Origin of the sequence: Streptomyces sp. CA-243310 (genome assembly GCF_050936775.1) — a bacterium.
GTDB lineage: Bacteria > Actinomycetota > Actinomycetes > Streptomycetales > Streptomycetaceae > Streptomyces.
The window spans coordinates 2670223-2897915 of sequence record NZ_JBNJMF010000002.1 but is presented as its reverse complement, the minus strand read 5'-3'; the positions used below and the strand labels follow the sequence as shown (position 1 = coordinate 2897915).

The window sequence follows — 227693 nt, the reverse complement described above, 5'->3', positions numbered from 1 at the left end:
GAGATGTTGGGTTAAGTCCCGCAACGAGCGCAACCCTTGTCCTGTGTTGCCAGCATGCCCTTCGGGGTGATGGGGACTCACAGGAGACCGCCGGGGTCAACTCGGAGGAAGGTGGGGACGACGTCAAGTCATCATGCCCCTTATGTCTTGGGCTGCACACGTGCTACAATGGCCGGTACAATGAGCTGCGATACCGTGAGGTGGAGCGAATCTCAAAAAGCCGGTCTCAGTTCGGATTGGGGTCTGCAACTCGACCCCATGAAGTCGGAGTTGCTAGTAATCGCAGATCAGCATTGCTGCGGTGAATACGTTCCCGGGCCTTGTACACACCGCCCGTCACGTCACGAAAGTCGGTAACACCCGAAGCCGGTGGCCCAACCCGTAAGGGAGGGAGCTGTCGAAGGTGGGACTGGCGATTGGGACGAAGTCGTAACAAGGTAGCCGTACCGGAAGGTGCGGCTGGATCACCTCCTTTCTAAGGAGCACAGTACCGATTGCAGACAAATGTTCTGCACGGTCAGCTCATGGGTGGAACGTTGATTATTTGGCACGGTCTTCCAGATGGATCACGAGTACTGCTTCGGCGTGGAAAGTGACTCACTGACGGAGGGTCGTGCCTGGCACGTTGTTGGGTATCTGAGGGTACGGCCGTAAGGTTGTATCTTCGCGATGCCGGCCCCAGTGAACTCGCCAGCTTGTCTGGTGGGGTGATGGGTGACTGGTCGTTGCTTGAGAACTACACAGTGGACGCGAGCATCTGTGGCCAAGTTTTTAAGGGCACACGGTGGATGCCTTGGCACCAGGAACCGATGAAGGACGTGAGAGGCCGCGATAGGCCCCGGGGAGCTGCCAACTGAGCTTTGATCCGGGGGTGTCCGAATGGGGAAACCCGGCAGTCGTCATGGGCTGTCACCCACTGCTGAACACATAGGCAGTGTGGAGGGAACGAGGGGAAGTGAAACATCTCAGTACCCTCAGGAAGAGAAAACAACCGTGATTCCGGGAGTAGTGGCGAGCGAAACCGGATGAGGCCAAACCGTATGCGTGTGATACCCGGCAGGGGTTGCGCATGCGGGGTTGTGGGAATTCTTTTGATCGGTCTGCCGGCCGGTCGGCGAGTCAGAAACCGTTGATGTAGTCGAAGGACATGCGAAAGGTCCGGCGTAGAGGGTAAGACCCCCGTAGACGAAACATCAGCGGCTTGCTTAAGAATCTCCCAAGTAGCACGGGGCCCGAGAAATCCCGTGTGAATCTGGCGGGACCACCCGCTAAGCCTAAATATTCCCTGGTGACCGATAGCGGATAGTACCGTGAGGGAATGGTGAAAAGTACCGCGGGAGCGGAGTGAAATAGTACCTGAAACCGTGTGCCTACAAGCCGTGGGAGCGTCGCTGTATGTGCTTGCACATACAGTCGTGACTGCGTGCCTTTTGAAGAATGAGCCTGCGAGTTAGCGGTGTGTAGCGAGGTTAACCCGTGTGGGGAAGCCGTAGCGAAAGCGAGTCCGAATAGGGCGATTGAGTTGCACGCTCTAGACCCGAAGCGGAGTGATCTAGCCATGGGCAGGTTGAAGCGGAGGTAAGACTTCGTGGAGGACCGAACCCACCAGGGTTGAAAACCTGGGGGATGACCTGTGGTTAGGGGTGAAAGGCCAATCAAACTCCGTGATAGCTGGTTCTCCCCGAAATGCATTTAGGTGCAGCGTCGTGTGTTTCTTGCCGGAGGTAGAGCACTGGATAGGCGATGGGCCCTACCGGGTTACTGACCTTAGCCAAACTCCGAATGCCGGTAAGTGAGAGCACGGCAGTGAGACTGTGGGGGATAAGCTCCATGGTCGAGAGGGAAACAGCCCAGAGCATCGACTAAGGCCCCCAAGCGTACGCTAAGTGGGAAAGGATGTGGAGTCGCAGAGACAACCAGGAGGTTGGCTTAGAAGCAGCCACCCTTGAAAGAGTGCGTAATAGCTCACTGGTCAAGTGATTCCGCGCCGACAATGTAGCGGGGCTCAAGCGTACCGCCGAAGTCGTGTCATTTCAGCAATAGGGCCAACGCCCGCTGGGATGGGTAGGGGAGCGTCGTGTGCCGGGTGAAGCAGCAGCGGAAGCTAGTTGTGGACGGTTCACGAGTGAGAATGCAGGCATGAGTAGCGATACACACGTGAGAAACGTGTGCGCCGATTGACTAAGGGTTCCTGGGTCAAGCTGATCTGCCCAGGGTAAGTCGGGACCTAAGGCGAGGCCGACAGGCGTAGTCGATGGACAACCGGTTGATATTCCGGTACCCGCTTTGAAACGCCCAATATCGAATCCTCTAATGCTAAGGCCGTGAAGCCGTTCCGGACCCTTCGGGGAAAGGAAAGTGGTGGAGCCGCCGATCCAAGGTGGTAGTAGGTAAGCGATGGGGTGACGCAGGAAGGTAGTCCAACCCGGGCGGTGGTAGTCCCGGGGTAAGGGTGTAGGCCGAGGGGTAGGCAAATCCGTCCCTCATTAAGGCTGAGACCTGATGCCGAGCCGATTGTGGTGAAGTGGATGATCCTATGCTGTCGAGAAAAGCCTCTAGCGAGTTTCATGGCGGCCCGTACCCTAAACCGACTCAGGTGGTCAGGTAGAGAATACCGAGGCGTTCGGGTGAACTATGGTTAAGGAACTCGGCAAAATGCCCCCGTAACTTCGGGAGAAGGGGGGCCATCACTGGTGATCGGATTTACTCCGTGAGCTGGGGGTGGCCGCAGAGACCAGCGAGAAGCGACTGTTTACTAAAAACACAGGTCCGTGCGAAGCCGTAAGGCGATGTATACGGACTGACGCCTGCCCGGTGCTGGAACGTTAAGGGGACCGGTTAGTGCGCTTTCGGGCGTGCGAAGCTGAGAACTTAAGCGCCAGTAAACGGCGGTGGTAACTATAACCATCCTAAGGTAGCGAAATTCCTTGTCGGGTAAGTTCCGACCTGCACGAATGGCGTAACGACTTCTCGACTGTCTCAACCATAGGCCCGGTGAAATTGCACTACGAGTAAAGATGCTCGTTTCGCGCAGCAGGACGGAAAGACCCCGGGACCTTTACTATAGTTTGATATTGGTGTTCGGTTCGGCTTGTGTAGGATAGGTGGGAGACTTTGAAGCAGCCACGCCAGTGGTTGTGGAGTCGCCGTTGAAATACCACTCTGGTCGTGCTGGATGTCTAACCTCGGTCCGTGATCCGGATCAGGGACAGTGTCTGATGGGTAGTTTAACTGGGGCGGTTGCCTCCCAAAGAGTAACGGAGGCGCCCAAAGGTTCCCTCAGCCTGGTTGGCAATCAGGTGTTGAGTGTAAGTGCACAAGGGAGCTTGACTGTGAGACCGACGGGTCGAGCAGGGACGAAAGTCGGGACTAGTGATCCGGCGGTGGCTTGTGGAAGCGCCGTCGCTCAACGGATAAAAGGTACCCCGGGGATAACAGGCTGATCTTCCCCAAGAGTCCATATCGACGGGATGGTTTGGCACCTCGATGTCGGCTCGTCGCATCCTGGGGCTGGAGTCGGTCCCAAGGGTTGGGCTGTTCGCCCATTAAAGCGGTACGCGAGCTGGGTTTAGAACGTCGTGAGACAGTTCGGTCCCTATCCGCTGTGCGCGTAGGAATATTGAGAAGGGCTGTCCCTAGTACGAGAGGACCGGGACGGACGAACCTCTGGTGTGCCAGTTGTCCTGCCAAGGGCATGGCTGGTTGGCTACGTTCGGGAGGGATAACCGCTGAAAGCATCTAAGCGGGAAGCCTGCTTCGAGATGAGTATTCCCACCTCCTTGAGAGGGTAAGGCTCCCAGTAGACGACTGGGTTGATAGGCCAGATGTGGAAGCCCGGTAACGGGTGGAGCTGACTGGTACTAATAGGCCGAGGGCTTGTCCTCAGTTGCTCGCGTCCACTGTGTTAGTTCTGAAGTAACGAACTGTGTTCATATCCGGTTGGTTAACTTCATAGTGTTTCGGTGGTCATAGCGTTAGGGAAACGCCCGGTTTACATTCCGAACCCGGAAGCTAAGCCTTTCAGCGCCGATGGTACTGCAGGGGGGACCCTGTGGGAGAGTAGGACGCCGCCGAACAATCATTGTGGGAAAGCCCCGCACCCTTCAGGGTGCGGGGCTTTTCTGCGTTCCGGACCCATTACGGTTCAGGGCATCCCGCGGAGACGGACCGTCAGGTCCGCGAACGCGGAACGGATCGCGTCGGGATTCTCGATCCACGGGAAGTGGCCGGCGCCCTCGATGACGCGGTGATGGGTCTCCGGGCCGTTGAAAGCCGGCTCTTCCCGCCACAGGTGCTGGTCGACGACGCGGTCCTCCGCGCCGCTCACGATCAGCGTCGGAAGGCCGCGGGGTGCCCAGCGAGCCTCGTACGCGTCGTCGAAATGCTGGTCGGCCCAGGCCGTCGCCGCGTGGTTGTACGGGAGACCGGCCAGCAGGGAGCGGCCCTCCGCGAGGGAATCCGGCGTGAAGTTCCACGGGGCGGCGGCCAAGGTCAGGGCCCGCAGTGACGCGTCCGTGGGATGACGGGCGTGCGCGGTCGCCGCGGCGGCGGCTTCGGGGCACGGGTGAGTGTCCGCGTACGCGGCGAAGGAGTCGCGCCATCCGGCGTGCGGTGCGCTGTCGACGAGGGCCAGGCCGGCCAGGTGCGGAGCGAGTGCCGGTACGGACAGCAGGAACATGCCGCCGGTGGAATGGCCGACCACGACCACGTCGGAGAGGGCCTCCGCCGCCTCGACGAGAACATCCGGCCAGCGCGCGTACGGATCGCGGGGGACGGCCGGCAGGCCCCGGTTGGATCCGTCACCGGGCAGATCGAGTAGCCAGGCCGTTCCCGGGACCTCGGCCGCGCGCACCAGACCGAGCAGGGACTCGGACCCCAGGCCGGGCCCGCCGGGAACGAACAGCCAGTTCCACCGGCCGGGCCGATGCGAGGCCCGGCGCAGCCTGACACCCGACGGGGTCCACCACTGCGTCGATCGTTGCATCATGCAGCCCACCGTAGGGGCTACAGACGACCGGCGGCCTTGAGGGCGAGATAGGCGTCGGCGAGGGCCGGCGCCAGGTGGTCCGGGGCGGCGTCGACGACGTGGACCCCGTGGCGGGTCAACTGGTCCGCCGTGCGCTCGCGTTGAGAGCGGGTCTGGGTGCCGGCAGCGGCCTCGTACACGGCGTCGATACTGCCGCGGGCCGTGGACATCTCCGCCACCCGGGGATCGGCGACCGAGGCCAGGATGACGGTGTGGCGCTGGGTCAGCTGCGACAGCAGGGGGAGGAGACCCTCCTCGATCGGGGCTGCGTCCAGCGTGGTCAGCAGGACCACCAGGGAACGGCGCGGGGCGCTGCGCAGGACCGTGGACACCAGGGAACGCGCATCGGTCTCGACCAGCTCCGCCTCCAGGGTCGCCATGGCGTTGACGAAGGCGGGCAGGGTGTCGGCGGCCGAGCGGCCCTGGACCTGGGCGCGCGGCCGGCGGTCGTGGGCCAGCAGGTCCACACGGTCGCCGGCCCGGACGGCCAGGGCCGTCAGGAGGAGCGCCGCGTCCAACGCCGAGTCCAGGCGGGGGGCGTCGCCGACGCGGCCCGCCGCCGTGCGGCCGGTGTCCACGCAGATCAGGATGTGCCGGTCGCGCTCGGGGCGCCACGTACGGACGGCGACCTTGTTCTGGCGGGCCGTGGCCCGCCAGTCGATGCTGCGGGTGTCGTCGCCCGGGACGTAGTCGCGGAGGCTGTCGAACTCGGTGCCCTCGCCGCGCGTGAGGACGCTGGTACGGCCGTCCAGTTCGCGCAGGCGGGCCAGCCGGGACGGGAGGTGCTTGCGGCTGGCGAACGGGGGCAGGACCCGGACCGTCCACGGGACGGTGTGGGTGCCCTGGCGGGCCAGGAGACCCAGGGGACCGTACGAACGGATGGTGACGCGGTCGGCCCGGCGGTCGCCGCGGCGGGTGGGGAACAGGCGGGTGGTCAGCCGACGCCGCTCACCCGCGGGGATCGACACGGTGTGGCGGGACGCGGCGCCCTCCGTGCCCGGGCGCCAACTGCTCGGGGGCCAGGCGTCGCGGACCCGGGCGCGGAGCCTTCGGGTGCCCGGGTTGGTGACGGTGAGGTGGACGTCGGCATGTTCGCCGAGGCGGACCGAGGTGTCGCCGGAGCGGGCCAGGCCGAGGGTGCGGACGGGTACCGCGAGGGCGTAGTCGACCGCGCAGGCCAGGGCCAGGGGGCCGTTGACCGCCAGCATCCCCGTCCAACCCGGTTCGAGGAGGCCGACGGGGATGCTGCCGAGTGCCGCGAGCAGGGCGGCGCGTCCGGTGAGGGCCATCAGCGCGGGACGGGGACGTGGGACAGGATCGCGGTGATGACGGCGTCGGCCGTGACGCCTTCCATCTCGGCCTCCGGGCGCAGTTGGACGCGGTGGCGGAGCGTGGGCAGGGCGAGGGCCTTCACGTCGTCGGGCGTCACGTAGTCACGGCCCACCAGCCAGGCCCAGGCGCGGGCCGTCGCCAGCAGGGCGGTCGCGCCGCGCGGGGAGACACCGAGGGTCAGCGACGGCGATTCGCGGGTGGCACGGCAGATGTCGACGACGTACGCGGCGATCTCCGGGGAGACGGTGGTCGTCTCGACGGCCTTGCGGGCGGTTTCGAGTTCTGCGGGGCCGGCGACGGCGCGCAGGCCGGCGGCGTGCAGGTCGCGCGGGTCGAAGCCGGCGGCGTGCCGGGTCAGGACGCCGATCTCGTCCTCGCGGGAGGGCAGCGGGACGGTCAACTTGAGGAGGAACCGGTCCAGTTGCGCTTCCGGAAGGGGGTACGTGCCCTCGTACTCGACCGGGTTCATCGTCGCGGCGACGAGGAACGGCTCGGGCAGCTTGCGGGGCACGCCGTCGACGGTGACCTGACGTTCCTCCATCGCCTCGAGGAGGGACGACTGGGTCTTCGGGGGTGTGCGGTTGATCTCGTCGGCGAGGAGGAGGTTCGTGAAGACCGGGCCGTTCTGGAACGAGAACTCGGCGGTGCGGGCGTCGTAGACCAGCGAGCCCGTGACGTCACTGGGCATCAGGTCAGGGGTGAACTGGACGCGCTTGGTGTCGAGTTCGAGGGACGCGGCGAGGGCGCGGACCAGGAGGGTCTTCGCGACGCCGGGCACGCCTTCGAGGAGGACGTGACCCCGGCACAGGAGCGCGACGACGAGACCGGTGACGGCGGAGTCCTGGCCGACCACGGCCTTTCCGATCTCGGTGCGGAGCGCTTCCAGTGAGGAACGGGCGCTGTCCGTGGTGGCCGTCATGAGGAGCGGACCTCTCTTTCGAGGGCGTCGAGGTGGTCGGCGAGCGCGACGAGTGCCGCGTCGTCGGCGGGTGTGGTGCCGAAGAGAAGGGTGGTGAGGTCGTGGGCGCCGTCCGCGGAGAGGCGGGCGGACACGGCCGGGACCAGGGCGGCGGGTTCGTGGGCCTGGACGGTCGGTACGCCGACCAGCGCGGCGAGACGTTCGCGGGAGGCGGTGCGCAGCACGGTGGCGGCGCGGTCGCGGGCTCCCGACAGGCGGTAGAGGCGGGCGCGGCCCTCGGTGGCCTCGGAGGCGCGGACGGCGACGGGCAGCTTCTCGGTGACGAGGGGGCCGAGTCGGCGGGCGCGCCAGAGGGCGGCGAGCACGGCGGCCACGAAGAGTTGGAGCAGGGCCCAGCCCCAGCCGGCCGGGATGAGGTCGAAGAGGGACTTCTCCTCGGCGGGGTGCTCGGCGGCGCCGCTCTGGTCGGCGAGGCCGGGCAGGTACCAGACGAGTTCCGTTCGGGAGCCGAGGAGTTGCAGGGCCAGGGAGGCGTTGCCCTGCCGGGCGAGTTCCTGGTTGAGCAGGATCGACTCGGAGCCGAGGAGGACGGTGTCGCCTCCCCTGGTGGTGGCGGGGAGGACGAGGAGGGTGGGGTGGCCGTCGCTGGGGTAACAGGCGACGGCCCCCGGGAGGTCGGTGGTGTAGCGGAGGCTGTCGCCGGTGGCGGCGCGGCCCGCCGACACGGCGGCCGGCAGGGAACAACCGGGGTCGAGGTTCTCCTCGCCGGCGTACGAGGCGGTGCGTACTCCGGGGGCCAGGTCGGCGAGGCTGCGGTCGCCGGCGCCGAGCAGGACCGTGCGGCCTCCGGAGAGGTCCATGGCGGAACGCAGGCTGCCGCGCGGGGTGTCGCCGAGCACGTCCGGGTCGGTGACCAGGAGGGTGGTGTCGGGGCCGGCCGCGGCGGCGGCCTCGGCGACGGTGGTCACGACGCGGGTGGTGACGCCGCGTTGCCTGAGGAGTTCGGCGACGGCGCGGCTGCCGTACGGGTCGGCCGAGCGGGGGTCGAGGTAGCCGTGGCGTTCCTCGGACTGGAGGGCGGCCAGGGTGACGGCGCCGACGAGCAGGAGACCGATGGCGATCAGGAAGCCGCGGGCGCGTACCCACCACAGGGCGCCGCCGGTGGCCGCGCCGCCCGACGGGGTGCGGGGGGCGTCGGTGGCGGGGTCGCCGGTCGGGTGCGGGGCGGTGGTGCCGGTCATGCCGTGGGTCCCGTCAGGAGCGGCTTGGCGCGTTCCAGGGTGAGGTCGAGGGTGCGCAGGCGGTCGTAGACGTCGGGATCGCCGGTGCGCCCGCCGTAGGTGACGTCGTCGAAGGCGCGGGCCGCCGCGCGGAGGTCGTCGCCGTGTCCGGGCAGGGAGACGGCGGCCTCGGTGGCCGCCTCGTCGGCGGTGCGGCCGGGGCGCGGGTCGAGGAGGGTGCGTTCCTCCAGGGAGCGGACGACGGCCCGCATGCGTTCCTGGACGGCCTCGGTCCAGCGGCCCGCGGCGGCGTGGGCGTCGGCGCTCGCGCGGTGGTCGGCGGCGCTGCGCAGGCCGTCGTCGAAGAGGAGCCCCGGGCCCGCCGCGGTGCGGCGGGGGGAGCCGAGGCGCCACCACAGGGCGGCCACGGCCAGGGCGACCAGGACGAGGACGGCGAGCAGGCCGAAGCCGCCTCCGGGGGTCGCCCCGGAGGCGGAGTCGAGGAAGTCGCCCAGCCACTCCCAGAGCCGGTCGAAGGCGCGCTGGACCAGGCCCGGGTCGTTGCGGTGGTAGGCCGGCTTGGACAGCTCGCGTTCGGCGGCCTCGCGGGCGGCGTCGCGCGGTGTCGTCAGCGGTGGTGTCTCGGCTCCGGGCAGCAGGGCCGCGGCGCCGATGGTGATGAGTCCCCCCGTGCCCATCGGTCCGTCAGCCCCCGTGGCCCGGGGCGGCGCCCGGGTGCGGGTCGGTGGCGGTGTCGACTCCCGCGGCCCGGGCGAGGTCCAGGTCGAGGGCCTCGCGGCGGATGCGCTGGTCGACGTAGAGCAGGACGGTGACGCCGGCCTGGATCGGCATGGTGATCGTCTGCGCGATGATCAGGGCGACTCCGCCGAAGATCAGGAAGCCCCAGGACTGGGAGGCCGAGCCGTCCATCACGCTGTCGAGGCCGTTGCCGAAGCCGAAGATGCCGATCATCGAGAGCGGGTAGTAGATGATCCCCGTGATGATCCCCGTGATGATGCCGGTCAGCAGGGTGATGCCGAAGATGCGCCACCAGGAGCCCTTGACCAGCTTCCAGGAGCGGGCGATGGCCTTGAAGACGGTGCTCTTCTCCAGCATCAGCGCGGGCGAGGACAGGCTGAGGGCGACGCCCAGCCACACGACGATCGGAGCCACCACGAGCAGCGTCAGGAACGCCAGGCCGACGCTCTCGAGGAGGATCGCGGGCACGACCAGCACGGCGGCGGCGGCGATCAGCGCGAGGCCCACCAGCAGCGTGAGTCCGATCAGGCGCGGCAGTTGCGAACGGGATTCGCGCCAGGCGCCGGCGACGCTGGAGGGTTGGCCGAGGACCGCCCGACTGAAGACCATCGTGAGCATGGCCGTGGCCAGGATCGTGCCGAGGATCTGGACGAGGTAGGTGGCGCCCGTCAGCGCGACGTATCCGGCGACGTCACCGGCGGACAGGTCGATCGCCGAACCGCGGCCCGGGTACGTCTCCAGGTCCGCCATGACGTACTTCTGCACGAGCGTGCCGAAGACCTGGACGATCACGGCCACGAACAGGGTGATCGGCAGGACCGAGCGCCAGTGGCTGCGCATGGTGCTGACGGCGCCGTCGAGGATCTCGCCGAGGCCGAGGGGGCGCAGCGGGATGACACCGGGCTTGGCGGCGGCCGGCGGGCCCCAGGGGGCTCCGGGGTGGCCGTACGGGCCGTACTGGTTGCCGTACTGACCGCCGTAGGGGGATCCGTACGGGGGGCCGCCCTGGGCGCCGGGTTGTTGGCCGGGGGATCCCCAGCCGGGGCCCTGCTGCGGCTGTGGGGCCTGCGTGGGGGCCGGTGCCTCGGTGCCGGGGTTCGACCACTGGCCGGGCGGCGGCTGGGCGGCGGACCAGCGGGGGTCGTCGGAGGGCTGTGCGGGCGGCTGCGTGCCGCCGGCGCCCTCGCTGCCGGAGCCCTGGCTCCCCTGGCCGTCCCGACCACTGCGGTCGTCGGAAGGGGAGGATCCGGGCGTGGCCCAGCCCGGAGAGTCGTTCATGTCGCTCCTTCACGTGCGTCGGCTGCGGCGGGGGCGCTGGTTTGGCTGCCATCGTGCCACGTGGGAACGTCGGACGGACCGGCCCTCCCCCGGAATCCGAGCCGCTCGCGCCTTCAATTGTCGCTCGGATCCGGGGCAGACTGGTCGCCCTGATCACCACGCAGGTCCGAGGGGCGATTTCCAGCCCTTTTGGCTGTGGGACAGCTCACCGCCGGGTAACGATTAGCTAATGGGATGATGTCAAGCATGAAGGGACGAGTCCTTGTCGTCGACGACGACACCGCGCTGGCCGAGATGCTCGGCATTGTGCTGCGTGGAGAAGGTTTTGAGCCGTCGTTCGTAGCTGACGGTGACAAGGCGCTGGCTGCCTTTCGGGAGGCGAAGCCGGATCTGGTCCTGCTCGACCTGATGCTGCCCGGACGGGACGGCATAGAGGTCTGCAGGTTGATCCGGGCGGAGTCGGGAGTGCCGATCGTCATGCTCACGGCCAAGAGCGACACGGTCGATGTGGTGGTGGGCCTCGAATCCGGGGCCGACGACTACATCGTCAAGCCGTTCAAGCCGAAGGAGCTGGTGGCCCGCATCCGAGCCCGCCTGCGCCGGTCGGAGGAGCCCGCGCCCGAGCAGCTGACCATCGGTGACCTGGTCATCGACGTGGCCGGCCACTCGGTCAAACGCGACGGTGCGTCCATCGCCCTGACCCCGCTCGAGTTCGACCTGCTGGTCGCCCTCGCGCGCAAGCCCTGGCAGGTGTTCACCCGTGAGGTGCTGCTGGAGCAGGTCTGGGGATACCGGCACGCCGCGGACACCCGGTTGGTCAACGTGCACGTACAGCGACTGCGCTCCAAGGTCGAGAAGGACCCGGAGCGGCCCGAGATCGTCGTGACCGTGCGCGGCGTCGGATACAAGGCCGGGCCGAGCTGACATGAAGGCCGGCATGCCCCGGGGAGGCTCCCGCAGGGGGGTCCTGCGGGGCGGCCGGCTGCTCCACGACGGAGCACCCGGCGGCCCTGTGCTGCGGCTGTTCGTGCACCTCGCACGACGGCCGCTGCTTCCGGCTGTCCGGATCTGGCGGCGCAACATCCAACTCCGGGTGGTCGCGGCCACCCTCCTGATGTCGCTCGCGGTGGTCCTCGCCCTCGGTTTCGTCGTCATCGCGCAGGTCAGCAAGGGGCTCCTCGACGCCAAGGAGGAGGCCGCCCAGAGCCAGGCCGCGGGAGGCTTCGCGGTCGCACAGGAGAAGGCCAACACGCCGTTCGCGGCGGACGGGCCCGACGCCAACGACAACAAGGTCGGACGTGACGCCAGCACCTGGATGAACTCCCTCGTCAAGCAGCTGGCCAGTGGTGGCCAGACCGCCTTCGAGGTCGCCGCGCTCGGCGCCGGCACCGGCGAGGAGAGCGGGCCCGGGCCGGGAGCCCAGGGAGTCAAGGGCGCCCGCGCCTCCGGCAACGTCGATCCGACGGCCAGCGTCCCGGCCTCGCTGCGGCGGGCCGTCAATCACGCCACCGGCACGTTCAAGACGTTCTCGCAGATCCGCTACACCGCCGGCGCCGAGGAGAAGGCGCCCGAGCCCGCGCTGGTCATCGGCAAACGGCTGACCGACATCAACGGGGCCCCGTACGACCTGTACTACCTCTTCCCGCTGACCCAGGAAGAGGAGTCCCTCAACCTGATCAAGGTCACGATCGCCACCGCCGGGGTGTTCGTCGTCGTGCTGCTCGGGGCCATCGCCTGGCTCGTCGTGCGGCAGGTCGTGAACCCCGTGCGGATGGCCGCCGGGATCGCGGAGCGGCTCTCCGCCGGGCGGCTCCAGGAACGCATGAAGGTCACCGGCGAGGACGACATCGCCCGATTGGGCGAGGCCTTCAACAAGATGGCCCAGAACCTCCACACGAAGATCCAGCAGCTGGAGGACCTCTCCCGGATGCAGCGCCGGTTCGTCTCGGACGTCTCGCACGAGCTGCGGACCCCGCTCACGACCGTACGCATGGCCGCCGACGTCATCCACGACGCGCGCGTCGACTTCGACCCCGTCACCGCGCGCTCCGCCGAACTCCTCGCCGGACAGCTCGACCGGTTCGAGTCGCTGCTCGCCGACCTGCTGGAGATCAGCCGCTTCGACGCGGGCGCCGCCGCGCTGGAGGCGGAACCCATCGACCTGCGCGACGTCGTCCGCCGGGTCATCGACGGCGCCGAACCGCTCGCCGAGCACAAGGGCAGCCGGATCCGCGTCCTCGGCGACACCCAGCCCGTCATAGCCGAAGCCGACTCGCGGCGCGTCGAGCGGGTGCTGCGCAACCTCGTCGTCAACGCCGTGGAGCACGGTGAGGGCCGCGACGTGGTGGTGCGGCTCGCGTCCGCGGGCGGGGCCGTCGCCATCGCCGTACGGGACTACGGCGTCGGGCTCAAGCCGGGCGAGGCCACCCGCGTCTTCAACCGCTTCTGGCGGGCCGACCCGGCCCGCGCCCGCACCACCGGCGGGACGGGCCTCGGCCTGTCCATCGCCGTCGAGGACGCCCGGCTGCACGGCGGCTGGCTCCAGGCCTGGGGCGAACCCGGCGGCGGCTCGCAGTTCCGCCTCACCCTGCCCAGGACCGCCGACGAACCGCTGCGCGGATCCCCGATCCCGCTGGAGCCGGAGGACTCGCGGTCCAACCGGGCCAGGGCCGCCGCCGAGGCCGCCGGCCGGGGCGACGCCCGCGGCGACGGCGACGGGCGTCGGCAGGGGGGTCCGGGTGCCTCCACCGCCGAGCGTTCCGCGATACCGCCGCGCTCGGCCGTCGCCGGAGCCGTGCCCGTGCCCGCGGACCCCACGGCGCTGCCCGGCAACGGAGCGCGCGTCGTCGCCCGGCCGGTCGACCAGGCAACCCAGGAGGATGGATCCGGTGGACGCTGAGCGTGAGCCCGCGGGCGTACGGGGGCCGCGGCGGGGCACCGCCCGGGCCGGCGTCGCCGTCGGCGCGGTCGGTTTGCTGCTGGCCGGTTGCGCCTCCATGCCCGACCGGGGCGAGGTCCGCGAGGTGCGGGCCTCGCAGGGCGTCGACTCCCAGGTACGGGTCTTCGGTGTGCCGCCGGCCGACAAGGCCAGCCCGACCGACATCGTCGACGGCTTCCTGGAGGCGATGACCAGCGACGATCCGCAGCTGGAGACCGCCCGCAAGTACCTCACCGACGACGCGGCGAAGAACTGGAAGCCCGGCTCGACCGTCACCGTGCTCTCCGCCGGCCTCGACCGGTTCCCCGTCCAGGGCGACAAGGAATCCGAGGGGCACCGCTGGAAGGTCACCGGCAAGAAGCTGGCGACCGTGGACGAGCGCAGCGCGTACCAGCCGGAGACCGGGGGCGGCCGGTACGAGGAGTACCTCCAGCTGGTCAAGTTCAAGGACCAGTGGCGGATCGCGACGCCGCCCAGCACCCTCGTGCTCAGCGAGTCCGACTTCCAGCGCATCTACAAGCCCGTCAACAAGTACTACTTCGGCGACGGGACGCTGGTCAACGACCCGGTGTACGTGCGCCAGCGCAGCGATCCCGACTCGCGGATGGACCCGACCACCCAGACCGTGCAGTCGTTGCTCGCCGGTCCGTCCAAGTGGCTCGGACCGGTCGTCACCACCAGCTTCCTGACCGGGACGGAACTGGCCCCGGGCACCAAGTCCCTTTCCCTGGACGGTCAGAACACGCTGCGCGTGCCGCTCAAGCTCGACAACAAGGCCGCGCACGTCCCGCAGTCGCAGTGCCAGAAGATGGCCACCCAACTCCTGTACACCATCAAGGACCTGACGGCCTCCCGGCTGGACCGGGTCGAACTCCAGCGCGCCGACGGCAAGACCACGCTGTGCTGGGTGACGCGCGCCTCCGCCGCGCCGCTGGCCAACCGGGTGCCGAGCCAGGTGCACCAGTACTACGTCGACAAGGACTCCCGACTCGTCCGGATGTCGCTCAACGTGGCCGCGGAGGAGCAGCAGCCGCAGGAGAAGCCCGAGTCGGTGCCCGGACCGTTGGCCACCGCGGCCGCGTTCAAGGTAGGCACCGCCGCCGTCACCTACGACGAGAAGCGGGCCGCGGTCGTCTCCGAGGACGGACATGGGCTGTACGTGGTCAACATGACGACCGCCGGTCCGATGCCGCAGGCGCTGCTGAACAGCAAGGGCAGCCTGTCCGCGCCGAGTTGGGACGCGCACGGCGACCTGTGGGTCGCGGACCTCGATCCGCAGAACCAGGGGCTGTGGCGGGTGCCCGGCGGTACCGGCGCCCCGCAGAAGGTGGATGTCGCGGGCCTGGGCGACGGGAGGATCACCGGGCTGAAGGCCTCCCCGGACGGGGTGCGGATCGCGCTGCTCGTCCAGAAGGGCGGCGACCGCAAGAACCTGTACGTCGGTCGGATCGAGCGGCCCGAGCGCAAGGGCGACGCCTCGCCGGTGTCGGTGCGCGAACTGCGCCCGGCGGCACCGCAGATGGCGGACGTGATGGCGATGAGCTGGGCGCCGCGCGGCAGGCTGCTGGTCGTGGGCAAGGAGAACGGCGGGATCACGCAGGCCCGCTACATGCTCGCCGACGGCTCGATGGTGGCGGCGAGCCTGCCCGGAGCGGCCGGTCTGACCGGGATCGGGGCGTACGAGGACGAGGCGCAGCCCGTGGTGGCCTCCTCCGACGAGGACGGCATCGTGTGGCTGCCGCCGGGTGCGCAGTGGCGCACGGTGGCGGCGGGCGGCCGGGCCCCGGTCTATCCGGGCTGATCCCGCCGGTCCCGCTCGCCCGGTGGTTGTCCACAGGGGTGGCGGCCGGCCGGGACGCGCCGGCAGGGTCGCGGTGTGCGGGGACCTCGGGTGCGGGAGTGGTGGCGGGAGCTGGCCGGGCTGGTCCTGCCGGTGGACTGCGCCGGTTGCGGGGTCTCGCGCGTCCTGGTGTGTCCGGACTGCCTGGAGGCGCTCGGCGGGGCCGCGGCGGGTCGGGTACGGCCGTCGCCGGCGCCCCCGGGGCTGCCCGGGGTGCACGCGGGCGCGGTGTACGCGGACGCCGTCCGCGAGGTCGTGCTGGCCCACAAGGAGCGGGGAGCGCTGCCCCTGGCCGGCCCGCTCGGGACCGCCCTCGCGGCCGCCGTGCTGTCGCTGCCGGGCGGGTCCGGCCGCGGGGCGGCGGCGCCGGCGGGCGAGGTGGCCCTGGTGCCCGTGCCCTCCGGGCGGCACCGGACGCGGGCGCGCGGGCACGATCCCGCGCGCAGGATCGCGCTGGCCGCGTCGGCCGGTCTGCGCGGGAAGGGGGTTCCCGCGCGCGTGGTGCCCGTACTGGGGCTGCGCCGGCGGGTGGCGGACCAGACGGACCTCGGGGCGCGGGAACGCCGGGAGAACGTCGCCGGCGCCCTCGTGGCGGGTCCGGCCGGCGTGCGGTCGGCGGCCGGGGCGCGGATCGTGGTGGTGGACGACCTGATCACGACCGGGGCGACGCTCGCGGAGGCGGTCCGGGCACTGCGGGCGGGCGGTCTGCGGGTGGCGGGCGCCGCGGTGGTGGCGGCTCCTGCGGACTCCTTCGTTCCGGCGGAGTCTTTCGTTCGGATTCGGTCGACAACCCGTGTGGGACGAAAAACTTGCGAATAGTTCAGGAACTGCCGGGGAAGGCGCATCGTTGCAGGTAGTAAGAGGGAAGCACCACCTGAACGGAGGTAGGTTCCGGTAGCGGGTGCCGACAACCGGCATTGAGGGATATGTTCGGTTGTGAGGAACTGGCGATCCTTGGGCCCCATGCCATCGGAGCACCAGTCCGCCCGTTTTCGGGATCTTTTTGGGATCTTCGGTCAGAGGGTGTCCCTCTACTCCGAAGTCGGTGGGATGTAGATCTTGCCGATGGGGGAGGAGGAGGTGAAAGTCGCCAAGTCCGAGGCTCCGGTGAACACCGGGGTCTGGTGCGAAAGGGAGACGCTTCGCCCCAGGTGGCGGAGCTATCCGGGAACGGAGTTCTGCGTGGACATCGTCGTCAAGGGCCGCAAGACCGAAGTGCCCGAGCGGTTCCGCAAGCACGTGGCAGAGAAGCTGAATCCCGAGCGGATCCAGAAGCTCGACGCCAAGGTGATCAGCTTGGACGTCGAGGTGTCCAAGGAGCACAACCCGCGGCAGGCAGACCGTTCCGACCGCGTGGAGATCACCCTGCACTCGCGGGGCCCCGTCATTCGGGCGGAAGCCGCAGCCGCCGACGCGTACGCGGCGCTGGACCTGGCTCAGGACAAGCTGGAGGCCCGGCTGCGCAAGCAGCACGACAAGCGGTACACCCGCCGCGGCAACGGCCGGCTGTCCGCGGCCGAGGTCGCCGACGTCGTGCCGGGCGTCGCGCAGCTCGACGGCAACGGCGAACTCGTCGTGGACGAGGCGACCGACGGAGTGCCGACCACCAAGGTCGGACCCCTCGACGTGCAGGGCGAAGGCCCGCTGATCGTCCGGGAGAAGACCCACTCGGCCTCGCCGATGTCGCTGGACCAGGCTCTGTACGAGATGGAGCTGGTGGGTCACGACTTCTATCTGTTCGTCGACTCCGAGACCAAGCTGCCCAGCGTCGTCTACCGGCGCCACGCCTACGACTACGGCGTCATCCACGTCAACCCGGACGGTGCCTCCAGTGCGGAGGAGCCGCGTGGCGGCGCGGGTGGGTCGCTCGGCGGCTGAATCACTCGACCCTGCCCTCGTGGGACGCCGGCGGGCGTCCCGCGGGGGCACCCGTACGGCTCGTATGAGCCGGCCGGGTCCTCGTCGGGCCCCCTCCCGGTGCCGCGGGCATGGAATCATGTCGAGCAGTCAAGCGGCGGCCGACCCCGTCGGGTTGGACCGGCGGCTCAGCACATGCAGGGGGAGGAACGATGGCGGACAGCTTCGGGCCGGTGCGCGGTGACGACGGCGCGGGCTGTCGTGGGGCGGAGCGGGGCGCCCGCGGTGACGGAGTCGCCGGTTCCGGTGAATCCGGTGACGCGGCCCGGGAACCCATTCGGGTGCTCGTGGTGGACGACCACGCACTCTTCCGGCGCGGGCTGGAGATCGTCCTCGCGCAGGAGGAGGACATCCAGGTCGTCGGCGAGGCCGGTGACGGTGCGGAGGCGGTGGACAAGGCCGCCGACCTGTTGCCGGACATCGTGCTGATGGACGTGCGGATGCCCCGGCGCGGCGGGATCGAGGCGTGTACGTCGATCAAGGAGGTCGCCCCCTCCGCCAAGATCATCATGCTGACGATCAGCGACGAGGAGGCCGATCTCTACGACGCCATCAAGGCGGGCGCCACGGGATACCTCCTCAAGGAGATCTCCACGGACGAGGTGGCCACGGCCATTCGGGCCGTGGCGGACGGCCAGTCGCAGATCAGTCCCTCGATGGCGTCGAAGCTGCTGACCGAGTTCAAGTCGATGATCCAGCGGACGGACGAGCGGCGGCTCGTGCCGGCGCCGAGGCTGACGGACCGGGAGCTGGAGGTCCTGAAGCTGGTCGCCACGGGGATGAACAACCGCGACATCGCGAAGGAACTGTTCATCTCGGAGAACACCGTGAAGAACCACGTGCGGAACATCCTGGAGAAGCTGCAACTGCACTCCAGGATGGAGGCCGTGGTGTACGCGATGCGGGAGAAGATCCTGGAGATCCGCTAGCCGGTCGTTCCGCCGGCCGGTCGTGCGGGCGGGTCCCCGCGGGCCCGCCTCAAAGGGCGGCCAGTTCCGCCGTGACGGCCGCCGCTTCGGCCGGAGTGCCGGCGCGCTCGACGCGCACCGTGTCGCAGCCGACCCAGGAGGCCGCCTCGCGCAGTGCCTCGGCCATGGGACGGGCGGCCGAGGGATCGGTCAGGGAGAGCTGCCGAGCCACCAGCGCGGTGCCCTCCCGGGCGGGGTCCACCCGGCCCCGGAGCTGCCCGCCGGCCAGCAGCGGCATGGCGAAGTACCCGTGTATCCGCTTGGGTTTGGGTACGTACGCCTCCAGGCGGTGCGTGAACCCGAAGATCCGCTCGGTGCGCGGTCGGTCCCAGACCAGGGAGTCGAACGGCGAGAGCAGCGTCGTGCGGTGGCGACCCCGGGGCGTCGTCCCCAGCGCGGCCGGGTCGGCCCAGGCCGGCTTGGACCAGCCCGCCACCTCCACCGGTACCAGACCCGACTCCTCGACCACCGCGTCGAACTGGGCTCCCGCCAGGCGGTGGTAGTCCGCGATGTCCGCGCGGGTCCCGACGCCCAGCGACCGGCCGGCCAGCGCCACCAGCCGACGCAGGCACTCGTGGTCGTCGAGGTCGTCGTGGAGCAGGGCGTCCGGGACGGCCCGCTCGGGCAGGTCGTACACGCGTTTCCAGCCACGTCGCTCGGCGCAGACCACCTCGCCCGTGTCGAGCAGCCACTCCACGGCGATCTTGGTCTCGGACCACTCGAACCACTCGCCGCCGTTCTTGGCGCCGCCCAGTTCGGTGGAGGTGAGCGGGCCCTCGGCCCGGAGCCGGTCCAGCACCGTCCTGGTCGAGCGCTCCTTGTCCTCCAGGACGTGCCAGCGGTGGCCGCGCGCCCGCCGGGCGCGACGGCGGAACGCGAAGTGCGGCCACTCCTCGATCGGGAGGATGCAGGCGGCGTGCGACCAGTACTCGAAGGCGTGCCGGTCCGACCAGTAGGCCGCCTCCACGGCGGGCCGGCCGACCGCGCCCAGGCGCGCGTACGGGATCAGCTCGTGCGAACGCGCCAAGACGGAGATCGTGTCCAACTGCACCGCGCCCAGGTGGCGCAGGACGCCCCGGACACCGCCCCGGCGGTCGGGCGCGCCCAGGAAACCCTGCGCGCGCAGCGCGATCCGGCGGGCCTCGTCGGCGGAAAGGGACACGGTCGGCGGTGGCACGGTCGTCATGCCCGCACCCTAGGCGGTGCCACCGACATCACGGCCGCGCAGCCCTTCGGCCCCACGACCCCGCGCCCTCGGGCCGTCACGCCGAGGGCGACGGGAGGTAGGCGAGCGGCGACGGCAGGCCGAGGTCCCCGGGGAGCAGGGCGCCGATCCAGCAGTCCCGTACGGTGTCGCCCCTGACCAGGCCGGCGCGCAGGAGGCCCTCGAAGCGGAAACCGGCCTTCTCCGCGACGGCGCGCGAGCCCGCGTTGCCGACCTCGGCCCGCCACTCCAGGCGGGGCGCGCCCAATTCGGTGAAGGCCCAGCGGGCGACGGCGCCCAGGGCCTCGGTCATGTAGCCGTTGCCGCGGTGCTCCTTGGTCGCCCAGAAGCCGATCTCGTGGCCGTTCTCCCCGTCCACCACGCGCACGTGCACGCCGATGGCCGCGACGAGCGGGCCGTCCGCGCCGAGGCGCACGGCGAAGCCGTACCCGCTGCCCTCGCGCCAGCCCGTCGGGCAGATCTCGCCCACGAAGGTGTCGGCGTGCACCCGCTCGTACGGCGAGGGGACGAGGGTCCACCGCTGTACGTCGGGGTCCTGGGCGGCCGCGAAGACCTCGTCGGCGTCGGCGGGGACGAAGGGACGCAGGTGCAGGCGCGCGGTGGTCAGTGTCGTGGGCTCCATGAACGGATTCTGGTCCGGGTGCGATCGACAGGCCAACAGTTTTCGTCGACACCGGCACCTTCGGTGCCCCCCGTACGTTCTCATTCCGGGCACCCGTGCCCCACGGATAGTGCGGACCTCCCGACGCGACCGTGTCCTCGCTTACGATGGCCGTTGCGGTGGGGCCCACCCTCCGTGCCCGCGCACGAACCAGTGCCAGGCCCGACCGGCAAGGAGACAAACCTCGGTGTCCGTCTTCAACAAGCTCATGCGTGCAGGCGAAGGCAAGATCCTGCGCAAACTGCACCGCATCGCGGACCAGGTCAACTCCATCGAAGAGGACTTCGTCAACCTCTCCGACGCCGAGTTGCGGGCCCTCACGGACGAGTACAAGCAGCGGTACCAGGACGGCGAGAGCCTGGACGACCTGCTGCCCGAGGCCTTCGCGACCACGCGCGAGGCCGCCAAGCGCGTCCTCGGTCAGCGGCACTACGACGTCCAGATCATGGGCGGCGCGGCGCTGCACCTCGGCTACGTCGCCGAGATGAAGACCGGTGAGGGCAAGACCCTGGTCGGCACCCTTCCCGCGTACCTGAACGCGCTGTCCGGCAAGGGCGTCCACCTGATCACGGTGAACGACTACCTCGCCGAGCGCGACTCGGAGCTGATGGGCCGGGTGCACAAGTTCCTCGGCCTCGACGTCGGCTGCATCCTGGCGAACATGTCGCCGGCCCAGCGCCGCGAGCAGTACAGCGCCGACATCACCTACGGCACGAACAACGAGTTCGGCTTCGACTACCTGCGCGACAACATGGCGTGGTCGCAGGACGAGCTGGTCCAGCGCGGCCACAACTTCGCCGTGGTCGACGAGGTCGACTCCATCCTCGTCGACGAGGCCCGTACGCCGCTGATCATCTCCGGCCCGGCCGACCAGGCGACGAAGTGGTACGCCGACTTCGCGAAGCTCGTCACCCGCCTCACCAAGGGCGAGGCGGGTCAGCCCCTCAAGGGCATCGAGGAGACCGGCGACTACGAGGTCGACGAGAAGAAGCGCACGGTCGCCATCCACGAGGCCGGTGTCGCGAAGGTCGAGGACTGGCTCGGCATCGAGAACCTCTACGAGTCGGTGAACACCCCGCTCGTCGGCTACCTGAACAACGCCATCAAGGCCAAGGAACTCTTCAAGAACGACAAGGACTACGTCGTCATCGACGGCGAAGTCATGATCGTCGACGAGCACACGGGCCGCATTCTCGCCGGTCGCCGCTACAACGAGGGCATGCACCAGGCGATCGAGGCGAAGGAAGGGGTGGACATCAAGGACGAGAACCAGACCCTCGCCACGATCACCCTGCAGAACTTCTTCCGCCTCTACTCGAAGCTGTCGGGCATGACCGGTACGGCCATGACCGAGGCCGCCGAGTTCCACCAGATCTACAAGCTCGGTGTCGTCCCGATCCCGACCAACCGCGACATGGTCCGCAAGGACCAGGCGGACCTGATCTACCGCACCGAGGTCGCGAAGTTCGCCGCCGTCGTCGACGACATCGCGGAGAAGCACGAGAAGGGCCAGCCGATCCTCGTCGGCACGACGTCGGTCGAGAAGTCCGAGTACCTCTCGCAGCAGCTCTCCAAGCGCGGCATCCCGCACGAGGTGCTGAACGCCAAGCAGCACGAGCGCGAGGCCTCGATCGTCGCGCAGGCCGGTCGCCGCGGCGCCGTCACCGTCGCCACGAACATGGCCGGTCGCGGTACCGACATCAAGCTCGGCGGCAACCCGGACGACCTCGCCGAGGCCGAGCTGCGCCAGCGCGGGCTCGACCCGGAGGAGCACATCGAGGAGTGGGCGCACGCCTTGCCCGAGGCGCTCACCCGCGCGGAAGCGGCCGTGAAGGCCGAGTTCGAGGAGGTCAAGGACCTCGGCGGGCTGTACGTCCTGGGCACCGAGCGGCACGAGTCGCGCCGCATCGACAACCAGCTGCGCGGTCGTTCCGGCCGTCAGGGCGACCCGGGCGAGTCCCGCTTCTACCTGTCGCTGGGCGACGACCTGATGCGCCTGTTCAAGGCGCAGATGGTCGAGCGGGTCATGGCGATGGCCAACGTGCCGGACGACGTCCCGATCGAGAACAAGATGGTGACGCGCGCCATCGCGTCGGCCCAGTCGCAGGTCGAGACCCAGAACTTCGAGACGCGCAAGAACGTCCTGAAGTACGACGAGGTCCTCAACAGCCAGCGCGAGGTCATCTACAGCGAGCGCCGTCGCGTCCTCGAGGGCGAGGACCTGCAGGAGCAGGTGCGCTTCATGATGGACGACACCATCGACGCGTACATCGCGGCCGAGACGGTCGAGGGCTTCGCCGAGGAATGGGACCTGGAGCGGCTGTGGGGCGCCTTCCGGCAGCTCTACCCGGTGAAGGTCACCGTCGAGGAGCTGGAGGAGGCCGCCGGGGACCGCGCCGGCATCACCGCCGAGTTCATCGCCGAGTCCGTCAAGGACGACATCCACGAGCAGTACGAGACGCGCGAGAAGACGCTCGGCTCCGACATCATGCGTGAGCTGGAGCGGCGCGTGGTGCTGTCCGTCCTGGACCGCAAGTGGCGTGAGCACCTGTACGAGATGGACTACCTGCAGGAGGGCATCGGCCTGCGCGCGATGGCCCAGAAGGACCCGCTGGTCGAGTACCAGCGCGAGGGCTTCGACATGTTCAACGCCATGCAGGAAGGCATCAAGGAGGAGTCCGTCGGCTACCTGTTCAACCTGGAGGTCCAGGTCGAGCAGCAGGTCGAGGAGCTTCCCGTGCAGGACGCCGGCCCGTCCCTGGCCAAGCCGGAGATCCGGGCCAAGGGCCTGGACGCGCCGCAGCGGCCGGACCGGCTGCACTTCTCCGCCCCGTCGGTGGACGGGGAGGGCGGGGTCGTCGAGGGCGACTTCGAGAGCGAGGGCGGCGGTGACGGCGACGGCATGACGCGGGCGGAGCGGCGCAAGGCGCAGAAGGCCGCCGGCGGTCGGCGGCGCAAGAAGTAGCCCCGCCGGGCCGGTGGCCTGCCGGCCTGTTGGCCCGGCGGCCCGTCGGCCCGTCGGCCCGTCGGCCCGTCGGGATGAGTGGCCTCGCCGGGGTCGGACACCGTTGTACGGGTGTCCGGCCCCGGCGGTGTTGTGTCCGGGGGCGGGGCGTGCGGGGGCCGGTGCGGGGGCCGTGCGGCGCCGTTGCGCGGAGCGGCCCCGGCTGCGCCGGGCTTTCGGGGCTCCGCCCCGGACCCCGCGCCTCAAACGCCGGCGAGGCTGGAAATGGCGCCGGGCGGGACTGGATGTGGCGCCGGGCGGGACTGGAAATAGCGCCGGGCGGGGCTGGAAATGGCGCAGGGCGGGGCTGGATGTGGCGCCGGGCGGGGCTGGATGTGGCCGGGGTTCGGGGTCAGGGGCGGGGGCCTTGGATTTCGATTGCCGCGCAGCGCCAGCGGAGGTCCGGGCCCTGTTCCAGGCGGAAGGCCATGGCCGAGACGCGGTCGCCGGTGGCGATGCGGGCGAAGGCCTCGATGACCCCGGGGCCGGGGTGGAAGCGGCCGCAGTGGCGCAGGACCGGGAGGAGCCGGTCGCGGAGGGGGCCCGCGGGGGCCAGGGTGACGAGTTGCTCGTACGCCGGGCCGACGGTGTGGCCCAACAGCGAGTGGACGGGACGACGGCCGCTGAGGACCGCCAGGAGGCGTTCGGCGAACCAGTCGTGCGGGCCCCGCGCCGTGCGGGGGCGCCCGGGGTGGCGCTGGTCGTGGCGGCCGGGAGGGCGGGTGGTGGTCCTCGTCCTGGTCATGGTGGTCGTCCCCGGGGAGTGCGGGCCCGGCACCTGCGGTACCGGGCGGTAACTTGGTCGGGTCACTTGTACGGGCCGCCGAACACGCTCCGCAACGGGTCCCGGCGCTCGCCCCGGACCCCGGCCGTCTTCACCTATCCGGGTGGGCGACCCGGGGCCGCCGCCCCGTCACCGGGCCTCCCGAGGGCGCCGGGTGGACGCGCCGCGCCCCGCCCCCGCCACCCCGAAGGGGGACCGCCGCCGTCACCGGACGCGGTGGCGCGACCGTCCTGGGCACCCGTTGTGAGGGGGCAGCGGTGAACGGGCGGTCCGGTCGTATCCTGAGGGCGTTCCCGACTACCGAAAGCAGCCGGCCATGCGCGTGTACGTCCCCCTGACCGTCCCCGGGCTCGCCGAGGTGCACGAGGCGGGCGAGCTGGGTCCCGCCCCGCTGCGCGCCTACGCGGTCACCCCCGGCCTGCGTGAGTGGTACGTGTCCGACGACATCGAGGAGCTGGAGTACGCGGCCCTCGGCCGCGCCGCCCTCGCCTCCCTGCGGATGATCGCCGCCGACGCGGACGCCCCCCGCAGGCGGGTCGTCGTGGCCTTCGACGTCGACGACCGGGCCGCCACCGTCGCGCCCGGGAACGACGAGGCCGCCCTCGGGCAGGTGTCGCTGGGGAGCTCCGTACGGCTCTCCGTGGCCGCTGCCGTGCACGTGGACGCCGATGGCGCGCTGGAGGACGTCACGGCCGCCGTCGGGGCCGTCGAGGCGGCCGACGCGGGCGACGACGACGCACTGTCGCTGGTGGACGGCGCCGAGGACCACGAGCTGCTGTGGTTCGGGGTGCAGGAGATTCCGGGGTTGCTGAAGTGAGCGACGTGAGCGCGACGACGCGTCGTGGTCCGCACCTCGTGTGGGACTGGAACGGGACGCTGCTCCACGACATCGACGCCGTGATCCTCGCGACCAACGCCTCCTTCGCGGAGTTCGGCTTCGCGCCGATCACCCTGGAGACGTACCGCGAGCTGTACGTGGTGCCGGTCCCGAAGTTCTACGAGCGACTGATGGGCAGGATGCCCACCGAGGCGGAGTGGCTCGTCATGGACGAGACCTTCCACCGGCACTACTGGTCCTCCGCCGAGACCGCCGGGCTCGCCGAGGGCGCCCTGGAACTGCTCCGGGGCTGGCAGGGAGCCGGGTCGACGCAGTCCCTGCTGTCCCTCGCGCCCCACGACAAGCTGGTGCCGCTGGTCCGGACGCACGGCATAGACACGCACTTCCTCCGCGTCGACGGGCGCACGGGACCCTCGCACACCACCAAGGCGGGCCATCTCGTACGCCATATGGCCGCCATGGAGGCGGCGGGTGTGACGGCCGACCGTACGGTCCTCATCGGAGACGCCGTGGACGACGCCCTCGCGGCCGCCCACGTGGGCGCGCGGGCCGTGCTGTACACCGGGGGCTCGCACAGCCGCAGCAGCCTCGAATCAGCCGGCGTGCCCGTCGTGGACACACTGGCCGAGGCCGTCGCCACAGCTCGCGAGATGGCCGAATAAACACGTGACACGGGAGTCGGACGGCGGCGTGCACGTGTGGCGGAGCGCGTCGCTGTCCAGAGTGTCAAAGTTCCACCCCCGGATTTGTACACATACAGCTCATGACGAGCACGGGGTGGGTGGGGATAGCCTGGTACCCGTGATCAGCGCGATAGTCCTCGGGGGCACTGAAGCCCCCGGCACGCGCCCGGCGCACGAACGTGCCCGGGCCTTCGCTGATCTCCGCTGCCGGAACCACGTGCCGATCTTGGCCGATTCGCTTCCGGTGGCCTTTCTCGACGACATGGCGTCGATCCCGAACGGACATCCCGCCTCGCGGCCCGCGTCGTGCCGCCGCCATGTCATTCCTTCCTTCACCTACGTCACGCAATGGCGCGCGACAGGAGCAAGAGGACATGCAGACCAAGCTGGACGAAGCAAAGGCCGAGCTGCTTTCACGGGCGGCCCGGGTAGCTGAGAACAGCCCGGCCGGGGGGCTACTTCCGTCTGGGTCCGAGCAAGGGGAGCGGCCCGACCGGGGCACGACGCTGTCCTACCTCCAGCGCTACTACCTGCACACCGCGCCGGAGGACCTCGCCGACCGGGACCCGGTCGACGTGTTCGGCGCGGCGCTCTCGCACTACCGGCTCGCGGAGAAGCGCCCCCAGGGCACCGCGAACGTCCGCGTGCACACGCCCACGGTCGAGGAGAACGGCTGGACCTCCAGCCACTCGGTCGTCGAGGTGGTCACCGACGACATGCCGTTCCTCGTGGACAGCGTCACCAACGAGCTGTCCCGCCAGGGACGCGGCATCCACGTCGTGATCCACCCGCAGGTCGTCGTGCGGCGTGACGTCACCGGCAAGCTGATCGAGATCCTCGGCCCCGACTGCGACGCGCACGGACCCAAGACCGACCGCCCCCACGACTCCCTCGTGGAGTCCTGGATCCACGTCGAGATCGACCGCGAGACCGACCGGGCGGACCTCAAGCAGATCACCGCCGACCTGCTGCGCGTCCTGTCCGACGTCCGCGAGTCCGTCGAGGACTGGGAGAAGATGCGCGACGCGGCCCTGCGCATCGCGGAGGAACTCCCGAACGAGCCCACCGCGCCCGACCTGCGCGAATACGAGCTCGAAGAGGCCCGCGAGCTGCTGCGCTGGCTCGCCGACGACCACTTCACCTTCCTCGGCTACCGCGAGTACAACCTGGTCGACGGGGACTCCCTCTCCGCCGTGGCCGGCACCGGCCTCGGCATCCTGCGCTCCGACCCGCTGCACAGCGGCAAGGAGGACGGCCACCCCGTCTCGCCGTCCTTCAACCGGCTGCCGGCCGACGCGCGCGCCAAGGCCCGCGAGCACCGCCTGCTCGTCCTCACCAAGGCCAACAGCCGCTCCACCGTGCACCGCCCCTCGTACCTCGACTACGTCGGCGTGAAGAAGTTCGACGCCGACGGCAACGTCGTCGGCGAGCGCCGGTTCCTCGGCCTGTTCTCCTCCGCCGCGTACACCGAGTCCGTGCGCCGGGTCCCCGTCATCCGACGCAAGGTCGTCGAGGTCCTCGACGGAGCCGGCTTCGCGCCGTCCAGCCACGACGGGCGCGACCTGCTCCAGATCCTGGAGACCTACCCGCGCGACGAGCTGTTCCAGACGCCCGTCGACCAGCTCCGGGCCATCGTCACCTCCGTCCTGTACCTCCAGGAGCGCCGCCGGCTGCGGCTGTACCTGCGCCAGGACGAGTACGGGCGCTACTACTCCGCGCTCGTCTACCTGCCGCGCGACCGGTACACCACCGGCGTGCGGCTGCGCCTGATCGACATCCTCAAGGAGGAGCTCGACGGCACCAGCGTCGACTTCACCGCCTGGAACACCGAATCGATCCTCTCCCGCATCCACTTCGTCGTCCGCGTCCCGCAGGGCAAGGAACTGCCCGTCCTGACCGACGCCGACGTGGACCGCATCGAGGCCCGCCTGGTCGAGGCGGCCCGCTCCTGGGCCGACGGCTTCGGCGAGGCGCTCATCGCGGAGACCGGCGAGGAGCGCGCCGCCGAACTGCTGCGCCGCTACGGGGGCTCCTTCCCCGAGGGCTACAAGGCCGACCACTCGCCGCGCTCCGCCGTCGCCGACCTGGTCCGCCTGGAGCGCCTGTCCGCCGGGGACAGCGACTTCGACCTCTCGCTGTACGAGCCCGTCGGCGCGGGCCCCGGCGAACGCCGTTTCAAGATCTACCGCCAGGGCGAGCAGGTCTCCCTGTCCGCGGTGCTGCCGGTCCTCCAGCGCCTCGGCGTCGAGGTCACCGACGAGCGGCCGTACGAGCTGCGGTGCAGCGACCGGACGAACGCGTGGATCTACGACTTCGGCCTGCGGATGCCCGTCCACTCCGGGAACGGCGACGCCCACCTCGGCGACGACGCCCGCGAGCGCTTCCAGGACGCCTTCGCGGCGGTCTGGCAGGGCGAGGCGGAGAACGACAACTTCAACACCCTGGTGCTCAGCGCCGGGCTGACCTGGCGGCAGGCCGTGGTGCTGCGCGCGTACGCGAAGTACCTGCGCCAGGCCGTCTCGCCCTTCAGCCAGGACTACATGGAGGACACCCTCCGCAACAACGTCCACACCACCCGGCTGCTGGTCTCGCTGTTCGAGGCCCGGATGTCGCCCGGCCGCCAGGCCGCGGGCACCGAGCTGATCGACGCGATGCTGGAGGAACTCGACGGGGCCCTGGACCAGGTCGCCTCCCTCGACGAGGACCGCATCCTGCGCTCGTTCCTCACCCTCATCAAGGCGACGCTGCGCACGAACTTCTTCCAGTTGAACGACGCGGGCGAGCAGCACGCCTACGTGTCGATGAAGTTCGACCCGCAGGCCATCCCGGACCTGCCGGCGCCCCGTCCGGCGTTCGAGATCTGGGTGTACTCCCCGCGAGTCGAGGGCGTCCACCTGCGCTTCGGCAAGGTCGCCCGAGGCGGCCTGCGCTGGTCCGACCGGCGTGAGGACTTCCGTACGGAGGTCCTCGGCCTGGTCAAGGCGCAGATGGTCAAGAACACCGTGATCGTGCCGGTCGGCGCCAAGGGCGGCTTCGTCGCCAAGAACCTGCCCGACCCGTCGGTGGACCGCGACGCGTGGCTCGCCGAGGGCATCGCCTCGTACAAGATCTTCATCTCGGCGCTGCTCGACATCACCGACAACATGGTCGCCGGCGAGGTCGTGCCGCCCAAGGGCGTGGTCCGCCACGACGAGGACGACACCTACCTCGTCGTCGCCGCGGACAAGGGCACCGCGACCTTCTCCGACATCGCCAACGGGGTCGCCGAGGCCTACGGCTTCTGGCTGGGCGACGCCTTCGCCTCGGGCGGCTCGGCCGGCTACGACCACAAGGGCATGGGCATCACCGCCCGCGGCGCCTGGGAGTCCGTGAAGCGGCACTTCCGCGAGCTGGGGCACGACACCCAGACCCAGGACTTCACGGTCGTCGGCGTCGGTGACATGTCCGGTGACGTGTTCGGCAACGGGATGCTGCTCTCCGAGCACATCCGCCTGGTCGCCGCCTTCGACCACCGGCACATCTTCATCGACCCGAACCCGGACGCGGCCGTCTCCTACGCCGAGCGCCGGCGCCTGTTCGACCTGCCGCGGTCCTCGTGGGCCGACTACAAGACCGAGCTGCTGTCCGCGGGCGGCGGCATCCACCCCCGCACCGCCAAGGCCATCCCGGTCAACGCGCAGGTCCGCGCGGCCCTCGGCATCGAGGCGGGCATCACCAAGATGACCCCGGCCGACCTGATGCAGGCCATCCTCCAGGCCCCCGTGGACCTGCTGTGGAACGGCGGCATCGGCACGTACGTCAAGGCGACCGCCGAGACGCACGCCGACGTCGGCGACAAGGCCAACGACGCGATCCGCGTCAACGGTTCGGACGTCCGCGCGCAGGTCATCGGCGAGGGCGGCAACCTGGGTCTGACCCAGCTCGGCCGCATCGAGTTCGCCCGCACCGGAGCCGGCGGCGAGGGCGGCAAGATCAACACCGACGCCATCGACAACAGCGCCGGCGTGGACACCTCCGACCACGAGGTGAACATCAAGATCCTGCTGAACGCGGTCGTCACGGACGGCGACATGACCGTCAAGCAGCGCAACAAGCTGCTGGCCGAGATGACCGACGAGGTCGGCCGCCTGGTGCTGCGCAACAACTACGCGCAGAACACCGCCCTGGCCAACGGCGCCGCCCAGGCGCCCAGCCTGCTCCACGCCCAGCAGCGCTTCATGCGCCGCCTGGAGCGGGACGGGCTGCTCAACCGCGGGCTGGAGTTCCTGCCCACGGACCGGCAGATCCGCGAGCTGCTGAGCAACGGCAAGGGGCTGACCCAGCCCGAGCTGGCCGTCCTCTTCGCCTACACGAAGATCACGGTCGCGGACGAGCTGATCGCCACCGGGCTGCCGGACGACCCGTACCTGCGCCGACTGCTCCACGCGTACTTCCCGGGCGCCCTGCTCGCGAAGTTCCCGGAGCAGATCGACGCGCACGCGCTGCGCCGGGAGATCATCACCACGCTGCTGGTCAACGACACCGTCAACACCGGTGGTTCGACCTTCCTGCACCGTCTGCGGGAGGAGACCGGCGCGTCCACGGAGGAGATCGTCCGGGCGCAGCTCTCGGCCCGCGAGATCTTCGGCATGGCCGGGGTGTGGGACGACGTCGAGGCCCTCGACAACAAGGTCGCCGCCGACGTCCAGACCCGGGTGCGGCTGCACTCGCGGCGCCTGGTCGAGCGCGGTACCCGTTGGCTGCTGAACAACCGGCCGCAGCCGCTGGAGATCACCGAGACCATCGAGCTGTTCCGCGAGCGGGTGGCGCGGGTCTGGGACGAGCTGCCGAGGCTGGTGCGCGGCGCGGACCTGGAGTGGTACCGGTCGATCATGGACGAGCTGGTCGGTGAGGGTGTGCCGGAGGAGCTGGCGGCGAAGGTGGCCGGCTTCTCGTCCGCCTTCCCGACGCTCGACATCGTCGCCATCGCGGACCGTACGGGCGTCGACCCGCTGGACGTCGCGGAGGTCTACTACGACCTCGCGGACCGGCTGGACATCACCCAGCTGATGGACCGGATCATCGAGCTGCCGCGGTCCGACCGCTGGCAGTCGATGGCCCGCGCCTCCATCCGCGAGGACCTGTTCGCGGCGCACGCGGCCCTGACCGCCGACGTGTTGGCGGTGGGCAACGGCGAGTCGACTCCCGAGGAGCGCTTCAAGGCGTGGGAGGAGAAGAACGCGGCGATCATCGGGCGTGCGCGGACGACCCTGGAGGAGATCCGGGGCTCGGACGACTTCGACCTGGCGAACCTGTCCGTCGCGATGCGGACCATGCGCTCCCTGCTGCGGACGCACGTCTAGACGCATGCGTGAAAGGGGCGCCCGGACCGGTTCTCACCGGCCCGGGCGCCCCTTCGGCGTCGGTGCGCCCGCTTCCGGCGCCGGGGTGGGATCACTTCGTCCGGGTGAAGGCCTCGTACGCGTCGCAGACCTCGGCGGACGGGCCGTCCATGCGCAGCACGCCCGATTCCAGCCAGATGGCCCGGTCGCAGGTGGCGCGGATCGTGCCGATGCCGTGGCTGACGAGGAAGACGGTGCCGGCGCGCTCGCGCAGTTCCTCGATGCGGGCCTGACTGCGGCGCTGGAACCCGGCGTCTCCGGTGGCCAGGGCCTCGTCGATCATCAGCACGTCGTGGTCCTTGGCGGCGGCGATGGAGAACCGCAGCCGGGCGCCCATGCCGGAGGAGTAGGTGCGCATCGGCAGGGAGATGAAGTCGTCCCGTTCGTTGATCCCGGAGAAGTCGACGATGTCCTGGTAGCACTCGCGGATCCGCCGGCGGGTCATGCCCATCGCGAGGCCGCCGAGGATGACGTTCCGTTCGCCGGTCAGGTCGTTCATCAGGGCGGCGTTCACCCCGAGCAGGGAGGGCTGCCCGTGGGAGTAGACGGCGCCGCTCGTCACGGGCTGGAGGCCGGCGATGGCCTTGAGCAGGGTGGACTTTCCCGAGCCGTTGGTGCCGATGAGGCCGATGGCCTCCCCCCGGTACGCGGTGAAGTTGACACCCCGGACGGCGTGCACCTCTCGGACGGCGGGGACGGGCCGGCGGGAGAGGAGCCGGCCGAGGGCGGCGCTCGCGCCGCCCTTGGGGCCGGCGGCGCCGTGGACCTTGTAGACGACGTGGACGTCGTCGGCGATGACGGTCGGGACGCGGGTGTCGGGAGCAGGGGCTCCGGGGGTGGGGGTGGTGCTGGTCGGGATCGAGAGGTCAGCCACGGCCGTACTCCTCCTCTGCCTTCCAGAAGTAGACGAACCCGCCGACGCCGGCGAGCAGGGCCCAGCCGATCGCGAGGGGCCAGACGTGGGGCGGGAGCGACGCGGCCTTGAAGCCGTCGATCAGGGCGAAGCGCACGAGGTCGATGTAGAGGGCGGCGGGGTTGAGTTTCAGGGCCGTCTCGATCCAGTGCGGCAGGTCGTCCTTGCCGAGCATCTGGTCGATGGACCACATCACGCCCGAGGAGTACATCCACGTGCGCAGGACGAACGGCATCAGCTGGCTGACGTCCGGGTTCTTGGCGCCGACGCGGGCCATGACCAGGGCGCAGCCGGTGCAGAAGACGGCCATCAGGACGAGGGCGGGCACGGCCAGGAGCCAGGCCGGGCCGGGGGTCTGCCCGAAGGCCAGGAGCAGCACGACCAGCGCGCCCATGGTGACGAGGAGCTGCTGGAAGAGCTGGACGACGGTGGAGACGGGCAGGCTCGCGCGCGGGAAGTGCAGGGCGCGGACCAGGCCGAGGTTGCCGTGCACGGCGCGGGTGCCGGCGTTGACGGAACTTCCGATGAAGTCCCAGACGAAGACGCCGGTGAGCAGGAACGGCACGTAGTCGGGCACGCCGTGGCGGGCCTTCATCACGATGCCGAAGACGAGGTAGTAGACGGCCGCGTTCAGCAGGGGGGTCACGAGGTGCCAGACCTGCCCGAGTCGGGCCGTGCTGTACGTGGCGTGCATCCGGGCGGTGGCGTGGGCCGTCACGAAGTGGCGCCGACCCCAGAGCTGCGCGACGTAGCGGGGGAGGGAGGGGCGGGCGCCGCTCACGGTCAGGCCGTGGGCCGCCGCCAGCTCCGCCGGCGAGGGGGCGTGGTGGGTCACGGGGGTCGAGGTCACGGGGGTCGCTTTCGACGGGGCGCGCTGTCCACGGGGTGCGCTTTCGACGGGGTGCGCTTTCGAAGGGTCGGACTCGGGCGACAACGGAACGGGCCCGTATCGTCGCTACGGCGAGGTTAGGGCGCTGGACGTCGGAACGCAACCGTATCGTCGTGACGTGTGGGTGCCGGTGTGCGCGGCTATGCTCTCCGCATGACCACCGAGCCCGCCGCCGCCCCCGCCCGCCGGGCCCCCGCCGGGGCCGCCGTACTGCGCGAGGACGTGACCGAGGCGATCCGGGCGGCCGTGCTGGCGGAACTCGCGTCGGTCGGCTTCGCCCGGATGTCCATCGAGGCCGTCGCCCGCCGGGCCGGCGTCGGCAAGACCGCCGTCTACCGGCGGTGGAAGTCCAAGCTGCACCTGGTCCTGGACCTCGTCGGGGCCTTCGCCGGCGACGGGCTGCCCGCGCCGGCGACGGGCTCGCTGTACGGCGACGTACGAGCCCTGCTGGAGGTCATGTCCCACCTGCTGAGCCACCCGGTCGCCTCCGCCGTGATCCCCGACCTGCTCGTCGAGGCGGCACGGAACCCGGAGCTCGCGGACGCCGTGCGCGGAGCCCTCCTCGAAGGGGAGCGGCGGATGGCCGAGGGGATCGTCTCCGAGGCCGTCGCACGGGGCGAACTGGCCGCCGGAACCGACCCGTCGAGGGCCCTCGACCTGGCGATCGGGCCGCTGTACTGGCGCCAGGTCGTCGTACGCGAACCCGTGGCGGGACCGTACCTCGACGCACTGGCCCGCTCGGTCGTCGCCGGCCTCACCGCCTAGCCTCCGTCGCCCCTACGGCCACGGGCCCGCCACGAGGTGGGCCGGCGCGGATTCCGGGGGCGGTGCGGGAGCCGCCGGGGCGGGCCGGCGGTCCTCCGGGGGGCGCGATCGGCGGGGTCGGTGCGCACCGGCCCGGGAAGACGCGGCGCACGACCCGCTCGGCGGCGTGGCCGGCGTCGTGGGAGCGGAAGCGCGAGCGGACGGCCGCCCTCGGTCGGGCCGACCGGGCGCCCCGCCAGTGGCCGGTCGCGAAGATGTCCACCCGCTCGTCCTCGGTGCGGGCGATGGCGCCCGGCGGACAGGCCCGCAGGTCGATGTACGTGCCGCGCGCGGCCTCGTACGCCTCCCCGTCCTCGGCGTGGATCACGATCGGCCGCCCCGGCGCCCTGCCCGCCCGCCACCCGCGCCGACGCTCGCACCGGTCCGGTGATCGCGCACCGGTCACTTGATCGCCCCGGCCATCACCCCCGAGACGAACTGCCGCTGGAAGGCGAAGAAGACCACCAGCGGCACCAGCATCGACAGGAACGCGCCGGGCGCCAGCACGTCGATGTTGTTCCCGAACTGGCGCACCTGCTGCTGGAGCGCCACCGTGATCGGCGGGTTCGCCGAGTCCGCGAAGACCAGCGCCACCAGCATGTCGTTCCACACCCACAGGAACTGGAAGATCCCGAGCGAGGCGATGGCCGGACCGCCGAGCGGCAGCACCACCCGCGCGAACAGCCGCAGTTCACCCGCCCCGTCGAGACGGGCCGCCTCCAACAGCTCGCGCGGGATCTCCGCGAAGAAGTTCCGCAACAGGAACACCGCGAACGGCAGCCCGAAGGCCGTGTGGAACAGCACCACCCCCGCCGTCGTCTCGAACAGGCCGATGGAACCGAAGAGTTCCGACACCGGGATCAGGGCCACCTGGACGGGCACCACCAACAGCCCCACCACGATCAGGAACAACCAGTCCCGGCCCGGGAACTCCAGCCAGGCGAAGGCGTATCCGGCGAACGCGCCCAACACGAGGACGAGCAGCGTCGCAGGAACGGCGATGGCGACGGTGCTCAGCAGCGAGCCGGTGATCGTGTCGTCGGCCAACAGCCGCTGGTAGTTGTCGGCGGTCAGCCGCGACGGCGCGCTCAGCGCCTGCCACCAGCCGCCCTCGTTGAGGCCGGTCGGGGAGAGGAAGGAGGAGATCAGCAGCCCGAGGGTGGGCACCAGCCAGAACAGGCCGGCGAGGATCAGGAAGACCCGCAGCACCCCGCCGGCCGCGCGGGAGGCGAGGGACTGTGCGCTCATCGGCGGGCCTCCCGGCGCATCCGGCGAATGTTGTAGAGCATCACCGGCACCACCAGCACCAACAGCAGCACGGCGATGGCGCTGCCCAGCCCCGGGTCGGCGTTCGTGCCGAAAGAGGTGCGGTACAGCTGGAACGCGAGCACGTTCGCGTCGTCCTGGACCGCGCCCGGCGCGATCACGAAGACCAGGTCGAAGACCTTCATCACGTTGATGACCAGCGTGACCAGGACCACCGCCAGGACGGGCGCCAACAGCGGCACGGTGATCCGCCGGAACACCTGCCACTCGCTCGCCCCGTCCACCCGCGCCGCCTCCAGCAGCTCACGCGGTACGGACGCCAACCCGGCCCCGATCAACACCATCGCGAAACCGGCCCACATCCACACGTACGCGCCGATGATCGCCGGGGTCACCAGCGCCGGACCCAGCCACTGGACCCCCGCGTACGCCTCCCGGAAGTTCGAGGCGGGCAGCCGCAGCAGCGCCCCGTCGGCCCGCTCGGACAGGGTGAACGTGCCATCGGCGCGGGCCGACGCCGAGTCGACCACCGCGCCGTCCTTCACCGCCTCGATCCGCATCCCCGCGAACGCCGACTCGGTCGGGTCCACCGCGTTCGTCCGACCGCCCCCGCCCCGGGTGAAGTCCTGCCAGGCGGTGCCGGTGACCTTGCCGGGCTCGGCGGCGGCGGGCCGCGCGGCACGGGTGCCCTCGGGCAGCGCCTCCGGGGCCACGCCGACCAGCGGGAGCAGCGCGGGCACGCCCGCCCGTACGGGATCACGCGTCACGTACCCGCCCCCGTCGGCCGGTGCCAGCGGGGAGTCCCGGCCCGGGCGGGCCTTCGGGAACGCCGAGGCCTCCGCGAAGGTGTCGTGCACCCCCACCCACACCGCGTTGGCCACGCCCCGGTCGGGATCGTGGTCGTACACGAGCCGGAAGATGATGCCCGCCGCCAGCATCGAGATCGCCATCGGCATGAACACGAGCAGCTTGAACGCCGTCCCCCAGCGGACCCGTTCGGTGAGCACCGCGAAGATCAGCCCGAGGGCGGTCGCGGTCGTGGGGGCCAGCACCACCCAGATCGCGGTGTTCTTCAGGGCGGTGCGGATCGTGTCGTCGTTCAGGATCTCCCGGTAGTTGCCGCCGCCCACGAAGGTGTCGCCGGAGCGGTCGAAGAAACTGCGGTAGACCGAATAGCCGATCGGGTGCACGACGAGCGCGCCGAGCAGCAGCAGGGCCGGGAGGAGGAACGCCGCCGCGATCAGCCGGCGGCGTCGGGCTTCCGCGGAACCCCTGCGCCCGGTGCCGCCCGGGGCGGCGACGGCCCCGGCCGCGGTGGCGACTTTGGTGGCCACCGGTCAGTTCCCGTACGCCTTGGCCGCGTCACTCTCCAGTTTGGCCTGGGCGCCCGCCACGTCCGCCGGGTTCGCCAGGAAGTCCTGGAGGTGCTTCCACTCGCCCGCGCCCGGGGTGCCGCCGAAGGCCGCCGGAGCCTGGTCCGACAGGTCGAAGCGGAAGTCGTCGCCGGCCGCGATCAGCGCCTTCGCGATGTCCCGCTGGATGGCGTTCGGGTAGGCGGCCGGGTTCACCGACTTGTTCGGGGAGACGAAACCGCCCTCGCGGGCCTGGATCTCCGCGGCGTCCGCCGAGGCCAGGAACGTCAACAGCGCCTGCGCGCCCTTCGAGGGCTTCAACGCGACCGCCACGTCACCACCCGAGACCACCGGGGCCTTGTCGCCGACCGCCGGGAAGGGGAACACCAGGGCGTCCTCGCCGACCTTCGCCTCGGTCTGCGCGATGTTCACCGCCACGAAGTCGCCCTCGAAGACCATCGCCGCCGCCGGCCGGTCGCCACCGGTGAAGGTCTGCGTCACCGACTTCGGGAACTCCGTGGACAGGGCCCCGCTCGGTCCGCCCGCCAGGAAGTCCTTGCGGCCGAACAGCTCGCCGAGGGTCGTCAGCGCCCGCTTGACGCTGTCGTCCGTCCACTTGATCTCGTGCTTCGCCAGCTTGTCGTACATGTCCGGGCCGGCCTGGGAGAGGTAGACGTTCTCGAACCAGTCCGTCAGCGTCCAGCCGTCCGCACCGGCCACCGACACCGCCGGGGTGCCGGAGGCGGACAGCGTGTCGGCCGCCGTCAGCAGGTCCTTCCAGGTCTTCGGGGGCTGCACGCCCGCCGCCTCGAAGGCCTTGGCGTTGTACCAGATCAGCGACTTGTTGGCCGCCTTGTAATACACGCCGTACTGGGCGCCGTCGACCGCTCCGAGCTTCTTCCACCCGTTCGAGTAGTTCTTGTCCAGCTGGGCCTTGGCCTCCGGACCCACCGGCTGCGCCCACTTCTTCTCCACCGCGGACACCAGCGCTCCGACCTGCGGGAGCAGGGCCACGTCCGGCGGGGCGCCGCCCGCGATCTTCGTACCGAGGAAGGTGACGATCGGGTCCTGCGCCGGGACGAACGTCACCGTGGCGCCGGTCCGCTTCTCGAACTCCTTCAACACCTTCGTGAAGTTGGCCTGTTCCGGACCCGTCCAGACCGCCGCGACCTCCAGCTTCTCCCCGGCCAGCCGAGGTAATTCCACCCGGGGCCCGGTCGGCGCCTCGCCGGACGACGGCGTCTCTTCCTTCTTGTCCGCGCCGCCGCACCCGGTGAGGGCGAGCGCGCCCGCCGCGATCAACGCGGCCCACGCGCGGCTCCTCGTACGGCTTCTGAGGTACTTCCTGCGGCTCTTCGTGCGGCTGGTTCCCTGCTGACTGCGCATGGTTCTGCCCCCGATGCCCGTCCGGCGCTGATGGTGTGTCCCGTGCCACAAGGTCTACGCCGACCCGCGCACCCCCGCAATACCGCGTCGGGGCGTGCGAGGGCCGGGAACCGGCGTGCGCCGGCGGCCGGAAGGGCCCGCCGCGCGCGGTGCCGGCGGGGCGGACGGGTGCCTACGGGGCGGCCGGGAACCGCACCGGCGTCGCCGAGACCAGGCGCGACGCCCGCTCCAGGGCGCTGGCCAACAGCGCCAGGTCGGTGGGCCCGTTGCCCAGCTCGCGGACCGGGCGCCGGGCCGGCGGATCACCCATACGCTCCCACTCCACCGGGACCACGGTCGGCCTCGACGTCGCCGTCCGCGGGATCCGACCGGTGACCCGGCCGCCCTGGAACGGAACCACCCGACCGTCCGCGTACCGGAGCACACCGCGTCCGGGACCGGGCTGGTCCGGGGCGTCCAGCTCGACCCGCAGCCGGGCGAGGCGGGACAGTTCGGTGTCGGCCGTGCGGTCCGGGCGGGCGGTGGTGGCGACCAGGTGCACCCCGAGCCGGGCACCCTCGCGGGCCACCCCCTCCAGGATCCGGACCACCGAACCGGCGGCGGGACGCCCCGTGCTGCCGAGTCCCGGCGCGACCAGCGCGTCGAAGTCGTCGACCAGCAGCACCAGTCGGGGCAGCGGCCCCGGACCGGACACCGGATCGGTACGGGCGGCGGCGGAACGCAGCCGCAGGGTCCCCGAACGCTGCGAGTCGAGGTCGCCGCTCAGCTCGCCGGGAGTGGGCCGGCGGGGCGCGACCATCCGGTCGGACACCTCCCGCCGGGCGTGCCACTCGCTGAACGGCACCCCGTCCAACAACTCGTGCCGGCGCTTCAGCTCGGCGCCCAGCGCCTGCGCGAACTCCCGCATCCGCAGTGGGTCCGAGGCCACGAGATGCGCCGAGACGTGCGGCAACTCGGTGCAGGGCAGCAGCCCGTCACCCCGCTCGCCGCCGGCGCCGTCGAGCAGGACGAGCCCCAGCCGGTCGGGGCGGGCCGCGGCGGCGAGGGAGGCGGCCACCGAGCGCAGCAGCTCGGTCCGGCCGCTGCCGGCGGGCCCCTCGATCAACAGGTGGGGGCCGTCGTGGACCAGCTCGGCCCCGACCGCACCGCGCCGGCCGGTACCGAGCACCACCTCGGCGAGCCCGCCGACACCCTGGCCCTGCTCCGTGCCGGCCGCCCACCGGGCCATCAGGGACGCCGGGGTGGCCCGCGCCAGACCCAGCTCGTCCAGGAGCCGCGCCGTCTGCGGCAACGAGGCGGTCGCCGGCCGCTGGGCCTCGGTGGCCGTGGACTCCGCGCGCAACGGGGCGAGGGCGCGGGCGAACCGCTCCGCCCACGCCGCGGACACGGCGTCGGCCACGGCGGTCGTGCCGGGCGGGACGGGTCTGCCGCCGACGACCGCGAAGGTCCGTACGGCGGTGGCGACATCACCGCTGAGCAGGGCGACCGCCCCGCAGTCCCGGAACGCGGGGGAGCCCGAGCAGGCCGTCTCGTACGTGTCGGAGACCGGGCTCGCCGGCGTCGCGGCCGGTGCCTCCGCGAGGGCCAGTACATGGATTCCGGCGGCGGGCCCGTGCGAGGCCAGACGTCCGGTGACGTCGCGCAGCGGCCCCGCGCCGGGGTCGCCGTCCAGGACGAGGAGCGTGTACGGGCCCTCGTACGTGCTCGCGACCCGGCGCACCGCGTCCGGCCCGGCGGTCGCCCAACCGGCGCCGAGCGGACTCTCGTCGAGCCGGCGGGTCAGCTCGCCGGCGCGGGCGACGGCCTGATCGCGGTCGAACGCGAGGAGCAGCCGGCAGTCCTGGCCGTGGGCGGGGCGCACGTGCGGGAGCCAGCCGAGCCAGCCCCAGTCGGCGCGCCGCTCCTGGAGGCCCCGGCCGCGACCCGCGCAGACCAGCACGATCTCCAGCCGGCCCGGCGCGTGCAGTCCGGCGAGTTGGGCGATCACGGACCGGGCCACGCCGGTGAGGCGGGCCCGCGGACCGGCGATTCCCAGCGCCCCGGCCTCGCGGAGTTCGACCCGGCTGCCGGCGCCGAGACCGACGTCGAGGGCGCCCGGCGGGCGGGACCAGAGCCGCCCCGTGGGCCCGAGGGCGGCGAGGAGCAGGGTGGCGGGGTCGTCGGCGGAGGGGCGCGCGGTCGGCGCCGGCTCGGCCTCGGCGGCCGGCTCGGCGATGTCCTCGCCCCGCACCCACTTGCGCGCCCACGCCCCGATCCCGCGCCGCCGGGGTTCGAACGCGGGGGTGGCGCCCTGCCCACCGCCGGTCGCGTCGGAGTCGGAGTCGGGGAGATCGGGTGTGTGCCCGGGGCCGGGGAACGGGGCCGGGTGGTGGTCCGGGTGGCGGGCCGGCGTCCGCGCCCCCGCGTACGGAGTGCTCACACCGTCCGGGCCCGCGCCGTCGGGGCCGATCCCGATCCCGGCGTCGGTCCCGGTGCCGGGACCGCCCGCGACGCCCGAGGTTCCCGGCAGGGACAGGTGACCCTCCAGGTCCGGCACCACGGGCAGCGCCGGCGCCGTGCCCCGGGCCGCCAGCCGGAGGGTCGATTCGCCGATCCGCAGCAATGCTCCTGGCACCAGTGGCACCGTCCGCCCTCCGACGGGGGCGCCGTCCAGGGTCGTGCCGTTCGTGGAGCCGAGGTCGGCGACGGCCACCCGCCCGTCCGACATCACCGTCACCGCGCAGTGCAGCCGCGACACGTCGGGGTCGTCCAGCGGCACGTCCGCGTCGGCCGAGCGTCCGATCCGTACCGCCCCGGGGTGCAGCAGGTGCACCCCGCCCGCGTCCGGACCGGCGACCACGTGGAGCTGGGGGGCGGCCGGTCCGTCCTCGGGCAGCGCGGGCAACCCGTCCGGAGCGGGCGCGTGCAGGACCAGGACGGCCCCGTCCACCAGGGGGGGCTCGCCCAGGATCCGCCGCTGGAGGTCGAGCCGCTCCGTACCGGCGTACAGCACGACGGTGCCCCCGGTGTCGGGTCCGCCCACGGTCGCCGCGAGGCCGGAGGCGACGGCGGCCAGCGCGGTCCCGAGGGGCGCGGTGACGAGCACGTCGCAGCCGACGGGCGCGCCGGAGGTCTGGTGGCCGCTGCGCGACCCGAGGACGGTCAGCCGGATCTGCATCGCCGTCAGCGGTCCCTTCTGCGCGGTGCGCAGTGCACGGTGCGTGCGCCCGGCAGGGGAACGGCGGGACGTGCCGGCCCGATGACCCCCCACCCGGCACGGACGCGTCGTCCGGTCAGGTATGCCGGAAGGAGGGGCTCCCGTCCCCGCCGTTCCGTACGGGTGCATCCTCGCACCTGTCGCGGACAACACGCCCGGCACCCGGCAACAAATGATCTTGATCGATCGTGACCCGAACCACTCGTCGCTCACATACGGACAAGCGAGTCGACGAAAGCCAAGCAAAATCGCCTCCGGCATACCCGGTAAAACTCACTCTTCGTACATATGTACGGCAACCAACCTTCGATGCCCGGCGTCTTCATCCGGGACACCCCCTAGAGTGGGCCGGAAAACCCACGGCGGAAACAGCCGAAACCAGACGACAGTCAGACGACAGCAGGGGAGCGCGAGACGTGCGGCCAGTCGGCAGCAAATACCTGCTCGAGGAGCCGCTCGGGCGCGGCGCCACGGGCACCGTCTGGCGCGCCCGCCAGCGGGAGACCGCCGGTGCGGAGGCCGCCGTCGCCGGGCAGCCCGGCGAGACCGTGGCCATCAAGGTCCTCAAGGAGGAGCTGGCCCAGGACCCGGACATCGTGATGCGCTTCCTTCGCGAACGCTCCGTCCTGCTGCGCCTGACCCACCCCAACATCGTCCGCACGCGCGACCTCGTCGTCGAGGGCGACCTGCTGGCCCTGGTCATGGACCTGATCGACGGCCCGGACCTGCACCGCTACCTCCGCGAGAACGGCCCCTTCAGCCCCGTCGCCGCGAGCCTGCTGACCGCCCAGATCGCGGACGCGCTCGCCGCCAGCCACGCCGACGGCGTGGTCCACCGGGACCTGAAGCCCGCCAACGTCCTGCTGGACGAACGCGGCGGCCAGATGAAGCCGATGCTCACCGACTTCGGCATCGCGCGCCTCGCCGACTCCCCGGGCCTGACCCGCACCCACGAGTTCGTCGGCACCCCCTCCTACGTGGCCCCCGAGTCCGCCGAGGGCCGCCCCCAGACCTCCGCCGTCGACATCTACGGCGCCGGCATCCTGCTCTACGAGCTGGTCACCGGCCGCCCGCCGTTCGCCGGCGGCACCGCACTCGAAGTGCTCCACCGCCACCTCAGCGAGGACCCGCAGCGCCCCGCGAACCTGCCCGAGCCGCTCTGGACGGTCATAGAGCGCTGCCTGCGCAAGGAGCCCGGTGAACGCCCGAGCGCCGAGAGCCTGGCGCGCGGTCTGCGCGTGGTCGCCTCCGGCATCGGAGTGCACTCCTCGCCCGCCGAGGTGGAGGCCGCGCTCGGCGTCGCCGCGCTGCTGGCCCCCGACCCCTCGCCCGCCCCGGTCCCCGCGACCCCCGGCGTCGCGGACGCCACCCAGGCGCTCCCCGGCGGCGCCGGCTCCCCGATGGGCGGATACGACCCGAACGGCATGACCAGCGTCCTGCCGCCGGTCGGCGCGGCCGACGCCACCTCCGTGCTGCCCGCCACCGGGGCGGGCGGTGCGGACCCGACGTCCGTCATGCCGCCCGTACAGGACGGGGTGCACCCCTGGCAGTCGCAGATGCGGGCCGCCCGCGACCGCAACGAGCAGACGCAGATGCAGTACCTCGACCCGAGCGAGGACCCGCTGCGCCGCCGCCCGCAGCGCCAGGCGCCCCCGCCGCCCCAGCAGCGACCCCAACAGCAGCCGTACCACCAGGGCCCGCCGCCGCAGCAGTACCGGCAGCCGCCCGCGCATCAGCCCCAGTACCAGCAGCCGCCGCAGCAGCAGCCGTACCGTCAGGGCCCGCCGCCGCAGCAGTACCAGCAGCCGCAGCAGCACCAGCCGGCCCACCAGCCGCAGTACCAGCAGCCGCCCCAGCAGCAGCCGCAGTACCAGCAGCCCACCCGGCCCCAGGGTCCGCCGCCCCGGCAGCAGGCCCCGCGTGAACCCCGCGAGCCGCGTCGCCGCAGTGCCAACCCGGTCCGGATCCCCGGCCTGGGCTGCCTCAAGGGCTGCGTCGTCATGATCCTGCTGTTCTTCGTGGCGGGCTGGCTGGTCTGGGAACTCACCCCGCTCCAGGAGTGGGTCGGCACCGGACGCGGCTGGTGGGACCAGGTGTGGACGTGGGGCTCGGACGCGGTCGACTGGGTCACCACCATCGGCGACTCCGCCGGCGGCTCCGGCGGATCCACCCCCTGACGGCCTGCTGACGGTCCACCAGGAGGCGTTCGGGACACCCCCGCGGCACCGACTTCGTGGATTTGTCGACTTCTGGGACGTGATTTCGCCCGCAGAAGTGAAGGTCGCCGCGATGCGGGGCGTTCAACGCCCACCCGGCCGCGTAGCTTTGGTGCGTAGGCCAGCCGCTGAGGGAGCAGTCGTGGCACGGAAGATCGGCAGCCGGTACACCGCGCACCAGATCCTTGGGCGCGGCAGCGCGGGCACGGTGTGGCTGGGCGAGGGGCCGGAAGGCCCCGTCGCCGTCAAACTGCTGCGCGAGGACCTCGCGTCCGACCAGGAGCTGGTCGGACGGTTCGTCCAGGAGCGCAGCGCGCTGCTCGGCCTGGAACACCCCCACGTCGTGTCCGTCCGCGACCTCGTCGTCGACGGCAACGACCTCGCCCTCGTCATGGACCTCGTCCGCGGCACGGACCTGCGGACGCGGCTCGACCGCGAACGACGGCTCGCCCCCGAGTCGGCCGTGGCCATCGTCGCCGACGTCGCTGACGCGCTGGCGGCGGCGCACGCGGCGGGCGTCGTGCACCGCGACGTCAAGCCGGAGAACGTCCTGCTCGACATGCAGGGCCCGCTCGGCCCCGGAGGCGCCCACCCGGCGCTGCTGACCGACTTCGGCGTCGCGAAGCTGATCGACTCGCCGCGCCGCAGCACCGGAGGCCGCGCCTCGGCGCCCACCACCCGGATCATCGGCACGCCCGACTACCTGGCCCCCGAGATCGTGGAGGGCCTGCCGCCGCGCGCGGCCGTCGACATCTACGCACTGGCCACGGTGCTGTACGAGCTGCTCGCGGGGTTCACTCCGTTCGGCGGCGGGCACCCCGGGGCGGTGCTGCGCCGACACGTGACCGAGACCGTCGTACCGCTGCCCGGCATCCCGGAAGAGCTGTGGCAGCTCATGGTGCAGTGCCTCGCCAAGGCGCCGGCCTCGCGGCTGCGGGCCTCGGAACTCTCGACCCGGCTGCGGGACCTGCTGCCGATGCTGGCCGGCATCCCGCCCCTGGACGTGGACGAGCCGGACGAGGCCGACACGGAACCGGAACAGACCGAGGAGAAGTCCGCGGACCCGGTACGACGGCGGGGCGTGGTGCCGCTGGTCCCCGGCTCGGCGACGGACTCCAACCGGGACACGCACACCTCGATGCGGGTGCCCGGCCCGGACGAGCTGGCCGGGGGCGCGCTGGGCACCGCCCGCGTCCCGCGCCCCGCGGGCGGCCACCGGCCCGGCTCCGCCCGGCACCGGGCCGAGACGGTCCGCAAGCGCCGGCTCGTGCTGTCCGCCTCGGCGGTGGCCCTGGTGGCGGCGGTCGGGCTGGGCACCTGGCTCGCCGTGTCCGACGGGGACGCCGCCCCCGCACCGCAGGACACCAGGCAGTCGGGCACGGCGGTCCCGTAGCGGGGCCCACGACCGGGCCGGCCGGGCCCCGGACGCGGGCGGGCCGGGTCGGCACGCGTCGTCCGCCGGACCCGGCCGCACCGCGGCCCGCGCACGGCTACGCCGAGACCAGCTCCGGGTGCCAGCGTCGGGCCACGGTCGGGTGGGCCCGTACCCACCCCTTCAGCTCGTTGCGGCCGTACTCGGCGTGCAGCGGGTTCGACGCGTCGTGGGCCACGCCCGGCGCCTCGCTCAGGTACGCGCCGGGGACGGTCTCCACCACCGCGTCCAGCCGCGGGTTGTAGAAGAACGGCACCGAGAAGCGCTCCTGCGCCCCCGGCGGGCTCACCACCCGGTGGTCGGTGGCCCGCAGGTAGCCCTCCGTCGCTATCTCCAGCAGCTCGCCCAGGTTGACCACGAAGGCCCCCGGGATCGGCGGGATGTCGACGTAGCGCCCGTCCCGCACGACCTGCAGCCCGCCCACCGAGTCCTGGAGCAGCAGCGTCAGGAAGCCGTAGTCCTTGTGCGCGCCCACGCCCTGGTCCGCGCCGGTCGGGGCGGACCCGGGATAGCGGATCAGCTTCGTGTGCAGGTGGGGTCGGTCGGCGAAGGCCGCGTCGAAGAAGTCCGCGGGGGCGCCGATCGAGGTCAGCAGCTCCCGCAGCAGGCGGTGCGCCACCGCGGCGAGGCGGGACTGCCAGTCCAGGACGGTCGTGCGGAGTTCCGGCAGGGCCGCCGGCCACTGGTTCGGGCCCTCCAGCCACAGGAAGGCCGGGTCGTCCGGGCCGACCGCCGGCGCCGGCCGCTCGGCGCCCACGTCCAACTGGTCCCGCCAGTCGGAGGCGCCGCCGGTCAGCTCGTGCCCGATCCGGGTGTAGCCGCGGAAGTGCGGGGAGTTGAGGTTGCTCACGGCCAGCCGATCGGCCTCCGGGAGCGCGAAGAAGGCTCTGGTCAGGTCGAGGATGCGGGCGGTTTCCGACGCGCTGATCCCGTGCCCTGTCAGATACAGGAAACCGGTGTCCCGGGCGGCCGCGTGCAGCTGCCGCAGGAAGTCCTCGCGCTCGGCGGGGTCGTCGGCCCGGGACAGGTCGATGACGGCGAGGGAGGTCGTGAGGGAGGTGGTGCCAGAGTCGGCACGGGAGGAGGAGGAAGGGTGCGCGGACGGCATGACGGCTCCGTTTCGGATGTCACGGGGTCCTGTTCCCCTGAGATGGCGGGGCAGCGGGTGGGACGGGCCGTCGGCAGGGGTGGCGCCGGGGCCGGGTGTCCGCGTACAGGACCGAAGTCGGATCGGGGTGGATCAGGCTCGTGCGAGGTCCGGCGGCAGACAGCTCGTGGTGGTGACACGCATGTGGTCCACATGGCGGCGCTTCACGAGGGGGACGGTCATATGCTGAGCGTACGCCCGTGCGAGCGCATATCCGTACGGGCCGAGCCGGCCTGGCCGGAGAGTGCCGTCCCGCGACCGGCTACGCTGGACCCGTGGCAGTCGTCGATGTTTCCGAAGAGCTGAAGTCCCTCTCCTCGACCATGGGGTCGATCGAGGCCGTCCTGGACCTCGACAAGCTGAGGGCAGATATCGCCGTGCTCGAGGAGCAGGCCGCCGCGCCGTCCCTGTGGGACGACCCGGAAGCCGCCCAGAAGATCACGAGCAAGCTTTCGCACCTCCAGGCCGAGGTCCGCAAGACCGAGACCCTCCGTGGCCGCATCGACGACCTCTCCGTGCTCTTCGAGCTCGCCCAGGAGATGGACGACGCGGACACCCTCGCCGAGGCGGAGACCGAGCTGGTCTCCGTGCGCAAGGCGCTGGACGAGATGGAGGTCCGGACCCTGCTCTCCGGCGAGTACGCCGAGCGCGAGGCCCTGGTCAACATCCGCGCCGAGGCCGGCGGCGTCGACGCCTCCGACTTCGCCGAGCGCCTCCAGCGCATGTACCTGCGCTGGGCCGAGCGCCACGGCTACCCGACCGAGATCTACGAGACCTCCTACGCGGAGGAGGCCGGCATCAAGTCGACCACCTTCGTCGTCAAGGCCCCGTACGCCTACGGAACCCTCTCCGTCGAGCAGGGCACCCACCGCCTCGTCCGGATCTCGCCCTTCGACAACCAGGGCCGCCGCCAGACCTCCTTCGCGGGCGTCGAGGTGCTTCCGGTCGTCGAGACCAGCGACCACGTCGAGATCGACGAGGCCGAGCTGCGCGTCGACGTGTACCGCGCCTCCGGCCCCGGCGGCCAGGGCGTCAACACGACCGACTCGGCCGTGCGCATCACGCACCTCCCGACCGGCATCGTGGTCTCCTGCCAGAACGAGCGCTCGCAGATCCAGAACAAGGCCAGCGCGATGAACGTGCTCCAGGCCAAGCTGCTGGAGCGGCGCCGCCAGGAGGAGAAGGACAAGATGGACGCCCTCAAGGACGGTGGAAGCTCCTGGGGCAACCAGATGCGCTCCTACGTCCTGCACCCGTACCAGATGGTCAAGGACCTGCGGACGGAGTTCGAGGTCGGCAACCCGCAGGCGGTGCTCGACGGCGAGATCGACGGCTTCCTGGAGGCCGGGATCCGCTGGCGCAAGCAGCAGGAACAGACCGCTTAAGACGGGCTCGGGGGCGCGCCGGAGAGCGCCGGACCCTCGACGGCCGGTATGTGTGAACGTGGAAGGGCCCGGGCACCCCAAGGTGTCCGGGCCCTTCCACGTACGTGCGATCGGGACGCGACGGAAGAACTGCGCGCTCGGGACCACGCGGTCTGGTCCTACGCGCTCTGGGCCACCAGCGCCAGAGCTGCCACCAGCACCACCAGAAGCGCGATGAGCGCCATGGGATTCAGGCCGGCGAAGGGGCTCTCCTGCTGGAGGCGCTCCCGGTTCGCCCGGCACACAGGGCAGCGTCCCTGGTTGACGGGTGCTGCGCAGTTCGCGCACACGAGCCGGTCATATGTCATGCGCTCCTCCTCTCGTCCCCTGGTACAACGGCAAGGGGGACGGGTCCGTTCCCCCTACCACTGTGCCGGCTTCCACGACATTCGGCGCGGCCCGTCCGGGCCATCGCGAGCGGGCCACCCCGGTACGCGGGACATATCGGGCAAGTCCGGATGCCGGGTCCACACCTCGCGCCCGTTCGCGTATGGTCACGCTCACCTACTCCCGGCGACCGTGGTGCACCCGTGATCCGATTCGACAGTGTCTCCAAGTCCTACCCGAAGCAGAGCCGCCCCGCACTCAGAGATGTCTCGCTGGACATCGCGAAGGGCGAGTTCGTCTTCCTGGTCGGCTCCTCCGGCTCCGGCAAGTCCACGTTCCTGCGGCTGGTGCTGCGCGAGGAGCGGGCGAGCCACGGCCAGGTCCACGTCCTGGGCAAGGACCTCGCCAAGCTCTCCAACTGGAAGGTCCCGCACATGCGGCGCCAGCTGGGGACCGTCTTCCAGGACTTCCGGCTCCTCCCCAACAAGACGGTGGCCGAGAACGTCGCCTTCGCGCAGGAGGTCATCGGCAAGCCGCGCGGCGAGATCCGCAAGGCCGTTCCGCAGGTCCTGGAGCTGGTGGGACTGGGGGGCAAGGAGGGCCGGATGCCCGGCGAGCTCTCCGGCGGCGAGCAGCAGCGCGTGGCCATCGCCCGCGCCTTCGTCAACCGCCCCGCCCTGCTGATCGCGGACGAGCCGACCGGCAACCTCGACCCGCAGACCTCCGTCGGCATCATGAAGCTGCTGGACCGGATCAACCGGACCGGCACCACCGTGATCATGGCGACGCACGACCAGCAGATCGTGGACCAGATGCGCAAGCGCGTCATCGAACTCGAACAGGGCCGTCTCGTGCGCGACCAGTCGCGCGGCGTCTACGGCTACCAGCACTGAAAGGACGCCATGCGCGCCCAGTTCGTCATGTCGGAGATCGGCGTCGGTCTCCGTCGCAATCTCACCATGACCTTCGCGGTCATCATCTCCGTGGCCCTGTCGCTGGCCCTGTTCGGTGGCTCCCTGCTCATGCGTGACCAGGTCAGCGCGATGAAGGGGTACTGGTACGGCAAGGTCAACGTCACGGTCTACCTCTGCAACAAGAGCGACGCCAAGGACGCCACCGACGCCGCCAGGGCCGCCGAGACGCCCGCCGCGGACCCGGCGAAGCCCGACGCGAACAAGCCCGCCCCTGCCAAGGGCAACGCCGGGCCGGAGCGGGTCAAGCAGCCCTGTGAGAAGGGCGCGGTCACCGACGAGCAGAAGAAGCAGATCGAGACCGATCTGAAGAAGATCGACCTCGTCCAGAACGTCGTGTACGAGTCGTCCGACGAGGCGTTCAAGCACTACAAGGAGCGGTACGGGGATACCGCGCTGGCCTCGGTCGTCACCCCGGACCAGATGCCCGACTCCTTCCGGGTCAAGCTGAAGAACCCGGAACAGTACGGGGTCATCACCAGCGCCTTCTCGGGGCGTGAGGGCGTTCAGTCGGTCCAGGACCAGAACCGTGAGGTCGAGAGCCTCTTCAGCCTGCTCGGCTCCCTCAACTGGGCCGCGCTCGGCATCATGTTGATCATGCTGATCGTGGCGTTGCTGCTGATCGTCAACACGGTGCGCGTCTCCGCGTTCAGCCGTCGGCGGGAAACCGGCATCATGCGGCTGGTGGGCGCGTCCAGCTTCTACATCCAGGTGCCGTTCATCATGGAGGCGGCCGTCGCCGGCCTCATCGGCGCCGTGCTGGCCTGCGGGATGCTCGGCGCCGGCCAGTACTTCGTGATCGACCACGGCGTGACGCTCCGCGACAAGCTGGAGTTGATCAACTTCATCGGCTGGGACTCCGTCCTCACCAAGCTGCCGCTGGTGCTCGCCATCGGGCTGTTGATGCCCTCCTTGGCGGCGTTCATCGCGTTGCGCAAGTACCTGAAGGTGTGACAAGCGCCCCGTGTGCGGTCCGGTCAACCCACCGTGCCGCCGCGGGGCTTGTCCTAGACTCGGCGCCATGCCGGGCCCACCCCCTCTCTGTCGCCGGCCCCGCGACCTGCGTCGCGGGGCCGCTTTGACGTTGGCTTTCCTCGCGGCCGTCGGTACCGCAGCGGGCACCGGCTGCTGGGACCGGGCCGACGCCGTGGACACGGCGGGCGTTCTGGTGGTCCGTACGCACGGCAAGGCCGCGGGCGCGCCCGCGGCGGGCACCGCCGACCGGGACGCCGTCGCCCGCGCCGCCGCGGAGGCCGCGGCCGAGGGCAAGTCCGGCAAGAAGGCCGCCCAGGACGTCGTGAGCCGCAGCGGCGACCGCTGGGGCATGGTCTACGACCAGAACGAGTACGCGGCCTTCGCCGAGGACCTGGACGGCCGCTGGACCGGTGTCGGGCTCTGGGCCGAGCGCCGCGCCGACGGCCGGATCGAGGTGGACCGGGTCCAGCCCGGCAGCCCCGCCTCCCGGGCCGGGCTGCGGGCCGGCGACCGGCTGCTGAGCGTGGACGGCGGGGGTGTCACGGGCCGATCGGTCGCCGACGTGGTGGCCCTCCTGCGCGGCGAGGCCGGCACCCCGGTCGTGCTGGGCCTCAGCCGGGCCGGCGCCGACTTCACCGAGACCGTCCGCCGGCAGCAACTGCGCGTCGAGCCGGTGACGGTACGCCGCCTCGCGGACGGTGTCACCGTCATCAAGGTCGCCTCGTTCACCCGGGGTTCGGGGGAGCGGGTGCGGGACGCCGTCCGCGCGGCCCCGCCGGGCGCCGGCCTGATGCTGGACCTGCGCGGGAACCCGGGCGGGCTGGTCGCCGAGGCGGTGACCGCGGCCTCCGCGTTCCTCGACGGCGGCCTGGTGGCGACGTACGACGTACGGGGCTCCGAGCGGGCCCTGTACGCGCAGCCGGGCGGGGACACCGCACGGCCGCTGGTGGCGCTGGTCGACGGCGGCACGATGAGCGCGGCCGAACTGCTCGCGGGCGCCCTCCAGGACCGGGGCCGCGCGGTGACGGTCGGCAGCCGCACCTTCGGCAAGGGCTCGGTGCAGATGCCGACGGAGCTTCCGGACGGTTCGGTGGCGGAGCTGACGGTCGGCACGTACCGCACGCCGGCGGGCCGCAGCCTCGACGGCAGCGGCATCGACCCGGACCTGTCGGCGGCCGCGGGGACCGAGGAGCGGGCCCGCAAGGTATTGGGTGGCCTTCGGGTGGGTCCGTAGTGCGAAAATGACCGCACTATGGCTAAGGAAAAAGGGCGCAAGCTGATCGCCCAGAACAAGAAGGCGCGGCACGACTACACGATCCTCGACACCTACGAGTGCGGTCTCGTGCTCACGGGTACCGAGGTCAAGTCCCTGCGTCAGGGTCGGGCGTCGCTGGTGGACGGCTTCGTGTCGATGGAGGGCAACGAGGCCTGGCTGTACAACGTGCACGTGCCGGAGTACAGCCAGGGCACGTGGACCAACCACAGCTCGCGGCGCAAGCGCAAGCTCCTGATGCACCGGGAGGAGATCGACAAGCTGGACTCGAAGTCGTCGGAGTCGGGTCACACGATCGTGCCCCTGTCCCTGTACTTCAAGGACGGCCGCGCGAAGGTCGAGATCGCGCTGGCCAAGGGCAAGAAGGAGTACGACAAGCGACAGACCCTGCGGGAGAAGCAGGACACCCGTGAGACGAACCGCGCCGTGGCGGCCGTCCGACGCAAGCAGCGGGGCACGGTTTAATCACCTGGCATCCCGAGGTCCACTTCGCGTACGATGGCGTCAGCGCCTCCCGCTCGCGGGTGGGGTCACTTGATAAAAAAACATGGGGATGATCGGTTTCGACAGCGGATGTCGATGTAGGGGAAGCGAGCCGAGGAAGCGGCAATGATCTCGTAAACCATATGTCGCAAACAATAATCGCCAACTCCAAGAGCGATAACTCCCGCTTCACCCTCGCTGCCTAATAACAGTGAGCTGAAGCCTCTGTGAGGAGCGTCAGCCCGGAAGTGGTCCCGGTCCGGATCCTGGCGTCAACTAGGGATCTAAACCTCTAGCCCCGGTCACGGGGGTTTGAGGGAAATCAAACAGTGACTGAGCCCGTCGGAGACTTGTCCGTGTGATCTCCGGGGCTGAGAAAAGCGCAGCGGAATGCGCTCGGAGAAGCCCTGCTTCTGCACCGTTGGACGCGGGTTCGATTCCCGCCATCTCCACCACCCCATGTGGGCAAAGGCCCCGCAGCTTCGGCTGCGGGGCCTTTGTCATGCCCGGGGGTCGGGGTCTGGTCCGTGCGAGGGTCCGGCGGGGATCCGGGCGGGGCCCGTGCGAGGGCCGGATCGGGTCAGGCCTGCGCGGTGGGGCGGACGACGATCTCGCCGATGTCGATGCCGTCGGGCTGCTCGATCGCGTAGCCGATGGCGGAGGCGACGGCCGAGGGCGGCATGGCGATCTCGTCGCGCTGCCGGATCATCGCCGCCGCGACCTCGGCGCCGGCCCCCTTGCCGATGCCCTCGGTGTGGGTGAAGCCGGGCGAGACGAGGGTCACGCGCAGGTCGGGGCCCGCCTCCTGGCGCAGCCCCTCGGTGAGCACCTTCACCGCCGTCTTGGTGGCCGCGTAGACGGCCTGGGGCGACTTGACGACGTGGGCCGCGGTGGAGCCGACGTTGACGAACTGGCCCGAGCGCTGTCGGCGGAAGACGGGCAGGGCCGCCCCGATGCCGTTGAGCAGCCCCGTGACGTGGGTGGAGACCATGGCGTCCCAGTCGTCCTGGCGCAGGTCGTCGAACGGCGAGACGGCCATCGTGCCCGCGTTGGAGACGAGGACGTCGAGCCGCCCGAACCGGTCGACGGCCGTGTCCGTCAGCCGCCCCAGGTCCTCGCGGCGCGTGACGTCGACGACCACGCCGACGGCGCTGCCGCCGTTGGCGGTGATGCGCTCGACGACCGCGGTCAGCCGGTCCTTCCGGCGACCGCCGAGCACGAGCCGGGCGCCCCTCTCGGCGAGGTGGATCGCGGTCGCCTCGCCGATGCCGCTGCCGGCGCCCGTGATCGCGACGACCTTGTCTCGAATACCCGACATGATCAGCTTCCTTACGTGGGTGCGCGCCGGTGGGCGTGGTGACCTACAGTGCAAGTGGGGATGTCCCCACTTGCTTCAAGCTAAGTGGGGGACTCCCCACTTGGCAAGTCGAAGACGCCCGGGAAGGGCGCGAGAGGGGACGGCGAGCGCTGATGACCGACGGAGCGGACCGACCGTCACGGGCCGACGCGCCCCCGTTGCGGGCCGACGCGCCCCCGTTGCGGGCCGACGCGCGGCGCAACAGGGAGCGGATCCTCACCGCCGCCGTGCGCGTGTTCACCACGCAGGGGCTGGACGCGCGGATGGAACACATCGCCAAGGAGGCGGGTGTGGGCAGCGCGACGCTGTACCGCAACTTCCCCACCCGGGAGGTCCTGGTCGAGGCGGTCTACCGCAACGAGGTGGCCCAACTGTGCGACGCGGCCCCCGCGCTGCTCGCGCGGGAGTCGCCCGCCGAGGCCCTGCGCGCGTGGACCCGGCTCTTCCTCGACTACGTCACCGCCAAGTACGGGATGATCGACGCGCTGCGCGCCATCGCCGCGACCGGGGGCAACCCCTACGGCCACAGCCGGGAGATGATCCGGGGCGCCGTCGCCTCGCTCTTGGACGCGTGTGTGGCCGCCGGGGTGATCCGTACCGACATCGGGCCGGCCGACGTCGCCGCCGCCCTCGAAGGCATCGCCCTCACCTCGGCGGGCGCCGAGCACCGCGAGCAGGCCGAGCGGCTGCTCGACCTCACCCTGGACGGCCTCACGGTCCGCCGCTGAGGCCGCGTCACCCGGTACGGGCACCGGCTGCGCGGGAGGTGAGGCCCAGCAGGAGCGCGGTCAGGGCCGCCGCGGCCGGCAGGGCGTAGGCGGAGGTGGTGCCGAGGTGTTCGACGACGGCGCCGGCCGCGGCGGAGCCCGCGGCGATGCCCGCGAGGATCGCGGTGACGGCGAGGGTCATGCCCTCGTTGAGGCGTCCCTCGGGCGTGCGGCGGTGGACCTCGGACATCGCCGTCACCATCGTCGGGGCCGTGGCCGCGCCCGCCAGGAGCAGGGCCAGGGCCAGCGGGACGAGCGAACCGCCGGCCGCCGCCGCCCAGGGCAGGGCCATCGCCGCGCACAGGGCGACCAGGCAGACGCGCAGGCCGCGGGGGCGCCGGGTGCCGTAGAGGAGCCCGGCGGCGCAGGAGCCGGCGGCCTGGAGGGCGAGGACGGGTCCCGCGGCGGCGCCGAGGCCGTGGGCGTCGAGGTGGGCGATCGAGGTGACCTCCATCGAGCCGAAGATCGCACCGGTGGCGGCGAAGAGGCCGAGGAGCGGCAGCAGGGCGGGCAGCGGTGACGAGGAGGGGGCCGGCCGGACCCCGGTGGGCGGCGGCTCGGTGGCGCGTTGCGCGGTGAAGACCAGCATGCCGACGAGGAGCAGGGACGCGGCGGTGAGGGTCCCTGCCTCCGGGAAGACGAGCGTGCACAGCGACGCGGCGGCGACCGGCCCGAGCAGGTAGCAGAGTTCGTCGGCGGCCTGCTCGAAGGACATCGCCGTGTGGTGGTCGGCCGGGGCGTCGCGCAGCAGCAGGGTCCAGCGGGCCCGGGACATGCCGCCGATGTTGGGGGTGGTGGCCGTCGCCGCGTACGAGGCGAACAGGGTCCAGGTCGGGGCTTGCGTACGGACGCACGCGATCAGGCAGAGCGAGCCGAGGACCGCGATCAGGGTGGCGGGGACGGCGACGCGGGCCTGTCCGAAGCGGTCGACGAGCCGGGCGGTCCACGGCGCGACGAGCGCGGCGGCGGCCAGGCCGGTGGCGGTGACCGCGCCGGCGAGGGCGTACGAGCCGCGCTGGCCGGCGATCATCATCACCGCGCTGATCCCGAACATGCCCATGGGCAGCCGGGCGATGAGGTTCCCGGCGGTGAAGGCGCGGGTGCCGGGTCGGGCGAAGAGGCGGCGGTAGGGGCCGCCCCGGGGCGTGCGGGTGCGCGGGCGCGGGGGCGGCGGGCCGGTCAGGACGAGGGTGGAGCCGGTGACGGTCATCAGGGTCGGGGCGGGCATGGCTCAAGGCTGCGGGCCGGTCCCCGGCCGGGTCCAACACCTGTTCACGGCCGATTCACCGCTTTCCGTTGTTAGTGTCCGGGGGTGAACTCCCGTGATGTGGACCCCCGCCTGCTGCGCGGCTTCGTGGCCGTGGCCGAGGAACTGCACTTCTCCCGCGCCGCCGCCCGCCTGTACGTCGCCCAGCAGGCCCTCAGCAGGGACGTCCGCCGGCTGGAGGAGGCCCTGGGCACGGCGCTGTTCACCCGCACGACCCGCGCCGTGGAACTGACCGCCGACGGGCAGCGGCTGCTGCCGCTCGCGCACAAGGTGCTGGCCGCCCACACCGAACTGGCCGCCGCCTTCGCGGAACCCGGGCCCCTGCTCGTGGACCTGAACACCGACGGCCCCAGCTCCGGGCGCAGCGTGCTGGACCGGGCCCGCGCGCTGGCCCCCGGCTGCGAGCTGATGGCCCGCTTCGAGAGCGGGCTGACCCATGCCGCGGCGGAGATCGCGGCGGGCCGCCTCGACGTGTCCTTCGGCTACGCGCACGGCCTGGAACCGGCGTCGCGCGCCCGCCTCGCCCACACCCTCGTCCGGTACGAGCCGCTCGCCGTGCTGCTGCCCGACGGGCACCCGCTGGCGGAGCTCGACCGGGTGCCGCTGGCGGCCCTGGCCGGGGAGAGCGTGTACGCGGGGGCCGGCAACCCGCGGACCGTGGAGTGGACCCGGCTGGCACGGGAACTGTTCGAGGGCCGCGGGATCGCGTTGGCGCCGCCCGCGCCGGTCGCCGTCGGCAAGGAGGAGTTCGGCCGGGTGATGGCCAAGACCCGCAACCCGGTCCTGGTCACGGTGGACTTCGCCGACATGCCCGGCAGCGCGAAACGCCCGCTGGTCGCGCCCGTCCCGCTGTCCCCGCTGTCGATGGTGTGGCGCAAGGGGCTGCGACACCCGGGCCTGGACGCCCTCCTGCGGGCGGCCGCCGAACTGGCCGCCGAGCGGGGGTGGCTGGAGGTACCGGCCGGGAGCCTGCTGCCGGCGGCGCTCACAGGCGGCCCCGACGCCGGGTGAGTGCAAGGTATCCCCCCGGTCATCGGGCGGGGACCCGGGCCGAAACGCGCGCTTCCTACGGTCGTCATCACGGACGCGACAGCTGTGGAGGCGTGTGATGACCGGTACGACCGCACCGCGCAAGGGGGGCCGCTGGATCGAGCGGTGGGATCCCGAGGACGAGGTCTTCTGGCGGCAGACCGGGGAGCGGGTGGCCCGACGCAACCTCCTCTACTCGGTGCTCTCCGAGCACATCGGGTTCTCCGTCTGGTCGCTGTGGTCCGTGATGGTGCTCTTCATGGGCCCCGCGTACGGAATCGACCCGGCCGGGAAGTTCTTCCTCATCGCCACCGCCACGGCCGTCGGCGCCCTCGTCCGGATCCCCTACACCTTCGCCGTCGCCCGGTTCGGCGGTCGCAACTGGACCGTGATCAGCGCCCTGCTGCTGCTCGCGCCGACCGTGGCCGCCCTCGTCGTCATGGAGCCCGGCACCTCCTACGGCACCTTCCTCGCCGTCGCCGCCCTGACCGGCGTGGGCGGGGGCAACTTCGCCTCCTCCATGACCAACATCAACGCGTTCTTCCCGCTGCGGAAGAAGGGCTGGGCGCTCGGACTGAACGCGGGCGGCGGCAACATCGGCGTGCCCGTCGTGCAGCTCGCGGCCCTGCTCGTCATCGGGACCGCGGGCGCCGGCCACCCCCGGCTGCTGCTCGCGGTCTACGTCCCGCTGATCGTGATCGCCGCCGCGCTGGCCTTCGTACGCATGGACAACCTGGCGCCGGTGCGCAGCGACGTGGGCGCCGTCCGCGACGCGGCCCGGGACCCGCACACGTGGATCATGGCCTTCCTGTACATCGGCTCCTTCGGCTCCTTCATCGGCTACGGCTTCGCCTTCGGGCTGGTGCTCCAGACCCAGTTCGGGCGCACCCCGCTCCAGGCCGCCTCGCTGACCTTCATCGGGCCGCTGCTCGGCTCCCTCGTCCGACCGGTGGGCGGGGCGCTCGCCGACCGGCTCGGCGGCGCCCGCATCACCCTGGCCGCCTTCGTGGCGATGGCGCTCGCGACCTCGGTGGTGATCCTGGCCTCCGTACGGGAGTCGCTCCCGGTGTTCCTGGTGGGCTTCGTGGCGCTGTTCGCGCTGAGCGGCCTCGGCAACGGCTCCACGTACAAGATGATCCCCGGCATCTTCCAGGCGAAGGCCCTGGCACAGGGCCTGGGCGCCGAGGAGGCCGCCGCCCGCGGACGGCGGTTGTCCGGGGCCGCGATGGGGCTGATCGGCGCCGTGGGGGCCCTCGGAGGCCTCGGCATCAACCTGGTGTTCCGGGAGGCGTTCGCCCGCTCCGGGTCCGGCACGGCCGCCTTCGTGACCTTCCTCGGCTTCTACGCGGTGTGCTGCGCGGTGACCTGGGCGGTATACCTTCGCCGCCCGACCGCCACACCCGTCACCGGACCGCAGGCACCGGCGAAACCGCAGCTCACCTCGGTGTAACGCTGGTTAACGGCGACGAAATACGACGGAACCGAGCCTGACACGGCGACTTGGCAGGCTCGGCACCGTTACGCGCGCACCTCTCGGGCAAGGCAGGACACCACCATGGACGCTTCGGACACCGGCCCGCTCGCCGGCTTCACCGTCGGGGTCACCGCCGCCCGGCGGGCCGACGACCTGATCGCCCTGCTGCGCCGGCGCGGGGCCTGCGTGCTGCACGCACCCGCCCTGCGGATCGTTCCGCTCGCCGACGACGGGGAACTCCTCGCCGCCACCAAGGAACTGATCCACCGCACACCGGACGCGGTGGTGGCCACCACCGCCATCGGATTCCGCGGCTGGATCGAGGCCGCCGACGGATGGGGGATCGGCGAGGAACTCCTCGACCGGCTGCGGTCCGCCGAACTGCTCGCGCGCGGGCCGAAGGTGAAGGGCGCCGTACGGGCCGCCGGGCTGGTGGAGGCCTGGTCGCCCGCCTCCGAGTCCCTCGCCGAGGTACTGGACCGGCTGCTCGCCCAGGGGGTGGCAGGACGCCGCATCGCCCTCCAGCTGCACGGCGAACCGCTGCCCGGCTTCGTCGAGTCCCTGCGGGCGGGCGGCGCCGAGGTCGTGGTGGTGCCCGTCTACCGCTGGATGCCGCCCCGGGACCCGGCGCCGCTCGACCGGCTGCTGGACGCGGTGGCCGCCGGCGGCCTGGACGCCGTCGCCTTCACCTCGGCGCCGGCCGTCGTCTCGATGCTGTCCCGCGCGGACCACCTGGGGATGCGCGAGGCGGTCCTCGCGGGGCTGCGCGGCGACGTTCTCTCGGCGTGCGTGGGGCCGGTGACCGCGCTCCCGCTCCAGGCCGAGGGGGTGGTCACGGTACAGCCGGAACGCTTCCGGCTGGGGCCGCTGGTCCAAGTGCTCTGCCAGGAACTGCCGGCGCGGGCCCGGGTGCTGCCGGTCGCCGGGCACCGCCTGGAGATCCGCGGCCACGCGGTGCTGGTCGACGCCGAACTGCGGCCGGTGCCGCCGGCCGGGATGGCCCTCCTCGGGGCGCTGGTCCGACGGCCGGGGTGGGTCGTGGGCCGGGCGGACCTGCTGCGGGCACTGCCGGGCGCCGGGCGGGACGAACACGCCGTGGAGACGGCGATGGCCCGATTGCGGGTGGCGTTGGGGGCGCCGAGGCTGATCCAGACGGTGGTCAAGCGCGGGTACCGGCTGTCCCTGGACGCGGCCGGCGACTGCGGTGCGTCTCCGGCGGGATGAGGGGAACCGGCCGGGGGGTGTCGGGGGCGGGAGGGTCCGGGTTAGCGTGCCGTCGTGATGAGTGACGGAGTGCAGATGCGGGGCGTCCGGATCGAGGACGCCGCCGGCCTGGCCGACGTACTGCGGCGCAACCGCACCTACATGGCGCCCTTCGAGCCGTACCGCGACGAGCGGTTCTACACCGAGGCCGGCCAGCGCGACCGGATCGCCGGCCTGCTCGCGGAGCGGGACGGCGGACGCACCGTGCCGTTGGTCCTCGTCGCCGGGGACGTCCCCGTCGGCGGGATCAACCTCGGCTCCATCGCCCTCGGGCCGCTGCGCAGCGGCGGCGTCGGCTACTGGATCGACGAGGCCTGGGCCGGGAAGGGACTGGCCACCGCCGCCGTCGAGGAGGTCTGCCGGATCGCCCGCGACGAGCTGGGCCTGCACCGGGTCGAGGCGGGCACGCTCGTCGACAACCTGGCCTCGCAGCGGGTGTTGGCGAAGACCGGCTTCGAGCAGTACGGCCTCGCCCCCCGGTTCCTCCACATCGACGGAGCCTGGCGCGACCACCGTCTCTTCCAACGGATCCTGCACGACGAGCCGCCCGCCCTCTAGCCGCTTCGGCGGTGTGCGGGCACTCTGGGGAGGCGGCCCACGGCAACCGAGGCGGTGACCGGTATGTGGTTCGACTCCGGGAGGGTCTGCCTGGACCTGCTGGCCACCTTCGACGCCCCTCGGCACGCCGAGGGAATCCTCGACGGCGACGAGCTGCGCCTGTGGCTCGTCGGGGCCGGGCTGGTGCCCGACCGGACGCCGCTGGGCCGGCTGGGGCCCGACTGGGTGGAGGCCTTCCGGGCCTTGCGCGCCGACGTGGAGAGCCTCGTACGGGCCGAACTGGCCGGCGCCGGGCCCGACGAGGGGGCGCTCGCCCGGGTCAACGCGGCGGCCGCCGGTCCACCCCCGGGACTGTGTGCCGTTCGGGACCAGGAGGGCCGACTCGTACGGGAGTTGTGCGGGGGAGTGGAGTGCCCGGGGCTGCTGGCGGCGGTGGCCCGCGACGCCGTCGAACTGCTGACCGACCCCGGAGACCGGGCGCTGCTGCGGGCCTGCGAGGGCGAGGGCTGCGCCCGGGTCTACCTCGACACCTCGCGGGGCCACCGGCGCCGCTGGTGCTCCAGCGAGTTGTGCGGGAACCGCGAACGCGTCGCCCGGCACCGGCGGCGGGTGCTCGCCGCCGGATCCGCCTGAGCGGTCCGCCGGCCGTCCGCCGGCCGGTCTTCGCCGCCCTCCGGACAGGGCCGTTCGTGTGATCCGCGGACGGTCCCGGAACGGGCGTGCGGACAAGGCCCTGGTTCGCGTACGGTTGACGGTCGCCCATGCACGTCAGAAAGGGGCCTTGGTGGCCGCGCAGAATGCCGCTGTCGACAGCACGGCGGATTCCGTCCGCGATCGGGAGATCGCGGTCGAGCAGACGCATCTCGATCACGTGTACCGACGCCTTGAGGAGAAGATCCACGAGGCGGAGTTCCTGATGAACGACGCCGCCAAACGCGGGCAGGTCGGCACGCCCGGCGCGCTCGCCGAGCGCGACGCGCAGGTCTTTCGCGCCGGGATCCACCTCAACCGCCTCAACAACGAGTTCGAGGACTTCCTCTTCGGCCGGATCGACCTCGTCCTCGGCAAGGACGGGGAACGCGGCCCGGACGGCGCGTACACCTCCGTCGAGCCGGCCGACGACGCGATTCGCGCCGATCTCACCGCCGACATCGCGGAGACCCTGCACATCGGGCGGATCGGTGTCCTCGACTCCGACTACGCGCCGCTCGTCATCGACTGGCGGGCGCCGGCGGCCGCGCCGTTCTACCGCTCGACGCCGAAGGAACCCGGCCGCGTCGTGCGCCGCCGGGTGATCCGCTCCAAGGGCCGCAAGGTGCTCGGCGTCGAGGACGACCTGATGCGCCCCGAGGTCACCGCCTCGCTCGACGGCGAGGAACTGCCCGCCATCGGCGACGGCGCCCTGATGGCGGCGCTCGGGCGGGCCCGTACGCACTCCATGCGGGACATCGTCTCGTCCATCCAGGCCGAGCAGGACCTGGTCATCCGGGCCCCCGCCGCCTCCGTCGCGGAGGTCGCCGGCGGCCCCGGCACCGGGAAGACGGCCGTGGCCCTGCACCGGGCCGCCTACCTGCTCTACCAGGACCGGCGGCGCTACTCCGGCGGCATCCTGATCGTCTCCCCGACCCCGCTGCTCGTCGCCTACACCGAGGGCGTGCTGCCCTCGCTCGGCGAGGAGGGGCAGGTCGCCATCAGGGCACTCGGCTCGCTCGTCGACGGGGCCGAGGCGACCACGTACGACGATCCGGCCGTGGCCCGCGTCAAGGGCTCCTCCCGGATGCTCAAGGTGCTGCGCAAGGCCGTACGGGGCGCCCTCGAACTCGGCGACGCCCCCGAGCGGCTGCGCGTGGTGGCCTTCGGCCGGCGCCAGGAGCTGGAGGCCGACGAACTGGAGCGGATCCGGCAGAACGCCCTCGGCGGCACCGCGCCGGTGAACCTGCTGCGCCCGCGCGCCCGCAAGCTGCTGCTGGACGCCCTGTACGCGAAGTCCGGTGCGAACGGCCGGCACAGCGACCCGGAACTCGCCGCCGAGCTGCGGTCCGCCTTCGACGAGGACATCTCGACGGAGGACGCCTTCATCGACTTCCTGAACGCCTGGTGGCCCGAGCTGACCCCGCGCGGGGTGCTGGCCTCGATGGCCGACGAACGCAGGCTCGGACGCTGGTCGCGCCGGGACCTGAACCCCCGCGAGGCGCGCCGGTTGGCCCGCTCGCTGCGCCGGGTCGGTCCGGACGGCAAGGGTCCGCTGTCGGTGCACGACGTCGCGCTGCTCGACGAGCTCCAGCAACTGCTCGGGGCGCCCGCGCGACCCAAGCGGAAGCGCGAGCTGAACCCGCTGGACCAGCTGAGCGGGCTGGAGGAGTTGATGCCGACCCGCGAGGAGACCCAGTGGGAGCGGGCCGAGCGGCTCGCGGCGGAGCGCACCGAGTACGCGCACGTCATCGTCGACGAGGCGCAGGACCTGACGCCGATGCAGTGGCGGATGGTGGGCCGCCGGGGCCGGCACGGCACCTGGACGGTCGTCGGCGACCCGGCGCAGTCCTCCTGGACGGATCCGCAGGAGGCGGCGGCGGCCCGCGACGAGGCCCTGGGGTCCCGGCCGCGCCGACGCTTCACGCTGACCGTGAACTACCGCAACCCCGCCGAGGTCGCCGAGGTGGCCGCCCGGGTGCTGAAACTGGCCATGCCGGGGATGGAACCGCCGACCGCGGTGCGCTCGACGGGGCTGGAGCCCCGCTTCACGGCCGCCCCGGGCGATCTGGGCGAGAGCGTCCGGGAAGAGACCCGACGGCTGCTGGAACAGGTGGACGGCACGGTGGGCGTGGTCGTGGCCATGGACCGGCGGGCGGAGGCGGCCGGATGGCTGGCCGACCTGGGCGAACGCGCGGTCGCGCTGGGCAGCCTGGAGGCGAAGGGGCTGGAGTACGACGCCACCGTCGTGGTGTCCCCGGCCGAGATCGCGGACGAGTCCGAGGCGGGGCTGAGGGTGCTGTACGTGGCCCTGACGCGCGCCACGCAGCAGCTGACGGTGGTCTCGGCCGAGCGCGACACCCCCGACGGGGTCGGCGTCCCGACGTTGCTGCGTCCGTAGGACCCGTCGTCGGGTCTCGTCCGGCCCGCGGGCCGGACGAGACCCGAGTCCCGGTGGGCGTGCCCGCAGGGGCGATGGGCCGTTTGGCCCGCGACCAGGGGTGTGGTCCAAGAGTCAAGTGCCTGGAGGGGGGTCGCTTCCGGCGATCCTTTGTTAGCCTGGGTACGGCACCGACTCGATCCAAGCCCCCGGGCCCAACCTTCGTCGCTCAGAGCGACCACTTGCCGCGAGGCGAGCATGGCGGGTCGGTGTCATCTACGTGAAGAACAGGTCTGCCCCGGCACTTCGGTGCCGGGGCAGACCTGTTTTGCGTGGCCGGAAACCCTTCCCGGAGTCCTGCATATCTCGTATGGTGGAAGTGTCTTTCCGAAATTTGTAGCTGGTTACCTTTTACCGGCTGGTAGGTGGGACGATCGGACAAGAGGTCCCGCCGCACCCGCCGTGCGCCGGGGCCCTGTGTACAGAAAAACCAGGGACAGAAGAGGAACACGGCCATGGCAACGGCGCCCAGCGTCTCGTACTCGATGACGGTCCGCCTGGAAGTGCCCGCGAGCGGTACCGCGGTCTCCCAGCTGACCACCGCCGTGGAGTCTTCCGGAGGATCCGTCACCGGCCTCGACGTGACCGCATCGGGTCACGAGAAGCTCCGTATCGACGTCACCATCGCCGCGACCTCCACCGCGCACGCCGACGAGATCGTCGAGAAGCTGCGCGGGATCGAGGGCGTCAGCCTGGGCAAGGTCTCCGACCGAACCTTCCTGATGCACCTCGGCGGCAAGATCGAGATGGCGTCCAAGCACCCCATCCGCAACCGTGACGACCTGTCGATGATCTACACCCCGGGCGTGGCCCGCGTGTGCATGGCCATCGCCGAGAACCCCGAGGACGCGCGGCGCCTCACCATCAAGCGCAACTCCGTCGCAGTCGTGACGGACGGCTCCGCAGTGCTGGGCCTGGGCAACATCGGCCCCATGGCCGCGCTGCCCGTCATGGAGGGCAAGGCGGCCCTCTTCAAGCGGTTCGCCGGCATCGACGCGTGGCCGATCTGCCTCGACACCCAGGACACCGACGCGATCGTCGAGATCGTCAAGGCCATCGCTCCCGGCTTCGCGGGCATCAACCTGGAGGACATCTCCGCGCCGCGCTGCTTCGAGATCGAGGCCCGCCTGCGCGAGGCCCTCGACATCCCCGTCTTCCACGACGACCAGCACGGCACCGCCATCGTCGTCCTGGCCGCCCTCACCAACGCACTGCGCGTGGTGGGCAAGGCAGTTGGCGACGTCAAGGTCGTCATGTCGGGCGCCGGCGCGGCCGGTACGGCCATCCTCAAGCTGCTCCTCGCGGCGGGTGTGAAGAACGCCGTCAGCGCCGACATCCACGGTGTCGTGCACGCCGGGCGCCCCGACCTCGTCGACGCGGCGGTCGACTCCCCGCTGCGTTGGATCGCGGACAACACCAACCCCGAGGGCTACACGGGCACCCTGAAGGAGGCCGTGGTCGGAGCCGACGTCTTCATCGGCGTCTCCGCCCCGAACGTCCTGAACGGCGACGACGTGGCGGCCATGGCGGAGGGCGCCATCGTGTTCGCGCTCGCGAACCCGGACCCCGAGGTCGACCCCGCGGTCGCCCGTCAGACGGCCGCCGTCGTGGCCACCGGACGGTCCGACTTCCCCAACCAGATCAACAACGTCCTGGTCTTCCCGGGCGTCTTCCGCGGCCTGCTGGACGCCCAGTCCCGCACCGTGAACACGGACATGATGCTGGCCGCCGCGAGCGCGCTCGCGGACGTGGTCGGCGAGGACGAGCTGAACGCGAACTACATCATCCCGTCCGTCTTCAACGACAAGGTCGCGGGCGCGGTCGCCGGAGCGGTCCGCAAGGCCGCCTCCGGGGCGTGAACACGGCTGTGACGGCCCTCACGGCCCCCTGATACCGGCGCGTCGCGAGATGCGGGCCCGCCCGGCCACCTCTAGGGTTGCGGGGATGCCGGCGTGGCCCGCGGTCCGCATCCACCCGAACCATCGGATGCGGACGGAGCGTCACCGCGGCGTGACAGTGGCGCTTTTCGTGTGACCCTGGCGGGTGCCGGATTGGCTTTCCCGCCGCTGGTGGGGGCAGGATGCGTAACCGGGCGAGAGGGTCTGACGTTCAGACCCGGGTCCGGGGACTGTCCTAGGGCCCTGGCAGCATCGGCTTCGATCTCACGCCTCTAAGGCACGTTGAACACGGGAGTACAACATGAACCGCAGTGAGCTGGTGGCCGCTCTGTCCGAGCGCGCCGAGGTGACCCGCAAGGACGCCGACGCCGTTCTGGCCGCGCTCGCCGAGACCGTCGGCGAGATCGTCGCCAAGGGCGACGAGAAGGTCACCATCCCCGGCTTCCTGACCTTCGAGCGCACCCACCGTGCCGCTCGCACCGCGCGCAACCCGCAGACCGGCGACCCCATCCAGATCCCGGCCGGCTACAGCGTGAAGGTCTCCGCGGGCTCCAAGCTCAAGGAAGCCGCCAAGGGCAAGTAGTCCCGCCCTTGTGCCGAGGGCCGCACCGGCCCTCGGGACGGCAGCAGTGAACACGAAAGCCGAAGGGCGGCCACCCCACCGGGGTGGCCGCCCTTCGGCCTGTCCAGGGCCCCCTGAGGGGCCCTGGGGCGCTTCTGTCAGACGAGGTCGCCGTTGGGCAGCTCGACCTTGGCTCCCAGCTCCATGAGCTTCTCCATGAAGTTCTCGTAGCCGCGGTTGATCAGGTCGATGCCGTGGACGCGCGAGGTGCCCTCGGCGGCCAGCGCCGCGATCAGGTACGAGAACCCGCCGCGCAGGTCGGGGATGACCAGATCGGCGCCCTGCAGCTTGGTGGGGCCGGAGACGACCGCCGAGTGCAGGAAGTTGCGCTGGCCGAAACGGCACGCCGAACCGCCCAGGCACTCGCGGTACAGCTGGATGTGAGCACCCATCTGGTTCAGCGCCGAGGTGAAACCGAGCCGGGACTCGTAGACCGTCTCGTGGACGATCGACAGGCCCGAGGCCTGCGTCAGGGCCACGACCAGGGGCTGCTGCCAGTCGGTCTGGAAGCCCGGGTGGACGTCGGTCTCCAGCGCGATGGCCTTCAGCGGGCCGCCCGGGTGCCAGAAGCGGATGCCCTCGTCGTCGATCTCGAAGGCACCGCCGACCCGCCGGAAGGTGTTCAGGAACGTCATCATCGAGCGCTGCTGCGCTCCGCGGACGTAGATGTTGCCGCGGGTCGCCAGGGCCGCGGAAGCCCACGAGGCGGCCTCCAGGCGGTCCGGGAGCGCCTTGTGGTTGTAGCCGGTGAGCTCGTCCACGCCGGTGATCCGGATGGTCCGGTCGGTGTCGACGGAGATGATCGCGCCCATCTTCTGCAGCACGCAGATGAGGTCTTCGATCTCGGGCTCGACGGCCGCGTTGCTCAGTTCGGTGACGCCCTCGGCGAGGACGGCCGTCAGCAGCACCTGCTCGGTCGAACCGACGGACGGGTACGGCAGCCGGATCTTGCAACCGCGCAGACGCTGCGGGGCCTCCAGGTACTGGCCGCCCTCGCGCTTCTCGATGGTCGCGCCGAACTGGCGGAGCACGTCGAAGTGGAAGTCGATCGGCCGGCCGCCGATGTCACAGCCACCGAGGCCGGGGATGAAGGCGTGGCCGAGACGGTGCAGCAGCGGACCGCAGAACAGGATCGGGATCCGGGAGGACCCCGCGTGGGCGTCGATGTCGGCGACGTTCGCGCTCTCGACGTACGTGGGGTCGAGGACCAGTTCGCCCGGCTCCTCGCCGGGGCGGACGGTCACGCCGTGGAGCTGGAGCAGACCGCGCACGACCCGGACGTCACGGATGTCGGGAACGTTGCGCAGTCGGCTGGGGGTGCTGCCGAGCAGAGCGGCCACCATGGCCTTCGGCACGAGGTTCTTCGCGCCGCGGACACGGATCTCGCCCTCGAGCGGGGTACCGCCGTGGACAAGCAGGACATCGTCAGTGCCGGTCATGGATCTCGCGTTCCGGAGTGGGGTGGGCGGGGGGCCAGTGAAAAGGGTAAGGGTCGCCACCCCCTTGTTTGTATGGCTGACGCGGCCGTAGGACTGTCATGAATTCGGCACAACACACTCTGTTGCCGCATCGTGGCGGAGTGTCGCGTTCCGGGTCGGTTCGGGAAGCGCGCCCCCGTCCGCCGCCGTGCGCCCTGAGCTGCGCGTGATCCGATGAGTCCGCCGGCTCCCCCCGAAGGGCGAATGTGCGAGATCATGTCGGCATGACCGAGGTGTCCTCCCTCACAGGGCGGTTGCTCGTGGCCACCCCCGCCCTCGCGGACCCGAATTTCGACCGCGCGGTGGTGCTGCTGCTCGACCACGACGAGCAGGGTTCGCTCGGCGTCGTCCTCAACCGGCCCACGCCGGTGGGCGTCGTCGACATCCTGCTGCCCTGGGCGCCGCTGGCCGGCGCCCCCGGGGTGGTGTTCCAGGGCGGGCCGGTGGGCCTGGACTCGGCCCTCGGCATCGCCGTGATCCCCGGCGAGGAGGGGCCGCTGGGGTGGCGTCGGGTGCACGGGGCGATCGGGTTGGTCGACCTGGAGGCCCCGCCCGAGTTGTTGGCCGCCGCCCTCGGTGGCCTGCGCATCTTCGCGGGCTACTCCGGATGGGGACCCGGCCAACTGGAGGACGAGCTGGGCGGCGGGGCCTGGTACGTGGTGGACTCCGAGCCGGGCGACATCTCCTTCCCGGACCCCGAACGGCTGTGGAGGGCGGTGCTCCGCCGCCAGCGCAGCGAGCTGGCGATGATCGCCACCTATCCGGACGACCCGTCGCTCAACTGAGCCGCGCGGGGGTCGGTACCCTGGCTTTCATGAGCACTCTTGAGCCCGAGCGCGGGACTGGTACGGGGACCCTCGTAGAGCCGACGCCGCAGGTGTCCCACGGCGACGGCGACCACGAGCGCTTCGCCCACTACGTCCAGAAGGACAAGATCATGGAGAGCGCGCTCGGCGGTACGCCCGTCGTCGCCCTCTGCGGCAAGGTCTGGGTCCCGGGACGGGACCCGAAGAAGTACCCCGTCTGTCCCATGTGCAAGGAGATCTACGAATCCATGGGCGCCGGCGGCGACAAGGACAAGGGCGGCAAGGACAAGTAGTCCGGGCCGTTCGTCCCGAACCACGCAGGACCGAGGTCCCCGGTCGCGCCACCGTGCGCCGGGGACCTTTTGCGCGCTCGGCAGGAAAGCTAGGGTCGGCCGGGCAAGCGCCATGTGGAACGCGCGTTGCGCATGACGCAACGGCATGTTCGTGGAGGTCCCGCCCGTGCCCGACCTGATTCCGGAGCCGCGGTACGCGCGCTTCACGACCGCCGACGAGTGCGAGCTGACCGACCCGGTGCTCGTGGCGCCCCCGGGCACGGAGGGCGCCGCCCGCCGACTGCGCGCCGAACTGGGCGCGGCCACCGGCTGGGAACTGCCCGCGCCGGTCGCGGGCGCGGCGCACGCCGGTCGCACGGTGATCCGGCTCGCGCTGCGCCCCGAGATCGCCGGAGCCGGCGCCGAGTCGTACGAGGTGCACGTCACCCGCGACCTGGTCCTCCTCGAAGGCGGCGACCCGGCGGGCCTCCACTGGGCGGTGCAGACGCTGCGCCAGTTGCTCGGCCCCGACGCGTACCGACGCGCGCCCGCCGCGCCCGACCGCGCCTGGCGGCTGCCGGTCGGCGACCTCGCCGACGGCCCCCGGTTCGGCTGGCGCGGCCTGATGCTCGACGTCGCCCGGCACTTCATGCCCAAGGACGGGGTGCTGCGCTACATCGACCTGCTCGCCGCCCACAAGCTGAACGTGCTGCACCTGCACCTGACGGACGACCAGGGCTGGCGCGTCGAGATCAAGCGGTACCCCCGGCTCACCGAGGTCGGCGCCTGGCGGTCGCGCAGCCGCTGGGGGCACCGGGCGTCACCGCTGTGGAACGAGACCCCGCACGGCGGCTTCTACACCCAGGACGACATCCGCGAGATCGTCGCGTACGCCGCCGAGCGGCACGTGCGGGTCGTCCCCGAGATCGACGTGCCCGGCCATTCGCAGGCCGCCATCGCCGCGTACCCCGAACTGGGGAACACCGACGTCGTGGACACCGCCGCGCTCGGGGTCTGGGACGACTGGGGGGTCTGTGAGAACGTACTGGCCCCCACCGAGGCCGTACTGCGGTTCTACGAGGGCGTCTTCGAGGAACTGCTGGAACTGTTCCCGGCGGAGGTCTCGCCCTTCGTGCACGTGGGCGGCGACGAATGCCCCAAGGCGCAGTGGCGCGCCTCCCGGGCCGCGCGGGCCAGGATCCGGGAACTGGGCGTGGACGGGGAGGACGGGCTCCAGGCCTGGTTCATCCGGCACTTCGACGGCTGGCTCGCCGAGCGCGGCCGACGGCTGATCGGCTGGGACGAGATCCTGGAGGGCGGACTGGCGCCGGGCGCGGCGGTGTCCTCCTGGCGCGGGTACGCGGGCGGCATCGCCGCCGCCGAGGCCGGCCACGACGTGGTGATGTGCCCCGAGCAGCAGGTGTACCTGGACCACCGTCAGGCGCCGGGCGAGGACGAGCCGATGCCGATCGGCTACGTCCGCTCGCTCGCCGACGTGTACCGGTTCGAGCCGGTACCGCCGAAGTTGTCGCCGGAGGCGGCGGCCCACGTGCTGGGCGCGCAGGCCAACATGTGGACCGAGGTGACGGAGAACCAGAGCCGGGTCGACTACCAGGTGTTCCCGCGCCTGGCCGCGTTCGCCGAGGTGGTCTGGTCGCGCCTTCCGAAGCCCGCGGAACGGGACTGGGCGGGGTTCGAGGCGCGCATGACGACGCACTACGCGCGGCTGGACGCCCTCGGGGTCGACTACCGGCCGCCCGGCGGCCCGTTGCCCCGGCAGCGACGCCCCGGGGTGCTCGGGCGCCCGATCGACGGCGAGCCCCCGATCGTGTGACTCAGGCAACCGACGCAGCGTTTGAAGTCCTTTGGAACTCTTTCCCGATTTAGGTCGATACGGACACAAGTGCGCGGTGCCGGCGGGCCGGACCCCGGCATCGCGCGTCCGGCCGACCCTCGCGCCGGCCGGTGCGGAACATGTGCCAGAGTTGCCACGTCCCGGCGGTGAGGACGTACCGTACGGCGGACAGGCGTGAGCGCCGGGACCGGGACATCGGGAAGGGGCAGCCGGGTTGACCACGCACGCACCGCACTCACCGCATTCATCTCAGGGGCCTCAGGGCCCCCGGGCGGCGCAGTCCGTGACGCTGCCGACCTCGCTCGACGAGGCCGTGGCGGCGCTCACCGCCATGCCCGCGGCCGTGCCCGTCGCCGGCGGCACCGACCTGATGGCTGCCGTCAACACCGGACTGCTGCGACCCGCCGCGCTGGTCGGCCTCGGCCGGATCAACGAGATCCGCGGCTGGCAGTACCAGGACGGCCACGCGCTGCTCGGCGCCGGCCTCACCCACGCCCGGATGGGCAGGCCCGACTTCGCCGCCCTGATCCCCGCGCTGGCCGCCGCCGCCCGCGCCGCCGGACCGCCGCAGATCCGCAACGCGGGCACCCTCGGCGGGAACATCGCCACGGCCGCCCCCACGGGCGACGCCCTGCCCGTCCTGGCGGCGCTGGAGGCGGTGCTGATCATCGTCGGCCCGCCCGCCCTCGGCGACTCCGGGGTGTCCCGGCGGGAGATCCCGGTCTCCCACCTGCTGGCCGGCCGCGAGATGCTCCGCCCGGGCGAACTGATCGGTTTCGTACGGGTTCCCCTGCTGCACGCGCCGCAGGTGTTCCTGAAGGCCACGGGACGTACGGGCCCCGGGCGCGCGGTAGCCTCCGCGGGGCTCGTGCTGGACCCCGCGCGCCGCGGAGTGCGCTGCGCCATCGGCGCGGTCGCCCCGATGCCCCTGAGGCCGCTGGAGGCCGAACAGTGGGTGGCCTCGTTGATCGACTGGGACGGGGACCGCAGCCTGGCCCCCGAGGCGCTGGAGGCCTTCGGCGAGTACGTCGCCGCGGCCTGCGTGCCCGACCAGGGAGAACCGGTGGCTGCCGGAGTGCTGCACCTGCGGCGGACGGTGGCCGTGCTGGCACGGAGGGCCCTGGGGAGGGCACTGAGCACATGAGTGAGAACGAGAACGTGAGCGGAACGACCGGGAGCACCGGGCACGCGCAGGCCGGCTGGGGCTGGGAACCGGTGCCGCACGGCGGCGAAATGGACTCCGAAGCCACGGCCTTCGTGAAACTGCCGCAGGAGATGCTGGACGCGCTCGACAACCGGGAGCCGCTGGCGGCCCCCGGGCACGGGTACGTGCCGCCGCCGATGATCGTGCCCCTGGGCTCCGGCTCGGCCGACCCCTCGGCCACCGGGACCTGGACGATGCCGGTCCAGTGGCCCGAGGCGGGAACGGGCGCGACGGGCCAGGACGGCTCCGTACACGGTTCCGCGCCGGGTTCCGCGGCCGGCCAGGCGCCCGCGCGGGGCCCGATCCCGGCCTCGATCCCGCTGCCCCCGTCCGTGGCCGCCGTCTTCGGCGCGACCGGCCGGGACCAGGCGCCGGCGGATCCCGCCGAGACGCCCGGAAACCCCGACCCCGCCGACACCGCCGAGTGGCGGTTCCCCGACGCGACGCAGTCCGGCGACGGCCGCGACACCGGCCAGTGGACGCTGCCCGGCGGTCCGCCCGCCGCCGACTGGAGCCAGGCCCCGGCGACCCTGCCGGGCGGCGCGGCCGCCCCCTGGGCGACGCCCGTGTACGACGCCTCGCTGAGCTCGGGGATGCTCCCGGGCACCTTCCAGGGCGAGGACGGGGGAGCCGCACGGCACGGCGGCCCCGTCGGCGGCCCTCCCGGTCGCGGCCCCAGGGTGCTGGGCGGCCCCGGCGTGGGCACCCCGCTCCCCGACCCCGAGCCGGTCACCCATCCGGCCCCGGACATCGACGCCGCCCACGGCCCGGCACAGACGCCGGTCGAGGGCGAACGACCGCGCCCCGCGGGCACGGAGGCCGGCCCGGGCGACGGACACGGATTCACCCGGACGGACCGGCCCGCCGGCGGGCCGTCGCCCACCGACGGGCGCGGTTTCGCGGTGGACGCCGCTGGTCTTGCCACGGACGGGCGCGGTTTCGTCGTGGATGACCGCGATGGTCTCGCCACGGATGGACGCGGTTTCGCGGTGGACGCCGCTGGTCTTGCCACGGACGGGCGCGGTTTCGTCGTGGATGACCGCGATGGTCTCGCCACCGACGGGCGCGGTTTCGCGGTGGATGCCGGTGGTCTTGCCACCGACGGGCGCGGGCTGGACGTGGTCGGGCCGGAGTCCGAGCCCGGGGAGGGGCGCGTGGACGCCCCGGCCGGGCCGGAGGCCACCGACGGGCACGGGCTCGTGTTCATCGAGCCCGAGCAGGAGTCCGCCGGTGGTCGCGCCGAAGCCACCGCGCCGGGCGTGCCGGTCGAGGGCGCCCCGGACAGCGCCGTGGCACCGCCGGACGCGGGCGACCCCGCCGGTGTTCCGCTCGGGGAGACGACGTACGAGGAAGAGAACGCGGGGGCCGACGCCCATCACGAGCACCCGCTGGCTTCCTACGTCCTGCGCGTCAACGGGGCCGACCGTCCCGTCACCGGCGCCTGGATCGGCGAGTCGCTGCTGTACGTGCTGCGTGAGCGGCTCGGCCTCGCCGGAGCCAAGGACGGCTGCTCGCAGGGCGAGTGCGGGGCCTGCGCCGTGCAGGTGGACGGCCGGCTCGTCGCGTCCTGCCTGGTGCCCGCCGCGACGGCCGCGTCCAGCGAGGTCCGGACGGTCGAGGGGCTCGCCACGGACGGGGAACTCTCCGACGTACAGGAAGCGTTGTGCAGGTCGGGCGGGGTGCAGTGCGGGTTCTGCATCCCCGGCATGGCCATGACCATCCATGACCTGCTGGAAGGCAACCACGCGCCGAGCGAGCTGGAGACGCGCCAGGCGCTCTGCGGCAACCTCTGCCGCTGCTCCGGCTACAAGGGCGTCATCGAGGCCGTCCGCGAGGTCGTCTCCGAGCGCGAGGCGACCGCCGCCGGCGGGACCGGTACCGGCTCCGGAAACGGCCCCGGTACCGGCTCCGCATCCGGTACCGGCTCCGGCTCGGAGACGCGCATTCCGCACCAGGCGTCGCCCGGCGAGGGCGGCATCCACTCCAACGGAGGCACGGCGTGAGCGGGCAGGACGCGGCCACCGCGACGAGCACGGCCACCGTGACGACGGCCCCCGGCCCCGGAGCGGAGGAGGGGCAGGAACCGCTGCGCGGGATCGGAGCCTCCGTCCCGTCCGCCGACGCCCGGGCCAAGACCGGCGGCACGTACCCCTACGCCGCCGACCTGTGGGCCGAAGGCCTGCTGTGGGCGGCCATACTGCGCTCCCCGCACGCCCACGCCCGCATCCTCTCCGTCGACACCACGGCCGCCGCCGCCATGCCGGGCGTCCGCGCCGTCGTCACCCACGCCGACGTCCCCGGCGCCACCACCCACGGCCGCCGCATCGCCGACCGGCCCGTCTTCGCACACGACATCGTCCGCCACCACGGCGAACCCATCGCCGCCGTGGCCGCCGACCACCCCGACACCGCCCGCCTCGCGGCCGCCGCCATCACCGTCGAGTACGAACCGCTCGACGCGATCACCGACCCCGAGCAGGCCTTCGGCGCCCCCGCCCTGCACCCCGACGGCAACCTGATCCGGCACATCCCGCTGCGCTACGGCGACCCGGACGCGACCGGCGAGGTCGTCGTCGAGGGCCTGTACCTCATCGGCCGCCAGGACCCGGCGCCCATCGGCGCCGAGGCCGGACTCGCCGTACCGCGCCCCGACGGCGGCGTGGAGATCTACACCGCCTCCACCGACCCGCACACCGACCGCGACCTGGCCGCCGCCTGCTTCGGGCTGGAGCCCGACCGGGTACGGATCGTCGTCACCGGAGTCCCCGGCGCGACCGCCGACCGCGAGGACCCCGCTTTCCAACTGCCGCTCGGCCTGCTGGCCCTGCGCACCGGCTGCCCCGTCAAACTGGCCGCCACGCGTGAGGAGTCCTTCCTCGGCCACGCCCACCGACACCCGACGCTCCTGCGCTACCGCCACCACGCGGACGCGGAGGGCCGGCTGGTCAAGGTCGAGGCGCAGATCCTGATGGACGCGGGCGCGTACGCCGACTCGTCCTCGGAATCGCTGGCCGCCGCCGTGGCCTTCGCGTGCGGCCCGTACGTCGTCCCGCACGCCTTCGTCGAAGGCTGGGTGGTGCGCACGAACAACCCGCCGTCGGGCCACGTGCGCGGCGAGGGCGCCATGCAGGTGTGCGCCGCCTACGAAGGCCAGATGGACAAGCTCGCGGCCGCCCTCGGCATCGACGGCGCCGAGCTGCGCATGCGCAACGTCCTGGCCACCGGCGACCTCCTGCCCACCGGCCAGACGGTCACCTGCCCCGCGCCGGTCGCCGAACTCCTGCGCGCGGTACGCGACCACCCGCTGCCGTCCCTCCCGAAGGACACCCCCGAGGACGAGTGGCTGCTGCCCGGCGGCCCGGAAGGCGCCGGCGAACCGGGCGCGGTCCGGCGCGGCGTCGGGTACGGCGTCGGCATGGTCCACATGCTCGGCGCCGAGGGCACCGACGAGGTCTCCACCGCCACCGTGAAGGTCGTGGACGGCGCGGCCACCGTCATCTGTGCGGCCGTCGACACCGGCCAGGGCTTCACCACGCTCGCCCGACAGATCGTCCAGGAGGTCCTCGGCGTCGACGAGGTCGTGACGGCCCCCGTCGACACCGACCAGCCGCCGGCCGGGCCCGCCGCGCACGGGCGACACACGTGGGTGTCGGGCGGCGCCGTGGAACGCGCGGCGAAGATGGTCCGTACCCAACTCCTCCAGCCGATGGCGCACAAGTTGGGCATGTCCACCGAACTCCTCCAGATCACGGACGGCCGGATCACGTCGTACGACGGAGCGTTCTCCACCACCGTCGCCGAGGCGATAGAGGGCAAGGAACTCTGGGCCACGGCCCAGTGCCGCCCCCACCCCACCGAACCCCTCGACGCCGACGGCCAGGGCGACGCCTTCGTCGGGCTCGCGTTCTGCGCGATCCGGGCGGTGGTGGACGTGGACGTCGAGCTGGGCTCCGTACGCGTCGTCGAACTCGCGGTCGCCCAGGACGTCGGCCGCATCCTCAACCCCCGCCAGCTCGAAGCCCGCATCGAGGCGGGCGTCACCCAGGGCGTGGGCGCGGCCCTGACGGAGAACCTCCGCTCGGTCGCGGGAGTCATCCGCCACCCCGACCTCACGGGTTACGCCCTGCCCACCGCGCTGGACGCCCCGGCGATCCGCATCGTCAAACTCGTCGAGGAACGCGACGTGGTGGCCCCCTTCGGAGCCAAGGCGGCGAGCGCCGTCCCCGTGGTGACCACCCCGGCGGCCGTGGCCTCGGCCGTCCGATCCGCCACCGGACGCCCGGTCAACAGGCTCCCGATCCGGCCATCCGCGGCGGTGGCGGCACCCAACTCCTGACCGCACGAAGCCCATTGCACGTGCAACCCCGGGGTTGGGGCTGTCGACGCCGGTCGCTAGAGTGACCGACGAGACTGCGCACGTGCGCGTGTGAGCGGGAGCGAACGGGGACGGGGAGCGGTGCCGACACCGCTCCCGCGGGGACAACGGGGAGTCGGGGAGACCGTCGTGGCATTGGATTACGGGCAGGGTGTGCCGGGACCGTACATCGGAGGACCCCCGCCGACGGCGGCGATGCGCATCGAGTACGAGACGCTGAACGGCTACAAGAACCTGGTCGACGACCTTCTCGAAAGGCTCGACGGCTCGGCGGCGGCGGACAAGAAGCTGGCCGACGGGACGCTGCCGGCCGGCGTGCTGGGGGAAGGGTTCCCGGCGGCCGCCCAGCTGCAGACCGCCTACACGACGGTGCACGAACAACTGGTGAACCTGTCGCGGGGGCTGGCGGCCCAGATCGAGGGCCTGGGCATCGCGATCCGAACGGCGGGCAAGGGCTTCGCGGGCATCGACGAGGAGACCCGCCGCCGGATGGCCGCGATCTCGGCGCAGGCGCACGAGGACTACGTCGCGGAACGGGACCCGCTGTACAAGGCACCGACGACGGGTGGCAAGGACTATCCGGGAGGGGGGAACTGATGCCGGGCTTCGGGGACTACACGCTCGAACAACTGATGGCGATGGTCGCGGACTTCAGCCCCGAGACGGTGGGGGAGCGGGGCACGGCGTTGGTCAAAGCCGCTGCGGACATCAAGTCGATCGGGGAGATCCTGAAGTCGCACAAGGTGTCCGGCTGGGAGGGCGAGGCCTCGACGGCCTTCCAGGACTGGGTGAGCCAGGCGGGCAGCGCGACGCTCCGCCTGAGCGAATACAGCGCCACCGGCGGCAAGTACATGGTGGAGGCCGGGCAGACCATGCGCGAGGTTCGGAAGGCCATGCCGAAGCGCGACGAAGTCGACCCGGAATTGGCCAATGTCGCGGCGGCCAAGGAATTCCACAACGACCCGGACGCGCAGCCGGTCGGTCGGGCGTCCTGGCGAAAGCTGGAGCTGCATCGCATGCGCGCCGTTCAGCAGTTGGAGAAGCTGACCACCTCGTACCAGCAGTCGGCGTACCAGATGAACGCGGCGGAGATCCCGACGTTCCCGCCGCCGCCGGCGAACTTTGTTCCTCGGGGTGTTGACGGTGTAGGGATCTATGGGGATTCAGGTGGCGGCTCCGGGGCTGGCGTGGCGGGAAGCTCGGCATACGGGACGCCGGGCCGTTCCGTCGCATCCTCGGAAGAACCCGGCGGCGTCGTTGTGGAACGGCCACAGTCCAATGGCAGCGTGAGCGCACCTTTGCTGCCAGGGCCGGGGAACAACCTGGTGTCATCTGCTCCTGAACGGAATGTCAATCTGGACCTCAATAACGTCGGGACTCTGCCGGACAAGACCCTGCCGACGGCCCCAGGGGGAACCGGGCCGGTGGGGCCCGGGGGAATCAATGTCACCCCCGCTCCGGCGATCCCGCCTGCGCCGTTTCCACCGGCCAGCGGCCTGGCGAAGCCCGGCGGTGGCCTTGGCCCCGTGAGGGGCGGGATGTTTCCCAGCGCGGGCGGTCTCACGGGCAAAGCCGGCGCTGTTGCAGGGCTGCCCACGCGTGATGCGGGCATCTTCGGCGGTCGGCCGATCTCTGGCGGTGGCCCCAGCGCGGGTATCCCGCGCGGCACGGTCATCGGCGCGGAAGGTGGCCAGACGGCCGGACGCGGCATGATGGGCGGCGGCATGGGTGGCGGCGCCGGAGGGCCTCACGGCGCATCAGGCGGATCTGTGGTCGGTCGCCGACTCGCCACAGAGCCCGGCGGTGTCGTCGGTGGGCGCCCACCAGCATCGGGCGGTCGCTCAGCGACCGGTGGTCAATCGTTCACGCAAGGTGGCTCCGGACTCGTGCGGGGCGCGGCCGGAGCCGGGCCGGTCGGCTCGATGGGGCATGGTGGCGCGGGTACTCAAAACCCAGGCAAGCGGCGTGACGGGCAGGGGGGCGAACGCCCCGACTATCTGACCGAGGACGAAGAGACCTGGCAGGGCGACCGTCGTGTTGTGCCGCCGGTCGTCGACTGAGCGGAACGGACGTTGCACGGGATGCGCATGCGTAAGGCGACCTCGGTTTTCGTGGGCCTGCTGTTGGCCGGGGTCGCTGCGGCCCCGGCCCATGCAGGCACCATTCGACAGGATCAGTGGCACCTCGATGTCATGAAGGCCAACGACATCTGGAAAGTGAGTACGGGCAAGGGAGTCACGGTTGCCGTCATTGACTCAGGGGTTGAGCCGCTGCCTGAGTTGGAAGGACAAGTTCTTCCCGGGAAGGACTTCGCACCGGAAAGCCTTGAGGGTGACGAGCGCACCGACTATGAAAGTCACGGCACGACTATGGCTGCCCTTATCGCGGCCACGGGTAAACGCCCAAATGGTGAAGGCGCTTTTGGACTTGCTCCTGGGGCCAAGATCCTTCCCATTCGTGTTCCGCACGAGGAGGATTTGAGTAGCCCTTCGTGGACCGCCGCAATCCGGTATGCCGCAGACTCGGATGCCAAAATTATCAACATCTCGTTGGCTACTCCCAAGGAGGATCCGGCGCGGATCGATGCGGTGAAGTACGCACTCGCCAAGGGTAAATTGATCTTTGCTGGCGTGGGGAATTATGGACATTCGACCAACGAGGTCCTCTACCCCGCCGCGACCCCGGGGGTGGTAGGAGTGGGCGCCGTGGATGTCAGGGGCGTCGCAACCAAAGAGTCCGAGCGCGGCCCCCAAGTGGACCTTTCCGCGCCTGGCATTGACATCGTCACCGGGTGCGCGGAAAAAACAGGGGTCTGTAAGAACCACGGCACCAGTGATGCCACCGCGCTCGCGTCGGCGTCGGCCGCACTCGTGTGGTCGGTGCATCCCGACTGGACCAACAATCAGGTGCTCCGGGTCCTGCTGAACACGGCGGGGAAGCCCGTCGATGGCGCAGAGCGCAATGACGGTATCGGCTACGGCGTCGTCCGCCCGCGGATTGCCGTGCCGACGCCCGGTGATCCCGGGCCGGCCGATGTGTATCCGTTGCCGGATCTCGCGGGTGCCGGGGCCGGCAAGGCGCCTTCCGGGGTGCCGGGTGCGAAGGCTTCCGAGTCGGCGAAGCCCGCGCCTGTTCCTCGGGCCGACGCGGGGGAGTCCGGCGGGGGGTTTCCGTGGCTCGCGTTGGGGTTGGGGGCTTGTGTGCTCATCGGCGGGGCCGTCGCGGCTGTCGTCGTGCGGCGCGCCAGGCATTGACGGGGTTGGCGGGGGTGGTGGGGGAGCACCGGCGGTTCTTGCGCGGGGCGGGTCCGGTGCTGGCCGGTCTGCTGTTGGCCGGGGTCGCTGCAACCCCGGCTCATGCGGAGACCATTCGCGAGAAGCAGTGGCACCTCGACGCCATGAAAGCGGATGAAATCTGGAAGATCAGTACCGGAAAGGGGGTGACGGTCGCTGTCATCGACAGCGGGGTGGATGACATCCCGGAACTTGAAGGTCAGGTCATTCCCGGAAAGAATCTCGCGACATCAAACGCTGGTGATGAGCGTACCGACCTGGAAGTGCACGGTACGACGATGGCTGCGTTGATCGCAGCGTCCGGAAAGCATCCAAGCGGTGACGGCGCCTTCGGCCTTGCGCCGGGTGCCAAGATTCTTCCCATCCGCGTACCGCACGAGTTCAACGCGACAGCACCCACATGGACCGAAGCGATCCGGTACGCGGCAGACTCAGAGGCCAAAATCATCAGCATATCGTTGGGTGCGGAACGAGATGATCCGGAGCGAGCTGAAGCAGTGAAGTACGCCTTGGCCAAGGGAAAATTGATCTTTGCCTCGGTTGGTAATGACGGAGATTCAACCAACCGTGCCGAGTTCCCGTCCGCGACGCCCGGTGTGGTGGGCATTGGTGCTGTGGATCCCAACGGTGCTGCAACGAAAGAATCGCAACACAACGCCTTTGTGGATCTTTCGGCGCCCGGCGTCGACATTGTCACGGCGTGCGGTGGCAAGACGGGACTCTGCAAGAACCACGGCACCAGCGACGCCACCGCCCTGGCTTCCGCGTCTGCCGCGCTGATCTGGTCCGCCCACCCCGACTGGACCAACAACCAGGTGCTCCGGGTCCTGCTCAACACTGCCGGGAAGCCCAAGGACGGTGTCGAGCGAAACGACTACGTCGGCTACGGCGTCGTCCGCCCGCGGATTGCCGTGCCGACGCCCGGTGATCCCGGGCCGGCCGATGTGTATCCGTTGCCGGATCTCGCGGGTGCCGGGGCCGGCAAGGCGCCTTCCGGGGTGCCGGGTGCGAAGGCTTCCGAGTCGGCGGAGCCCGCGCCTGTTCCTCGGGCCGACGCGGGGGAGTCCGGCGGGGGGCTTCCGTGGCTCGCGTTGGGGTTGGGGGCTTGTGTGCTCATCGGCGGGGCCGTCGCGGCTGTCGTCGTGCGGCGCGCCAGGCGTTGACGGGGTTGGTGGGGTTGGTGGGGGAGCACCGGCGGTTCTTGCGCGGGGCGGGTCCGGTGCTGGCCGGTCTGCTGTTGGTCGGGACTGCCGGGGCGCCGGCTCATGCGGAGACCATTCGCGAGAAGCAGTGGCACCTCACCGTGATGAAGGCGGCCGAGTTCTGGAAGGTCGGCACGGGCAAGGGCGTCACGGTGGCTGTCATCGACAGTGGTGTGGGACACGTGCCCGAGCTGGAGGGCCAGGTGCTGCCCGGTGTGGACCTCGCCGGGGGCAAGGTCGAGGGGGACGAGCGTACGGACCAGGACGGGCACGGTACGTCCATGGCCACGATCATCGCCGGTACGGGCCAGGCCTCCGGGGGCGAGGGGCTGTCCGGGGTCGCTCCGGGGGTGAGGATCCTGCCGATCAGGGTGCCTCGGGAGGACGCGCCGGGGGAGTCGTCCTGGGCGGCGGCGATCCGGCGCGCGGCCGACTCGGAGGCGAAGGTCGTCAACATCTCCATGTCCACGCCGACGGCCGACCCGGCGCGGGACGAGGCGGTGAAGTACGCCCTGTCCAAGGGCAAGTTGGTCTTCGCGGCCGTGGGCGAGGGGGAGATCACCGGTTCGAGCCGGGCCGCCATCGAGGCCAAGAAGCCGGGCGAACTTCGCTATCCGGCGGCCACTCCCGGTGTGGTGGGGGTCACCGCCGCCGATCAGGGCGGTAAGCCGACCGCGGAGTCGCTGACGGGACCCCAGGTCGACATGGCCGCGCCGGGCGTCGACATCCTCACGTCCTGCCGGGGCAAGGCGGGGTACTGCAAGAGCCACGGGACCGGTGAGGCCACCGCCGTCGCCTCCGCGTCTGCCGCCCTGCTCTGGTCCGCCCACCCCGACTGGACCAACAACCAGGTGCTCCGGGTCCTGCTCAATACCGCCGGCGCTCCCGTGGACGGTGCGGTGCGCAACGACGGGATCGGGTACGGGGTGGCCCGCCCCCGGATCGCGATGTCCACTCCGGGTTCCCCCGGACCGGCAGGCGTGTACCCGCTGCCCGATTTCGTCGCCGCGGCCGCGGCGATGTCGGCCGGTGACGATGGGCCGTCGGAGGAGTCGGGGCCGGACGAGGCGTCCGGGTTCCGCGCCATGGTGGGGTGGGTCGGGCTCGGCTTGGTAGGCGTGCTGATCGTCGGCGGGGCCGTCACCACCGTGCTCCGGCGGCGCGAGGGAAGCTGATCCGGCGCAGGAGCGGTGCCCGACCATGACGAAGGGCCGCCGGGGAACCAGGTTCCCGGGCAGCCCTTCGCATCCGAAGCCGTGACCGGAATCGAACCGGCGTAACTCGCTTTGCAGGCGAGTCCCTCAACCACTCGGGCACACGGCTGTGTGGTGGTGACGAGTACGACCGTACGAGGCGCCCCGCGGCGGTGGAAGGGGTGCGCGGGGGCCGCAATGTGACTGCCATGTCCCGTTCACAGTCCGGGGAGTCGTCGTCACGGCGTAGCGCCCGCATCGGGGGCGACGTGCGGGTGACCGCTGTCGGGCGGGGCCGGGCGCGAACAGCCCCTTGAGCGACCCCGCACCGCGACGTGTCGCGTCAGCCGGCCCTATTCGAACGTCCGCACGCGATCGGAGATCGCTTCGGCCCCCGTCCCCCGCCCCCGCCCCCTCTGGCCCCGAAGCGCTGGACAGGCGGTGCTTCGACGACTCGACCTAGGCCCGGAGGCGGAGTCGGGGATCGGTCGAATTGACAGGGACGAAGCAGAGGTATGGACCTTACGCTGGTGCGATGAGCGCATTGGAACCCCGTGTCCCCGAGACCGCCGCACCGGTCCCGTCCGAGCCCTCGGAGTCTCCGGGTGGGATCCTCGGGGCCGCGTACCGGACGCTCAGCATCGGCATCATCTCCGTCGTGTTCCTCATCGCCTTCGAGGCGACCGCCGTCGGTACGGCCATGCCGGTCGCCGCGCGGGAGCTGAACGGGATCGGTCTCTACGCCTTCGCCTTCTCCTCCTACTTCACGACGAGCCTGTTCGGCATGGTGCTGTCCGGGCAGTGGGCCGACCGGCAGGGGCCGCTGCGCCCCCTCGCCCTCGGGATCGGGGCGTTCGCCGGCGGGCTGGTGCTGTCGGGGACGGCCGCCGGGATGTGGGTGTTCCTGCTCGGGCGGGCGGTGCAGGGCTTCGGTGGCGGGCTGGTGATCGTCGCCCTGTACGTGGTCGTCAGCCGGGCCTACGACGAGCGGCTGCGCCCCGCGATCATGGCCGCCTTCGCCGCGAGCTGGGTGGTTCCCTCGATCGTGGGCCCGCTGGCCGCCGGCACGGTGACCGAGCACCTCGGATGGCGCTGGGTGTTCCTCGCGATTCCCGCGCTGGTCGTCGTACCGCTGGTCGTGGCGATACCGGCGATCCGCCGGACCGCGTCCGGGCCCGTGAGCGGCGGGGAGCCGGTGGCTTTCGACCGGCGGCGGATCCGGCTCGCCCTCGGGATCTCGGCGGGTGCGGGGCTGCTCCAGTACGCCGCCCAGGACCTGCGGTGGCTTTCGGTCGTACCGGCCGTCGCGGGTGCGGCGCTGCTGGTTCCGGCGGCGCGGGGGCTGCTGCCGCGCGGAACGTACCTGGCCCGGCGCGGGCTGCCGTCGGTGGTGCTGCTGCGGGGGGTGGCGGCGGGTTCGTTCATCGCGGCCGAGAGTTTCGTGCCGCTGATGCTGGTCACGCAGCGGGGGCTGAGCCCGACGCTGGCCGGGTTCTCGCTGGCGCTCGGCGGTCTCACCTGGGCGGGCGGTTCCTGGATCCAGTCGAAGGGTCGGATGGCGCCGTACCGGGAGCGACTGATGGTCGCCGGGATGGTGCTGGTGACGTTCGCCATCGCGGCCGCCCCGACGGTGTTGTTGACGTGGGTGCCGGTGTGGACGCTGGCGGTGGCCTGGGCGGTCGGATGCCTCGGGATGGGGCTGGTGATCGGCTCGACGAGCGTGCTGTTGCTGGAGCTGTCGGCGCCGCGGGAGGCCGGGGCGAACTCCGCCGCGCTGCAGATCTCCGACGCGCTGGCCAACGTGGTGCTGCTGGCGGCCGGCGGGGCGGCGTTCGCCGCGCTGGGCGGGGGAACGGTGGGGGCCGCGCACGCGGTGACCTCCGGTGGGTCGTCCTCGCATCCGGGGGCGTTCGTGGTGGTCTTCCTGCCGATGGCGTGCGTGGCGCTGGTGGGGGCGTGGGTGGCGACCCGACTGCACGCCGCCCCGGCCCCGGCGGCTGCGCCGGCGGCGGCGGGGCGTAAATGACGGGGACGTGCGGGAACGGCGCGGATACGCTCCGGGAGTGAACGAGCCGAACGAGCCGAACGAGCCGAACGGCCGCCGTGACGAGGACGGCCGCCGTGACGAGGACGGGCCGAGCGAGCTGCTGCTCCGGCTCTCCGACGTCGAGCGCGCGGAGCTGGACGACCTCGCCGACGCCACCGGGAACGCCCCCGAGGCGCTCGCGCGGGAAGCCGTACGGCAACTCCTCGCGCGGGAGCGGACCCGCGTCGGGGACGAGGCCCGGCGGCTGGCCTCACGGCACGCCGCGCTGCTGAAGCGGCTCGGCGAATGAGCGCGAACCGGAGCGGGGACGCCCCGGCCGACCGGATCTCGCACCACGGCCCCGACCACGGCCCGGACCACGGCCCGGACCACGGCCCGGACCAGAGCCCGCACCAGGACCCGGACCAAGGCCCCCAGCAAGGCCCGGACGTGCGTCATCTGACCCTCGCCGAGGTGCTCGACCTCGCCCGCCTGGCGTGCCCCGTCGAGCTGCGTGCGCCCGCGCTGCTGGAGTCGGCGGTGCACCGGCCGAGGGCCCGGATGTTCGGCACCCCGGCGTACTCGGACCGGTACGAGCAGGCCGCCGCGCTGCTGCACGGGATCGCCTCGAACCATCCCCTGGTGGACGGCAACAAGCGCACCGCCTGGCTGTCGGCCGCGACCTTCCTGGCCCTGAACGGCGTGGATCTCGCGGGAGTTGACCAGGACGTGGCGTACGCGTTGGTGATCGACGTGGCCTCCGGGAACGAGGGCGACGTCGGGCGCATCGCGGAGCGGCTGAGACGGATGTGATGCTCGCCGCACCCGCCGAGGTCACGGGCCTGTCCCTCCGCGAGGGGCGGGCCCGTGCCGGTAGGGTGGCCCGGTTGTCCTACGTACGACTGCTTCCCGCCCGTACCAGATACACCGAGAGCACGAACCGGAGACCGTGACTACTACCGCCTCCCACCACCTCTCACCCGCCTTCCCCGGCCGCGCGCCGTGGGGTACCGCCAGCAAGCTGCGCGCCTGGCAAGAGGGTGCGCTGAACCGGTACCTGGAGACCCAGCCGCGCGATTTCCTCGCGGTCGCGACCCCCGGCGCCGGCAAGACGACCTTCGCGCTGACCCTCGCGTCCTGGCTGCTGCACCACCACGTGGTGCAGCAGGTGACCGTGGTCGCGCCGACCGAACACCTGAAGAAGCAGTGGGCCGAGGCCGCCGCCCGGATAGGCATCCGGCTGGACCCCGAGTACTCGGCCGGCCCGCTGAGCAAGGACTACCACGGCATCGCCGTGACGTACGCGGGCGTCGGCGTCAAGCCGATGCTGCACCGCAACCGGTGCGAACAGCGCAAGACCCTGGTGATCCTCGACGAGATCCACCACGCCGGCGACTCGAAGTCCTGGGGCGAGGCCTGCCTGGAGGCCTTCGACCCGGCGACCCGGCGGCTCACGCTGACCGGTACGCCCTTCCGGTCCGACACCAACCCGATCCCCTTCGTGACGTACGAGGAGGGGAACGACGGGATCCGCCGATCGTCCGCCGACTACACGTACGGCTACGGGAACGCGCTCGGCGACGGCGTCGTCCGCCCCGTGATCTTCCTGTCCTACAGCGGCAACATGCGCTGGCGCACCAAGGCCGGCGACGAGATCGCCGCCCGGCTCGGCGAGCCGATGACCAAGGACGCCATCTCGCAGGCCTGGCGCACGGCCCTCGACGCGCGCGGCGACTGGATGCCGAACGTCCTGCGCGCCGCCGATCAGCGGCTGACCGAGGTCCGCAAGGGCATTCCGGACGCGGGCGGTCTGGTCATCGCCTCCGACCAGGACTCGGCGCGCTCCTACGCGAAGTTGATCAGGGAGATCACCGGCACGAAGGCGACCGTCGTCCTGTCCGACGACACGGGCGCGTCGAAGCGGATCGACGACTTCAGCGCGAACGACGACCGCTGGATGGTCGCGGTCCGCATGGTGTCCGAGGGCGTCGACGTTCCGCGCCTCGCGGTGGGCGTTTATGCCACCACCATTTCGACTCCTTTGTTCTTTGCGCAGGCAGTCGGGCGATTTGTACGTTCGCGCAGGCGCGGCGAGACCGCGTCCGTGTTTCTTCCGACCATTCCGTATCTCCTCGGTTTCGCCAACGAGATGGAAGTCGAGCGGGACCACGTCCTCGACAAGCCGAAGAAGCAGGGCGAGGAAGACCCGTACGCCGAGTCCGAGAAGGAAATGGACGAGGCGAACAAACTGGAGGACGAGGACACCGGCGACGAGGAGCAGATGTCCTTCGAGGCGCTGGAGTCCGACGCCGTCTTCGACCGGGTGCTGTACGACGGCGCCGAGTTCGGGATGCAGGCGCATCCCGGCAGCGAGGAGGAGCAGGACTACCTGGGCATCCCCGGGTTGCTGGAGCCGGACCAGGTGCAGATGCTGCTCCAGAAGCGGCAGTCGCGGCAGATCGCCCACAGCCGGCGCAAGCCGGACTCCGAGGCGGACCTGCTGGAGCTGCCGGCGGACCGCCGCCCCGTGGTTTCGCACAAGGAGCTGCTGGAACTGCGCAAGTCGCTGAACACGATGGTGGGCGCGTACGTCCACCAGAGCGGCAAGCCGCACGGGGTGATCCACACGGAGCTGCGTCGGGTGTGCGGTGGCCCGCCGAGCGCGGAGGCGACGGCGGGTCAGCTGCGGGAGCGCATCAAGAAGGTCCAGGAGTGGGCCACCCGGATGCGGTGACGCAGTCGCCCGCGCGAGGGTACGAGGACGGGGTCCGCGAGGGTACGAGGACGGGGTCCGTGCGTCGATGCGCACGGACCCCGTCGTCGTTTCGGCGGAACCGGAGCTGTCCGTTCGAAATGCGAATGCGCGCCGGGGAAGATGCGGGGAAGATGCCGGGGAAGATTACGAATTGACACACCCGCTCGAACAAATGGGTACAAGCGGGCAGTAGGCGCCCGGATTCTGGACGAGCCCTTCCGCTCAGCGAACCTGCTGGATACTGTCCCCGCATCGAACGCCCCGTGGCAGCGCCGCCGCGGGAGCGCAGCCGGTGCCATGGCCGCTACCGGCGGCCTCTCCGTGCGTCGCCGAGGGACCGGCAGCGCTTCACCCCGTGAGAGTCACCGCCGCCCACCTAAAGAGGGAGAGGCGTCGTGACTGCGGAAACCTCCCAGACTCTCGACCGAGGGCTCCGGGTCCTCAAGCTGCTCGCCGACACCGACCACGGTCTGACCGTCACGGAGCTGTCCAACCGCCTCGGTGTGAACCGCACCGTGGTCTACCGCCTGCTCGCCACGCTCGAACAGCACGCCCTGGTCCGCCGGGACCTCGGCGGCCGGGCGCGGGTCGGACTCGGCGTGCTGCGCCTCGGTCGTCAGGTACACCCCCTCGTGCGCGAGGCGGCCCTGCCCGCACTGCGGTCCCTCGCCGAGGACATAGGGGCCACCGCGCACCTGACCCTCGTGGACGGCAGCGAGGCGCTCGCCGTCGCCGTCGTCGAGCCGACCTGGACCGACTACCACGTCGCCTACCGGGCCGGTTTCCGTCACCCGCTGGACCGCGGGGCGGCCGGCCGGGCCATCCTGGCCGCCCGTCAGGGCACGCTCATCGAACCCGGGTACACGCTGACCCACGGCGAACTCGAAGCGGGCGCCAGCGGCGCTGCCGCGCCCCTGGTCGGCATCACCGGCCTGGAGGGCAGCGTCGGGGTCGTCATGCTGGCCGACGCCGTGCCCGAGCGGGTCGGCCCGCGCGTGGTGGACGCCGCCCGCGAGGTCGCCGACGCCCTGCGCTGATCCGACCGAACGCCCGCGACCCCGTACGGGGTCTCGCGCATCCCCGGCAGGGGGAGGGCGGGCTCTCCCGTGCGTGCCGGCGTGCCGGGTCACGCGGGAGGGCGCGACCGGGCCCGATAGATTGGCCGGGTGCTCTCACGCCTCACACGTCTGCCGCGTCCCGCCGCCCTGGCGCTCTGCGCCCTGCCCCTGGTCGGGTTGCTGGCCGTGGCGGCCCTCGCGCCGCTGCCCTTCGTGATCGCCCAGCCCGGGCTCACGGCCGACGTGCTCGGCTCCCGTGACGGCAAGCCCGTCATCGCCGTCACGGGCGCGCCCACCCGGGACACCGAGGGGCAGCTCCGGATGACCACGATCCAGGCCACCGGCCCCTCCACGACGGTGCGCCTGCCCGAGCTGGTCGACCACTGGTTCGACACCACGCGGGCGGTCATGCCCAAGGACGCGGTGTATCCCTCGGGCGGGAGCGACGAGGAGATCGAAGAGCACAATCTGGAGGAAATGACCAAGTCGCAGTCGACGGCCTCCGCCGCCGCGCTCGGCTATCTCCACAAGGATCCGAAGGACGTGAAGGTCACGCTCAACCTCGCCGACGTCGGCGGCCCGAGCGCGGGTCTCCTGTTCTCCCTCGGCATCATCGACAAGCTCGACGGCGACGGGAGCGGCGGCGATCTCACCGGCGGCCGGAACATCGCCGGCACGGGCACCATCAGCCCGAGCGGCGCGGTGGGCGCGGTGGGCGGGGTGGCGTTGAAGACGCAGGCCGCCAAGCGGGACGGGGCGAGCGTGTTCCTCGTGCCGAAGGCGGAGTGTTCCGACGCCCTGTCCGAACTCCCCGAGGGGCTTCGGCTGATCCCCGTCACCTCGCTGACGGATGCGGTGAGCTCCCTTCGGGCGCTGAACAAGGGGCAGCCGGTTCCGTCCTGCTGACGCCCTGCGCGGGCACGGCCAGGTCGATCGCGTCGGTCGTCCCGGTCGCGTCCGTCGCCCCGGTCCTCCCGACCCGGTCCGGCCGGTCGTTGAGGCCGCCCCAGGCGGGGAACACCAACGGGCCGAGCGTGGCGAGCAGATAGACCCCGGCGAAGGCCAGCAGGGCCGGACCGGCCCCGAACCCGTCGACGAGCAGGCCCGCCGCGAGGCCGCCCAGCGGCATCGTCAACTCGCAGCCCGCCGTGGTCACCCCGGACACCCGGCTGCGCAGCGCGTCCGGGACCCTCTCCATCATCACCGTGGTCAGGATCGGGTTCAGCATGCCCGCGCCCAGCCCCGCGAGGGCCATCGTCACCGCGAGCGGCAGCGGGGTGTCGGTGAAGGCGGCCACGGCGAACCGGGGCGCCCCGCACAGCAGGAAGGCCACCGCGAAGACCGTCCGAGGCCGGTACCGCTCGCCCCACGCCACGTAGAGCAGGGCGCCCAGCAGTGCGAAACCGCCGAACACGGACACCATCAGGCCGAGGGCGGTGGGCCCGCCCAGCGCATCGCGGCCGTGTACGGGCAGCAGTACCGAGGACCAGCCCTGGTCCAGGCCGTTGGTCACCATCACCATCAGGGTGATGCCCGTCAGCAGCCGTGAACGGGTCAGGAAGGCCCACCCCTCGGCGAGTTCGGCCCGGTAGGCCGCGAACGACACCTTCTCGGTGGTGCGTTGTGGATCGGCGGCGGGCACCCCGCGCAGGAAGGCGGCCACGAGCAGCGCCGACACGGCGAAGCTGGCCGCGTCCAGGAGCAGTACGGTCTCGGCCCCGAAGGCGGTGACGAGCAGGCCGGCCACCGCGGCCCCGACCATCCGGGCGCCGCGCGAGACGGCGTCGTACAGGCCGGCCACCTTGCCGACGGTGGTTCCGGCGTGCTCGGCGAGGTGGGGGATCAGGACGTAGCGCGCGGTCAGCCCGGGGGTGTGGACGAGGCCGCCGATCGCCATGAGGGCGCACAGCGTCCAGAACTCCAGCAGCCCCGCGTGGTGCAGCAGCGGGATCACGCCGATCGACAGTGCGCAGATCAGGTCGGAGGCCGCCGAGATGCGGCGGCGCCCGATGCGGTCGATGACCGGGCCGCCGACGAGCGCGGCGACGATGACGGGCAGGGTGGCGCAGAAGGCGACGATCCCGGCCCGGCCGGCGCTGCCCGTGCTCTGCAGGACGAACCACGGGACGGCGATGAGGGTGAGGGAACTTCCGGCCATGGAGATGGTGTTGGCGGCCAGTACGGCCACGAAGGGGCGGCGGCTCACGAGGCGCCGCGCACCACGCGGGAGTGGACGTGGGCGGGCTGCATGAGCCGGATGCCGGCGGCGACCAGGGCCTCCCCGAGCCGATTGCGCAGTGCGGGCAGTGCGGGCAGTGCGGGCAGTACGGGCTCGGGGGCGACCGGGGCGGCGTGGCGCGCGAGGTGCCAGGCGGCGGCCTCGGCCGCCAGTTCGGCGGTGCGGCCGGCGTGGAGCGCGGTGTGCAGTGCGGTGTGGGCGAAGGCGTGCATGGCAGGACTCCTTCTGCGGGTCCTCGCGGGCGGCGAGGAGGCGGCGGCTACTCGGTGTGGTGGGGGAAGGCGTGCGTGTGGAAACGGACCGTCTCCGTGCCCTCCGCCGGCGGCAGATCGCGGTAGCTGTTGATCAGGTCGTGAAGCTTGTGGATGAGTTCGAGGGACTGCCCGGCCGTCAGCCGCAGCGTGAAGTCGCTGAGGTCCGAGCCCGCGCGCCAGTCCTGGGGCCAGCTCGACGCCTCGTTCATCCAGGTGGCGAGTTCCTGCGCGTGCATCTTCGCGATCTCGGACAGGAAGACGTCCGCGGCGACCCGCGTCTCCGGGTCGCCGGAGTGGATCAGCGACTCGTCGAAGCCCGTGCCGTCGTGGGAGGCCCGCCACCACCGCTCGCGGCCCTTGCCGTGCTCGGGCGCGTCCTCGACGAACCCGTACGCGGCGAGTTGCCGCAGGTGGTAGCTGGTGGCTCCGCTGGACTCGCCCAGGCGTTCGGCGAGTCGGGAGGCCGTGGCCGGGCCGTGCAGGCGCAGGGCGCCCAACAGGCGGATGCGCAGCGGGTGGGCGAGGCCGCGCAGGGAGTGCGCGTCGAGCATGCGGACCTGCGGCTCGACCGGCTCGACGGGTTCGACGGGTTCGATGGGCTCCGGGTTCAGGGCGTTCTTCTCGGGCATGGCTCCACGATAGAGTTGCAAAGACTCTTATGCAAGGGTTTCTTTGCAACTCTCTCTTTGGAACTCGCGCCCGGGAGCCGGCCTCCCGTCGCCGCCGGCTTCAGCCCTCCTTGATGAACCCCTCCCTCGCCAGCCAGTCCTTCGCCACCGCGTGCGGATCCTGGCCCTCCACGTCCACCTTGGCGTTCAACTCCCGCGCCACCTCGGTCGTCAGGCGCTGCGTCACCGGCGCCAACAGGTTCGCGATCACCGGGTGCTCGGCGAACGTCTTGGCGTTGATCGCCGGCGCCGCGTTGTAGTTGGGGAAGAAGCGCTTGTCGTCCTCCATGATGTCCAGGTCCATGGCCTTGATCCGGCCGTCCGTGGTGAACGCCTCGCCCAGCAGGCAGGAATCGGACTTGGAGACCTGGGTGTAGATGATCCCGGCGTCCATCTTCTGAATGTTGCCGGGGGGGATCCGCATCCCGTACGCCTTCGCCATGCCGGGGAGTCCGTCCTCGCGCGAGGCGAACTCGTTCTCCACGCACAGGGTCACCGCCGACGGGTCCTTGCGGGCCAGCGCCGCCACGTCCGACATCGTCCGCAGCTTGTACTTCGCGTTGTTCTTCTTGCTGATGGCCAGGGTGTAGGTGTTGTTGAGCGTGGCCGGCGGCAGCCACACCACCCCGTTGCGCAGGTCCGCCCTGCGCACCGCGTCCCACTGGCCGCGCGGGTCGTCGATGGGCTCGGTGTTCCCCAGGTAGGTGATCCAGGCCGTGCCCGTGTACTCGTACATGGCGTCCGCGTCGCCCTGGCGGACGGCCTCGCGCGCGCTGATCGAGCCGGGCAGGTTGGTGCGGTCCAACACCTCCGCACCTGCCGCCTTGAAGACGAGGCCGAGGATCTGCCCGAGGATGATGTTCTCGCTGAAGTTCTTCGAGGTCACCGTGAGGGAGGCGCCCGCCAGGGGCTCGCCCCGACCGACCGAGCCGGGCTGGACGTCGTCCACCATCGGGGACCCGCTCTTGAGCCCGCAGCCGGCCAGCGCCAGCAGGGCGGCTCCCGCGAGCGCCGCGGTTCGTACGCGGAAGGTACGCATCTACGCCTCCAGGCCGTGCGGCGTCAGGACCGTCTCCACGAGGGAGGCCAGCCAGTCCACGAACAGCGCCAGGACCACCGTCAGCACCGATCCCACGATCAGCACCGGCATGCGCTGTGTCTGGATCCCGGAGGTGATCAGGTCGCCCAGGCCCCCGCCGCCGCCGAAGGTCGCCAGCGTCGCGGTGCCGACGTTGAGCACGAGGGCGGTCCGCACGCCGGCCAGGATCAGCGGGACGGCCAGCGGCAGTTCCACCTTGCGCAGGGTGCCCGTCGACGACATGCCGATCCCGTGCGCGGCCTCCACCAGCAGCGGGTCGATGGCCCGGAGCCCGGCCACGGTGTTCGACAGCACCGGCAGGACGGCGTACGCGACCATCCCGATGATCGCGGTCGACGGCCCGATGCCCAGCCAGATCACCAGCAGGGCCAGCAGGCCGATGGCGGGGGTGGCCTGGCCGATGTTGGCGAGGCCGGTCACGAACGGCGAGGCGCGGCGCAGTCCGCCGCGGGTGAGGGCGATGCCGAGGGGGATCGCGATGATGAGCACCCAGAAGGTGGAGATGGCCGTGAGCTGGATGTGCTGCCACAGCCGGAGCCGGACGTTGCCGCCGCCGAGCGAGTTCCGCTCGATGGCGTCGAGCGGGATGTTGGTGATCCACAGGTACAGGGCCAGGACCACCAGGGCCAGGACGACGGGCGGAACCACCAGTCGGCGCCAACCGATCCGGCGGAGCGGACCCGGCGGCGGGGGCGTGGGGGGCCGGTCGAGGTCGTCCGCGAGTTCGTCGCGGAACGGGAGGCCCTTGACCTCGTGCTCGCCGGGGGGCCGTTCGCCCGGGGGCCGCTGCGGGGAGGCGGTGGTCATGAGGTGCCCGCACCGCCCTCCAGCTCCTGCTCCGTCCGGTGGTGGCGCAGGTCCTCCAGATCGTGCGCGTGCTCGGCTGCGGCGAGCCGGTCGGCCTCCAGCATCTCGTGCACCGAGTTCATGAGGGTCTCCATGTCCACGACCCCGATGTACTCGCCGCGCCGCCCGGTGACCGCGACCCGCCCGCCGCTGTCCGTGAGGACCGCCTCCAGGGCGTCGTGCAGGGTCGCGTCCCGGGTTACGGTGTCGTGGACCAACTGCCCGGCCCGTGCCAGCGACCCCTTGGCGCGCATCAGGTCGCCGCGCCGCAGCCACTTGTACGGGCGACCGCCCCGGTCGAGCATCAGCAGTTCGTTGTGCCGGCCGCCGCGCAGCGTACTGAAGATCAGCTGGAGCGGGTCGTCGACCGACACCGTGGGGAAGTCGGCGATCCCCACGTCCCGCACGCGGGTGAGGTTGAGCCGTTTGAGGGCCGCGCCCGCGCCGACGAAACCGGAGACGAAGTCGTCGGTCGGGTTGGTGAGGATGGCTTCCGGGGTGTCGAACTGGGCGATGTGCGACCGCTCGCGCAGGACCGCGATCCGGTCCCCGAGCTTGATGGCCTCGTCGAAGTCGTGGGTGACGAACACGATCGTCTTGTGCAGCTCGTGCTGGAGCCGGATCAGCTCGTCCTGGAGGTGGTCCCGGGTGATCGGGTCGACGGCGCCGAAGGGCTCGTCCATGAGCAGCACCGGCGGGTCCGCGGCCAGCGCCCGGGCGACGCCCACGCGCTGTTGCTGGCCGCCGGAGAGCTGGCGGGGGTAGCGGCCGTGGAACTCGCGGGGGTCCAGGCCCACCAGGTCGAGCATCTCCTCGACCCGGTCCTTGACCTTCGACGTGGACCAGCCGGTCATCTTCGGCACCAGGGCGATGTTCTCCGCGACCGTCATGTGCGGGAAGAGGCCGGAGGACTGGATCGCGTACCCGATCTTGCGGCGCAGCTTGACCGGGTCCATGTCGGTGACGTCCTCGTCGCCGATCCGGATCCGGCCGGAGGAGGGCTCGATCAACCGGTTGATCATCTTGAGGGTGGTGGACTTCCCGCAGCCGGAGGGGCCGACGAAGACGACCGTCTCGCCCGCCTTGATGTCCATCGACACGTCGTCCACGGCCGGAGTGGGGTTGCCCGGGTAGCGCTTGGTGAGGTTCTCCAGCCGAATGGTCGCGCCGGAGGTCGCTGCCTTCGGGCTCGGGGTCGGCTCGGACGTCGGCTCAGACACGGATGCCCCTCGGGATGGTGAGACGGCCGAGCAGGACGTAGGCGGCGTCGAAGAGGAGGGCCAGGATGACGATGCCGATCGTCCCGGCCAGGACCTGGTTGAGGGCGTTGGCGCTGCCGAGCGAGGCGATCCCGCGGAAGATCTCGTTGCCGAGGCCGGGACCGGAGGCGTACGCGGCGATGGCGGCGATGCCCATCAGCATCTGGGTGGACACCCGGATGCCGGTCAGGATCGGCGGCCAGGCCAGCGGCAGCTCCACCCTCAGCAGCCGGGCGGACCGGGACATCCCGATGCCCGTGGCCGCGTCGACCAGCGTCGGGTCGACCCCGCGCAGGCCCACGATCGAGTTCCGGACGATGGGCAGCAGCCCGTACAGGGTCAGGGAGATCACCGCGGGTGCCACGCCGAGGCCCACGATCGGGATCAGCAGACCGATCATGGCCAGCGAGGGGACCGTCAGGATCGTGGCGGTGGAGGTGATGGCGAGACTGCCGCCCCAGCCGCTGCGGTAGGTGAGCACGCCGATGGCGATGCCCAGGGCCGTCGCGATCACCATGCACTGGAAGACGAGGCTGACCTGCTGGAAGGCGTCGACGAGGAGTTGCTGCCGTCGGCTGGACAGGTAACTCCAGAAGCTCACGTCGCCTCACCTCGCCCGTCTGTCCGGGGATCAGTCGTCGCCGGCTGCCTGCTCGACCAGCGGGATGATCCGCAAAGGCACGGGGTTCTCCATGACGATCGCCGTGGAGGCCCGCACGATCCCATCGAACGCGACGACCCGGTCGATCACCCGTTGAAGGTCCGCGTTGGAGCGGGCCACGAGCCGGCACAGCATGTCCCCGTGACCGGTGGTGGTGTGCAGCTCCAGCACCTCCGGAACGCCGGTCAAGTGGGCGCGCACGTCGGCCCCTTGGCCCTGTTTGATCTCCAGCGTGGCGAACGCGGTGACCGGGTAGCCGAGGGCCGTCGGATCGACCTGCGGACCGAACCCGCGGATCACTCCATTCGACTGAAGCCGGTCCAGCCGCGCCTGCGCCGTGCCGCGCGCGACCCCCAGCCGGCGCGAGGCCTCCAGCACCCCGATCCGCGGTTCGCGGGCGAGCAGGACGATGAGACGCCCGTCGAGTTCGTCGATCCCCATGGCTGCCTCCAGGTCGGCCGGCGGGTGGTCATACTGCACAGATCTTTCAGCCATCCTCCGGCCGGATCGAGCATTCTGTACAGAGAAAATCGAAACTATTGCGCAGCTTGTGGATCGGCGGGACTCTGCGCTCATGACTGAGTCTCTGGCGAACCTCGAAACCGAAACCACCCCGCACACCGCACGTGAGGCCGACCCCTTCCCGGTGAAGGGCATGGACGCGATCGTCTTCGCCGTGGGCAACGCCAAGCAGGCCGCGCACTACTACTCCACCGCGTTCGGCATGAAGCTCGTGGCGTACTCCGGACCGGAGAACGGCACCCGCGAGACCGCCTCCTACGTGCTCACCAACGGTGGCGCGCGCTTCGTGCTGACCTCGGTCATCAAGGCGAGCACCGACCACGGCCGCTTCCTCGCCGAACACGTCGCCGACCACGGCGACGGCGTGATCGACCTCGCGATCGAGGTCCCGGACGCGCGCGCCGCGTACGCCTACGCCGTCGAGCACGGCGCCCGCGGCCTGGACGAGCCGTACGAGGTCAAGGACGAGCACGGCACCGTCGTCCTCGCCGCCATCGCGACCTACGGCCAGACCCGCCACACGCTGGTGGAGCGCAAGGACTACACCGGCCCCTACCTGCCGGGCTACGAGGCCGCCGCGCCGCTCGTCGCCCCGCCGGCCAAGCGGACCTTCCAGGCCGTCGACCACTGCGTGGGCAACGTCGAGCTGGGCCGGATGAACGAGTGGGTGGCGTTCTACAACAAGGTCATGGGCTTCACGAACATGAAGGAGTTCGTGGGCGACGACATCGCGACCGAGTACTCGGCCCTGATGTCGAAGGTGGTCGCTGACGGCACCCTCAAGGTGAAGTTCCCGATCAACGAGCCCGCCATCGCGAAGAAGAAGTCGCAGATCGACGAGTACCTGGAGTTCTACGGCGGCGCGGGCGTCCAGCACATCGCGCTCGCCTCGAACGACATCGTGGCGACCGTCCGCACCATGCGCGCCGCGGGCGTCGCGTTCCTCGACACCCCGGACTCGTACTACGACACCCTCGGCGACTGGGCCGGCGAGACCCGGGTGCCCGTCGAGACCCTGCGCGAGCTGAAGATCCTCGTCGACCGCGACGAGGACGGCTACCTGCTCCAGATCTTCACCAAGCCGGTCCAGGACAAGCCGACCGTCTTCTTCGAGATCATCGAGCGGCACGGCTCGATGGGCTTCGGCAAGGGCAACTTCAAGGCCCTCTTCGAGGCGATCGAGCGCGAGCAGGAGAAGCGCGGCAACCTGTAGGACGTCCGGAACGCGAACCGCCGGCCCGCGAGGGCGGGCCGGCGGTCTCCGTCCTCCGCGTTCGTCAGTCCTGCTCCGGCCTCGGTTCCTGCTCCTGCTCCGCGGCGGGGGAGTCCGGCCGGGCGGCTTCCGGTGTCCGCTCCGGCTGCGCCTGCTCGGCCTTCGCCTGCGAGGCCTTCGGGGCGGGCGTCGCCTCCGGCTTCGTCTCGGGCTTCGGCTTCGCCGGCTGCGACTTCGGTTTCGCGGGCGCGGGCTTCGGCTTGTTCGGCTTCGGCAGCTCCGGCTCCACCCACGGGGTGCGCGGCTGGAGGTTCTCCGGGCCGCCCTGCGGCGGCTGCCCCACCGACTCCAGCGCCTCCTTCGCCAGCGGCGAGCGCACCGGGGAGAACCGCGGATTGGTCCGCATCGCCTCCTGGAGGTGCCGCCGCGCGGCCGCCTCGTCGCCCAGACCCCGCTCGATCACGGCCCGGTGGTAGGCGAACTCCGCGTTCCGCAGACCCGGTTCCGTCGCCTTCTTCGCGTACTCCAGGGCCGCGGTGTCATCGCCCGCCTTGTGCAGGGCCCACCCCAGTGCGTCGGCCACCTGCATGCTCTTGTTCGACGACCACTCCTGCGACAGGCGCCGCACCGCCGCCGACGGGTCGCCGTGGTCGGCCTCGTACAGACCCAGCACCACCGACTCGTCGACGCCGTGCGTCCCGCCCCGCTTCGTCATCGTGCCCAGCGCGTCGTACAGCACCCGCGCCTCGTCGGCCCGCCCCAGCGACTCCAACAGCTCGCCCAGCTCCAACGCCAGCTGCGGCACCGGCGTGCGGCCCAGCGCCAGCCGGTAGTCCCGCACCGCCTCGCCGCCCCGGCCCAGCGCCGCCAGCGCCCGCCCCCGGCCACCGAGCGCCTCCGCCCGCGCCGGGTCCGTCCGTAGCGCCGCCTCGTACTGGCCCAGTGCCTCCGCCGCGTCGCCCCGCTCCCACAGCAGCTCCCCGAGCCGGAACAGCACGTACGCCTTCTCCGCCGGGGTCTTCGCCGCACCACCCGCGTGCTCCAACGCCACCACCGCGTCCTCGCGCCAACCGCGGTCCCGGTACACCTGGGAGGCCCGCAGGTTCGAGGCCAGCCCCGAGTGGAGCTCCTCCAGCCGCTCCAGCGCCTTCTGCGCGGCCTTGTAGTCGCCCAGGCCCGTGTACGCGTCCACGAGCACCGGGTACGCCGTCCACCGCCGCGGCGCCTGCGCCCGCACCAGCTCGCCCCACTTCTTGCCGGTCCCGAAGTCCCGGCGCGCGTTGGCGAGCGAGCCCATGCCCGTCATGGCGTCGAAGTTGCCCTGCTCGGCGGGCCGCAGTTCCAGCGACCGCTTGAGTGCCTTCTCCGACCTCGGGTACCAGGCCGTGTCGGCCGTGCGCCGACCCTGCTCCAGGTACGCGGACCCCAGGACGGCCCAGGAGGCCACGTCGTCCGGATGCCTGGTGACCTGCTTCTCCCGGTCCGCGACCAGCGCCGTCAGGTCCACCGCCGCCGCCGGGGTGCCCAGGCCGACCGCGGACGCGGCCCGCTCGCTGGGCCCCGGGGGGCGGGCGTCGTCACCGGTCCGGGCCGGTCGGATCAGCAGGGCCCCGGCGATCAGGACCACGGCGACCGCGGCCGCCACGAGTGTCTTGCGGCCGGTGAAGGTCACGGGCGGCGCGGGCTGCTGCGCTTCCTCGTCGATACGGTCCATGTGCTCACTGTGCGTCAATATGAAGAGTTCGCGGAGGTGTCCGAAGAGGGTCGCGGCCGTGTTCACACCGATGGCCCCGGGTGCCACGCTGGCCTCATGGACGAAGACCTCTCCACCCGACTCCGTACCCGCCTCCTCGAAGGCCTCCCCCCGGAAGCGCTCCTCACCGACCCCCAGGTCACCGCCTCCTACAGCACGGACATGGCGAGCTTCTGCGCCGCCGGCACCCCGGCCGCCGTCGTCCTGCCCCGGACCGTGGAACAGGTGCGGCACGTCCTGCGCACCGCCACCGAACTACGGGTCCCCGTGGTGCCCCAGGGCGCCCGCACGGGCCTGTCCGGGGCCGCCAACGCCTCCGAGGGCTGCATCGTGCTCTCCCTGGTCAAGATGGACCGGATCCTGGAGATCTCCACCGTCGACCGGATCGCCGTGGTCGAGCCGGGCGTCGTCAACGCCGTCCTGTCCCGCGCCGTCGCCGAACACGGGCTGTACTACCCGCCCGACCCCTCCAGCTGGGAACAGTGCACCATCGGGGGCAACATCGGCACCGCCTCCGGCGGCCTGTGCTGCGTCAAGTACGGGGTCACCGCCGAGTACGTGCTGGGCCTCGACGTGGTGCTGGCCGACGGGCGACTGCTGCGCACGGGCCGGCGCACCGCCAAGGGCGTCGCCGGCTACGACCTCACCCGACTCTTCGTCGGCTCCGAGGGCAGCCTCGGCGTCGTGGTCCAGGCCGTCCTCGCGCTGCGCCCCGCGCCGCCCCGGCAGCTCGCGCTCGCCGCCGAGTTCCCCTCGGCCGCCGCGGCGTGCGCGGCCGTCTGCGCCGTCATGGAGGCCGGGCTGACGCCCTCGCTGCTGGAACTCATGGACCGCACGACCGTCCGCGCCGTCAACGCCCTCGGCAGGATGGGCCTGCCCGAGACCACCGAGGCACTGCTGCTGGCCGCCTTCGACACCCCGCACGCCGTCGAGGACCTCGCCGCGGTGGGGAAGCTGTGCACCGCCGCCGGGGCGACCGCCGTCGTGCCCGCGGAGGACGAGGCGGAGTCGGAACTGCTCCTCCAGGCCCGCCGCATGTCGTTGACCGCCCTGGAGACCCTGCGGCCCGCCACGATGATCGACGACGTGTGCGTGCCCCGCTCGCGGCTCGCCGAGATGCTGGACGGCACGGCCGAGATCGCCCGGTCGCACGATCTGCTGATCGGGGTCTGCGCGCACGCGGGCGACGGCAACACCCACCCGGTGGTCTGCTTCGACCCCGCCGACGAGGACGAGGCCGGGCGGGCCCGCGCGTCCTTCGACGCGATCATGGCCCTCGGTCTGGAACTGGGCGGGACGATCACCGGGGAGCACGGGGTCGGCGTCCTGAAGAAGGAGTGGCTCGCCCGGGAGCTCGGGCCGGTGGGCCTGGAGGTCCAGCGCGGGATCAAGCAGGCCTTCGACCCGCTGGGCCTGCTCAACCCCGGCAAGCTCTTCTGACCCGTCCGCCGGCCGGTCCGGGCATTGGCGCGGTCCGACGGGGGCGGGCCGGGCGTCACAGGTCCCCGTCCGTCGACTCGTCCGAGGGCCACGGGTCGCGCAGCCACAGGTCGTCGGCGGGCGTGGGGGTGAGCAGCTCGGCCAGTGCCGCGTCCAGGCCGAGCCGCTCCGCCTCGCAGCCGGGCGGCACCTCGCGCAGGGTCCGCTCCAGCCAGGCGGAGACCGCGCCCGCCGGCGCCTCCAGCAGCGCGTCCCCGTCGGGGGAACTCAGCGCCATGCACAACACGGCCTTGTTGTCGATCTTCGTGGGCCAGATCCGGACGTCTCCGTGCCCGCTCGGACGGAACACCCCCTCGACGAGCAGCTCCCGCGCGAAGGTCCAGTTGACCGGGGTGTGCGAGCCGGTGTGGAAGACGACGTGCACGGCGAACGGGTCGTCCGTCAGGTAGAGAAGCCTGGCGGGGACGGGGATGCTGCGCTCCGGGGACAGGACCAGCTTCAGTTCCAACTCGCGCTCGATGACGGGGTGGTGCATGGCGGCCTCACTTCGGTGCGGTTCGACGCTTTCGGTGTGCAGGGCCGGGAGGTACCCCACACCCGCAGAGAGGCGCCGGGGGCCCGGCCATGACGCGACTTCCGGGATCACGTCGCAGATTGGCCGAAACATGACGCCTGACCGAAAACGTTCGGGAGGAGTGACGTTCGCTCGAAGGCTTGGATTCTCCCGTTACCGGACCTGTCGGGCCGGGGTTCTTGGCTATGGTCCTGCCCTGCACAAGCCTCAAGCCACGATCGGAGTTGGGGACATTGACGGCCTCCCCTGGTGACGGCGAGCACGCGGCCCGAGAGGGCTACTACCCGGATCCGTCCATCCCCGGGTTCGTCCGGTACTGGAACGGCTCCTCCTGGGTGCCCGGCACGAGCCGTCCCGCCCCCGCCCGTCCCGCCCCCGCGGCCGAGACGGGTCCCGTGTTCCTGGACCAGACCTCCGTGACCGAGGCGCTGCCCGAACCGCCCCACCCCCGGCCCCGCCCCGAACCGCTGCCCGAACAGGCGTCGCCACCGGTGGCCGACGCGGCCGGGTGGCAGGCCGATCCCGCGCACCAGGCCGGCTTCGGAGGCCCGCGCGACGTCCGGGTGTCCTGGGGCAACCGCGAGGAGGACCCGCACGAGTACGGGCCCGCGGCGGCGTCGGCCCGGCCGTCCGCCGTCGCCGCGGCCGAGCGGTTGCCCGCCCAGGCGTCCGCGGAGGGAGTGGGCATCCTGTCGGCCCGGTCGCCGGCGGCGGCCCGGGTCGCGCCGGCCCCTCCGCCCGCGATCGAGCCCGAGCCCGCGCCCGAGCCCGCGCCCGAGCCGCAGCCCGTGCCCGCGCCCGTGCCCGCTCCGGCCGCCGTCCGGCCGGCCGTCCCCGAGACCGCATGGCCCGCCGCCCCCGGGGGCGGGGGACCCGGTTCGGGGCTCACCTCGTCCTGGCCCGAGGCCACCCCGGACGCCGCGGCCCCCCGTCCGCCCGAGGCGGGGATCGCGGCGGCCCGGCGGTCCCGGGTGACCCCGAGGCCCTCCTCGGCCCCCGAAACCCCCGTCAGGGGCGCCGGCGAGGCCACACGGGTCGCACCCCCGGCCGCCCGGGACGCGGCGAGCCCGGCACCCGCCGTCACCTCGACGCCCGCACCCGCCCCGGCGCCCGCACCCGCACCCGCCTCGACGCCGGCCCCGACGCCCGCCCCGACCCCGGCCCCGACGCCCGCCCCGTCCCCGACGCCCGCCCCTGCCCCCGCCCCGGCCGCCCCGCGCGGCACGGACCGGGCGGTCTTCGAGCGGATGGCGCAACGAGCCGTACGCCCGTCCGGGTTGGGGCGCCGGCTGCTGGCCCGCGTCCTGGACTCGCTGGTGTACGCCGGAGTCGCGGCGGGCGCCGCCGTGCCGTTCGTGCCGGCCGTCACGGCCCACGTCGAGGCCAAGGTGCAGGCGGCGCGTGAGACCGGCCGCGCCACCACCGTCTGGCTGCTCGACGGCACCGTCGGCGGGTACCTGGCCCTCGTCCTGGCCGCCGTCCTGCTCTTCGGGGTCTTCTACGAGGCGCTGCCCACCGCCCGCTGGGGCCGGACCCCCGGCAAGAAGCTGTGCGGGGTCCGGGTGCTGGCCGTCGCCACCCTGCGCCCGCCCACCGTCGGCGCGGCCCTGCGCCGCTGGCTGGTGTGCGCGCTCCTCGGGCTCCCGGGCGGCCTGCGGTGTCTGGGCGACCGTCCCCGCAGACAGGCCTGGCACGACAAGGCGGCGAAGACGTACGTGGCCCGATAGACGCTGCCGTCGAGTCTCGCCCGGCCCTCGGCGCAGCGTCGACGGCAGGACCTCGGACGGCTCCTCCACGTCCCCGACCGGCGCCCGCGCGGGGCCGGTACCCCGAACGGACGCCGTCCCGTTGCGGGGCCGCCGCGCCCGGGTTCGACTCGGGCCATGAGCACCGACCAGCCGCCGCCGGGCCCGCCGCCCGAGGACGACCCGTTCCTCAAGAAGCCGCAGGAACCGACGCCTCCGTCGGGCGGGTCACCGTACGGATCGCCGCCGCCGCCCTCCGGTGGCGGGTACCCGCCACCCTCCGGACCGGGCGGCCCCGGCGCCGGCGGGGGCCCGCCCCCGCAGCCCCCGTACGGAGGCGGCCCCGGCGGTGGCGGCTACCCGCCCCCACCGCCCCCCTACGGAGGTGGTCCCGGAGGCGGCGACCCGTACGGCATGCCGGATCCGCTCGCCGGGATGCCCCCGCTCGCCGACTTCGGCAAGCGGCTCGGCGCCCGTGTCATCGACCTGCTCATCGTCACGGTCCCGCTGTTCCTGATCCAACTGCCCTTCGGGAACCGCCGCTACATGGTCGACACGGACAAGGGCGAGGACGTCACCGAGGTCATCACCAAGTCCTACGGCGGCAGCGGTCTGATCTGGACGCTCATCGCGATCATCGCGTACGTCGGCTACGACTGGTGGTTCACCAAGAAGAACGGCCAGACCATCGGCAAGAAGACGCTGGGCCTGCGCGTCGCCATGCTCAACGACGGCTCCGTGCCCGCCTCCAACGCGTCCCTGTCCCGCGCGGCGGTGCTCTGGATCCCGACGCTGGTCTGCTGCTTCTGCCTCTGGCCGATCGCCCTCGTCATCTCGATGCTCGTCGACAAGCCGTACAAGCAGGCCCTGCACGACAAGGTGGCCAAGACCGTGGTGGTCCGCTCGGGCTGAGACGCCCGGGACCGCGAGGTCCCGCCACGTACACCGCCGCGCGGGCGGTCGTCCCTCCGGGGAACGGCCGCCCGCGCGGCCGTGTCCGCCCGGGCCCGGGCGCCGAAGTGGCCGCCGGGCGAGTCTTCGACGACGGAGCCCGACGACAGGGCCTAGTGGTGCACGGGGTGTTCGGCAGCGGCCGCCCGGGGCTCAGGCACCCGGGCGGCCGCAGTCTCGTCCGCGGTGACCGCGGAGGCGTCCCCGGGCCGGCCGGCGGCGTGCCGGCCGCGGCGGCGGGGGATCGGCACGGTGAGGGCCACGAGCAGACCGAGGCCGAGGGCGGCGGCGGAGATGACCGCGACGCCGATGCCCGTGCTCGTCTGCGAGAGCAGCAGCATGGCGATCGTCGACACGACGACGGTGGCGGAACCGTAGGCGAGTTGTGCGGCAGTCGGACGCGGCATGGCGATTTCCGTCCTCAAGGGGGGAGGGGGAGTCGGCTCAACTCGGTCGCGCGTCAAGAGACTCTACGAGGGTGGATGCCCGAGGGGAACTGTCGGTAAGCGTCGCCTCACGCGGACGGGGTCCCGTACCGGTGCACGGGGGGCGCACGGGGTCATTCCGCGTTCATCCTCAAGGGCGCCCCAAGGGGGCGAAGCGCGCCCTTCGCCCCTCTATGGCCGGGGAACGTCCGAATAGCGGAACTCCCTGACCGCATAGTGCAGTTGTAAGGAACAAGTCAAGGTCTGTCTTTTCTTGAGACTCTCCGGTCAAATGTCGTCACTTGAGACGCGCGCCGCGCGGAACCCCCCGCTCCTATGGAGACGTTCCGACCTACGTTGCGGCCGCGGGAGGGGAACGACATCAAGTGACCAGCAACTCCGCCAGAAGGTTCGCGCTGCGTACCGTCGCCATCGCCGTGACGATGGGGGCCACCGCGGCCACCGGCGCCTTCTTCACCGCCGCCCAGGCGGTCGACAAGCGGGACGCCCCCGCCGTCGACCGTCAGGACCCGTCCGCTCCCGCCAAGGAGCAGGTCAAGCACGACCTCGAAGGACCGTTCAGCAAGCAGCAGGCGCAGGCGCGCGAGGCAGCCCTCGACCAGGTGCTGTCCGGCAAGAAGAACGTCGAGCAGCGCGGCGCCTCCAAGGTCGTCAAGCTGGACGACAAGAAGTACGTCGAGCTGGGCCGCGAGAAGACCGACAAGATCTTCACGATCCTCGTCGAGTTCGGCGACCAGGTCGACAGCACGACCATGTTCGACCCGGACGGCCCGGGCGGCCCCAAGCCGCCCGCGCCCAAGTACGGCGGCACCCCCGGTCCGCTGCACAACCAGATCGCCCAGCCCGACCGCAAGCTGGACAACAGCACGGCCTGGCAGAAGGACTACAGCCAGAAGCACTTCCAGGACCTGTACTTCGGTACCGGTTCCGGCAAGAACTCGCTGAAGACCTACTACGAGAAGACCTCCTCGGGCCGTTACTCGGTCGACGGTCAGGTCGCCGACTGGGTCAAGATCCCGTACAACGAGGCCCGTTACGGCTCGAACTACTGCGGTCAGACCAACTGCGCCAACGTCTGGGACACCGTCAAGGACGGCGTGACCGCCTGGGCCGACGCGCAGAAGAAGGCCGGCAAGACCGACGCCCAGATCAAGGCCCAGCTGGCGCAGTACGACCAGTGGGACCGCAACGACTTCGACGGCGACGGCAACTTCAACGAGCCCGACGGCTACATCGACCACTTCCAGATCGTCCACGCGGGCGAGGACGAGTCGGCCGGCGGCGGCGTGCAGGGCACCAACGCCCTGTGGGCGCACCGCTGGTACGCCTACGGTACGGACGCCGGCAAGACCGGTCCGGCGAACAACAAGGCCGGCGGTACCCAGATCGGCAGCACCGGCATCTGGGTCGGCGACTACACGATGCAGCCCGAGAACGGCGGCCTCGGCGTCTTCGCGCACGAGTACGGCCACGACCTGGGTCTGCCGGACCTCTACGACACCTCCGGTGGCGGCGAGAACGGCGTCGGCTTCTGGTCCCTGATGTCGGCGGGCTCCTGGCTCGGCGCGGGCAAGGAGTCCATAGGCGACCTCCCGGGCGACATGACCGCCTGGGACAAGCTCCAGCTGGGCTGGCTGAACTACGACGAGGCGAAGGCCGCGACGAAGTCCACCCACAAGCTGGGCGTCTCCGCGTACAACACCAAGGACAAGCAGGCGCTGGTCGTCGAGCTGCCGAAGAAGAAGGTCAAGACCGAGATCGTCGCTCCCGCCGAGGGTTCCTCGCAGTGGTGGAGCAACATGGGTGACGACCTCAAGAACACCCTGACCCGCTCGGTCGACCTGACCGGCAAGAAGTCCGCGGCCCTCTCCCTCAAGGGCTGGTGGGACATCGAGGCGGAGTACGACTTCCTGTACACCGAGGTGTCCACGGACGGCGGCGCCAACTGGACCGCCCTCGCCGGCACCGCCAACGGCACGGCCATCCCGGTCGACGCCGGCGGCAACCCCTCGCTGACCGGTGCCTCGGGTGCCTGGCAGAACCTGAACTACCCGCTGGACGCCTACGCGGGCAAGAAGGTCGACGTCCGCTTCCGCTACCAGACGGACGGCGGCGCGGGCGGCAAGGGCTTCACCGCCGACGCCGTCAACATCACCGCGGACGGCGCCACGCTGTTCACCGACGGCGCCGAGAACGGCGACAACGGCTGGACCGGCAAGGGCTTCTCGCGGGTCGGCGCCGACTTCACCAAGGAGTACGCGCAGTACTACCTGGCGGAGAACCGTCGCTACGTGTCCTCGGACGCCACGCTGAAGGTCGGTCCGTACAACTTCGGTTCGGCCGCCCGTCCCAAGTGGGTCGAGCACTACCCGTACCAGGACGGCCTGCTCATCTGGCAGTGGGACACCTCGCAGAAGGACAACAACACCAGCCAGCACCCGGGCCAGGGTCTGATCCTTCCGATCGACGCCAACGCCAAGCCCATGAAGTGGGCCGACGGCACGCTGCTGCGGAACAAGATCCAGCCGTACGACGCGCCGTTCAGCGCCTACTCGACGGACGCGTTCACGCTGCACAAGGCGGACCAGGAGCTCTTCATCAAGCCGAAGGCCGCCAACATGGTCTTCGACGACCACAAGGGCAAGTACTACTACGACGAGAACCCGACCGGTTCGGTGAAGGTCACTGACACCAACACCAAGATCAAGATCGCCAAGGAGACCTACGACGGTCTCCAGATGACGATCGAGGTCGGCCCCGCCGCCAAGTAGTTCGGTAAAGCCGCAGGTCAAAACATGATCGGCCGTCGCCCCCTAGCGGGCGGCGGCCGATCGCGTTTAGATGCGGGGGCCGAGTTTCTTATTGACGGGGGAGCTGAAGATCATGCCCGGTGGAGGTTTCGTCAGATTGCCAGGCGGCAGCGTGGTGGTCGCGCTCACGCTGCCGAGGCCGTCCGGTGAGGGCGGAAATGTCCGCGTGCTGGTGCACGCCGCGAACCGGGCCCGCGCCCTGACCAGGCTGCGGAACCTCGGCATGCGGGCCGTCTACCTGCGGGGCAACGACCAGGCCCCGACCCCGGACGAGGTGACCGCCGTCCTGCACCACCCCGACGGCCTGCTGTGGCGCAACGCCCCCGACCGGGCGCAGGAGCTCTGGCACCCGATACGAGCCCTCCTGGGCGGGTAGACCGGGCCGCGGGTCGTCCCGGGGCACCCGGGCAGGGTCGCGCGGACGGGCCTCAGGCCGTCTCGCGCGGGTCCTGCCGGACCCGGGCCGCCTGGCCGCCCACCAGGGTCACGCCGGCCGCGTGGAGCTCCTCCAGGGCCCGCGCGGCGGTGTGCGGGGACACGGCGGCCGTCAGGTCCAGCAGCACGCTGGTGGCGAAGCCGGCCCGGACCGCGTCGAGGGCGGTGGCCCGGACACAGTGGTCGGTGGCGATGCCGACGACGTCGACCTCGGTGACGTGCCGCTCCCGCAGCCACTCGGCGAGGCCCGCGCCGTTCTCGTCCTGCCCCTCGAACCCGCTGTACGCGGCCTCGTACGCCCCCTTGTCGAAGACGGCGGCGACGGCGCCGGACGCCACGGCCGGGGCGAAGTTCGGGTGGAACCCGACGCCCTCGGTGCCCGCGACGCAGTGCACGGGCCAGGAGGTCTCGTAGTCCGGCTCGGCCGGCGGGCGGGCGAAGTGCGACCCGGGGTCGACGTGGTGGTCGCGGGTGGCCACGACGTGCCGGTAGCCGGGCGTGGCCTGACCGATCAGCTCGGTGATCGCGGCGGCGACATCGGCCCCGCCGGTGACCGCGAGGCTGCCGCCCTCGCAGAAGTCGTTCTGTACGTCGACGACGATCAGTGCGCGGTGCATGTCGCGTGTCCTTAGGTCGATGTGATGTGCCGGTGCGCGTGGCTCTTCCCCCGCCCCACGCCTTCCCGAACCTGGGCCGTGAACGCGGCCGGGGCGCGGTCGGCGGGGCGGGGAGCGCCCCCGCGGGGCCGGCCCACCCCTCCCGTCGGGCCGGCTACGCGTACTCGGTCGGGATCACGGCCTCGCCGCGCGACAGCTGCGTCGCGGACAGCGGAAGCCGGCCCAGCACCGCCCGGTGCCGGTCCCGCACCGCCTCCAGCGGTTCGCGAGCCACCACCTCGCCGCCCTTGACCAGCTGGACGAGCAACTGCCGGTCGGCCAGCGCCGCCGGCACCGGGCCGGTGCCCAGGACCTCGGCCTCGGCCACGCCGTCGGCGTCCGTGCGACGGGCCGCCCACTTGCGGCCCCCGACCGACGTCTTGCCGCCCGTGGACTTCTTCGCCACGGGCACCAGCGCCGCCTTCGGGTCCGCGGACGTCGCCCGCGCCACCAGCTTGTAGACCATCGAGCACGTCGGGTGCCCGCTGCCGGTCACCAGCTGCGTCCCGACGCCGTAGGCGTCCACCGGAGCCGCCGCCAGCGAGGCGATGGCGTACTCGTCCAGGTCCGAGGTGACCACGATCCTCGTCGAGGTCGCCCCCAGCTCGTCGAGCTGCTGCCGCACCCGGTGGGCGACCAGCAGCAGGTCGCCGGAGTCGATGCGCACCGCGCCGAGCCCGGTGCCGGCGACCTCCACGGCCGTCCGCACCGCCTCCGCGACGTCGTACGTGTCCACCAGCAGCGTGGTCCCGCTGCCCAGCGAGGCCACCTGTGCGGTGAAGGCGTCCCGCTCGTTGTCGTGCACCAGCGTGAAGGCGTGGGCGCTCGTGCCGACGGTGGGAATGCCGTAGCGGAAGCCGGCCGCAAGGTCCGAGGTGGAGGTGAAACCGCCGACGTAGGCGGCGCGCGAGGCCGCCACCGCCGCCAGTTCGTGCGTGCGCCGCGCGCCCATCTCGATGAGCGGCCGGTCACCGGCCGCCGAGGACATCCGGGAGGCGGCGGCGGCGATGGCCGAGTCGTGGTTGAGGATCGAGAGGATCACCGTCTCCAGCAGCACGCACTCGGCGAAGCTGCCCTCCACCCGCAGTACCGGAGAGCCGGGGAAGTAGACCTCGCCCTCCGGGTAGCCCCAGATGTCGCCGGAGAAGCGGTACGAGGCCAGCCAGTCCAGGGTGCGCATGTCGACGACGGCCCGCTCGCGCAGGAACTCCAGCACGGCGGCGTCGAAGCGGAAGTTCTCCACCGCGTCCAGTACCCGTCCGGTGCCCGCCACGACTCCGTAGCGACGCCCCTCGGGCAGCCGTCGGGTGAAGACCTCGAAGACCGAACGCCGGTCGGCGGCGCCGTTGGCCAGGGCGGCCTGCAACATGGTGAGCTCGTAATGGTCCGTGAAGAGCGCTGTCGACGGCACGTCCACCGGCAGGCCCAGGTCCGCAGGGTTCATGTCACGGATGCTAGCGCACATCTCGTCAGAGTGACGAGATGTAGGGGCCCGTTTGTGCGACGGGCCGGTCGCAGTGGCAGCATGGGACAAGTGAGTGTTGCTCCCGTAGAGATCGAACGCACCGAATCGGCCGAAGAGACCTTCGCGGTCCCCGAACCCGACGTCCCCTGGGTGACCCTGGTGCACAACGACCCGGTCAACCTCATGAGCTACGTGACGTACGTGTTCCAGGCGTACTTCGGCTATCCCAAGGACAAGGCGACCAAGCTGATGCTCGACGTCCACCGCAAGGGACGGGCCGTCGTCTCCAGCGGCACCCGCGAGGAGATGGAACGCGACGTGCAGGCCATGCACGGCTACGGCCTGTGGGCGACGCTCTCCCAGGAGCGCAACTGATGAGCGGCGCGTTCGAACCCGTGAAGGACGGCGAGGGCGCCGCCGTCGCGCTGGAGGAGATCGAGATCTCCATCCTGCGCTCCCTGGCCGTGCAACTGCTGGAGCTGATCGGCCCGGGCGAACCCGAACCGGCCGCCGACGCCGACCCGCTGGCCCTGCTCTTCGCCTCCGACGGCCCCACCGAGCCGCCGTCCGACCCGGCGCTGGCCCGGCTCTTCCCCGACGCGTACGGAGGCCCGGGCGCGAGGGAAGGGGCCGTGGATCCCGCCGAGCTGACCGCGCGGTCCGCGGAGTTCCGCCGCTTCACCGAGAACGACCTGCGCACCCGCAAGCGGGAGGACGCGCTGGCCGTCGTGCGCAGCCTGGACCGACTCACCCCGGCCGGCGACGGCGCGGCGGTGCTGGAGCTGACCGGGGAGCTGCGGCTGCGCTGGCTGGGCGCGCTCAACGACCTGCGGCTGACCATCGCGGCCCGTCTGGACATCACGGAGGACGACGAGAGCGCCGTGCTGTTCCGGCTGCCGGACGACGATCCGCGCAAGCCGATGGTGATGGCGTACCTCTGGCTGGGCGGCCTCCAGGAGACGCTCATCGAGACCCTCTGAGGCGCCGAGCCGTTCGCTCAGCGGACGCTCAAATCCGGATAACGATCAGATCACCGCGATGCGGTGATCTGATCGCTTTGGGGGCCCTGTGTCCCGATTTTTTTATGCCCCGCGTCACATTTCTGCCGCTCCGGCACCCATAAGCCCGTGATAAATCTTCACGACCGCCGACGGGGCGCCACCCATGTCCCCCGGCTCGCTTGAACCGGCTGATCGCCGGCGTGCAACTCCATCCGTATCCGGGGGGATCGAGGACCCGATCCGCAGCCTTTCGAAGGCGCGGGTCGGCGTGGAGAAAGGCGCACCAAGACATGACCTCTGTGCAGGTCGAGCACGACAAGACGCCCGGCGAGGGCACCGGGGCCGAGGGCGGCGAGGGTTACCACCGCGCACTCGGCGCCCGCCAGATCCAGATGATCGCGATCGGCGGGGCCATCGGCACCGGCCTGTTCCTGGGAGCGGGCAAGGCCATCTCCAAGGCCGGCCCCAGCCTGATCCTGGCCTACGCCATCGCGGGCCTGGTCATCTTCTTCATCATGCGGGCCCTGGGCGAGCTGCTCATGTACCGCCCGGTGTCCGGGTCGTTCTCGGACTACGCCCGCGAGTTCCTCGGCCCCTTCTGGGGCTACGTGACCGGCTGGACGTACTGGCTGTTCTGGGTGGTCACCGGCATCACCGAGGTCACCGCGGCCGCGCAGTACATGTCGTACTGGACCCATGACAGCTTCCCGCAATGGGCGTACGCGCTGATCTTCACGGTCATCCTCTACGGCGCCAACCTGATCTCCGTGAAGCTCTTCGGTGAGCTGGAGTTCTGGTTCTCCATGGTCAAGGTCACCGCCATCGTCGGCATGATCCTGATCTGCGCCGGCATCCTCACCATCGGCTTCTCCGACGCCGCCGACACGGCGACCGTCACGAACCTGTGGAACGACGGCGGCTTCTTCCCCAAGGGCATCGGCGGCACGCTGATGACCCTGCAGATCGTCATGTTCGCCTTCCTCGCGGTCGAGCTGGTCGGCGTCACCGCCGGCGAGTCCAAGAACCCCGAGAAGACCCTGCCCAAGGCCATCAACACCGTGCCGTGGCGCATCGCCGTCTTCTACGTCGGCGCGCTGATCATGATCCTGTCGGTCGTCCCGTGGCACGAGTTCCAGCCCGGTGTCAGCCCCTTCGTGGCCGCCTTCGAGAAGATGGGCCTCGGCGTCGGCGCCGCCATCGTCAACTTCGTCGTGCTGACCGCCGCGCTGTCGTCCTGCAACTCGGGCATGTACTCCACCGGCCGCATGCTGCGCGACCTCGCGCTCAACGGCCAGGGCCCGAAGTTCTTCGCGAAGCTCACCAAGAGCGGCACCCCGCTCGTCGGCACCACCTTCTCCGCGGCCCTGATGCTGGTCGGCGTCTGGATCAACTACGTGGCCCCGGGCAAGGCCTTCGACTACGTCGTCTCCTTCGCCACCATCTCGGGCATGTGGGCCTGGATCATGATCCTGGTCTGCCAGATCCGCTACCGCGCCAAGGCGGACCGCGGCCTGCTGCCGCAGTCCCCGTTCCGGGCGCCCGGAGCCCCGTACACGAGCTGGTTCGCGCTGCTCTTCATCGGCATGGTCATCGTGATGATGGGCGCCGACAAGGACGCGCGGGTCTCCCTGTACTGCGCCCCGCTGTGGGGTCTGATCCTGGGTGTCTCCTACCTGGTCATGAAGTCCCGCAACCCGTCGGGCGCGGCCTTCGACAAGAGCGCCGGGTCCGCCCCGGCCGACGAGGTCTCGAAGGGCGCGTAGCCCCTCCGGCGGCCCTCCGGGGCCGCCGCCCGCCCCGCGGGTCCCGGCCGCCTGTCACGGCCGGGAACCGCGCCGGCCCCGCCGATCCGGGGCTTGTGTCCGCCATTCGGGCCCGCTCGTACCACGCCTCGGTACGAGCGGGCCCGTCTGCTTATCCTGTCGCTCATGCTGACCCTCACCCAGACGCTGTACGACCGGATCGTGGAGCACGCCCGCAAGGACCACCCCGACGAGGCGTGCGGGATCGTGGCCGGCCCGGCGGGCACCGGCCGCCCGGAGCGGTTCATCCCGATGCTGAACGCGGCCCGGTCGCCCACGTTCTACGAGTTCGACTCCAAGGACCTGCTCAAGCTCTACCGCGAACTCGACGACCGCGACGAGGAACCCGCGATCGTCTACCACTCGCACACCGCGACCGAGGCCTACCCCTCGCGCACCGACGTCACCTACGCCAACGAGCCCGGAGCGCACTACGTGCTGGTCTCGACGGCCGACCAGGACGGGCTCGGGGAGTTCCAGTTCCGCTCGTACCGGATCGTCGACGGGGTGATCTCGGAGGAGGAAGTGCGGGTCGTCGAGACCTACTGACCAGTATGTGAGCGGTATCGGTCCACGATGCGGGATCACACTCCAAACGGGGGACCGGGAATCGTTAACATGACCGCATGGTTTCCCACGACGTGAGCATCGAGACGCCCGGCAGGCTGCTGCTCGTGGCGCGGCTGCACGTCGACCTGTGCCGCCTCGCAAGCGCCATCTGTCCTGCTGCCTGAGCACCACAGCCCTGCCGCGCTGGGCCCCCACGCGCGTTCCCACTCTTCACGCTTAGACGACACTGGAGCCTGCCATGGCCATCGAGGTCCGCATCCCCACCATCCTCCGCACCTACACCGACGGCGAGAAGGCCGTCACCGGTGAGGGCGGCACCCTGGCCGACCTGTTCTCGGACCTGGAGACCCGCCACAAGGGCATCCGGGAGCGCATCGTCGACGAGTCCAAGGGCGGCGAACTGCGCCGCTTCGTGAACGTCTACCTCAACGACGAGGACGTCCGCTTCCTCGCGGGGATCTCCACCGAGCTCAAGGACGGCGACAACGTCACCATCCTCCCGGCCGTGGCGGGAGGATCTGCCGCGGCGCAGCCGCGTCCGGCCGGGGTGGTGGTCGGGCGACGGGCGGGATCCAAGTAATGCGTTACGACTCCCCGCTCGCGGCCGTGGGCAACACGCCGCTGGTCCGGCTGCCCCGGCTCTCGCCCTCCGCCGACGTGCGGATCTGGGCGAAGCTGGAGGACCGGAACCCGACCGGCTCGATCAAGGACCGCCCCGCGCTCCACATGGTCGAGCAGGCCGAGAAGGACGGGCGGCTGTTCCCGGGCTGCACCATCCTGGAGCCCACCTCCGGCAACACGGGCATCTCGCTCGCCATGGCCGCGAAGCTCAAGGGCTACCGGATCGTGTGCGTCATGCCCGAGAACACCTCGCAGGAGCGCCGCGACCTCCTTCGGATGTGGGGAGCCGAGATCATCCCGTCCCCTGCGGCGGGCGGTTCGAACACCGCCGTGCGGGTGGCGAAGGAACTGGCGGCCGAGCACCCCGACTGGGTGATGCTCTACCAGTACGGGAACCCGGACAACGCGGGCGCCCACTACGCCACGACCGGACCGGAGATCCTCGCCGACCTCCCGTCGATCACCCACTTCGTCGCCGGCCTCGGTACCACCGGCACCCTGATGGGCGTCGGCCGCTACCTGCGCGAGCACGTGCCCGGCGTCAGGATCGTCGCCGCGGAACCCCGCTACGACGACCTGGTCTACGGGCTGCGCAACCTCGACGAGGGCTTCGTCCCCGAGCTGTACGACGCCTCGGTGCTCACCACCCGCTTCTCGGTCGGCTCGGCCGACGCGGTCACCCGCACCCGGGAACTCCTGCGCGAGGAGGGCATCTTCGCGGGCGTCTCCACGGGCGCCGCCCTGCACGCGGCGATCGGCGTGGGCCGCAAGGCGGTCGCGGCCGGGGAGAGCGCCGACATCGTCTTCGTGGTCGCGGACGGCGGCTGGAAGTACCTGTCCACCGGCGTCTACACGGCCGAGACGACCGAGGAGGCCATCGAGGTCCTCCAGGGTCAGCTCTGGGCCTGAGCCCGACCGCACCGTCCGAGCCCGGCCCGGCCCCGCCCCGCGGGGACGGGCCCGGCCCGGTCGGGTCAGCCCGCCCGGAGCAGCTCCGCCAGGACCGCCGCGTGGCTCGACCCCGGGTCCCTCACCGCCGTCAGCAGCGTCACCGGTCCCGCCGCGACCAGCGCCCGCAGCCGGTCCAGCTCCGCCACCGCCTCCGGCGCCGTCAGTTCCGCCTCGTAGCGGGCCCGGAACTCCGCCGCCGTCCCCGCGCCCGCGTGGAACCACTTCCGCAGCTCCGTCGACGGGGTCACCGCCTTCGGCCACTCGTCCACGGCGGCCGCCGCCTTCGACACCCCGCGCGGCCAGAGCCGGTCCACGAGGACCCGTACGCCGTCCGCCCCCGGATCGGGGGCATCGTGGACACGCCGCACCCGCACCGTCGACACCGTCATCCCGCTCCTCCGCCGAGTCCCTTGACCTCGTCCCACACCGTCGGGTCCACCACGCCCGACCGGCGCGCGAACTCCCACAGGGACACCTCCTGCGGCCGGTCCGCCTCCAGGAAGCTCTTGCGGCCCTGGGCCCCGACCACCCCCGGCGGCAACGGGATCACCCCCGCGCGCCGGTCGTCGTACTTACGGGTGATCCACGCGACCCGCGCCCGCCCGGCCCGTACGGACAACACCAGGCACGGTCGCCCGTCCGTCAGGGTCCACAGTTCACCCGGCCGCACCCGGGGCGGCGGCCCGGGACCGTGCGGCGTCGCACGGCCCCGCCCGACCCACCGGCCCGGCCCGGGGACCAGCACCAGCACGACCACGGCGACGGCCGCGGCCACGGCGGGCCACCAGGACGTGTCCATGTTCCGACCGTAGTCTCGCGACGGCCCCCCGGCACGGCAGCCGTGGCAACGTCCGTACCCGCCGTCGCTCCCCCGGGTGACAGCACAGGTGATTCGCCCCACAACGGCCCGCCGCGGAGGAGCGACCGGACGTTTCGCGCCTTACGCTCGACCCACGCACGGCCCGCATTCCGTCCACGGACCGTCCACGGAGGTTCACGCTCCATGAAGCTCACCGTCGTCGGCTGCTCGGGGTCGTTCCCGTCCGCGGAATCGGCCTGTTCGAGCTACCTCGTCGAGGCCGACGGTTTCCGGCTGCTCCTCGACATGGGCAACGGTTCCCTCGGCGCGCTCCAGCGCCACTGCGGCCTCTACGACCTCGACGCGATCTTCCTGAGCCACCTGCACGCCGACCACTGCATCGACATGTGCGCGTACTTCGTCGCCCGCTACTACCGGCACGAGGGCGGTCGCTGCGGAACGATCCCCGTCTACGGACCCGAGGGCACCGAACAGCGGCTCACCACGGCGTACGAGGACGTGCCCGACGCGAACTCGATGAGCGAGGTCTTCGACTTCCGCACCCTGAAGTCCGGCAGCTTCGAGATCGGCCCGTTCCAGGTCCGCACCGAGAAGGTCTGCCACCCCGTGGACTCGTACGCCATCCGCGTCGAGCACGAGGGCCGCTCCCTCACCTACTCCGGGGACACCGGGACCTGCGCCGAGCTGGGCCTGTTGGCCGAGGGCGCCGACCTGTTCCTGTGCGAGGCCTCCTTCACGCACGGCAAGGAGGACATCCCGGACCTCCACCTCAACGGCCGCGAGGCCGGCGAGTACGCGCGCGGCGGCAAGGTCGGCCGGCTCGTCCTGACCCACGTGCCACCGTGGACGGACGCCGAGCAGAACCTCGCCGACGCCCGCGCGGTCTACGACGGCCGGGTCGATCTGGCGCACCCGGGCGCCGTCTACGAGGTCTGACGCACCGGCGTCGTCCCGCGCCCATCCCGCACGTACGACGAAGCCCCCGCCCTCCCTTCCGGGAGTGCGGGGGCCTTTCGTGCGTGCGGGGTGGTGTGGCGCGGGGCCTACTTGGCCTCGGCCTTCTCCATCTCCGCGATCTCCTCGTCGGACTCACGGCCCGGCGTCGGAAGGTTGAACCTGGTGATCGCGAAGCGGAAGACCACGTAGTAGATCGCCGCGAAGACGAGCCCGATCGGGATGATCATCCAGGGGCTGCTCGCCTTGTTCCAGCCGAGACCGAGGTCGATCAGGCCGGCGGAGAAGGTGAAGCCCGCGTGGACCCCGAGCGCCCAGGTGACGGCCATGGAGATGGCGGTCAGCACGGCGTGGATCGCGTACAGCAGCGGTGCGATGAACATGAACGAGAACTCGATGGGCTCGGTGACACCCGTGACGAACGAGGTGAGGGCGAGCGAGACCATCATGCCGGTGACGGCCTTGCGGCGTTCCGGACGGGCGGTGTGCGCGATGGCGAGGGCCGCTGCGGGGAGACCGAACATCATGATCGGGAAGAAGCCCGTCATGAACAGACCGGCCTCCGGGTCACCGGCGAAGAAGCGGTTCAGGTCGCCGTGCACGACCTCACCGGCGGCGTTGGTGAAGTCGCCGATCTGGAACCAGGCGACCGTGTTCACGAACTGGTGCATGCCGATCGGGATCAGTCCGCGGTTGATCAGGCCGAAGAGACCCGCACCGCCGGCGCCCAAGCCGGTCATCCACTCGCCGAAGTTGGAGATGACCTCGCCGATCGGCTCCCAGACCAGGCCGAAGAACACGCCCGCGAGGACGCCGACGAAGGCCATGATGATCGGGACGAGGCGACGGCCGTTGAAGAAGCCGAGCCAGTCCACCAGCTTGGTGCGGTGGAAGCGCTGCCACAGGATCGCGGCGAGCAGACCCATGATGATGCCGCCGAGCACACCCGGGTTGTTGTACGTCGCGGCGACGTCCACACCCTTGTTCTCGGTGGTGTTGACGATGGCCTCGGTCACCGGGAAGGCGGTGAGCACGTTCTTGTAGACCAGGAAGCCGACGAGCGCGGCGAGCGCCGTGGAGCCGTCCGACTTCTTGGCGAAGCCGATGGCCACGCCGATGCAGAAGAGCAGGGGCAGGTTGGAGAAGACGGCGTCACCGGCGGTGGCGAACACCGTGGCGACCTTGCCCCAGCCGAGGCCGTCCTTGCCGAAGACGTCGGGCTGGCCGAGGCGCAGCAGGATGCCCGCGGCCGGCAGGACGGCGATGGGCAGCTGGAGGCTGCGGCCGACCTTCTGGAGACCCTGGATCAGGCCGGCGCTCCGCTTCTTGGCGGGGGGCGCCGCGGCGTCAGTAGCCGTACTCATAACTTCCTCCGGGGAGCAAGGCGCCGCCAGGGGGGTGGACCAAGAGGGACGGCGACGTCTCGAAAAAGGGGGACACGCCGCCGGGGGAAGCGGGCGTGGTCTACACCAATGCGTGGTGTAGACCAGTTGTAGCACGGTGAGGGTTAGATAAGGAACCTTCGTTTTCCTGTGGTCTGGGTCACGTTCCTCATCGGGTGCCGCGCACGGTCGGCGGGACGATCAAGGCCGTCGCCGGGGCGCGGCAGAAGCCCCCGGATCGTGATCCGGGGGCTTCTGCCGCGCGGTTGAGCCCGAACGACGATGATATGGGCTGATTGGGCAATCCCTCGCCCGGCCGCGTCCGGGCCGAGCCCCGGGCCGCCGCTACGCCTTGGTGTTGTCCGCCTCCATCGCCTCGATCTCCTCGTCCGTCTCCCGACCCGGCGTCGGGATGTCGAACCGCGTGATCGCGAAACGGAACACCGCGTAGTAGACGGCCGCGAATCCCAGGCCGATCGGGATGATCAGCCAGGGCTTCGTGGCGAGCCCCCAGTTGATGACGTAGTCGATCAGGCCGGCCGAGAAGCTGAAGCCGTCGTGGACGCCGAGCGCCCACGTCACCGCCATCGAGACGCCCGTCAGCAGCGCGTGGATCACGTAGAGCAGCGGCGCCACGAACAGGAACGAGTACTCCAGCGGTTCCGTGATGCCGGTGACGAAGGACGTCAGGGCCACGGACAGCATCAGGCCGCCGACCTCCTTGCGGCGCGCAGGCTTCGCGCAGTGCGTGATGGCCAGCGCCGCCGCCGGGAGCGCGAACATCATGATCGGGAAGAAGCCGGAGAGGAACTGTCCGGCGTTCGGGTCGCCGGCCAGGAACATGGCGATGTCACCGTGGACCACCTGCCCGTCCGGCTTGGTGTAACTGCCGAACTGGAACCACACCGGCACGTTCAGGAACTGGTGCAGGCCGATCACCAGCAGTGCGCGGTTCGCGACGCCGAAGATGCCCGCGCCCCAGGAGCCCAGCCCCACCAGCCAGTCGGAGAAGCTCTCCAGCGCGTCACCGATCGGCGGCCAGATCCACAGGCAGATGACGGCGAACCCGATCCCGACGAACGCCATGATGATCGGGACCAGGCGACGGCCGTTGAAGAAGCCCAACCAGTCGACCAGCTTCACCCGGTGGTAGCGCTGCCAGAACCAGGCCGACAACAGGCCCATCACGATGCCGCCGAAGACCCCCGGGTTCTGGAAGGTGTACTCGGCGAACGCGCCGTCCGCCCCCAGGCAGCCGCCCCCGATGTCGCGGGTCCCCTCCGGGCAGGGCTGGGGGAAGGCGCGCAGCACGCTCCGGTAGACGAGGAAGCCGACGACCGCGGCCAGCGCGGTCGAACCGTCCGCCTTCTTGGCCATGCCGATCGCGACGCCGATGCAGAAGAGGATGGGCAGGCCCAGGTCGGCGTTGAGCAGGGAGCCGCCCGCGCTCGCCATGACCCTCGCCACGTCGTTCCAGCCGAGGCCCTCGGCGCCGAAGACGTCGGGTTGGCCGAGACGGTTGAGGATGCCCGCGGCGGGCAGCACGGCGATGGGCAGCTGGAGGCTGCGCCCCATCTTCTGCAGCCCCTGGAACAGGCCGTTCCACCACTGTTGTGGCGGCACTGCCGCCGCACTGCTCGTGCTCATCGGCGTCCTCCCTGACCGGCCCGTTTTGGCACTCGCGCCACGTGCGGCACACTGGTGTAGACCACTTGTGACGCGATGGCATTCAACCCGCCCGGAGGGCGGGTTGATGCTGATCGTCATCATTCGGCAGATGCCGGGCACGCGCTCGTGTAGATGGGCCAACCGTGAGTTACCGTGACGAAGCGGAGCTTCGGGTGGGCAGTCAGGCATCCGGCCGCCGAGACTCGTTCTTCGAAACACTCAGGGAGAAACAGATGGCCACCAAGGCTGAGAAGATCGTCGCCGGGCTCGGCGGTATCGACAACATCGAAGAGGTCGAGGGCTGCATCACCCGCCTGCGCACCGAGGTCAAGGACCCGGGCCTGGTCAACGAGGCCGCGCTGAAGGCCGCCGGCGCCCACGGCGTCGTCAAGATGGGCACCGCGATCCAGGTCGTCATCGGCACCGACGCCGACCCGATCGCCGCCGACATCGAAGACATGATGTGAGCTGAGCCCACCCGCTCGGCACCCTCGCGCGCGCACCCCGCGCCCGTAGGGCAGGACCCCGTACCGGACCCACCCGGACGGGGTCTTCTCGTACCCCGGCACCGACTAGGCTCGCCCCCATGTCTCGCATCGACGGCCGCACGCCCGAACAGCTCCGCCCGGTCACCATCGAACGCGGATGGAGCAAGCACGCAGAGGGCTCCGTCCTCATCTCCTTCGGCGACACGAAGGTCTTCTGCACCGCTTCCTTCACCGAGGGCGTCCCGCGCTGGCGCAAGGGCAGCGGCGAGGGCTGGGTCACCTCCGAGTACTCGATGCTGCCCCGCTCCACCAACACCCGCGGCGACCGCGAGTCCGTCCGCGGCAAGATCGGCGGGCGCACCCACGAGATCTCCCGCCTGATCGGCCGCTCGCTGCGCGCCGTCATCGACTACAAGGCCCTCGGCGAGAACACGATCGTCCTCGACTGCGACGTCCTCCAGGCCGACGGCGGCACCCGCACCGCCGCCATCACCGGCGCCTACGTCGCCCTCGCCGACGCCGTGGCCTGGGGCCAGAAGAAGAAGCTGATCAAGGCCGGCCGCAAGCCCCTCGTCGGCACCGTGGCCGCCGTCAGCGTCGGCATCGTCGACGGCGAACCCCTCCTCGACCTCTGCTACGAGGAGGACGTCCGCGCCGAGACCGACATGAACGTCGTCTGCACCGGCGACGGCCGCTTCGTCGAGGTCCAGGGCACCGCCGAGGGCGAGCCCTTCGACCGCAAGGAACTGAACGCCCTCCTCGACCTCGCCGCCGGCGGCTGCGCCGACCTCCAGGCCCTCCAGCTCGGCGCCCTGGAGCTCCAGGCCCCCTGACGGCAACCGCCGGGCCTCGCCCGGCGTCTACGCGGATACGCGGTACGGGCGCACGGTGTCACCACCGTGCGCCCGTCCACGTATCCACGTATCCGCGCATCCGGGCATCCGCGCACCGCGGACCCGGGCATCCACGACTCCCGGGGGGACCCGCATGAAGCTCTCGCCCAAGCCGAAGCACCGCATAGCCGCCGTCGCCCTCGCGGCCGCCCTCGCCGTGCCGGCGCTCGCCTCCTGCGACGCCATCTCCACCGCGATGGACTGCGCCAGCACCGCCGTGGCCATCGCGGACAGCGCCAACGACCTCCAGCAGGCCGTCTCGCAGGCCGGCAACAGTCCGCAGGACGCGCAGAACGCGCTCAACACCATCGACACCAACCTGAAGAAGATCGGCGACCAGACCGACAACGCCGACCTGGGCAAGGCCATCGACTCGATGACCACCGCCGTGAAGAACGTCCGCACCTCCATCGAGGGCGGCAACGTCAACCCCGACATCCAGCCGGTCGCCGACGCCGCCTCGGAGATCTCCAAGGTCTGCACTCCCGGCTGACCCGTCGCCGGGCGCCGCCGGGCGGCGCGGGATAATCGGCGCATGACGACCTCGCCGCGCCTGATCCTCGCCACCCGCAACGCGGGCAAGATCTCCGAACTCCACGCCATCCTGTCCGACGCCGGCCTGCCGCACGAGCTGGTCGGCGCGGACGCGTACCCGGAGATCCCCGACGTCAAGGAAACCGGCGTCACCTTCGCCGAGAACGCCCTGCTCAAGGCGCACGCCCTCGCCCGGGCCACCGGCCTGCCGGCCGTGGCCGACGACTCCGGCCTCTGCGTGGACGTCCTGAACGGCGCCCCCGGCATCTTCTCCGCCCGGTGGGCCGGCACCCACGGCGACGACCAGGCCAACCTGGACCTGCTCCTCGCCCAGATCGGGGACATCGCCGACGAGCACCGCGGCGCCCACTTCGCCTGCGCCGCCGCCCTCGCCCTCCCGGACGGAACCGAACGCGTCGTCGAGGGCCGGCTCCTGGGCACCCTGCGCCACACCCCGGCAGGCGCCGGCGGCTTCGGCTACGACCCGATCCTCCAGCCCTCGGGCGACACCCGCACCTGCGCGGAACTCTCCGCGGCGGAGAAGAACGCCATCTCCCACCGGGGTCAGGCCTTCCGGGCGCTGGTCCCGGTGATCCGCGAACTGCTCGGATAGCACGAAGGGCCTGTGAATCGCGTTTCGATTCACAGGCCCTCATGGGTGCGGCGGAAGGGATTCGAACCCTCAAGCCGTTTCACGGGCCACAGATCCTAAGTCTGCTGCGTCGCCGTTGCGCCACCGCCGCCGGCCGCCTGCCATGATAGCGGGCAGTCGGAAGCCCCGGCCGACAGGATCGGTCGAGCCCGCGGCGGCGGTCCCACCGGCACCATGTGTCGGTGGTCGCGCGGCAGTTGGGGTGCGTCGGCCGCAGCCCCCCCCGTGTCGGATCAGATGCCCAGATCCTTGATGATCTTGGCCACGTGGCCGGTGGCCTTGACGTTGTAGAAGGCCCGCTCGACCTTGCCGTCCTCGTCCACGACCACCGTCGAGCGGATGACCCCGGTGACCGTCTTGCCGTACAGCTTCTTCTCGCCGAAGGCCCCGTACGCCGCCAGGACCTCCTTCGAGGGGTCGCCGACCAGGGTCACCTTCAGGTTCTCCTGCTCGCGGAACTTCGCCAGCTTCTCCGGCTTGTCGGGGGAGACGCCGATGACGTCGTAACCCGCCTGGGCCAATACGGCCAGATTGTCCGTGAAGTCGCACGCCTGCTTGGTGCAGCCCGGGGTCAGGGCGGCCGGATAGAAGTACACGATGACCTTGCGGCCCTTGTGGGAGGCAAGCGAGACCTCGTTGCCGTCCGCGTCGGGCAGGGTGAAGGCGGGGGCGGTGTCGCCCGGCTCAAGTCGCTCGCTCATGTCAGGAGTCTCCTCGGGAGGGGATCGGTACGGTCCGAGACTAAGCTGACAGACTGTTCAGGGTGGGCTACGCCCCCTTCACGACCGACCACGACGACGGAGGCAGCGCGGTGCCGGAAGCCAGGACCCCCGCACAGGAAGCCAGGACCCCCGCACAGATCGAGGCGGACATCGTCCGCCGCCGGGAGCAGCTCGCCGAGACGCTCGACGAGATCGGTGTGCGCGTGCACCCGAAGACGATCGTCGGGGACGCCAAGGCCAAGGTGGTCGGCGTCGTCGACCACACCGCCGGCCGTGCCGTCGTCGCCGCGAACCGTCTGGTGACGGACGTGAAGGGCGGTCTGCGGCACGACGACGGAGCGCCGCGCCTCGAACGGATCGTGCCGGTCGCGCTGTTCGCGGTCGGTGTCGTCGGTCTGGTGGTGCTGGCCGTGCGCCGCAAGCGCTGATGGCCCGCCGGCGTACACCGGGCGCACGGGCGGGTAGGTTCGGGGCGTGAGCGACGACACCACCACCCACGACAAGCTGCCCATCCGCATGCTGCACGACCGCGTGCTCGTGCGATCCGACTCTCCCGAGGGCGAGCGGCGCTCGGGCGGCGGCATCCTGATCCCGGCGACGGCCGCGGTGGGCAAGCGGCTCGCCTGGGCCGAGGTGGTCGCGGTCGGACAGAACGTCCGGGGCGTGGAGCCCGGCGACCGGGTGCTGTACGACCCCGAGGACCGGGCCGAGGTCGAGGTGCGCGGGGCGACGTACGTGCTGATGCGCGAGCGGGACCTGCACGCGGTGGCCGCGGAGCGGCTCGAGGGCGCCGAGGACTCCACCGGGCTGTACCTGTAGGAGCGCCGCGGGCGTGGCGAAGGGCTGGTGGCCGAGGTCACCGGCCCTTTTCGTCGTCCTTTGCTACGGTGGGAAGGAACCCCGACGAGACGCGCCGTACCGGGTGGCCTTGGCTGTACGACAAGACGACGCACCCCGTTCGCTCTCGTTCCGGAGGTGCCTGTCATGGCCTGGGTTCTGCTCGTCGTCGCCGGTCTGCTCGAAGTCGGCTGGTCGATCGGCATGAAGTTCACCGAGGGATTCACCCGACTCTGGCCCAGCGTGTTCACGGGCGCCGGGATCGTCGCCAGCATGGTGCTGCTGTCCTACGCCGCCAAGACCCTGCCGATCGGCACGGCCTACGGGGTCTGGGTGGGCATCGGTGCGGCCGGCGCGGCGGTGCTGGGGATGGCGGTGTTGGGTGAGCCCGTCACCGCCGCCCGGATCTTCTTCATCTGCCTGCTGTTGGTGGCCGTCGTGGGCCTGAAGGCGACCTCCGGTCACTGACCGGGTGCCGCCCCGCCGCGCGCCTCGGGCCGGCGCGCGTCACTCCAGGTAGTCCGCCGGGGGACGGCGGCCCCGGAGCGGTCCGCCCGGGCCCTGGCCCGGGGGCCGGTCGCCCTGGCCGTCGCCCCCGGCGCTCTGGCCGCCCTGGGTCTGGCCACCACCGGTGTCGCCGCCGGTGGTCCGGCCGGCGGTGGCCTGTCCGCCGTTGCTCTGGCCGCCCTGGGTGTCGCCCTCGGTACTCTGCCCGCCGTCGGTGTCACCGCCCGTGTTCCGTCCGCCGTCGGTCTGCCCCTGGTCGCCGCCCCGGCCCCCGTCCTGCCCCTGTGCCTGTCCCTGCGTCTGTCCCTGGTCACGGCCGCCCCGGTCCCCGCCGTCGCTCGGCCGGGCGGGCCGGCTCGGCGGTACGGGCGCGGCGGGGGTCCGGCTGCCCGGGCTCTGCGGCCGGCTCGGCTCGACGGGCGGCTCCGGGGGCGGGGCCGCGCCCTCCTGGAGTTCGAGGTCGAAGTCGACCGGGTCCGTGGTCTCCAGGGCCGTCTTGGTGTACGCCGCCCAGATGCGCGCGGGATACCCGCCGCCGCCGATGCGGGTCTCGCCGAGCGCCCCGTACAGGGACTCCGGCCTGCCCGTGTCGGGGTCCTGGCCCATCATCGAGACCACCGTGACCAGGTCCGGGGTGTACGCGGCGAACCAGGCGGCGCGGTCCAGTTCGGCGGTGCCGGTCTTGCCGGCCGCCGGCCGGCCGGCGGCGAGGGCGGCCGTGCCGGTGCCGTTGTCCACCACGCTGACCAGCATCGAGGTGGTGGTGTCGGCCGATTCGCGGCTGACGGCCTGCTGCGGGGCGCGGTCGGGGAGGCGGACGGTGTCGCCGCCCTTGCTGATCTTCTCCAGGAAGGTGTACGGGGTGCGGCGGCCGTGGTCGGCGAGCGTCGCGTAGGCCTGGGTCATGTCCAGGACGCTGGCCTGGATGGTGCCGAGCGCCATCGCCGGGCCGGGATCCCAGTTCGGCGTGTTCGCGGGGATGCCGAGGGCGACCGCGGTCTTCCTGACCTTGGCGGTGCCGACGTCGACGACCATCTGGGCGAACACGGTGTTGACGGAGAGGTCGGTGGCGGTGGTCACGGTGATGTCCCCGTACGACAACTGCCCTTCGTTCTCCGGTGCGTAGACCAGCCGGGTACCGACGACCCGGCGCTTGTTGTCGCCGTTGTAGACGGTGTTCGGGGTGATGGGGCGGCCGTCCTGGGTGCGGGAGTCGTTCTCGACGGCGGCGGCGAACACGAACGGTTTGAAGGTGGAGGCCACCTGGTAGTCGTGCCGGGTCGCGTTGTTCACGTACTGGCGGGTGTAGTCGATGCCGCCGTACATGGCGACGACCTTGCCGGTGGCGGGGTCGATGGAGACCCCGCCGGCCCGCACGACGCGGTCGGCCTTGCGCTTCACCGGGTCGAGTCTGGCGACCATCTCGGTGTCGACGGCGGCGACGAAGGCGTTCTGGCGGCGCCTGTCGATGGTCGTGGCGATCCGGTAGCCCCCCTCGGCGAGGGTCTTGTCGTCGAGGATCCCGCGATCGACGATGTAGTCCTTGACGGCTTCGACGAGGTAGCCGCGCTGCCCGGACAGCCCCGCCGCCGGGCGGAGTTTGCCGGGTTCGGGGAACCGGGCCGCCGCCCGTTCGGCCGGGGTCATCCAGCCCTTCTTCACCATGCCGTCGAGGACGTAGTTCCAGCGGGCGACGGCGCGACCGCGGCTCTGCGGGTGGGCGACGACGTCGAAGGCGCTGGGGGAGTTGAGGAGGGTGGCGAGGTAGGCGCCCTCGGTGGTGCCGAGGGTACCGACGTCCTTGCCGTAGTAGGCCTGGGCGGCGGCCTGGATGCCGTAGGCGTTGCGGCCGAAGTAACTGGAGTTCAGATAGCCCTCCAGGATGTAGTCCTTCGACTTCTCACGGCCGAGTTTGATCGCGATGAAGAACTCCTTGGCCTTCCGCTTCACCGTCTGTTCCTGGCCCAGGTAGTAGTTCTTGACGTACTGCTGGGTGATGGTCGAGCCGGACTGCCTGCCCTTGCCGGTGAGCGTGTTCCACGCGGCGCGGAGCATCGCCTTGGGATCCACCGCCCGTTCGGAGTGGAAGTCCCGGTCCTCGGCGGCCAGTACGGCCTCCTGGACCGTGAGCGGGACCTGGGAGAGCGCGACGTTGACCCGGTCGACCTCGCCGTCACGGGCGAGCGGGGAGCCGTCGGCGTAGAGGTAGACGTTGGACTGGGCGGTGGCGGCGGCGTTGGCGGGCGGGATGCGGACCAGGAGGTAGCCGGCGACCAGGGCGCCGCCGACCAGCAGGGCGATCAGCAGGACGCCGCCCAGGAGCATGCGCCAGGTGGGGAGAACCCGGCGCCAACCGGTCCGCCCGCGCCTGCCCTTGCCGGGCTTCGGGCCCGTGTTCGCGGCGGGGTGCGCGGCGGTCCGCGCGCCGCCGTCCTCGTCCCGGGGCGTGCCCCCGGGGCCACGCCCGAGGTTCGGGGCCGGTTGCGGTTCGTCGGGGGAGTCCGGGTCGCGAGGAGTCCAGCCCGGGGGTGGTGACTGGTCGCTCATCTCCTGGGCTCCTCGCGGCCGCCGTGCCAAATGTCCACATCTGTCCCTCATGGTGTCTACCTGATGGCCGGTGATTCCGCGCCGGACGGGCATAAATCGGTCGCGTGGATCGCCCCTCCGCACTAAGCTCGCGCGCTTTGGCCGACACAGGAACGACGTGGGAAACGGAGGGATACGGTGCGTCAGAGAGCTGCTCTCTACACGGCCGTCGCGGCCGGCGGATTCCGGCGCTACGCCACCTACGGGACGGCGACCGCGGCCGGGGTGTTCACCAACACCGTGTTCGGTTTCATCGTCGCGTACACGTACATGGCGCTCTGGGACGAGCGCCCCGGCCTCGGCGGGTACGACCAGGCCGAGGCCCTCACCTTCGTCTGGGTCAGCCAGTCGCTGCTGGCGGCCGGGGCGCTCATCGGGGGCGGGTTCCAGGAGGAGATCCAGGAGCGGGTCCGCACGGGGGACATCGCCGTGGACCTGTACCGCCCGGCGGACCTCCAGATGTGGTGGCTCGCCTCCGACCTGGGCCGGGCCGCCTTCCAACTGCTGGGGCGCGGGGTGCTGCCGATCGTGGCCGGCGCGCTCGCGTTCCGGCTGGCGCTGCCGACCGACCCGTGGCGCTGGGCGCTCTTCGCGGTGTCCGTGACGCTCGGACTGGTGGTCGGCTTCGGGGTGCGCTACCTGCTCGGGCTGGCGGCCTTCTGGCTGATGGACGGGGCCGGGATCAATCTGATGGCGACCGTCGTGTCGATCTTCTGCTCGGGGATGCTGCTGCCGCTGACGATCTTCCCCGGCGCCTTCGGGGAGTTCGTCCGCGCCCTGCCGTGGGCGGCGATGCTCCAGGTGCCGATGGACGTGTTGATGGGCAAGCACTCCGGGGCCGGGGGCGCCGCCGGGGCGCTCGGGTTCCAGGTGTTCTGGGCGGCCGTCCTGCTGGGGCTGGGTCGCCTGCTCCAGTCGGCGGCGACGCGCAAGGTGGTGGTCCAGGGTGGCTGAGGCGACGCTGGAGCGGTCGCCGGTCGGACTGTCGGACCTCCCGCGACGCGGTCGGGTGCGGGAGGGGCTGCGCGGCTACGGGCTGATCGCCGCGATGTGGATCCGCTCGACGATGACGTACCGGACGTCGTTCCTGCTGTCCACCTTCGGGAACGCGGTGATCACCCTGCTCGACTTCGTGGCGATCTCCATCATGTTCTCGCACGTGGACGTGCTGGGCGGCTTCACCCTGCCCGAGGTCGCCCTGCTGTACGGATCCTGCTCGGCCTCCCTGGGCCTCGCGGACCTGCTGCTGGGCAACACCGACCGGATCGGTGTCCGGATCCGGGACGGCTCGCTCGACACGATGCTGGTGCGGCCGGTGCCGGTGCTCGCGCAGGTGGCGGCGGACCGGTTCGCGTTGCGACGGGTGGGGCGGATCGCCCAGGGACTGGGTGTCCTGACCTGGGCGCTCTGGACCCTGGGCCCCCAGGTGGCGTGGACGCCCGGGAAGGTGCTGCTGGTACCGGTGATGATCACCGCCGGGGCGGCGATCTTCGGGGCGGTGATGGTGGCCGGGGCGGCGTTCCAGTTCGTCGCGGGCGACGCGGCGGAGGTGCAGAACTCCTTCACCTACGGCGGCTGCACGATGCTCCAGTACCCGCCGACCGTCTTCGCGAAGGACCTGCTGCGCGGGGTGACCTTCATCGTGCCGCTGGCCTTCGTCAACTGGCTGCCCGCACTGCACGTGCTGGGACGGCCCGATCCGCTGGGCCTGCCGGGATGGGTGGCCTACCTGAGCCCCCTGGTGGCCTTCGTGGTGTTCCTGCCCGCGTCGCTGGCGTGGCGCGCGGGAGTTCGTTCGTACCGCAGCACGGGGAGTTGAGGCAGGGATGGCAGCGGACACGTTGATCTCGCTGGACGGGGTCGAGAAGGTCTTCGACGTACGACGCCGCGTGGGCCTGGTGCGTCGGGAGAAACGCCGGGTCAGGGCCGTGGACGGGATCAGCTTCGAGGTCGCGCGCGGCGAGGTCGTCGGCTACATCGGGCCGAACGGCGCCGGCAAGTCCACCACGATCAAGATGCTGACGGGGATCCTCACCCCGAGCGCCGGCCGGCTCCGCGTGGCCGGCATCGACCCGGCGCGGGAGCGGATGCGGCTCGCGCACCGGATCGGGGTGGTCTTCGGGCAGCGCACCACGCTCTGGTGGGACCTGCCGCTGAAGGACTCCTACGGGCTGATGCGGCGGATGTACCGGATCCCGGCGGCGCGGTTCAAGGAGAACCTGGAACGCTGCGTGGACCGGTTGGACCTGGCCGAACTGCTCGACGTACCGGTACGCCAACTGTCCTTGGGGCAGCGGATGCGCGGGGACATCGCGGCGGCGCTGCTGCACGATCCGGACGTGCTGTACCTGGACGAGCCGACGATCGGGCTCGACGTGGTGAGCAAGGCGAGGGTGCGCGGGTTCCTGCGGCAACTGAACGAGGAGCTGGGCACGACGATCCTGCTGACCACGCACGACCTCCAGGACATCGAGCAGCTCTGCGAGCGGGTGATGGTCATCGATCACGGGCGGTTGATGTACGACGGCCCGCTGGGCGGGTTGCACACGTCGGTGGCCGGCGGGGCGGGCGAGCGGACGCTGGTGGTGGACCTGGAACGGGAGGTCCCGCCGATCGAGGTGGTCGGGGCGCGGGTGGTGCGGGTGGACGGGCCCCGGCAGTGGCTGGCGTTCCCCGCGCAGGCGTCGGCGGCGCCGCTGGTGGCGGCGGTGGCGGCGCAGTACCCGCTGGTGGACCTGTCGGTGCGCGAGCCGGACATCGAGGACGTGATCGCACGGATGTACGCCGGCCGGGGGTGACGCCTCGGGCAGGGGGGCGCACGGCGCGGGTCGGGGGCGCGCGGCGCGGGTCCGGGGCGACTCGGGGTAAAGCCCGGGTGCGGCGGGCCCCTCGGGCCATACAACTCGCCGGGATCACTGCATAGGCTGGGCCACATGAGTGACGATCGGTCGGAGAGGCCGTTGCCGGAGCTGAGGGCGTCCGATGCCGACCGGGACCGGGTGGTGGAGCGCCTGCGGGACGCCGTCGCCGAGGGCCGGCTGGACATGGAGGAGTTCGAGGAGAGGCTGGAGGCGGCGTACGCGTCCCGTACCTACGGTGAGTTGGAACCGCTGACGCGCGACCTGCCCGCCGCGCCGGGAGCCGTGGCCCCGTTGGCGTCCGGGCAGCCCGCGCCCGCGGGTTCCGGTGTCGCGTGGCCCGCGCGGATCGGCGGCTCGGGCACCTCCGCCACTGCCGTCGCCGTGATGTCCGGGTTCCAGCGCAAGGGGCACTGGACGGTGCCCGCCCGCTTCAACGCGGTGGCGTTCTGGGGCGGCGGCGAGCTGGACCTGCGGGAGGCGAACTTCGCCGAGCGCGAGGTGGTGATCACCTGCGTCGCCGTCATGGGCGGGATCCAGATCACCGTGCCGCCGGGCGTGGAGGTGGACGTTCGGGGCATCGGGGTGATGGGCGCCTTCGATCAGCGCCCGAGCTCCGAGCGTGCGGAACCGGGGGCTCCGCGGGTGGTCGTGAACGGCTTCGCCTTCTGGGGCGGGGTCGAGATCAAGGTCAAGCCCCCGAAGACACCCAAGCAGGCCCGCGGCGGGCGGCCCCGCAAGGAGCTGTAGGCCGTCTCGCGGATCGTGCCGGGGACGTTCGCCCGGATCGCCGACGGTCCCCCCTCGGGGGGATCGGTACGGCGCGCCGGGAACTCCTCGGGCCTCCCGGGAGTCGGATGCTATGCAGACAAAACCGGCCACCGGGGGAAGGCAGGAGCACGTGGAAGACGTGGACAACCGCGACAGGGCACACACCGGCGCCGCGGCGCCGGCCGCACCACCCGCCCGAGGCGCGTTCGTGTTCAACGCGGCGGACGAGGAGCGGCAGCGCGGCGTACGCCGGATGAAGGCCACCGCCACCGGCCTGCTGGTCCTGGTGGCACTGGTCTACGTGCTCGCCACATGGGCGGAGCACAGGGGCGCGGGCGCCTGGGCCGGGTACGTGGCGGCGGCGGCCGAGGCGGGCATGGTCGGCGCGCTCGCCGACTGGTTCGCGGTCACCGCGCTGTTCCGGCGACCGCTGGGCCTGCCCATCCCGCACACCGCGATCATCCCGACGAAGAAGGACCAGCTCGGCGTCTCCCTCGGGGAGTTCGTCGGGGAGAACTTCCTCTCCGCGGAAGTGGTGCGGGCCCGCCTCGGTGCGCTCGGGATCGGCGGCCGGCTCGGATCCTGGCTGGCGGAGCCCGCCCACGCCGACCGGGTCACGGCGGAGTTGGCCACCGCGCTGCGCGGGGCCCTGACCGTCCTGCGCGACGCCGACGTCCAGGCCGTCGTCGGCGAGGCGATCACCAGACGGGCCGAGAGTGCCGAGATCGCGCCCGGCATCGGCAAGATGCTGGAGCGGGTCGTCGCGGACGGCGGGCACCACCGCGGTGTCGACCTGATCTGTGTCAAGGCGCACGACTGGCTCGTGCTGCACGGGGACTCGGTCATGGACGCGGTCCAGGGCGGTGCCCCCGGCTGGACCCCCCGGTTCGTCGACCGCAAGATCGGCGACCGGGTGTACAAGGAACTGCTGCGCTTCGTCACCGAGATGCGGGACATGCCCGAGCACCCGGCGCGGGGCGCGGTGGACCGGTTCCTGAAGGACTTCGCGGTCGACCTGCAATCGGACACCGACACCCGGGCACGGGTCGAGCGGCTCAAGAACGAGGTCCTGTCACGGGGCGAGGTGCAGGACGTGATCGCCTCGGCCTGGACCGCGATCCGGTCGATGATCCTCTCGGCGGCGGAGGACGAGCAGAGCGAACTGCGCCTGCGGGTGCGGTCCTCGCTGATGTCCCTGGGTGCGCGGCTGGCCACGGACGGCCGGCTCCAGGCCAAGCTGGAGGGCTGGATCGAGGGCGCGCTGGTGTACGTGGTCACCACCTACCGGACGGAGATCACCTCGTTGATCACCGACACGGTGGCGGGATGGGACGCGGAGCACACCTCGCGGAAGATCGAGGCGCACATCGGGCGCGACCTCCAGTTCATCCGGATCAACGGCACGGTCGTCGGCGCGTTGGCGGGGCTGCTCATCTACTCGGTGTCGAAGGCCTTCGGGGCGTAGGGCCGCCTCCCTCGGGTCTCGTCGTTGCCGGGGCCGTCGCCGTAGCCGTCATGGGCCCGGCCCCGGCGGCGGGATCCCGGGGGAGCGGCTCAGCCCCGGTCGGCCACGACCCAGGCGGCGGCCGCGACCACGCCCGCCGCGCCGAAGACGGCCGGCCAGGCGCCGACCTTCCTGGCGAGGGGGTGGGAGCCCGCGAAACCGGCCACGTACAGCGCCCCGAGTCCGGCCGCGGCGGGCGCGCCGGCCCGCCGGTGCCAGCCCCGGCCGGCGGCGATCCCGGCCGCGCCGAGGACGACCCCGCCCAGGGGGCGCTTCCCGGTCCACCGGGCCACGGCGTAGCCGCCCACCAGTCCTGCCGCCGCCACCAACGAGGTCGGTACCCGCTCCATGTGTCCCACTCCCTCTGCGCGTTCTGACGTAGTCGACCCGCACGGTCCGGCGGTCCGGCGGGCCGGGGAACCATGCGTACGGTTGTCCGACGAGGCTAACGCGAGCGCCTGGCCATCCGACGGGCACCCAGTGCCCCGCACACCATCGCGATCCCGCCGATCACCGAGTCCGGCACCGCGGCCTGCACCGAAGGCGGCAGCAACGCCACGCACCCGAGCACGAGGAGGAAGGCCAGGGCGCATCCGCCGGCCGCTCGAAACAGTCTGTCCACGGCTGGACAACGCGCCGTCCGGTTTCCCGACACGGAGACCGGGGAGGGGATTTGTCGCACACTCTCCTGATCCGCGTGATGCCCGTCCCGGCAACCCGAAGCGCATAAGTTCGCTCTCCCAAGACAAACGGGAAATTCCCCACCACAGTCCTCGGGCGTCCGTGCCCGCGGGACCCGCCACCCCACCGCCCCACCCTCGACATCAGGAGCCCGGACATCGTGATCTGCTACGGACAGGCCGTCCTCGACCTCGCGGACGAACTGGTCGACGCCTACGCCGACGTCTTCTCCGCCCCGCCGTGGAACGAGGATGAAGAAACCATTCGCCTGTTCGCGGCCCGGCTGCCGGCCGACGCCCGGCGCCGTGGTTTCCGTACCGCCCTCGCCCAGTCCGCGACCGGCATCGACGGCTTCGCCACCGGCTGGCTCACCCCGAACGCCTTCCCCAAGAACCGCGCGTACGCCCAGGTCGCCGCCCAGCTCGGCCCGGCCCGGGTCAAGGAACTCCTCACCGGCGCACTGGAGATAGACGAACTCGCCGTACGCCCCCACGCGCGCGGCCGCGGCACCGGCCGCGACCTGCTCACCGAGATCACGGCCGACGCCCCCGACCGGCGCGCCTGGCTGCTGACCTCCCGGCTCGCCCACGACACCGTGGCCACGTACCGGCGCCTGGGCTGGCACGAGGTCACCGCGCTGCCCGGCACCGAGACCGGCGTCGTCGTCTTCCTGGCCCCGGACCACCCGAACCGCTGATCCCGACCTGCCCCGGGGGTGGGCCGCACCGCCACCGGGCAGGTCCGCCCCATGACCACCACGCAGCGGACCCGCCCGACCCCGCCGAACCATCCGACCCGCTTGACCCGCCCGGCTGACGGCGCCGGCACGTCCCGGCCCACCCGGCACCGGTACGACCTGGCCACCCGCCGGCAGCTCCTCGCCGCCGGCGTCCCCGCCGGGACGATCACCTCCCGGAGCCGGCCGGGAGGCCCCTGGCAGCGGCTGCTGCCCCGCGTCCACCTGCTCCGGACCGGCCCACCGGACCGACGGCAACGCGCCCTCGCCGCCGTGATGTACGCCGCCGAGCCCACCGCGGACCCGCTCACGGGAGACACGGCCGCCCTCACCGGCGGCGCGGCCCTCGCCCTCCTCGGCGTCCGCGACGCCCCGGACACCCCCGTCGACGTCCTGATCCGTGCCCCGCGCCGGGTCGCGGCCACCGGCGGGGTCCGCCCGCTCCCCACCGCCCGGTGGCCGCGCACCATCGCCGTCCACGGCGTTCCGAGCACCCGCCCCGTGCGCGCCGCCGCCGACTTCGCGGCCCGCGCCGCGGACCCCGACCTCATCCGTTCCGTCCTGGCCCACGTCGTCCAGGCCGGCTGGTGCCACCCGGGGGACCTGCACGCCGAACTCCGCTCGGCCCGCCTCCTGGCCCGCCCGGCCGTCCGCGCGGCGGCCGAGGAACTCCTGGTGGGCGTCCGCTCGGTCGCCGAGGCGCGGGCCCGCGAGGCCCTGGCCGCCGGCGACCTCCCCACCCCCCTGTGGAACGCCCGTCTCCACACCCCCGAAGGGGCCTTCCTGGCCTCCCCGGACGCCTACTGGCCCGACGAGGGCGTGGCCCTGGAAGTCGACTCGGTCGAGTACCACTTCACCCGCGACGCCTGGCAGGCCACCCTCCGGCGCCGACTGCGCCTGGAGGCCCACGGCGTCCTGGTCGTCAGCGCCACCCCGTCGATGGTGCGCGACACCCCGGCGGAGGTCCTGGCGGCCCTGCGCGTCCTGCTCGCGCTCCGAGGTGGGCCCCGCCCGACGCGACCGACGGTCGTGGCCCGGGGCCACGTCCAACGGGAGTTGCCCGTGGCACCACAATGAAGGGGTGGAAGCCCTGGAGAGCACTCCCGAGGTCCGCGCTCGCATGAGCCGGCAGAAGAGCAAGGACACCAGGATCGAGGTGGCCCTGCGGAAGGCCCTGCACGCCTCGGGACTGCGGTTCCGCGTCCACGGCCGCCCCGTGAAGGGGGTGCGCAGGGAGGCCGACATCGTCTTCGGTCCGGCGCGCGTCGCGGTCTTCGTGGACGGCTGCTTCTGGCACGGCTGCCCGGACCACGCGACCTGGCCCCGGCGCAACGCGGAGTTCTGGCGGGCGAAGATCGAGGGCAATCGGGCCCGGGACCAGGACACCGACGCGCGGCTCGCGGAGGCGGGCTGGCTGGCCGTCCGGGTGTGGGAACACGAGCCGCCGGCCGAGTCGGCGGTCCGGGTCGCCGAGGTGGTGGCGCGCCGGAAGGCGGAACGTGCCGCTCGCGCCGCCGCTCGTACGGCCGCCCGCGCCGAGGCCGCCCGTACGGCCGTCGGCGGTGTCCGTACCGTCGCCGGTGACGTCCCCGCCGCCGCCGATGGGGCCCCCGAAGCCGCCGGTGGGGCCCCTGCCGAGGACGAGGGGTCGGCCGCCGGGTGACCTCAGGTCACATGTGACGGGCGAGGAAGGTGTGGATGGCCCCGGCCAGCGCGGTGCCGAGTCCGACGGGCACGGCGTTGCCGATCTGACGGGCGATCTGGATCTTCGTCCCGTACCACTTGAAGTCCTCGGGGAACCCCTGGATGAGGGCGGCCTCGTAGTGGGTGATGGGCCGGTCCGCGGTCGGGTGGAGGTACCGGCCCTTCTCGGGCTTGTAGAACTCGGTGCGGATGGTGACCGAGGGCGTGTGCGCCCGCAATCGCCCCATCACGTCCCCGGAACCCGAGTCGTGGTTGTCCCAGCTCTCCGTGGAGAGGTAGAACTCGGGCCCCTTGAGGCGCTTGTAGTCCGGCCCCTCGGTGGACAGGCGGATGTTCCCCGACCGGTCGACGCGGTAGTGGACGCCCCGGAGGTGCTTGCGGTTGCCGTTCTCGGGGATCGCCTTGTACCTGGCGCGCGAGAGGTCTTCCGGGCTGCGGCCGAAGTGCAGGTCCGTGGTGAGGTGGTGACCCTGTACGCCGGTCACGAGGGCGGGTTCGCCGTCGCGCGGATCCGGCATCCGGTCGAGGAGGTTCCGCTTCGCCGACCGTGCGAAGACCGTCGAGACCGGTTCCCAGCGCGGCAGCGCCGGCGGGGCGTCGGCCTCGTCCGTGTGGCCGTGCTTCGCGTGCGTCGGTTCGGGGTGCGTCAACGTCTCGCCCAGGTCCTTGCGCGTGCAGATGACGATCACGCGCCGGCGGGCCTGCGGTACTCCGTAGTCGGCGGCGTTCAACAGCGCGGGCACCACGGTGTAGTCGTAGAGCGGGTGACCCGGGGTCTGCGAGGCCGTCCGCAGGTCCTCGAACTGCGGGGACTTCAGGAACCGGTCGACGTTCTCGATCACGAAGACCTTGGGGTGGACCCGGGCCACGACCCGGACGTACTCCTGCCACAACTCGTTGCGGGGGTCGTCCGGGTTCTGCTTGCCCAGTCCGGAGAACCCCTGGCAGGGCGGGCCGCCCATGATCACGTCGACCTCGCCCTTGAACGGGGTGGGGTCGAAGCCCGCGATGTCGCCGGGGTACACGTGCGCCCCGCCGAAGTTGGCCGCGTACGTGGACGCGGCGGCGGGGTCGAACTCGACGGCCGCCACCGAGGTGAAGGGGTTCACGCCCGAAGGAGGGGTGTAATGGGAGAAACCAGCAGAAAAGCCGCCCGCCCCGGCGAAGAGGTCCATGACCCGGATCTGGCCAGGCCGGGACGGCTGGGGCTGCTTTCTGGTCATGGGGGGCAAGTGTAGTCGCGGGGCATCGCCTCGAAGGCCCGTCGGGCGAGCCCCGCCCGGGGGCCTATTCGCCGTGGCACTCCGCGTACGGCTTGCCCGAGGCGCACCAGCAGGACTCCGTCCGCGGCGGGGGCCACGGGGTGGCCTTGCCGCGGGCGGCGAGGGTGGTGGCGAACTCCACGAGCAGGCTCGGAGAGGCCGGGGAGGTCTTCTCCGAGGCCGCGAAGGCCTCGTACGCGGGCACGCTCGCGGTGACGATTCCGAGGTTGGTGGTTCCCGAGGCGGCCAGGGCGCGCAGGGAGGTCTCGATGTCCCGCAGGTGGGCCTCGTGCGAGGGGTACTCGGCGGCGAGGGTCGGATAGCTGGTCAGGAGCTCGGCCAGTTCCCGCTGCGGCCAGTGCAGGATGGCCACCGGGAAGGGGCGGGAGAGGGCGGCCCGCCGGTCACCCAGCTCGGCGCGCAGGCGGGCGATCTCGGCGCGGAGTTCGGCCGGGTCGTCGGAGCCCAGGGCCCAGATGCGCTTCGGGTCGTGGAGCTCGTCCAGCGGGATCGGCCCGATGTGGCGGGTGTCGGCGACCATGTCCCAGTCGTCGTGCGGAAGGCCGAGGAGGCGGCGGACCCGGTGTCGGCCGGTGATGAGGGCGGTGGTGGCCCGGGTCAGGGGCGCGCTGTCCGAAATGAGGAGGTTCGCGGCTTCGGTGAAGCACTCCTCCGAGGCGGTCAACTCGTCGTGGGCCTCCAGGGCTTCGGCGATGACCTCCCAGGGGGCCGGATCGACCGGAGCCGCGGCACGGATGCCCTGGATGAGGGCGCGAGCCTCGGCCTCGTGACCGTACTCCCACAGGTTCGCGGCCTGGAGGGCCTTCACGAGGTGCGGGTTGGCCGGTTCACCGGCGAGGAGTTGGTCGTAGAGCGTGCTCGCCCGGTCGCGTGCGTCGGCCAGTTCGAGGTGGGCCGCGGCCTGGAGGAGCAGGGGCTCCTGGTCCTCGGGGTAGCGGGTCGCCGTGCGGATCAGGCGCTCGGCTTCGGCGATGTGCTCGGCAGGCGTGTCGGGGCGCATGGTTCACACCGTACTGGCCATGGTCAGTTGACGGGGGAGGACTTAGGGTGCGGCCCGTGCGGGATCACATACCGGTGGTGGTGCAGGGGAGCGGCCGGCGGGCGCGCCGGGCCGGTCTCGCGGGGGCGCTGTGGGCGACCGCCGAGCTGATCGTCACGGCCGGCGTGGTGGTGTTGTTGCTGGTGGTGCACCAGGTGTGGTGGACGAACCGGCAGGCCCTCGCCGCCGCGCGGGACGAGGTCCACGCCCTGGAACGGTCCTGGGCCGAAGAACCGGCCGGACGTCCGGCCCCCACCCCCGCCCCCTCGTCCACGGCCGAGGGGGCGACGCCGACTCCCGAGGACGCCCCGGAACCCGCCCCGGAGCCGCCGGACGACCCGGGGACGGGTGCGGAAGGGGGCCGGGCCCCGGCCCCGGCGGGTCCTCCGCGGCGCACGCCCCCGGCCGCGCCGTCGAGCCGCAGCTGCGGGAAGGCGCGTACGCGATCCTGCGCATCCCGCGCCTGGGCGTCGTGGTGCCCGTGGCGCAGGGGATCGACAAGCGGGCCGTGCTGGACAAGGGGTACGCCGGGCACTACCCCGGTACGGCCGCTCCCGGCGCGCGGGGAAACCTCGCGCTGGCCGGACACCGGAACACCCACGGGGAGCCCTTCCGGTACATCAACCGGCTGCGCGCGGGGGACGAGCTGATCGTCGACGTGCGGGGCGAGCGGTACACGTACGTCGTGGGGAAGGTCCTGGCGCAGACCACCGAACGGGACACCGGGGTGATCGCCCCCGTGCCCCGCAGCGCGGTCCGACCCGATCAGGGTTACACCGAGCCGGGCGCCTACATCACGTTGACGACCTGTACGCCCGAGTACACGTCCCGGTACCGGCTGGTGGTGTGGGGGACCCTGAGGCGCTGAGCGGAGGAGCGGTCCGACGCGCGACCCGGTGCCGGCGCTCGATCCGCTGCCGGGCGAGTCCCGCTGCCGGGGAGTCCCGGTGTCGGGCAGTCCCGGTGTCGGGGGGATTCGGGCGGAGGCCGGGACCGTTGTCGGCGCGGGCGGTTATCATCGGGGCGAGCAGCAGGTCTCGTACGCGAGTTCGTGAGAGGAGGCGGTCCACGTGACCGGACGACCCGTCGGTCGTTCCACCGGCCGCCTCGGCGCGCGCCTCTCCACCCTCCTGTCCTCCGTGGTGTTCTCGCGGGGATCGCAGCTGGTGATGACCCTGCTGCTGCTCGGCGGGTTCCTCGGGCTGCTGCTCGGGGAGAACGGCCTGGCCGCCGCGGTGGTCGCGCTCGCCGCCGCCGTCGCCGTGGGCGCCGCGGCCCTGGCCGCCAGCCTCGTGCGGCCCGTCCCGCCCCACCGCATACGCACCGCCATCCGCGACCGCGAGCACCGTACGGCGTTCCTGCCGCAACGCGATCCCGACGCCTCCGGCCGATCACGGCCCAGGGCACCCGGCCGCCTCGTCCCGACGGCCGCGTAGGGGCGCGCAGATCGCCTTGTCCCACCACTGATCACTGCTGTGCCCCTCGCGGGTCGTCACGCCGAAATGCACCTCTTTCGACGTTCGACGAGACCCTTCGGAGGGCCCGCGTGTCCGTTTTCACTCATCTTGTTGCCCAGCTGGGCCGGCTCCTGGAGCCGGTGCTGGCCGAGTCCGCGACCGCCGCCGCGATCGTGCTGTTCACCGTGCTGGTACGGCTCGCCCTGCACCCGCTCAGCCGGGCCGCCTTCCGGGGCGCGACCCCGATGGCCGGGTGCCTGCCGATGCTGCTGCAACTGCCGGTGTTCTTCGTGATGTACCAGGCCTTCTCCTCGGCCGAGGTGGGCGGGGCGGCCAACGAACTGCTGGGGCACCGGCTGTTCGCCGCGCCGCTCGGGGGCCGGTGGACGGACGCCCTGGGCGAGGGCGGCGTGTTCGGGGCGCCGGGCCTGGTGTTCCTCGGACTGTTCGCGGCGATCGGGGTGGTGGCCGCCTGGAGTGCGGTTCGGGGGCGGCGGGCCGCCGCGGCCGCGCCGCCGGTCCCGGTCGCCCTGCCCGTCGGCGCCAAGGGGAAGGGCAACGCCCACGCGAAGGCCGGTGCCAAGGCGAGTGCGTCGGCCGCCGCGACCGGACTCCCGCAGGTCACGGCCGAACAGCAGGCGATGATGCGCAAGCTCGGCGGCGTACTGCCCCTGCTGTCCTTCGGAACGCTGATCACCGCCGCCGTGGTCCCGCTGGCCGCCGGGCTGTACCTGCTGACCACCACCGCGTGGACCGTCGCCGAACGCGCCTGGCTCCAGCACCGCAAGGAGCGGCAGGGCGACGGAGCACAGCGTTCCAGTCTGTGAACAGGGTCTTGCGGATCGGTCATCCATCTTGGAGGATCAACCAATCCTCCGATGGCCGCAACCCATCGGCCGGCCCGTGCACGCCCATGGGCCGACCACCCACGACCACGGGAGAATGCCCATGAAGCTGCTGCGTGTCGGACCGGTCGGGTCGGAGCGCCCCGCGCTGCTCGACCGGGACGGGACCCTGCGGGACCTGTCCGGCCTGATCACGGATGTGGACGGCGCCCTGCTGGCCGACGACTCCGTGCTGTCCCGGGTGCGGGAAGCGGCGGCGTCCGGGGAACTGCCGGTGCTCGACGCCGAAGGGCTCCGGGTCGGGTCGCCGATCGGCCGCATCGGCAAGATCGTGGGCATCGGCCTGAACTACTTCGCTCACGCGACCGAGGTCGGCGCGGAACCCCCGGCCGAGCCGATCCTGTTCCTCAAGGCCGCGGACACCGTGGTCGGCCCGCACGACACGGTGCTGATCCCGCGCGGCAGCGTGAAGACCGACTGGGAGGCGGAACTCGGCGTCGTCATCGGCGCCACCGCCCGATACCTGGACTCCGCAGCGGAGGGCCTGGCCCACGTCGGCGGGTACACGCTGGTGAACGACGTCTCCGAGCGCGAGTTCCAGATCGAGCGCGGCGGCACCTGGGACAAGGGCAAGAACTGCGAGACCTTCACCCCGCTCGGCCCCTGGCTGGTGACGGCCGACGAGATCGCCGACCCGCAGCGGTTGGACGTGCGGCTGTGGGTCAACGACGTCCTGCGGCAGGACGGCAACACGGCGGACCAGATCTTCCCCGTCGGTGAGGTCGTGCGGTACCTGAGCCGCTTCATGACGCTGTACCCGGGCGACGTCATCGTCACCGGCACGCCGGCCGGCGTGGCCATGGGGCAGCCGGAACCGAAGCCGTACCTGCGGGCGGGCGACGTCGTGGAGCTGGAGATCGAGGGCCTCGGTCGGCAGCGCCAGCAGTTCAAGGGCGCGTAGGCGCTCTTCGGAAGGGCCCGGCCGACCGGTCGGGCACACGGGGGGAGGGGCGGGCGCCGGCCGGCGGCCCGCCCCTGCCGGTCGGCGCGTCCCGTCACCGCGCAGGGGGCGCCACTCGGTCCGTCACCGTTCCAGGGACACCGTCACGCCCTCGTCCGAGGACCGGCGGGCCGCCTCCAGGACGGCCAGGCAGTCGGCCGCCTCCCGGGCGGTGACCGGGGCGGGGCCGCCCGTGCGAAGGGCCTCCTCGACCGCCGCGTAGTACGCCGGGTAGTCGCCGTGTTCCGTCGGCACCGGGATCCCGCTGCCGGTCAGCGGGGACTCGCCGGAGCCCAGCCGCCCCCACAGGTACGGTTCCTCCTCGCCCCACAGCACTCCCTCGGCCGTGCTCGGCCGCAGGCCCTCGCGCAGCGCGGCCTCCTGCGGGTCGAGGCCGTACTTCACGTAGCCCGCGCGTGAGCCGAGGACCCGGAACCGGGGCCCCAACTGCGCGGTGGTCGCGCTGACGTACAGGTGGGAGCGGACCCCGCCCGCGTGGGTGATCGCGATGAACGTGTCGTCGTCGGCCTCCGCGTCCCGGCGGCGCACGTCGGCCTCCGCGTAGACGCGCACGGCCGGACCGAACAGCACCAGCGCCTGGTCGACCACGTGGCTGCCGAGGTCGTACAGCAGGCCGCCGAGCTCCTCGGGCCTGCCGGACTCCCGCCAGCCGCCCTTGAGCTGCGGGCGCCACCGCTCGAACCGGGACTCGAAGCGCTGCACCTCGCCGAGTTCCCCGTCCGCGATCAGCCGGCGCACGGTGAGGAAGTCGTTGTCCCAGCGGCGGTTCTGGAAGACGGACAGGAAGGTGCCGGTCCTGTCGGCGAGGGCGGCGAGTTCGCGTGCCTCGGCCGCGGTCGCGGCGAGCGGCTTGTCCACGACCGTCGGGACGCCGGCGGTGAGGGCGGCCGTGGCGAGCGGGACGTGCGTCTTGTTGGGGGCGGCGATCACGACCAGGTCGACGGGCGGGGTGCCGTCGTCGCCGGACCAGAGCGCGTCGGGGGACTCCGCGATCCGGATGCCCGGGTGGGCGTCACGGGCCTGGGCCTGACGGTCCGGGTCGGAGGTGACGACGGTGTCGAGGACGAGCCCCTCGGTGGCGGACACCAGCGGAGCGTGGAAGACGGAACCGGCGAGTCCGTAGCCGATGAGTCCGACGCGGAGCGGGGAGGTGGCGTTCATGGGCATACTTTGGCAACAGTGTTGCCTAAGTGCAAGGAGAGTCGGCAGGGTGAACCGGGGCAATCAGCCCAATGAGGGCAACGAGGCAAGCCGGGGCGGCGCCAACCTGCCGGCGTTGCGCGGTCACAACGAGGCGCTGCTGCTGGACCTGTTGCGCGGAGCCGGACCGGCCGGACTCGGGCGCACCGAACTCGCCGCCCGCACCGGCCTCACCCCCCAGGCCGTCAGCAAGATCACGGTGCGGCTGGTCGTGGACGGACTGGTCGCGGAGGCCGGGCGCGGCGCCTCGACCGGCGGCAAGCCGCGCACCCTGCTGCGGCTGGTCCCCGACGCCCGGCACGCGATCGGGGTGCACCTGGACCGCGACGAACTGCGCGCCGTACGGGTCGACCTCGCGGGCGGCGTCGTCGAGCGCTCGCACGGCCCCCTCGACTTCGGGGCCGGGCCCTCGGCGGCGGTGGAGGAGGTGGCGCGCGCGATCGGGCGCCTCTGCGGTGGCGCCGGGGCGCCGCCTCTGCTCGGCGTGGGGGTCGCCGCCCCGGGCCCGCTCGACTGGCGCACCGGGGTGTTCGGCCCGGTGACGGGGTTCCCCGAATGGGAGGGGTTCGCGCTGCGGGCGGCCCTGGCGGAGCGGCTGGGGCCGCAGTCGCCGGTGGTCGTGGACAAGGACACCAACGCCGGGGTGGCGGTGACCGGCCCCGATCCGGGCGGCGCCGTGTACCTGCACGTCGGGACCGGCCTGGGCGCGGGGCTGCGGCTGGCCGGCGAGGTGTACCGGGGTGCGCGCTCGGCGGCCGGCGAGTTCGGCCACCAGGTGCTGGAACTGGACGGGCCGCCCTGCCGGTGCGGGGGGCGGGGGTGCGTGGAGGCGCTCTGTCTGGGCGCGGTGGAGCGCGGCGACCTCGCCGAGGCGGCGCGGATCCTGGGCGAGGGCGCCGCGAACGTGGTGGCGCTGCTGGACGTGGAACGGGTCCTGCTGGGCGGGCGCGTGGTGGACGCCGCCCCGGAGGTGTTCCTGGCCGGGGTGCGGGCCGCGCTGGCCGGGCGCAAGGCGATCCCCGCGCCGGTCGTCGCGGTGGCGGCGGGCGGTGTCGCGGAGGGCGCGGCGGAGCTGGTGCTGGGGCCGTATTTCGGTCGGGGACTGGGTCGGTGGACGGATCGCCGGGGCCGGGGTTGACCTCGTGGGCTGATCGGGGGTAAACCGGGACGGACCGGGCGCGGCGGTCCGCTCGGGGTCTCGCGCGCGTGGAAAGGTGCGAGCAGGGCCGGGGTGATTGTCGTCTGGTCCGATCATCGTCCCCGTCCGGCGAGCTGCGAAGGTCTTCCATGCGAACGCGCAAAGCCCTTGCCCTCCCCGCCGCGTTTTCCGCCCCGCTCCAGGCCGCACTGCCGGCCGTACGCCCGGCCGTGCTCTCGGTCTGCCTCTCCGCCGCCCTCCTCGTCGCCCTCGCACCGGGCGCCTCCGCCGACGTCGGCAACGGCGGCGGAGCCCGCCCCGCGCCCGCGCTGCCCTCCCGGGTGCAGGCCACCTGCGGGGACGGCAAGAGCACCGCCTTTCCCATCGGGGCCCGGATCCGCGGCGGCCCGGCCGTCTACCGGACCGGCGGCGACGCGCAGTCCTGGTACCTGGACCTGACCAACACCACCGGCGACCGGTGCACCGCCATCCACCCCGTGATCGTCTTCACCGACAAGGCGCGCGCCCTGCGCCCCGCCGATCTCCGGATGGAGTTCGACGCCCCCGGCGGCCCCCACCCCGTCACCCTGGAGCACACCGACCGCGACGAGATCATCGCCGTCTTCGACGGCGGGGACGCCTTCTCCGGGTTCTCCGTCGGCGCCGGGGGCTCCCTCACCGTCAAGGTGCAGCTGGCCTTCGCGCCCGACGCCCCGCTCGGCGAGGTGGTCGCCGACGCGGCGCTCGTCCAGCGCAAGGCCGACGACGGGGACTGGGTCGGCGAGGCCGGCGGGTACCGGTTCTTCGTCGAGGGGGCCGAGGACTCCGTCGAAGGGGGCGCCCTCGCGCACACCGGCCCCCGGGAATGGGTGTACGCCGCCGGTTCCGCGGTCGCCCTCGCCACCGGCGGCGGTCTCCTGCTCGGGGCCCGGCGGCTGCGCGCGCGGGCCGCGCGCTGATCGTCGTACACCTGGTCCACGTAGAGTCCCAGGGTGGAAGAACACGCCCGGTACCAGCCGCACCGCCCCGGCCTGCCCGTGCGCTCGGGGATCCCCGAGCACGGCCGCATCCCCAAGTACTACGCGGTCAAGGCCCGCATCTCCCTGCTCGTGGAGGAGTTGGGGGAGGGCGGGTCGCTGCCCACGGAACGTGATCTCGCCGAGCAGTACGAGGTGTCGCGGGAGACGGTGCGCCAGGCCCTGCGCGAGTTGCTGTTGGAGGGGCGCCTGCGGCGCTCGGGGCGCGGCACGGTCGTCGCCGGGCCCAAGCTGGAGCAGCCGCTCTCCCTCGCGAGCTACACCGAGGGCGTGCGCCGTCAGGGCCGCCGTCCCGGCCGCAACCTGATCGGCCTGGAGCGGTTCCCCTGCCCGGCCGAACTGTGCCGCGGCATCGGTGCCGAGGTCGGCGAGCCGGTCTGGCACCTGGAACGCGTCCTGCTGGCGGACGACGAGCGGGTGGGCCTGGAGAGCACGTACATCCGGGTCGCGCGGGCGCCCCGGTTGGACAGCGACTTCAAGCCGGACTCCTCCTTCTACGGATACCTCGGCGACCACCTCGGGATCACGTTCGGGGGCGCCGACGAGAAGCTGGAGACGGTACTCGCGACACCGCGCGAAGCCCTGCTGATCGGCACCCCGCCGGCCCTTCCGATGCTGCTCATCCACCGTTTCTCGCAGGATCAGGGGGGCGCCCCCCTGGAGCGGGTGCGTTCGCTCTACCGTGGTGACAGGTTCAGCTTCACGACGAGGCTTCGGCCCGAGTAGCGGAGCGCCATCCACCAACAATCACCTTCAAAGGGGCAAAATGTCATCACAGAATGGTAACGGGTCTAGTCCAAGCGTCGAGGGTTGTTCACCACCGCGTCACCGGCCGGACCTTCGCGGGACACGGCCCACACCCACCGTGGACGGCGTGAGAGTCATAGTCGTAGGAGGCGGCGTGGTCGGCACCATGCACGCCTGGCAAGCAGTCGAACGCGGCCACGAGGTCGTCCAGATCGAGCGGGAAGCGGAGGCCCGGGGAGCGTCCCTGCGTAATTTCGGCCAGATCTGGGTCAGCGGACGAGCCGGCGGCGAGGAGCTCGACACCGCCCTGCGGGCCCGCGAGCTGTGGGAGCGCATCGGCGCGGAGGTGCCCGGCCTGGGCTTCCGCGCCATCGGCTCCCTCACCCCCGTACGAGGCGCCCGCGAGTACGCCGTGGCGGAGGCGGCCGCGGCCCGGCCCGATGCCGCCGCCCGCGGCTACGAGTTGGTAGACGCCGCCGCGGCCCGGAAGATCAACCCGGCACTGCGCGGCGAGTTCGACGCCGCCCTCTGGTGCGAACGGGACGCGGCCGTCGAACCGCGCACCGCTCAACTGCACCTGCGGGAGGCCCTGCGCGCCACGGGCCGGTACACCTTCCTCCCCGGGCGCGAGGTCCGCGAGGTCGTCGGACCCGGCGCCGTCCGCGACGACCACGGCGACGTCCACCGCGGCGACGCGGTGATCCTCGCCACCGGCGCCTGGCTGAGCGGCCTGGTCCGCGAGCTGGAACCCGACCTCCCCGTGCGCCGGGTCCGGCTGCAGATGATGCAGACCGCCCCGCTCGGCGAGCCGCTGACCACGTCGGTCGCCGACGCGGACAGCTTCCGCTACTACCCGGCCTACCGCAGCGACGCCCTGGACGCCCTCAACGCCGAGCAGGCGCAGGCGCCCGTCGCGGCCGAGCACCGGATGCAGCTCTTGATGGTCCAGCGCCGGGACGGCGGACTGACCATCGGCGACACCCACGAGTACGAGCACCCCTTCGCGTTCGACACCCTCGAAGACCCCTACGAACACCTCACCGAGGTCGTGGAGTCCCTCCTGGGCCGCCCCCTGCCGAAGATCCGGCACCGCTGGGCGGGCGTGTACGCGCAGTGCACCGACACCACCCGCGTCGTCCACCGCAAGCAGGTGAGCGACGGCGTCTGGCTGGTGACCGGACCGGGCGGGCGCGGCATGACCTGCTCACCCGCCATAGCCGAGACCACCGCGAACGAACTGGGCTGGTAACCACCGTGAACACCGAATCCACAGGCACCGTGAACACCGAATCCGCAAGCACCGTGAAGAGCACGGGCGACACGACCACCACCGACCACGCGACCACCCCCGGCGGGCTGATCGTCCTCGACATGGCCGGCACCACCGTCGCCGACGGCGGCCTCGTCGAGCGGGCCTTCGGGCGCGCCGCCGAGCGCCTCGGCGTCGAGCCCGGCACCGCCGACCACGCCGCGAAGCTCCAGTACGTCCGCGACACCATGGGCGAGTCGAAGATCTCCGTCTTCCGTCACCTGTTCGGCAGCGAGGACCTCGCCCGACAGGCCAACGCCACCTTCGAGGAGGCCTACGCGGAACTCGTCGACGGAGGCCTCGTCAGCCCGATCCCCGGCGCCCGCGAGACCATCGAGAAGCTGCGCGGCGACGGCCGCACCGTCGTCCTGACCACCGGCTTCGCCCGCGTCACCCAGGACGCCATCCTGGACGCCCTCGGCTGGCGCGACCTCGCCGACCTCACCCTGTGCCCCGCCGACGCGGGCGGTCGCGGCCGGCCCTACCCGGACATGGTGCTGGCCGCGTTCCTGCGCACCGGCGCGGTGGCCGACGTACGCGAGACGGTCGTCGCCGGCGACACGGCGTACGACATGCTCAGCGGTCGGCGCGCCGGCGCCGGGATCGTGGCGGGCGTCCTCACCGGCGCCCACGACCGCCGGGCCCTCGACGAGCACGGCGCGACCCACGTCCTCGGCTCGATCGCCGAACTCCCCGCACTGTTGGCCCGCGAGTCCGGCACGTGAGCGGGATCCGCTTCGAGTCCGTCTCGGTCGCCTACGACGGCACCACCGTGCTGGACTCCCTGGACCTGACGATCGAGCAGGGCGAGGTCATGGCCCTGCTCGGTCCGTCGGGATCGGGCAAGACCACGGCGCTGCGGGCGGTCGCCGGCTTCGTACGGCCCTTCGCGGGCCGGGTGTGGATCGGGGACCGGGACGTCACCGCCCTCCCGCCGCACAAGCGCGGCATCGGCATGGTCGTCCAGCAGTACGCGCTCTTCCCGCACCTGCGCGTCGAGGACAACGTCGCGTTCGGACTCAAGGCGCGCAAGACGCCCAGGGCCGAGATACCCGGCCGCGTCGCGCAGGCCCTGGAGATGACCGGGATGGCCGCCTACGCCAAGCGCCACCCCCGCGAACTCTCCGGCGGACAGCAGCAGCGCGTGGCCATCGCCCGCGCGCTCGCCATCCGCCCCGGCGTGCTCCTCCTCGACGAGCCGCTGTCCGCACTGGACGCCCAACTGCGCTCCGGGATGCTCGCCGAACTGGCCCGACTGCACCGCGAACTCCCCGACGTGTCGATCCTGTACGTCACGCACGACCAGATCGAGGCCCTGACCCTGGCCGACCGGATCGCCGTCATGGACAAGGCCCGGCTCCGGGACTGCGGCACCCCGCGGCAGCTGTACCGCTCGCCGCGCACCGAGTTCACGGCCTCCTTCGTCGGCAACGCCAATCTCCTCCCGGTGACGGTCGCCGACACCGGCGCCGTCTTCGAGGGGCACGCCCTGGTACTGGACCGGGGCCGGGCCGCGCCCGGCGCCGGCGCCACCCTGTGCGTACGCCCCCACCTGATCGGCCTCGGCGCGGGCCCCAACGCCCTGAACGGCACCATCACCGAGGTGCAGTGGCGCGGCTCGACGCACCGCCTGTACGTGAACGTCGCGGGCCACCGGGTCAAGGCGGACCTGCCCGAACTGCGCGAGACCCCGGCGCTGGGCGACCGGGTGACCCTGCACTTCGAGCCCCGGGACGCGGTGTTGCTGTCGGCGGGGGTGTCGGATGGCTGAGGTCGCGGACCCGCGATCGGCCCCCGCCGGGCCGGCCCGCACGGCCGGCCCGGCGGGGGGCGCCGACGCCCCGCCCGGCGCCCGGCCCGACACCCCGGCCACTGCCGCCGGCCGCCCCACCGCCCCCGCCCCGGGCACCGGACCCGGACCCGCCGCACCCGCCGCACGTGGCGTCCCGCGCTGGGTGTGGAGCCTGCCCCCGGTGGTCGTCCTCGCGCTGGTCTTCCTCTACCCGATCACCCTCGTCGTCCGGCAGTCCTTCACGCCCGACAACGGCGGCGGCGCCTTCGACGCGTACTCGACCGTCTTCGCCTCCACCGCCTTCCGCGAGGCCCTCGGCACCACCGTCTGGCTGGCCGTCGGCGCCACCGTCGGATGTCTCGTCCTCGGCTTCGCGCTGGCCCTCGTCATCGCCTTCGTGCCCTTCCCGGGAGCGCGGGCCGTCTCCCGGTTCATCGATGTCTTCCTCTCCTTCCCCTCCTTCCTCATCACCCTCGCCCTCCTCTTCATCTACGGCACGGTCGGCATGGCCAACGGGATCTGGACCGACGTCCTCGGCGTCGCGGACGGACCCTTCCACTTCCTGGCCACGCCCTGGGGCGTCCTCCTCGCGGAGATCACCTACTTCACCCCGTTCGTCATGCGCCCCCTGCTCGCCGCCTTCTCCCAACTGGACACCGCCCAACTGGAGGTGGCCTCCTCGCTCGGTGCCGGGCCCGCCCGGATCGTCCGCCGGGTGATCCTCCCCGAGGCGCTGCCGGCCCTCGCCGCCGGCGGCAGCCTGGTCCTCGTCATGTGCCTCAACGAGTTCGGGATCGTCCTTTTCACCGGAGCCAAGGGCGTCACCACGCTCCCGATGCTCGTCTACGGCAAGGCGATCCTGGAATCCGACTACCCGGCCGCCTGCGTCGTCGCCGTCGTCAACATCGCGATCTCCGTCGGCCTGTTCGGCCTCTACCGGGTGGTGAGCAAGCGTGCTGGTGCATAGCAGGACCGGCCGCTGGGCCGCCTGGAGCCTCTTCGGCCTCCTCTTCCTCCCCCTCTTCGCGCTGCCGCTGCTCGTCGTGGTGGCCGCCTCCCTCGCCACCCACTGGTCCGGCGCCTTCCCCTCCGGCCCGACCACCGCGAACTACGCCTCCGCCGTCCGGGGTGAATCCCTCCAGGCCCTCACCACGTCCCTGGTCACCGCCCTCGTGGCGAGCCTGCTCGCCCTCACCGTGGGCGGCTGGGCGGCGCTGGCCGCCGCCGGCCTGAAGAGGCGCGGGAAGCGTTTCCTGGACGCCCTGTTCATGCTGCCGGTCGCCGTGCCGTCGGTGGTGGTGGGCCTCGCGGTCCTCGTCGCCTTCAGCCGGCCGCCCCTGCTCCTCAACGGGACGAGCACCATCGTCGTCCTGGCGCACACCGTCCTCGTCACGGCGTTCGCCCACCAGTCGGTCTCCGCCGCGATCGTGCGGCTCGACCCCGCCTACGAGCAGGCCGCCGCCTCCCTGGGGGCAACTCCCGCCCGGGTGCTGTGGCGGATCAGGATCCCCCTGCTGCTGCCCTCCCTGACCGCCGCCGCAGGGCTCTGCTTCGCCCTGTCCATGGGTGAGTTGAGCGCCACGATGATGCTCTACCCGCCGGACTGGATGCCCCTGCCGGTCCGCGTCTTCACCGCCACCGACCGGGGTTCGCTCTTCGGCGGATCGGCCGTCGCGGTGGTCCTGATGGCCGCCACCCTGCTGGTGCTCCTGGCCGTCTCCCGCATCCGCACCAAGGCGTCCTACCGCTGACCCACCCCGGTCGCGCCCGCACCCCACCCCTCGCCGCCCCACCCCGCACCGCCGAACCCCTGCCGACTCCCTTTCCCGTAAGGAAGCCCCATGCCCGGCAAGCGCAACAGTCGTCACACCCCCCTTCGCACCGCCGCCGCCGTCACCGGCAGCCTCGCCCTCGCCGCCGGCCTGACCGCCTGCGGCGGATCGGGCGCCGCCGACTCCAAGGCCGGCGAGAAGGTCGTCACCGTCTACAGCGCCGACGGCCTCAAGGGGGAGAAGGGCGACGGCTGGTACGACGAGGTCTTCGCCCGGTTCACCAAGGAGACCGGGATCAAGGTCGAGTACGTCGAGGGCGGCTCGGGCGAGATGGTGCAGCGCGCCGTCCGCGAGAAGACCAACACCCAGGCGGACGTCCTGGTCACCCTGCCGCCCTTCATCCAACAGGCCGACGGGAAGGGCCTCCTCCAGGCCTACGCGCCCCGCGGCTCCGAGAAGGTCAACGGCGCCGACAAGGCCACCGACGGCAAATGGACGTCGATCGTCAACAACTACTTCGGATTCGTCTACAACAAGAAGGAGTTGCCCCAGGCCCCCAGGACCTGGGAAGAGCTGCTGGACGCCAAGTACAAGGGCAGAATTCAGTACTCCACCCCGGGCGTCGCGGGCGACGGCACCGCCGTGCTCGTCAAGTCGATGCACGACTTCGGCGGCAAGGAGCCGGCGATGGAGTACCTCAAGAAGCTCCAGGCCAACAACGTCGGCCCGTCCTCCTCCACCAGCAAGCTCGCCCCGAAGACCGACAAGGGGGAGCTGCTCGTCGCCAACGGCGACGTGCAGATGAACTTCGCGCAGGCCAAGTCCATGCCGAACCTCGGCATCTGGTTCCCCGCCAAGGAGGGCGGCAAGCCCACCACCTTCTCCCTGCCGTACGCGGCCGGCCTGGTCGACAAGGCCCCGCACACCGAGAACGGCCGCAAGCTCCTGGACTTCCTGCTCGGCGAGGAGGCCCAGAAGCTGGTCAGCGAGGTCGGGGGCGGCTTCCCCGCGCGCACCGACGTCAAGCCGACCGACGCCAACGCCGTCCAACTCACCCGGCTGATGACGGGCGTCGAGATCTTCGAGCCCGACTGGGCGGACATCGACCGGAACCTCAAGGCCCACGTGGACGCGTGGAAGTCGGCAACCGGAAGCTGACCGGTTGCCTCCCGGCCACCTGCGGCAGGGAGAGTGTCGGTGAGATAACGGGTCTGGACCGGGGAGCCCGCACCTCGGTCCGGACCCGTCGCGCGTCCACCCACGCCCGTCCCACGAACACTCCCGGAGGAGCACGTGTCCCCTGCCCTGCCGCCGCGCCGCGTCCTGACGGTCGCCGCCACCGCCGCCACCCTGCTGGCCACCGCCCTCGGAGCCCACCCCGCCGGCGCCGTCGAAGCCGCCACCGCCGACAAGGTGCTCGTCATCGGTCTCGACGGCGTGGTCCTCGACCGCGTCAAGGCCGCCGACGCGCCCCACCTCAACGGCCTGATGGCCCAGGGCCTGACGGCCAAGAGCACCCTCTACGCGAACCCGATGGCCGCCACCTCCTCCGGCCCCGGCTGGTCAAGCATCGCCACCGGCGTCTGGCCCGACAAGCACGGCGTGAAGGACAACTCCTTCACCGGCAAGAACTACACGGCGTACCCGGACTTCCTGACCCGCGTCGAGAACGCCAAGCCGGCCCTCAACACCTACGCCGCCGCCGACTGGGAGCCCATCACCTCCACCGACCAGAACGGCCCGATCTTCTCCTCCAAGGTCGACAAGCGGCTCTCCCTCAAGGGCGACCGCGACGGCTACGGCAGCGAGGACCCCAAGATCGCCGCCGCGGCCGCCGCCGAACTGCGCGACCAGAACCCGGACGCCGCCTTCGTCTACCTCGGCGAGGTCGACCACGCGGGCCACACCTCCGGCGCGGCGAGCCAGGAGTACCTGAACGCCATCGCCCGCGTCGACGCCCTCGTCGGCACCCTCCTCACCGCCGTCGAGAACCGCCCCACCCGCGACCGGGAGAACTGGACGGTCCTGGTCACCACCGACCACGGCCACACCGACGGCGGCGGCCACGGCGGCTCCACGATGGCGGAGCGCGGCACCTTCGTCATCGCCAAGGGCGCCGGGATCCCCGCCGGTTCGGTACGCACCGACGTACGGCTCGTCGACGTCGCCGCGACCGCGCTCGCCCGGCTCGGCGTCGGTGGCGCCGCCCTCGACGGGGCCCCGCTGGACGCCCCCGACAACGATCCCTTCGACACCCTGCGCCCCAACCTCGGGGCCCGCGTGGACGAGACGGGCATCCCGGCCGGCGTGAAGGGCTTCACGCACACCCCTCCCGCCGGCTGGGCCGTGGACAACTCGCGGATGGGCACGGGCGGTGTCGCCGAGTGGGCCGGTTGGGCCTTCGCGACCGACGAGTTCTGGAGCCAGTCACAGCGCGACCAGTGGCGAGAGCTGAACGTCCGCTCCCGCGACGTGTTCGCCGTGGCGGACTCCGACGAGTGGGACGACAAGAGCCACACCGGCACCTTCGACTCCACCCTGGTCACCCCCAAGTGGCCGGTCACCGGCGGCTCCACGAGGACGCTGACCTACCGGAGCCACTACCGCCACGAGGCCGGGCAGACCGCCCAGGTCCTCGTCTCGTACAACGGCGGCGCCCCGACCGTGGTCAAGACGCACACGGCCGACGCCCTCGCCAAGACCGAGAACCTGAGCCTGCGGGTGCCCGCCGGCGCCACCGACGTCCAGGTCCGCTTCCGCTACAGCGGTACCAACAACTGGTTCTGGGCCGTGGACGACGTCACCCTCGGCTGAGCCGCCCCGAGGGGGCCGATGTCCGGGCCGTGGACGGGCCCCGCGTCTGCGGCCCGTGCCGGATAGGGTGGTAGAGACCAGAGGCCCCCGAGGTCAGAGGCCCCGCAGAGCGGAGAACAGTCCCGTGGCAGAGCGCAAGCCGATCGAATCCTGGCTCACCGACATGGACGGGGTCCTCATCCACGAGGGCACCCCGATCCCCGGCGCGGATGCCTTCATCAAGCGGCTGCGCGAGTCCGGCAAGCCCTTCCTGGTGCTGACCAACAACTCCATCTACACCCCGCGCGATCTCCAGGCCCGCCTCAACCGCATGGGTCTCCAGGTGCCCGTCGAGAACATCTGGACCTCCGCGCTCGCCACCGCCAAGTTCCTCGACGACCAGCGTCCGGGCGGCACGGCGTACGTCATCGGCGAGGCCGGGCTGACCACCGCCCTGCACGACATCGGCTACATCCTCACGGACCACGAGCCGGACTACGTGGTGCTGGGCGAGACCCGCACGTACAGCTTCGAGGCGATGACCAAGGCCGTCCGGCTGATCAACGCCGGCGCCCGCTTCATCTGTACCAACCCCGACGAGACCGGCCCGTCCACCGAGGGCCCGCTGCCCGCCACCGGCGCGGTCGCCGCGCTGATCACCAAGGCGACCGGCAAGCAGCCGTACTTCGCCGGCAAGCCCAACCCGCTGATGATGCGGACCGGCCTCAACGCCATCGGCGCGCACTCCGAGAGCAGCGCGATGATCGGCGACCGGATGGACACCGACGTCCTGGCCGGACTGGAGGCGGGCATGCAGACCTTCCTGGTGCTGACCGGTCTCACCTCGGTCGAGGACACCGAGAAGTACCCCTACCGCCCGACGAAGACGGTCGACTCGATCGCCGACCTGGTCGATCTCGTCTGACACCGGATCACCGACGTGTGAACGCGCACGGCTGACACGTACGGCGCGTACGGCTGACACGTACGGGCCAAGCGGGCGCCGCTCCGGATGCGGAGCGGCGCGCCGCGCGTGAGGCTCCTTGTCGAGGAGGTTCACCATGCGCAGTGCTCTGATCGCTTTCCGTGCCACCGGGGTGGCCGTCGCCCTGACGGCCCTCACCGCCGTGGCCGCGCCCACCGTCGTCGCCGAGGACTGGGACCGGGACAGGGATCGGGACCGCGGCAGCGTCTCGGTCCGGCCGGATCCCGCCGAACCGGGGGACCGGGTCAAGTTGGAGGTCCGCGGCTGTGCGTGCGACTGGGCCTCCGCCACGTCGTCCGTGTTCGCCTGGGAGGCCAGGCTGTCCCCGGGGCACGGCGACCGCAAGGTCCTGGTGGGCGACGCGACCATCGCGCACCACGCCGAGCCCGGATGGCACGAGATCCGGGTCAAGTGCGAGGGCCGGGAGGTCCGCGGCTCCCTCCGGATCCACCGTGACCGCCCGAACCCGCACCACTCGCCGGTCTGGCCCGTCCACGCGGGCGGCGGTGGCATGGCCGCCGAGCTGGCCGCGTCCACGAAGATCGCCAAGGAACGGGAACAGGCCCGGGCCGCGGAGGGCGCGCAGGCGACCGTGACCGCGAAGAAGAGCCACGACGCCGACGGCCCGGGTCTGCCGCACACGGTGATCGGCGCCGTCCTGGCCGCCGCCGCGACGCTGGCCGTCGCCGGCCGGGCCCTGACCCTGCGCCGTCGCCGCAGCGGCGAGTGACGGTCCGCCTCCGGTGACCGGGGAGCCGAGGAGCTCCGGCGGATCCCGTGTGCTCACCGTCGCCGCGTGGTCGGTGCTGGTGTGCGGCCTGTGGCTGTGGGGTCGCGAGATCACCGGGGTTCCGCCCTCGCCCGTCGGTCAGGCGGGCGGGGTGCTGGTCCCGGGGCTGCCGGCGGCGCACGCCCCGCTGACCGGGGCCCTGCCCGCGCGGGTCGACGTGCCCGCCATGGGCATTCAGGCGCCGGTGATCTTCCGCAGGCTCGACGCGCAGGGCGCGATCGAGCCGCCGCCGTACGAGAGCCCGGGCACGGTGGGCTGGTGGAGCGGCGGCACCCTGCCGGGCGCGGCCGGCACCGCGTTGATGGTCGGCCACGTGGACACCAAGTCCAAGCCCGCGGTGTTCTTCGGTCTGAGCACCGCCGAGCCGGGCGGCAAGGTCCGGGTCCACCGGGCGGACGGCTCGGTCGCGGAGTTCACGATCGAGGACGTGAAGGTCTACGAGCGCGCGGGCTTCGACCCGGCCAAGGCGTACGGCCCGCGGATCAAGGGGCGGGCCGAACTGCGACTGGTGACGTGCGGGGGCACGTACGACAAGGCCGCCAAGCAGTACACGGCCAATGTGGTGGTTTCCGCCTACCTGACGGGCGTCGGCGCCCGGACCGGAACGGCGGTGTAGGCAGGCGGCGCGGGCAGGGCCGGACGAGCGAACGAAGAAACCCCCCGAGGCTTTCGCCTCGGGGGGTTTCTTCTCGTCTGTGCGCCGCCAGGGACTCGAACCCCGGACCCGCTGATTAAGAGTCAGCTGCTCTAACCAACTGAGCTAGCGGCGCTTGGTGACAGGCAAAACTCTACCCCACCTCCGGACGTGCTCGTGACCAGCCGCGCCCGTGTTGTCCGATTAACCCATGTTTAAGGGGTTTGTCGTGCACGATATGTCTGGGCCGAGCCGAATCTGATGCCCCGCCAGATGCGTGCCCGGACACCGGACCAGTGGACGAGCAGGGGAGTGGACGGAACCGCATGACGATGCAGCCGCCGGTGCATGTGCAGATGCCGCAGATGCCCATGCCGGTCTTCGAGGAGTACGAGCCCGCGGGCGACTGCGTCTGCCTCGGGTGCGCGCAGCGCCGTCGCGCCCTCGCCCGCGCGCGGGCCATACCGCTTCGCGACGGCGGCCACCGCGCCGCCCGCGGCGCGCGCCGGGCGCTGGTGCTCGCCACCGCGGCCGGCGTGGTCCTGGGCGGTGGCGGCTCCGCCGCGCTCGCCGCCTCCGCCGCGGCGCCGGGCCTCGGCCCGGTACGGCTCGACGGCCCCGATCCGGGCTCCCCGCAAGGCGGCCGATCCCCGTTGCACGGGCCGAAGGGCACGCCCGCCAAGCCCGGCGGCCTGCCCGGTGCCCCGTCGGCGGTGCGGCGCATCGACCGGACGACGATCATCAACCGGGCGAAGCTGTGGTTGGACGCCAAGGTCCCCTACAGCATGTCCGAGTACTGGTCGGACGGCTACCGGCAGGACTGCTCGGGCTACGTGTCGATGGCCTGGAACCTCGGCACCAACGAGTGGACCGGCAGCCTCGACACCTTCGCCACCCGGATCACGAAGGAGGAGCTGCTGCCGGGCGACATGCTCCTCTTCCACAATCCGGCGGACCCCAACAACGGCTCGCACGTCGTCCTCTTCGGCGGCTGGGTCGACGGGACGCGGACGCACTACGTCGCCTACGAGCAGACCCGCCCGTACACCCGCAAGCAGGCCACCCCGTACGGGTACTGGGCCAACGCGACGAAGTACCTCCCCTACCGCTTCAACGGGGTCACGGGAGGCGTCCCCGGCAGCACGCCCACGCCTCCCGTGACGCCCGTCGAACTGCCGTCGACCGGGTCCCCGCCGGCCGTGTCGTCTACCTTCCCCGGTGCCTCGAAGTTCGGGCCGGGCGCGAACAACGAGTACGTGACCCAGCTCGGCCGGTTGCTGATCGAACGCGGCGGCGCACGGTTCTACCCCAACGGCCCCGGCCCGGTGTGGTCCGACGAGGACCGTCTGGCCACCCAGGCGTTCCAGCGGGCGCAGGGATGGACCGGCGCGGACGCCGACGGCATTCCCGGCGCCCACACCTGGCGGCTGCTGGCCCTGAGGCAGGGCAAGAGCATTCCACCGGCGGCATCGACCACGCCGACCACGCCCACCAAGCCGACCACGCCCACCAAGCCGACCACGCCGACCACGCCCACGAAGCCGACGACACCGGTCGGTCAGGCGGGGCCGGGCGGGGTCCCCGCCTACCCGGGGAAGGCCTTCTTCCGCCCGGGCCAGTCCCACGCGTCCATCACCGCCCTCGGTCGCCGACTGGTGCAGAAGGGCTTCGGCAAGCACTACACGTCCGGCCCGGGCCCCCTCTGGAGCGAGGCCGACCGCCGCAACGTCGAGGCCTTCCAGCGCGCCCAGGGCTGGCGCGGCGCCTCGGCCGACGGCTACCCGGGCCCGGAAACCTGGCGCCGGCTGTTCGCATGACGGAGGCAACGATGTACCCCACCCGCACCACGTCCACGACGGGGAACTTCCCCGTTCCTCCGGTCCCGGACGGTTCCCGGCCCCTCGCCGCCGGCGCCTGCGCGGGCCCCGCCGCCGGGGACGCCGCGATCCGCCCCGACGCGCCGGCGCCCGCCCCGGCCCCCCGCCCGGGGCGCTGGACCACCACCCCGGCCCCGGCGGTGCCCCCGGCCCCGGCGGTGCCCCCGGCCCCGGCGGTGCCCCCGGCCCCGGCGGTGCCCCCGGCCCCGGCGGTGCCCCCGGCCCCGGCGGTGCCCCCGGCCCCGGCGGTGCCCCCGGCCCCGGCGGTGCCCCCGGCCCCGACCCCGGTCGCGGCCGAGTCGCTCGCGACCCCCGCCCCGGCCCGCCCCGCGTGGGCGCCCGAGGTCCCGCCGGAACCCCGTGGGGGAGGGACGACCGACGGCGCGGCGTCCCGGCACCCGGGCGACCTGCCCGCCCCGGCCCGACACCCGTGGGCCCCGCACCCCGGCACCCCGACCCCGCCGGTCGACGCCGCGCCCCGGGCCGTGACCGCCGTCCCCGCGCCCGGCGCCGCCGGCCGCGCGGACGACACCCCCGCGTACGTCTCGGCGCCCCGCCCCCACCCGGCGCACGCCGCCGACCGGCCGGCCGACGACGGGCACGTCCGGGCGGCCGTGCCCGAGCCGATGCTCCCGACGCCGCACCCGGCGTTCGCGCGGCCGGCGTTCGCCCACGCGGGTCCGCCCGAGGCGGCGGACCCGGGCGCGGGGGAGCCGTACCCCCGCCACGCCCGGTCGGAGCCCGTGGCGGCCCCGCTGCTCGTGCCGGAGTACCGCGGCTCGGTCCCCGTCGAGCCGGAGCGCGGCCCCCTGCGCTCCGGCGCGCCGGAGCCGGCGGCGTACCCGACATCCCCCCAGGAGCGTCCCGCCGACGCTCCGGACACCGCCCCGCCGGCGTGGCCCGCCCACGCGGAGTCGGCGACCCCGTACCCGCAGCCGCCCCGGGACGACACGGCGGACCGTGCGCCCCGGCCCGAGTCCGACCACGTCTCCCCGGCCGAGGGGCCTGCCGGGGAGGTCCCGGACGCGTGGACGCACCCGGACGCGGTGCCGGCCGCGCGCGCCGAGGTGGACGCCCCGTCGGACGCCCCGCAGCCCCGGCCCGGGACGGACCGCCGGCCCGCCCCGGCCCCCGAGACCGGACCCCGGCCCCCGGCCGCTCCCGCCCCGGCCGGCCACCCGCAGGACGAGCTCTGGCCGCCCGCCGAACCCGTCGTGCGCACGGTTCCCGGACCGGACGCGGCCGGCGTCGCGGCGGACGGCGTCGCCGATCTCGTCGCCCGGGCCGTGGCCAGAGGCATGGCGGACGCCGACGAGGACGACACCCGGGACCTCCCCCGCTTCCGTCCCGCCCAGGGGGCCTCGGCCACCGCGGTGCCCGTGCACCTGCCCTTCCTCGGGCAGACGCCCACCGGGCCCCCCGTTCCGGCCGGGGACCCGGCCGCACGGCGGTCCGGGCACGCGGCACCCGCACCCCGACCCGCGGCCGGCCGTCGTGTCCCCCGGGGCGACGACCGGCTCCGCGAACACCGCGGACCCGTACTGCCCGGCTGGATCGCCGTCGCCGTCGGCGGCCTCGCGCTGGCGGGCTGCTCGGCGGTGCTCTGGCGGGCCGGCGCCGTTCCCGACGCCCTCGCCGCCGGCTTCGGCGCGGCCCCGCGCGCCTACCAGGGGCTGCGCGCGACCCACTGGCCCCCGCTCGCCTTCCTCGGCATCGTCACGCTCCTCGCGCTCGGCGGGCTCGGCCGCGCCAAGGCCGGCCACGCCTGGGTGCTGACCCTCTTCGGCAGCTACCGGGGCACGGTCCGGCGTACCGGCCTCACCTGGGTCAGCCCCCTGCTGCTGCGCCGGCGGGTGGACGTACGGCTGCGCCACTGGCGCAGCGACCCCATGCCCGCGGTGGACTCGGGGGGCCTCGCCCTCCAGGTGGTCGTGCAGGTCGTCTGGCAGGTCAAGGACACGGCCCGCGCCACCCTCGCCGTCGGGGACCACACGGAGTACCTGGCCGAGCAGGTCGAGTCGGCCATGGCCCGGGTGCTGTCCCAACTGCCGGCCGACGCCTTCCACGACGACGCCCCGACGCTGCGCGACGCCGAGGCGGTCGGTGACGCGCTGACCCGCATGCTGGCGGCCGAGACCGAGGCCGTCGGCGTGGAGGTGTTCTCCGCCCAGCCCACCCGGATCGAGTACGCCCCGGAGGTGGCGGAGGCCATGCGGCGCCGGCGGATCGCGGCGATCGACGCCCGGCACCGGGACGCCGTGCTGTCCTCGGTCGTCGACGCGGTCGACGACACGGTCCACCGGCTCACGTCACGGGGGATCGTCGAGCTGGACGACTACGAGCGCAAGGCCCTGGTGAAGGACCTCACCGTGGCCTTCTACACCGGCCGCTCCGACCAGTAGCGGCGATCGGCGGCCGAGGAACGGCAGGAGACGGCGGCGACGCGGGAGGAGACGGCGAGCGGCGCGGGAGAACGGGTGGCCGGGAACGACCGGACCACCCGTTCTCCCATTGGTATAGACATGGCCAACTCTCGTCAATAGTCTGGGACTTGGTCTAGACCTGGAAACCATCCCCACGCGTGCGCACGCTCTCGTCAGACTCCCCCCACGTCCAAGGAGCATCATGCGTTCCTTCCGCATGCCCAAACGAGCCGGCGTCACGGCCCTCGGTCTCGGCCTCGTCGCCGGTGCCACCCTCCTCGGCACCCCCACTGCCAGCAGCCACGGATACACCGACACCCCCATCAGTCGCCAGAAGCTCTGTGCCAACAAGACCGTCTCCAACTGCGGCCAGATCCAGTGGGAACCCCAGAGCGCCGAGGGCTTCAAGGGCTTCCCGGCCGCCGGACCGGCCGACGGGAAGATCTGCGCGGCCGGCAACGCCCAGTTCGCCGAGCTCGACGACCCGCGCGGCGGGACCTGGCCCGCCACCCGCGTCAACAGCGGCCAGAGCTACGGCTTCCGGTGGCAGTTCACCGCCAACCACTCCACCACCGACTTCAAGTACTACGTCACCAAGAACGGCTGGGACCCCACCAAGCCGCTCACCCGGGCCGCCCTCGATCCCCAGCCCTTCCTCGCGGTCGCCTACAACGGCGCCCGCCCCGCCATGACCACCGTCCACCAGGGCGCCATGCCGAGCGGGAAGACCGGTCGGCACATGATCCTGGCGGTCTGGACCGTCAACGACACCCCGATGGCCTTCTACTCCTGCTCCGACGTTCAATTCTGACGCAACGTCAGCTAACCTCCGGCGGCATGCGGACGACGACCACACCCGACACCGTCGCGGAGCTCATCGCGCGCCAATGGGGCGACCACCGGCCCGGGCTGAAGCACGAGCACGCCGTCCTCAGCCGCCACCGGACCGCCCAGGAGGCCGCCGCGCGCGCCGCGCTGCTCGTCGACCTCCTGCCGCCGGAGGCCGAGCCGCACCTGGGAGTGCTGCTCGACAACACCCCGGAGTTCCCGTTCTGGCTCGGCGCGGCGGCCCTCGCCGGGGCCGCCGTCGCCGGGATCAACCCGACCCGGCGCGGCCCCGAACTGGCCCGCGACATCCTGCACACCGACTGCCGGATCCTCGTCACCGAGCGCGCCCACCTGCCGCTGCTGCGCGGCCTCGACCTGCCGGGCGTACGGATCCTCGTGACCGACACCGAGGAGTACGCGCGACTGCTGGCGCCCTACGCGGGAGCCGAGCCGGGGGAGGCCGTGCTCTCCGGCGGCCCCACCCCCGCCTCCCGGATGCTCCTCTACTTCACCTCCGGCTCCACCGGCGCCCCCAAGGCCGCCCTCTGCACCCAGGGCCGACTGGCCGCCGCCGGAACCGCGCTGGCCCGCCAGTTCTCGGTCACCCCCGACGACGTCCACTACGTCTGCATGCCGCTCTTCCACGGCAACGCGGTCATCGCCGACTGGCTGCCGGCGCTGGCCGGCGGCGCGTCCGTGGCCCTGCGGCGGCGCTTCTCGGCCTCCCGGTTCCTGGACGACGTACGGGCCCACGGCGCCACCTACTTCACCTACGTCGGCCGGGCGATCCAATACCTCCTGGCCACCGAGCCCCGCCCCGACGACCGCGCGCACACCCTGCGGCTCGGCTTCGGCACCGAGGCCGGCGCGGTGGACGCCGCCCGCTTCACCGAGCGGTTCGGGGTCCGCCTGGTCGAGGGCTACGGGGCCACCGAGGGCGGCGCGTCCGTGGTCCGCACCCCCGACACCCCGCCGGCGGCGCTGGGCCGGTCCGGCGCCGGGGACGACCTCGCGGTCGTCGACCCGCAGACGGGCAGGGAATGCCCGGCGGCCGTCCTCGACGACTCGGGCCGCCTCCTCAACGGCCGCGAGGCCATCGGGGAACTCGTCAACCGCGGCTGCGGCCTCTTCGAGGGCTACTGGCGCAACCCCGACGCCGAGGCGGCGCGCACCCGTGACGGCTGGTACTGGACGGGCGACCTCTTCTTCCGCGACGCCGCCGGATTCCTCTACTTCGCGGGCCGCACCGACGACCGGCTGCGGGTCGACAGCGAGAACCTCGCCTCGGCCGTCATCGAGAACATCCTCGCCCGATGGCAGGACGCGGCGGCCGTGGCGGTCTACGCCGTACCGGACGAGGTCGCGGGCGACCAGGTGATGGCGGCCGTCGCCCTCCGCCCGGGGGCCACGTTCTCCCCGTCGGCGTTCGCCGCCTTCCTCGCCGCGCAGCCCGACCTGGGCACGAAGATGCCGCCGCGCTACGTCCGGGTGGTCCCCGAGATGCCGACGACGGCGACGAACAAGGTCCACCGCGTGGCCCTGCGCCGCGCCGGCTTCCGCTGCCCGGACCCGGTCTGGTGGTCCCCGCCGGGCGAACCGGGATACCGGCCCCTGGACGCGGAGGCCCTGGCCGCCCTGCTGTCGTCCTACGAGGCCCAGGGCCGGGCCGATCTCCTGGACCGCTGACCCGCCCCCTCGGGGGGTGTGGCCCGTGCCACCCCCCGACCCGCCACAGGGGCCCGTGGGGCCCGTACCCCGGGGCCGACGTGAGCCCGGGGTCCTCGCGGACCTCACGGGTAATGGTTTTGAGCACCCCCGGGGACCGGGTAGTATTTTCTCTGTCAGGCGCCGCTAGCTCAGTTGGTTAGAGCAGCTGACTCTTAATCAGCGGGTCCGGGGTTCGAGTCCCTGGCGGCGCACTTGTACTTCGGGCGGTTTCCGGTTCACCGGGAACCGCCCGAAGTGGTTTCCGGGCCCCGGCGCACGGGCCCGGAGCGGCCCTCGGGGCGTTCGGGGTGTTCGTCCCCGGGTGTGCGGCCCGTCAGAGCGTGAGCGACAGCAGGAGCGGCGCGGCCTTCCGGTTCAGCGTCTCCGCCGCGGCCCGCAGCCGGTGCGCGTGCTCGACCGGCATCGACAGGGCCAGGCAGCCCACCGAGGCGCCGGCGGTGATCGGCACCGCCGCGCAGACGGTGCCCACGGCGTACTCCTGGAGGTCCAGCACGGGCACGGTGGCGGGCTGGCTGTCCAGCCTGGAGAACAGCACGCGCTCGCTCACGATCGTCTTCGAGGTCAGTCGGGCGATCTTGTGCCGGGACAGGTGGTCCCGTCGACCGTTCTGGTCGAGCTGGGTCAGCAGGCACTTGCCGACCGCGCTGGCGTGCGCCGCCGAGCGGAAGTCGACCCACTCGTGCACCTTGGGGGTGCGCGGACTGTCCGCGAACTGGGTGATGCGGACCTCGCCGTCGACGTAGCGGCTGATGTAGACCGCCGCTCCGACCGAGTCCCGCAGCCGGTCGAGGGTGTCCTGGAGCTTGTCCTGGAGGGCTTGCTGCCGGTCGACGCCGGAGCCGAGGAGGACGAGGGAGTCCCCTATGGCGTAGGCGCCGTCGGAGACCTGGAGCACGTACCCCTCCCGGCGCAGCATCAACAGCATCGGGGACAGGTGGACCGAGGGCAGGCCTGTCTCACGCGCTATCTGCGCGTCGGTCACACCGCCGGTGTGCCGTGCGATCGTTTCGAGTACGCGAAGGGCGTACTGCACCGAATGGAACGGCGCGGTCGGCTCGGGCTTCAGCGCCACGGTTTTCCCCCTACCAGGTTGTTACCGCTTGCTCCCCCACGATAGCCATCAAGAGGCTTGTGTGGAGCGCCTGTTGAAGAGATTGATGGCTCAATCAAGTCCCTCTGCCTGGATCTACTCGTCTGGCATATGCCGCAGGCATGGCCGGCTCGGCGGTCCGTCGGGAATGCCCCGGCCCCCGCGATGGTTCGAATTCCTCGTACGGACATGCAGGAAGCCGCGAGGGCCGCACGGGACGGGAGCGACGATGAGTGACGCCGGGAACGAGGGAATCAGGGCAGCCGGGACGGGAGGCGCGGCGGATCCGATCCGGGGGACCGTGCGGGGGAACGCTCCGGTCCCGCTCTCGGTGCTGGACCTCGTCACCGTCGGGGCCGGCAGCACCGCCCACGCGTCGCTGCGCACCAGCGTGGCGATCTCCCGGCTGGCCGAATCCCGGGGGTTCCACCGGCACTGGGTGGCCGAACACCACTCCATGCCCGGCGTGGCCAGCTCCTCCCCGGCGGTGATCCTCGCCCACCTCGCCGCCCACACCTCCCGGATACGGCTCGGCTCGGGCGGGGTCATGCTGCCCAACCACGTCCCGTTGGCCGTCGCCGAGCAGTTCGGCACCCTGGAGGCCTTCGCCCCGGGCCGGATCGACCTCGGGCTGGGGCGCGCACCCGGCACGGACCCCCGTACCGCGGCCGCGCTGCGCGGAGCCGGGCGGGCGGACGACGCCGCCGACGGGTTCCCCCGACAGCTGGGGGAACTGATCCGCTTCCTCGACGACGACTTCCCCGACGGACACCCCTACGCCCGGGTGCACGCCGTACCCGGCCCCGTGCAGGGCCCCGCCGGTCGACCGCCGATCTGGTTGCTCGGCTCCTCCGGCTTCAGCGCCCGCCTCGCCGGCGAGCTCGGCCTGCCCTTCGCGTACGCCCACCACTTCTCGGCGGCCGGCACGATTCCCGCGCTGGACCTGTACCGGCAGAGCTTCCGGCCCTCGGCCGTGCTCGACACCCCCTACGCCCTGATCGGCGCCGCGGCCCTGGCCGCCGACACCGACGAGGAGGCGCGGGCGCAGGTGCTCACGGGCGCGCTGTCGATGCTGCGGTTGCGCGGCGGGCGGCCCGGTCTGGTCCCGACGCCCGAGGAGGCGGCCGCGTACCCCTTCTCGCCGTTGGAGCGGGAGTTCGTGGACGGTTGGCTCGCGAACATCGTCCACGGCACCCCCGACGAGGTCCGCGAGGGGCTCGACGACCTCGTGAAGCGGACGGGTGCGGACGAGCTGATGCTGACCGCCAACGCCCACGGCGGGGAGGCCAGGTTGCGCTCCTACGGGCTCATCGCAGATGCGTACGGCATGCCGACGGAGGACTCGAACTCCGCCTGAGCGCACAAGAACGGGGTTTGGCTGGTTTGTTGCCAAAACCTTGCCCGCACATGGCTTAGTGCAGCCTTAAACCGCTCGTCACCCGGGGTGGCGAGCGGTTTCGCGTATGCCCTCAGGTCTCTGACAAGGCCTTTTGGCGCCTGACTGGTCTAGTCCTTCTTTGGTCCAAACCATTGACTGAGGGCCGGGGTGATCGCTATCACTTCTCTCACCTGAAGCCGATGCTCCCCCCCTCCCACCCCCCGGAGTCAGTTCATGCACATCCGTAAACCCCTCGTCGCGGCCGCCGCCACGGCCGCGCTGGCAGCCGGTGCGCTGGCCGGCTTCGCGGGCCTCGGCACCGCCCAGGCCGCGGGCTCCGCCGGCACGGCGAGCGCCGGCGGCGTGAAGATCGCGTACTACGACCAGTGGAGCGTGTACGGGAACGCCTTCTACCCGAAGCACCTCGACACCCGCGGCATCGCCGGCAAGCTGGACGTGATCAACTACTCGTTCGGCAACATCCACCCCACCAACCTCACCTGCTTCGAGGCGAACAAGGCGGCGGGCGACGACAACAACCCCAACGCCGGTGACGGCGCGGGCGACTCGTACGCGGACTACCAGAAGTCCTTCAGCGCGGCCGACAGCGTCAGCGGGGTCGCCGACAAGTGGGACCAGCCGATCGTCGGCGTCTTCAACCAGTTCAAGCAGTTGAAGGCCAAGTACCCGCACCTGAAGATCAACATCTCGCTGGGCGGCTGGACCTACTCGAAGTACTTCAGCGACGCGGCCAAGACCGACGCCTCCCGCAAGAAGCTCGTGACGTCCTGCATCGACCAGTACATCAAGGGCAACCTGCCGGTCGAAGGCGGCTACGGCGGCCAGGGCGTCGCGGCCGGCATCTTCGACGGCATCGACATCGACTGGGAGTACCCCGGTTCCTCCGGCGGGCACCTGGGCAACCACTACGCCCCCGAGGACAAGCAGAACTTCACGCTCCTGCTCAAGGAGTTCCGCAGCCAGCTCGACGCCTACGGCGCGGCCAACGGCGGCAAGAAGTACCTGCTGACCTCCGCCCTCCCGGCCGGCCAGGACAAGATCAAGTACATCGAGACGGACAAGATCGGCGCGTACCTCGACTACGCGAACATCATGACGTACGACATGCACGGCGCCTGGGACAGCGACGGCCCCACGTACCACCAGTCCCCGCTGTACTCCCCGGCCGGCGACCCGACCGACCCGATCGCCCCGGGCACCCAGAAGTACAGCATCGACAACGCCATCGACTCCTGGATCGACGGCAACCCGGCCTACGGCATCACCGGCGGCTTCCCCGCCAACAAGCTGACCCTGGGCTACGAGTTCTACTACCGCGGCTGGAGGGGCGTCCCCGCCGGGGCGAACAACGGCCTCGCCCAGTCCGCGACCGGCGCCTCCGGCGCCCGGCCCACCAGCCAGCAGGCCGGCATCGCCAACTACAAGGAACTCGGCGGCCTCGTCGACAACCCGGCGAACACCTTCTGGGACGACCAGGCCAAGGCCTCGTACTTCTACAAGGACGGCGAGTTCTTCACCGGCCTCAACCAGAAGTCCATCCAGGCCCGGGTCGACTACGGCAAGCAGCGCGGCCTGGCCGGCGCGATGATGTACTCCCTCCTCGGGCTGGACAACAACACCACGCTGCTGAACCAGATCTCGGACGCCCTCGGCGGCACCACCCAGCCGCCGACCACCCCGCCGACCACGCCTCCGACCACTCCGCCCACGACCCCGCCGACCACGCCCCCCACCACGCCTCCGACGACGCCGCCCACCGGCTGCGGCTCGGTCCCGGCGTACGTCGCGGGCACGGTCTACACCGGCGGCACCGAGGTCTCCCACAACGGTCACAAGTGGAAGGCCCAGTGGTGGACGCAGAACGAGGTGCCCGGCTCCACCGGTGAATGGGGTGTCTGGAAGGACCTCGGCGCCTGCTGATCCCCCCACCCCGCGCCGAGCGCCGGCCACCCCCGCCCCCTCCCGGGGCGGGGGTGGCCGTGTTCGCGCACCGGCGCGTCGGGAACAACCCCCGACCGGTGTCGGGTTGACTCCGGACATGACTGCCACGCCCTTCGAACCGCGCGCGCTGCTCGCGGGGAGCCGACTCGGTGTCCTCGCCACGATCAAGTCGAGCGGCCTCCCCCAACTCTCCCCCGTCATGCCCTTCTACGACCGCGAGTCGGGCCTGCTGCACGTCTCGATGACCGAGGGGCGGGCCAAGACGGCGAACCTGCGCCGCGACCCGCGGGCCGCCCTGGAGGTCACCGCCCCCGACGGCCGCTCCTGGGCCACCGCCGAGGGACCCGTGACGCTCGTCGGCCCGGGTGCCGACCCGCACGGCCCCGAGGTCGACGCGCTGGTGGACTACTACCGCCTCGCCGCCGGCGAGCACCCGGACTGGGAGGAGTACCGGTCGGTGATGGTGTCCGACCGCAGGGTGCTGATGACGATGACGGTCGAGCGCGTGTACGGCGAGAAGCTCGGCTGAACCGCGCGGGCCTCACCGGCGCCGAACACCGCGGGCCTCACCGGCGCCACTTCGACGACAGGACCTACGCCCCGGGGCGCGAGCCGATCATCTCGGCGATCCGTTCCGGGGCCACGGCGCGCGAGTACAGCCAGCCCTGGCCCGTGTCGCAGCCCACGCGGCGCAGGCGCGCCGCCTGACCGGCGGTCTCCACGCACTCGGCGGTGACCGTCAGCCCCAGCCGGTGGGCGAGTTGCACGAGCGCCTCCACGATGGTCTCGTCGGCCGGATTCGGGTGCGAGCCCTCCTCGTAGCGGAACCCGCGGACGAAGGAGCCGTCCAACTTCAGCACCGACACCGGCAACCGGCTCAGGTAGGCCAGGTTCGAGTACCCGGTGCCGAAGTCGTCGATGGCGATCCGCACACCCATGTCGCTCAGCGCCTGGAGCGCCTGCAACGGCCGGCCCGCCGAGCCCATCACCGCCGACTCCGTCAGCTCCAACTGGAGCAGCTGCGGGGCCAGTCCGGTCTCGGCGAGGATCTCCGCGACATCGCCGACCAGGTCCGAGTCCCACACCTGGCGCACCGCGACATTGACGGAGACGAACACCGGTGTGTCACTGGGCTGTTCGATCTGCCAGCGGCGCGCCTGCCGGCAGGCGGTCCGCAACACCCACTGCCCCAACGGGACGATGGAGCCGTCCTCTTCGGCGATCCCGATGAACCGATTCGGCGTCAACATGCCGAACTGCGGGTGGTTCCAGCGCACCAGGGCCTCCACCCCGCGCACCGTCCCGCTCTCCAGGTCCACCAGCGGCTGGTACTCCAGGCGGAACTCGTCCCGCTCCACGGCCGGTCGCAGCGTCGACGACAGGGCCTGCCGGGTCATGCGGTGAGCGTTGCGCTCCGGGTCGAAGAGGGTCCAGCGGGCCTTGCCGTCCGCCTTCGCCCAGTACAGGGTCGTGTCGGCGGCCTGCATCAGCCCCGTCGCGGAGGTCCCTGCCGTAGCCCGCTCCACCACGCCGATCGACGCGGAGACCGACAGCCGTTGCCCGGCCAGGTCGAACGGCTCCTGCACGGCGTTCAACACGCTCCGCGCCAGGTCCGCGAGTTGCTCGGTACCGGTGGAGTCCTCGACGAGCAGGGCGAACTCGTCGCCGCCGAGCCGGGCCACCAGGTGCCCGCTCGTGCGCCCGTACCCGGACTGGTCGGCGCACTGCGTCAGCCGGGCCGCCACGGCCGCCAGCAGCCGGTCCCCGACCCGGTGGCCCAGGGTGTCGTTGACGGCCTTGAACCCGTCGAGGTCCAGGTAGCACAGCCCGATCCGGCCCGTGCCGCCGTCCTCGTACGAGGAGTGCTCCAGGGCGGCGGAGAGCCGTTCGAAGAAGAGCGTCCGGTTGGGGAGTCGGGTCACCGGGTCGTGCATCTGGAGGTGGCGCAGCCGGGCCTGGAGGTCGCGCCGGTCGCTGATGTCGGCGACCGACAGGAGGACGTCTCCGCTTCCGGGGACCGGCCCGAGGGTGACCTCGGTCCACAGCGAGTGTCCGTCGGGGTGTTTGAGGCGGCGGGTGCAGCGCAGTCGGGCCTGCCGGCCGCGGAGCACCTCCTGGTAGGCCTGCCAGGTGCGGGCCTCCGCGGCGAGGTCCACCAGGTCGGCGGCGGATCTTTCGACGAGCGCGAGCGGTTCGGCGCCCAGCAGCGCGGCGAGTGCCTCGTTGGCGACGACGACGTGACCGCTGCGGTCGACGACGGCCATCGCGAGGTGGGCCGCGTTGAAGGCGGCCTGGTAGTCGCGTGCCCCGGACGTGCGCGGGGACCGCGGGGCCGACGTGGTGGCCGCCGCGGGTTCGGTCGACATGCCGGGCACGGCCGGCACTGCCGGGTGACGCTCCGTGGTGGCCGATCGGATGCGGTCGGCCGCCGAACCGGTTCCCTCTGAGGTTCCGCTCACCGTTGGCTCCCGCAGTGCTCGTGAGTGTCCGTGCAGGAAAGTGTGCCGATCATAGAGGCTGCCGGACGGCCCTATCCAGCGGCGTCGCCGTACGGAGGGCGGTGGTTCGCGATGATGACGGATCGTCGGCCGATCGACGCGTGATCGTTCCTGCGCGGCTGTGAACGCCCGGGGGCCGCAGCTGATCTCCCGTGATCGGTCGTGACGTTCTGTAGGCGCGGCCGTGAAGTCCGGGGGTCACCGACTTGACGTATTGCTCACTCGTGTGGGGCAGCGGAACAGGGCATTCATAAGACAATCGCCTCAAGGTGGATGGAAAGGTACGAATCCACCACCGGAGGTCGATGTGCCGCGACAGCAGACACCCGGGGGAGTGGACCGCTCCCGCATCCGAAGTACGGCGGCCGTCGTCACTTCCATGGCGGCGCTCGCCGCGATGTCGCTCGTCGCCACCCCCGCAGCCGCCGCTTCCGGCGCCGGTCCCTGCGCACTGACCCGTACGGCGGCGCACCACTCCCTCGGGCTGGACACCTGGAACGGCGCGTACCCCCGGCCCGAGCGCACCCTGAACGCGGTCATGGTCTTCCTGTCCTTCCCCGACCATCGCACCGCCGTCACGCCCGAGCAGCTGACCGGCGACTACTTCCCCGCCACCAGCGAGTTCTTCCAGCGGGCCTCCTACGGGCGCTTCCGGCTGGTCCCGCACCCCCAGAAGCAGTGGGTCCGCATGCCCAAGCCGTCCACCGCGTACGGCATACGGCGCGACTGGGCTCCCGAGGACCGGGCCGCGTACCTGCGCGACGCCGTCGCCACCGCCGACCCCGCGGTGGACTTCAGCCGGTACGACGTCGTGTACTTCGTCGCCGACCCGGACGCGCCCGGAGTGGATTCGGACGCCACCAAGGTCGTCAACTTCGACCGGCCCATCCGGGCGGACGGCACGGATCTGCGGCGGATCGTCACCGTCTTCGAACAGCACCCGCCGGACCGCAACGTCCTCGCCCACGAGACCGGGCACGTCTTCGACCTGCCCGACCTCTACCACCGGCCGTCCGACGGCAAGGGCGACTGGGACACGTACGTCGGAGACTGGGACGTCATGGGCAGCCAGTTCGGGATGGCCCCGGACCTGTTCGCCTGGCACAAGTGGAAGCTGGGCTGGCTGAGCCCCTCCCAGGTCGACTGCGTGCGCTCCGGCTCCTCGCTGCACACCCTGCAACCGCTCGCGGAGGGCGTGCCCAACGGAGGTACCGGCGGCACCCGGCTGGCCGTGGTCCGCACCGGCCCCGGCAGTGCGATTGCCATCGAGGCCCGGGGCTCCGCCGGCAACGACGGGGACACCTGCACCGAGGGCGTCCTGGTCTACCGGGTCCGCAACGAGCCCGCCTCGGGCGGCGGCCCGATCGAGGTGCTGGACGGGCATCCGGGCACCGAGGCCTGCTGGGACCGGTCCGTGTACCCGCCGCTGGCGGACGCCCCGCTGGAGGTCGGCGAGACGTTCACGGTGCCGGGGGAACGGATCCGCATCGAGGTGGCGGACCGGACCCAGTCCGGCGCGTACACCGTGAAGATCACCACGTAGCCGCGCGGGTCCCGGTCCCGGGGACTCGCGGGCACGAAAAAGGCCCCCACTCGCGTGGGGGCCTTTCTCCGTCTGTGCGCCGCCAGGGACTCGAACCCCGGACCCGCTGATTAAGAGTCAGCTGCTCTAACCAACTGAGCTAGCGGCGCTTGGTGACGAGCTAGACATTAGCATCAGGATCGGCCGAACCAAAAATCGATACTTGCAGGCGGGCGGCGTGCAGGAAGGCCCAGAGCAGCGAATCGGCGCCCGGCAGCCAGGGCCGCCGGGAGTCCGGGGCCACCAGCCAGCGGGACGGCCCCGGAGAGGGCGCCAGCGGGGGCACGGTGACCGCGTCGCCGCGGCCGTGACAGAGCGGGGCGGCCGTGGCCCCGCCCCACTCCTCCCAGGCGAGCAGCGCCGGCAGCCGCTGGGCGGTGCCCGGCGCGGCGAAGAGCAGGGTCCGGCCGCGGTGCACGGCGGCGGGCCCGGAGCCGGGCCCCTCGGCCCACAGCAGGTCGAGCATGCGGCGTCCGAGCACGAGCGGGACGTTGACGACGTCGAAGGCGGTCCCGCAGGGCAGCGCGGCCGGAGCGGCGGGCCGCGCCCGCCACGCGGCGAGCGTGTCGTGGGGCAGGGCGCACGCGGAGGCGAGCCAGGCCGCGCCCTCGGAGGTGACGAGGGTCGCGGACGCGGGGGCGGTGCGGACTTCGCGGGCGGCGCAGCCGGTCAGAGTCGTCATGCCCCCAGGTCTACCGGGGGTAGTGCGACCAATCCGGGGAGTTACCGGAATCCGGGACAGGGGCGACCGGTCGGGAGTATGGTGCGCCCCGCATATGCCAGATGTGACGTGCGCCGCACCCGGATCGGATGCGGCGCACGGGTCGGCCCACTCCGGGCCACAGGGCCTAGGGGCCGTCCGGGTGGCCGTCCCGCAGCAGGGTCTCGCCGAACTCGATCATCTTGACCGCGTAGTCCTCGGTCCACTCCGCCTGCTCCGCGATGGCCGCTGCGGGCAGCCGGTCGAACCGGCGCGGGTCCGCCAGCTGCGCCGCGGCGACGGCCTGGAACTCCACCGCGCGCTCCTGGGCCGCCCGGAAGGCCAGCGTCAGCTCCGTCGCACGGGCCAGCAGCTCCTGCGGGTCGTCTATCGACTCCAGGTCGAAGAAGTGCTCCGGGTCCGTTGCCACCTCGGAAGGCTCGAAGAGCAGCGGCGCGGGCCGCAACCTCCGCTCGGTGCGCTCGGGCTCTGCCATGCGTGTCCTCCTGCTGCGCGTACGTCGTCCCTTCCGGGCCACCCTCCATTGTCCAACGTCGCGCAAGAGTGCACCCGGGGTGTCACACGCCCGCCGGCTCCTTCGCGAGCGCCGCGATGTCGTCGAACACGCCGGTGAGCTCCTCCGCGAGCCCCTCCGGAGCCGCGAATCCCTCGTCCGTGACCAGCGCGTTGATGCCGGGGACGGCCGCCGAACGCTCGGTGGGCAGCATGCCCAGACGGGTCAGGACCGGGCGCAGCATCTCGGCGGCGGGCGCTCCGCCGGTCGGGCCCGCGCTGTAGCTGACGATGCCGACCGGCTTGCCCCGCCACTCGCGGTAGAGGAAGTCGATGGCGTTCTTGAAGGGGGCGGTGTAGCCGCCGTTGTACATCGGCAGGACGAACAGCACGGCGTCGGACGCGTCGATCAGCGCGCTCCACGCCAGCGTGTGCGGATGGGTGTAGATGCCGCTGGAGGCGTACTCCGGCTCGTCCAGGAAGGGCAGCGCGATCTCGGCGAGATCGATCGGGGTGACCTCGAACGCGCCGTGCTCGCGGGCCCGGCCGACGACCCACTCGGCGAGCGGGCGCCCCGAGGAGGTGGGGCGGGTCGCGGCGTAGATGACGTGCAGACGGGTCATGGGGTGTTCGTTCCTTCGGCTGTCGGTGCGGTGCGTCGAAGGGCAGTCTGGTGGGTGACGTGGCCCCCGGCAAAGCCGCGGACGGATGACGGGCCCGCCGGGTGGGTGCGGCCCCACCGATGACGTCGGCGCCCGAACTCCCGCCTCAGGGACGCCAGGCCACCCGATGCTCCGACAGGTGCGCCAGCACCGAGTGGTTGGCCTCCCAGCCGTCCGGGAACTTCACCGTCACCCCCAGCTGTACCGGCTCCGAGGACGGATGGTCGTCCAGCAGTTCCGCTATGCCCGCCCGGGCCACCACCACACAGGCGTGCCGGTGCCGGGACGCCAGCACGCACAGCCGCCCCGTCTCCAGGTGGAACGCGGTCGCGTCCGGCCGCCCCGACAGCGGGTGGAGCACCACCGTCAGGTCGAACTCCCGTCCCTGGAGCCGGTTCGCGGTGTCCACCGTCACTCCCGGCACGCCCAGCGCCGTCAACGCCGCCCGCACGGCGGCGGCCTGGTCCCGGTGGGCGGTGCCCACCGCGATCCGGTCGGCGGTCAACGGCGCGGGGCCCGCGGACTGTTCGTCCTCCGTCACCGCACCCCGGTCCAGTGCCCGGCGCACCACCAGGGCCACCGCCCGCACCGCCTCCGGGTCGGTCCGCGGCGTGTGCCGCGCGGGCAGCTCCAGCAGGCCCCAGCCCGACTCCGCGGCCTCGTCCAACACCCGGTCCGGCCCCGAACCGTCCGAGGCGACCGCGTACGACAGCCGCCGCTCACCGGGGCCGGTGCCGCTGCGGAACCGGTTGTACGGGTAGAACGCCCGCGACACCAGCGGAGCGGCCGACGCGGGCAGCCGCCAGGACACCGGCAGCCGGTGCTGCGGCAGGTGCGGGTTGTGGGCCAGCAGGGTGGACACCGCCGAGGCGGAGGGGTCGTAGGACAACCCGGCCCACTGCTCCGCGCCGACCACGCTGAACGGGTCGAGCTGCCCGGGGTCGCCCACGAACAGCGCCCGCTCGAACAGCCCGGCCACGGCCAACAGCGCGTCCGAACGCATCTGGTACGCCTCGTCCACGATGGCGTGCTCCCACGGCTCCGTGTCCTTCACGTACGCCCACTTCGCCGCCGTCGAGATGGTGATCGGCAGCTCGGCGAGGTCGGCCGGCTTCGCCGACAGGGTCACCGAGGGCAGCTCGCGCAGCGCCGGGTCGTAGGCGTCGCCGTCGCTGCTGTGCAGCCGGCCGACCTTCAGCCCCGGATCCTTGCCGTGCAACCGGAACACCAGGTCGTCGACCTGCGCGTTCGTCTGTGCGACCACCATCAGCCGGCGCCCGGCGGCGGCCAGCTCCCGGGCGGCCCGGACCACCAGCGTGGACTTGCCGGCGCCCGGCGGGGAGTCGACGACGACGCCCCGCTCCGCGCCGTGCAGGGTGTCGTGCAGGATGGCGGCGGTCGCCCGGTCGGCGGCCGCTCCCGGATCGAAGCTCACAACAGGTCCTCGGCGGTCACGGGATCGGGCGCGGGCAGGTGCGGTCGGTCGGCGCTCAGGTGCGCCGGCGGTCCTCCGTGCGTCCACGGGGTCTTCTCCGGCTCGGGCAGCCTGGGGCCGCCGCGCGCGTCGTGCTCGAACAGCGTCCAGCAGAGCCGGTCGCCCTTCTCGGGCACCGATCCGGGGGTGGGTTCCCTGCCGCCGCCCATCTTGTCGAGCAGCCGCAGCACGATCCGCCCCGCCTCCTCGAACCGCACGAACTCGGCCGCCTGCGGGCGTCCGTCGAGCGAACGGAACACCTTCCCGCCCCCGCCGTCCGCCAACTGCGGCCGGTCCTCGGTGTCCACCGTCACCAGCGGGCGCGGGCGCGGCCGCTTGGCCTGCGTCCACTCCATGACCACCTCGGTGACCTCGCCGGCGAACGCCTCCCCGGACAGCCGCCGACCCGCCATCACCAGGGGGTCGTCCAGCGCCTCCTGGGCGTCGAGACGGACCTGCTCGGTCTCGCGCGTGGCCAGCTTCTGGGCGGCCGTCACCGCGTCGTCGCGGCGCGGCTGCGGGGGCTCGCCCGCCCGGACCCGGTCGCGGTGCCCGGTGTACGACCAGCGGTCGCGGGTCCAGCGCTCCTCGGTCCGTTCCCCGGCGGGCAGTGCGCGCACCAGTTCCAGCGCCCGCCACACCGCCGCCCAGGTGGGGCGGGTCTGGTCCGCGACGAGTTCCCGGACCGCCTGCTCGGCCCGCTCGACGGCGGCCGGATCGCCCGAGGCGCGCGCCGCGTCGTAGCGGGCCATCGCCGGGGCCAGCAGCCGGTTGTCGAAGGCGGGGTCGGTGGCCGGTCCGGCGGGCGGCACCAGCAGCCCGCCCCGCGGGTCCCGGGCCACCTCGGCGCGCAGGGCCGCCTCCGCGCCGGATTCCCCCTCCGGCGGTGCGATCCAGGCGAGCAGGGCGCCCAGGTGCTGGTCCTCCAGGTTGCTCTGGCCCGTCGCCCAGTGCCGACCGAGCAGGTCCGTCGCCGACAACAGCATCGAGGAACCGGGCACCCGCGCCCGCTCCCCGAGGTGCGTGAACCAGCGCCCCAGCAGCGGCACCCGGGCCGGCGCCGGGTACGGGTTCTCCGGGTCCTCCTCGGCCGTCCGCCGGAACCGCATCGACCGACCGAGGAGCCGTACGTACTCCACGCCCGCCCGGCTGGGCACGATCAGTTGGGGGGCGTCCAGGCACAGCTCGGCGGCGACCTTGTTCTTGGCGCCCGTCTCGGGATCGGTCTCGTTGCGCTCCACCAGCTCGACGTCGTCCGCGTACCCGTCCACGTACGGCAGGACCAGGTCGGCCAGCTCCGCGAGGAAGGTCCAGCGCAGGTCGCGGTCGCGCGGCTGCGGGACCACGAGCAGCGTCGGTTCCGCCGGGTCGGTGCCGACCAGGGCGCCCAGCGGCGCCCCGGCCTCGCCGGCGGTGGTCAGGGGCACGACGACCAGCGGGCGCGCGCCCAGGTGCCGGTGCCGCACGGTCGCCAGTGCCTGGGCCCGGCCCGCCCGGACCGCCTCCAGGCGCGCGAGGGTGTTCAGCAGGGGCATGCGGTCGCCTCCGGGGACGTCCGGGCGGGGACGAGGGCGAGGGCCTCGGCGCGCAGCCGGGCGGCCCGGTGCAGCGCCGCCGCGATCGGGTCCTCGGCGGGGCCCGCCCCCGAGGCCGCCGCGAGGGCCGCCTCCACGGTGGTCAGACCGCCCAGTTCGCCCCTCAGGGACCGGCCGAGCGCGGTCACCTCGTCTGCGTCGCGGGCCCGCTCCCGGCAGTGGAAGGCCAGCTCGCAGGCGGCCAGGCACTCGGGGGCGTACGCGGCGCCGACGGCGGACACCGACTCGGTCAGCTCCTCGGCCGGCCGGGCGGGATCGAAGCAGGTCCCCTCCGGCAGTGCGGCGGCCAGGTCCTCGACGCGGGTCAGCCGCTCCAACTGACGTCGGGTCACCGCGCGTTCGCGCCGCACGTCGACGAGCGCCGCGGTGGGCAGGTTGGAGAAGTCCTTGGGGCAGACCAGCACGACCGAGTGACCCACGGTGGAGCCGGGGAGCTTCTCCGCGGTCTTCTCCAGGGCCAGCACGTACACGGCGGCCTGCCGTGCGGCGGCGCCCACCTTCGCGGCGTCGGCGCCCCCGTCGATCATCGGGAACGACTTGATCTCCACGACGGTCCACTGGCCGTCGGGGTGCACGACGACGGCGTCCGGCTCCAGGTACGCGGGCGTGCCCGCCACCTCCAGGGCCAGCATCGGGTGGTCGAGCAGCGTCCAGGTCCCGGCGGCCGTGGCCTCGCGCAGGGCCAGCGCCGTGCGGGCGGCGCGTCCCTCGGGGCCGGCGGCGGTGAGATCGGGCACCGGGGTGGCCGGGCCGGGGGGCTCGCTCCCGGCGCCGAGCCGTTCGTGGACCAGGCGCAGGAGTTCGGCCCCGCCGTCGCCCTTGACCTTGGCTTCGAAGGAGTTGCCGCGGACTATGGCGAACTGGGACTGACCGAAGGGGGCGGGCGAGCCGAGGGCCTGCGCGAGGGCAGTCTTGTCCACCCCGGCGCCGTCGAGCAGGGCCCGTCTGCCGCAGCCCGGGTTGGCGGCGAGCGCGGCCAGCGCCCGGGCGTCGAGCGGGCGGGGCGGCACGGCGGGGCCGCGCAGGTCAGCGAGCCGCTGCCGCAGTGTCGTCGTCTGCGGTGTTCTCTGCGGAGGGCCGCCGGTCGGGTAGGAGCTCACGGGCGGAAGTGTCCCATCCGCCACTGACAATCGTGGTCTTACGCCGGAAACCGGCTGTTCCCGAGCGGAACCGGCGGGCCAGGAGCAGGCCCAGGCCCATCACGGCGGCCCCGGCGACGGCGTCCAGGAAGTAGTGGTTGGCCGTGCCCATGACCATCAGCGCGGTGGCTGCCGGGTAGGCGATCCCCAGGGCCCGTGCGAGGGGGTGCCGGGCGTGGGTCCACAGCAGCACCCCGCACCACAGGGCCCAGCCGACGTGCAGGCTCGGCATCGCCGCGTACTGGTTGGTGAAGGACCCGAGCCCGCGCGGGGCGCCGGCCTCCCCGCCCCACCAGCCGTACGCGCTGTACCGGGCCATCGTGTCCGTGAACCCGTGCGCGGCGTCGAGCAGCCGGGGCGGGCAGGTGGGCATCAGGGCGAAGCCGATCAGCCCGAGCAGGGTGGAGACCACCAGCCAGGTGCGGGCGGACCGGTAGTGCGCGGGCCGTCGGCGGTGGAGCCAGAGCAGGACGGCCGGGGTGACGAGGTAGTGGAGCGAGGCGTAGCCGAAATCGGCGGGCACGCCCCACCAGGGGGATCCGGAGAACAGGCGGTTCAGCGGGCGCTCGAAGTCGATCCGCAGCACTTCCTCGACGCGCAGGACGCCGAGGCCGTTCCCGACGGCGAGGTCCGTGTCGCCCCGGGCGAGGAGCCGGCCGGCGGAGTACGCGCCGTAGAGGAGTCCGAGGAGGAGCAGTTCCGTCCACCATCGAGGGGGCCGCCGCCTGTCAGTCATGAGGTGTAGGACGCTTGTGCGACCGGGGGAGTTGCCCGGTGCGCAGGTGATGGATGATGGACGGACGACGGAACCGCCTCGAAAGCGGGCCGATCCGTACACATCGACATGTACCGGGAGAAATTCACATGGCCCCCCGCATCCTGCTGGCCCGCCACGGCCAGACGGCGTGGTCGCAGCTTGGCAAGCACACCGGGCGCACCGACGTGCCCCTGCTGGAGGAGGGCCGGCGGGGCGCGAAGCTGCTCGGAGAGCGGCTGGCGCGCGAACCGTGGGCGGGCCTGCCCGGCCTGGAGGTGCGCACCAGCCCCCTGGTCCGCGCGAGCGAGAGCTGCGACCTGGCCGGCTTCGGGGCCCGCGCCGAGCCCTGGGACACCCTGATGGAGTGGGACTACGGCGACTACGAGGGCATGACCCCGGCCGAGATCCAGGCGATCCGCCCCGGCTGGCTGATCTGGCGCGACGGGGTCCCCGGCGGCGAGTCCGTCGCGGACGTCGCGGCCCGTGCCGACGAGGTCGTCGCCTGGGCCCGCTCGGCCGAACGCGACGTCCTCGTCTTCGCCCACGGCCACGTCCTGCGCACCCTCGCCGCCCGCTGGCTCGGCTTCGAGGCCTCCTTCGGCGCCCGGATCCGGCTGGAACCCACCTCCCTGTCGGTGCTGGGCTGGGCGTACGGCGAGCCCGCGCTGGAACGCTGGAACGACACCGGCCACCTGGACGGCTGACCGTCACCGACGAAGCGCCCGGCGCGACCGGACCCGACCGGGGTCCCGCTCGCGTCAGGCCGTCGCGTGGCGGGCCAGGAAGGCGCCGACCCGCGGTGAACGCTGTTGCGGTACCAGCGTCTCGGCCGTCCCCGCCAGTATCGACCTGACCCGGGTCGACTGGACCTCGGAGAGCAGGTCCAGCACCCGGGAGCCCGCCCAGGCGGCCTCGTCGGGCGCGCCCGCGTGGGCCAGGTTGTCGGCCAGCTCGGCGGTGTAGAGGGCCACGTTCCGGGCGAAATGCGGGTCTTGGAGGTCCGCCGCCCGACGGGCGTGCCGGGCCGCGCGCGCGTGCTCCCCGAGCGCCGCCCAACACCGGGACTCCAAGGACTCCAACTCGGCCTCCCCGAAGAACGACATCCACTCGGGGTCCGCGCCCGCGGCGCCCCGCGAGAACTCCGTGTGCGCCCGGGTCAGCGCCTCCTCGCAGGCCCTGCGGTCGTCCAGCCCCGCCCATCCGCCCGCCTCCCGCAGGGCCAGCAGCGACAGCAGCCGGGGCGAGCCCAGCGCGCGGGCCGCGCGCCGACCCGCCTGGGCCGCCCGCACCGACTCGCGCGGCCGCCCGCAGTCCCGGGCCAGGAACGCCATGTTGCTGAAGGCGTGCGCCTCCAGGGCCGAGTCGCCGGACACCCGGGCCGTCGCCAGGGCCTCCGCGTAGTGCGAGCGGGCGTCCTCGAAGCGGCCCGAGTCGTGCGCCAGCCACCCCACGGACACCGCCAACTCGCCCGCCCCCGAGTGCAGTCGGTCCTCGATGGACTGCCGGGAGGCCCCGGCGTCCAGCAACGCGTAGGCCGTGCGCAGGGGTTCGGCCGCCCGCCGGTACAGGGCGTCGGCGCCGTGCCGGTCGTCCAGCAGACGGATCTGACGCACGGCCTCCTCGACCGCGGCGGCCTCGGACTCGCCGGCCCGGGAGGGGGCCCGGCGGGAGTCCCCGAGCTGGGTGAGGCCGAGCGTCGCGACCGCCACGGTCGCGGAGCCGCCCGCCATGAACGCGCGACGCAGCACGTCGCTCTCCTTGGAACGGTGGATGAGGTGGGGGACGGAGGGGGGTGTCGGGGCGACGCGCTGCGCGGAGCGCCCGCGCACCGCCTCGCGCGGGGAGAATCCGAGGTCGGCCAGGGTGCGACCGGGGAACATGTGGAGGAAGACGCGCTCGTAGGCGTAGTTGGGACAGCGGATCTCGCCGGACTCCACCCGCCCGATGTAGCGGGCGTCGCAGGAAACCGTTTCGCCGATCTCCCGTGCGGCCCGGCGGACCGAGGCCGCGAACTCGGCCGGGGAACGCGCTCCGCGCAATCGCCGGAAGGAGGAGTTGGGTGAGTGGGGGGACGCCGCCATGGACGTGGCCTCTCTGGACTTCGGGCTTTCCTCAGACTGTGCCCGGCGCGCACGAAGGTACCGCCGGAGAAGGACCGTTCATGCGGTGTTTGGCTACAAAACGGATATCTCACCCGCGATCCGCCATGAACTGCCATCCTTTGCGGCATCGTTGCGCCGCACCCGTTGACGTCCCGCCGCGTTGAACCCATGCGCAGTGGCTCGTACGCGGATCTGAGGAGGGGTTCCCTTGGTGGAGGGCGGCATGGAGAGCATCGGAACGAACACCGCGCCCGAGCCGCGGGCGGTCGGGACGCTGGGCACCCTCGACGCGCCGGACCCGGCCGAGGCACCCGACCTGGTGACCGTACCCACCCGGCAGGGACTGGAGGCGGTCGACATCATCCGTCGCGCCACCCACCACACCGCCCCCGGCGTCGGCCCGGTCCTGCACGACGGCTCCGGCGCCACCCTCGGCTTCCTCGTCCCGCCCGGCACCGCCGACGCCTGGGACCTGCCCGGCAGCGCCTGCACGCAGACCAACGGACGCGGCCTGCGCATCGGCGACGCCGAGGTCTGCGCCTCGCCCACCGTTGACGGCGGCGGCTGGCTGCTGCCCCCCGAGGCCGTCGGACCCGTCACCGACCCCGACGTGCTGCGCGCGGCGCTCGGCGAGGCCGCCCGACTGATCGAGGCGGCCGACAACTGCCGCTGATGCCCTGACCGGCGATAATGGGCGCATGGCAGGGAAGAGCAAGGGCAGCGGGCGCAGGGGTGCCGTGGAGCCGGTCGTCGGGCAGGTGGACGGCGGCCTCGCGGAGTTGACGCCCGATCGAGAGCGCGCGGGCGCCTGGACCCTGCTGATCGACGGGGCCCCGCAGTCACACGTCGACCTCGCCGACCCCGGATACCTGGACTTCGCGTACCAGCGCCGGATCGGCCACCTCATCGACCTCGTCGCGCCCGCCCGGCAGCCCCTGAACGTGCTGCACCTGGGCGGCGGCGCCTTCACCCTGGCCCGCTACACCGCGGCGAGCCGCCCCCGCTCCACCCAGCAGGTGGTGGAGATCGACGCCGGCCTGGTGGCCTTCGTGCGGGAACACCTTCCGCTCGACCCGCAGGCACGGGTCCGGGTGCGGGCCGTGGACGCGCGGGTGGGCCTCGCCAAGGTGCCCGACGGCTGGGCCGACCTCGTCATCGCGGACGTGTTCGGCGGCGCCCGCACCCCGGCCCACCTGACGAGCGCCGAGTTCCTCGACGAGGTACGCCGCGCCCTGGCGCCCGGCGGCTGGTACGTGGCCAACCTCGCCGACGGCCCGCCGCTGGCACACCTGAAGGGCCAGATCGCCACCGCCGCCACCCGGTTCGCGGAACTCGCCCTGGCCGCCGACCCCGTGGTGTGGCGGGGCAAACGCTTCGGCAACGCCGTACTCGTGGCCGCCGACCGGGAGCTGCCGGTCGCGGAGTTCACCCGGCGCGTGGCCACCGATCCCCACCCGGGGCGGGTGGAGCACGGTCGGGCGCTGGCGGACTTCGCGGGCGGCGCGGCCCCGGTGACCGACGCCTCGGCGGTGGCCTCGCCGGAACCCCCGCCGTCGGTGTTCCGCTAGGTCCCGTCCTCCGTGTCTAGACCCCGTCGTCCGCATCCCGCCGGGCCAGTTCGCGCAGGTGCCGCTTGTCCGTTTTGCCGCGGTCCGTCAGGGGGAGCGCCGGCAGCCAGAACACCGCCGTCGGGCGGTGGTCCCGCGCCAGCTCCCGCTCCACCAGCGCGCACGCCGCGTCGGCCGCCTCCCCGGACGGGTCCGCACCGGCGGCCGGCACCAGGAAGGCGCACACCTCCTCGCCGGTGACCTCGTGGAACCGGCCCACCACCGCGGCCTCCGCCACCGAGGGATGCCGGGTCAGCGCCGCCTCCACCGGCCCGCAGTAGATGTTCTCCCCGTCCACCATCACCACGTCCTTGACCCGGTCGTCGAGGTACAGGTACCCGTCCGCGTCGAAGTGACCGAGGTCCCCGGTGCGCAGCCAGCCGTCACGCAGCACCTCCGCCGTCTGCTCGGGCCGCTTCCAGTAGCCGGCCATGACCGTCGCGGACCGCACCCACACCTCGCCCGTGTCGCCGTCCGCGCACGCGCTCCCGTCCGCCGCACGGATCCGCGCCGTCACCCCCGGCACGGGCCGGCCCACCGAGCCGAGGAGTTCGGGGCGGTCGAGGGCCGCCGCCTCGTGGTCGGCCGCGGTGAGCCGGCAGATCACCCCCGACTCGTTCATCCCGTACCCCTGCCGCCACTCCTTGCCGGCCCCCCAGCCGGTCAGCGCCCGACGCAGCCGCTCCGGATGGACGGGCGCGTCGCCGTACGAGACCTGTGCCAGGCCGGGCACCCCGGCGGCGGTCACGGGGTCGTCCAGCAGCCGGTAGACCATCGAGGTCGTCAGGTACGTGGACACGGGCCCCAGCCGGCGGCAGGCCTCGGCGAACCCCCTCGTGTCGAAGGGGCCGAGGACCTCGCTGCGGCCACCCGCCCGCAACTGTTCCAGACACCGGCCCCCGGACCGCTGGGCCAGCGAGGTCACCGACAGGTAGACCCGTTCGGCACTCCGGCCGCGATCGGCCTTGCGGGCCGCCATCGCCCCGAACGTGGAGGCCACCCCCTTCGGGCGGCCCGTCGTACCGCCCGTGTACGTCACCCGGGCCACGTCCTGCTCGCGGGCCCCCACCGCCACCGGCGTCGCGTCCAGGGAGCGGGCCGACTCCAGCAGCGCGGCCACGGCCACCAGGGCGACCCCGGTGTCCGGGACCGGGGTGTCGTGGACCACCAGCGCCGGTTCGCAGTCCCGCAGCAGGAACTCCAGGCCGTGGGTGGCCGGTCCGACGACGACCTGGGTCAGCCGGGCACCCAGCAGGTGCGCCGCCAACCGTACGAGCAACTGCTCGGGCGGGTTGCCGGCCGTCACGCAGGCCAGTCCCGAGCCCCGGCCGACGCCGAGCCCGGACAGGGCGCCGGCCAGCCGGTACGCCTCGGCCAGCACCTCGTCGAAGGTCAGCAGCCAGGACGGGCCGGCGCCGAGCGCGGGTTCGCCCGCGTGCCGCTCGCACGCCTCGATCAGGTCCGTGACGTACCGCGCGCCACCCATGTCCGCCGCCCCTCCCTCGTCACCACCGGTCGCTGCCGACGGTAGCCGAGGGGGTCGCGCGGACCCCCGGCCGGCTCAGGGATCCACGATCTCCACGCGCGGGGCCGTGTCGTGCCAGGTGCAGAACACCGACACCTCGCGGCCCTCCTTGGTGAAGGTGACCCGGATCCAGAAGTCCTGCTTCCACACCTGCATGCGCCAACCGGCCGCCGGGGTGGCCGACACCAACTCGGCCGAGGACTTCCCGATGTCGAAGGCCACCCGACCGCCGGACACCGAATACCCCTTCACGTCGTCCCCGCCGGACCCGCCGTCCGGCTGCCGGTACGGGCGCGGGCTCGGCGACGCGGACGGCGGCTTCGACTTCCCCGCGGACGGCACGGCCGACGGTGACGGGGCCGAGGACGAGGCGGAGGGCGAAGGGGACGCGGGCGGCGGAGCGGGGGAGGACGGCGGATCCGCGTGGTGCGTCGAGGAGGACAACGGCACCGCGGTCAGCGGGACCGCGAGCGGAGGATCGTAGGCGGTGCCGGACATGACGGTGTGCACGCCCCACCACGACAGCGTCACCGCCGCCGCCGTGGACAGCGTCCACGCCATGGCATGTACAAGTCCTCTCAGCATCACGGCACATACTGCACCACCCGTCACAGAGACGGCCCGGCGCCTCCCGGCATCCCCCGAATGGACTACGGTGCCGCCATGGCAAGTGTGCTCGTGGTCGAGGACGACCAGTTCGTACGTTCCGCCCTCATCCGGCACCTGACCGAGGCCTCCCACACCGTGCGGAGCGTCGGCACGGCCCTGGAGGCGCTGCGCGAGGTCGCGCACCACCGCTTCGACGTGGTCATCCTCGACCTCGGACTGCCCGACCTGGACGGGGCCGAGGCCCTGAAGATGCTGCGCGGCATCACCGACGTCCCCGTCATCATCGCGACGGCCCGCGACGACGAGGCCGAGATCGTCCGGCTGCTCAACGACGGCGCCGACGACTACCTCACCAAGCCGTTCTCCGTCGAACACCTCTCCGCCCGGATGGCTGCCGTCCTGCGCCGCTCCCGCGCCGCCGCCGGCGTGGAACCGCCCTCGCGGGTCCTGCGGGTCGGCGGACTGGCCATCGACCCGCTGCGCCGACAGGCCGAACTCGACGGGACCGTCCTCGACCTCACCCGCCGGGAGTTCGACCTGCTGGCCTTCCTCGCCGGCCGGCCCGGCGTGGTCGTGTCCCGACGCGAATTGCTCGCCGAGGTGTGGCAGCAGTCGTACGGGGACGACCAGACCATCGACGTCCACCTGTCCTGGCTGCGCCGCAAACTCGGCGAGACCGCCGCCAGCCCCCGCTACCTGCACACCCTGCGGGGTGTGGGCGTCAAACTGGAGCCGCCGGCGTGAGATGGGCGCTGGTCAAGGTGTGCCTGGCGGTCACGGCCATGGTGGTCGTGGCCTTCGCCGTACCCCTCGGGCTCGTGGTCCAGGAAATGGCCAGTGACCGGGCCTTCTCCAACGCCGAACGACAGGCCGCCACCATGGGGCCCACCCTCTCCATCACCACCGACCCCGTCCAACTGCGCAAGGCCGTGGAGTCCACGCAGATGGGCGCCGCCGGACGGATGGCCGTCCACGTGCCCGCGATCGGCGACGACGCCCCCGTCGACATCGGTGACGGCTGGGCCGGGGAACACGCCGTCACCCAGACCCGCAAGATGGGCCGCGCGACCACCGCCAAGGTGTCCGGAGGCGGCTCCGCGCTCCTCCAGCCCACCGCACTCGGATCCGGGGACATCGCCGTGATCGAGATCCACGTCCCGGAGAGCGAGGTCAGCAACGGGGTCGCGACCGCCTGGATGGTCCTCGCGGGCGTCGGACTCGCCCTGATCGTGGGCTCGGTGGCCGTCGCGGACCGACTCGGCGCCCGCCTCGTGCGACCCGCCGAGAGGCTCGCCGACGCCGCCCACCAACTGGGCGAGGGGCGGCTCGGGGCACGCGTACCGGAGGACGGCCCCAAGGAACTCCGCTCGGCGGCCGTCGCGTTCAACTCCATGGCGGACCAGGTCGTGGAACTCCTCGCCAACGAGCGGGAACTCGCCGCCGACCTCTCGCACCGGCTCCGCACCCCGCTCACCGTGCTGCGGCTCAACGCGGCCTCCCTCGGGAACGGCCCGGCCGCCGACCACACCCGGGCGGCGGTGGAGCAACTGGAACGCGAGGTGGACACGATCATCCGTACCGCCCGCGAACAGCGCTCCCCCCACACCTCGGTGGGCGCGGGCTGCGACGCCTCCGAGGTGATCCGCGACCGCATGGACTTCTGGTCGGCGCTCGCCGAGGACGAGGGGCGCGAGGTCCGGCTGGCGGGCGTGGACCGCACCGTACGGATCCCCGTCGCCAGGGCCGAACTCGTGGCGGCCCTGGACGCCATGCTGGGCAACGTCTTCCGGCACACGCCCGAGAACACCCCCTTCGCGGTGGACGTCCACGACGCCGGCGACGCCGTCATCGTGCTCGTCTCGGACGCGGGACCGGGCATCGACGACCCGGACGCGGCCCTGCGTCGCGGCAACGACGGTGGCCGCGACGGTTCGACCGGCCTGGGCCTGGACATCGTGCGCCGGGTCGCGGAGTCCACCGGCGGCGACGTCCGGCTGGGGCGCTCGGTGCTCGGCGGGACCGAGGTACGGGTGTGGATCGCGCTGGACGGCCGGGCGCGGGGCGAGGCACGACGCAGCCGGCGCAAACGACGGGGCGACTGACGGCGGGGCGAGGGGCGAGGGCTGACGACGGTCGAGGGGCGAGGGCGTCGCAGGGGTCGGGTCGGTTCAGGTCGGTTCGGGTCACGGTCGGTCCGGGGCGGTCCGGGGTGGGGTCGGGTTGGGCCGGTCGGGGGCGGGCGAGGCCGTGTGCGGGCGGTCCGGGGCGCGCCTGGCGGCCCGTGCGCCGGCGGGCCGGTACGGTCCCACGGCACGGTTCGCGGCGCCGGCCGCCACGAACCACTCACCCCGCACGACAACGGCACCCGGATCGGACGTGAGCATGCGCTACGCAGTGCTGGGCACGGGCACGGTCGGCCGCACCATCGCCGGCCGCCTGCTCGACCTGGGCCACGAAGTGGTTATCGGAACCCGTGTCCCCGAGGCCACCCGCCAACGCACCGAGTTCGCCGACGGGCGCCTCCCGGTGGCGACCTTCGCGCAGGCCGCGCGCGAAGGCGAGACGCTGATCAACGCCACGAACGGGCTGGCGAGCGTCGCCGCGCTGCGGGAGGCGGGCGCGGCGGACCTGGACGGCCGCATCCTGATCGACGTCGCGAACCCGCTGGACTTCGCGGAGGGATTCCCGCCCCGACTGGACGTGGTCAACGACGACAGCCTGGGGGAGATGCTCCAGCGGGCGTTCCCCGGACTCCGGGTGGTGAAGACGCTCAACACGATGAACTGCCGGATCATGGTCGACCCGGCGCGTGTCCCCGGGGACCACCAGGTGTTCCTTTCCGGGGAGGACCCGGACGCGAAGCGGGCCGCGCGGGAACTGCTCCACTCCTTCGGCTGGCCGGACGCCCGCATCCTGGACCTCGGCGGCATCGAGACGGCCCGCGGCACGGAGATGCTGCTGCCGCTGTGGCTGCGCCTGATGGGCACCTTGGGACACGCGGACTTCAACTTCCGCGTCGAGACGGCCGAGGCGGGGCCGGGCGGACCGGCCTGAGGCGGTGCGGCCGGCGGGGCGTGGCGTCGGCGCCGGCGTCGGCGTCGGTCGGTGCGGTGCGGTGCGGTGCGGTGCGGGTTCGGCGCGGGCGCCGGTGTCGGTCCGGTGCGGGTGTCCGTGCCGGTGACGGTGTCGGCGCCGGGCGCCCCGATCCCGTCGCGCGTGTTGATGAGCATGAGCGTGCCGACGGGGCCCAGCGCTGCGGGCAGCCGGGCCAGGAAGGCGTGGACGGGAAGGGCGCCGCCGCCGAAACACACCGCGGAAGCCGCTCGGAGCGGCTGTGGATCGGGACACGGGCATCCTCCATCCGCACGCCGCCCCTCCCGTGCCTCCGGCGCGCGTCGTGCCCGTCGATCCGGGACGACAGGACCTGGCGACGGAACCACCGCTTCGGAACCCCGTGTCCGACGGGCGGACCTTCGCGTGGGGCGGACCTTCGCGTTCGGGGGCCTTTGCATGGGGCAGCCGGGTGCCGGGCGGGGGTGCCGGGTGGGGCGGGGCGGCTGGTGGCCGTGTTCGCGAGCCGGCCCGGGATCAGTCGGCGGTGTCGAGCCGCTCGGCCTCGACGCGCCCCACCTCGGCCGCGCGGTGGAGGTAGTCGGCGATGACGGCGAGTTCGCCGTCCGAGTAGTCCCGCAGCGCGGTGCCGAAGGCCCGGTCGGGGGCCTCCCAGGCGGCGCCGATCCGCCGCCGGGCCTCGGGTGCCAGGGAGACGAGGGAACGGCGGCGGTCGTGGGGGTCGGCGTGTCGTTCCACCAGGCCCGCCTTGACCATCCGGTCGACCAGACGCGTGGCGGATCCGGAGGTCAGACCGGTGAGTCGGGCGACGTGGCCGGTGCTGACCGGCTCCGTCTCGTTCGCGAGGAGACGCAGGCACTGCGTGTCGGTGGGGTGCAGGCCGAGGTGGTCGGCCATGGCCTGGTGGAGGCGTGCGTGATCGGTGTGGTGCCGGTCGCTCTCGATGAGGATCCGCGCGAGGAGTTCCGCGCGGGTCCATTCCTTACCCGAACGAGGGGAATCGGTTGACATCGGCTTCTCCGTGCTTCAAATTTAACTGCGTGACGCAGGGAATGTGTCACACAGAATCTGTGTCAGAGGCTCATTCTAGGGGGGTGCCCGCCATGTCGCAGTCCGTCGTGCCGCAGTCCGTCGTGCCGGTAACAGTCATGAAGGTGTTCGTCCTGACGTGGTCCGTCGCGTCGAGGTCCGTCGCGTGGATCCTCGCCGCCGGTCGTCGTTCGGCAGGAGAGTGGTGGAGGGTGTGGTGGGAGGGGCCGGGCCAAGAACGCCGGTCGACCGGGCATCATGCGGCCGGGCACAGGGTGACCGGTGGGCGACATCCGACGCCCCGGGAGCGGGCGGCGCGGGACGGTCCGACCAGGAAGGCCCTCCGAAGAACGGCCGGTCAGGGCACCGCGTGAGCGGAGACAGGGACCCGCGCCCGCCACACGCGGCCCACGCCCGCGCCGCAGGGGCACCCGGCGAGGCGTATGTATATTCGGAGAATTCCCCGGACGGTCCGGGAACCAGGGGGCGGAGGTGAACGCATGGCTCCGCGCGCGGGTCTGACGGCCGAGCGGGTCACCCGGGCCGCAGCGGACCTGGCCGACGAGGTCGGCTTCGACAAGGTGACCGTGTCGGCCCTCGCCCGGAACTTCGGGGTGAAGGACGCCAGCCTCTACTCCCACGTCCGCAACCTCCAGGACCTGCGGATCAGGGTGGCCGTGCTGGCGGCCGGCGAGATCGCGGACCTGATCGGCGCGGCGGTGGCCGGGCGTTCGGGCCGGGACGCGCTCGCCGCCTTCGCCGACGCCTACCGCGACTTCGCCCTGCGCCACCCCGGCCGGTACGCGGCCACCCAGATCCAGCTCCCCCCGGAGCGGGGCGCCGCGTCCGCCGGCCACCGCCGCTTCATCGACCTCACCTACGGGGTGCTGCGCGCCTACGGCCTGGCCGAACCCGATCTGACCGACGCCGTCCGCCTGCTGCGGAGCACCTTCCACGGGTACAGCGGCCTGGAGGCCGGTGGCGGTTTCGGCCACCCCCGGGACGTCGGCGCGTCCTGGGAGCGGATCATCGACGTGCTGCACGTCGCCCTGGAGAACTGGCCCCCGGCCGGGGGCTGAGCGCGAGTCACCGCAGGACGCCACTCCTGGCCAGGTCGGCGTACCAGAGGGCACTGGAGCGCGGGGTGCGGACCTGGGTCTCGTAGTCGACGTGGACGATGCCGAACCGTTTGCCGTAGCCGTGGCTCCACTCGAAGTTGTCCATCAACGACCAGAGGAAGTAGCCCTCCACGGGCGCCCCGTCGGCCAGTGCTCCGTGGATCGCCGCGAGATGCCCGCGCAGGTAGTCGATGCGCAGCGGATCATGCAGGTCGGGGCCGTACGCGGCGCCGTTCTCGGTGACGAGGAGTGGCAGGCCCGGTGCCTCGCCGGCGAACCGGGACAACAGCTCGCGCAGCCCGGTCGGATCGATCGACCAGTTCATGTCGGTCCGCTCGCCCGGAGGCTGGTGGAAGGCCACGGACTCCGAACCGGGCCAGGGCGAGTGCTCGCTGTCGCCGTGCCCGTCGGCGCGCGGGCCGCCGGGGGCCGCCGAGACCACGGCCGGGGTGTAGTAGTTCACCCCGAGGAAGCCGAGGGGCTGGTGGATCAGCGCCTCGTCGCCCGGCCGGACGAAGGACCAGTCGGTCAGCGCGGCCGTGTCGACCCGAAGGTCGTCGGGGTAGGCGCCGTGCAGCAGCGGACCGGTGAAGACGCGGTTCGCGAGGGCGTCGATGCGCCGGACGGCGTCCAGGTCGGCCCCCGAGTCGGTCAGGGGACGCACCGCGCTCGGGTTGAGGGCGATGCCGACCCGCGCCGAGGACGGCAGGACGGAGGCCAGCGCCGACGCGGCCAACCCGTGCGCCAGGTTGAGGTGGTGCGCGGCACGCAGCGAATCGGCGGGCGAGGTGCGCCCCGGCGCGTGGACCCCCGAGGCGTAGCCGAGGAACGCGCTGCACCAGGGCTCGTTGAGGGTGGTCCAGCGCCCCACCCGGTCCCCGAGGGTCTTCGCGACCGTCTCCGCGTACGAGGCGAAGGCGTACGCGGTCTCCCGTTCCGGCCAGCCGCCCGCGTCCTCCCACTCCTGCGGCAGGTCCCAGTGGTACAGCGTCGGGCACGGCTCGATCCCGTGCGCGAGCAACTCGTCGACGAGCGCGTCGTAGAAGCCGAGCCCGCCGGACAGCACCCGGGGCCATGACACCGAGAACCGGTACGCCCCCAGTCCCAGCCCGGCCATCAGCCGGACGTCCTCGCGCCACAACCGGTGGTGATCGGCGGCCACGTCTCCCGTGTCGCCGCCGTGCACCTTCCCCGGCGTACGGCAGAAGGTGTCCCAGATCGACGGCCCGCGCAGCTCGGCCGCGCCCTCGATCTGGAAGGCGGCCGTGGCCGCGCCCCACAGGAACCCGTCGGGGAACCGCATCTCGCTCGTCCCGCTCGTCCCGCTCATCCCGATCAACCCTTCACCGCTCCCTGCATGATGCCGCCGACGATCTGGCGGCCGAAGACGAGGAACACCAGCAGCAGCGGGAGCGTGCCCAGCAGCGCACCCGCCATGATCACGGACTGGTCGGGGATGTAACCCCGGCCCAGGCCCGTCAGGGCCACCTGCACCGTCGGGCTGCCGTTCTGCGTCAGCGCGACGATCGGCCAGAAGAAGTCGTTCCAGGCCATGACGAAGGTCAGCATCCCCAGCACCGCCATCGCCGGCCGCGCCGCCGGGAACACCACGTGCCACACGACGCGCCACGAGCTCGCCCCGTCGGTCCGCGCCGCCTCCACCAGTTCGAACGGCAGCGCGTGCACCAGGTACTGCCGCATGAAGAACACCCCGAAGGCACCCACCAGGGCCGGCAGCACCACCGCCTGGAGCCGGTCCGTCCAGGACAGCTCGGCGATCAACATGTACAGCGGGACCACGCTCAACTGCGGCGGCACCAGCATCGTCGCGACGACCAGCGCCATCAGCGGCCGACGCCCCCGGAACCGCAGTTTCGCGAAGGCGAAGCCGGCCAGCGTGGAGAAGAGCACGGTGCCGGCGGTGATCGTGCCCGCCACGATCACCGTGTTCAGCAGGGCGGTGCCCATGTTCGCGTCGGTCCAGGCGACCGACAGGTTGTGGCCCAGGTTCCCGCCGAACCAGAACGGCGGCGGGGTCTGCGCGAGCCGGGTGTTGTTCCGGGACGCCGCGATTGCCGTCCACACCAGTGGGAAGAGGGAGCCGAGGGTGAAGACCCCGAGGACGACGTACGTCGGCTTCCCCGCGCGCAGCGATCTCATCGGGACACCCTTCGCAGCAGCCGGGCGAGGCCCGCGATCAGCAGCAGGATCAGGAACATCGCCCACGCGATGGCGGAGGCCCGCCCCAGGTGCAGGTTCACCCAGCCCTGCTCGTACAGGTACAGCCCCAGCGTCTGGAACTGGTGGTCAGAGCCGCCCGTGGCACCCGCTCCGCCGTTGAACAGCAGCGGTTCGCCGAAGAGTTGGGTGGCCCCGATGGTCGACACGACACAGGTGAAGAAGATCGTCGGTCGCAGCGAGGGCACCGTGACGTGGACGAACTGCTGCCACCGCGAGGCCCCGTCCAACTCCGCCGACTCGTAGAGGTCGGCGGAGACGGCCTGCATGGCCGCCAGGTAGATCAGCGCGTTGTAGCCCGTCCACCGCCACACCACGATCGTGGACACCGCCACCTGGGAGGCGAACGAGCCGTTCTGCCAGTCCACCGGCCCGAAACCGACCGTCGACAGCACCCAGTTGACCATCCCGTAGTCCCGGCCGAAGAGCAGCACGAAGACCAGCGTGGCCGCGGCCACCGACGTCGCGTACGGGGTCAGCACCGCGACCCGGAAGAAGGCCGAGCCGCGCATCTTGTAGTTCAGCAGGTGCGCCAGGCCCAGCGCGATCGTCAACTGCGGCACCGTCGACAACAGTCCGATGGTGAAGGTGTTGCGCAGCGCGTTCCAGAAGAACGCGTCGTCCCACAGCCGGGTGAAGTTCCGCAGCCCCACCCAGGTCATCGCGTCCGGGTCCGTCAACTCCACCTGGTGCAGCGCCGCCCAGCCCGTGTAGAGCAGGGGGAACAGCCCGAACGCCGCGAAGAAGAGGAAGAAGGGCGCCACGAAGCCGTACGGACTCCAGCGCAGGTCCCATCGGTAGCGGCGGGAGCGCCACAGTTGGCGCCGGTCGCCCCCCTCCGCCGCCGGCCGTTCACTGCCGGCGGCGGAGGGGGCGAGAACAGCCGTCTCGTCCGTCACCGGAACCTCACTGCTCCAGGGCGTTGTCGATCGCCTTCACCGCGGCGTCCCAGCCCTCCTGCGGGGTGCGGCCCTTCTGGTCGACCTGGAGCATCCCGATGTCCGCCAGGTTCTGCGCGATGACCAGGTCCTTCGGGCCGATCACCGTCACCGGCACCCCCTCGGCGGCCCGCGCGAAGATCTCCCCGATCGGGGCGCCGCCGAAGTACGCGTGCTTCGCGCCCGACACCGCCGGCAGGCCGTAGGCGGCGCTCGCGCTCGGGAAGCTGCCGCGCTTCTCGAACAGCTTCGCCTGCTGCGCCGGAGCCGTCAGCCAGGCCGCCAGCTTCGCCGCCTCCTCGGCCTTCTTGCCCGCCTTCGGCACCACCAGGAACGAACCGCCCCAGTTGCTCGGCTTCGGGGCCTGCGCCACGTCCCACTTGTCCTTGCCCGCCGGACCCGCCTTGTCCTGGATGTAGCCGAGCATCCACGCCGGGCAGGACACGGTGGCGAAGTTCCCGTTGGAGAAGCCCTGGTCCCATGCCGGGGTGAACTGCTGGAGCTTCGCGCTCAACCCCTCGACGGCGAAGGAGGCCGCCAGGTCGAAGGCACCGCGCACCGCGGGGTTCGTCTTGTAGGCGACCTTGCCCTGCGCGTCGTAGAACCGCTCCGCGCTGCTGCCCGTCACCGCCGCCATCACGCCCGAGGCGGAGTCCACGAAGGCCTTGCCCGTCCCGGCCTTCGCCTTGTAGGCCTTGCCCGCCTCCAGGTACTTGTTCCAGTCGCCCGCCCACAGCGCGCCGACCGCGGCCCGGTCGGTGGGCAGCCCGGCCGCCGCGAAGAGGTCCTTGCGATAGCAGATGCCCTGCGGGCCTATGTCGGTGCCGAGGGCGACCGTGGCCCCGTTCTTCGCGGTGCCCTGGGCCCACTTCCACGGCAGATAGGCGCCCTTGTCGACGCCGGGCGCCTTCGCGAGGTCGACCAGCTTGTCCGCCTGGGTCGCGGTGACCTCCGCGATGTTGTTGACCTCCACGGCCTGGATGTCGGCGAGTCCGCTGCCGGTGCCCAGGTGGGTCAGGAGCTGCGGGTAGTAGTTCTCGTTGCGCTCGATGGAGGTCTGCTCGATCCTGACCCCCGGGTTCTGCGCCATGTACTCGTCGTACAGGCCCGCCTCCTGGAGCCCGAAGGCACCGAAGACCCCGACCGTGAGGGTGGTCTTCGCCTTGCCGCCGGTGGGGCCGCCCTGGGCGGGTCCCTCGCCGGGGTCCTGCGAGCACCCCGCGAGGAGCAGCGCCGTCGCGCCCATCGCACCGACCGCGGTCACAAGTCTTCTTCGGGCTCGCATCAGGATCCTCCCTGGGGGATGGAACGTGCCGGGTGTCGTGTGCCACAGTGTGGGAGCGCTCCCACCATCGTCAAGAGGCAGTCAACGGGTAGATTCACCAGCCGGGAGGAAGCCATGAACGGGCACGGGCGCAGCGGGGGACGGCCGACGCTGGAGGAGGTCGCGGTCCGGGCCGGGGTCGGACGCGGCACGGTCTCCCGGGTGATCAACGGATCCTCCAAGGTCAGCGAGCACACCAGGGTCGCCGTCGAGGCCGCCGTCGCCGAACTCGGCTACGTGCCCAATCGCGCCGCCCGGGCCCTCGCCGCCAACCGCACCGACGCCATCGCCCTCGTCATCCCCGAGCCCGAGGCCCGCTTCTTCGCCGAGCCGTACTTCTCCGACGTGGTGCGCGGAGTCGGCGCCACCCTCGCCGAGACCGACGTGCAACTGGTGCTCACCCTCGCCGGCAGCGAGCGGGAACGCCGCCGGCTGGCCCAGTACCTGTCCGGGCACCGCGTCGACGGGGTGCTGCTGGTCTCCGTGCACGCCGGGGACCCGCTCCCGGAGCTGCTCGCCGAACTCGGCATCCCCGCGGTGATCAGCGGACGCCGCTCGGCCGACGAGGCGCTGCCCAGTGTGGACTCCGACAACCTCGCCGGAGCCGCCGAGGCCGTACGCCACCTCCTCGGCCGGGGCCGGCGCGTGATCGCCACCGTCACCGGACCCCTCGACGTGTACGGCGCCCAGTGCCGCCTCGACGGCTACCGGCAGGCCCTCCAGGCGGCCGGGCACCCGGTCGACGAGGCGCTGATCGCGGTCGGGGACTTCACCGAGGAGGGCGGCGGTAGGGCCGTGCGCGAGCTGCTGGATCGGCGACCGGACCTCGACGCCGTGTTCGCCGCCTCCGACGTCATGGCGGCGGGCGCCCGCCGCGAGCTGCGGGCCGCCGGGCGCCGCATCCCCGCGGACGTGGCGCTGGTCGGCTTCGACGACTCGGTGGTGGCCCGCCACATGGACCCGCCGCTCACCAGCGTGCGCCAGCCGATCGAGGAGATGGGCCGCACCATGGCGAGGGTCCTGCTGGAGCGGATCGCGGGCGAGTCGGGGGAGACGGCGGTCGTCCTGCCGACGGAGCTGGTGGTCCGGGAATCCTCCTGAGCACGCGAAAGGCCCCGGCCCGCTCGCGCGGGACGGGGCCTTTCCACAGGGTGAGTGACGGGACTTGAACCCGCGGCCACCTGGACCACAACCAGGTGCTCTACCAACTGAGCTACACCCACCATGTCCGGTCGGAAAACCGACCGGCCGAAGAAAAGCGTACAGGGTCCGGGAGGGTGCTCGCTCCCCCCTTTCCCCGCCGCCCGCCTCCGGAGGGTGCTACGCGCCGCCCACCACGTGCCTGGCGGCGATGGTGCGGGCCGTGTCCGAGTCGGGTCCGGGCTGCGGCACGAAGACCGCCTCGCGGTAGTAGCGCAGCTCGGCGATGGACTCCTTGATGTCCGCGAGCGCCCGGTGGTTCCCGTTCTTCGGCGGGCTGTTGAAGTACGCCCGCGGGTACCAGCGGCGGGCCAACTCCTTGACCGAGGACACGTCCACGATCCGGTAATGCATGTAGCTCTCCAGCGCGGCCATGTCGCGCAGCAGGAAGCCGCGGTCGGTGCCGACCGAGTTTCCGCAGAGCGGAGCCTTGCGGGGCTCCTTGACGTGTTCCCGTACGTACGCCAGGACCTGTGCCTCGGCGTCCGCGAGCGTGGTCCCGCCGGCCAGCTCGTCGAGCAGGCCGGACGAGGTGTGCATCTCGCGCACCACGTCGGGCATGGTCTCCAGGGAAGCGTCCGGCGGGCGGATCACGATGTCCACGCCTTCGCCGAGCACGTTGAGCTCCGAGTCGGTGACCAGTGCGGCCACCTCGATAAGTGCGTCGTCCGTCAACGAGAGCCCGGTCATCTCGCAGTCGATCCACACCATGCGATCGTTCATGCGCCCACCTTATGCGCTCTTCGCCGGTTCGGGCCGGGCCCGTACGCACCCAAAGGTCCCGCTCGTCGGGGACGGCCGACGAGCGGGACCTTCGTTGTCATGGCGTACGGGGCTACGCGTGCTCGCGCAGCACCCGGTTCGGCGCGTACAGCTCCGTCACCGACTGACCGGCCGCGGCCAGGGCCGCCGCCGCCCGCTGGGGCTGCGGAGTGCGCTGGTGCGGAAGCGGGCCTTCCGAGATCTGCGTCACCTGCGACACGTCGGCCTGCGGCCTGCGTGCCCGGTACGCGGACCGGTAGGCGGCCGGGGAGGACCCCAGCTGCCGGCGGAAGTGACCGCGCAGCGCGACGGGCGAACGGAACCCGCAGCGCCCGGCGACCTCGTCGACCGAATAGTCGGAGGTCTCCAGCAGCCGCTGTGCCTGGAGCACCCGCTGGGTGATCAGCCACTGGAGCGGAGCGCTGCCGGTGAGCGAACGGAACCGCCGGTCGAAGGTGCGCCTGCTCATGTAGGCGCGGGCGGCCAGCGTCTCCACGTCGAACTGCTCGTGGAGGTGTTCCAGCGCCCAGGCGACGACCTCGGCCAGCGGATCCGCGCCGATCTCTTCCGGAAGTGACCGGTCGAGGTAGCGTTCCTGGCCACCCGTGCGGCGCGGCGGCACGACGAGCCGGCGGGCCAGAGCCCCGGCCGCCTCGCTGCCGTGATCCGTGCGCACGATGTGCAGGCACAGGTCGATTCCGGCCGCGGTGCCCGCGGACGTCAGTACGTCGCCGTCGTCGACGAACAGCTCGCGCGGGTCGACGTGGACGGACGGGTACCGCTTGGCCAGCGTCGGCGCGTACATCCAGTGCGTCGTCGCGGGCCGACCGTCGAGCAGACCGGCGGCGGCGAGCACGAAGGCCCCCGTGCACAGTCCGACGATCCGGGCACCTTCCTCGTGCGCCAGACGCAGTGCGTCGAGCGCCTCCGGCGGCGGCGGTGAAGTGATGGAGCGCCAGGCCGGAACGACGACGGTGCCTGCCCGGGCAATCGCCTCCAACCCGTACGGCGCGGTCAGTTCGAGTCCGCCGGTGGTCCGCAGCGGACCGTCCTCACCGGCGCACACGAGCAGTCGATAGCGTGGAACTCCCGCGTCCTGCCGGTCGATGCCGAACACGGAGAGTGGAATGGAACTCTCGAAGATCGGGCCGCCGCTGAACAGCAGCACGGCGACGATCTCTCTGCGGCGACGCCCCGCGAGCTTCCGGCCCGCGTCCGCGACGACGGCGGTGGAATCCTGGCTCATGGCGCTAGGAGTTGTCTTCAAATGTCACGCCCACATCAGGAGCGAGGCGAGGGTGACGGCTGCCTGGTAGGACTCGGCGGTCTTGTCGTAGCGGGTCGCGATGCCGCGCCACTGCTTGAGGCGGTTGAAGCACCGTTCTACGACGTTGCGCCGCTTGTAGAGCTGTTTGTCGAACGTCGGCGGGCGCCCGCCCCGGCTGCCGCGCCGGAGCCGGTTGCGGACCTGGTCGGCTCGCTCGGGAATCGTGTGGCCGATGCCGCGGCGCCGCAGCCAGGTGCGGATGGCCCGGGAGCTGTAGGCCTTGTCGCCCAGCACGTGGACGGGCCGCACTCGGGGGCGGCCCGGGCCGATGCGGGGCACCCGGATCGCCTCCATCACGGTGGTGAACTGGGTGCAGTCGTTGATGTTGCCGCCCGTGACCACGGAGGCGAGCGGACGACCGTAGGCATCGCAGGCCAGGTGAATCTTGCTGGTCAGACCACCTCGGGAGCGTCCGAGGCCGGGACTGCGGAGCCCCCTTTTCGGGCCCCGGCGGCATGCTGGTGGGCTCGCACGACGGTCGAGTCGACCGACACCAGCCAGTCGATGTCGCCGGCCGCATCCGCCCGGGCCTGCGCGGCCCGGAGCATCCGCTCGAAGGTGCCGTCCAGAGCCCACCGGCGAAACCGGGTATGCAGCGTGGCCCACGGGCCATACCGCTCAGGCACATCCCGCCAGGCCGTGCCCGTCCGGAACTTCCACACGATCCCGTTCAGCACGGTCCGGTCGTCCAACCGCTTCCGCCCGAGCAAGGACTCAGGCAGCAGCGGCCGGACGAACTCCCACTCCTCATCAGACAGTTCATGGCGACGTATCACCCAACCATGATCCACCACTCAAGATCTTTTGAAGACACGACCTAAGCCCCCCTTGGGTGTCGCGACTCCTTGGTCTGGTCGCACCTGCACGTTTCCCCTCGGCCTTGCACGTGGATCCCCCGCCGTAAATACATGATCGAATCTACTGCGTCCCGTGGTGTCGGCGTGACAAGTTCAGCACGCAGCGCTATGTCGACTTGGCAACTTGGCGAAAAGCATTCGATCAGTAAGGGTTCCACTCCGCTACCCGTGCGGGAAGCGCAGAGTCCGGCCATGGCCAGTACCCATAGGGTCACGAGCCCCCCGGAGCTCTGTCGTCGCTGGTGATGGGGGGGTTGGGGGGACATTCCGGCAAGGGGGGCGACCTGCCGGGAAGTTGGCTGAAAACAGGCGGGTGTGTACGTGCGAATCGGTCAGCCGAGAGGGGAGATGCCCCCGGAACCGTGGCGGCCGCGGTGTGAACCGGCCCCGCCGCGCGAGTGCCGGCCGCGCCGGCTGGGCGCGAACGGCTCCTCGGCGAGCACCCGGGCCGCGGACCGCTTCGCCTTCTCGGAGTGCCGCAACAGCACCCGGCAGGCGGCGGTGACGACGGCGAGACCCAGGGTCGCGACGGCCGCCCCGCCGAAGGAGGTTCCGTAGACGACCAGGACCACGGGGACGAGCAGGCAGCTGAAGGCGGCCCAGCGCACCACGTCACCCGCGGGGTCGTCCTGCGGGGGTCGGGTGCGACGCACGGAAGAGTGAAGGGGAAGGGGCGCGAGGTGCGGTGTCGCGTCGCCGGAGCGCGCGCCGGAGCGGGCGCCGGAACGCGGCGACGTGCCGGGCGGGACGGGACGCGTCGGCGGAGCGGGCTGGACGGGGTGGACCGGACGGCCGGGCACGGCGTACTCCCTGCGGGCTCTTCCTGGACGGTCGGACGTCTGTCCAACGGCGTACGGAGGGGCTCGGTCACTGCGCGCACGGGTGGTGCCCGCCCCGCTCGTCACTGACTGTAGGGGCCAGCCGACATTGCCAACGCGCCGTCGCTCCGGCATGCTCCCTGGGACGCTCTCCAAGGGCGGCATGCCCTGTGCAGTACAGGAGTGTCGCCGTACCCTGGAGGGTATGGGCTTGGGAAGATGCTTCCCGGACAGAGCTCCGTCACACTGCGTCGCCGATTTCGCCCCTGTCGCTTCCCCCGAGGACCCTTCGCCGAGACACCATGGCCGGTCACGAATTCTCCGAACCCGCGGACCGCAAGCGCAAACCCCTCGCCGACTCCGCGTCGGCCGACCTGCGCGCGGTGGAACAGACACGTCTGCCCTGCGACCCGGCCTTCCGGCACGGCGTCGTGGTGGGCTTCGACGGCTCGACCTCCAGTGAGCGAGCCCTCGCGTACGCCATCGGGATGGCCCGACGCTCCGGATCCGGCCTGATCATCGTGCATGTGGCCAACCGGCTGCCCACCACGGTGTGGGCCGGCTGCGAGCCCCCCGTCTTCGTGGACGTCCCCGACCATCGCACCGAGGTCCTGGGGCTGGAGCTGGCCTGCGCGGACTATCTGTCCGAGGTGCCCTGGATCCTGGTCGAGCGGGGCGGGGACATCTGCCACGAGCTGGAGGAGGTCGGCCGGGAGTACTCGGCGGACGCCATCGTGGTCGGCTCCACGCACGGCATCGTGGGCCGGATCTTCGGCTCGGTGGCGGGCCGACTGGCCAAGCGGGCACAGCGACCGGTTGTTGTCATTCCGTGACCCTCTGTACGCCGTTCGTGCGGTTGTGAACCCTCATGTAAAGGGTAGATAAATGCTGCTGGGACGCAGCAAACAACTGCAGATCGAAGGGAGCCCGCCGTGGACAACGGTGTCTCTGCGGGAAGCACGGCCTCTACTTCGACCCTCGGGCACATTGCCCTGGGTCTCACCCTTCTCGCGTTCGGTATCGGCCACACCGGCATCATCGACGGAGTGACCGCCGCGAACTCGGTGTCGCTCGCCACCTACGTCGGCGGTCTCGCCCTGTTCGTCCTCGGGATCCTCGAGTTCCGGGGCGGCGACGGCTTCAACGGCACCGCGTTCGCGGGGCTCGGTGCCTTCTGGTTCACCTGGGCCGCGGGGGCCGACGGAAAGGTTTCGGCAGATGCGGCCGGAGCGTTCCTCGTCCTGTTCGCCCTGCTCGTCCTGACCTTGACGGTGGGGGCTGCGGGCGGACTGTTCGGGCAGGGCGTGTACGCCCTGTTCACCCTCTCCCTGCTGCTCCTCGCGGTGGGGGCCTTCGCCGACAGCGGTCTGCTCGCCAAGATCGCCGGCTGGGTGGCGGCGGTCGCCGGGCTCCTGGCCTGGTACGGGGCCACGGCCGCGCTGGCGCACTGGCCGGTGGCGCTCGGCAGCAGGGCCCGCGGGGACGCGGTCCCCGCGAGCTGATCCGTTCGGCGCGGGAACGCAGGGAAATGCGGAAGGCCCCCGGGGGATCATGTCCCCCGGGGGCCTTCCGCGCGTGCGGCCACTCGACCGCGCTACTGCTCGACGGTGATCGACTACTCGACGGTGACCGACTTGGCCAGGTTGCGCGGCTTGTCGATGTCCCGGCCCAGGGCCAGGGCGGTGTGGTACGCCAGGAGCTGGAGCGGGATGCCCATCAGGATCGGGTCGAGCTCGTCCTCGTTCTTGGGCACGAGGATCGTGTGGTCGGCCTTCTCCTGCTCGCGGTGGGCGACCGCGAGGATGCGGCCGCTGCGGGCCTTGATCTCCTCCAGCGCCGCGCGGTTCTTCTCCAGCAGGTCGTCGTCCGGGACGATCGCGACCGTCGGCATCGCCGGCTCGATGAGCGCGAGCGGGCCGTGCTTGAGCTCGGAGGCCGGGTAGGCCTCGGCGTGGATGTAGGAGATCTCCTTGAGCTTCAGGGAGGCCTCCAGGGCCACCGGGTAACCGCGCACCCGGCCGATGAACATCATCGACTTGGCGTCGGCGTACTCGGCCGCCAGCTTCTTGATGTCCTCCTCGCCTTCGAGGATCTCCTGGATCTGCGCGGGCAGCTTGCGCAGGCCCTCGATGATCCGCTTGCCGTCGGTGACCGACAGGTCCCGGATCCGGCCGAGGTGCACGGCGAGCAGCGCGAAGGCCACGACCGTGTTGGTGAAGCACTTGGTGGAGACGACGCAGACCTCGGGGCCGGCGTGCACGTACACGCCGCCGTCGGCCTCGCGGGCGATGGCGGAGCCGACCACGTTCACGACGCCGAGGACGCGGGCGCCCTTGCGCTTGAGCTCCTGGACGGCCGCGAGGACGTCGTAGGTCTCGCCGGACTGGGAGACCGCGATGTAGAGGGTGTCGGGGTCCACGACCGGGTTGCGGTAGCGGAACTCGGAGGCCGGCTCGGCGTCGGCGGGGATGCGGGCCAGGCCCTCGATGAGACCGGCGCCGATCAGACCCGCGTGGTACGAGGTGCCGCAGCCCAGGATCTTGACCCGGCGAATGCCGCGCGCCTCGCGCGGGTCCAGGTTCAGGCCGCCCAGGTGCACGGTGTTGAAGCGGTCGTCGATCCGGCCGCGCAGGACGCGGTCGACCGCGTCGGACTGCTCGGAGATCTCCTTGTGCATGTAGGTGTCGTGACCGCCCATGTCGTACGAGGCGGCCTCCCACTCCACGGTCTCGGGCGTGGCGGTGGTCGTCGTGCCGGAGGTGGTGTACGTGCGGAAGTCGTCGGCCTTGAGGGTGGCCATCTCGCCGTCGTCGAGGGTGACGATCTGGCGGGTGTGGGCGACCAGCGCGGCGACGTCCGAGGCGACGAACATCTCCTTCTCGCCGATGCCGAGGACGACCGGGGAGCCGTTGCGGGCCACGACGATGCGGTCCGGGAAGTCGGCGTGCATGACGGCGATGCCGTACGTGCCCTCGATGACCTTGACGGCCTCGCGGACCTTCTCCTCCAGGGTGTCCGCCGCGGAGCGGGCGACGAGGTGCACGATGACCTCGGTGTCGGTCTCCGAGAGGAAGACGACGCCCTCGGACTCCAGCTTGGCGCGCAGCTCGGAGGCGTTGTCCACGATGCCGTTGTGGACGACCGCGACCTTGTTGTCGGCGTCCAGGTGCGGGTGCGAGTTGATGTCGCTCGGGGCGCCGTGGGTGGCCCAGCGGGTGTGGGCGATGCCGGTGGTGCCGGCGAAGCGCTTGGGGACCCGGGACTCCAGCTCGCGGACCCGACCCTTGGCCTTGACGACCTTCAGGGCCGCGGACTTCGGGCTGTTGACGACGATGCCGGCGGAGTCGTAACCCCGGTACTCCAGCCGCTGGAGGCCTTCCAGCAGCAGCGGTGCCACGTCACGCTTGCCGATGTAACCCACGATTCCGCACATACGGTCTTGCCCCTCCTGAAGTCCTGAACGAGTGCTCCGGTCGTCTCCGCGCGTCCGTCCGCGCGGTCACCGGTCAGCCGTAGACGATGCGGCGCAGTTGCCGGAGCGAAAGCTCCGGCGGCGCCACGGCGCGGTGCGGCAGTTCGGCCGCGATCCGCTCGAAGATCTCCGTGTTGACCGCGCCACCGGACTGCAGTTCACGGTGGCGGCGGCGGACGAATTCCTCCGTCGTCTCGTCGAAGTAGGCGAGCACGTCGAGTACCACCCGGGCCGCCTCGCCCCGCTGGAGCGAGGTGCTGCGCACCAGGTGGTCGACGAGGTCGTCATGTGACGGGCGGCGGTCGAGCACCCGTAGATACTCGCGGGATGCGGGCCGGAATGCAAAGATCCTGCCCGAATTCGGGCAGAATCGAGCTGGTCTGGACCAGGAGAATGGGTAATTCCGGTCCTGGTCGGTCAGAAACGGCGCAAAATCGCCGCTTTCGCCGTCGAGAACTCCTCGGCCGTGAGGATGCCCGACGTGTGCAGCTCCCCGAGCTCGCGCAGTCGACGCAACAGGGCGTCGTGGTCCGCGCCGTCCGCCGGGAGCGCGGCCGGAGCCGGAGCCGCGGCCGGGGCCGGGGTCGGGGTCGGGTGCGGCAGGCGGGCCGCCACGGCCGCCGCGACCAGCGCGGTCGCCAGTTCCTTGCGGCCCATGCCGAACAACTCCACCGCGTACGGGTCGTACTTGGGGGACGGCGGCGCCTGCGCCCCCGCCAGGGTGAACCGCAGTACGCCGTTGGAGAGCCCCCGCGACGGGGTCCACTCCACCGCCCGGACGTCTGCGACCCGGAACTGCCGGGCGCCGGCCGACTGCTTGGCCTCCTCCGTCGCCCAGTTCCAGTCCAGGGTGATCCGGTCGCCGTCGAAGGACACCGTGCCGTCGCCCCCGCTCGCGCTGATCGGCACCGCCGGACCGGGCAGCAGGTAGCGGTCGCTGGGGCCGGGGTCGACCTGGTCCAGCAGCAGCGCGTTGCGGATCTCGTCGACGAAGTACTCCGCCACTCCGGTGCGGTCCGACTCCACGGTCAGCCTGTAGGGGTCCGAGGTCTCCGGCAGCCGCCCGCCCGTCACCTGGATCAGGGGGTCGGCGCCGTCACGCGGACGCAACCGCAACCGGCCCGACTTGCGCCCCGGTTCGTAGGAGATGCCGCCGATCGCGCCCAGCGGCACGAGCAGTTCCCCGAGGGCCTGCCGCAGCGGGCCGACCTCCTTGTCGCGGCCCGGCACGATGCGCACCGCGTCCCCGTCGAAGGTCCAGGTGCCGTCCTTCTGGATGATTTCCGCCATCCCGCGATTCTCGCATCGGCGTGTCGTGCCTGATTGGCCTATACCTGAGGTCATGAGAGTCCTGCGACGCACGCTCGGTGCCCTCCTCGCCCTCGGCGCGGCGGCCGTTTCCTGCACCGCCGCCCACGGCGACGACTCCCGGCCCGGGGGCGTGCGTGCCACCGCGTCCACGCCCTACGAGCGGCTGCTGCCCGCGCCCGTGTCCGCGCGGGCCGAGGGCGCCGGGTACGCGTTCGGGGCGGGCACGGTGATCCGTACCGCCCCCGGCACCGGCGCGGAGGTGCGGCAGGTCGGGGAGCTGCTCGCCGGGCAACTGCGCGCGGCGGCCGGCCTGCCGCTGCCCTTGGTGGCCGGGGCGGAGGGGGACGGGATCAGGCTGCGGCTCGACCGGGCCGCCGGCGCGCTCGGCGAGGAGGGCTACCGACTGGAGGCCGGCCCGACCGGGGTCACGCTCACCGCGCGCACCCCCGAGGGGCTGTTCCACGCGGGGCAGACCCTGCGGCAACTGGTGCCGGCGCGGGGCGCGGGAACGGTGCCGGGCGGGACGGTGCAGGACACGCCTCGGTTCGCGTACCGGGGAGCCATGGTCGACATCGCCCGCCACTTCTTCCCGGTGGAGCAGGTGAAGCGGTACGTGGACCAGCTCGCCCAGTACAAGGTCAACACCCTGCACCTGCACCTGACCGACGACCAGGGCTGGCGGCTCGCGAGCGACTCCTGGCCGCGGCTCGCCGAGTACGGAGGCGGCAGCGAGGTCGGCGGCGGCCCGGGCGGCCACTGGACGAAGGACGAGTACCGGGAACTGGTCGCGTACGCGGCCCGACGGTACGTGGACGTCGTCCCCGAGATCGACATGCCGGGACACGTCAACGCGGCGCAGGCCTCCTACGCCGAGCTGAACTGCGACGGCAAGGCGCGCGAGCGGTACACCGGGATCAAGGTGGGCTTCAGTTCGCTGTGCGTGGGCGGCGAGCGGACGTACGCGTTCATCGACGAGGTGCTCGGCGAGCTCGCGGAGATGACCCCGGGCCCCTACCTGCACATCGGCGGGGACGAGGCGCACTCGACGCCGGCGGCGGACTACGCGGCCTTCATGGACCGGGCGCAGGCGGTCGTCGGCAGGCACGGCAAGACGGTGGTGGCCTGGCACCAGCTGGCCTCGGCGCGACCGGCGGCGGGCGCGGTGCTCCAGTACTGGGGACACGACCGGACGTCGGCGGCCGAGAAGGCGGGCGTGGCGGCGGCGGCGAAGGCCGGCCACCCGGTGATCCTCTCCCCGGCGGACCGCGTCTACCTCGACATGAAGTACGACAAGGCGACGAAGCCGGGGTTGGCGTGGGCCGGGTACGTGCCGGTGCGGCGGGCCTACTCCTGGGACCCCGGTGCCTACCTGCCCGGGGTCCCGGAGTCGGCGGTGCTGGGTGTGGAGGCGCCGCTGTGGACCGAGACGGTCGCCACCCGGCAGGACTGGGAGCAACTGGCGTTCCCCAGGGTGCTGGGGCTGGCCGAGCTGGGCTGGTCGCCGGCGGCGGCACTGGACTGGGACCGCTACCGCGAGCGGCTGGCGGCCCAGGGCCCGCGGCTGGACGCGCAGGGCATCGGCTACTTCCGGGCGCCGGACGTTCCCTGGACCCGGTGACCCGGTGACCCGGTGACCCGGTGACCCGGTGACGCGGCGAACGGGGCGAACGGGGCGGTCGGGCGCAAGGGCGCGGGCGGGCTTCCGAGGGACCGTATCGGAAGCCCGCCCGCGGGTCGTCACCGTCGGGCGAAGGGCGCGACGGGGTTCTTGAGGTTGCCGATCAGCTGGAGGGCCGCCGACGGGTCGGCGAGGTCGACCATCTGCTTGTTGTTGCGCAGCTGGAGACGGTTGAGGCAGGACAGCTGGAACTCCTGCGCGAACAGGTCGTAGCGCTCGAAGCGCTCCGCCAGCTGGGGCATGGACTCCTGGTAGTCGTGGCCGCAGTCCGCGACGGCCTTCCAGAAGGTGTCCTCCTCGCAGATGCCCTCCGTGACCAGGATCGAGCCCAGGAAGCGGAAGAAGCAGTCGAAGACGTCCGTGAAGACGGACAGCAGCTTCATGTCCTCCGGGATGTCCGCCCGGACCCGCTCGACCGCGGGAGGCAGGACCGCGTCCGCGTCCATGACCACGATCTCCTCGGCGATGTCCTTGAAGATCGCCCGCTTCACCACGCCGCCCTCGATGACGAGGATGGTGTTCTCGCCGTGCGGCATGTAGGCGAGGTCGTACTGGTAGAAGCAGTGCAGCAGCGGAACCAGGTACGCCTTCAGGTACGAGCGCAGCCACTCGGTCGGGGTGAGGCCCGACTCCGCGATCAGCGCGCCGACGAAGGACTTGCCCTCGGCGTCGACGTGCAGGAGCGAGGCCATCGTGGCGAGCCGCTCGTCGCCCTTCAGCGAACCGACCGGGGACTCGCGCCACAGCGCGGCCAGCATCTTGCGGTACGGGGAGTACCGGTCGGTCGCCCGCTCGTACTGGCGGTGGTGGTAACCGATCGCCGCGCGCTCACGGATGATCGAGAAGTCCACCGACCGCAGGACCTCGTCCGACTCGATCAGCTGGTGCAGCCAGTCGTTGATCGCCGGAGTGGCCTCCATGTACGTGGCCGACAGGCCGCGCATGAAGCCCATGTTGAGGACGGAGATGGCCGTCTTGACGTAGTGCTTCTCCGGCGCGCTCCGGTTGAAGAACGTGCGGATCGACTGCTGCGCCAGGTAGGCGTCCTCGCCCTCGCCCAGCAGCACGAGGCGGCGGTTGGCGATCTCGGCGGCGAAGGTGACCGTGGTCTTGTTCCACCACTGCCAGGGGTGCACCGGGAAGAGGTGGTAGTCCGCCAGGTCCAGGCCCAGTTCCGACATGCGGGCGGCGAAGCCCTCGACGGCCCGCTCACCGAGCTCCTCGCGCATGAAGGAGTCGTGGTCCAGGCCGGCGCCCGCCGTGAAGGTCGAGACGTCCTTGTGGGCGGCCGCCCACACCAGGTGGACCGGGCTCGCCGTCTCCGGGGCGTACGAGAGGTACTCGTGCACGCCGAAACCGAGGCGGCCGTTGTTGGCGACGAAGCAGGGGTGGCCCTCGGTCATGCCCGTCTCGATGTCCTGGAAGGAGGACTTCGCGAGGACGTCGGAGGACACCTGCGGCTTGGTGTACTTGAAGCCGGTGCCGGCCAGGGTGGAGGAGATCTCCTCCAGGTACACCGGCAGGACCTCGGCGCTCAGGCCCAGGGTCTCGCGCAGCTCGATGTGGAAGTCGATGGCGTCCAGGGGGACCTCGGCCCCGTCCCGGTGCCGGGTGATGGAGGACTCCTCGACCGCCCAGTGGTCCAGGGCGTGCAGGGCGGACGCGAAGCGGTACTCGACCGAGCCGTCGTCGCTGCGGACCGCGTAGCGGTCGTCGCCCAGCGGTTCGGGGGTCAGCAGCCGCTCGTGGGAGAACTCGGCGAGGGCCTTGCGGACCAGGGCGCGGTTGGCGCGGGCCCACAGCTCGGGGGAGAGGTGGGAGACGGCGTCGGCGAGGCTCATATGGATGCTCCGTCGCGGCCGGTGGCCGCCTCGAACTGTTCGCGGGTGCAGAAGCTCAGCAGGGCTTCCTTCTCCGGCTTGGTGACGGGGCGCTCGGCCACGAAGCCGACCGCCTCGTTCAGGGCGTGCACGGCGGTGTTGGCCACATCGGGCTCGACGACGACGCGCAGGGTCCGCGGGTCCGCGAACACGGCCGCCATGACGGTGGTGATCACCGCGCGGGTGAAGCCGTGCAGGGGGGTGTCGCTGGGCGCGACGAGGAAATGCATGCCGACGTCGCCGGGGAGGGCGTCGTACAGGCCGACGAGCTCCAGCTCGGACGGGTCGTACGTCTCCATGAGGAACGCCGGGCGGCCCTCGTGGAGGCCGATGTAGGCCTGGTGGTGCTCGGCGGCGGCGATCCGCATGTACTCGCGCTCGACGTCCGGCAGCGAGGCGTCCTGCATCATCCAGAACGAGGCCTTGGGGTGGGTCACCCAGCCGTGCAGGAGCTCCGCGTCGGCGAAGGGGTCGAGCGGCCGGACCGAGAACTCGCCCAGGGCGGGGTCGGTACGGGTGAAGAGGAGTTCGGTGGTGCTCATGCGAAGGGGCCTTCCGGGGCTGCGAACTGCTGGAACGCGATGGACTTCTCGACCTTGTAGTACTCGCGGCCGAGGAGCTCTCCGATGATGTACGCGTTCCTGTACGCGGCCATGCCCAGGTCGGGCGAGGTGATGGAGTGGTTGTGGACCGTTCCGTTCTGGAGGAACACGTCGTGGCCGGTGACGTCGATGCTGTAGTTGCGGGCGGCGTCGGGGCGGCCGTGGCCGTCGAAGTTCAGCCGGTCGCGCACCGGGGCGAGGAACTCCGGCAGGCTGTACTTGTAGCCCGTGGCCAGGATCAGGCCCTCGGAGGCGAGCGAGAAGTCGCGCTCCTGTTCCTCCTGGCGCAGCCCCAGGGTGTAGGTGCCCGTGGTGGTGTCGTACGCGGCGGAGTTCAGCGAGGTGTTGGTCAGCAGCGTGGTCGGGACCTCGCCCGGCATGCTGATCTTCTTCTGGTAGAGCAGGTCGAAGATGGCGTTGATGAGTTCGCCGTCGATGCCCTTGAAGAGGTTCTTCTGCTGGGTCTCCAGCCGGTACCGGGTCTCCTCCGGGAGCGCGTGGAAGTAGTCCACGTACTCGGGGGAGGTCATCTCCAGCGTCAGCTTCGTGTACTCCAGCGGGAAGAACCGCGGGGAGCGGGTGACCCAGTTGAGCTGGTAGCCGTGGACGTCGATCTCGGCGAGGAGGTCGTGGTAGATCTCCGCGGCGCTCTGGCCGGAACCGACCAGGGTGATCGACTTCTTCTTCTGCAGCTCCGCCTTGTTGTACATGTAGGCGGAGTTGTGGGAGAAGTCCCCGCCCAGGTTCGCGCAGGCCTGGGGGACGAACGGCGGGGTGCCGGTGCCCAGGACCAGCCGCTTGGCGAGGTGGGTCTCGCCCTTGTCCGTGTGGACCTCGTACAGGCCGGCCTGCTCGTCGTAGGTGACCTCGGTGACGGAGGTGGAGAACGCGACGTTGTCGAGGCGGTCGGCGGCCCACCGGCAGTAGTCGTTGTACTCGGCCCGCAGCGGGTAGAAGTTCTCCCGGATGTAGAACGTGTACAGCCGGTCCTTGTCCTTCAGGTAGTTCAGGAAGGAGAAGGGCGAGGTCGGGTCGGCCAGGGTCACCAGGTCCGACATGAACGGCGTCTGCAGGTGCGCGCCGTCCAGGAACATCCCGGCGTGCCACTCGAAGTGCGGCTTCGTCTCGATGAACAGGCCGTCGAGCTCGTCGATCGGCGCGGTCAGGCAGGCGAGTCCCAGGTTGAAGGGGCCGAGGCCGATACCGATGAAATCGAGGGGCCGGCGGGTATCACGAGGCGTGGACAAGGGATTCTCCCAGGTACTGCTCGGCGTGGGACGCGAGGAGGTCGAGGACGGCGCTGATGTCGGCCGTCGTGGTCTGCGGGTTGAGGAGGGTGAACTTCAAGTACTGGCGGCCGTCCACCTTGGTGCCGGCGACGACGGCCTCACCGGAGGCGAACAGGGCCTTGCGGGCGTGCAGGTTGGCCTCGTCGACGAGGTCGGCGCGGACGTCGCCCTCGGGGACGTAGCGGAAGACCAGCGTGGAGATCTGCGGCTTGACGACGACCTCGTAGCGCGGGTCGGCGTCGATGATGTCCCAGCCCTCGGCGGCCAGCGAGACGACCTCGTCGAAGAGCGAGCCGAGACCGTCGGCGCCCATGACGCGCAGGGTCATCCACAGCTTGAGGGCGTCGAAGCGGCGCGTGGTCTGGATGGACTTGTCCACCTGGTTCGGGATCCGCTCCTCCGCCATCCGGCGGGGGTTGAGGTAGTCCGCGTGGTACGTGGCGTGCTTGAGCGTGTCCCGGTCCCGGACCAGCACCGCGCTGGAACTCACGGGCTGGAAGAACGACTTGTGGTAGTCGACGGTGACCGAGTCGGCGCGCTCGATGCCGTCGAGGAGGTGCCGGCGGGTCGGCGAGATCAGCAGCCCGCAGCCGTAGGCGGCGTCCACGTGCATCCACGCGGAGTACTGCCCGGCCAGGCGGGCGATCTCGTGGAGCGGGTCGATGGACCCGAAGTCGGTGGTGCCGGCGGTGGCGACGACGGCCATCGGGAAGAGGCCCTCGCGCTCGCACTCCTCCAGCTCCAGGGCGAGCAGCGAGGTGTCCATGCGGCGGTTCCGGTCGACCGGGACGGAGACGACGGCCTCGTAGCCGAGTCCGAGCATGGCCGCCGACTTCTTCACGCTGAAGTGGCTGGCCTCGGAGCTGAAGATGCGCAGCTTGGGCAGGACCTCGGCCTTGCTCAGTGCCCGACCCTCGTTCAGCGCCTGCTTCATGACCAGGCGGCAGGCCTCGTCGCGGGCCAGGAGCAGCGCGTGGAAGTTGGACTGGCTGCCGCCGGAGGTGAAGACGCCGTCCGCGCCCTCGCCGAGGCCGATGCGGCGCGCGGTCCAGTCGATCAGGCGGCGCTCGATGAGGGTGCCGCCGATGGACTGGTCCCAGGTGTCGAGGGAGGAGTTGACGGCGGAGAGGATCGCCTCGCCGAGCACGGCCGGGATCACGACCGGGCAGTTGAGGTGGCCGAGGTAGCGCGGGTGGTGGAAGTACACCGCGTCCCGGAGGTAGACCTCTTCGAGTTCGTCCAGCACGGCGGCCGGGTCCTCGAGGGGCTTGTCGAGGTCGATCGCGTCGATGACCGGGGCGAGTTCGTCGACGGATATGCCGGTGTGGGGCCGTTCCGTGGTCGCGATCTTCGCGGCGACGCGTTCGACGCCTTCGGTGACGGTACGCCGGTAGAGGTCTGCGGTCGTCTCGTTCAGCAGATGCGAACGCATCAACTTTCCTCCGGGCAGGGGAAGAGGGGGGAGTGGGGAGAAGTCTTAGGTTAGCCTAGCCTAAGTTTCAGACCAAATAGAGAGGGGCCCCGGCCGGAGGCCGAGACCCATCTCTCAATGTCCGCGCGGAGCGCTGGAGTTGTGCGTGGGGGACCGAGGGTCCGCGAGGGCTACAGGGTCGCGGTGGCGTCCTCGCTGGGAGCCTGGCCCGCGTAGGCCTCGGCGAGCAGCTCTTCCTCGCTCGCGCCGAGGCGCCAGTAGCCGATGAAGCGCACCGCGCGCCGATCGATGGAACGTTCCTGCACGAGGTGGCGGCGGACCGCGCGGATCGTTCCCGCCTCGCCCGCGATCCAGGCGTACGGGGCCTGTCCGGAGGGCAGTTCGGCCGCGCGGATCGCATCCACGAGCCGGCCCGCGCGCTCGCGCCCCAGGGCGGGGTCGCGGACGATCCAGGTGATGTCCGCGTCGGCGGGGGCCACCAGGTCGAGTCGGTCGTCCTCGTGCGGGACCTCGAACCAGGCCTTCACCGGCGTGCCGGCGGGCAGTCGTTCGAGGATCGCGGAGGCGGCGGGCAGCGCGGTCTCGTCCGCGTACAGCAGGATCGCGTCCGCGGTGGCGGGTGGCTGGAACCGCACGGACTTGTTCTCCGCGACGGCCGGCCCGATCAGCATGACCCGGCGGCCGGCGACGGCCCGCCCGGCCCAGCGGGACGCGGGGGAGGAGTCGCCGTGGAGCACGAAGTCGATGTCGACCTCGTCCACGCCCTCGGGCGTGCGGCGCTGCTCGCGCACGGTGTACGAGCGCATCACCGGGCGTTCGGCCTCGGGGAGCGCCCGCCAGGCGGCGAACCAGGTGTCCTCGTCCGTGGAGGGCAGCACGGTGTGCTCGGCGCCCCCGGCCGGGAGGAAGAGCGACAGGCTCTGGTCGTACCCGCCGGAGCGGAACCGCGAGAGGGACTCGCCGCCGAACGTGACGCGCAGGAACGAGTGGCCGAGACGGCGCGTGCGGAGCACCTCGAGTTCGAAGAACCGGAAGTGGGCCACGGCCGGGGCCGCGTCGGATGCGGTGACGGTCATGCGGTGAGTCCCTCCTGGGGGTGTGTGCGGCGCCGGTCGGGGCGCCGGGGATCAGCCGGTGGGTCAGCTGACCTTCTTGGCGCCCTGGATGGACTTCGCCAGGTCCTCCAGCAGCTGGGCGCACTTCTCGTAGGAGAAGATCGGCTCGGTCACGCGCGGGGTGATCTGACCGGCCTTGACGGCGGGCATCTCGGCCCAGGTCGGCTTGGCCGCGAGGTCCTTCGGCTGCAGGGTGCCGGTGCGGTTGTCGAGCAGGATGACGTCGGCCTTGTACTTGCCGGCGTTCTCCCAGCTGAGGCTCTCGAAGAAGCCGCCCTCGTCCAGCTTCTCCGGGGTGACGAACTCGACGCCGAGCGACTCGAAGTACTTCAGGTCGGCGGAGGTCTTCGGGGTGGAGGCGTAGAACAGGTCGGCGGCGCCGGAACCGACGAGCACCTTGATGCCCGGGTTCGCCTTGGTGGCCTCGCGGAGCTTGGCGGATGCGGCCTCGAAGCGGGCCTTGGCGTCCACGGTCTTCTTGGCGTTCATGTCGGCGCCGAGGGCCTTGGCGAGGTCCGCGGTGCGGGCCAGCGCCTTGTCCATGCTGACGTCGCCGCCGACCTTGATCGCGGCGGCCGGGGCCAGCTTCATGATCTTGTCCTTGGAGGCCTCCGGGACGTACCAGTACGAGCCGTCCCAGGAGTTGGTGACCAGCAGGTCGGGCTGGAGGGCCGCGTACTTCTCGACGTTGAACTCGTCGTAGACGTTGCCGAGGATCTCGACCTTGGATATGTCCATCGAGCCGGCCTGGACGTCGGGCTTGCCGTCGGCGGTCTTGGTCGGGCCGAAGACGCCCTTGACGTTCACGCCGTAGTCGTAGAGCGCGGCGGCGGTGCCGGTGAAGGCGACGATGTTCTTCGGGGCGGCCTTCGTGGAGACGTCCTTGCCGAGGTCGTCCTTGAAGGTCCAGGGGCCCGAGGCCGCAGCGGTCTTGTCCGCGTCGCCGGCCCCGTCCTTCGCCTTGTCGGTGCCGCCGCACGCGGAGAGCGCCGCGACGAGGCTCAGGGCACCGCCGGCCGCGATGAGACCGCGGCGGGTGAGGAGGGAGGATCGGGACTTGGGCATGTCGGTGTCCGCTTTCGTGCGTGCCGGGCGGCCACTGGGCCGTTCGAAGGGAAGGTTAGCCTAACCTTGGCCGAAAACGGTAAGGGGGCCCTTAGTTTCTCGGGCCCCCTCGTGTGAGCTGTCGCACGACCGACCTGTCGGTCGGCCACCGGTCAGCCGGCGAAGCCCAGTTCGCGGGCGATCAGCATGCGCTGCACCTCGCTGGTGCCCTCGCCGATCTCCAGGATCTTGGAGTCCCGCCACATGCGGGCCACCGGGTACTCGTTCATGAACCCGTAGCCCCCGTGGATCTGCGTGGCCTCACGGGCGTTGTCGACGGCGACCGTGGAGGAGTACAGCTTGGCGATGGCCGCCTCCTTCTTGAACGGCTCGCCGGCCACCAGCCGCGAGGCGGCGTCCCGCCAGCCGACACGGGCCATGTGGGCGCGCATCTCCATGTCCGCCAGCTTGAACTGGATGGCCTGGTTGTCGCCGATGGGCCGGCCGAAGGCCTTGCGTTCCTTGGCGTACTTCACCGACTCGTCGACACAGCCCTGGGCCAGGCCCGTGGCGAGTGCGGAGATGGCGATGCGGCCCTCGTCGAGGATCCGCAGGAACTGGGCGTAGCCGCGGCCCTCCTGGCCGACCAGGTTGGCCAGGGGCACCCGCACGTCCTGGAACGACAGCTCACGGGTGTCGGACGAGTTCCAGCCGACCTTGGAGTACGGGGCCGCCACCGTGAAGCCGGGCGTGCCGGACGGCACGATGATCGAGGAGATCTCGGGCCGACCGTCCGCCTTGCGCCCGGTCACCGCGGTGACCGTGACCAACCCGGTGATGTCCGTACCGGAGTTGGTGATGAAGCACTTCGAGCCGTTGATCACCCACTCGTCACCGTCCTTGACGGCCGTCGTACGGGTGCCGCCCGCGTCCGAGCCGCCGTCCGGCTCGGTCAGACCGAAGGCACCCAGCACCTCGCCGGAGCACATCCTCGGCAGCCACTCCCGCTTCTGCTCCTCGGTGCCGAACAGGTGGATCGGCATGGCGCCGAGCGAGACGCCGGCCTCCAGGGTGATGGCGACCGAGGAGTCGACGCGGGCCAGCTCCTCCAGGGCGATGCCGAGGGCGAGGTAGTCGCCGCCCATGCCGCCGTACTCCTCCGGGAAGGGCAGGCCGAACAGGCCCATGCGGCCCATCTCGCGGACGATCTCGTACGGGAACTCGTGCCGCTCGTACAGGTCGCCGATCTTGGGGGCGACGACGTCGTGCGCGAAGGCCTCGACGGTGCGGCGGAGTTCCTCGTGCTCGGGGGTGAGCCGGTGGTCGAGGGACATGTCTTCGTTACTCCTTGTGGGAGAGGGCGCGGACGGTACGGGAGGGGCTGGGGCGCCCCAACCGCTCGGCCATCCACACGCTCGTGGCGGTGAGGGCGGCCAGGTCGACCCCGGTCTCGATGCCGAGGCCGTCGAGCATCCACACGAGGTCCTCGGTGGCCAGGTTGCCGGTGGCGCTCTTCGCGTACGGGCAGCCGCCGAGGCCGCCGGCGGAGGCGTCGACCGTGGTCACGCCGCGTCGGAGCGCGGCGAGGGTGTTGGAGAGGGCCTGGCCGTAGGTGTCGTGGAAGTGGACACCGATCCGGCCGGTCTCCACGCCCACCTCGTCGAGCCCGTCGAGGAGGGCCCCGACATGGCCCGGGGTGGCGACGCCGATGGTGTCGCCGAGACTCAGTTCGTCGCAGCCGAGGTCCAGCAGGGCCTTGGCCACGGAGACCACCTGCGGGACGGGCACGGCGCCCTCCCAGGGGTCGCCGAAGCACATGGAGAGGTACCCGCGCACATGGGCGCCCCGCTCCTTCGCCCGGGCCACCACGGGCTCGAACATGGCCAGGGACTCGGCGACGGTCCGGTTGAGGTTGCGGGCCGCGAAGGTCTCCGTCGCGGAACCGAACACCGCGATCCGATCGGCCCCCAGGGCGAGCGCGCGGTCCAGGCCGCGCTCGTTGGGGACGAGGACGGGCAGGTCGGCGGACACGTCGGAGAGCAGCGGGAAGAGCTGTTCCGCGTCGGCGAGCTGGGGCACCCACTTGGGGTGGACGAAGCTGGTGGCCTCGATGGTGGTGAGGCCGGCCGCGGCGAGCCGGTGGACGAACTCGGCCTTCACCTCGGTCGGTACGGACGTCTTCTCGTTCTGCAGTCCGTCGCGGGCACCCACCTCGTGGATGCGGACGCGGGTCGGCAGCCCGGGATCGGGGACCGTCATGGGCAGGCCGTTCACTCGGCGCCCTCCTCTTCCTCCGGGGCGACCACGGCCAGGATCTGGTCCATGGCGACGGTGGTGCCGGGCGTCACGTCGAGTTCGGTGACCGTGCCGGCGTGCGGGGCGGAGATGACGTGCTCCATCTTCATCGCCTCCACCACGAGCAGGCTCTGACCGGCCGCCACCCGGTCCCCGACGGCCACCTTCACGACGGTGACGGTGCCGGGCATCGGGGCGGCCAACGTGCCCGCGCCGCCGTGGCCGCGCCCGGTGAGCGCCGCGGCGACGGGGTCGTGGCGCTGGAGGTGCCAGGAGTCGCCGTCGCGGCCGAGCCAGGTGCCCTCCGGGGAGGCGGCGTGGCTGAAGCGGTGGGTGACGCCGTCGAGTTCCACCGTGACCGTGTCGGGGGTCCGGGCCACGATCCGGCCGCGGACCGCTGTACCGGAGCTCGCGGGGAGGATCTCCGTGTCGCGGCCGGCCGGGCGGGTGCGGACCTCCACCGGGTCCTGCCCAGGGAGGCGCAGGTGGTGGACCGTCCAGGCGGGGCTGCCGCCCAGGCGCCAGCCGTCGGCGGCGTCGAACGGGTCCACCCACCCTCCCGGCCGCGCCGGCGCGGGCTCCTCGGCGAGCAGTGCCGCCGCCGCGTACACCTCGTCCGGGATTCCCTCCGGGAGCAGTGCCGCGAGGTCGCGCTCGACCAGCCCGGTGTCGAGGTCGCCCGACACCACGTCGGGGTGCGCCAGCAGCCGCCGCAGGAAACCGGCGTTGGTCTGGACGCCCAGGATCACGGTGTCCGCGAGGGCCCCCCGCAGCAACCGCAGGGCGCTCGCGCGGTCCGGCCCGTACGCGATGACCTTGGACAGCATCGGGTCGTAGGCGGAACCCACCGGCACGCCGGCCGTCAGACCGGAGTCGGTGCGCACCGCCCCGCCGGACGGTTCCGACAGGGCCAGGACCGTACCGCCCGAGGGCAGGAACCCGCGGGCCGGGTCCTCGGCGCAGACGCGGGCCTCGATGGCGTGGCCGGTCAGGGTCACGTCCTCCTGCCCGAACCCGAGGGGGGCTCCCGCCGCGACCCGCAGTTGCTGTTCGACCAGGTCCAGGCCGGTGATCAGTTCCGTCACCGGGTGTTCCACCTGGAGACGGGTGTTCATCTCCATGAAGTAGTACGAGGACGGGTCGCCGCCCGGCACGATGAACTCCACGGTGCCCGCGCCGACGTACCCGCAGGAACGGGCCGCCTCCACGGCCGCCGCGCCCATCGACGCCCGCAGCTGAGGCGTCAGCAGGACCGACGGGGCCTCCTCGACGACCTTCTGGTGGCGCCGCTGGAGCGAGCACTCCCGCTCGCCCAGGTGCACCACGTTGCCGTGCGCGTCCGCCAGCACCTGGATCTCGATGTGCCGCGGCCGGTCCACCCAGCGCTCGACGAGCAGGGTGTCGTCACCGAAGGAGGACCGGGCCTCGCGCCGCGCCGCGGCGATCTCCTCGCCGAGCAGCTCCGCGTCGCGGACCAGCCGCATGCCCTTGCCGCCGCCGCCCGCGGAGGGCTTCAGCAGCACCGGCATGCCGATCTTCTCGGAGGCGGAGACCAGTTCGGCGTCGGTGAGACCGCTGCCGGAGGAGCCGGGGACGACGGGCACGCCCGCCTCCTTCACCGTCTCCTTCGCCCGGATCTTGTCGCCCATCAGGGAGATCGCGCTCGCCGGGGGCCCGATGAAGGCCAGCCCGGCCTCCGCGCAGGCCGCCGCGAAGGCGGCGTTCTCCGCGAGGAAGCCGTACCCGGGGTGGACCGCCTCGGCGCCGGTGCGGCGGGCCGCGTCCAGGAGCCGCTCCACCGACAGGTAGCTCTCGGCGGCGGCCTCCGGACCGATCCGGACGGCCGTGTCGGCCTCCCGCACGTGGCGGGCGTCCGCGTCGGCGTCGCTGAAGACGGCCACGGAGCGGATGCCGAGCTCCCGCAGGGTGCGGATGACCCGGACCGCGATCTCGCCGCGGTTCGCGACCAGAACAGTGCTGAACATCGAAGAGGTCCTCACGTCACATGCGGAAGATGCCGAAAGCGGAGTCGCCCAAGGGGGCGTTCGCGCACGCGGTCAGGGCCAGCCCGAGCACCTGTCGGGTCTCCATCGGGTCGATGACCCCGTCGTCCCAGAGGCGGGCGGTGGCGTAGTAGGCGTTGCCCTGTTCCTCGTACTGCGCGCGGACCGGGGCCTTGAAGGCCTCCTCGTCCTCGGCCGGCCAGTCCTGGCCCGCGCCCTCGATCTGGTCCCGCTTGACGGTGGCCAGCACGGAGGCCGCCTGCTCGCCGCCCATCACCGAGATCTTCGCGTTCGGCCACATCCACAGGAAGCGCGGCGAGTAGGCCCGGCCGCACATCGAGTAGTTGCCCGCCCCGTAGGAACCGCCGACGACCACCGTCAGCTTCGGGACCCGGGCGCACGCCACGGCCGTCACCATCTTGGCGCCGTGCTTGGCGATGCCGCCCGCCTCGTAGTCCCGGCCGACCATGAACCCCGAGATGTTCTGGAGGAAGAGGAGCGGGATCCCGCGCTGGTCGCACAGCTCGATGAAGTGCGCGCCCTTCTGGGCGGACTCGGAGAAGAGGATGCCGTTGTTGGCGATGATGCCGACCGGGTGCCCGTGGATCCGGGCGAAACCGGTGACCAGCGTCTGCCCGAACTCCGCCTTGAACTCCTGGAAGCGGGACCCGTCCACGACCCGGGCGATGACCTCGCGGGCGTCGTAGGGGGTGCGGGAGTCGACCGGCACCGCGCCGTACAGGCCGTACGGGTCCACCTTCGGCTCCTCGGGAGCCTCCACCGACCAGGGCAGGGCCGCGCGGTCGGGCAGCGTCGCCACGATGTTCCGTACGATCCGCAGCGCGTGCGCGTCGTCCTCCGCGAGGTGGTCGGTCACGCCCGAGGTGCGGGAGTGGACCTCGCCGCCGCCCAGTTCCTCGGCCGTGACGACCTCGCCCGTCGCGGCCTTCACCAGCGGCGGGCCACCGAGGAAGATCGTGCCCTGGCCGCGCACGATGACGGCCTCGTCGCTCATGGCCGGGACGTACGCCCCGCCGGCGGTGCAGGAACCGAGCACGGCCGCGATCTGCGGGATGCCGGCCCCGGACATGCGGGCCTGGTTGTAGAAGATGCGGCCGAAGTGCTCCCGGTCGGGGAAGACCTCGTCCTGCATGGGCAGGAAGGCGCCGCCGGAGTCGACCAGGTAGAGGCAGGGGAGACGATTCTCCAGAGCCACCTCCTGGGCGCGGAGGTGCTTCTTGACGGTCATCGGGTAGTAGGTGCCGCCCTTGACGGTGGCGTCGTTCGCGACGATGACGCACTCGCGGCCACTGACCCGGCCGATGCCCGCGATGACCCCGGCCGCCGGGGCCGCGCCCCCGTACATGCCCTCGGCGGCCAGCGGGGCCAGCTCCAGGAAGGGCGATCCGGGGTCGAGGAGGGCGTCCACGCGGTCGCGGGGAAGCAGCTTCCCGCGGGCGGTGTGGCGGGCGCGGGCCCGCTCCCCGCCGCCCAGGCGGGCCGCCTCCAGCCGGGCGCGCAGGCCCTCGGCGAGTTCGCGGTGGGCGGCCTCGTTGGTCCGCCAGGCCTCGGACGCCGGGTCCGCGGCGCTCGTCAGCACTGGTGCCTGCTGCATCGGTCGAGCTCCCTTGCTCGGTGCACGCGGTTAATGGTCGTTAACGCGTATGGGCCTTAGGTTAACGAGCGCTAACGGCCCTGTCTAGAATGGTTTCCCATGAGCACCAGAGCGGCCGCCCCGACCCGTCGCGAGCAGATCCTCAGTGAGGCCGCTCGTCTCTTCGCCGAGCGCGGCTTCCACGGCGTCGGAGTGGACGAGATAGGGGCCGCGGTGGGCATCAGCGGCCCCGGCCTGTACCGGCACTTCGCCGGCAAGGACGCCATGCTCGCCGAACTGCTCGTCGGGATCAGCGAGCGGCTGCTCACGGGCGGCCGGCGGCGCGCCGAGGAGGCGGCCGGCGACCCGACGGCGCTGCTGGCCTCCCTCGTGGAGGGCCACATCGACTTCGCGCTCGACGACCGGGCGCTGATCACCCTGCACGACCGGGAGCTGGACCGGCTGCGGGAGGCCGACCGCAAGCTCGTACGACAGTTGCAGCGCCAGTACGTCGAGCTGTGGGTACAGGTCGTGCGCGAGCTGCACCCCGAGGTGGGGGAGGCGCAGGTACGGGTCTCCGTGCACGCGGTCTTCGGCCTGCTGAACTCCACTCCGCACCTGGCGGCGCTGGGCCGGGAGGCCACCGAGTCCCTGCTGCGGCGGCTCGCCAACGGCGCCTTCGGGGCGCTGTCGGGGTGACGCCCGGCGTCCGCGGGTCGAAATGGTTCCGGCGCGTGACGGCGCGCGACGGCAGAATGGGCCGTATGCCGAAGCCGATAGAGACGCCCGCCCAGTCCTCTCAAGCGCCGAGCCGAGCCGAACTCGTCGACCACCTGGTCCGCACGCGGATCGCGGGTGACGTCGCCACCCCGCGCGAGAACAACCTGTCCCACTACCGCAAGCTCGCCAACGGCGACCGCCACTACTGGCTGGGCCTTGAACTCGGCGACCGCTGGGCCGACGAGCAGGACGTGCTCGCCGTGATGGCGGAACGCTGTGGAGTGGTCGACGACGCGACCCACCGCCACGGCCAGGACACCATCGACCCGGAACTGACGGTCGCCGCCCTGGACCGGCTCGCGGCCCGACTGCGCAAGGCCGCCCTGGACCGGCAGAGCGTCCTGCTGGCCACCGGGCACCCCGGCGGCCTGCTGGACGTCCACCGGGCGACCGGCGAGGCCCTGCGGGCGGCCGGTTGCGAGATCGTGGTCATCCCGCGCGGGCTGGTCGCGGACGAGTGCTCCGTATGGCAGTTCGCCGACGTCGCCGTGCTGGAGCGGGGTGCGACCCTGTGGCACACCCACTCGCCGGAGCCCATGGCCGCGATCCTGGACGGGCTGGCGGCCGAGAACCGCCCCCAGCCGGACCTGGTCCTGGCCGACCACGGCTGGGCGGGCTGCGCGGCGCAGCGGGGCCTGGACGCGGTGGGCTACGCGGACTGCAACGACCCCGCCCTGTTCCTCGCCGAGGCGGAGGGCACCCTCCAGATCGCGATCCCGCTCGACGACCACGTCCGGGACCCGCGCCACTACGACCCGATGGTGGCCTACCTGCTGGACGCCGCGGGCCTGGCCTGAGGATCGCCGACGCCAGCCGGGGCGTGCGCCCCGGCCGACGGGTCCGGCCGGGAGGGCCGCGTCGCGGCCGTGGTCACTTGACCCAGCCGGCGGTGAAGTCCTGGACGGCCGAGCCGTCGAGGTCGGCCAGCTTGATGCCCACGAAGTCCCGCGCCCAGTCGGAGGTCTGCACCCGGAACGGCATCCGCTCCGCGGTCAGCGCCTCGACGACGGGAGCGGCGGCCTCGGCCGAGGTCTGGGCGTTGTCGAAGGCCTGTGAGGTGCGCCCGAGGTAGGCCTGGAGCGCGGGGGCGTACGGTCCGGCCTCGGTGAGCAGGGCCGGTACGTCGATTCCGATGGTGGCGACGAACTCGCTGGCGACGGCGCCCGGTTCGACGACGGCCACCTGGACGCCGGTGGTCGCGACGACCGGGGCGAGCGACTCCATGAAGCCCTCGACGGCGAACTTGGCCGCGCAGTAGGCCTCGTTGAACGGCTGGCCGATCATGCCGCCGACGCTCGTCACCGTGATGACCCGGCCGCCCGAGGCGCGCAGGTGGGGGAGCGCCGCCCGGGTGACCTCGACGACGCCGAAGTAGTTGACCTCCATCGCGGCCCGGACCGGCTCCATGCCGTGCTGTTCGATCGTGCCGACGAACCCGGCGCCCGCGTTGTTCACCACGGCGTCGAGTCGTCCGTGTTCGGCGACGATCTCCGCCACGCAGCGGGCCACGGAGTCGGCGTCCGTCACGTCGAGCGGCTTGACCTGGATCAGGTCGGAGACGCCGGCTTCGGCGGCCGCCTCCAGCAGGGCGTCGGCGCGGCCGGTGTTGCGCATGGTGGCGACGGTGTGCAGGCCCGCGCGGGCGGCGGCGACCGCGGCGGCCAGGCCGATGCCGGTCGAGGTGCCGGTGATGAGGACGACCTTGGGGCCGGTGGGGGTGGGGGTGACGGACATGGGGGGTCTCCTGAGAATCGATGCTTTTCTGTGCGTGCACACACACATTAGCCGTGTGTGCGTGTGCACGCAATTAGGTAGGCTCCTCGGCATGGCGCACAACGAGCTCTCCATGGGTGGACTCACCCCCCGCGACCACGCCTTCTACGGCCTGGTCTGGGCCGGCACCACCCTCACCGCCCGGGTCGACCAGGCCCTCACCCGGCGGCACGACCTGCCGCTCTCGTGGTTCGAGGTGATGCTGTGGCTCCACGCCCAGGAGGAGCCGGTCGCCTCCTCCGAGCTGGGGGCCAGGACCCTGCTCAGCCGCAGCCAGGTCTCCCGGGTCGCCGACTCGCTCCAGGCGCGCGGCCTCGTCGAGCGGATACCCTCCCCGACCGACGCGCGCTCCGTGCGGATCGCCCTGACCGACGCGGGCCGGCGCGCCTTCCGGGAGGCCGACGCCACCCGCCGCGAGGCCCTCGCCGAGGTCTTCGACGGCCGGCTCGACGACGCGGACATCGCCGCGCTCGGCGCGATCTGGGCCAAGCTCAAGGCGTAGGCCCTCCGGGCCGTCCCTTCCGTTCCGACCGGCAACGGCGCCCGGACCGGCAACGGCGCCCCGAGGGGCGGGCGTTGTCAGTGTCGGCGCCTACGGTCGCCCCATGACCAAGACGCCGAACCCGCTGTCCGTGTTGGCCGCCGACCCGCAAGGCCGTTCCCTGGGGCTCGCGTTGCCGCCCGGCACGCTGATCGACGGGCCCGGCCGACGGTTCGCGCGCCGATCCCCGTCGGTGTGGGTCTCCGACGACCCCGTGGGCCCCGGAGCGCTCGCCGTCCACCGCGGCCCGGCACGGGCGGCCGGCCTCCAGGCGCTGCTGTTCCAGGACCGCCGCGGCCTGGAGGACTGGTGGACCCGCGGTGAGCTGCGGCCCCGCGAGATGTCCGACCCCGACGACCACCACGTGGAGCCGGTCCTGCGCGCGTACTGGGCGGGGGTGGTCCCCGACCCCGAGGAGGGAGCCGAGGGCGCGGAGCTGATCGCGCCCTTCGGTCGGGAGTGGCCGGGGCTCGCCCAGCCCGGGGTCCCGGACGGCGACCCGGAGGAACAGGCCGTCGCCCGGGCCGACGAGCTGATCCGGGAGGGCGTCCTGCCGAGCCCCCGACTCGCCCTGATACCGGCGGCCCGGGGAGCGGACGCGCCCACGGCGATGGGGTGGCGCGGCCCGCTGAACCACGAGAACGACACGGTTCGCGTCAGCACCGTCCTGCGCTCCTGGGAAGACCGTTACGGCGCCCGCGTCCTCGCCCTCGGCTTCGACGAGCTCCACCTCTCGGTGGCCGCCCCGCCCGCGACGCGGGCCGCCGCCCTCCCGGTCGCCGCCGAGCACTTCGCCTTCTGCCCCGACAACGTCTGGCAGGGCTCCGGCAGCGTGCACGCCTACGCGGACGAGGCCGTCGTCGGCGCGCGGACCTGGGGATTCTGGTGGGACTGAGCAAACGGGGGCCGGCCCCGGTCCCGCTCGCCCGCGGGCTCAGCCGCGCGGGACGCGCACCACGCCCTCCTGGATGACGGTGACGGCCAGCCGCCCGTCCTGGGTCCAGATGCGGGCCTGCCCCAGACCCCGGCCGGCGGCGGCCGAGGGGGACTCCTGGTCGTACAGCAGCCACTCGTCGGCGCGGAACGGCCGGTGGAACCACATCGCGTGGTCCAGCGAGGCGCCCACCACGTCACCGACGGCCCAGCCGCCCCGGCCGTGCGCGAGCAGCACCGAGTCGAGCAGGGTCATGTCGGAGACGTACGTGGCCAGGCAGGTGTGCAGCAGGGCGTCGTCGCTCTCCAGCTTCCCGGCGGTACGGAACCACACCTGCGAGCGCGGCTCGACCGGCTGCCCGACACTGCCCCACGGAGGGGTCGTCGCGTACCGCAGGTCCACCGCGCCCCGTGCCTCGATCAGCCGCTCCACCGTGTCCGGGTCGCGGAAGATCCCCCGGTACGCGGGCAGGGCCTCGGCGGCGGTGGGCAGGGTCTCGGGATCGGGGGCGTCCGGCATCGCCGTCTGGTGGTCCAGCCCCTCCTCGTACGTCTGGAAGGACGCGGAGAGGTGGAAGATCGGCTGGCCGTGCTGGACCGCCACCACCCGGCGGGTGGTGAAGGAGCGCCCGTCGCGGATCCGGTCCACCGAGTACACGATGGGCGCGCCGGGGTCGCCGGCGCGCAGGAAGTACGAGTGCAGCGAATGCGCGGTGCGGTCCCCGGGCACGGTCCGACCGGCCGCGACCAGCGCCTGGGCCGCGACCTGTCCGCCGAAGACGCGCGGTACCAGCGCCGAACGGCTGGTACCGCGGAAGATGTTCTCCTCGATCTGCTCCAGGTCGAGCAGATCGAGGAGCGTCGTCAGAGCCTCGTTCATGGGGGAAGGGTAGGTCCCGCGCGGGTCCGGAATCCCTTACAGGCCCATGGACTTGGCGATGATGGACTTCATGACCTCGCTGGTGCCGCCGTAGATGCGGTTCACGCGGTTGTCGGCGTACAGGCGGGCGATCGGGTACTCGTTCATGTAGCCGTAACCGCCGTGCAGCTGGAGGCACTTGTCGATGACGCGGTGCGCGACCTCGGTCGTGAAGAGCTTCGCGGACGCGGCCTCGGCGGCCGTCAGCTCACCGGCGTCCAGGGCCTCCAGGGCGCGGTCGGCGACGGCCTCGGCCGCGTCCACCTCGGCCTGGCAGGAGGCCAGTTCGAACTTGGTGTTCTGGAAGTGGGCGACCGGCTTGCCGAAGACGGTGCGGTCCGTCACGTACTGCTGGGCGAACCGGACGGCGGCCTTGGCCTGGGCGTACGCGCCGAAGGCGATGCCCCAGCGCTCGGAGGGAAGGTTCGCGCCGAGGTAGTGGAAGCCCTTGTTCTCCTCGCCCATCAGGTCCTCGACCGGGACCTTCACGTCGACGAACGCCAGCTCGGCGGTGTCGGACGTGCGCAGGCCCAGCTTGTCGAGCTTGCGGCCGATCGAGTAGCCCGCGGACTTGGTGTCCACGGCGAAGAGGGAGATGCCGAAGCGGCGGTCGTCCTCGCGCGGGGAGGAGGTGCGGGCGCAGACGATCACCCGGTCGGCGTGCACGCCACCCGTGATGAAGGTCTTGGAGCCGTTGAGGACGTAGTGCGTACCGTCCTCGGAGAGCTTGGCGGTGGTCTTCATGCCCGCGACGTCGGAGCCGGTGCCCGGCTCGGTCATCGCCAGCGCCCACATCTCCTCGCCGGTGACGAACTTCGGCAGGAAGCGCTTCTTCTGCTCGTCGTCGGCCAGCATCTTGATGTAGGGCAGGGCGAGCAGCACGTGCACGCCGGAGCCGCCGAAGTTGACGCCCGCGCGGGAGGTCTCCTCGTAGAGGACGGCCTCGAACTTGTGGGTGTCCAGGCCCGCGCCACCGAACTCCTCGGGCACGTTGATGCCGAAGATGCCCAGCTCACCGAGCTTGTAGTAGAAGTCGCGGGGCGCCTGACCGGCCTGGAACCAGTCGTCGTAGACCGGCACGACCTCGGTCTCGATGAAGTCCCGGATGGTCTCGCGGAACGCCTCGTGGTCCTCGTTGAAAACGGTACGGCGCACGGCCGGACTCCCTTCGTCGCGGCGGTCCGCCGCTTATGTCTAAGCGCTTGCTCATACAAAGTTACCGGCGAGTTGTCCATCCGTCCAGAGAGAGGCGCGGCACACGGCGCGCAGCGCCCGGCACGGGGTCTGCCGGGCGCTGCGCGCGGACGGTCGACGGGGGATCGGAAGGGGGGTGCGTGGGGTTCGGTCCCACCCCGCGTCGCCGTCGGGGGGTCCGGGGTCGGGGTCGGGTGGTCGGGCGGGTCAGGAGTAGTGGCACACGGTGACCCAGCCGCCCTGGACGCCGGCGCCGCTCCTCGCGCCGCAGCCCATCCTGCTGTAGCCGGGCTGGACCATGTTGTAGTAGTGGCCCCAGTCCGCGTACGAGTCGCTATTGGTGTCGTGGTCGGGCCCCGCGGCGTCGTAGGCGCCCTTCTCGGAGGCCCACTGACCGACGGCTCCGTCCGGTCCGACGCTCGATATGTTCTCGGCGACGTTCAACGAGCTGTGGTTCAGCCGGTCGCCCGCGGAGGACTTCGGGTTGTCGGCCCATCCCTGGGCCTGGTTCGCGAGACCGCCGTCCCAGCTCAGGGGCGGCTGACCGTTCTGTTGGCGGATGCTGTTGGTCTCGGCGAGCATGGCCTGCTGCTCGGCCGGGCCGACCGCCGACGGGAGGCCCGCGGAGGCGGCGACGGTCGCCGATGCGGCCGTCGCCGGCAGTAGGCCTCCGGCCAGCAGGGCCGCCGCGGCGACGGCCGCGGCGCGGCGGTGTGTCCGGGTGTGGTGCATGGCGACCTCCTGGTCGCACGGGGGCATGCGGGAAGTCCGGCGCACGAGGGGGCGGTCCCGGGATCGGGCCGCACGGCCGGCTCGGGGCGATGGCGTCAACTGGCCATCGGCGAGGCGAGATCCGGTCGACGGCCCCCGCCGCCTCCGGTGAGTCCAGCGTAGGTCCGGGTCCTGCGTGCGGCGACCGGAGCCGTGGTGGCCCCGTCGCCGCGCGGGCAGCCGGTGGGCGGGCCGTCGGTGGGCGCGTCCCCGGGATCACAACTTCCCTGAGCCCGCGCTCACTTCGCGACCGCCGGTCCGGTCGGGGCCGTCAGTCCCGGGGGTCGGGCGGTGGAGAACCCGCCGGGGGCACGGCGGCCCAGCGCAGGGCGAACCACAACTCCATCCGCACGTCCGCGTCGTCGGGGTCCCGCTCCAACAGCGCCGCGCAGCGGGCGATGCGTTGGCGGACCGTGTTGCGGTGCACGCCCAGAGCCGCCGCGGTCCGGTCCCAGCTTCCGTGATGGGCCAGCCAGCCGCGCAGGGTCTCCCGCAGCACGGGGCCCAGCGGCGCCAGCACCGCCTCGGCGTGCGCGCGGGCCTCGGCTTCGCCCACCAGCCCGGCCACACCGGTGTCCGCGTGGCGGGCCAGGGGCGCGCGGGCGCTCTCGGCGCGCTGGAGGGCGCGGGCGGCCTGAGCGTCGGCGGCGACCAGCGCCTCGGGCGCGGCCGGCGCGGGCGAACTCACGCCGAGCCGCCAGCCCGGCCGGGGGCCGGGATCACGCGGGGTGAGGAGGCGTACGAGGGTGCCCTCGGCGGCGTACAGAGGGGTGCCGAGCGCGGCGGCCAGGGCGGCGGGGTCGCCGCCGCCGCGGGCGTGCACCGCCGTCCACGGGCCGGGCCCGAGTGCCTGGGCGGGGGTGGCGCCGAGCAGCAGCCGGGTGAGGACGGCCGCCTCGCCGGACCCGCCGGGCCGGTCGGCGGTGAGCAGGGTCAGCAGCACGGCGGCGATCGACGCGATCGTCTGGTCGCCCGGCGCGCGCAGCGGGGTCGCCAGGGCGAGTACCGGCCCGGGGGGAGCCGGGACGGCCTGTGGCGCGGGGGAGCCGGGGTCGGCGGGGGGAGAGGGCGTGCCCGCGCCCGTCGGGTCGGGGGCGGCGCCGGGTGGGCGGCGTCCCAGGGTGTACACCGACAGGTGCCAGCCGGCCGCCCGGTCGGTGGCGGTGGCCGGGCCGGGCGCGCCGACGTGGCGCGCCAGGGCCGCCAACGCCTCCCGGGCCGGCTCGGGGACCGGCCGTCCGGCGGAGCGGTCCGGCCCGCCCGGGGTGACCAGGGCCGCGTGCCCGGACACGGCGGTGGCCAGCCGGGCCAGGACCGCCGGGACCGGATCGGGGCGCGAAGCCGCCGCCGCCAGGGACTGCTGGGCCTCGGCGACCCGGCGCAGCTCGGCCGTACGGGCCTGCGCCATCAGCCGCCAGACGGTACGGGCCACCGCCGTGAACGGGGTGCCCGGCGGGACCTCCACGAGCGGCAGCCCGAGCGCGACGCAGGCGGCCGTCAGCTCCCGCGGCACGGTCCCGTGCACGGGGGTGACACCGAAGCCGAGCGCGGCCACCCCGGCCCGTACGAGCCGCTCGACGTACCGGAGCGCGCTCGCCGCGCCCCGGTCCGCCCCGACCGGCGCCCCGTCGCCCGCCGTCCGCGCCCCGCCGCCCGCTCCCCTCCCCGTGCCCGGCCCGTCGTCCCGGCCCAGCCAGGCGCCCGCCGTCAGCAGCAGTTCCCCGCCGAGCAGGTACGGGGACGGGTCGGGCATCTCCGAGGCGTGGACGGCGTGTACGGAGGCCGTGGGCGTGGCGGGGGCCGAGAGGGTCGAGGGGGTCGTTGCCCCGCCGCCGCCCGGCGCGAGCGAGCGCAGCCCCAGCTCCCGGTCCGCGAGCAGGGCCCCCAGCTCCACGCCGGGGGTGGGCGGCTGCTGCTCCTGCGCCATGCGCGGCATGGATACTCCGTACACATCGAGGGGACTCAATGGATGAAACGTACACTTCGAGACCCCGGGATGTCCGTTTACGCTCGAAGGACCGCACACCCCCTCCGGAAGGCACCCCCTGATGAGCACGCAGCCGCGCGGACCCGTCGACTCCTCCCGCATCCCGCGCTACGCGGGCCCCGCGACCTTCGCCCGGCTGCCCCGCCTCGACGAGGTCGGCTCGGCCGACGTGGCCGTCGTCGGCGTGCCCTTCGACTCCGGTGTCTCCTACCGCCCGGGCGCCCGCTTCGGCGGCAACGCCATCCGCGAGGCCTCGCGCCTGCTGCGCCCGTACAACCCGGCGCAGGACGCCTCCCCGTTCGCGCTCGCCCAGGTCGCCGACGCCGGCGACATCGCCGTGAACCCCTTCAACATCAACGAGGCCGTCGACCAGGTCGAGGCCGCCGCCGACGAACTGCTCGGCGCCGGCTCCCGCCTGATGACCCTCGGCGGCGACCACACCATCGCCCTCCCGCTGCTCCGCTCGGTCGCCAAGAAGCACGGCCCGGTCGCGCTGCTCCACTTCGACGCGCACCTCGACACCTGGGACACCTACTTCGGCGCCGAGTACACGCACGGCACCCCGTTCCGCCGCGCCGTCGAGGAGGGCATCCTCGACACCGAGGCGCTCTCGCACGTCGGCACCCGCGGCCCGCTGTACGGCAAGCAGGACCTGACCGACGACGCCAAGATGGGCTTCGGCATCGTGACCTCCGCCGACGTCTACCGGCGCGGCGCCGACGAGGTCGCCGACCAGCTCCGCCAGCGCATCGGGGACCGCCCCCTGTACATCTCCATCGACATCGACGTGCTGGACCCGGCGCACGCCCCCGGCACCGGCACCCCGGAGGCGGGCGGCATGACCTCCCGCGAGCTGCTGGAGATCATCCGCGGACTGTCCTCCTGCAATCTCGTTTCCGCCGACGTGGTCGAGGTCGCCCCGGCGTACGATCACGCCGAGATCACCTCGGTCGCGGCCTCGCACACCGCGTACGAGCTGACCACGATCATGTCGCGACAGATCGCGCAGGCGAAGGGCAAGTAAGCGAAGTGACGCACGACCACGACCTGGTACTCCGTCCCACCGAAGCCCAGAAGGCGGCGGCCCTCGCGCCGCCCCCGGGGCGGACGGGCGGGGACCTGGTCGTGGAGACGTTGCGTTCGCTCGGCGCCACCACCGTGTTCGGGCTGCCGGGGCAGCACGCCCTGGCGATGTTCGACGCGGTGGGACGGTCCGATCTGCGGCTGGTCGGGCTGCGGGTCGAGAACAACGCGGCCTTCGCCGCCGACGCGTACGGCCGGCTGACCGGCGAGGCCGTCCCGCTGCTGCTGTCCACCGGGCCGGGCGCCCTGACCGCCCTGCCCGCCCTCGCGGAGGCCGCGGCGGCCTCCGCCCCCGTCCTCGCCCTCTCCTCCCAGGTCCCGACCGCGGGCCTCGGCGGGGGCCGGCGCGGGCACCTGCACGAACTGCGGGACCAGGCCGCGTCGTTCCGCGAGGTCGTGAAGTCCGTCCACATCGCCCGCACCCCCTCCCAGATCCCCTCGGTCGTCGCCGAGGCCTGGGAGTCGGCGCTGACCGCCCCGCACGGGCCCGTCTGGGTGGAGATCCCGGAGGACGTACTGCGTGCCGAGACCCTGATCCCGCAGGTCACGGGCGTGGACGCGACCCCGCACGAGCTCGCCCCGCGCCCGGAACTCACCGCCGTGGCCGCGCACTGGCTGGAGAACGCCGAACGCCCGGTGATCATCGCGGGCGGCGGGGTCGTGCGCTCCGACGCGGCCGGCAAGCTCAAGCAGCTCGCGGAACGCCTGAACGCACCGGTCGTCACCACCTTCGGCGGCAAGGGCGCCTTCCCGTGGACGCACCCGCTGTCCCTCCAGTCCTGGCTGGAGGACCGCCACATGACGGACTTCCTGGAGGACGCGGACGTCCTGCTCGTCGTGGGCTCGGGGCTCGGCGAACTCTCCTCGAACTACCACACCTTCTTCCCCGAGGGGCGGGTCGTCCAGATCGAGGCGGACCTCGGGAAGCTGGAGTCCAACCACGCGGGCCTGGGCATCCACGCCGACGCCCGACTCGCCCTCCAGGCCCTCCTGGAGACGGTGTCCGAGCGCCCGGACCCGACGGCGCCGGAGCGTGTGCGCCTGGTCCTGTCCGCCATCGCGGCCCGCCTCGCGGAGCAGGACCTGACCCTGGAACAGCAGCTCCTGACGTCGATCCGCGCCGCCCTGCCCGCCCGTTCCCCGTCCTTCTGGGACATGACGATCCTGTCCTACTGGGCCTGGTCCGCCTTCGACGCCAAGCACCCCAACACCATGCACTCGGCCCAGGGCGCGGGCGGCCTCGGCTACGCCTTCCCGGCGGCCCTCGGCGCCTGCGTCGCCGAACCGGGCACCCCGGTCCTGGCCGTCTCGGGCGACGGCGGCGCGATGTACTCGCTCGCGGAGCTGGCCACCGCCAGACAGCACGACCTCGACGTCACCTGGCTGATCGTGGACGACGGCGGCTACGGCATCCTGCGCGAGTACATGACCTCCGCCTTCGAGGGCCGCTCGACGGGCACCGAACTCACCCGCCCCGACTTCGTCGCCCTGGCCGCCTCCTTCGGCGTCCCGGCGGCCACCACCACTGAGGAGACCCTCCGCGAGGACCTCGCCAAGAGCCTCGCCGCCCCCGGCCCGTCGGTCCTGGTCCTCCCGACGGCCCTGCGGATGTTCGCGCCGACGCACCTCTAGAGCCCCGACCAGAGGTTCGGCCAGAGGTCCGGCCAGAGCCGCGGCCAGAGGTTCGGCCAGAGGTCCGGCCAGAGCCCCGGCACGGGTCGTACACGATTCGTACACGGGTTCCCCACGCTTCTTCCGCCCTGTGGGGGCACCCGGTGGCGACTGGGTAGGCTGCCCGAGATCCAACGCAGCGGACCCGGCACGCAGGGGCCGGCACGCGGGGGATCCAACACGCAGCGGCCCGGGGGGCCGAGTCGGAACACGCGGGGGGAACAGTGTCGTTCGAGCAGGAGTGGAACGGTGGCGGGCAGGGCGCGCCCGAAGGCCCGTCCCCGAGGATGAGGCTGAACCAACTCGCCGCCGATCCGGGCGGATCCACCACGCCGGGCATCCCCGGCACCCTCGCGACGGCCCCTCCCGCGAAGAAGAAGGCGGCCAACACCATCGAGAACGTCCTGCAGCCCGGTACGAAGAAGGCGGCGGACGCGGCCGACGAACCGACGAAGACCGCCGTCAAGGCCTTCACCGGCTGGGACACGGCAGCGGGCCTGACGAAGGCGCACACGCACTGGGACGACCAGGTGAAGCGCCTGATGGCCAGGCTCAATTCGGAGAAGACGGCGCTGCGCGGGGCCTCGAACCTGTTCACCGGCAACGACCAGCTGACGGGCCGCAGCTTCCAGCCGGGGCAGTCCAAGGTCGCGGGACTCTAGGGGACTTGGCATGCCGAGCTATTCCGAGATCGTACAGACGGACCTCTCCGCGCTGACCACGGCCGCCGACGGCTGGAAAGCCATGGCGACCCAGTTCAAGACCATGGAGGACGTCTACAAGGACGAGGTCCAGAGCGTGTCCGCCGGCAACGGCTGGATGGGCTCCAGCGCGCAGACCGCCGCCACCAACGCGGGCTTGACGCGAGGGGAGTTCGCCTCCGCGCAGAAGGAGGCGCTGGCCATGGAGTCGCTGCTCCGTGACGCGCACAGCCGGTTCACGGACCTCAAGGGCCGGGTGAAGTCCGCCGTCGCGGACGCCGAGACCGCCGGCATGAAGGTCTCGGACCAGGGCATCGCGAGCTACGACTTCGGCAAGGTCGACGCGGCCACCGCGAAGGCGATCCGCCACGACCCGGACCTCCCGGAGATCGAGCGGTCCTGGACGCGCGGGATAGGCGACGCGGTCAGGGCGGTCACGGAGTTCGACGCCGACGTCAAGACCGCCCTGCTGAACGCCTCGGGCGCCGACGGAACCGCGATGTTCGGCTTCAACTCCAAGCCGGTCGGCGACGTCGAGGCCGTGGAGGCCCTCGCGCTCACCTCGAAGGTCCGCGACGGCAAGGCCTCCCCGGAGGAACTGCGGCACTACAACGAGATCCTCAAGCAGAACGGCGACGACAAGCACTTCAGCGAGGCGTACCTGCACGCCCTCGGCGCGAAGGACACCCTGCACCTCGCCGACCAGATGAACCTGGCGTCCAACGACCGCGGGGCGTCGGCGGCCGACAAGAAGCTCTACGAGTCGATCAACGCCGGCCTCGCCTCGACGGTCGCCTCCGGCACGAAGGACCCCGGGAGCTACGCGTACAAGCCGTTCGTCGACGGGCTCAAGGAGCACGGCGCCGAGCTGGTGGCCGACGGCGCGCGGCCGACGTACGGGTACCAGTCGCTGGTCACCCTCATGGCCAACGGCGACGGCTACGGCAAGCAGTTCCTCAACGACCTCGGCGACGGCATGATCGAGGCCGAGAAGTCGAAGCCGCACATGTACGACCACGCCTACGATTCCCAGCGCCCCAACCTGGTCTCCGACCCGCTGGACG

198 protein-coding genes, 6 tRNA genes, 3 rRNA genes, 1 other RNA gene, 2 pseudogenes and 1 riboswitch (2 of these 211 only partly in view) are annotated in these 227693 nt (G+C 72.0%); of the genes and pseudogenes, 122 read left to right on the top strand and 88 right to left on the bottom strand.

The window, feature by feature from the left end; all coding sequences use genetic code 11:
* From ACQEVM_RS30655 to rrf, 3 genes are all read left to right on the top strand, one after another.
* Window positions 1-475, top strand: a 16S ribosomal RNA gene (locus ACQEVM_RS30655) (it extends 1050 nt beyond the left edge of the window).
* Window positions 476-761: 286 nt separating this feature from the next.
* Window positions 762-3884 (top strand): 23S ribosomal RNA (locus tag ACQEVM_RS30650).
* A 74-nt stretch (window positions 3885-3958) separates the two neighbouring features.
* A 5S ribosomal RNA gene (gene rrf / locus ACQEVM_RS30645) occupies window positions 3959-4076 on the top strand.
* The 16S, 23S and 5S rRNA genes sit together here, the layout of an rRNA operon.
* Before the next feature lie 68 nt (window positions 4077-4144).
* Here the strand turns inward: rrf and ACQEVM_RS30640 are convergent.
* Genes ACQEVM_RS30640 through ACQEVM_RS30615 form a run of 6 tightly spaced genes read right to left on the bottom strand, consistent with a single transcriptional unit; the run spans window position 4145 to window position 10534 of the window.
* The gene (locus ACQEVM_RS30640) at window positions 4145-4987 is read right to left on the bottom strand and encodes an alpha/beta fold hydrolase (protein WP_433084342.1); all 843 of its coding nucleotides are present in this window, start codon (window positions 4985-4987) and stop codon (window positions 4145-4147) included.
* A gap of 17 nt (window positions 4988-5004) precedes the next feature.
* Window positions 5005-6315 (bottom strand): DUF58 domain-containing protein, encoded by a 1311-nt coding sequence (locus ACQEVM_RS30635; protein ID WP_433084340.1) that lies wholly within the window; start codon window positions 6313-6315, stop codon window positions 5005-5007.
* Window positions 6315-7277, bottom strand: a complete 963-nt coding sequence (locus ACQEVM_RS30630) for an AAA family ATPase (protein ID WP_053679442.1) — start codon at window positions 7275-7277, stop codon at window positions 6315-6317. The genes ACQEVM_RS30635 and ACQEVM_RS30630 overlap by 1 nt, the downstream gene beginning before the upstream one ends.
* Window positions 7274-8518: a DUF4350 domain-containing protein gene (locus ACQEVM_RS30625; protein WP_433084338.1), complete on the bottom strand. Its 1245-nt coding sequence runs from the start codon at window positions 8516-8518 to the stop codon at window positions 7274-7276. Before ACQEVM_RS30625 ends, ACQEVM_RS30630 begins: the two co-directional genes overlap by 4 nt.
* On the bottom strand, window positions 8515-9195 hold the full coding sequence (locus ACQEVM_RS30620; protein ID WP_433084336.1) for a DUF4129 domain-containing protein: 681 nt from the start codon (window positions 9193-9195) through the stop codon (window positions 8515-8517). The genes ACQEVM_RS30625 and ACQEVM_RS30620 overlap by 4 nt, the downstream gene beginning before the upstream one ends.
* 7 nt (window positions 9196-9202) lie before the next feature.
* Window positions 9203-10534, bottom strand: a complete 1332-nt coding sequence (locus ACQEVM_RS30615) for a glycerophosphoryl diester phosphodiesterase membrane domain-containing protein (RefSeq protein ID WP_433084334.1) — start codon at window positions 10532-10534, stop codon at window positions 9203-9205.
* Window positions 10535-10768: 234 nt separating this feature from the next.
* Between ACQEVM_RS30615 and mtrA the strand changes: the two genes are divergently transcribed.
* From mtrA to ACQEVM_RS30585, 6 genes are all read left to right on the top strand, one after another.
* A complete protein-coding gene (mtrA, locus tag ACQEVM_RS30610; RefSeq protein ID WP_200904315.1) occupies window positions 10769-11458 on the top strand; it encodes a two-component system response regulator MtrA in 690 nt (229 codons plus the stop codon).
* 88 nt (window positions 11459-11546) lie between these two features.
* Window positions 11547-13433, top strand: coding sequence for an MtrAB system histidine kinase MtrB (gene mtrB / locus ACQEVM_RS30605; protein ID WP_433085485.1), 1887 nt, complete (start codon window positions 11547-11549; stop codon window positions 13431-13433).
* Entirely contained in the window at window positions 13423-15273 is a 1851-nt protein-coding gene (locus tag ACQEVM_RS30600) for an LpqB family beta-propeller domain-containing protein (RefSeq protein WP_433084331.1), read from the top strand. Before mtrB ends, ACQEVM_RS30600 begins: the two co-directional genes overlap by 11 nt.
* A 75-nt stretch (window positions 15274-15348) precedes the next feature.
* Entirely contained in the window at window positions 15349-16131 is a 783-nt protein-coding gene (locus tag ACQEVM_RS30595; protein WP_433084329.1) for a ComF family protein, read from the top strand.
* A gap of 363 nt (window positions 16132-16494) precedes the next feature.
* The gene (gene hpf, locus ACQEVM_RS30590) at window positions 16495-17190 is read left to right on the top strand and encodes a ribosome hibernation-promoting factor, HPF/YfiA family (RefSeq protein WP_433084327.1); all 696 of its coding nucleotides are present in this window, start codon (window positions 16495-16497) and stop codon (window positions 17188-17190) included.
* A gap of 191 nt (window positions 17191-17381) precedes the next feature.
* Window positions 17382-18158 carry a response regulator gene (locus ACQEVM_RS30585; protein ID WP_433084325.1) on the top strand — a complete coding sequence of 259 codons (777 nt, stop codon included), beginning with the start codon at window positions 17382-17384 and terminating at the stop codon, window positions 18156-18158.
* A gap of 49 nt (window positions 18159-18207) precedes the next feature.
* On the opposite strand, the gene ACQEVM_RS30580 is transcribed toward ACQEVM_RS30585, so the two are convergent.
* Together ACQEVM_RS30580 and ACQEVM_RS30575 are read right to left on the bottom strand one after the other, a co-directional pair.
* Window positions 18208-19383: a winged helix-turn-helix domain-containing protein gene (locus ACQEVM_RS30580; protein WP_433084323.1), complete on the bottom strand. Its 1176-nt coding sequence runs from the start codon at window positions 19381-19383 to the stop codon at window positions 18208-18210.
* A 76-nt stretch (window positions 19384-19459) separates the two neighbouring features.
* Window positions 19460-20044 carry a GNAT family N-acetyltransferase gene (locus tag ACQEVM_RS30575; protein WP_433084321.1) on the bottom strand — a complete coding sequence of 195 codons (585 nt, stop codon included), beginning with the start codon at window positions 20042-20044 and terminating at the stop codon, window positions 19460-19462.
* 226 nt (window positions 20045-20270) lie between these two features.
* Here ACQEVM_RS30575 and secA point away from each other — a divergent pair, with 226 nt between their 5' ends.
* Window positions 20271-23048, top strand: coding sequence for a preprotein translocase subunit SecA (gene secA / locus ACQEVM_RS30570; RefSeq protein ID WP_433084319.1), 2778 nt, complete (start codon window positions 20271-20273; stop codon window positions 23046-23048).
* A gap of 391 nt (window positions 23049-23439) precedes the next feature.
* Here the strand turns inward: secA and ACQEVM_RS30565 are convergent, their stop codons facing one another.
* Entirely contained in the window at window positions 23440-23832 is a 393-nt protein-coding gene (locus ACQEVM_RS30565) for an Rv3235 family protein (RefSeq protein ID WP_053679423.1), read from the bottom strand.
* Between the two features lie 355 nt (window positions 23833-24187).
* On the opposite strand from ACQEVM_RS30565, the gene ACQEVM_RS30560 reads away from it, so the two are divergent.
* From ACQEVM_RS30560 to ACQEVM_RS30550, 3 genes are all read left to right on the top strand, one after another.
* A complete protein-coding gene (locus ACQEVM_RS30560; RefSeq protein WP_433084317.1) occupies window positions 24188-24688 on the top strand; it encodes a DUF6912 family protein in 501 nt (166 codons plus the stop codon).
* A 5-nt stretch (window positions 24689-24693) separates the two neighbouring features.
* Window positions 24694-25371: an HAD family hydrolase gene (locus ACQEVM_RS30555; protein ID WP_433084315.1), complete on the top strand. Its 678-nt coding sequence runs from the start codon at window positions 24694-24696 to the stop codon at window positions 25369-25371.
* A gap of 395 nt (window positions 25372-25766) precedes the next feature.
* On the top strand, window positions 25767-30734 hold the full coding sequence (locus ACQEVM_RS30550; RefSeq protein WP_433084313.1) for an NAD-glutamate dehydrogenase: 4968 nt from the start codon (window positions 25767-25769) through the stop codon (window positions 30732-30734).
* A gap of 91 nt (window positions 30735-30825) precedes the next feature.
* Here the strand turns inward: ACQEVM_RS30550 and ACQEVM_RS30545 are convergent, their stop codons facing one another.
* Window positions 30826-31632: an ABC transporter ATP-binding protein gene (locus tag ACQEVM_RS30545; protein ID WP_433085483.1), complete on the bottom strand. Its 807-nt coding sequence runs from the start codon at window positions 31630-31632 to the stop codon at window positions 30826-30828.
* 7 nt (window positions 31633-31639) lie between these two features.
* Window positions 31640-32536: an ABC transporter permease gene (locus ACQEVM_RS30540; protein ID WP_433084311.1), complete on the bottom strand. Its 897-nt coding sequence runs from the start codon at window positions 32534-32536 to the stop codon at window positions 31640-31642.
* A 192-nt stretch (window positions 32537-32728) separates the two neighbouring features.
* Here ACQEVM_RS30540 and ACQEVM_RS30535 point away from each other — a divergent pair, with 192 nt between their 5' ends.
* The gene (locus ACQEVM_RS30535; RefSeq protein ID WP_433084309.1) at window positions 32729-33340 is read left to right on the top strand and encodes a TetR/AcrR family transcriptional regulator; all 612 of its coding nucleotides are present in this window, start codon (window positions 32729-32731) and stop codon (window positions 33338-33340) included.
* A gap of 12 nt (window positions 33341-33352) precedes the next feature.
* Here ACQEVM_RS30535 and ACQEVM_RS30530 read toward each other — a convergent pair.
* The 5 genes and pseudogenes from ACQEVM_RS30530 to ACQEVM_RS30510 form a co-directional block, all read right to left on the bottom strand.
* Window positions 33353-33716, bottom strand: a pseudogene (locus ACQEVM_RS30530) (CDP-glycerol glycerophosphotransferase family protein); the annotation flags it as partial.
* A 65-nt stretch (window positions 33717-33781) separates the two neighbouring features.
* The gene (locus tag ACQEVM_RS30525; protein WP_433084307.1) at window positions 33782-34627 is read right to left on the bottom strand and encodes a carbohydrate ABC transporter permease; all 846 of its coding nucleotides are present in this window, start codon (window positions 34625-34627) and stop codon (window positions 33782-33784) included.
* Entirely contained in the window at window positions 34624-35979 is a 1356-nt protein-coding gene (locus tag ACQEVM_RS30520) for a carbohydrate ABC transporter permease (RefSeq protein ID WP_433084305.1), read from the bottom strand. The genes ACQEVM_RS30525 and ACQEVM_RS30520 overlap by 4 nt, the downstream gene beginning before the upstream one ends.
* 3 nt (window positions 35980-35982) lie before the next feature.
* A complete protein-coding gene (locus tag ACQEVM_RS30515) occupies window positions 35983-37383 on the bottom strand; it encodes an ABC transporter substrate-binding protein (RefSeq protein WP_433084302.1) in 1401 nt (466 codons plus the stop codon).
* Between the two features lie 172 nt (window positions 37384-37555).
* Window positions 37556-40540, bottom strand: a complete 2985-nt coding sequence (locus ACQEVM_RS30510; protein WP_433084300.1) for an FHA domain-containing protein — start codon at window positions 40538-40540, stop codon at window positions 37556-37558.
* A 455-nt stretch (window positions 40541-40995) separates the two neighbouring features.
* Here ACQEVM_RS30510 and ACQEVM_RS30505 point away from each other — a divergent pair, with 455 nt between their 5' ends.
* Both ACQEVM_RS30505 and ACQEVM_RS30500 read left to right on the top strand, forming a co-directional pair.
* Window positions 40996-42756 carry a serine/threonine-protein kinase gene (locus ACQEVM_RS30505; protein WP_433084298.1) on the top strand — a complete coding sequence of 587 codons (1761 nt, stop codon included), beginning with the start codon at window positions 40996-40998 and terminating at the stop codon, window positions 42754-42756.
* Window positions 42757-42937: 181 nt separating this feature from the next.
* Window positions 42938-44188, top strand: a complete 1251-nt coding sequence (locus ACQEVM_RS30500; RefSeq protein ID WP_433084296.1) for a serine/threonine-protein kinase — start codon at window positions 42938-42940, stop codon at window positions 44186-44188.
* A gap of 97 nt (window positions 44189-44285) precedes the next feature.
* Here the strand turns inward: ACQEVM_RS30500 and ACQEVM_RS30495 are convergent, their stop codons facing one another.
* Complete coding sequence (locus ACQEVM_RS30495; RefSeq protein WP_433084294.1) at window positions 44286-45335, bottom strand: isopenicillin N synthase family dioxygenase; 1050 nt, start codon at window positions 45333-45335, stop codon at window positions 44286-44288.
* A 314-nt stretch (window positions 45336-45649) separates the two neighbouring features.
* Between ACQEVM_RS30495 and prfB the strand changes: the two genes are divergently transcribed.
* Entirely contained in the window at window positions 45650-46759 is a 1110-nt protein-coding gene (prfB, locus tag ACQEVM_RS30490; RefSeq protein ID WP_329444863.1) for a peptide chain release factor 2, read from the top strand.
* A gap of 158 nt (window positions 46760-46917) precedes the next feature.
* Here prfB and ACQEVM_RS30485 read toward each other — a convergent pair whose 3' ends face one another.
* Complete coding sequence (locus ACQEVM_RS30485; RefSeq protein ID WP_433084291.1) at window positions 46918-47106, bottom strand: hypothetical protein; 189 nt, start codon at window positions 47104-47106, stop codon at window positions 46918-46920.
* 222 nt (window positions 47107-47328) lie between these two features.
* On the opposite strand from ACQEVM_RS30485, the gene ftsE reads away from it, so the two are divergent.
* The 5 genes from ftsE to ssrA all read left to right on the top strand — a co-directional run bounded on the left by ftsE (window position 47329) and on the right by ssrA (window position 51282).
* A complete protein-coding gene (gene ftsE, locus ACQEVM_RS30480) occupies window positions 47329-48018 on the top strand; it encodes a cell division ATP-binding protein FtsE (protein WP_433084289.1) in 690 nt (229 codons plus the stop codon).
* A gap of 9 nt (window positions 48019-48027) precedes the next feature.
* A complete protein-coding gene (ftsX, locus tag ACQEVM_RS30475; protein WP_433084287.1) occupies window positions 48028-49050 on the top strand; it encodes a permease-like cell division protein FtsX in 1023 nt (340 codons plus the stop codon).
* A 67-nt stretch (window positions 49051-49117) separates the two neighbouring features.
* Window positions 49118-50305, top strand: coding sequence for a S41 family peptidase (locus tag ACQEVM_RS30470; protein WP_433084285.1), 1188 nt, complete (start codon window positions 49118-49120; stop codon window positions 50303-50305).
* 18 nt (window positions 50306-50323) lie between these two features.
* Window positions 50324-50809, top strand: a complete 486-nt coding sequence (gene smpB, locus ACQEVM_RS30465; RefSeq protein WP_053679392.1) for an SsrA-binding protein SmpB — start codon at window positions 50324-50326, stop codon at window positions 50807-50809.
* A gap of 84 nt (window positions 50810-50893) precedes the next feature.
* Window positions 50894-51282: a transfer-messenger RNA gene (gene ssrA, locus ACQEVM_RS30460) on the top strand.
* 125 nt (window positions 51283-51407) lie between these two features.
* On the opposite strand, the gene ACQEVM_RS30455 is transcribed toward ssrA, so the two are convergent.
* Window positions 51408-52145: an SDR family oxidoreductase gene (locus ACQEVM_RS30455; RefSeq protein WP_433084283.1), complete on the bottom strand. Its 738-nt coding sequence runs from the start codon at window positions 52143-52145 to the stop codon at window positions 51408-51410.
* 152 nt (window positions 52146-52297) lie between these two features.
* Between ACQEVM_RS30455 and ACQEVM_RS30450 the strand changes: the two genes are divergently transcribed.
* Window positions 52298-52912, top strand: a complete 615-nt coding sequence (locus ACQEVM_RS30450; RefSeq protein WP_433084281.1) for a TetR/AcrR family transcriptional regulator — start codon at window positions 52298-52300, stop codon at window positions 52910-52912.
* Between the two features lie 7 nt (window positions 52913-52919).
* Here ACQEVM_RS30450 and ACQEVM_RS30445 read toward each other — a convergent pair whose 3' ends face one another.
* Window positions 52920-54179, bottom strand: a complete 1260-nt coding sequence (locus ACQEVM_RS30445) for an MFS transporter (RefSeq protein ID WP_433084279.1) — start codon at window positions 54177-54179, stop codon at window positions 52920-52922.
* Between the two features lie 84 nt (window positions 54180-54263).
* Between ACQEVM_RS30445 and ACQEVM_RS30440 the strand changes: the two genes are divergently transcribed.
* The 8 genes from ACQEVM_RS30440 (at window position 54264) to ACQEVM_RS30405 (ending at window position 64153) form a co-directional block, all read left to right on the top strand.
* Window positions 54264-55229 carry a LysR family transcriptional regulator gene (locus ACQEVM_RS30440; protein WP_433084277.1) on the top strand — a complete coding sequence of 322 codons (966 nt, stop codon included), beginning with the start codon at window positions 54264-54266 and terminating at the stop codon, window positions 55227-55229.
* A 97-nt stretch (window positions 55230-55326) separates the two neighbouring features.
* Entirely contained in the window at window positions 55327-56697 is a 1371-nt protein-coding gene (locus ACQEVM_RS30435; RefSeq protein ID WP_433084275.1) for a nitrate/nitrite transporter, read from the top strand.
* A 105-nt stretch (window positions 56698-56802) separates the two neighbouring features.
* The gene (locus ACQEVM_RS30430) at window positions 56803-57945 is read left to right on the top strand and encodes a uroporphyrinogen-III synthase (protein WP_433084273.1); all 1143 of its coding nucleotides are present in this window, start codon (window positions 56803-56805) and stop codon (window positions 57943-57945) included.
* Window positions 57946-58002: 57 nt separating this feature from the next.
* Window positions 58003-58542 carry a GNAT family N-acetyltransferase gene (locus ACQEVM_RS30425; RefSeq protein WP_433084271.1) on the top strand — a complete coding sequence of 180 codons (540 nt, stop codon included), beginning with the start codon at window positions 58003-58005 and terminating at the stop codon, window positions 58540-58542.
* 63 nt (window positions 58543-58605) lie between these two features.
* Window positions 58606-59175 carry a CGNR zinc finger domain-containing protein gene (locus ACQEVM_RS30420; RefSeq protein WP_433085481.1) on the top strand — a complete coding sequence of 190 codons (570 nt, stop codon included), beginning with the start codon at window positions 58606-58608 and terminating at the stop codon, window positions 59173-59175.
* A gap of 151 nt (window positions 59176-59326) precedes the next feature.
* A complete protein-coding gene (locus ACQEVM_RS30415; RefSeq protein WP_433084269.1) occupies window positions 59327-61633 on the top strand; it encodes a HelD family protein in 2307 nt (768 codons plus the stop codon).
* 494 nt (window positions 61634-62127) lie between these two features.
* Window positions 62128-63531: an NAD-dependent malic enzyme gene (locus ACQEVM_RS30410; protein WP_433084267.1), complete on the top strand. Its 1404-nt coding sequence runs from the start codon at window positions 62128-62130 to the stop codon at window positions 63529-63531.
* A 340-nt stretch (window positions 63532-63871) separates the two neighbouring features.
* On the top strand, window positions 63872-64153 hold the full coding sequence (locus ACQEVM_RS30405) for an HU family DNA-binding protein (RefSeq protein ID WP_007264399.1): 282 nt from the start codon (window positions 63872-63874) through the stop codon (window positions 64151-64153).
* Window positions 64154-64290: 137 nt separating this feature from the next.
* Here the strand turns inward: ACQEVM_RS30405 and murA are convergent, their stop codons facing one another.
* A complete protein-coding gene (murA, locus tag ACQEVM_RS30400; protein WP_053679376.1) occupies window positions 64291-65631 on the bottom strand; it encodes a UDP-N-acetylglucosamine 1-carboxyvinyltransferase in 1341 nt (446 codons plus the stop codon).
* A 263-nt stretch (window positions 65632-65894) separates the two neighbouring features.
* Between murA and ACQEVM_RS30395 the strand changes: the two genes are divergently transcribed.
* The 11 genes from ACQEVM_RS30395 (at window position 65895) to ACQEVM_RS30345 (ending at window position 79852) form a co-directional block, all read left to right on the top strand.
* Window positions 65895-66455: a YqgE/AlgH family protein gene (locus ACQEVM_RS30395; protein WP_351377241.1), complete on the top strand. Its 561-nt coding sequence runs from the start codon at window positions 65895-65897 to the stop codon at window positions 66453-66455.
* Between the two features lie 29 nt (window positions 66456-66484).
* On the top strand, window positions 66485-66769 hold the full coding sequence (locus tag ACQEVM_RS30390) for a DUF3039 domain-containing protein (RefSeq protein WP_053679372.1): 285 nt from the start codon (window positions 66485-66487) through the stop codon (window positions 66767-66769).
* A 145-nt stretch (window positions 66770-66914) separates the two neighbouring features.
* The gene (locus ACQEVM_RS30385; RefSeq protein WP_433084263.1) at window positions 66915-68582 is read left to right on the top strand and encodes a beta-N-acetylhexosaminidase; all 1668 of its coding nucleotides are present in this window, start codon (window positions 66915-66917) and stop codon (window positions 68580-68582) included.
* 235 nt (window positions 68583-68817) lie between these two features.
* Window positions 68818-69747 carry an FAD binding domain-containing protein gene (locus ACQEVM_RS30380; RefSeq protein ID WP_433084261.1) on the top strand — a complete coding sequence of 310 codons (930 nt, stop codon included), beginning with the start codon at window positions 68818-68820 and terminating at the stop codon, window positions 69745-69747.
* Window positions 69744-71810: a 2Fe-2S iron-sulfur cluster-binding protein gene (locus ACQEVM_RS30375; protein ID WP_433084259.1), complete on the top strand. Its 2067-nt coding sequence runs from the start codon at window positions 69744-69746 to the stop codon at window positions 71808-71810. Before ACQEVM_RS30380 ends, ACQEVM_RS30375 begins: the two co-directional genes overlap by 4 nt.
* Window positions 71807-74143 (top strand): xanthine dehydrogenase family protein molybdopterin-binding subunit, encoded by a 2337-nt coding sequence (locus tag ACQEVM_RS30370; RefSeq protein ID WP_433084258.1) that lies wholly within the window; start codon window positions 71807-71809, stop codon window positions 74141-74143. The genes ACQEVM_RS30375 and ACQEVM_RS30370 overlap by 4 nt, the downstream gene beginning before the upstream one ends.
* A gap of 168 nt (window positions 74144-74311) precedes the next feature.
* A complete protein-coding gene (locus ACQEVM_RS30365; RefSeq protein WP_433084256.1) occupies window positions 74312-74779 on the top strand; it encodes a DUF2563 family protein in 468 nt (155 codons plus the stop codon).
* Window positions 74779-76242 carry a WXG100 family type VII secretion target gene (locus ACQEVM_RS30360; RefSeq protein WP_433084254.1) on the top strand — a complete coding sequence of 488 codons (1464 nt, stop codon included), beginning with the start codon at window positions 74779-74781 and terminating at the stop codon, window positions 76240-76242. The genes ACQEVM_RS30365 and ACQEVM_RS30360 overlap by 1 nt, the downstream gene beginning before the upstream one ends.
* A gap of 21 nt (window positions 76243-76263) precedes the next feature.
* Window positions 76264-77436 (top strand): type VII secretion-associated serine protease mycosin, encoded by a 1173-nt coding sequence (gene mycP / locus ACQEVM_RS30355; RefSeq protein ID WP_433084252.1) that lies wholly within the window; start codon window positions 76264-76266, stop codon window positions 77434-77436.
* A 56-nt stretch (window positions 77437-77492) separates the two neighbouring features.
* Window positions 77493-78638, top strand: a complete 1146-nt coding sequence (gene mycP, locus ACQEVM_RS30350; RefSeq protein ID WP_433084250.1) for a type VII secretion-associated serine protease mycosin — start codon at window positions 77493-77495, stop codon at window positions 78636-78638.
* A 38-nt stretch (window positions 78639-78676) separates the two neighbouring features.
* Complete coding sequence (locus ACQEVM_RS30345; protein WP_433084248.1) at window positions 78677-79852, top strand: S8 family serine peptidase; 1176 nt, start codon at window positions 78677-78679, stop codon at window positions 79850-79852.
* 76 nt (window positions 79853-79928) lie between these two features.
* Here ACQEVM_RS30345 and ACQEVM_RS30340 read toward each other — a convergent pair.
* Window positions 79929-80000: transfer RNA gene (locus ACQEVM_RS30340), tRNA-Cys, on the bottom strand.
* Window positions 80001-80405: 405 nt separating this feature from the next.
* On the opposite strand from ACQEVM_RS30340, the gene ACQEVM_RS30335 reads away from it, so the two are divergent.
* The 6 genes from ACQEVM_RS30335 (at window position 80406) to ACQEVM_RS30310 (ending at window position 86615) form a co-directional block, all read left to right on the top strand.
* Entirely contained in the window at window positions 80406-81896 is a 1491-nt protein-coding gene (locus ACQEVM_RS30335; protein WP_433084246.1) for an MFS transporter, read from the top strand.
* Window positions 81897-81933: 37 nt separating this feature from the next.
* Window positions 81934-82206 carry a hypothetical protein gene (locus ACQEVM_RS30330; RefSeq protein ID WP_433084244.1) on the top strand — a complete coding sequence of 91 codons (273 nt, stop codon included), beginning with the start codon at window positions 81934-81936 and terminating at the stop codon, window positions 82204-82206.
* A 140-nt stretch (window positions 82207-82346) separates the two neighbouring features.
* On the top strand, window positions 82347-82709 hold the full coding sequence (locus ACQEVM_RS30325) for a type II toxin-antitoxin system death-on-curing family toxin (protein WP_433085479.1): 363 nt from the start codon (window positions 82347-82349) through the stop codon (window positions 82707-82709).
* A 136-nt stretch (window positions 82710-82845) separates the two neighbouring features.
* Window positions 82846-84630 carry a DEAD/DEAH box helicase gene (locus ACQEVM_RS30320; RefSeq protein WP_433084242.1) on the top strand — a complete coding sequence of 595 codons (1785 nt, stop codon included), beginning with the start codon at window positions 82846-82848 and terminating at the stop codon, window positions 84628-84630.
* 416 nt (window positions 84631-85046) lie between these two features.
* Window positions 85047-85688 carry an IclR family transcriptional regulator gene (locus ACQEVM_RS30315; protein WP_053684560.1) on the top strand — a complete coding sequence of 214 codons (642 nt, stop codon included), beginning with the start codon at window positions 85047-85049 and terminating at the stop codon, window positions 85686-85688.
* A 129-nt stretch (window positions 85689-85817) separates the two neighbouring features.
* Window positions 85818-86615: a S16 family serine protease gene (locus ACQEVM_RS30310; protein WP_433084239.1), complete on the top strand. Its 798-nt coding sequence runs from the start codon at window positions 85818-85820 to the stop codon at window positions 86613-86615.
* Here the strand turns inward: ACQEVM_RS30310 and ACQEVM_RS30305 are convergent.
* From ACQEVM_RS30305 to ACQEVM_RS30275, 7 genes are all read right to left on the bottom strand, one after another.
* Window positions 86545-88080, bottom strand: a complete 1536-nt coding sequence (locus ACQEVM_RS30305; protein WP_433085477.1) for an MFS transporter — start codon at window positions 88078-88080, stop codon at window positions 86545-86547. The genes ACQEVM_RS30310 and ACQEVM_RS30305 overlap by 71 nt on opposite strands.
* Window positions 88081-88207: 127 nt before the next feature.
* A complete protein-coding gene (locus ACQEVM_RS30300; protein WP_433084237.1) occupies window positions 88208-88831 on the bottom strand; it encodes an ArsR/SmtB family transcription factor in 624 nt (207 codons plus the stop codon).
* Between the two features lie 100 nt (window positions 88832-88931).
* On the bottom strand, window positions 88932-89909 hold the full coding sequence (locus tag ACQEVM_RS30295) for a glycine betaine ABC transporter substrate-binding protein (RefSeq protein WP_433084235.1): 978 nt from the start codon (window positions 89907-89909) through the stop codon (window positions 88932-88934).
* Window positions 89910-90776 (bottom strand): ABC transporter permease, encoded by an 867-nt coding sequence (locus ACQEVM_RS30290; RefSeq protein ID WP_433084233.1) that lies wholly within the window; start codon window positions 90774-90776, stop codon window positions 89910-89912.
* Window positions 90773-92035, bottom strand: coding sequence for a betaine/proline/choline family ABC transporter ATP-binding protein (locus ACQEVM_RS30285; RefSeq protein ID WP_433084231.1), 1263 nt, complete (start codon window positions 92033-92035; stop codon window positions 90773-90775). Before ACQEVM_RS30285 ends, ACQEVM_RS30290 begins: the two co-directional genes overlap by 4 nt.
* Window positions 92028-92675, bottom strand: a complete 648-nt coding sequence (locus tag ACQEVM_RS30280) for an ABC transporter permease (RefSeq protein ID WP_053684543.1) — start codon at window positions 92673-92675, stop codon at window positions 92028-92030. Before ACQEVM_RS30280 ends, ACQEVM_RS30285 begins: the two co-directional genes overlap by 8 nt.
* A 30-nt stretch (window positions 92676-92705) precedes the next feature.
* Window positions 92706-93176 carry an Lrp/AsnC family transcriptional regulator gene (locus tag ACQEVM_RS30275; protein WP_433085475.1) on the bottom strand — a complete coding sequence of 157 codons (471 nt, stop codon included), beginning with the start codon at window positions 93174-93176 and terminating at the stop codon, window positions 92706-92708.
* 133 nt (window positions 93177-93309) lie between these two features.
* On the opposite strand from ACQEVM_RS30275, the gene hppD reads away from it, so the two are divergent.
* Complete coding sequence (gene hppD / locus ACQEVM_RS30270) at window positions 93310-94470, top strand: 4-hydroxyphenylpyruvate dioxygenase (protein WP_433084229.1); 1161 nt, start codon at window positions 93310-93312, stop codon at window positions 94468-94470.
* Between the two features lie 64 nt (window positions 94471-94534).
* On the opposite strand, the gene ACQEVM_RS30265 is transcribed toward hppD, so the two are convergent.
* The gene (locus ACQEVM_RS30265; RefSeq protein ID WP_433084227.1) at window positions 94535-96184 is read right to left on the bottom strand and encodes a tetratricopeptide repeat protein; all 1650 of its coding nucleotides are present in this window, start codon (window positions 96182-96184) and stop codon (window positions 94535-94537) included.
* A gap of 96 nt (window positions 96185-96280) precedes the next feature.
* Here ACQEVM_RS30265 and ACQEVM_RS30260 point away from each other — a divergent pair, with 96 nt between their 5' ends.
* The gene (locus ACQEVM_RS30260; RefSeq protein ID WP_433084225.1) at window positions 96281-97663 is read left to right on the top strand and encodes an FAD-binding oxidoreductase; all 1383 of its coding nucleotides are present in this window, start codon (window positions 96281-96283) and stop codon (window positions 97661-97663) included.
* A 55-nt stretch (window positions 97664-97718) separates the two neighbouring features.
* Here the strand turns inward: ACQEVM_RS30260 and ACQEVM_RS30255 are convergent, their stop codons facing one another.
* On the bottom strand, window positions 97719-98198 hold the full coding sequence (locus ACQEVM_RS30255; RefSeq protein ID WP_433084223.1) for an SsgA family sporulation/cell division regulator: 480 nt from the start codon (window positions 98196-98198) through the stop codon (window positions 97719-97721).
* Window positions 98199-98470: 272 nt separating this feature from the next.
* On the opposite strand from ACQEVM_RS30255, the gene ACQEVM_RS30250 reads away from it, so the two are divergent.
* On the top strand, window positions 98471-99964 hold the full coding sequence (locus ACQEVM_RS30250) for an RDD family protein (protein ID WP_433084221.1): 1494 nt from the start codon (window positions 98471-98473) through the stop codon (window positions 99962-99964).
* A gap of 156 nt (window positions 99965-100120) precedes the next feature.
* Window positions 100121-100894 carry an RDD family protein gene (locus ACQEVM_RS30245; protein ID WP_433084219.1) on the top strand — a complete coding sequence of 258 codons (774 nt, stop codon included), beginning with the start codon at window positions 100121-100123 and terminating at the stop codon, window positions 100892-100894.
* Window positions 100895-101046: 152 nt separating this feature from the next.
* On the opposite strand, the gene ACQEVM_RS30240 is transcribed toward ACQEVM_RS30245, so the two are convergent.
* On the bottom strand, window positions 101047-101340 hold the full coding sequence (locus tag ACQEVM_RS30240) for a hypothetical protein (RefSeq protein ID WP_433084217.1): 294 nt from the start codon (window positions 101338-101340) through the stop codon (window positions 101047-101049).
* Window positions 101341-101801: 461 nt separating this feature from the next.
* Here ACQEVM_RS30240 and ACQEVM_RS30235 point away from each other — a divergent pair, with 461 nt between their 5' ends.
* Both ACQEVM_RS30235 and ACQEVM_RS30230 read left to right on the top strand, forming a co-directional pair.
* Entirely contained in the window at window positions 101802-104150 is a 2349-nt protein-coding gene (locus ACQEVM_RS30235) for an immune inhibitor A domain-containing protein (RefSeq protein ID WP_433085473.1), read from the top strand.
* A gap of 112 nt (window positions 104151-104262) precedes the next feature.
* On the top strand, window positions 104263-104565 hold the full coding sequence (locus tag ACQEVM_RS30230) for a hypothetical protein (protein WP_433084215.1): 303 nt from the start codon (window positions 104263-104265) through the stop codon (window positions 104563-104565).
* A 52-nt stretch (window positions 104566-104617) separates the two neighbouring features.
* On the opposite strand, the gene ACQEVM_RS30225 is transcribed toward ACQEVM_RS30230, so the two are convergent.
* On the bottom strand, window positions 104618-105241 hold the full coding sequence (locus ACQEVM_RS30225; RefSeq protein WP_433084213.1) for a nicotinamidase: 624 nt from the start codon (window positions 105239-105241) through the stop codon (window positions 104618-104620).
* Between the two features lie 154 nt (window positions 105242-105395).
* Window positions 105396-106724 carry a nicotinate phosphoribosyltransferase gene (locus tag ACQEVM_RS30220; protein WP_433084211.1) on the bottom strand — a complete coding sequence of 443 codons (1329 nt, stop codon included), beginning with the start codon at window positions 106722-106724 and terminating at the stop codon, window positions 105396-105398.
* An 81-nt stretch (window positions 106725-106805) separates the two neighbouring features.
* On the opposite strand from ACQEVM_RS30220, the gene clpS reads away from it, so the two are divergent.
* The 7 genes from clpS to ACQEVM_RS30185 all read left to right on the top strand — a co-directional run bounded on the left by clpS (window position 106806) and on the right by ACQEVM_RS30185 (window position 111648).
* Window positions 106806-107120, top strand: coding sequence for an ATP-dependent Clp protease adapter ClpS (gene clpS / locus ACQEVM_RS30215; RefSeq protein ID WP_433084209.1), 315 nt, complete (start codon window positions 106806-106808; stop codon window positions 107118-107120).
* Window positions 107120-107725, top strand: a complete 606-nt coding sequence (locus ACQEVM_RS30210) for a DUF2017 domain-containing protein (protein WP_433084207.1) — start codon at window positions 107120-107122, stop codon at window positions 107723-107725. Before clpS ends, ACQEVM_RS30210 begins: the two co-directional genes overlap by 1 nt.
* A 311-nt stretch (window positions 107726-108036) precedes the next feature.
* Window positions 108037-109509 (top strand): amino acid permease, encoded by a 1473-nt coding sequence (locus tag ACQEVM_RS30205; protein WP_433084205.1) that lies wholly within the window; start codon window positions 108037-108039, stop codon window positions 109507-109509.
* 165 nt (window positions 109510-109674) lie between these two features.
* A complete protein-coding gene (locus ACQEVM_RS30200) occupies window positions 109675-110097 on the top strand; it encodes a Mov34/MPN/PAD-1 family protein (RefSeq protein WP_433084203.1) in 423 nt (140 codons plus the stop codon).
* Window positions 110098-110174: 77 nt separating this feature from the next.
* Window positions 110175-110282, top strand: a complete 108-nt coding sequence (locus ACQEVM_RS30195) for a putative leader peptide (RefSeq protein WP_311736929.1) — start codon at window positions 110175-110177, stop codon at window positions 110280-110282.
* 74 nt (window positions 110283-110356) lie between these two features.
* A complete protein-coding gene (locus tag ACQEVM_RS30190; RefSeq protein ID WP_433084200.1) occupies window positions 110357-110698 on the top strand; it encodes a MoaD/ThiS family protein in 342 nt (113 codons plus the stop codon).
* Window positions 110698-111648: a PLP-dependent cysteine synthase family protein gene (locus tag ACQEVM_RS30185; RefSeq protein WP_053683079.1), complete on the top strand. Its 951-nt coding sequence runs from the start codon at window positions 110698-110700 to the stop codon at window positions 111646-111648. Before ACQEVM_RS30190 ends, ACQEVM_RS30185 begins: the two co-directional genes overlap by 1 nt.
* 65 nt (window positions 111649-111713) lie before the next feature.
* Here ACQEVM_RS30185 and ACQEVM_RS30180 read toward each other — a convergent pair whose 3' ends face one another.
* Both ACQEVM_RS30180 and ACQEVM_RS30175 read right to left on the bottom strand, forming a co-directional pair.
* Window positions 111714-112079 (bottom strand): DUF488 domain-containing protein, encoded by a 366-nt coding sequence (locus ACQEVM_RS30180; RefSeq protein ID WP_433084198.1) that lies wholly within the window; start codon window positions 112077-112079, stop codon window positions 111714-111716.
* Complete coding sequence (locus tag ACQEVM_RS30175) at window positions 112076-112489, bottom strand: hypothetical protein (protein ID WP_433084196.1); 414 nt, start codon at window positions 112487-112489, stop codon at window positions 112076-112078. Before ACQEVM_RS30175 ends, ACQEVM_RS30180 begins: the two co-directional genes overlap by 4 nt.
* 204 nt (window positions 112490-112693) lie before the next feature.
* On the opposite strand from ACQEVM_RS30175, the gene ACQEVM_RS30170 reads away from it, so the two are divergent.
* Window positions 112694-113446 carry an MBL fold metallo-hydrolase gene (locus tag ACQEVM_RS30170; protein ID WP_267802817.1) on the top strand — a complete coding sequence of 251 codons (753 nt, stop codon included), beginning with the start codon at window positions 112694-112696 and terminating at the stop codon, window positions 113444-113446.
* Window positions 113447-113553: 107 nt separating this feature from the next.
* Here the strand turns inward: ACQEVM_RS30170 and ACQEVM_RS30165 are convergent, their stop codons facing one another.
* A complete protein-coding gene (locus tag ACQEVM_RS30165; protein ID WP_433084193.1) occupies window positions 113554-114828 on the bottom strand; it encodes a PTS transporter subunit EIIC in 1275 nt (424 codons plus the stop codon).
* Window positions 114829-115191: 363 nt separating this feature from the next.
* Window positions 115192-116493, bottom strand: coding sequence for a PTS transporter subunit EIIC (locus ACQEVM_RS30160; RefSeq protein ID WP_433084191.1), 1302 nt, complete (start codon window positions 116491-116493; stop codon window positions 115192-115194).
* A 194-nt stretch (window positions 116494-116687) separates the two neighbouring features.
* On the opposite strand from ACQEVM_RS30160, the gene ACQEVM_RS30155 reads away from it, so the two are divergent.
* The 4 genes from ACQEVM_RS30155 (at window position 116688) to rdgB (ending at window position 119042) form a co-directional block, all read left to right on the top strand.
* Window positions 116688-116981 (top strand): glucose PTS transporter subunit EIIB, encoded by a 294-nt coding sequence (locus ACQEVM_RS30155; protein ID WP_433084189.1) that lies wholly within the window; start codon window positions 116688-116690, stop codon window positions 116979-116981.
* Between the two features lie 119 nt (window positions 116982-117100).
* Window positions 117101-117835, top strand: coding sequence for a ribonuclease PH (gene rph / locus ACQEVM_RS30150; protein WP_053683092.1), 735 nt, complete (start codon window positions 117101-117103; stop codon window positions 117833-117835).
* A gap of 154 nt (window positions 117836-117989) precedes the next feature.
* Window positions 117990-118388 (top strand): hypothetical protein, encoded by a 399-nt coding sequence (locus tag ACQEVM_RS30145; protein ID WP_433084186.1) that lies wholly within the window; start codon window positions 117990-117992, stop codon window positions 118386-118388.
* 42 nt (window positions 118389-118430) lie between these two features.
* Complete coding sequence (gene rdgB / locus ACQEVM_RS30140; RefSeq protein WP_433084184.1) at window positions 118431-119042, top strand: RdgB/HAM1 family non-canonical purine NTP pyrophosphatase; 612 nt, start codon at window positions 118431-118433, stop codon at window positions 119040-119042.
* Window positions 119043-119088: 46 nt separating this feature from the next.
* Here rdgB and ACQEVM_RS30135 read toward each other — a convergent pair.
* Window positions 119089-119172: transfer RNA gene (locus ACQEVM_RS30135), tRNA-Leu, on the bottom strand.
* 142 nt (window positions 119173-119314) lie between these two features.
* On the bottom strand, window positions 119315-119782 hold the full coding sequence (gene bcp / locus ACQEVM_RS30130; protein ID WP_266947601.1) for a thioredoxin-dependent thiol peroxidase: 468 nt from the start codon (window positions 119780-119782) through the stop codon (window positions 119315-119317).
* A 110-nt stretch (window positions 119783-119892) separates the two neighbouring features.
* Here bcp and ACQEVM_RS30125 point away from each other — a divergent pair, with 110 nt between their 5' ends.
* The 3 genes from ACQEVM_RS30125 (at window position 119893) to ACQEVM_RS30115 (ending at window position 121108) form a co-directional block, all read left to right on the top strand.
* Window positions 119893-120231, top strand: a complete 339-nt coding sequence (locus tag ACQEVM_RS30125; RefSeq protein WP_433085471.1) for a DUF3618 domain-containing protein — start codon at window positions 119893-119895, stop codon at window positions 120229-120231.
* Between the two features lie 88 nt (window positions 120232-120319).
* Window positions 120320-120622, top strand: a complete 303-nt coding sequence (locus ACQEVM_RS30120) for a GroES family chaperonin (RefSeq protein WP_433085469.1) — start codon at window positions 120320-120322, stop codon at window positions 120620-120622.
* A 52-nt stretch (window positions 120623-120674) separates the two neighbouring features.
* Window positions 120675-120757, top strand: a riboswitch (guanidine-III (ykkC-III) riboswitch).
* Window positions 120758-120787: 30 nt separating this feature from the next.
* A complete protein-coding gene (locus tag ACQEVM_RS30115) occupies window positions 120788-121108 on the top strand; it encodes a DMT family transporter (protein WP_007264331.1) in 321 nt (106 codons plus the stop codon).
* A 39-nt stretch (window positions 121109-121147) separates the two neighbouring features.
* Here the strand turns inward: ACQEVM_RS30115 and ACQEVM_RS30110 are convergent, their stop codons facing one another.
* Entirely contained in the window at window positions 121148-123694 is a 2547-nt protein-coding gene (locus ACQEVM_RS30110) for a transglycosylase domain-containing protein (RefSeq protein ID WP_433084181.1), read from the bottom strand.
* Window positions 123695-123871: 177 nt separating this feature from the next.
* On the opposite strand from ACQEVM_RS30110, the gene ACQEVM_RS30105 reads away from it, so the two are divergent.
* From ACQEVM_RS30105 to ACQEVM_RS30085, 5 genes are all read left to right on the top strand, one after another.
* A complete protein-coding gene (locus ACQEVM_RS30105) occupies window positions 123872-124687 on the top strand; it encodes an ABC transporter permease (RefSeq protein ID WP_433084179.1) in 816 nt (271 codons plus the stop codon).
* A 94-nt stretch (window positions 124688-124781) separates the two neighbouring features.
* Window positions 124782-125552, top strand: a complete 771-nt coding sequence (locus ACQEVM_RS30100) for an ABC transporter permease (protein WP_433085467.1) — start codon at window positions 124782-124784, stop codon at window positions 125550-125552.
* Between the two features lie 7 nt (window positions 125553-125559).
* Window positions 125560-126531 carry an ABC transporter ATP-binding protein gene (locus ACQEVM_RS30095; RefSeq protein WP_433084177.1) on the top strand — a complete coding sequence of 324 codons (972 nt, stop codon included), beginning with the start codon at window positions 125560-125562 and terminating at the stop codon, window positions 126529-126531.
* 135 nt (window positions 126532-126666) lie between these two features.
* Window positions 126667-127341 (top strand): DUF1707 SHOCT-like domain-containing protein, encoded by a 675-nt coding sequence (locus ACQEVM_RS30090; protein WP_433084175.1) that lies wholly within the window; start codon window positions 126667-126669, stop codon window positions 127339-127341.
* Window positions 127342-127453: 112 nt separating this feature from the next.
* Complete coding sequence (locus tag ACQEVM_RS30085; protein ID WP_433084173.1) at window positions 127454-128827, top strand: DUF445 domain-containing protein; 1374 nt, start codon at window positions 127454-127456, stop codon at window positions 128825-128827.
* A gap of 89 nt (window positions 128828-128916) precedes the next feature.
* On the opposite strand, the gene ACQEVM_RS30080 is transcribed toward ACQEVM_RS30085, so the two are convergent.
* Window positions 128917-129216, bottom strand: a complete 300-nt coding sequence (locus ACQEVM_RS30080) for a hypothetical protein (protein ID WP_433084171.1) — start codon at window positions 129214-129216, stop codon at window positions 128917-128919.
* A 95-nt stretch (window positions 129217-129311) separates the two neighbouring features.
* A complete protein-coding gene (locus ACQEVM_RS30075) occupies window positions 129312-129488 on the bottom strand; it encodes a hypothetical protein (RefSeq protein WP_159041601.1) in 177 nt (58 codons plus the stop codon).
* Window positions 129489-129707: 219 nt separating this feature from the next.
* On the opposite strand from ACQEVM_RS30075, the gene ACQEVM_RS30070 reads away from it, so the two are divergent.
* Genes ACQEVM_RS30070 through ACQEVM_RS30060 form a run of 3 tightly spaced genes read left to right on the top strand, consistent with a single transcriptional unit; the run spans window position 129708 to window position 131946 of the window.
* The gene (locus ACQEVM_RS30070) at window positions 129708-130244 is read left to right on the top strand and encodes a GNAT family N-acetyltransferase (RefSeq protein ID WP_234350314.1); all 537 of its coding nucleotides are present in this window, start codon (window positions 129708-129710) and stop codon (window positions 130242-130244) included.
* Window positions 130245-130295: 51 nt separating this feature from the next.
* Window positions 130296-131360, top strand: a complete 1065-nt coding sequence (locus ACQEVM_RS30065) for a hypothetical protein (RefSeq protein ID WP_433084168.1) — start codon at window positions 130296-130298, stop codon at window positions 131358-131360.
* A gap of 4 nt (window positions 131361-131364) precedes the next feature.
* A complete protein-coding gene (locus tag ACQEVM_RS30060; RefSeq protein ID WP_433084166.1) occupies window positions 131365-131946 on the top strand; it encodes a very short patch repair endonuclease in 582 nt (193 codons plus the stop codon).
* A gap of 7 nt (window positions 131947-131953) precedes the next feature.
* Here the strand turns inward: ACQEVM_RS30060 and ACQEVM_RS30055 are convergent, their stop codons facing one another.
* A complete protein-coding gene (locus tag ACQEVM_RS30055; protein WP_433084164.1) occupies window positions 131954-133210 on the bottom strand; it encodes a DNA cytosine methyltransferase in 1257 nt (418 codons plus the stop codon).
* Window positions 133211-133274: 64 nt separating this feature from the next.
* Window positions 133275-134270, bottom strand: coding sequence for an SEC-C metal-binding domain-containing protein (locus ACQEVM_RS30050; RefSeq protein ID WP_433084162.1), 996 nt, complete (start codon window positions 134268-134270; stop codon window positions 133275-133277).
* 130 nt (window positions 134271-134400) lie between these two features.
* On the opposite strand from ACQEVM_RS30050, the gene ACQEVM_RS30045 reads away from it, so the two are divergent.
* From ACQEVM_RS30045 to ACQEVM_RS30030, 4 genes are all read left to right on the top strand, one after another.
* The gene (locus tag ACQEVM_RS30045; RefSeq protein WP_433084160.1) at window positions 134401-135177 is read left to right on the top strand and encodes a class E sortase; all 777 of its coding nucleotides are present in this window, start codon (window positions 134401-134403) and stop codon (window positions 135175-135177) included.
* A gap of 301 nt (window positions 135178-135478) precedes the next feature.
* Window positions 135479-135745 (top strand): DUF6412 domain-containing protein, encoded by a 267-nt coding sequence (locus tag ACQEVM_RS30040; RefSeq protein WP_053684295.1) that lies wholly within the window; start codon window positions 135479-135481, stop codon window positions 135743-135745.
* 110 nt (window positions 135746-135855) lie between these two features.
* Window positions 135856-136593: a YidC/Oxa1 family membrane protein insertase gene (locus ACQEVM_RS30035; protein ID WP_433084158.1), complete on the top strand. Its 738-nt coding sequence runs from the start codon at window positions 135856-135858 to the stop codon at window positions 136591-136593.
* Window positions 136594-136714: 121 nt separating this feature from the next.
* Window positions 136715-137572 carry a fumarylacetoacetate hydrolase family protein gene (locus ACQEVM_RS30030; RefSeq protein ID WP_433084157.1) on the top strand — a complete coding sequence of 286 codons (858 nt, stop codon included), beginning with the start codon at window positions 136715-136717 and terminating at the stop codon, window positions 137570-137572.
* A 123-nt stretch (window positions 137573-137695) separates the two neighbouring features.
* On the opposite strand, the gene ACQEVM_RS30025 is transcribed toward ACQEVM_RS30030, so the two are convergent.
* Window positions 137696-138793 (bottom strand): Gfo/Idh/MocA family protein, encoded by a 1098-nt coding sequence (locus tag ACQEVM_RS30025; RefSeq protein WP_433084155.1) that lies wholly within the window; start codon window positions 138791-138793, stop codon window positions 137696-137698.
* Between the two features lie 49 nt (window positions 138794-138842).
* On the opposite strand from ACQEVM_RS30025, the gene ACQEVM_RS30020 reads away from it, so the two are divergent.
* The 13 genes from ACQEVM_RS30020 to ACQEVM_RS29960 all read left to right on the top strand — a co-directional run bounded on the left by ACQEVM_RS30020 (window position 138843) and on the right by ACQEVM_RS29960 (window position 151811).
* Window positions 138843-139970, top strand: a complete 1128-nt coding sequence (locus ACQEVM_RS30020; RefSeq protein WP_433084153.1) for an ROK family protein — start codon at window positions 138843-138845, stop codon at window positions 139968-139970.
* Between the two features lie 149 nt (window positions 139971-140119).
* Window positions 140120-140929 (top strand): hypothetical protein, encoded by an 810-nt coding sequence (locus tag ACQEVM_RS30015; protein ID WP_433084151.1) that lies wholly within the window; start codon window positions 140120-140122, stop codon window positions 140927-140929.
* Between the two features lie 33 nt (window positions 140930-140962).
* Window positions 140963-141733, top strand: a complete 771-nt coding sequence (locus tag ACQEVM_RS30010; RefSeq protein ID WP_433084149.1) for a GntR family transcriptional regulator — start codon at window positions 140963-140965, stop codon at window positions 141731-141733.
* Window positions 141734-141881: 148 nt separating this feature from the next.
* Window positions 141882-143003, top strand: coding sequence for a TIGR03364 family FAD-dependent oxidoreductase (locus ACQEVM_RS30005; protein ID WP_351759038.1), 1122 nt, complete (start codon window positions 141882-141884; stop codon window positions 143001-143003).
* A gap of 53 nt (window positions 143004-143056) precedes the next feature.
* The gene (locus ACQEVM_RS30000; RefSeq protein ID WP_433085465.1) at window positions 143057-143788 is read left to right on the top strand and encodes a phosphonatase-like hydrolase; all 732 of its coding nucleotides are present in this window, start codon (window positions 143057-143059) and stop codon (window positions 143786-143788) included.
* The gene (locus tag ACQEVM_RS29995; RefSeq protein ID WP_433084146.1) at window positions 143785-144834 is read left to right on the top strand and encodes an ABC transporter ATP-binding protein; all 1050 of its coding nucleotides are present in this window, start codon (window positions 143785-143787) and stop codon (window positions 144832-144834) included. The genes ACQEVM_RS30000 and ACQEVM_RS29995 overlap by 4 nt, the downstream gene beginning before the upstream one ends.
* The gene (locus ACQEVM_RS29990; RefSeq protein ID WP_433084144.1) at window positions 144827-145822 is read left to right on the top strand and encodes a 2-aminoethylphosphonate ABC transporter permease subunit; all 996 of its coding nucleotides are present in this window, start codon (window positions 144827-144829) and stop codon (window positions 145820-145822) included. Before ACQEVM_RS29995 ends, ACQEVM_RS29990 begins: the two co-directional genes overlap by 8 nt.
* Window positions 145809-146606: an ABC transporter permease gene (locus ACQEVM_RS29985; RefSeq protein WP_433084142.1), complete on the top strand. Its 798-nt coding sequence runs from the start codon at window positions 145809-145811 to the stop codon at window positions 146604-146606. The genes ACQEVM_RS29990 and ACQEVM_RS29985 overlap by 14 nt, the downstream gene beginning before the upstream one ends.
* 90 nt (window positions 146607-146696) lie before the next feature.
* Window positions 146697-147785: a 2-aminoethylphosphonate ABC transporter substrate-binding protein gene (locus tag ACQEVM_RS29980; protein WP_433084140.1), complete on the top strand. Its 1089-nt coding sequence runs from the start codon at window positions 146697-146699 to the stop codon at window positions 147783-147785.
* A 135-nt stretch (window positions 147786-147920) separates the two neighbouring features.
* On the top strand, window positions 147921-149441 hold the full coding sequence (locus ACQEVM_RS29975) for an alkaline phosphatase family protein (RefSeq protein ID WP_433084138.1): 1521 nt from the start codon (window positions 147921-147923) through the stop codon (window positions 149439-149441).
* Window positions 149442-149565: 124 nt separating this feature from the next.
* Complete coding sequence (locus tag ACQEVM_RS29970; protein WP_433084136.1) at window positions 149566-150345, top strand: HAD-IIA family hydrolase; 780 nt, start codon at window positions 149566-149568, stop codon at window positions 150343-150345.
* A gap of 136 nt (window positions 150346-150481) precedes the next feature.
* A complete protein-coding gene (locus ACQEVM_RS29965) occupies window positions 150482-151135 on the top strand; it encodes a hypothetical protein (protein ID WP_433084134.1) in 654 nt (217 codons plus the stop codon).
* Window positions 151136-151184: 49 nt separating this feature from the next.
* Window positions 151185-151811, top strand: a complete 627-nt coding sequence (locus ACQEVM_RS29960; RefSeq protein WP_433084132.1) for a class F sortase — start codon at window positions 151185-151187, stop codon at window positions 151809-151811.
* Window positions 151812-151891: 80 nt separating this feature from the next.
* Here ACQEVM_RS29960 and ACQEVM_RS29955 read toward each other — a convergent pair.
* Window positions 151892-151965, bottom strand: a tRNA-Lys gene (locus ACQEVM_RS29955).
* Between the two features lie 229 nt (window positions 151966-152194).
* Here ACQEVM_RS29955 and ACQEVM_RS29950 point away from each other — a divergent pair.
* The 5 genes from ACQEVM_RS29950 to ACQEVM_RS29930 all read left to right on the top strand — a co-directional run bounded on the left by ACQEVM_RS29950 (window position 152195) and on the right by ACQEVM_RS29930 (window position 158876).
* The gene (locus tag ACQEVM_RS29950; RefSeq protein WP_433085463.1) at window positions 152195-153646 is read left to right on the top strand and encodes a peptidoglycan-binding protein; all 1452 of its coding nucleotides are present in this window, start codon (window positions 152195-152197) and stop codon (window positions 153644-153646) included.
* On the top strand, window positions 153643-156108 hold the full coding sequence (locus ACQEVM_RS29945) for an SPFH domain-containing protein (RefSeq protein ID WP_433084130.1): 2466 nt from the start codon (window positions 153643-153645) through the stop codon (window positions 156106-156108). The genes ACQEVM_RS29950 and ACQEVM_RS29945 overlap by 4 nt, the downstream gene beginning before the upstream one ends.
* A gap of 238 nt (window positions 156109-156346) precedes the next feature.
* Window positions 156347-156940 carry a lytic polysaccharide monooxygenase auxiliary activity family 9 protein gene (locus tag ACQEVM_RS29940; protein ID WP_433085461.1) on the top strand — a complete coding sequence of 198 codons (594 nt, stop codon included), beginning with the start codon at window positions 156347-156349 and terminating at the stop codon, window positions 156938-156940.
* 26 nt (window positions 156941-156966) lie between these two features.
* The gene (locus ACQEVM_RS29935; protein ID WP_433084128.1) at window positions 156967-158643 is read left to right on the top strand and encodes an AMP-binding protein; all 1677 of its coding nucleotides are present in this window, start codon (window positions 156967-156969) and stop codon (window positions 158641-158643) included.
* A 159-nt stretch (window positions 158644-158802) separates the two neighbouring features.
* Window positions 158803-158876, top strand: a tRNA-Lys gene (locus ACQEVM_RS29930).
* A gap of 122 nt (window positions 158877-158998) precedes the next feature.
* Here ACQEVM_RS29930 and ACQEVM_RS29925 read toward each other — a convergent pair.
* The gene (locus ACQEVM_RS29925) at window positions 158999-159757 is read right to left on the bottom strand and encodes an IclR family transcriptional regulator (RefSeq protein ID WP_433084126.1); all 759 of its coding nucleotides are present in this window, start codon (window positions 159755-159757) and stop codon (window positions 158999-159001) included.
* Window positions 159758-160004: 247 nt separating this feature from the next.
* Between ACQEVM_RS29925 and ACQEVM_RS29920 the strand changes: the two genes are divergently transcribed.
* The 3 genes from ACQEVM_RS29920 (at window position 160005) to ACQEVM_RS29910 (ending at window position 163644) form a co-directional block, all read left to right on the top strand.
* Window positions 160005-161132 (top strand): LLM class flavin-dependent oxidoreductase, encoded by a 1128-nt coding sequence (locus ACQEVM_RS29920; protein WP_433084124.1) that lies wholly within the window; start codon window positions 160005-160007, stop codon window positions 161130-161132.
* Window positions 161133-161387: 255 nt separating this feature from the next.
* Complete coding sequence (locus tag ACQEVM_RS29915; protein ID WP_433084122.1) at window positions 161388-163094, top strand: glycosyl hydrolase family 18 protein; 1707 nt, start codon at window positions 161388-161390, stop codon at window positions 163092-163094.
* A gap of 118 nt (window positions 163095-163212) precedes the next feature.
* Window positions 163213-163644: a PPOX class F420-dependent oxidoreductase gene (locus tag ACQEVM_RS29910; RefSeq protein WP_351755640.1), complete on the top strand. Its 432-nt coding sequence runs from the start codon at window positions 163213-163215 to the stop codon at window positions 163642-163644.
* A 64-nt stretch (window positions 163645-163708) separates the two neighbouring features.
* Here the strand turns inward: ACQEVM_RS29910 and ACQEVM_RS29905 are convergent, their stop codons facing one another.
* Window positions 163709-165481, bottom strand: a complete 1773-nt coding sequence (locus ACQEVM_RS29905) for a putative bifunctional diguanylate cyclase/phosphodiesterase (protein WP_433084119.1) — start codon at window positions 165479-165481, stop codon at window positions 163709-163711.
* A gap of 439 nt (window positions 165482-165920) precedes the next feature.
* Here ACQEVM_RS29905 and ACQEVM_RS29900 point away from each other — a divergent pair, with 439 nt between their 5' ends.
* On the top strand, window positions 165921-167156 hold the full coding sequence (locus tag ACQEVM_RS29900; protein ID WP_433084117.1) for a M6 family metalloprotease domain-containing protein: 1236 nt from the start codon (window positions 165921-165923) through the stop codon (window positions 167154-167156).
* A 75-nt stretch (window positions 167157-167231) separates the two neighbouring features.
* Here the strand turns inward: ACQEVM_RS29900 and ACQEVM_RS29895 are convergent.
* From ACQEVM_RS29895 to ACQEVM_RS29860, 8 genes are all read right to left on the bottom strand, one after another.
* Window positions 167232-167305: transfer RNA gene (locus ACQEVM_RS29895), tRNA-Lys, on the bottom strand.
* Between the two features lie 11 nt (window positions 167306-167316).
* A complete protein-coding gene (locus ACQEVM_RS29890) occupies window positions 167317-167877 on the bottom strand; it encodes a bifunctional DNA primase/polymerase (protein WP_433084115.1) in 561 nt (186 codons plus the stop codon).
* A gap of 166 nt (window positions 167878-168043) precedes the next feature.
* Window positions 168044-168391, bottom strand: a complete 348-nt coding sequence (locus tag ACQEVM_RS29885) for a hypothetical protein (RefSeq protein ID WP_433084113.1) — start codon at window positions 168389-168391, stop codon at window positions 168044-168046.
* Window positions 168392-168473: 82 nt separating this feature from the next.
* Window positions 168474-169031 (bottom strand): NADPH-dependent FMN reductase, encoded by a 558-nt coding sequence (locus ACQEVM_RS29880; RefSeq protein ID WP_433084111.1) that lies wholly within the window; start codon window positions 169029-169031, stop codon window positions 168474-168476.
* A 145-nt stretch (window positions 169032-169176) separates the two neighbouring features.
* Entirely contained in the window at window positions 169177-170505 is a 1329-nt protein-coding gene (locus tag ACQEVM_RS29875) for an AAA domain-containing protein (protein ID WP_433084109.1), read from the bottom strand.
* Window positions 170502-172079: a hypothetical protein gene (locus ACQEVM_RS29870; RefSeq protein WP_433084107.1), complete on the bottom strand. Its 1578-nt coding sequence runs from the start codon at window positions 172077-172079 to the stop codon at window positions 170502-170504. Before ACQEVM_RS29870 ends, ACQEVM_RS29875 begins: the two co-directional genes overlap by 4 nt.
* Window positions 172067-173239: a hypothetical protein gene (locus ACQEVM_RS29865; protein WP_433084105.1), complete on the bottom strand. Its 1173-nt coding sequence runs from the start codon at window positions 173237-173239 to the stop codon at window positions 172067-172069. The genes ACQEVM_RS29870 and ACQEVM_RS29865 overlap by 13 nt, the downstream gene beginning before the upstream one ends.
* Complete coding sequence (locus ACQEVM_RS29860; protein WP_433084103.1) at window positions 173166-174014, bottom strand: phosphatase PAP2 family protein; 849 nt, start codon at window positions 174012-174014, stop codon at window positions 173166-173168. Before ACQEVM_RS29860 ends, ACQEVM_RS29865 begins: the two co-directional genes overlap by 74 nt.
* 128 nt (window positions 174015-174142) lie before the next feature.
* Here ACQEVM_RS29860 and ACQEVM_RS29855 point away from each other — a divergent pair, with 128 nt between their 5' ends.
* Complete coding sequence (locus ACQEVM_RS29855; protein WP_361771631.1) at window positions 174143-174739, top strand: histidine phosphatase family protein; 597 nt, start codon at window positions 174143-174145, stop codon at window positions 174737-174739.
* Window positions 174740-174793: 54 nt separating this feature from the next.
* Here ACQEVM_RS29855 and ACQEVM_RS29850 read toward each other — a convergent pair whose 3' ends face one another.
* Window positions 174794-176116 (bottom strand): tetratricopeptide repeat protein, encoded by a 1323-nt coding sequence (locus tag ACQEVM_RS29850; RefSeq protein WP_433084101.1) that lies wholly within the window; start codon window positions 176114-176116, stop codon window positions 174794-174796.
* Between the two features lie 244 nt (window positions 176117-176360).
* On the opposite strand from ACQEVM_RS29850, the gene ACQEVM_RS29845 reads away from it, so the two are divergent.
* Window positions 176361-176810: a hypothetical protein gene (locus tag ACQEVM_RS29845; RefSeq protein ID WP_433084099.1), complete on the top strand. Its 450-nt coding sequence runs from the start codon at window positions 176361-176363 to the stop codon at window positions 176808-176810.
* 25 nt (window positions 176811-176835) lie between these two features.
* Window positions 176836-177705 (top strand): spermidine synthase, encoded by an 870-nt coding sequence (locus tag ACQEVM_RS29840; RefSeq protein WP_433084097.1) that lies wholly within the window; start codon window positions 176836-176838, stop codon window positions 177703-177705.
* Between the two features lie 16 nt (window positions 177706-177721).
* On the opposite strand, the gene ACQEVM_RS29835 is transcribed toward ACQEVM_RS29840, so the two are convergent.
* Both ACQEVM_RS29835 and ACQEVM_RS29830 read right to left on the bottom strand, forming a co-directional pair.
* On the bottom strand, window positions 177722-179230 hold the full coding sequence (locus ACQEVM_RS29835; RefSeq protein ID WP_433084095.1) for a class I adenylate-forming enzyme family protein: 1509 nt from the start codon (window positions 179228-179230) through the stop codon (window positions 177722-177724).
* A 75-nt stretch (window positions 179231-179305) separates the two neighbouring features.
* Entirely contained in the window at window positions 179306-179854 is a 549-nt protein-coding gene (locus ACQEVM_RS29830) for a hypothetical protein (protein WP_433084093.1), read from the bottom strand.
* A gap of 78 nt (window positions 179855-179932) precedes the next feature.
* On the opposite strand from ACQEVM_RS29830, the gene ACQEVM_RS29825 reads away from it, so the two are divergent.
* From ACQEVM_RS29825 to ACQEVM_RS29815, 3 genes are all read left to right on the top strand, one after another.
* On the top strand, window positions 179933-180622 hold the full coding sequence (locus ACQEVM_RS29825) for a response regulator transcription factor (protein WP_433084091.1): 690 nt from the start codon (window positions 179933-179935) through the stop codon (window positions 180620-180622).
* Window positions 180619-181980 (top strand): sensor histidine kinase, encoded by a 1362-nt coding sequence (locus ACQEVM_RS29820; protein WP_433084089.1) that lies wholly within the window; start codon window positions 180619-180621, stop codon window positions 181978-181980. Before ACQEVM_RS29825 ends, ACQEVM_RS29820 begins: the two co-directional genes overlap by 4 nt.
* A 280-nt stretch (window positions 181981-182260) precedes the next feature.
* The gene (locus ACQEVM_RS29815; RefSeq protein ID WP_433084087.1) at window positions 182261-182932 is read left to right on the top strand and encodes an NADPH-dependent F420 reductase; all 672 of its coding nucleotides are present in this window, start codon (window positions 182261-182263) and stop codon (window positions 182930-182932) included.
* A gap of 534 nt (window positions 182933-183466) precedes the next feature.
* Here the strand turns inward: ACQEVM_RS29815 and ACQEVM_RS29810 are convergent.
* On the bottom strand, window positions 183467-183961 hold the full coding sequence (locus ACQEVM_RS29810; protein WP_433084085.1) for a MarR family winged helix-turn-helix transcriptional regulator: 495 nt from the start codon (window positions 183959-183961) through the stop codon (window positions 183467-183469).
* A 518-nt stretch (window positions 183962-184479) separates the two neighbouring features.
* Between ACQEVM_RS29810 and ACQEVM_RS29805 the strand changes: the two genes are divergently transcribed.
* Complete coding sequence (locus ACQEVM_RS29805) at window positions 184480-185058, top strand: TetR/AcrR family transcriptional regulator (RefSeq protein WP_433084083.1); 579 nt, start codon at window positions 184480-184482, stop codon at window positions 185056-185058.
* A 7-nt stretch (window positions 185059-185065) separates the two neighbouring features.
* On the opposite strand, the gene ACQEVM_RS29800 is transcribed toward ACQEVM_RS29805, so the two are convergent.
* From ACQEVM_RS29800 to ACQEVM_RS29785, 4 genes are read right to left on the bottom strand one after another with little or no spacing between them, the layout of a single operon-like run.
* Window positions 185066-186427, bottom strand: coding sequence for a GH1 family beta-glucosidase (locus ACQEVM_RS29800; RefSeq protein WP_433084081.1), 1362 nt, complete (start codon window positions 186425-186427; stop codon window positions 185066-185068).
* A gap of 5 nt (window positions 186428-186432) precedes the next feature.
* On the bottom strand, window positions 186433-187257 hold the full coding sequence (locus tag ACQEVM_RS29795; RefSeq protein WP_329445081.1) for a carbohydrate ABC transporter permease: 825 nt from the start codon (window positions 187255-187257) through the stop codon (window positions 186433-186435).
* Window positions 187254-188234 carry a carbohydrate ABC transporter permease gene (locus tag ACQEVM_RS29790; protein WP_433084079.1) on the bottom strand — a complete coding sequence of 327 codons (981 nt, stop codon included), beginning with the start codon at window positions 188232-188234 and terminating at the stop codon, window positions 187254-187256. Before ACQEVM_RS29790 ends, ACQEVM_RS29795 begins: the two co-directional genes overlap by 4 nt.
* Before the next feature lie 7 nt (window positions 188235-188241).
* Window positions 188242-189558: an ABC transporter substrate-binding protein gene (locus tag ACQEVM_RS29785; protein ID WP_433084077.1), complete on the bottom strand. Its 1317-nt coding sequence runs from the start codon at window positions 189556-189558 to the stop codon at window positions 188242-188244.
* A 114-nt stretch (window positions 189559-189672) separates the two neighbouring features.
* On the opposite strand from ACQEVM_RS29785, the gene ACQEVM_RS29780 reads away from it, so the two are divergent.
* Window positions 189673-190698, top strand: a complete 1026-nt coding sequence (locus tag ACQEVM_RS29780) for a LacI family DNA-binding transcriptional regulator (RefSeq protein ID WP_433084075.1) — start codon at window positions 189673-189675, stop codon at window positions 190696-190698.
* A gap of 49 nt (window positions 190699-190747) precedes the next feature.
* Here ACQEVM_RS29780 and ACQEVM_RS29775 read toward each other — a convergent pair.
* From ACQEVM_RS29775 to ACQEVM_RS29755, 5 genes and pseudogenes are all read right to left on the bottom strand, one after another.
* Window positions 190748-190820: transfer RNA gene (locus tag ACQEVM_RS29775), tRNA-His, on the bottom strand.
* Window positions 190821-190917: 97 nt separating this feature from the next.
* Window positions 190918-191520 (bottom strand): oligoribonuclease, encoded by a 603-nt coding sequence (gene orn / locus ACQEVM_RS29770; RefSeq protein WP_053674688.1) that lies wholly within the window; start codon window positions 191518-191520, stop codon window positions 190918-190920.
* 112 nt (window positions 191521-191632) lie between these two features.
* Window positions 191633-192805, bottom strand: a complete 1173-nt coding sequence (locus ACQEVM_RS29765) for a helix-turn-helix domain-containing protein (RefSeq protein ID WP_053674690.1) — start codon at window positions 192803-192805, stop codon at window positions 191633-191635.
* A 24-nt stretch (window positions 192806-192829) separates the two neighbouring features.
* Window positions 192830-193659, bottom strand: a pseudogene (locus ACQEVM_RS29760) (IS5 family transposase).
* Window positions 193660-194075: 416 nt separating this feature from the next.
* On the bottom strand, window positions 194076-194396 hold the full coding sequence (locus ACQEVM_RS29755) for a hypothetical protein (RefSeq protein ID WP_433084072.1): 321 nt from the start codon (window positions 194394-194396) through the stop codon (window positions 194076-194078).
* 467 nt (window positions 194397-194863) lie between these two features.
* Here ACQEVM_RS29755 and ACQEVM_RS29750 point away from each other — a divergent pair, with 467 nt between their 5' ends.
* On the top strand, window positions 194864-195394 hold the full coding sequence (locus tag ACQEVM_RS29750) for a universal stress protein (RefSeq protein WP_361771614.1): 531 nt from the start codon (window positions 194864-194866) through the stop codon (window positions 195392-195394).
* Window positions 195395-195493: 99 nt separating this feature from the next.
* Window positions 195494-196063, top strand: a complete 570-nt coding sequence (locus ACQEVM_RS29745; protein WP_433084070.1) for a GPR1/FUN34/YaaH family transporter — start codon at window positions 195494-195496, stop codon at window positions 196061-196063.
* Window positions 196064-196176: 113 nt separating this feature from the next.
* Here ACQEVM_RS29745 and glmS read toward each other — a convergent pair whose 3' ends face one another.
* The 3 genes from glmS to ACQEVM_RS29730 form a co-directional block, all read right to left on the bottom strand.
* Complete coding sequence (gene glmS / locus ACQEVM_RS29740) at window positions 196177-197994, bottom strand: glutamine--fructose-6-phosphate transaminase (isomerizing) (RefSeq protein WP_053674699.1); 1818 nt, start codon at window positions 197992-197994, stop codon at window positions 196177-196179.
* A 73-nt stretch (window positions 197995-198067) separates the two neighbouring features.
* Window positions 198068-198343 (bottom strand): hypothetical protein, encoded by a 276-nt coding sequence (locus ACQEVM_RS29735; protein ID WP_053674701.1) that lies wholly within the window; start codon window positions 198341-198343, stop codon window positions 198068-198070.
* A 107-nt stretch (window positions 198344-198450) separates the two neighbouring features.
* A complete protein-coding gene (locus ACQEVM_RS29730) occupies window positions 198451-199323 on the bottom strand; it encodes a DUF4429 domain-containing protein (protein ID WP_433084067.1) in 873 nt (290 codons plus the stop codon).
* A gap of 52 nt (window positions 199324-199375) precedes the next feature.
* On the opposite strand from ACQEVM_RS29730, the gene ACQEVM_RS29725 reads away from it, so the two are divergent.
* Entirely contained in the window at window positions 199376-200962 is a 1587-nt protein-coding gene (locus ACQEVM_RS29725) for a beta-N-acetylhexosaminidase (RefSeq protein ID WP_433084065.1), read from the top strand.
* A gap of 119 nt (window positions 200963-201081) precedes the next feature.
* Here ACQEVM_RS29725 and ACQEVM_RS29720 read toward each other — a convergent pair whose 3' ends face one another.
* The 10 genes from ACQEVM_RS29720 to ACQEVM_RS29675 form a co-directional block, all read right to left on the bottom strand.
* Window positions 201082-202863, bottom strand: a complete 1782-nt coding sequence (locus ACQEVM_RS29720; RefSeq protein WP_433084063.1) for an IucA/IucC family protein — start codon at window positions 202861-202863, stop codon at window positions 201082-201084.
* Window positions 202860-203444: a GNAT family N-acetyltransferase gene (locus ACQEVM_RS29715; protein WP_433084061.1), complete on the bottom strand. Its 585-nt coding sequence runs from the start codon at window positions 203442-203444 to the stop codon at window positions 202860-202862. Before ACQEVM_RS29715 ends, ACQEVM_RS29720 begins: the two co-directional genes overlap by 4 nt.
* The gene (locus ACQEVM_RS29710; RefSeq protein ID WP_433084059.1) at window positions 203441-204751 is read right to left on the bottom strand and encodes a lysine N(6)-hydroxylase/L-ornithine N(5)-oxygenase family protein; all 1311 of its coding nucleotides are present in this window, start codon (window positions 204749-204751) and stop codon (window positions 203441-203443) included. The genes ACQEVM_RS29715 and ACQEVM_RS29710 overlap by 4 nt, the downstream gene beginning before the upstream one ends.
* Entirely contained in the window at window positions 204735-206225 is a 1491-nt protein-coding gene (locus tag ACQEVM_RS29705; RefSeq protein ID WP_433084057.1) for a pyridoxal phosphate-dependent decarboxylase family protein, read from the bottom strand. The genes ACQEVM_RS29710 and ACQEVM_RS29705 overlap by 17 nt, the downstream gene beginning before the upstream one ends.
* 170 nt (window positions 206226-206395) lie before the next feature.
* Window positions 206396-207301, bottom strand: a complete 906-nt coding sequence (locus ACQEVM_RS29700) for a siderophore-interacting protein (protein WP_433084055.1) — start codon at window positions 207299-207301, stop codon at window positions 206396-206398.
* 63 nt (window positions 207302-207364) lie between these two features.
* Window positions 207365-208405 (bottom strand): ABC transporter substrate-binding protein, encoded by a 1041-nt coding sequence (locus ACQEVM_RS29695; RefSeq protein ID WP_433084053.1) that lies wholly within the window; start codon window positions 208403-208405, stop codon window positions 207365-207367.
* Window positions 208406-208557: 152 nt separating this feature from the next.
* Window positions 208558-209718: an acyl-CoA dehydrogenase family protein gene (locus ACQEVM_RS29690; protein WP_267799512.1), complete on the bottom strand. Its 1161-nt coding sequence runs from the start codon at window positions 209716-209718 to the stop codon at window positions 208558-208560.
* A 7-nt stretch (window positions 209719-209725) separates the two neighbouring features.
* Entirely contained in the window at window positions 209726-210643 is a 918-nt protein-coding gene (locus tag ACQEVM_RS29685; protein ID WP_433085459.1) for a hydroxymethylglutaryl-CoA lyase, read from the bottom strand.
* An 11-nt stretch (window positions 210644-210654) separates the two neighbouring features.
* Entirely contained in the window at window positions 210655-212664 is a 2010-nt protein-coding gene (locus ACQEVM_RS29680; protein WP_433084051.1) for a biotin carboxylase N-terminal domain-containing protein, read from the bottom strand.
* Between the two features lie 16 nt (window positions 212665-212680).
* Window positions 212681-214297 carry a carboxyl transferase domain-containing protein gene (locus ACQEVM_RS29675; RefSeq protein ID WP_433084049.1) on the bottom strand — a complete coding sequence of 539 codons (1617 nt, stop codon included), beginning with the start codon at window positions 214295-214297 and terminating at the stop codon, window positions 212681-212683.
* Between the two features lie 99 nt (window positions 214298-214396).
* On the opposite strand from ACQEVM_RS29675, the gene ACQEVM_RS29670 reads away from it, so the two are divergent.
* On the top strand, window positions 214397-214975 hold the full coding sequence (locus ACQEVM_RS29670; protein WP_053674726.1) for an SACE_7040 family transcriptional regulator: 579 nt from the start codon (window positions 214397-214399) through the stop codon (window positions 214973-214975).
* 56 nt (window positions 214976-215031) lie between these two features.
* Window positions 215032-215853: a phosphatase gene (locus ACQEVM_RS29665; protein WP_433085457.1), complete on the top strand. Its 822-nt coding sequence runs from the start codon at window positions 215032-215034 to the stop codon at window positions 215851-215853.
* Between the two features lie 73 nt (window positions 215854-215926).
* On the opposite strand, the gene ACQEVM_RS29660 is transcribed toward ACQEVM_RS29665, so the two are convergent.
* Window positions 215927-216790: an SDR family NAD(P)-dependent oxidoreductase gene (locus tag ACQEVM_RS29660; protein WP_433084046.1), complete on the bottom strand. Its 864-nt coding sequence runs from the start codon at window positions 216788-216790 to the stop codon at window positions 215927-215929.
* Window positions 216791-216881: 91 nt separating this feature from the next.
* On the opposite strand from ACQEVM_RS29660, the gene ACQEVM_RS29655 reads away from it, so the two are divergent.
* Window positions 216882-217331, top strand: coding sequence for a MarR family winged helix-turn-helix transcriptional regulator (locus ACQEVM_RS29655; RefSeq protein ID WP_433084044.1), 450 nt, complete (start codon window positions 216882-216884; stop codon window positions 217329-217331).
* A gap of 103 nt (window positions 217332-217434) precedes the next feature.
* Window positions 217435-218265 (top strand): DUF4253 domain-containing protein, encoded by an 831-nt coding sequence (locus tag ACQEVM_RS29650; protein WP_433084042.1) that lies wholly within the window; start codon window positions 217435-217437, stop codon window positions 218263-218265.
* Window positions 218266-218304: 39 nt separating this feature from the next.
* Here the strand turns inward: ACQEVM_RS29650 and ACQEVM_RS29645 are convergent, their stop codons facing one another.
* From ACQEVM_RS29645 to ACQEVM_RS29630, 4 genes are all read right to left on the bottom strand, one after another.
* Entirely contained in the window at window positions 218305-219183 is an 879-nt protein-coding gene (locus ACQEVM_RS29645; RefSeq protein ID WP_267799520.1) for an acyl-CoA thioesterase, read from the bottom strand.
* 36 nt (window positions 219184-219219) lie between these two features.
* Entirely contained in the window at window positions 219220-220377 is a 1158-nt protein-coding gene (locus ACQEVM_RS29640) for an acyl-CoA dehydrogenase family protein (RefSeq protein WP_433084040.1), read from the bottom strand.
* 246 nt (window positions 220378-220623) lie between these two features.
* Window positions 220624-221148: a CAP domain-containing protein gene (locus ACQEVM_RS29635; protein WP_433084038.1), complete on the bottom strand. Its 525-nt coding sequence runs from the start codon at window positions 221146-221148 to the stop codon at window positions 220624-220626.
* A 310-nt stretch (window positions 221149-221458) separates the two neighbouring features.
* On the bottom strand, window positions 221459-223114 hold the full coding sequence (locus ACQEVM_RS29630; RefSeq protein ID WP_433085455.1) for a PucR family transcriptional regulator: 1656 nt from the start codon (window positions 223112-223114) through the stop codon (window positions 221459-221461).
* A 121-nt stretch (window positions 223115-223235) separates the two neighbouring features.
* Here ACQEVM_RS29630 and speB point away from each other — a divergent pair, with 121 nt between their 5' ends.
* From speB to ACQEVM_RS29610, 4 genes are all read left to right on the top strand, one after another.
* On the top strand, window positions 223236-224198 hold the full coding sequence (speB, locus tag ACQEVM_RS29625) for an agmatinase (RefSeq protein WP_053674744.1): 963 nt from the start codon (window positions 223236-223238) through the stop codon (window positions 224196-224198).
* A 5-nt stretch (window positions 224199-224203) separates the two neighbouring features.
* The gene (locus tag ACQEVM_RS29620) at window positions 224204-225889 is read left to right on the top strand and encodes a thiamine pyrophosphate-binding protein (protein WP_433084036.1); all 1686 of its coding nucleotides are present in this window, start codon (window positions 224204-224206) and stop codon (window positions 225887-225889) included.
* 263 nt (window positions 225890-226152) lie between these two features.
* A complete protein-coding gene (locus ACQEVM_RS29615) occupies window positions 226153-226590 on the top strand; it encodes a hypothetical protein (RefSeq protein ID WP_433084034.1) in 438 nt (145 codons plus the stop codon).
* A gap of 10 nt (window positions 226591-226600) precedes the next feature.
* On the top strand, window positions 226601-227693 hold the 5' portion of the coding sequence (locus ACQEVM_RS29610) for a hypothetical protein (protein WP_433084032.1). Its footprint extends 1055 nt past the window's final position; 1093 of the gene's 2148 nt are visible here — the first part of the coding sequence; it begins with the start codon at window positions 226601-226603; its stop codon lies off the right edge, out of view.

What these genes read in the sequence shown, in the direction of transcription:
- murA (WP_053679376.1), bottom strand. Translation starts at nt 65,631, where the DNA reads ATGACCGGCACTGACGATGTCCTGCTTGTCCACGGCGGTACCCCGCTC.
- ACQEVM_RS29915 (WP_433084122.1), top strand. Translation starts at nt 161,388, where the DNA reads ATGCACATCCGTAAACCCCTCGTCGCGGCCGCCGCCACGGCCGCGCTG.
- ACQEVM_RS29800 (WP_433084081.1), bottom strand. Translation starts at nt 186,427, where the DNA reads ATGAGCGGGACGAGCGGGACGAGCGAGATGCGGTTCCCCGACGGGTTC.
- ACQEVM_RS30185 (WP_053683079.1), top strand. Translation starts at nt 110,698, where the DNA reads ATGCGTTACGACTCCCCGCTCGCGGCCGTGGGCAACACGCCGCTGGTC.
- ACQEVM_RS29680 (WP_433084051.1), bottom strand. Translation starts at nt 212,664, where the DNA reads ATGTTCAGCACTGTTCTGGTCGCGAACCGCGGCGAGATCGCGGTCCGG.
- ACQEVM_RS29765 (WP_053674690.1), bottom strand. Translation starts at nt 192,805, where the DNA reads ATGAGCCAGGATTCCACCGCCGTCGTCGCGGACGCGGGCCGGAAGCTC.
- ACQEVM_RS29945 (WP_433084130.1), top strand. Translation starts at nt 153,643, where the DNA reads ATGACGGAGGCAACGATGTACCCCACCCGCACCACGTCCACGACGGGG.
- ACQEVM_RS29890 (WP_433084115.1), bottom strand. Translation starts at nt 167,877, where the DNA reads ATGACGACTCTGACCGGCTGCGCCGCCCGCGAAGTCCGCACCGCCCCC.
- ACQEVM_RS30200 (WP_433084203.1), top strand. Translation starts at nt 109,675, where the DNA reads ATGCTGACCCTCACCCAGACGCTGTACGACCGGATCGTGGAGCACGCC.
- rph (WP_053683092.1), top strand. Translation starts at nt 117,101, where the DNA reads ATGTCTCGCATCGACGGCCGCACGCCCGAACAGCTCCGCCCGGTCACC.
- glmS (WP_053674699.1), bottom strand. Translation starts at nt 197,994, where the DNA reads ATGTGCGGAATCGTGGGTTACATCGGCAAGCGTGACGTGGCACCGCTG.
- ACQEVM_RS29980 (WP_433084140.1), top strand. Translation starts at nt 146,697, where the DNA reads ATGCCCGGCAAGCGCAACAGTCGTCACACCCCCCTTCGCACCGCCGCC.
- ACQEVM_RS29655 (WP_433084044.1), top strand. Translation starts at nt 216,882, where the DNA reads ATGGCGCACAACGAGCTCTCCATGGGTGGACTCACCCCCCGCGACCAC.
- ACQEVM_RS29665 (WP_433085457.1), top strand. Translation starts at nt 215,032, where the DNA reads ATGGGCCGTATGCCGAAGCCGATAGAGACGCCCGCCCAGTCCTCTCAA.
- ACQEVM_RS30095 (WP_433084177.1), top strand. Translation starts at nt 125,560, where the DNA reads ATGGCAGCGGACACGTTGATCTCGCTGGACGGGGTCGAGAAGGTCTTC.
- ACQEVM_RS30230 (WP_433084215.1), top strand. Translation starts at nt 104,263, where the DNA reads ATGCCCGGTGGAGGTTTCGTCAGATTGCCAGGCGGCAGCGTGGTGGTC.
- ACQEVM_RS29830 (WP_433084093.1), bottom strand. Translation starts at nt 179,854, where the DNA reads ATGCTGAGAGGACTTGTACATGCCATGGCGTGGACGCTGTCCACGGCG.
- ACQEVM_RS30170 (WP_267802817.1), top strand. Translation starts at nt 112,694, where the DNA reads ATGAAGCTCACCGTCGTCGGCTGCTCGGGGTCGTTCCCGTCCGCGGAA.
- ACQEVM_RS29715 (WP_433084061.1), bottom strand. Translation starts at nt 203,444, where the DNA reads ATGAGCACCACCGAACTCCTCTTCACCCGTACCGACCCCGCCCTGGGC.
- ACQEVM_RS29850 (WP_433084101.1), bottom strand. Translation starts at nt 176,116, where the DNA reads ATGGCGGCGTCCCCCCACTCACCCAACTCCTCCTTCCGGCGATTGCGC.
- ACQEVM_RS30080 (WP_433084171.1), bottom strand. Translation starts at nt 129,216, where the DNA reads ATGGAGCGGGTACCGACCTCGTTGGTGGCGGCGGCAGGACTGGTGGGC.
- ACQEVM_RS30640 (WP_433084342.1), bottom strand. Translation starts at nt 4,987, where the DNA reads ATGATGCAACGATCGACGCAGTGGTGGACCCCGTCGGGTGTCAGGCTG.
- ACQEVM_RS29720 (WP_433084063.1), bottom strand. Translation starts at nt 202,863, where the DNA reads ATGAGCCTCGCCGACGCCGTCTCCCACCTCTCCCCCGAGCTGTGGGCC.
- ACQEVM_RS30635 (WP_433084340.1), bottom strand. Translation starts at nt 6,315, where the DNA reads ATGGCCCTCACCGGACGCGCCGCCCTGCTCGCGGCACTCGGCAGCATC.
- ACQEVM_RS30160 (WP_433084191.1), bottom strand. Translation starts at nt 116,493, where the DNA reads ATGAGCACGAGCAGTGCGGCGGCAGTGCCGCCACAACAGTGGTGGAAC.
- ACQEVM_RS30620 (WP_433084336.1), bottom strand. Translation starts at nt 9,195, where the DNA reads ATGGGCACGGGGGGACTCATCACCATCGGCGCCGCGGCCCTGCTGCCC.
- ACQEVM_RS30145 (WP_433084186.1), top strand. Translation starts at nt 117,990, where the DNA reads ATGAAGCTCTCGCCCAAGCCGAAGCACCGCATAGCCGCCGTCGCCCTC.
- ACQEVM_RS30495 (WP_433084294.1), bottom strand. Translation starts at nt 45,335, where the DNA reads ATGCCGTCCGCGCACCCTTCCTCCTCCTCCCGTGCCGACTCTGGCACC.
- ACQEVM_RS30470 (WP_433084285.1), top strand. Translation starts at nt 49,118, where the DNA reads ATGCCGGGCCCACCCCCTCTCTGTCGCCGGCCCCGCGACCTGCGTCGC.
- ACQEVM_RS30290 (WP_433084233.1), bottom strand. Translation starts at nt 90,776, where the DNA reads ATGACCACCGCCTCCCCGCAGCGGCCCCCGGGCGAACGGCCCCCCGGC.
- ACQEVM_RS29825 (WP_433084091.1), top strand. Translation starts at nt 179,933, where the DNA reads ATGGCAAGTGTGCTCGTGGTCGAGGACGACCAGTTCGTACGTTCCGCC.
- ACQEVM_RS30180 (WP_433084198.1), bottom strand. Translation starts at nt 112,079, where the DNA reads ATGACGGTGTCGACGGTGCGGGTGCGGCGTGTCCACGATGCCCCCGAT.
- bcp (WP_266947601.1), bottom strand. Translation starts at nt 119,782, where the DNA reads ATGAGCGAGCGACTTGAGCCGGGCGACACCGCCCCCGCCTTCACCCTG.
- orn (WP_053674688.1), bottom strand. Translation starts at nt 191,520, where the DNA reads ATGAACGATCGCATGGTGTGGATCGACTGCGAGATGACCGGGCTCTCG.
- ACQEVM_RS29650 (WP_433084042.1), top strand. Translation starts at nt 217,435, where the DNA reads ATGACCAAGACGCCGAACCCGCTGTCCGTGTTGGCCGCCGACCCGCAA.
- ACQEVM_RS30025 (WP_433084155.1), bottom strand. Translation starts at nt 138,793, where the DNA reads ATGAACGCCACCTCCCCGCTCCGCGTCGGACTCATCGGCTACGGACTC.
- ACQEVM_RS30260 (WP_433084225.1), top strand. Translation starts at nt 96,281, where the DNA reads ATGGACGAAGACCTCTCCACCCGACTCCGTACCCGCCTCCTCGAAGGC.
- hppD (WP_433084229.1), top strand. Translation starts at nt 93,310, where the DNA reads ATGACTGAGTCTCTGGCGAACCTCGAAACCGAAACCACCCCGCACACC.
- ACQEVM_RS29860 (WP_433084103.1), bottom strand. Translation starts at nt 174,014, where the DNA reads ATGACTGACAGGCGGCGGCCCCCTCGATGGTGGACGGAACTGCTCCTC.
- ACQEVM_RS30525 (WP_433084307.1), bottom strand. Translation starts at nt 34,627, where the DNA reads ATGAGCGCACAGTCCCTCGCCTCCCGCGCGGCCGGCGGGGTGCTGCGG.
- ACQEVM_RS30050 (WP_433084162.1), bottom strand. Translation starts at nt 134,270, where the DNA reads ATGCGCCCCGACACGCCTGCCGAGCACATCGCCGAAGCCGAGCGCCTG.
- ACQEVM_RS30065 (WP_433084168.1), top strand. Translation starts at nt 130,296, where the DNA reads ATGACCACCACGCAGCGGACCCGCCCGACCCCGCCGAACCATCCGACC.
- ACQEVM_RS30450 (WP_433084281.1), top strand. Translation starts at nt 52,298, where the DNA reads ATGACCGACGGAGCGGACCGACCGTCACGGGCCGACGCGCCCCCGTTG.
- ACQEVM_RS30120 (WP_433085469.1), top strand. Translation starts at nt 120,320, where the DNA reads ATGCTGCACGACCGCGTGCTCGTGCGATCCGACTCTCCCGAGGGCGAG.
- ACQEVM_RS30040 (WP_053684295.1), top strand. Translation starts at nt 135,479, where the DNA reads ATGACCCTGCTGCTGCTCGGCGGGTTCCTCGGGCTGCTGCTCGGGGAG.
- ACQEVM_RS30205 (WP_433084205.1), top strand. Translation starts at nt 108,037, where the DNA reads ATGACCTCTGTGCAGGTCGAGCACGACAAGACGCCCGGCGAGGGCACC.
- ACQEVM_RS29645 (WP_267799520.1), bottom strand. Translation starts at nt 219,183, where the DNA reads ATGAACGAGGCTCTGACGACGCTCCTCGATCTGCTCGACCTGGAGCAG.
- ACQEVM_RS30245 (WP_433084219.1), top strand. Translation starts at nt 100,121, where the DNA reads ATGAGCACCGACCAGCCGCCGCCGGGCCCGCCGCCCGAGGACGACCCG.
- ACQEVM_RS30175 (WP_433084196.1), bottom strand. Translation starts at nt 112,489, where the DNA reads ATGGACACGTCCTGGTGGCCCGCCGTGGCCGCGGCCGTCGCCGTGGTC.
- ACQEVM_RS29990 (WP_433084144.1), top strand. Translation starts at nt 144,827, where the DNA reads ATGGCTGAGGTCGCGGACCCGCGATCGGCCCCCGCCGGGCCGGCCCGC.
- ACQEVM_RS30055 (WP_433084164.1), bottom strand. Translation starts at nt 133,210, where the DNA reads ATGACCAGAAAGCAGCCCCAGCCGTCCCGGCCTGGCCAGATCCGGGTC.
- ACQEVM_RS30100 (WP_433085467.1), top strand. Translation starts at nt 124,782, where the DNA reads ATGTGGATCCGCTCGACGATGACGTACCGGACGTCGTTCCTGCTGTCC.
- ACQEVM_RS30375 (WP_433084259.1), top strand. Translation starts at nt 69,744, where the DNA reads ATGAGTGAGAACGAGAACGTGAGCGGAACGACCGGGAGCACCGGGCAC.
- ACQEVM_RS29675 (WP_433084049.1), bottom strand. Translation starts at nt 214,297, where the DNA reads ATGCAGCAGGCACCAGTGCTGACGAGCGCCGCGGACCCGGCGTCCGAG.
- ACQEVM_RS30190 (WP_433084200.1), top strand. Translation starts at nt 110,357, where the DNA reads ATGGCCATCGAGGTCCGCATCCCCACCATCCTCCGCACCTACACCGAC.
- ACQEVM_RS29870 (WP_433084107.1), bottom strand. Translation starts at nt 172,079, where the DNA reads ATGCCCCTGCTGAACACCCTCGCGCGCCTGGAGGCGGTCCGGGCGGGC.
- ACQEVM_RS30560 (WP_433084317.1), top strand. Translation starts at nt 24,188, where the DNA reads ATGCGCGTGTACGTCCCCCTGACCGTCCCCGGGCTCGCCGAGGTGCAC.
- ACQEVM_RS30485 (WP_433084291.1), bottom strand. Translation starts at nt 47,106, where the DNA reads ATGACATATGACCGGCTCGTGTGCGCGAACTGCGCAGCACCCGTCAAC.
- ACQEVM_RS29660 (WP_433084046.1), bottom strand. Translation starts at nt 216,790, where the DNA reads ATGTCCGTCACCCCCACCCCCACCGGCCCCAAGGTCGTCCTCATCACC.
- ACQEVM_RS30235 (WP_433085473.1), top strand. Translation starts at nt 101,802, where the DNA reads ATGGGGGCCACCGCGGCCACCGGCGCCTTCTTCACCGCCGCCCAGGCG.
- ACQEVM_RS30405 (WP_007264399.1), top strand. Translation starts at nt 63,872, where the DNA reads ATGAACCGCAGTGAGCTGGTGGCCGCTCTGTCCGAGCGCGCCGAGGTG.
- ACQEVM_RS30420 (WP_433085481.1), top strand. Translation starts at nt 58,606, where the DNA reads ATGTGGTTCGACTCCGGGAGGGTCTGCCTGGACCTGCTGGCCACCTTC.
- ACQEVM_RS29705 (WP_433084057.1), bottom strand. Translation starts at nt 206,225, where the DNA reads ATGCGTTCGCATCTGCTGAACGAGACGACCGCAGACCTCTACCGGCGT.
- ACQEVM_RS29700 (WP_433084055.1), bottom strand. Translation starts at nt 207,301, where the DNA reads ATGACCGTCACCGCATCCGACGCGGCCCCGGCCGTGGCCCACTTCCGG.
- ACQEVM_RS30580 (WP_433084323.1), bottom strand. Translation starts at nt 19,383, where the DNA reads ATGACGACCGTGCCACCGCCGACCGTGTCCCTTTCCGCCGACGAGGCC.
- ACQEVM_RS29815 (WP_433084087.1), top strand. Translation starts at nt 182,261, where the DNA reads ATGCGCTACGCAGTGCTGGGCACGGGCACGGTCGGCCGCACCATCGCC.
- ACQEVM_RS30625 (WP_433084338.1), bottom strand. Translation starts at nt 8,518, where the DNA reads ATGACCGGCACCACCGCCCCGCACCCGACCGGCGACCCCGCCACCGAC.
- ACQEVM_RS29910 (WP_351755640.1), top strand. Translation starts at nt 163,213, where the DNA reads ATGACTGCCACGCCCTTCGAACCGCGCGCGCTGCTCGCGGGGAGCCGA.
- ACQEVM_RS30275 (WP_433085475.1), bottom strand. Translation starts at nt 93,176, where the DNA reads ATGGGGATCGACGAACTCGACGGGCGTCTCATCGTCCTGCTCGCCCGC.
- ACQEVM_RS30585 (WP_433084325.1), top strand. Translation starts at nt 17,382, where the DNA reads ATGGCGGACAGCTTCGGGCCGGTGCGCGGTGACGACGGCGCGGGCTGT.
- ACQEVM_RS29780 (WP_433084075.1), top strand. Translation starts at nt 189,673, where the DNA reads ATGAACGGGCACGGGCGCAGCGGGGGACGGCCGACGCTGGAGGAGGTC.
- ACQEVM_RS30335 (WP_433084246.1), top strand. Translation starts at nt 80,406, where the DNA reads ATGAGCGCATTGGAACCCCGTGTCCCCGAGACCGCCGCACCGGTCCCG.
- ACQEVM_RS30445 (WP_433084279.1), bottom strand. Translation starts at nt 54,179, where the DNA reads ATGCCCGCCCCGACCCTGATGACCGTCACCGGCTCCACCCTCGTCCTG.
- ACQEVM_RS30085 (WP_433084173.1), top strand. Translation starts at nt 127,454, where the DNA reads ATGCAGACAAAACCGGCCACCGGGGGAAGGCAGGAGCACGTGGAAGAC.
- ACQEVM_RS30300 (WP_433084237.1), bottom strand. Translation starts at nt 88,831, where the DNA reads ATGCCCGAGAAGAACGCCCTGAACCCGGAGCCCATCGAACCCGTCGAA.
- ACQEVM_RS30240 (WP_433084217.1), bottom strand. Translation starts at nt 101,340, where the DNA reads ATGCCGCGTCCGACTGCCGCACAACTCGCCTACGGTTCCGCCACCGTC.
- ACQEVM_RS30515 (WP_433084302.1), bottom strand. Translation starts at nt 37,383, where the DNA reads ATGCGCAGTCAGCAGGGAACCAGCCGCACGAAGAGCCGCAGGAAGTAC.
- ACQEVM_RS29840 (WP_433084097.1), top strand. Translation starts at nt 176,836, where the DNA reads ATGGCAGGGAAGAGCAAGGGCAGCGGGCGCAGGGGTGCCGTGGAGCCG.
- ACQEVM_RS29695 (WP_433084053.1), bottom strand. Translation starts at nt 208,405, where the DNA reads ATGCCCAAGTCCCGATCCTCCCTCCTCACCCGCCGCGGTCTCATCGCG.
- ACQEVM_RS30550 (WP_433084313.1), top strand. Translation starts at nt 25,767, where the DNA reads ATGCAGACCAAGCTGGACGAAGCAAAGGCCGAGCTGCTTTCACGGGCG.
- ACQEVM_RS30295 (WP_433084235.1), bottom strand. Translation starts at nt 89,909, where the DNA reads ATGCGTACCTTCCGCGTACGAACCGCGGCGCTCGCGGGAGCCGCCCTG.
- ACQEVM_RS30425 (WP_433084271.1), top strand. Translation starts at nt 58,003, where the DNA reads ATGAGTGACGGAGTGCAGATGCGGGGCGTCCGGATCGAGGACGCCGCC.
- ACQEVM_RS29935 (WP_433084128.1), top strand. Translation starts at nt 156,967, where the DNA reads ATGCGGACGACGACCACACCCGACACCGTCGCGGAGCTCATCGCGCGC.
- ACQEVM_RS30360 (WP_433084254.1), top strand. Translation starts at nt 74,779, where the DNA reads ATGCCGGGCTTCGGGGACTACACGCTCGAACAACTGATGGCGATGGTC.
- ACQEVM_RS29940 (WP_433085461.1), top strand. Translation starts at nt 156,347, where the DNA reads ATGCCCAAACGAGCCGGCGTCACGGCCCTCGGTCTCGGCCTCGTCGCC.
- ACQEVM_RS30265 (WP_433084227.1), bottom strand. Translation starts at nt 96,184, where the DNA reads ATGGACCGTATCGACGAGGAAGCGCAGCAGCCCGCGCCGCCCGTGACC.
- ACQEVM_RS30435 (WP_433084275.1), top strand. Translation starts at nt 55,327, where the DNA reads ATGACCGGTACGACCGCACCGCGCAAGGGGGGCCGCTGGATCGAGCGG.
- ACQEVM_RS29730 (WP_433084067.1), bottom strand. Translation starts at nt 199,323, where the DNA reads ATGGCGGAAATCATCCAGAAGGACGGCACCTGGACCTTCGACGGGGAC.
- ACQEVM_RS29725 (WP_433084065.1), top strand. Translation starts at nt 199,376, where the DNA reads ATGAGAGTCCTGCGACGCACGCTCGGTGCCCTCCTCGCCCTCGGCGCG.
- clpS (WP_433084209.1), top strand. Translation starts at nt 106,806, where the DNA reads ATGGGACAAGTGAGTGTTGCTCCCGTAGAGATCGAACGCACCGAATCG.
- ACQEVM_RS30225 (WP_433084213.1), bottom strand. Translation starts at nt 105,241, where the DNA reads ATGCACCGCGCACTGATCGTCGTCGACGTACAGAACGACTTCTGCGAG.
- ACQEVM_RS29855 (WP_361771631.1), top strand. Translation starts at nt 174,143, where the DNA reads ATGGCCCCCCGCATCCTGCTGGCCCGCCACGGCCAGACGGCGTGGTCG.
- speB (WP_053674744.1), top strand. Translation starts at nt 223,236, where the DNA reads ATGAGCACGCAGCCGCGCGGACCCGTCGACTCCTCCCGCATCCCGCGC.
- ACQEVM_RS29905 (WP_433084119.1), bottom strand. Translation starts at nt 165,481, where the DNA reads ATGTCGACCGAACCCGCGGCGGCCACCACGTCGGCCCCGCGGTCCCCG.
- ACQEVM_RS29885 (WP_433084113.1), bottom strand. Translation starts at nt 168,391, where the DNA reads ATGGCAGAGCCCGAGCGCACCGAGCGGAGGTTGCGGCCCGCGCCGCTG.
- ACQEVM_RS30090 (WP_433084175.1), top strand. Translation starts at nt 126,667, where the DNA reads ATGAGTGACGATCGGTCGGAGAGGCCGTTGCCGGAGCTGAGGGCGTCC.
- ACQEVM_RS29750 (WP_361771614.1), top strand. Translation starts at nt 194,864, where the DNA reads ATGGCCGGTCACGAATTCTCCGAACCCGCGGACCGCAAGCGCAAACCC.
- ACQEVM_RS29950 (WP_433085463.1), top strand. Translation starts at nt 152,195, where the DNA reads ATGCCCATGCCGGTCTTCGAGGAGTACGAGCCCGCGGGCGACTGCGTC.
- ftsX (WP_433084287.1), top strand. Translation starts at nt 48,028, where the DNA reads ATGCGCGCCCAGTTCGTCATGTCGGAGATCGGCGTCGGTCTCCGTCGC.
- mtrA (WP_200904315.1), top strand. Translation starts at nt 10,769, where the DNA reads ATGATGTCAAGCATGAAGGGACGAGTCCTTGTCGTCGACGACGACACC.
- ACQEVM_RS30110 (WP_433084181.1), bottom strand. Translation starts at nt 123,694, where the DNA reads ATGAGCGACCAGTCACCACCCCCGGGCTGGACTCCTCGCGACCCGGAC.
- ACQEVM_RS29835 (WP_433084095.1), bottom strand. Translation starts at nt 179,230, where the DNA reads ATGGGTGGCGCGCGGTACGTCACGGACCTGATCGAGGCGTGCGAGCGG.
- ACQEVM_RS30195 (WP_311736929.1), top strand. Translation starts at nt 110,175, where the DNA reads ATGGTTTCCCACGACGTGAGCATCGAGACGCCCGGCAGGCTGCTGCTC.
- rdgB (WP_433084184.1), top strand. Translation starts at nt 118,431, where the DNA reads ATGACGACCTCGCCGCGCCTGATCCTCGCCACCCGCAACGCGGGCAAG.
- ACQEVM_RS30390 (WP_053679372.1), top strand. Translation starts at nt 66,485, where the DNA reads ATGAGCACTCTTGAGCCCGAGCGCGGGACTGGTACGGGGACCCTCGTA.
- ACQEVM_RS29670 (WP_053674726.1), top strand. Translation starts at nt 214,397, where the DNA reads ATGAGCACCAGAGCGGCCGCCCCGACCCGTCGCGAGCAGATCCTCAGT.
- ACQEVM_RS30030 (WP_433084157.1), top strand. Translation starts at nt 136,715, where the DNA reads ATGAAGCTGCTGCGTGTCGGACCGGTCGGGTCGGAGCGCCCCGCGCTG.
- ACQEVM_RS29690 (WP_267799512.1), bottom strand. Translation starts at nt 209,718, where the DNA reads ATGTCCCTCGACCACCGGCTCACCCCCGAGCACGAGGAACTCCGCCGC.
- ACQEVM_RS30565 (WP_053679423.1), bottom strand. Translation starts at nt 23,832, where the DNA reads ATGACCAGGACGAGGACCACCACCCGCCCTCCCGGCCGCCACGACCAG.
- ACQEVM_RS30015 (WP_433084151.1), top strand. Translation starts at nt 140,120, where the DNA reads ATGCGAACGCGCAAAGCCCTTGCCCTCCCCGCCGCGTTTTCCGCCCCG.
- ACQEVM_RS30115 (WP_007264331.1), top strand. Translation starts at nt 120,788, where the DNA reads ATGGCCTGGGTTCTGCTCGTCGTCGCCGGTCTGCTCGAAGTCGGCTGG.
- ACQEVM_RS30535 (WP_433084309.1), top strand. Translation starts at nt 32,729, where the DNA reads ATGACCACCGAGCCCGCCGCCGCCCCCGCCCGCCGGGCCCCCGCCGGG.
- ACQEVM_RS29805 (WP_433084083.1), top strand. Translation starts at nt 184,480, where the DNA reads ATGGCTCCGCGCGCGGGTCTGACGGCCGAGCGGGTCACCCGGGCCGCA.
- ACQEVM_RS29810 (WP_433084085.1), bottom strand. Translation starts at nt 183,961, where the DNA reads ATGTCAACCGATTCCCCTCGTTCGGGTAAGGAATGGACCCGCGCGGAA.
- ACQEVM_RS29630 (WP_433085455.1), bottom strand. Translation starts at nt 223,114, where the DNA reads ATGGCGCAGGAGCAGCAGCCGCCCACCCCCGGCGTGGAGCTGGGGGCC.
- ACQEVM_RS30210 (WP_433084207.1), top strand. Translation starts at nt 107,120, where the DNA reads ATGAGCGGCGCGTTCGAACCCGTGAAGGACGGCGAGGGCGCCGCCGTC.
- ACQEVM_RS30510 (WP_433084300.1), bottom strand. Translation starts at nt 40,540, where the DNA reads ATGCAGATCCGGCTGACCGTCCTCGGGTCGCGCAGCGGCCACCAGACC.
- ACQEVM_RS30575 (WP_433084321.1), bottom strand. Translation starts at nt 20,044, where the DNA reads ATGGAGCCCACGACACTGACCACCGCGCGCCTGCACCTGCGTCCCTTC.
- ACQEVM_RS29845 (WP_433084099.1), top strand. Translation starts at nt 176,361, where the DNA reads ATGGAGAGCATCGGAACGAACACCGCGCCCGAGCCGCGGGCGGTCGGG.
- ACQEVM_RS30410 (WP_433084267.1), top strand. Translation starts at nt 62,128, where the DNA reads ATGGCAACGGCGCCCAGCGTCTCGTACTCGATGACGGTCCGCCTGGAA.
- ACQEVM_RS30615 (WP_433084334.1), bottom strand. Translation starts at nt 10,534, where the DNA reads ATGAACGACTCTCCGGGCTGGGCCACGCCCGGATCCTCCCCTTCCGAC.
- ACQEVM_RS29795 (WP_329445081.1), bottom strand. Translation starts at nt 187,257, where the DNA reads ATGAGATCGCTGCGCGCGGGGAAGCCGACGTACGTCGTCCTCGGGGTC.
- ACQEVM_RS30430 (WP_433084273.1), top strand. Translation starts at nt 56,803, where the DNA reads ATGGACGCTTCGGACACCGGCCCGCTCGCCGGCTTCACCGTCGGGGTC.
- ACQEVM_RS30255 (WP_433084223.1), bottom strand. Translation starts at nt 98,198, where the DNA reads ATGCACCACCCCGTCATCGAGCGCGAGTTGGAACTGAAGCTGGTCCTG.
- ACQEVM_RS30385 (WP_433084263.1), top strand. Translation starts at nt 66,915, where the DNA reads ATGTTCGTGGAGGTCCCGCCCGTGCCCGACCTGATTCCGGAGCCGCGG.
- smpB (WP_053679392.1), top strand. Translation starts at nt 50,324, where the DNA reads ATGGCTAAGGAAAAAGGGCGCAAGCTGATCGCCCAGAACAAGAAGGCG.
- ACQEVM_RS29965 (WP_433084134.1), top strand. Translation starts at nt 150,482, where the DNA reads ATGCGCAGTGCTCTGATCGCTTTCCGTGCCACCGGGGTGGCCGTCGCC.
- ACQEVM_RS30630 (WP_053679442.1), bottom strand. Translation starts at nt 7,277, where the DNA reads ATGACGGCCACCACGGACAGCGCCCGTTCCTCACTGGAAGCGCTCCGC.
- ACQEVM_RS29880 (WP_433084111.1), bottom strand. Translation starts at nt 169,031, where the DNA reads ATGACCCGTCTGCACGTCATCTACGCCGCGACCCGCCCCACCTCCTCG.
- ACQEVM_RS29785 (WP_433084077.1), bottom strand. Translation starts at nt 189,558, where the DNA reads ATGCGAGCCCGAAGAAGACTTGTGACCGCGGTCGGTGCGATGGGCGCG.
- ACQEVM_RS30395 (WP_351377241.1), top strand. Translation starts at nt 65,895, where the DNA reads ATGACCGAGGTGTCCTCCCTCACAGGGCGGTTGCTCGTGGCCACCCCC.
- ACQEVM_RS30220 (WP_433084211.1), bottom strand. Translation starts at nt 106,724, where the DNA reads ATGAACCCTGCGGACCTGGGCCTGCCGGTGGACGTGCCGTCGACAGCG.
- ACQEVM_RS30165 (WP_433084193.1), bottom strand. Translation starts at nt 114,828, where the DNA reads ATGAGTACGGCTACTGACGCCGCGGCGCCCCCCGCCAAGAAGCGGAGC.
- ACQEVM_RS29685 (WP_433085459.1), bottom strand. Translation starts at nt 210,643, where the DNA reads ATGACGGTCCCCGATCCCGGGCTGCCGACCCGCGTCCGCATCCACGAG.
- ACQEVM_RS29920 (WP_433084124.1), top strand. Translation starts at nt 160,005, where the DNA reads ATGAGTGACGCCGGGAACGAGGGAATCAGGGCAGCCGGGACGGGAGGC.
- ACQEVM_RS30455 (WP_433084283.1), bottom strand. Translation starts at nt 52,145, where the DNA reads ATGTCGGGTATTCGAGACAAGGTCGTCGCGATCACGGGCGCCGGCAGC.
- ACQEVM_RS29635 (WP_433084038.1), bottom strand. Translation starts at nt 221,148, where the DNA reads ATGCACCACACCCGGACACACCGCCGCGCCGCGGCCGTCGCCGCGGCG.
- mycP (WP_433084252.1), top strand. Translation starts at nt 76,264, where the DNA reads ATGCGCATGCGTAAGGCGACCTCGGTTTTCGTGGGCCTGCTGTTGGCC.